Genomic DNA, 230686 nt, shown 5'->3' on the forward strand with positions numbered 1-230686 from the left:
CCGCATGCGACGAATGAGACGGAACCGAGAATGAGTATCCGTTGGCCGATCGTCTCGGAGGAAGTTAGCCACTCCAGCGAGATAGATCGTGCGAAAACAGGATCGGCAGAGCCGAGGATCGAGCCAAAAACAAGGAGCGCGGGAATCGCCAGTGCTGCGCCTGTGATGGCTCCTGCAGACACTTTGTACGGCTTGTTATCGCCGGATTTCCAATCGGTCATAGATGGAAGCAGGAAGGGAAGGAAGGGAGCAATCAAAGACGTGACCGGCCCGAGGAGAAGCGACTGGGCGGTTGAAAGAGCTTGATTTTTCATCCCTCGGAGCCCCAACCAGCCTACGACTGCAACAAGAAGGATGAGGTTAAGAGCATCGGACCCAGCGGACGAAGTGAATGCAAATCCGTAGGCAGCGATCCATAGCGGTGCGTGGAGCATCCATTTGTTGAACCCAAGTTTGAGCTTGCCTAAGTGGCTCAGGGTGACAACTCCCACAGACACGGCGACGCACAGAATGGCAAGGTTGAGTCCAATCGAGTCGGCGAGGAGAAGGTCTTGGGCCAGACCCCCGAGGATCGCGGCTAAGGAGACGATTCCGATGACGTGAGACTTGGCGACCTTCATTGATCAGGGTGAACAATTGGGAGTTGTCGGTGGTTCCCGAGGAGAGCTCTAGAATCAATCAGTCATTTCACAAAATATCAGTCATTCATGCATATATTTCGATATAATGATATTTGAGGACCGGTCCGATTCTCGATAGAGATTTCTCAACGGAGAGTAAGGAAGGAGCCCAAATGGACCTCAATATGACATTCTCACGAAAGGGATTTACCCTTATCGAATTGCTCGTCGTGATTGCGATTATCGCAATCCTCGCAGCGATCCTCTTCCCCGTTTTTGCCCAGGCTAAAGAAGCTGCGAAAAAGACGCAGACCCTCAGCAACCTCAAGAACATCGGCACTGCCTTCAAGCTGTACATGTCGGATTCGGATGACCAGTACCCTCCGTTCACCGGACGCGGAGATGTGGCAAGCACCGCTGTGACTCCAAACTGGTCAAGTCTTGAGTTCATGTATCCAGGCTTGGTCAATCCATATATCAAAAACGGTTTGAACTTGCAAACTTCCACCATCGGAGATATTTGGGCGGATCCTCTCACAAAGCCTCGTCTTTCCAACAACTCTGCGATCCGCAACACGTTCGCTTACAACGTTTACGGATTGGGTGGATTTACTCGAAGTTGCCTATCACCCATCGCTGCAGATATCACATCCTGCGCAGCAACATTAGCTAACACTTCGTTCGGCATCTTTGCGAACTCAAGATACGGTGTTCCCGCAACCGACACGGAACTTGAAAACTCTGCGGAAACCATTGTGCTTGTGACTGGTGAGCAGCTGGCTCGACCTCCACAATACGGCGTAGTTCAGAACGGTCTCAACGGAAACGGTGTTGGAGTCTTCGGTAACTCGGGTATCGGCGGCGATCGACTGCTGAACTCTGGTCTAACTTCTGCTTCACCAAATCAAAGTGCTCGCGAAGCCCTCTACGTTGGCGAAAACGCATTTGTGGTTTACAGCGACAGCCATGCTAAGATTCGCAAGAACACTACCCTTTGGAGTAACCGTTATTCGAGCGCGAACGGAAGATGGCGCGGCGGAGTCCCAGACGGACCTCGCATGAACAACGGTTGGTCAAGAGAGTTCGTTCAGTAATGCGAACGGGACTCCTTCTGCTCCTAGTTGGCATGATTTGCGGAGCTTGCTCGAGCGACTCCTCAGCTTCTAAGGTCACGCCGGAAGATGCCAAGAAGGCGCAAGCGGAAACTGCAAAAGAACAAGAAGATATCATGAATAAGGGGATGTAGTTCCCGGCTTTCATGAGGGCCTCCGGAAATCGCCTAGCACAGGATGCTAGGCGATTTTCTTTTCGTTGCAGAGCTTTCTCGAATGTCATGTAAAGTTGTGTTATAGTGATATCTGAGGACCGGTCCGATTCTCGATAGAGATTTCTCAACGGAGAGTAAGGAAGGAGCCCAAATGGACCTCAATATGACATTCTCACGAAAGGGATTTACCCTTATCGAATTGCTCGTCGTGATTGCGATTATCGCAATCCTCGCAGCAATCCTCTTCCCCGTTTTTGCCCAGGCAAAAGATGCAGCAAAGAAGACCGCGTCGCTTTCAAACGTAAAGCAAATGGCTACTGCCTCTGCGATGTACACGTCAGATTACGACGGTGGATACCCAACTTGGTCAGACTACTTTGCACTATACACTCAGATAGGGGCTCCGTACTACTACAGCGCCGCTGGAGTCCAAGCCGTGATGGGCGGACCGGATGGACCGCAATTCTACTGGGACGCAAAGCTGCACCCATACGTGAAAAGCGACAATCCACTAACTGTGAGTTACGGTGGACTTTGGCACTCGCCAGGAGCTTCGACTGCGAACAATCTGCGAAGCTATGGAATGTCACAGTGCTTCACGTACGCGTGTGACCCCACTGTATCAACGGAATATGTTTGGAGGAATGAGAGCGAGCTCGAAGTGCCAGCTCAGTTACCGTTTGCTGGCGAATCTGGACGAAGCGGTATGCTTTCCGCTCCGCGACTGTTCCACGGCTACTATGACTTTTGGAAGGTTACTGGATCAGGATTTCCATTCAACCGAGAGGATCCAACTCGGTTTGCCAGAACCTCAGCGGGTGGTGGAGTCGCACCTTATGCATATGCAGACGGTCATGCCAAGGCAACCCCTAGAGCTCAGGTTTACTACTGGCCAGCTTCTCGTGGGCTGGCGACAGCCGCAGATCGGGCTCAAGGCAGATGCTTCAACGCAAGGTTCTGGTCGGCGACTGCCTCTGAGCGGTCGAATTCAGCCGCGAACGCTACGGCGAACGGATTCCCTTGTTCCCTTTGACATTAAATGTGACCGAGCATCGCCAACGTGGTGCTCGGAAGTTCTATCCCGTTATGAAACCGAACACCTGGATTTTCGTCATCTTAGCACTAATGCTGGTTGCTGGCTGCTCGTCCGGAGCCGAGTCTCAGAGCACACCGTCCTCGGCTAACTCTCAATCGCTGCCCTCGGCTGATGCAAACCAGTTTGTCGGCCAAGACGCGAAGTGATCTGATATCGTAGCCGAGTAAACTCGCCTAAATGAGTTCACTCGGCGACCTTTCGATCTCAAACAAACGCGTTCTCGTCCGATGCGACTTTAATGTCCCGCTGGAAAACGGGGAGATTACCGATGATCGGCGGATTACGGAGGCGTTGCCGACGATCAACTACCTCCTGGAAAATGGTGCCGCAGTCATCCTGTGTAGTCATTTGGGCAGACCTAAGGGCGTTACTCCAGAGTTCTCACTCAAGCCCGTCGCCGAGAGGCTTTCTGAGCTTTTGAATCAGGATGTGCCATTGTTGCCCGACTGCGTTGGAGATGAAGTCGAAGCTGTCTGCAAGGCACTCAAACCTGGCCAAGTTGTCCTTCTCGAAAATGTTCGTTTTCACCCCGAGGAAGAGAAGAACGATCCGGAGTTTGCGCGTCAACTCGCGGACCTTGCTGATGTCTACGTCAACGACGCCTTCGGCACTGCCCACCGGGCCCACGCCAGCACGGCTGGAGTCGCGGACTATCTCCCCAGCGCCGCAGGATTCCTGATTGGAAAGGAGATCGAATTCTTAGGGAAGGCAGTCAACAATCCAGACCGACCGTTCGTCGCGATCATGGGTGGGAGCAAAGTAAAAGACAAGATTGCCCTGATCGATAATCTTCTCCCTAAAGTTGACAAGCTCATCATCGGCGGCGGAATGGCTTATACCTTCCTGAAGGCTCAAGGCAAAGAGATCGGCAAATCGCTACTGGACGAAACCAGCATCGAATACGCCGGTCAGCTCTTACGTGACAACCCAGGCAAGCTTTTGATTCCAACCGACTACATTGTCGCGCCAGAATTCTTCCCCACGTCTCCAGCGACGACTGTCTCCGCAGACGGAATTCCGGCTGACCAAATGGGACTGGACATCGGCCCTGAATCAAGACTCACATTCTCGAAAGTCATCGAGAGCGCGGGAACCGTTCTCTGGAACGGTCCAGTCGGTGTTTTCGAAATGGACGCATTCGCTGAGGGAACAATGGCGGTCGCTCAAGCCATGGCGAACTGCAAGGGCCTCACAATTGTCGGTGGCGGAGACTCCGCAGCAGCGGTCGAGAAGTTCGGCTTTGCCGACGACATGAGTCACGTATCCACCGGAGGCGGAGCCTCGCTCGAATTCCTGGAAGGGAAGGAGCTTCCGGGCATCGCGGCACTAGGAAAGGTAAATTAGCCCACCCCGTAGTCTCGACGTCCCTTTCGGTTTTTGGAATTTCGCGGAGCTACGGATTGGGTTACGGAACCCGGCGAGGACGCCAGAGTTACGGAACGGATGTAGGCTAAACTCATGACATCATGATGTCAACGTTTCTCGCTACCCACCTACTTGCTCAAGGAAAAGCCTTTGACTACAAGATTGGAGATCAAACGTTCGAGGGTTACGCAGTCACCCGTTCTAAGTCCAAGCCGACAGTCGTTGTAGTTCAGGATTGGAACGGCGTCAATGATCACGAAATTGAAGTCGTCGAAAGACTCGGCAAGCTCGGCTACTCCGCCGTTGCAATCGATGTTTATGGCAAGGGAGTCCGCCCGTCCTCCGTCCAAACCTGTTCTGCAGAAAGCGGCAAGTACTATGCAGACCCAGGTCTGTTCTTGAGTCGCCTGGAAGGCGGAATCAAGGCGGCAAACATCAAGGGCAAGTTCGTCGCAATTGGCTACTGTTTCGGAGGAACTGGGGTTCTCGAGCTTGCTCGACACAACGTCAAGAACCTTGCCGGAGTCGTTAGTTTCCATGGCGGCGTCAAGCCCCTTTCTGCTTCGCCGGCTAAGATTAATGCTCGCGTGATGGTGCTCCACGGTGCCATCGATCCATTCATTGAAGCCGCTGACGTCGAGGCCGTGAAGGCGGAAATGAAGAAAGCGAAATCCTTCAAGTTCGTTGCTTACCCTGGTGCCGTTCATGCGTTCACGGTCAAATCGATGGGATTCGAGGTTGATGGCGCCAAGTACAACCGAGCCGCTGACGCGGCTTCATGGAAAGAGCTAACCGGAGCCCTCAAAACTTGGTAGTCGCGAATCGAACCGCCGGATGTCGCCGTCTTGAAGTTACAGACGAAGATGTCCGAATCCACCCGAGAAGCCCCCACAGTTTTTGATCATATCGCTGTCCTGCTCGACCAGATGGCAGGAGTGGCATGGCAAAAGCTGGGTCTTCAACCAGATATGGTCACCGGACAGATCGAGCCGAACCTCGAACAAGCCCGCGTCGCCATCGATGTTGTCGCGTTCCTCGCAGGCAAGTTGGAGTCACAACTCGACGAAGACGACAAACGCCAGGTCCAGTCGCTGGTTCGCGATCTCAAAATCAACTTTGTTCAAAAAGGAGGCGCATAGTGGCGTTCACTTGGCCAGGAAGGATTGCGCATCACGAGCTGCCGGTCGTGCCCAAACCGGCGATCCGGCTTGAACAGCTCGAAGTCTTCGGAGAAGTTTTCTCGAGCTTTTCTCAGGCGCTCAACGACCTCACAACCTACGGACCCATTGGCACGAATCAAGCACGGGTCAACGAACTGCGAGAGGCGGCGAAGTTTGCGTACATGCCGGTCAAGGAGTTCGTAACGCCTTATTTTAAGCGTCAACCCAATCCGTTGGATCACCTTCTCTTCGGTCTTACCGAAGTGTGGAGTCAACCAATTTTGGGGCAAAAGATCGAAAACGCAACCGAAGCCCTTAGCATCTACAGCCAGCATCTGCGATACTTGATCTCGAAAAGCGAATGATCATCGACTGGCGCGAAGCCGACCACAACAAGATTCTCGACCTCTGGAACCAGTTCCACCCCGAGAGATACCGAATTGATGCGGACAGCCTGCGCATCAACACGGTCGACGCCGACACGTTTGACTGGGGCGCATCGCTGGTTGATGTCGATTTTGATGGCGACATTCGGGCGTTCATCAGCATCAAAAAAGCACCTGCAAAGCACCATAAAGTTGGCGATCCGGACGCGGTTCACCTCAGTGCAATCGCCTTCACCGACGCGACTCACGCTATCGACTTGATGAGTGACGCGAAAAAGACGCTTCGTCAGCGGGGTGTAACATCGATTCTGTTCGGCATGGATTCTCGCCACTTCTGGCCTGGAGTTCCCACCGATTTTCCGGCTCTCAACAACTTCCTCACGATTGAAGGGTTCGACCTCAGCGGCGAGTACTTCGATATCGAGCGAGACATTTCGAACTACCAACCGCCGCGACCAATGCCGACGGAGAATGTAGAGTTTAGGGTTCTGACTCCAGATGACCGACGGAGCCTTGAGCGGTTTTTCGACCGAGAATTCCCGGGCCGCTGGCGTTACGACATCCTTTGGAAGATCGAGCGCGAAGATGGTTATAACGGCCTGATAGGGCTCTTCCACAAAGGTGAAGTCCATGGCTTCGCGGTGATTCAGGATTCCAACACGAAGTTCCCAATTGGCGGAGCGGTTTGGCGCCACGACCTTGGCGACCACTGGGGTGCGCTGGGACCTATAGGCGTCTCCCAGCAAGTTCGCGGCGAGGGCTGGGGCGGGGCATTGCTGTCGGCAGGGCTACTCGAACTGAAAGCCAGGGGAACCATTCAGTGCATCATCGACTGGACAACGCTCGGCGAATTTTACGGCAAGCATGGATTCGAGAAGACCCGCATTTACCGCTCGGCGAAACTGACGATCTAGGCTTCATACTATAGGGGTGCCCCCCAAGTTTCCAGGTTCCATTTCTGCGTCAATGCTCCTCGAAATGGGCAAGTACGTCATTGCCGAGCCGTATCCGTTTGCGGTCGATATTGAGAAGTGCCACGGGATGACCCTGGTGACAGTTGATGGACAAGAACTGTTCGACTGGGCGGGTTACTACGGCAGCAAACTCATTGCGCATAACCACCCTGGCTTGTATGAGCCTGAGTATCTGAAGAGACTCCAGGTCGCTGCGAATAACAAGATTGCAAACCCGGACTTCTTGACCAAAGAGTGCCTAGACTACTACCGCCTCATCTACCAAAACGCCCCCGAGGTCATGAAGAACAAGGATCTGGAGGTCTACGTGGTCAACTCCGGCGCAGAGGCCGTGGAGAACATGATGAAGTACATGGTTGCGAAGTACAACCAGAAATGCCTCGTCGCGGGAAAGATGCCGGGTAACCGCCGGTTCATCTACTTCGACCGGGCGTTTCACGGCCGAACAGTGTTCGCCCTGGGCGTCACCGAGACAGTTGACCCCGTGGCGACAAAAGATTTTGTCGGCCTCGGCATGGGCGGAAACATCAAGCTGCCTTTCCCAAGTTTCAACTCAGATTGGACCGAAGGCGAGAACATGGCGAACGCCTCGAAGGTGCTTTCGCAGTTAGAGAGCATCCTCCAGTCGATGTCCGAAGACATTGTTGGTCTGATCATGGAGCCGATTCAAGGTGCGGGAGGCAACCGGGTGGCTCTTCCTTCTTTCTTCCGAGGTCTGAGCGAACTTTGCAACAAGTACGAGATTTACCTTGCATTCGACGAAGTCCAAACCGGACTTGGGCCGACCGGCAAGATGTGGGCGATCGACCACTTTGATTTGCCGCATCGACCGATTGCCGTGGCGAGCGGTAAAAAGTGGGGGAATGGCTTGCTCTACATGGCGGAGAGTTTGGAGGACATCGGGATTTTGGACTCGACTTGGGGAGGCAATACTGCCGATATGGTTCGGGTTTGCCGCGAGGTGGAAATTGTGAAGCAAGAGGGACTGATTGAGCGCGCCGCAGTTAACGGAGCCCTGCTTTCGGATGGCCTCAAGAAGGTGATCGCCAGATATGCCTTCGCCGAGAACGTTCGCGGAATGGGTCTCTACCAAGGCTTCTCGCTGGATACCGATGAGCGAAAAGCCAAACTCGTTCGGGCAGCCCGGGAGCAGTTCGACTTGCTGTTGCTGGGGGCAGGGAACCGCTCTATTCGGACTCGTCCGAACCTGTCGGTTACGGCAGAAGACATCGAGAAGTTTCTTGGGCTGCTGGACCAAAGCTTGTCTCTGGTGGCATGAGTCTCGGTAGCCAGGTCTCCCTCGCGGGCGAGGGAGGCCTGGTCAGTCGTCACCCGGCGGCAGCCATTTCCCGTAATCGAGCGATACTTGGCTGTCTCGATTTTGGTGAGTCCAGGCTGAACGAACGGGCGTCGCCTAGTTCGGTGCTTATGAAGCTTTCGACCCGTCGGACTTCTTCCAGTAGCTCAGAAGATGAACCCACGAAGCTCACCCAGACGATCTCTTTGCTATCGAAATCGTATTCCCAGAGTCCGACGATACGTCCGCGATCCACGATTGCGTTGGTCGAGAGATCGTTTAGCGAACCGAGCGTTGCCAGCTTTCGTTGCGAAAGCACGTCAAGCCCAACTTGCTCGTCAAAGATGTGGAGAGACAAGTCCCTGCGAAGCAGAAAGAGAGAATCCAATCCGGATACGAGTCGGAAAGTCGGATCGGCGGGCATCCTGAAATCCCGGAACGCTTCCGCAGCCGACGGAAGGCTAAGTAGTGGCGTGCCTTCAACCGCGATCAACCCAAGTCCCTCGATTGCCGAGAGTGCCCCTTTGACACCAAGCCCACTGAACCACTGGAAATGAGCAATGGAAGCGAAACCGCACCAACTCCAAAACAGTCGAGCGAGGTGGCGGAAAGCAAGTGCTTGCGGATAAGCCTCGTCGACGACCGGAGCATTTTCATAGAGACAATACTTGTAAGTCTGACCGTCCAGCCTTCCGTCCGAGGGGATTCGACGGATCTTTGCCCCTGCCTGAAGCGCGAGCAGACCGAGAGAAACATTTGTCGTTTGGCCGATCTTTTTGCCCGCTTCGCCATAGTGTTTGTACAAAGAACCAAGAGGCTCTTTGAGGGCAGCCGCATCAAGAGGACCGCCTGCAAGGGCGAGGAGAATCCCTTCTTTGAGTGCGTCAACTTCTTCGTCCGTGACTCCGAGCTTTGAGCGGGCGGTGCGAAGTGCCGACTCGGCGTTATAGCCTTGCCCGCACTTGATCCCTACCTGAAAGTGCTCGGCAGGTAGCAGATACGTACATCCTCGTGCGGAGGCAAACTCGTGGATCGAAAGGGAAGCGACATCCGCATCGACCGATTCTCGCGACGCCTGATTTCGGGCGAAGAGCGAGAGGTATGGGTTCGCGCCACCGACCGTGCGAGCCCAACCGTTCTCAGCCAAAACCGCTGCGGATGAGTCAGAAGTAAATGAGCTTAGCCCTTGACACTCGCCGAGGTATGCAAGCAAGCGGACATCGATCAATGTCCGATCTCCCTGAGTTGGAGGCGGCCCCCGAATTCTAGCGAAGGACAGAGCTGAGCGACGCCTACGGCGTCATCCCAATCCTCCGCTTGAAAAATGAAGTAACCCGACGGGGCGACCGCATCGCCAGTATAGTCAACCACTTCGACCGAATCTCCGCTCAGAAATCGCCCGACCGGCTTGACCGGGTCGGCTTGAACAACGCGTTCTTCGATCATCATCGCAAAATTGCGAATTTTGGTGATCCAGCCTTGCTTCTCTTCATCGGAGAAGGTCTGCCAGACATCGTCGTCTTGCATTAACAAAATGTATATCGCCATCTGAGTCCAGATTATAGATCGGGCGGGCGTCCGGTCAAAATCGCGCCTGTTCGGTGGCGCCATTTTTCGAACTGGTAGCCAACCACGCCGAGAGCGAGCATAGCCAGGGCTCCCATCTTCGCCAAAGCCGTGATGGGAGTTAGAGCCTCGACTGACCGGAAAGGCCCCTTTGATTTCTCGATGAACTTCGATCCCTTCGGCCCAGTTCCTTTGACGAACTCCGTGGTGACAGGAAGGAGAAGGTGTACGGGGGAACCAATGAGCCGCTCTCCTTCGACGATTTGGCACAAAACTCCCTGAGCTTCAATGGTTTGTTGGAAGGCATAGGCGGAGACAAAAAGCAGTCCTCCCAGGATCGAAATCAACAACCCAATCCATTTCATACGAGAAAAATTGAAAGAAATAGCATAAATAGCTGGTCAATAGTGTTAAAAACTTGTTAGAATGTCTCAATCGCAATGTTGCGAAGCCGAGCAATGACGCCGTGATCAAAAGAGAAAACTGCTATGTCAAAATCGTCTATGCGCCTTGCGGGCATCTTTAGCCTACCGCTACTTGCCGGTTCGGCTTTTGCCCAAACGTCAGCACCGCCAGCCATCAACGCCGCCGACAGCGCGTGGATGATCATGGCGACGGCTCTCGTCCTTCTCATGACTCCTGCCCTTGCTCTGTTCTATGGAGGCATGGTGCAGAAAAAGAACGTCCTCAACACGATGCTTCTCAGCTTCATGATGATGGGCGTCATTTCGCTCATCTGGGTGCTCGTCGGGTACTCATTTGCATTCGGAAAATCATCCAACGGCTTGATTGGAGGCACGGAGTACATCCTTGGCCGAAACATCTCTCTGAAGACCCCTTACGGGACTCAGACGATTCCCGCCGCACTCTTCATGCTTTTTCAGATGAAGTTTGCGATCATCACCCCGGCCCTTATCTCGGGTGCCATCGCCGAACGAGTGCGGTTCAAGGCGTACACGCTCTTTATGATCTTCTGGTCAGTTCTGGTTTACACGCCAATCGCCTGCTGGGTTTGGAACGCCGATGGCTGGCTCTTCAAAGCTGGTGCCCTCGACTTCGCTGGTGGAACTGTTGTCCACCTTGCCAGCGGTATCTCTGCTCTGGCACTCTCTTTTTTCCTTGGCAAGCGCAAGTCTGTCGAAGCCAAGGCAAACAATATTCCGTTCGTTCTCCTCGGAGCTGGCCTTCTTTGGTTCGGCTGGTTCGGCTTCAATGCCGGGTCGTCGCTGGCGATGAACGATATTGCCGTCAGTGCTTTCCTCACCACACACCTCGCGGCCGCCGCTGGAATGGTGACTTGGATGGTTGTCGAAATGGTCCGTTCGCCTAAGGGCAAGGTCACCGCAATTGGTGCCGCCAGCGGACTGGTTGCGGGCCTTGTTGCCATCACCCCGGCGGCTGGATACGTCTCGATGCCTTCGTCGATTCTTATCGGTGTGGCGGCAGGACTCGTGTGTGCATTCGCAATTGAACTGAAGCATAAGCTAGGCTACGATGACGCTCTAGACGTTGTTGGTGTCCATGGTGTTGGTGGAACGCTGGGGGCTCTGCTCACCGGTGCTCTGGCTGACCCGGCGATTAACAGTGCTGTGGAAGGATCGCTAAAAGATGGCCGAGGTCATCTGATGGTAGTCCAACTCCAAGCAATTGGCGCAACCCTGGCTTATGCAGGCATTGGAACTTATGTGTTGGCCATGATCATCAATAAGGTCACTCGCCTCCGAAGCTCGGAGAGTGCGGAAGTGAAGGGTCTCGACCATTCCTACCATGGTGAGCAGGGTTACATGATCCCTGGTGCGGTTCCAACGCCGGCCACCGCTGAGAAGATGATCGAAGAAGCGGTCATCAGCGAGCCTGCGCTGAAATAGAATCCATAAACTGTCCCGGCGCGAGTCGGGACAGTTGACTCTCTCCCCCACCTTTGATAGACTGTGCGCGTGATCGCCATCAGTCTCATGCTTTTAAGCTTGCCCCAATCTTCACTTCGGCTTCCAACGCTTTTTACCGACCACATGGTCGTCCAGCGTGGGAAGCCGATAAACGTTTGGGGTTGGGACGTTCCCGGACAGAAGGTGACCATCAAGCTCGGCGGGAAGTCAGCGACCGCGACCACTGACGCGAACGGGAAGTTTATGGCTTCGCTGCCGAAGCTGAACGCAGGCGGTCCATTTACTCTGGAGGTTTCTGGCTCCGGTTCTAAGTCGATCAGCGACGTGCTGGTTGGCGAGGTCTGGATTTGCTCGGGGCAGTCGAATATGGAGTGGCCGATGTCGCTGGCAAACGACCGTGAGCAAGCCAAAAAGGAAACCGATGCAAACGTTCGGATGTTTACAGTCCCTAAACTGATCGCTCAAGCTCCCGTCGCCGACGTCGTAGGGAGTTGGGTTCAGGCGAAACCAGAGACGATCGACCAGTTTAGTGCGGTTGGTTATGCCTTTGCTCGCAAGTTGTATCGCGACCTCAATGTGCCGATTGGAATGATTCACACCTCTTGGGGCGGGACTCCGGCCGAAGCGTGGACAAATTCGAAGTATTTTTCCAGCAGCGACCTCTTGAAACCGATTCTGGACAGGATGAAGGCAAGCGATGGTTCGGAAGAACGGGCAGTTGAGAACTATCGAACCAAAGTGGCCACATATCAGACCAAAGCATTGCCGATCTTCTTCGATACGAGTGATACGGCATGGACTCAAGCTGGCTTTGACGATTCAAGTTGGGAATCCACTCCGATGCCGTTTGTGTATCCCACAGATTTTGACGGTGAATACCGTCACCGACGGGTCGTGAATCTCACCGCTCAGCAGGCGGCTAGCATTAAGACCATTGAGCTGGGGCCTATCGACGATTTTGATCAGACTTACGTCAATGGCAAAATGGTTGGGCAGACGGACATGATGACGCCGCAGTTTTGGGCGACTCCGCGCAAGTACAGGATTCCAACTGGGACTTTGAAAGCAGGCGAAAACAACATTGCAGTTCGATCATATGACTGGCAGGGTGCTGGAGGCTTCTTTGGATCCGAGTCCTCGTTGAAACTCGGAGATGTCAGTATTGGCGGAACCTGGAAGACGATGCAAGGCAAGCCTCACGTCAACATTGACGCAAAGACCACGGGTGCTCAACCCCAGATGCCCGAGGGAAAGAACAGCCCGAACTACCCGAGCACGCTCTATAACGGAATGCTTGCCCCTCTCACTCCCTATTCGGCGAAGGGCTTCATTTGGTATCAAGGCGAATCCAACGCGGGTCGCGCCGTGCAGTACACCGCGCTTCTGAGCGCTATGATCCAAAACTGGCGCGACGACTTCGGGCAGCCGAAGATGTCGTTCTACATTGCCCAACTTGCAAACTACATGGCTCAAAGCCCGACTCAGTTTGACTCGGCGTGGGCAGAGCTTCGGGATGCTCAGGATATTGTTGGGCAGATGGAAGGAAACGGAACCGCCACAATCCTAGATATCGGTGAGGCGAACGATATCCATCCGCGTAATAAGCGAGACGTCGGAGAACGACTAGCTCGGATCGCTCTTCGTCGAGACTACGGGAAGCGAATCGAATGGCAAGGGCCCCGCTTCAAGTCGATCTCCACATCAGGCGACGAGATCACGGTGAATTTCGATCACGCCGTCGGACTCCGAACCACGGACGGTCTGGAGCCGCGTTGCTTCGCCATCGCGGGAAGCGATAAGAAGTGGAAATGGGCCACTGGTCGGATCGAAGGGAATAAGGTTATCTTGAAGCGCACGGGAGGAGAAGCGATGGTTAGATACGCCTGGCAAGATAACCCTCCGGTGAACCTGGTGAATTCAGATGGACTGCCGGCGATGCCGTTCCGGACCGACTCACTGCCTTTGACGACCAGGAACAATCGCTAGTCCACTTTGGAATGCCCTGATTACACCGGGGCGCCCCATTTTCTAAAAGAGAACCCTGAATGGCGCGACGGGCAACCCAGCGGAGTTCACGAGATTTCCGCTCGGATTATCTGCCCAGAGATAGCGGACTCCCTTGACGTCTCCGCTTACGAGTAGCTGATTGCGCAGAATCTCCCCATTTGCTTTCACCCAAGAGCCATCCAGATTCAGCACTTCGAGGCCGGAAATCGCCTCGCCATCGCGGGTCTTGAGGGAACCATAAACATCTTGAAAAACGATTCGGACGTGACCAGCTTCTCGCTTAGAAGAAATCACGGTCGGACAGAACGACGGCGTGCCTTTCTTGTAAACGCGCGAAAGCGCAAACCCTGCTAGCCGACGACCGACTTCTCGCTTTCGCAGCGGATGGATCGTCTCCGCGTCACCAAGATCGATGGAAGGAGCCATACCCGTCATCTTTAGATTCAGAATTGATTCTTGGGCTTCACGAAGCTGCGCCCATTCGGCTTTAGATGGTTCAGCGGTCTTTCCAAATCCCGGCAGTTGAACGTAAAAGAACGGAAGCAAAGGGTCTTTCCAGCGGTTGCGCCAGTCGTTCACCATAGTCGGAAACAAATTCTTATAAAGATCGGCTGATCCAACGTTTGCCTCGCCCTGGTACCACAGAATCCCTTTGATTCCGTATGGAATCAGGGGTGCAATCATCCCGTGAAACGCTCCGCTAGGTGCGTTGCGATCCCCAGGCCCCATTGGTCTGACCGGCCTTCGTTCACCTTCCGCGACTGGAGGCTCGATGACGAGTTCGTTACGAGTTTTCCAAGTTGTATTCAGGTCCAGGGAAGCTCCACCGTCGACCGAAGTGAGCTTGATGTCCGGTCCTAGTAATCCGCCTTCGCCGGAGCGATTCCAGACTCTTATTGCTACGACGTTGTCTCCATCGCGGAGGACCCCGGGGCCAATAAAGTAGGCTCGCGACTTGAATCTTCCTAAGGTGCCACCGACCTTCAGACCGTTTACATAAGCCGAATCGTCTGTTCCCACGAAGCCGAGTTCTAGGCGAATCCCTTTACCCTTCCACTCGGGCGGTAACAAGAAGTGATGGCGGTACCAAACCGCCCCATCGACTTCTCTCCCCTCGGTTTGCTCCCAAGGTGCAGGGAGGGCGACCTCGGGCCAGGCTGAATCATCAAACTCAGCTCGGCTCCAGCCCTTCCCGAAGCCGTCGTTACCGGGATCCTTCTTTTCGTTGGCAGCGTCCCATTGATTCACTTTCTCCTGCCATTCGGCGAGGCGATCCTTGTGGCCACCTAACGAAGAAATGTATTCGTCCACGATGGGCTTCAACTTCGGGTTGGATTCGAGCGAAGATTGGCTCATCCAGGCCTCAATTTTGGTTCCGCCCCAGCTTGCTTGAATGATTCCGATGGGGATTTTGGTCGCCTTTTGGATGTCGAGTGCGAACGAAGTTGCGACGGCACTCCATTTGTTCACCGCGTCCTTGCCACCAACCGTCCAGTTCCCGCGGATCTCCTTTTCAGGTGCGCTGGAGGATGTTTGGACAACCTTAAAGCACCGTATCTGCGGAGTGATATCGCGTCGAATTTCCGCCGCCTCGCGGCAACGGGAGACTGGCCATTCCATGTTCGATTGCCCCGAAGCTAGCCAGACGTCGCCAACCATAACGTCGTTGACGACCACTTGCTGACCACCAGATCGCATTTTGAGCACGAACGGACCGCCTGCCACTGCGGGAGGCATCTTGAGCTTCCATGTGCCTTCGGGTCGAACAAGCGTTTGGGCGCGAAAGACCCCGAACTCGACCTCGACGGTCGAACCCGGTACACCAAGCCCAAAGATTGGAACCGAGATGTTGCGGGGCAACACCATGTGGTCCGTAAAAAGGGCGGCGGGGCGCAGGAAGACCTGGGTCCCAACAAGTAAATTTGCGAGTATCAGAGCCCTTTATTATAGGTCGCTTTTAGAGATCGCTGAAGAACTCCCAGATCAAATCATCGACCCCCGGCAGTCCCTCGTGACCGAAGTCGGGGTACATCACGTGGCTCTTTTTGCAGGTCATTTTGTTGTATGCCGCGAAGTAGGTGCTCGGAGGAGTGATGGTGTCCATCAGACCGCCAAACAGTTTGACCTCGCCTTTGATTCGATGCACAAGGTGTTGCAGGTCGATGTAGCCGAGCTTTTCAAAAATCTCCGCTTCACGCTCGTGCCGTGGGTCGCGCTGACGGAAGTAGTATTTCAGCTCGTCGTAGGCATCCTTCGCGAGGTCCATCTCCCAAACTCGCTGGTAGTCGCAAAGGAATGGATAGACCGGGGCGGCTTTCTTGATCGGCGCGAGCGCGGCACACGCAAGGGTGAGTGCTCCGCCTTGTGAGCCTCCCATCGCACCGAGCCGGGTTCCATCGATCTCGTCAAACGACGAGACGACTTTTGCAAGAAGCGCAGTGTCAAGGTACACATTTCGGAAATACATCTCTTCGGGAGGACCATCGAGACCGCGAACAATGTGGCCCTTGAGAGTCATTCCTTGATAGTTTCCGTGATCAAGAGATTCACCACCTTGACCACGACAGTCCATCGCCGCCACCGCGAATCCGCGTGCGACCCAGTTGAGTTTGTGCATCCAATCTCCGGAGTGCATTGAGTAGCCGTGGAACTGTAGTATGCAGGGCACTTTCTTGGAGCCCTTCGGTCGGATGTACTTAGCGTACACCTCGCCGCCACGGGTTCCCTTGAAGCGAAGTTCAAAGCACTCCGCGAAATCCACGCTCATATTCTTCGGGGTCAGTATCGGCGCGATTGCAACTGCCTCCATCTCTGCAAGCGATTCATTCCAAAACTGTTCGTGGTCGGCGGGCTTGGGGTTTATTCCGGAATAGCTCAGCAGTTTGGCGAGAGGCATATCTACTAACGGCATGCATGATAGAATATCCTCCTGATGGTTGGTCGTTGGATTCTTGTGGTGCTGTTCTGCGGATTTATTGGAGCCGTGAGCAGTTGGATGGTGAATACGCTTTTCGGCCTCTTCGCACCAACGTCCGCGTCGCATCAACAGGACTTAGGTGGGCTCGCCCTCTCGATGACCGGTGATTTGGGAGTTAGAGCGGTCAACTACTCTGCCATTCAAAACGGAATTCTGCTTGGAGTTCTTGCAGGCTGTGTGATCGTCATCGCCGACGCTATGGTGAAATCCCGACTTGGCGTGCAACAGAAGTAAACTTGAGTTCCGAGCTGACAGCAGAAAGCTGACAGCCGATGGCTCCCCATGAAACCCCTCGGAAAACTCACCGTCGTCTGCGGCTCGATGTACGCTGGCAAAAGCGAGGAGCTGATTCGGCTTGCGCGGCGATCACTTTACGCCAAGAAAAAGGTTCAGGTTTTCAAGCCTTCGATTGATGACCGTTACCACCAGACCATGGTCGTGAGCCACATGGGCGTCCAGCATGAGGCGGAGACGGCGGTGAATGTGGCGGAGCTTAGTGCGAAAGTCAAGAAAGAAACCCAGGTTCTGCTGATCGAAGAAGTCCAGTTCTTTGAGCCGACGATTGTTGAGTTCCTGGTGCAGCAGGCCGACAAAGGCGTTGATGTTATCGTCGCCGGACTCGACCAGGACTTCCGCCGTCAGCCCTTCGGACCGATGCCGGCCCTGCTTGCGGCTGCCGACGAAGTCATCAAGCTTCGCGCGATCTGCATGAAATGCGGAAACCCGGCGTCGCACACGTATCGTATGGTCGACGGAAAGCCCGCCCACTGGGACGACCCGATCGTTCTGATCGGTGCGACAGAAAGCTACGAGGCACGGTGCCGGAACTGCTTTGAGATTCGGAAAGGGAAGAAGAAGTAGTTAGCGGATTCGGGACATCACTAGTTTCCGTCCTGCGAGCTGGTCATCCTTCATCTCAAACCGCTCCAGCGATGAATCCTTGATCCGAAACCAGAACTTTGCGACAAAGCTCTGCTGGCTATTTGGGACGTGACCTTGAGCGGAAACACTGTAGACGCTAATGCCATTGATGGAAGTAGCCTCTTCGTACGTCCAGGTCAAGGAAGTCCGTGGTGAGACAATCCTTGTTGGTTTATTTGGTTCCAGTTGGACTTGTAGGTTGTCAAAAGGCGATACGATGCCCGCCATCGCATTACGTTCGTAAACGTTGCCGCTTTTGGACGAGAGATACGGCATCATTTGGGGCAAATAGGTAGCCAAAAAGGGGTGGGGGATAAACACTTCTGGGAAGGGAGTTGCCACGAATCCGCCTCCAGTAAGTACCCGCTCGCGTCCGACATCAAGTAGCTCTCCTCTAGGTCTAGCTGTGACAGGGACTACGATACATACCGCAGCATGAAGCTGCGTGTTTTTAAGAACTCTTGATTGCGATGCGGGCGCCGAAATCGAAACGCAATACTTCAACTCCATCGGCTCCTTCGGAGCGAAGTGGATGTAGGCATCTGGCTTCTGGATTGGCGCGATCCCGAGCATCTACTCCTTCCGAGTGACGGTGATCTTCACTTTGCCAGCCGGAGCGCCTTCGCCGGGGACCATGTTGTCGGTTTTGAGTTCGAGCTTCTGCAAGGAAGCGTCCGAGGCCCGGACCCAGGAGGTTGCAGTCATGTCGCCCGAGAATCCTTCTTTCGTGAACTTGCCCTCGCAGGTGGACTTCAAGGTGTCAACATCCTCAACTTTCTCAGGCCCGACGAACTCGAACTTGGTCTTGCCAATCTTGGATTCGTGCTCCCATTTGTGGCCGGCCTTCACTGGCTCGAGTGGGTCGGCGCCGTCTAGGAGATCCATGAGGGTGGAGATTGGGTCTTCCTCTTCATCGGTTTTCTCCTCCTTGATCTCCTCGCCGTCTTTGTCGTATTTGTGGGTCTTGGCGTCTTCGGCGTCAATCGCCTGCTCTTCGCCATTGAACTTGATCGTTCCCCCCAGTAGTGTGTCCGTTTCTTCGTAGGAGCCGTCGGCGTTGACCTTTGTGATCTTAAACTTGTTCTTCGACTTCATTTCCATCGTGAAGCCCTCGGATTCGAAGTTCACTAGGATCTCGTAGACCCGCTCGGCTCCCTCAATGTGCTTTTCACGCAGGCTGTATTTCGTATCCTGCAACGGCGCAAAGCCGAGTGCGGCTACAGAGAGGAAAAGAACAGCTTTGGAAGCGAACATAACATATAGTGTCGTCTCGGACGCGGCAAAAGTTTCCTAGAATCTCACTTTTCTTTAGCCGAATAGGTGAATGTGTAGTCGATCATCGGCAGGCCATCGCTAACAAGGTCGTCGGCTGTGGTGCTTTCGCTCTGCAAGCGACCGTTGTCGCACCGGTACCACTGCGTCACCTTAAAGGTGCCTCGTAACGGGTCAAGAAATGTTCCGGTTCGCTCGAGGCCGATGCAGTCGTACTTGTCAATCTTCTTGATCGGCAAGCCCTTGAACAAGATATCCATGATCTTTGTCCGGCGACGCCACGTTTCTCCAGGGGCCACCGCCTTGCGGTCGATTGCTACGTGGAGAAGTTCGTCGACGTAGCCGAGCGGGTCGTCTTCAAAGGTCGCCTTGATCTCTTCGTATTGAAACTGTTGTCCATTACCGTTGAGGTAGAAGTTCCAAGTCTCGCCTTTTGGATCCTCGGGTTCGCTCTTCTCGCCGTCGGTGGATTCGTTGATGGTTCCGCCGATCACCTCGACCTCGACATGTTGGACGCCGTAGTTGTCGATTCCCAGTACGGTTTGCTTGCACTTCAGGTCGTGCTTGATGTACTGTCGTTGAGTCTTCAAGATTTCGACCGAGTCAAATCGCCACTCTTCGCCTTCCTTCATCGGGCACCCGATGGCGTAGGAGGATTGGGCAAGGATCAATCCGGCGAGAATCACACCTTCAAGATAACAAAAAGAGCGGCAAAAGCCGCTCTTTTTGCTGAATTATCCGAAGATTTACTTTTCTCGCGTAATGACAAAGGTTCCGGTGATGGGGCCCGGTGCGCCTGCCATGGGAACGTTCGACCACTTCTGCTCGGCCTTCACCATCTGTGAGTCTGACTTAGCAAGCCAAACCTTTCCTTCGATCGAAGCTGGCTCTGCGCCGGAAGCTTCGACGACTTTCGACTTGATGATCAGCGTGTCGACGCCGTCAACTGATTCTTCCCCAAGAACTTCGAAGTCCTTCTTCAAAGCCACAGTTCCCTTGTCGGTATCTGCCTTAACCTCTTCCGTCCACTTGGAACCAACCTTGACTGCGGTCTTCGGGAATGTCCATGCATTGAGAGCTGCAACTCGGTAAGCCTCAGGTCCGATATCGTCTCCGCGAATTTCCTTGACGGTTCCGTCGGCGTTGTGAACGACCGTGTTGCCTGGGGTCTCGGGGATCTCCATTTCTTGCCCGCCGAGGCTAGCTGTGCCGCCAAGCTGCTTATCCTCAAGCGTATAGGAACCATCTTCTGCAACTTCCTTGACGGTCGTTTGAGTCAAAAGGTTGGCGACAACGTCGGTACCCATGATCTGAAGATTGCCCTTGATACGGAGCTTAACGACGTCGCCTTTCTTTGGCGTATATTTGAGGATGACGCCATCCTGGGTGGCGAGGGCGACAGATGCGAGGAGCATCATTGCAATACCGGCAGATTTCAGTGCTTTCATGATTACGGCTCTAGTTTAGCGTGTTTGCGCTTGTTTCAGATATGTATACGCACAACACTTAACCCGGTTGCGCCCATACTTTAAGGCTAGGTCAAAAGACCAGATGTTCTCTCCATGCAACCTAAGCTCGTCACCTTCGACTGCGCCAACACCCTGATCTGGACGGATTGGCAGCCGCACACGTTCGCGGTGCGCTGCGCCGAAATAGCCGGGCTCGAGCTCCCTGATGGAGCTTCTGAGAAGTATATGGAGATCTTCTTGCCGAAACTTCCGGAATTCTGGCTGATGAACCAGAAGCGGTCGTTTCTTCCGTGGCGAGAATTTTGGGTTCAGCAGGTCGCGGATTGGCTCGCGGCTCTGGGGATCGAAGGGCAGAACCCTTTGGAACTCCACTTGATCGGTGAAAAGGAGATTTTTCGGCCACCTTCGAAGACCTTTAAGCTGTTCGATGACGCCTTGCCTGCGGTGCGGGCTCTCCAAGAAATGGGGATCAAGGTTGCGGTGCTGAGTAACTGGGACCACTCTTTGCATCAATGCCTTGAAGGGCATGGGCTGGGGTACGAGTTTGACGCGGTCTTCGCCTCACTGGAACATGGAGTAGAAAAACCCGATCCCCGATTCTTTCAGATCGCTCTCGATCATTTCGGAGTCACTCCGAGTGAATGCTTCCACGTCGGTGATGACCCGATCGACGATTTCGAAGGCGCGACCCAAGCCGGGATTCCCGTCGCACTTCTCGACCGAACCCGTTTACGTTCCGAAAAGCCATATATATCCGACCTGCACCAACTGATCGAGGCATTTGAATGGTACGTCTAAGCGATTTCGACTATCACCTTCCGGAAGAACTGATCGCCCAGACTCCGCTGAGCGATCGTGCCGCCTCGCGCCTTCTTCACCTTGACAAAGCTTCCGGAGACGTCGCCCACCTCCAATTCCGAAACTGTCCCGGCCTCCTCAATGAAGGTGATGTGCTCGTTCTCAATAACACCCGAGTCAACGCGTGGCGGTTCATCGGCGAGAAATCCACCGGGGCAAAAATCGAGATTCTCGCCCTTAAGGAGCTTGAGCAAGGAGTCTTCGAATGCCTGGTCAAACCCGCCAAGCGGCTTAAACTGGGTGACCCAATCAGCATCAGCCCTCGCCTCGTTGCTGAACTTGTGGGTCAAACTGACGAGACAACTCGTCTGATCCGATTCTCCTCAGCGGAAAACATTTATCTGGCAATGGACGAAGCCGGAACAGTTCCCCTACCGCCATACATCACCGAATCGTTGGACGACAAAGAGCGGTACCAAACCGTCATCGCCCAGCACCCCGGCTCCGCCGCTGCCCCAACTGCTGGTCTCCACTTCACCCCCGAGATCCTCGATCAGATTAAAGCCAAGGGCGTCGACATCGTCGAGGTCACTCTGCATGTCGGAATCGACACCTTCCGGCCCATCCAAACAGACGACGTCACCAATCACCAAATGCATGGCGAGATTTGCGAAGTCTCCCCGCAGGCCGCTCAGCGAATCAACGAACGAAAGGGAAGACTCATCGCCGTCGGTACGACCTCCGTCCGAACTCTCGAATCGTTTGCCACCCATGCCGGAGAGATCGAACCCGGGCGTCAAGAGTCCCGAATCTTTATCACCCCAGGGTACAAGTTCCGCGCCATCGACGGAATGTTCACCAACTTCCACCTCCCTAAAACAACCATGTTGCTGATGATCTCCGCCCTGGCGGGACGGGAGAACATTCTGATTGCCTACGACGAAGCGGTCCGGAACCGCTACCGTTTCCTCAGTTTTGGGGACTCAATGCTGATCATCTAGGTTCAACGCCCGAGCATAACGACCCAGGAATAAGAATTTTGTTCAAAATATATTCCAAATGAAGAATAACCATACTATAATGGAACTAAGCCCGATTGGTTTAGTCTAATCCCTGATCCATCAAGGTCCCAAGCAATCATCGAACGATTGATATTTTCACTGAGGAAAATTCATGCAAAACACAAAACGAGCATTCACCCTAATTGAGCTCCTCGTCGTCATCGCGATTATCGCGATCCTCGCCGCCATCCTGTTCCCGGTCTTCGCGCAAGCCAAGCTTGCGGCGAAAAAGGCTTCTGACCTTTCAAACTTGAAGCAGCAAGCAACGTCTGCGATCTTGTACCAAGGAGACAGCGATGATGTCAGCGTTGCCCAGTTCCGAGACGCTGGGGGCTGGCTCTACTGGTTCGCAGGTTCCGGAAAGGACCTAGGATTCATGGATCCGACCGAAGGCAACAACTGGAGCCGAGAAACCATGCCGTACATGAAGAACCTCGACATCTTCAAGAACCCGGCTGCACCCAACGATCCCAACGGCACTTACGGGTACCGAAACAAGGCTGGCGCTGGAAACGGTAGCTACGCGGCAAACGGCATCGTGCTTGGTATTAGCCAAACCTCCTATTCGGACCCCGCCAATACGATCTACTTGGTCGACAAGGCAACCACGACCCGAGAGTCGATCGTGCAGCCAACTCCCTTGTACCCACTAGCCGGTCCGCTCATCGCAAACGGAATCGACATCAACTGGGTCGGAATCAGTTTCGGATCCAAGGCAAACTACGCATGGTGTGATGGTCACGCAAAGACTTTCGACAGAAAGGCAATCCAGTTCCGACACTACGGAATCGCTGGCACTGTCCACCAGTTCGGTCCTGGAAACCTAGACGTACCGAATACCCAGACAATGCAAGACCCGCGAACGAACCCTAATCAATGGTGGACGTACGGGAACGCAGACCCAAGCGGCATCTAACCACACCTTTGAGTGGGAACCTGCAAGGTTCCCACTCGGAGCTTATCGCGATAATAATCAATGAAAACAACTCCAATTCAAATCTTTGTGTTCGGTCTTCTAGCATTGCTACTTCTTCCCGGTTGTTCCGGTGGAGGAGACAAAAATGAAATGGCTCCATTGAGCGACAAAGAACTCCTTGAGCGTGGTAACGCGGGTCACAACCCAGGCGCACCTGGCTCAGCGGGCCCCCCTCCTGGTACCCCTGGCGCCTCGGGCGGTCCACAAAGACCAACAGGTCGTTAGTCACCGATGTGAACGCACCTGACCTGTTTTCGGTCAGGTGCGTTTTCACATGTGATAAGGTACAGGCTAAGAGTCCGCGCCACGTCCTGCACTCATCTTCGCCATGATCTTCGCAACGCTTTCCCTCATGCTCATGAAGCCAAATGTGCAAGAAGTTCAGCCTTTTCCATTGAGCGCTGTGCGCGTCTTTGGAATGCAGGCGGATCGGCAGCAAGTTGACCTCAAGTACTTGAAGTCCCTTGACCCGATTCGGCTCCTGCACGGGTTTTACGTTAACTCGGGGATCACCCCGCCCAAACCTCGCTATGGCGGATGGGAGGCGATGGGGATTGAGGGGCACTCGCTTGGGCACTATCTTTCTGCTTGTGCGCTCATGTACGGCGCCACTGGCGATCCTGTGATGCTCGAGCGGACAAAGACGATCGTAAAGGAACTTGCGGAATGCCAGACAGCCGCCAAGAGCGGCTTCCTCGGCGGGATGCCCGATGCTGCTCGCATCTTTGCCGAACTCAAAAAGAGGGACATCCGTAGCCAAGGATTTGACCTCAATGGCAATTGGGTGCCCTGGTACAACATCCATAAGACGCTCGCTGGCCTACTTGACACCTATCACCAAACCGGCAATAAGCAGGCACTGGAAGTCCTAAACAAAAACGCTGAATGGACTCAGGAACTCACAAAAGAGTTTTCCGACGAAGACTGGCAAAAGATGCTCGCTTGCGAGCATGGCGGCATGAACGAGTCGTTTGCCGATCTCTATTCAATCACTAAAAATCCGCTCCATCTGGAATTGGCCAAGAAGTTTCACCACAAGGAGATTCTGGGTCCCCTCGAAAAAGGCGAGCGAAAGTTGGCAGGTAGGCACGGGAATACCCAAATCCCTAAAATCCTCGGGACCGCTCGACTCTACGAAGCCACCGGAGACATGCGATTCGAGGCGATCTCAAAGAACTTCTGGAACGAGGTCATCGAAGATCACACCTACGCCATGGGTGGCCACGGCCTTGGCGAGCACTTCGGTCCTGCCGGAAAACTGAGCGAGCGGCTCGGGACGACCAACGCGGAAACTTGCAACACCTACAATATGCTCAAGCTGACCGACCACCTGTTTCAGTGGTCGCCTTCCACCCGTCTGGGCGATTATTATGAGCAAGCGCAGCTCAACCATATCCTCACCAGCGAGGACCTCGAAACGGGCGGAGTCACCTACTTTGTGCCTTTGAAGGCCGGTGCCAAGAAGACCTACACTGATCCAACTGAAGACTTCACTTGCTGCCGAGGGACCGGAATGGAGAACCACGCCAAGTACGGTGAGGGAATCTATTACCACCGCGGTAACGAACTTTGGGTCAATCAGTACACGCCTTCGCATCTCACCTGGAAAGAGCAAGGCGCGACCATAACGCTGATCACCGAGTACCCCAACTCAGACACAATAACGGTTCAGATTGATGCGACGAAGGCGACTAAGCTGAAACTAAACTTCCGCGCTCCAGCCTGGGCGTCGAAGGGGATGTCACTGAGTTTTGGTGGCGATAAGATCACGGCGAAAGCTGGAGAATGGCTTGTGTACGACCACGAGTTCAAGGGGGTTCAATCGCTCGAACTCAAAATCCCGATGGCGCTCCGAACCGTACCGATGCCCGATAACCCCAACCGCGTCGCCCTGATGTATGGCCCAACTCTTCTGGTCGCCGAATGGGGTTCAACCGAGGAGAAGCCGGGCGAACGATCCCCCGTTTTCATCAAAGACGACCGTCCAGTCGAGCAATGGCTGAAGAAAACTGGTCCTCGGACGTGGCACTCGGTCGGGAATCTGCTACCGACCGACCTCGCGTTCCGCCCATTCTTTGACATTCAGCACGAGCGGTACAGTGCCTATCTTGATGTGTTCACTCACCAAGACTGGGAGAACCGGGAGGCCGAGTTCCGCAAGAAAGAGGCCGAAGAAGCTGCGCTCAACGCCCGAACGCTCGACTGGTTCCAACCCGGCGAGATGCAAGCGGAAAGGGATCACAACGTTCAAAGCGAGCTCAGCGGCCCCGCTGAGTGGCAGGGTCGAAAGTGCCGCCACGCCTGGAACGGCGGCTGGTTCTCGTTCGACCTGAAGGTCGATCCGAGTAAGACTCAAGACGTCGTCTTCACCTATTGGGGTGGAGACCGCCGCACGTTCGACGTTCTGTTGGACGGCGCAGTTTGGGAGACCCACAGTGGAAACGGTCAACCGGCCGAGAAGTTCTTCGATAGGACTTTGAAGTTGACTCCAGAAATGCTGAAAGGGAAGTCCAAAGTGACGATCAAGCTCCAAGCCGAAAAGCCCAACGGTTGGGCCGGTGGGCTGTTTGGGGTTAGGGTTTTGAAGGGAGTCTGATAAGTCCCCTCTCCATTCATGGAGAGGGGATTTACGGCGTGAGGATTAACTCAACTTGAACGTCCCGGCATGCATCGACATTGGCGGTAGCTTCACTGTCGCAACCCCGCCGCCAACCGACGCCTCAAAATCCCGAGCGACAATCGTGTTGGGTGAGTCAAAGGTGTTCGCCGCCTTGGGATCCGTTCCCGTCAACAGCTCGCCGTTCAAAGAGGCAACAATCGCGCGATCTCCGACCCTAACCGTCACTTCGTGCGAAGACGAAAGGTCGCGGTTCACCAGGAACACGCTCAGTTCATCCCCGTTCAGGATCGCGCTGGAGTCGATGTAGGTCGCGTCTCCATAATCTGCAGAAGCATACGAAGGACCATCCAACCGCACGTGAAGCGCAATCCCTTCGCGTCGCTTCGCCATCATCTCGATCGGATAGAAAATGGTCTGGTAGACCATCTCATCCCCCCGAGTCAGAAGCGGAGCGATCACGTTAACGATCTGCGCGATGTTCGCGATCTTCACCGAATCCGCGTGGCGGATAAAGCTATTGAGGAAGCCCGCCGCGACGAGCGCATCCTCCAGGTTGTACTCCTCTTCCAGCAAGTGGGGGGCGAACTTGCCAGCACCGTCGCTGTGAACTCCGTCCCTGGCTCGGTACCAGACGTTCCATTCGTCAAAGCTCAGCTTGACTGGCTTTTTGAGCTTTTTCGTATGGGCCACCGACTGACAGATCGAGTCCATCGCCTCGATCTGCTCGTCAATCGAGTTTGTCACCGCCAGAAAGTTCGGAGTATCGTTCTTGGAGTTCCCCACATACCGGTGAAGCGAAATGTACTCGACATCGTTTTTACAATGTTCCAACACCTTTCGGTCCCACTCGAGGTAGGTGGGCAAATCTGGGGCGCACGAACCACAAACGACTAGTTCAATCGACGAATCGACCATCTTCATCATGCGCGCCGTCTGCTGGGCCTGGATCGCGTAGGTTTCTGCGGGAACGTGGCCAATCTGCCACGGGCCGTCCATCTCGTTCCCCAAGCACCAAAGCTTGACGTCAAACGGGTTGGCGTACCCGTGCTCCTCGCGTCTCGCCGCGTACTTGGATGGTCCCTGAATGTTGCAGTATTCCAGCCAGTTTCGCGCCTCCTCGGGAGTCCCAGTTCCGAGGTTGACTGCCATCATCGGCGTCCAGTCCATCCGCTTCGAAAGCTCCAAGAACTCGTTCGGTCCGAACTGGTTCGACTCTAATGACTGCCAGGCCAAATCCCGGGTGATCGGGCGATTTTCTCGAGGGCCCACCGCGTCTTCCCAGTGGTACCCGCTGACGAAGTTTCCGCCGGGATACCGCATCGCCGTGAACCGCAACCGTTTGAGTGCTTCAAGAACGTCGGTTCGGCAACCGTGCTCATCAGCGTGCGCAGAAGTCGGCTCGTAAACGCCCTCATAAACGGCGCGCCCAAGGTGTTCTAAGAAGCCACCAAACACGCGAGGATCGACCTCGGCAATTTGGAAGGATGTATGCAAATGAAGTGTGCTTGTTTTCATTGAATCGTAATCAGTCCTTGAGGCCGGACGAGGCCATGCTTTCGACAATCTGCTTTTGAAAAACGAGGAAGACGATGAGGAGCGGTATCGAGGCTAAGACGCTGGTCGCGAGTGTGCGGCCATACTCCGTGTAATAGGATGCCTGGTACATCGCGATGCCCACGGGAAGCGTATAGTTTCGCACCGAATCCATGTACACAAGCGGCGAGACGTAGTCGTTCCAGGAGCCAATGAAGGTCAGCACTCCGAGAGTCGCCAGAGCCGGAGCGCACAGCGGCAAAGTCACGTTTGCAAAAACTTGCGCTGGTGAGCAGCCGTCGATTAGGGCAGCCTCTTCCACCGCCGAAGGGACCGACCGCATGAACTGCGACAACATAAACACCCCAAATCCGCCAGCCGTTGCCGGAACGATGAGGGCCGCTGGAGTATCTAGCCAGTGAAGCTTGCTCAAGATGAAGTAAACCGGTACCAGGAACAGTTGTCCTGGGACCATCATCGAGAAGACAACGGCACCAAGAAATGCGCTTCCGCCCTTCACTTTGAGGCGAGTAATCGCAAATGCCGCCATCGAAGATAGGGTTAGAACAAGCAGAGTGACCGAGGACGAAACAAAAACGCTGTTCAGCAACCATCGTCCAAAAGGGGCTTCCTCTGACCATTCGAGGACGTTGCGATAGTTCTCCGACGTCCATACCTTGGGGATCACCGACGCCGGATTGAGCACTTCACCCTCTGCCTTAAACGAGGTCAGGAACATCATCACTATTGGAAAGGTGAACGCGAATGCGACTAACAACATCACGACCCAAAGCAGCTTCTTCATTGCGAAGCGTTCCTCCGCATTGCAACAAACTGGATCACTCCGAAGACCATAATCACCGCCGTGAGCATCCAACTAATCGCGGCTGCGTACCCAAGGCGATATTGCTGGAAGGCAATTTCGTAGATGTATTGCACCGTTCCCCGAGTCGAAAGTTCGGGTCCGCCTTGGGTCAGCAGTGAAGCCTGTGGGAACATCTGGAACGCCCCAATGGTGTTCGTCAGAACCGTAAACAGTAGCACCGGTTTGATCAGCGGCATGGTGATCTTCGAAAACGTCTGCCAGCCTCCCGCGCCATCGAGGGCCGCGGCTTCGTGGTACATCGTCGGAATCTGCTGAAGTGAGGCCAACAAAATGACCGTTGTTCCCCCGCTCAGCCACCAAAGGGACATCAAAACGATGCTTGGCATTGCCAGCGATTTCTCGCTTAGCCAGGGAACCGCTGTCCCACCTAGTTGCTTGATCACCCAGTTGAAAAAACCGAACTCCAGGTTGTAGAAGAACTGCCAAAGGATTGCGGTGACAGCGATGGTGAAGATCCCCGGTAGGAAGATCATTCCCCTAAACAGGTTTCGACCGCGCTTCAATGCGTTCAATCCCATCGCCATCGCCAAGGCAAGAACGAGGAGAGAAGGGACGAACAGGAGCACATATCGCGCGGTCGCCACCATTGCCTGTTTGACGTAATCGTCTTTCCAGGCATCGATAAAATTCTGAGTTCCCACGAACCGGATCTGCTCGGTGGAGGTGAGGTCGAACTGCATGACGGAGAGCACCAACGCAACCAAGATCGGTAGGACTAAAAACATCGAAAACGATAAGGCGTAGGGAGCCAAAAACAGGTATCCCGTCATTTGCTGCCGCTTTTTCCAGGTCAAGGAGTCACCGCCTTGCGGTGTTGCTCGGCGTCTCGATCCATTGCTTTTTGGGTGTTCTCGTCGGCGATCTTGAGGGCGTCTTTTGCCGTTGCCCGACCCCGAATTACTTTTTCAACCGCGAGGTTGATCTCCACTCCCATCTCGAACAAAACCGGGATGCGAGGGAAGTACATCATTGTCGGAATCTGCTCGGCGAAAGCCGCCTGAACGTGCAATTCTTTGAACTCGGGCAGCTCGCGCACCGAACGCCGGGCAGGCACCTGACCAGCGGCGGCCCATCGTAGCGAGTTGGCTGAGAGATACTTGACGAAACGCTCTGAAGCCTCGCGTTGCTTTGGCGACATTTTTGGGCGGAAACATAGGGTGTGCGAATCTGCGAGGGTGCCAGCGTGTTTTCCGATTACCGGAATGGGCGCTCCCATGTAGTTCATGCCTTCGAGCCGCAGAAGGTCGCCGAGCATATAGATGCCATCCCAGACCATCCCGACCTTTTTCTGGCGGAAACCCACCCAGCCGAGCTGATTGTCGGGTGGAGGAATCAGGTTGAAATCCTTTTTGAGAGAACCCAAAAACTCAAGGGCCTCGATGTTCTGGGGGCAATCTAAGTCTGCCTTCCCGTCCGATCCCAGATAGTGACCGTCGAACTGAGGAATGAGAGAAAGGAAGTTGTTGTTCCACGCCGTGAGGGCGTATCCGAAGGTGTCCTTCGATAGCATGGCTTTTGCGGCTCGCAAGAACTCCTCGCGGTCTTTCGGCGGCGCGCTAAGTCCGGCACCGCGCAGCATATCTTTGTTCAGAAACATCCCCTGCGGGTGAATGTCCAGCGGGACGCAGAAGCGTTTCCCTTCAAACTTTGTTTGCTCGACGACGTAGGGGTCAAAGTCGTCCGCAGGAATCGCGGATTCAAAGAGCGAATCCATCGGAGCCAAAACCCCCGCCCGGTGCATTCGCGTCAGCGCCGAAGCATGGATGACGAACACGTCCGGCCCTCGGCCGTCGAGGCCTGAGACCATCACTTTGTTGTAATACAACGCCCAGGGAATCCGTTGCATCGTGACCTCGACATCGGGGTTCGCGCGGTTGAAGTCACGAATCATCTCTAGCATCACCCGGCCATCAGGACCGGTAAAGCCGTTCCAAAACGTGATCGGGGTTTTTGTTACCGCAAGTGATCCGCAAGAAAAGTCACCGCGCACAACCGAGAGCCCGAGGCAGAGCCCCAGAAGCAACCCGATTCCTGTGCGAGCGGTCATCGTCTAGTCTCCGATCCGATAGCCTCGCACGACGAGTCCCGCTTGCGTTCGACCCACGTAATAGTTACCTTGATAGTGCAAGGTCACCACGTCTTCCCAGAAATCCTTCGGATCTTCGCGTTTGGGCCATTGCAGGGTGAGTTTGTCCTTTGTCAGCTTCCACTTGCCCTTCCGATCTCCGCTTTGGAATTCACCCTTTGGCAGGAAGTGGATTTCGTCGATGTTCCCGAAGTCGGCCTGATGTGCCCATTTTCCGCCAAAGCTCATTTGCTCTTTTAGTGGCGTTGCGGCGAGATGTTCGAGTGGCAGTCCAGGTACTGGCCAGCCGTCCTCACCCCAAAACATCTCCCTCACTTGAACCCGAGGAAGCCCCCACTTCCCGTCGGTCCAATACTTTCTCCCGTCGTAAAAGTGGTAGCTGGTCAGCCAACGTCCTTTTGAATCCTGCAAGACCTCGTTATGCCCGGGCGAGAACATCGGTGGCGAGGTTTTGAGGAGGCTGACGTGGCCACCTTCTGTCATCGCCTTACCGTCGGCATCGACGTAGGGACCGTTCGGCTCTCTGGAGCGACCCACCATCATCTGGTAAGTACTTCGTACGCCCTGCGCGGCGAGACCGTAGGAAACGAACAAGTAGTACCATCCGTCCTTGTACATCGCGCAGGAGCCTTCCAGCGCATTCTCGCGCGAAGTTGTGTTTCGGGCGACTTGAAAGGGTGGTTTAGCCGTGACATCGAGCATCTTTCCAGTTGTCGGATCGAGTTCGACGCAGTAGATTCCCGCGAAATAGCTTCCGAAGAACATCCAGTGTCTCTTCGTTTGGTCGATCAGTATTTCGGCATCAATGCAGTTGTAAAAATTTCGATCCTTACGACTATCGATCACTTCTCCCCGATCAACCCAGCCCTCCGTCGGCTTTTCTGGATCGAAGTGATCGTTTTCAAGGAATCCGATGACCGAATCATTTCCGCCGAAGAACCGGCTCGCACAGTAGTAAACGCGAACCTTATTTCCGTAGACGACGATGTCCGGTGCCCAAACTGAGCGATGCTCAGGAACGCGCTTCTTCAGCCAATCTGGGTTCTCTTTCAAGAGCGGGCCAAACGTTTTCCAGGTCTTGAAATCGCGGGTTGTCTTGACGACTCCCATCCCTTGTCCGCTGGTCGAAACTGAAACATAGGTTCCGTTAAACTCGAGAACGGCGGGGTCGTGAGTATGCTCCGACCCCTCCGCGAACGAGCCATCGCCCGGAAAAGCCGACCAATCTGAGGTCATCATCATCGCCACCACTGCAAAAGTTCCGAGCATTGTTGCACCGCAAACACCGCTGAGCAATTTAATATAGCTCAACTGGAATAAGTATAGCGATAGATTACGTGAATGGGAAGACTTTTCTTGCTGGGGCGATGTCGCCACCCTTCGAAGAGTGGTGAATCTTAAACACGATATCCGTTTCAAAGGAACCAAATCCCTTACCAAAAAGCGAAAAGCCGCCCTGGTTCGCGGCATCATGCTTCACTCCGAGGCGGACCTTGGTCGCTTGCCACGGCTGCACATTGATCGAAGCCATGGAGATATCGCTCAGCTTTTCGCCATCAACAAACGCTCCGGTTGGACCGACGCTGAATACTTTGTAGTAGCCGTGCTGGTTCATGTAGTCCTGCCACCACGGCGGGTTGAGGCGACCTTTTTCGCCGCCCGGATCGCCAGGAGAGATCCAGGTGCCGATCTCAACATCATTAATCCAGATCGTAATGTCGCTGGGGTAATCGTTCGCGTAGCCTGGGGCTTCGGAACTTAGCTCAAGGGCGAGCTCGATCGAATCGATCACGGTTGTGAATGGCAAGGAGTTGGGAAAGACGTACTCGACGAATCCGCCGCCCGACCAGAGGATTTCTGCCTTTGCGCGATCTGGAAAGCTGAAGGCGAGAGGATCGTCGATGACGCCGATCATACGGTCGCGAGTTGCCAAGCCGCATGTTGGCGTGACCTCAAACTGCGAATACATACCCACGGGAACCTCGACTTCAACAACATAATCCTTGTCTTTAGGTTTTCCACCGAGATCGACAACGATGCGGTCGTGGATTCGTCGGCAGCGCTTTTGCATTCCCTGGACCCCGGAAGTGTAGTCGCTGATCACCAGACCGGCCTCTTCTAAGGTTTGAACGTGTTTTGTGATGCTCGGCTGGGCGAGTCCGAGAGCTGCAGAAAGCTCGTTGATGTTCATCTCTCCTTCGCTGAGGAGTTCGAGAATGCGGATTCGGGATTCAGACGAGAGGGCACGAAATATCGCTGCACTTTCGTTTGTGTTGAGGTCTCGCAGGTTCAACGACATAACGTATCCAGAATCATACACCAAGTAAGCCGGAATACATTCCGATGGCCGATGGGACAGGAATATTCTTCATATAGAATATTTATAGCGTTGCTTGTAGATTTATCGGAGCATCAGTCAAATCAAATCGTGCAAAATAGACGCATTCACCATGAAGAGAGTCACGCTAGGCGTCATTATCGGCAACCGAGGGTTCTTCCCGACTCACCTCTGCGAGAGCGGTCGAAAGACGATTCTTGAGGTTCTGGAGCAAGAGGGTATCGATGTTGTTGTACTGCCCGACACCGCTTCTCCGGCGGGTTCGGTTGAGTCTTTGGCGGAAGCTCATGCTTGCGCTGATCTGTTCCGAGCGAACCGGGATAAGATCGACGGCGTCTTGGTGACCCTCCCCAACTTCGGCGACGAACGGGCTATTGCGAACGCCCTCCGTTTCGCCGACTTGAATGTTCCCGTGTTGATTCACGCTTTTGCAGATGACGCGAAGCGGATGACAATTGCCGATCGCCGCGATAGTTTCTGCGGAAAGATGTCAGTTTGCAACAACCTTCGGCAGTACGGCATCAAGTACAGCCTTACGGACCTGCACACCGTTGATCCAACGTCGGCTTCCTTCCGAAGCGACATTCAGAAGTTTGCCGCTACTTGCCGAGTGACAAAGGGCTTGCGCCGCGCCCGAATCGGTGCAATCGGTGCTCGGCCGGGTGCATTTAACACGGTGCGATATAGCGAGAAGCTGTTCGAGCAAGCGGGGATCACCGTCGAAACCCTTGATCTCTCGGAAGTGCTCGGCTGGGCCAATAAGCTCACGTCTTCCGACGCCACGGTGAAGGACAAACTCGAAAAGATTCGGGCTTACACCAACACCGACGGAATTCCTGCTGAGAGCTTGGACAAAATGGCTCGCCTCGGCGCGGCTATCGACACTTGGTCAACCGACAATCGCATTGACGCAACCGCGATCCAATGCTGGACGTCGCTCGAAGAATTTTACGGCGTCGTCCCATGCACCATCATGTCAATGATGTCGGATTCACTGAAGTCCAGCGCATGCGAAACCGACGTTGCCGGTACGGTTTCGATGTACGCACTGCAACTCGCCTCGCATCGCCCTTCGGCACTACTCGACTGGAACAATAACTATGGCGGCGACCCCGATAAGTGCGTCGTGTTCCACTGTTCCAACCTTCCGAACTCAGTGTTTGCCGAGCAGAAGATGGATTACCAGGAGATCATTGCGGGAACTGTTGGCAAAGACAACACTTACGGCACCATCGTTGGCCGAATGAAAACCGGTCCGTTTACCTTCTGTCGGGTCTCCACGGACGACTTTTCCGGGGACATTGTCGCTTATCTTGGCGAAGGAAACTTGACCAACGACAACCTGATCACCTTCGGTGGATTTGGGGTTGCGGAGATTCCGAACATGCAGAATCTCCTCAAGTTCATCTGCGAAAATGGCTTCGAGCACCACGTTGCCTTCAACCTTTCGGAGGTCGCAGGAGCCGTTGAAGAAGCGATGAGCAACTACCTCGGCTGGGCGACTTACCGACACCGCTAACCACTTCCGGCGTCTCGCCGGGCCCGACATTTCCCGGCGAGAAGCCGGGAATAGCATTTATGAGCACCCAATACACCATCGGAGTCGATTACGGAACCAACTCGGTCCGAGCCCTGATCGTTGACATCAGCAACGGCGACGAGGTCGGCACTGGCGTCTGGGAGTATGAAACCGGGGAAGCTGGTGTTCATCTTGATCCCAATGACGTGCATCTGGCTCGTCAGAATCCGGCCGATTACCAAAAGGGGTTCTACGAGTCTGTGCGGCTGGCACTGGAGAATGCCGACCAAATTGATAAGAGCCAGATTATCGGGATTGGCGTCGATACCACTGGCTCGACGCCGTTACCAGTCGACGCCGAAGGTGTAGCTCTTGCGCTCAAGCCTGAGTTCAAAGGCAATCTCCACGCTATGGCGTGGCTATGGAAAGACCACACCGGCTACGCCGAAGCTGCCGAGATCACCGAAAAAGCCGTCGACTATCCCTATCTGAAGAAGTGCGGTGGAACCTACTCCTCGGAGTGGTTCTGGTCAAAAATTCTTCGCTGTAAGCGGGTTGCTCCCGAAGTTTTCGCGGCGGCTGACTCCTGGGTCGAGCTCCAGGATTACGTCCCCGCATGGCTAGTAGGGAAGTCCAAACCCGCCGAGATTCCCCGAGGAATCTGTGCCGCCGGGCACAAGGCCATGTACCACGAGGACTGGGGCGGCCTCCCCTCGGAGGAGTTTCTTTGCACGCTTGATCCCGCTTTGGTAGAGTTGCGGAAACGGCTGTTCGGCCGAACCTGTACTGCGGACCAACCAGCCGGAACTCTGCAACCAGAACACGCCGAAAGGCTCGGTCTTCCTCAAGGAGTTACCGTTGCGGTTGGAGCATTTGATGCTCACCTCGGGGCCGTTGGCTCCGGGGTTCGACCCGGAACACTTGTTAAGATCATGGGCACTAGCACCTGCGATGTCATGATCGGCGATGCGTTCACACCTGATATCCAGGGCGTATGCGGAGTTGTTCCCGGTTCCGTTGTTCCCGGATACATGGGAATTGAGGCGGGTCAAAGTGCGGTTGGCGACCTTTTCAATTGGCTGGTCAACCAGTTCGGCAGCGACCACGCAACCCTCAACCAAGAGGCGCTGAGGCTCAAGCCGGGAGAAAGCGGTCTCGTCGCGCTAGACTGGAACAACGGCAACCGGACCATCCTCGTCGATCCACTATTGACCGGGTTGATCGTCGGACAAACACTTCACACCACACGTGCTGAGGTCTACCGAGCGTTGATTGAAGCGACCGCTTATGGCTCCAAGAAAATCATCGACCAGATCGAGAAAGAAGGTGTCGCCATCAATGAAGTGATTGTGTGCGGAGGCATCGGTGAGAAGAGTCCTCTTACGATGCAAATCTACGCCGACATTTTGAACCGTCCGATCAAAACTAGCCGAAGTGCGCAGACATGCGCGCTCGGCTCGGCGATCATGGCAAGCGTTGCCGCTGGTGCCCATGAGAATGTTTTGTCGGCTATCCAGAGAATGACGGGAACCAAGGAGAAGGTCTATTTACCGTCTGTCGAGTCTGCGGCAACCTATCACAAGCTATACGAAATTTACTCTCTCCTTCACGACTCATTCGGCATATCGGGCACCAAAAATGACCTGAGTCAAGTCATGAAGCAACTGATCCAGATCCAAAAGGACGCCCTGAAATGACCCTTCGAGAGCGAGTTTGTAACGCAAATAGAATGCTGCCGAAGGCGGGATTGGTGACAATGCACAGCGGCAATGTCAGTGGGCTAGACCGATCAGCGGGAAGGTTGTACATCAAGCCAAGCGGGATGGACTACGACGCGATGATCCCTGCCGATATGGTCGAAGTTGATCTTGTATCCGGAGAAGCGATCCAGGGCCAGCGCAAGCCGAGCGTCGACCTTTCCCACCACATCTACCTCTTCAAAAACGACCCGTCGATCAACGCGGTGGTACATACCCATAGTAACTATGCAACGGCGTTCGCCGCCGCTCATCGCTCGATTCCGTGTGTACTGACTGCCATCAGCGACGAGTTCGGTGGCGAGATTCCCTGTGCCCCTTACATTGACAACGAGGGAGACCATATCGGAGAAGCAATTCTCAAACACCGAAGCCGTGGGCCAGCCATCCTGCTTGGAAACCACGGCGTCTTCGCGTGGGGCGAAACTGTAGAAAAGGCACTCAAAGCCGCAATCATGATCGAGGACGTCGCCAAAACCGTACACCTGAGTCTGCAGTTGGGCGCGCCGATTCCGATTGCCGAAGCGGAGGTTGAGAAGTGGTGGAACCGATATCACACTACCTACGGGCAGTAGCTAGCCCGAGGTCAGCCGGTAGCCAACTCCGCGAACGGTCTCGATCATGCGTAGCCCCGCTGCTTTTTCGAGCTTCGACCTTAGGCGGTAGACAAATACCTCCAGGCTGTTCGAGTTGAAGTCATCATCGTAGCCCCAGACTTGTTCAAACAAGGTCTCGCGCTCCAAGACGCGGCCCGAATTTGTTGCAAGCAAGTAGAGCAACTTGAACTCCAGGGAGGTGAGATGAACGGCGTGATCGTTTACTGAAACGGTTCGGCTCCCGAGGTCCATTCGCAAAGGCCCAACGGTGAGAACCTCATCCATTTTTGGTACGGCAGAATACTCCTCATGGCGGCGCAAGTTTGCCCGCACCCGAGCAATGAGCTCGCCAGCTTCGAATGGTTTCGTCAAGTAGTCGTCTGCACCGACTTCGAGGCCGATGACTTTGTCGGTCAGATCGGATCGGCTCGACAAAATCACAATCGGAAACCGCCACTTTTGTCGTATCCGCTTGCAAAGGGAGATTCCATCCTCATCTGGCAACCCCAAATCCAAGATCAGTAGGTCCGGAGCCGCTTCTGCAATTGCCAAGAAGCCTTCGCTTGCCGTCGAACTGAGTCGAACAGTGAACCCGCGCATTTCCAAAACTTGTCGGATGCTTCGTTGTAAAAACCGGTCGTCTTCGATTACAAGAATCTGGTTCATATCGCCCTCGGGAGCCTCACCGCAAAAACTGTTCCGCCCGCCCCAGAATCAACCACAATACTCCCCCCATGATCCTGAACAATGCACTGACAGCTGTAAAGGCCTAGACCGAAGCCATCAGGCTTGGTTGTGGAGAAAGGCTTGAATAGGCCCATTTTTAGCTCATCAGGGATCCCGCTACCTGTATCGCGCACGCGAATCTCGACTGCCGCTCCGTTTTCACCGTACTCAATCCAAACCTTTCCACCTTCTGGCGTCGCTTGAAGCGCGTTCATCAACAGGTTGACAAACAAGTGTTCAAGGCGACCCTCGTCTGCCTGTAAGACGACCGGCTCGCTTGGTTCTCCAACGATGAGTTCGACGTTTGAGATCGAAAACTGTGGCTCGATCAACTCAACCACCTTTGAGATTGTGTTCACGAGGTCGGTGTGCTCGCGAGCGACTTGGCTCGGTCGAGCGTAGCTCATCAACCGGTGAGCCAAGACTTGGAAGCGTGAAAGCGAGCCTTGAACCGACTCTGCCAATTCAGGTTCGAGCTCCGAAACCATATCGATCTGGAGGCTAGCGGAGGCAACAATGTTGCGGATGTCGTGAGCTACCGATGCGGCCAATGTTCCGGTGATCGCCAACCGCTCACTGTCGACCAACCTTTGTTGAGCGAGCATAAGCTCTGCGCTCTTGGCACTAAGCCTTGCCTCGAGCTGCAAGATTTGTTCTTGCCTCTCGACTTCGGCTCCGATGCGCCGGGCGAGGACTCCGAGGAAATCCAGGTCGTCGGGGTAAATCGTCTGATCCGAATGCGTGTCCAGGACACAGAAGGTTCCCATGATCTCGCCCGTCGATCGAAACAATGGGACCCCAGCATAACGTGTAAACCCGAGGCGCCCCGGAAGTAGTTCTGCAAGCCCTTCCCGCTCGGCGACGTTTTGGAAAGCCACCGGCTCGGCAGCAGCGATGCAAAACTGACAAAAAGAATCCTGTAAGGTGTTTCCAGTTAGTTCCGGCGCTCCCTCGGGGATGCCTGCAGCGGTGTGAAATCGAAGATATCCGCTATCCAGAATCGATACTAGCGCGAGTGCTCCATACATTTGAGAAACCTCATTTGCAATCGTCTGACAGATTTCTTGGGGGTCGGAGGCAAATAGGGAGGCAACTTTTCGTATAACTCTCAACTGGCCTCTGCGCCTATGCAAGTCAGTGACGTCCAGGAAGGTCCAAAGGCGACCACTCACCGTGCCGTTCGCGTCGCGAACCGGGGCCGTTGTGCGGCGCAGGACTTGAACGGGGGACCTAAGTGTCAAGAGGTCTTCGGCTTCGTACTCCGAGTCTGCATAGACCGCCTCCAGATTCTCTTCCCAAGCTTCGTAGTCCGTAATTCGAACAGAGACTCGTTGCCTGACCTCGCTCGGATCGTGATGCACAACCATTTCAGGATCCAAGCCGAACAGCTTTCCGAACTGAAGATTGCAAACCATCGCCCGGTGGTCAAGATCGGTGAGCAAAATGCCGTAATCCACAGCACCAAGCACGGCGATTAGGGATTGCTCGAGCTCATCTGCAGTTTCGTATCGGGTCGAAATCTGTTGGTTTTCTTGCATCATGCTGTGAAACCGTGCCCAGTCTGGGAGTTCCTGACAGGATACGACATCGGAGGAGGTGACAACCTGGTCGGTAGGGATGCCCATGGCAAAGATCGTAGAACTCATTAACTCAACTGAACCAACAAACCACTGTAAGCTTCAATCCTGAACAAAGCCTGAATACCGACTGAGTGGGGCATAAATGTTTCTCTGAGCACTTTCCGAAATGGAATCGTGAACCGAAAATATGAGAGATGACGGATCGACCATCGAAGGCGCATATTCTTGGTGCGTTGAGCCAAGCCCTGGACTTAGTCGAAGGTCAGCCCGAAGGTCACGCGCTTCGGACCGCAAAACTCGCGCTTCGGATTGCAAGTGAGTTGAAACTCTGCGAAACCGACAAGGAGGACCTCTACTTCGCGGCGGTGCTCAAGGATTCCGGCTGCTCCAACAACGCCGTCCGCATCCAAAAGATGTTTGGCGGCGATGAGTTTCTTGCTAAGCAAAAAGTAAAGTTGGTCGACTGGACTTCCAATATCGAGTCCATCAAGTTTGCGATTGCGCAGACGGAAGCCGGGAATACCGTCGGAGCAAAGCTGCGTCGACTGGCTCAAAATCTGGGACATCCGACCAAAGTGATGGATGAAGTGACAGAGGCAAGATGCACCCGCGGCGCAATGATTGCGAAAATGCTGGGGCTAAACTCCGAAGTCGCCGCCGCGATCCAGGCTCTGGATGAACACTGGGACGGCCACGGGTCGCCCTATAAGCTCGAAGGGAAGAGCATCCCGTTGCTCGCACGCATCCTTTGCTTTTGCCAAACCTTCGAAGTTTTCTTTCAGAGTTTCGGACTCAACGCCGCGTATGAGATGGCGGCGGAACGGAACCAAAAGTGGTTCGACCCCGAAGTGGTTCGCGCCTGCCGTGCAATTTCGACCGACCTAAGATTCTGGAGTTCTTTTGATGATCTGGGCGAGCTTCAGAGTCAAGTTGCCGAATACCAAGAAGCGGCGATTGACGCCGATATCGACGGGATCGCCGAAGCGTTTGCTCTCATCATCGACGCCAAATCCAGCTTTACCGCCGAGCATAGCACTCGAGTAGCTCGCTACGCCGTCCAACTCGGACGCCACATGGATCTTTCGCCCGAGACGGTCAAGCTGCTGCATCGCGCTGGGCTACTCCACGACATCGGGAAGCTGGGAATTTCAACCGCGATTCTCGAGAAGCCAGGAAAACTTGAACCGGAAGAGTTCGATCAGATCAAGCTTCACCCTAAGTACAGCGACCTGATCTTACGCCGGATTCCTACGTTTGAGGCGATTGCCGACTTAGCTTCCACTCACCACGAACGGATCGATGGAAAGGGATATTGGCGCGGACTCGGTGCCGAACAGCTCAGCCTAGCCTCGCGGATCATGACGGTCAGCGATGTCTTCGACGCCCTCAGCGCAAACCGTCCCTACCGGGAAGCCCTTCCCCTCGAGACGATCTTCCGAATCATGGATCGCGATGCAGGGACCGCTTTTGATCCGGATTGCATCGCTTCTTTGAAAGAAATCTATGCCGGGTATGAAACGTCGTTGCCGATCGCCGCTTAATGGGGCAAGGGAACCTCTCGGAAGGAGATTCTCGTATCGTTTTGGAAATGAAGTACTTGCTAGCGTTTGCCCCCCTGCTCATCAGCGCGATCTCTCAGGCCGAGACCGTTTCAGGGACGCTGGTTGAAATCTCTAAGACAGATGTGACAGTAAATATCGGTGGCAAAAGCCGCATTTTCAGGTTCACGAATGCAACCCAAATCCTGGACACCCAGGGCAACCCGGCAAGCCTCAAGAACCTAACAAGAATCGGCTTCTATGGGTCCAAGAATCTGAAAGCACTGACTACCGTAGTCGATTACGATGGGACAACCGTCAAGCGCGTACGGCTGCCCCTGCAAATTGTCAAGACCATCCGAAAAGCTGATGTTTCCGCGCTCAACCCAAAGAGCCTCGTCGGGCGCGACCTCTCGAAAGAAGCACTTTCGATGACCGATGGGACGAAGTTTTCGATCGCGGCGAATCGTGGAAAGGTGATTCTCCTCGACTTCTGGGCCACCTGGTGCGGACCGTGCCTCGCCGCGAGTCCGTCGATTGCCAGCCTCGCGAAGGAGTTCCGAGAAGTTCGTGTCATTGGCGCGAACTGCTCGTTTGCCAAGGGAGACACCCGGGCCAAAGCCCAATCGGTCGGTGGAAAACACGGGTACCCAATCGCCTACAATGCCGATGCGTTAGCGAAGAGTCTTGGTGCGACTTCGATTCCGTTGTTCGTAGTCATTGGAAAAGATGGAAAGATATGCGGAGCCATCACGGGGTTTAGTGGAGATTCCACTAAGGAGCAAATTAGGCGGCTCATTCGACAATCGTTAGTGAAATGAATGTCCAGGGCAAGTTCCAGCGGGTAACGTTTTCCCCAGATGATCGAGGCGACCGGACTGACGAAGGCTTTTGGCACCAATGTCGCTCTCGACGCGTTTGATATCACTATCCAAGCCGGTGAGATCATCGGTGTCATTGGGGAAAACGGGGCCGGAAAGAGCACTTTCATGAAGCTCCTCAGTGGAGTTCACCGGCCCTCCGGAGGCTCAATATCGATCCACAACGAGATCCAAACGTTTGCCACCCCAAGGGAAGCGATCGCCAAAGGGATCGCGATGGTTCACCAAGAACTCAACCTCATCCCCACACTGAGTGTCGCCGATAACATTTTTTTGGGCCGAGAAAAAGGAAGTGTTACGGTCAACCGAAAGGACACGGACTCAGAAGCCGCCGAGCTCCTGAAGCTAGTCGGTGCAAGTTTCGGCCCCGAAACCCTCTGCGGCGATCTCTCTGTCGCCCAACAGCAACTCGTCGAAATCGCAAAAGCGATCAGCCAGAAGCCTAAGCTCATCATCTTTGACGAACCCACGGCCGTTCTCGGTGAACAAGAATCACTCGAGCTTTTTGCCCTAATTCGTGGACTCAAAGACCAAGGCGTCGCCGTACTCTACGTCTCACACCGGCTTCCCGAAATCCTTTCGCTCACCGACCGGCTCGTGGTGCTCAGGGATGGAGTCAAAGTCGGGGAGTACCAGACCCAAGGCCAGACGGAGAGTTCACTAGCCGACTTGATGGTCGGGCGTCCGCTGGCGGACATCTTCCCTTCGGGGACCCCAGACGTTTCGCCTGAGATCGCTCTCGAAATTCAAAACCTCTCCTCCTTACCGCTTGTCAAAGACATCTCCCTCACCCTGCATCGAGGCGAAATCTTAGGCATTGCTGGTCTCATTGGCTCCGGGCGAACCGAGTTTGCCGAGGCATTAGTCGGCCTTCGACCGGGTGCTGTGGAGCACATTGGTCCAATTAGGCCGATCAAGAGTTACCAAGAAGCGATCTCCCAAGGCATTGTCTACATCTCTGAAGATCGAAAAGGCAAGAGCCTGGTCACCACGATGTCCATCCGTGACAACATTTGTCTGGCTGCTCTCCGTGTCCTGAAAGGCAAATTGATTCAGCAAGAAACCACGAAGACTTGGATCGAAAAGCTCGGCATCAAAGTCGCGGACATGGAACTCCCGATGACCAGCCTGAGCGGCGGAAACCAGCAGAAGTGCGCCATCGCGAAGTGGCTAGCGGTGAACCCAAAGATTCTCATCCTCGACGAACCCACACGAGGGGTTGATGTCGGAGCAAAGGCGGAAATCTACTCGCTGATCGCCAAGCTCGCCCAGGAAGGAATGTCTTGCATCGTGATTTCATCCGAAATGCCTGAAATCATTGGCCTCTGTCACCGCGCGCTCGTTTTCCGAGACGGGCGAGTTGAAGGCGAACTTCAACAAAACGAACTCACCGAAGCCAACATTATGCGACTAGCCGCCGGAATAAAGGAAGGAGTAAAGGCCGCTTGAAATTTCTCAAAAACAACCAAGCCCTCGTCGCGCTGGCGGCAATGTATATCATCTATGTGCTCATTGATGTGATCTTCTGGAAGAAAGGCGTTGCCACCGATCCCCAGAACCTGCGAAACATCCTAAGCCAAAACTCGTACACGGGCATCATCGCTGTCGGCATGACGCTGGTCATCATCGGCGGCGGAATCGACCTCTCGGTCGGTTCTTTGATGGGCCTCCTCGGGGTCTTGAGTATTCTCGCGCTGAACAAGCCCGCCGATGATCCAGCGAAGACGATAGCCGCGATTGTCGTCGGCATCGGGGCCGGCGCCCTCATCGGATTCGCCAACGGAGTCATCATCACGTGGGGCAAAATCGCTCCATTTGTCGCGACTCTTGCCGGTCTAGTAGGCTTCCGCAGTCTCGCTCTTGCGCTGACGGATGCGCGCTCGCTTACGGCAAGTAGCAAGGATCTCTACCCAGGTCTGGCCCAAGGCGGCATCCCTATTCCTGGAGCAGTTGATGCCGCAGGACGACCACTGCTGGCTCACTGGCCAATATTCATCTTCCTGATTATCGCGGCGATTAGCTCTTGGATTTTGAACCGAAGCGTTTATGGACGAAGGCTGATTGCAGTGGGAGCAAACGAGACCGCCGCCATCTATTCAGGCATCCGTTCTAATCAGATCAAGGTGGTTGCCTATACGATTCTCGGCATCTGCACCGGAATCGCTGCCGTCCTCCAAGGCTCCCGACTCACTGGCGCCGACCCCGCATCCCTCGGCCAAATCGTCGAACTCGACGCCATCGCCGCCGTTGTGATAGGCGGAACAAGCCTCAATGGCGGAAAGGGACAAATCTGGTCCACCGTCATTGGCGTATTGATTTTAGGACTCATCAGCAATATTCTTGTTATAAGCAGCATCAATCCTAACTGGCAGGGCTGTGTGAAAGGTGTTATCATTCTTCTTGCAGTTCTGATTCAACGCGGACAGAAATCAACCTCATGAAATCACGAAACCTACTCAAATTCGGCCTCATCGCCGCCGCCGCTCTGATGGTCTTCGGATGCGGATCGGGCAATGCCGCTTCTGGCGACACCTCCTCCGCTTCCACCGCTCCGGCTCCGACGGCAGAAGGTAAGAAGCTCAAGATTGGCGTCTCGATCCCATCTGCCGACCACGGCTGGACGGGCGGCGTCAAGTACTGGGCTGAGCAGGAGATGAAGAAGCATCCTGAAATCGAGTGGGTGTACCAAACCGCCGACAACCCGGCCAAGCAGAACGAAAGCCTCGACGCGATGCTCGCGCAAAAGATTGACGGTCTTGTCATCCTTGCCCACGCCAGCGAACCGCTGACGCCGAAGGCGAAGGAGCTTCACGATGCAGGGGTCTTCATCGTTAACGTTGATCGCGGTTTCACCGAGCCGATCGCCGATATTTTTCTTGCTGGAGACAACAAGGCATTCGGTCGAATTTCCGCCGAGTTCATCGCCAAGCAGCTCAACGGTAAGGGCAATGTGCTCGTTCTGGAAGGCGTTGCTTGCAACGTCAACACCGACCGCGTTGAAGCCGCCAAAGAAGTTTGGGCAAAGAATCCTGGGATCAAGGTTCTCGACAGCCAACAAGCCGACTGGAACCAACAAAAAGCGTTTGAAAAGATGCAGACCATGCTCGTCAAGCACAAAGAAGTCAACGCGATCTGGGCGGCTGACGACGACATGGCTCTCGGTGCCGAAAAGGCCCTCAAGGAAGCTGGACGAGACAAGAATATTTTCATTCTCGGCGGCGCTGGTATGAAGGATATCGTCAAGCGAGTGATGGACGGAGACCCAATGTTCCCTGGCGATGTGACCTACCCTCCCAGCATGATTGCAAAGGGAATCGAGCTTGCGGTTAAGACGATGACCGGCAAGACTAAAGAAGAGCTTAAGGCTTGGAAATCAACCAACGAATCCGTTCCTATCGAGCTGATCGAAAAAGCGAACGCCAAGAACTTTTACTTCCCTGATTCAATCTATTAAGACTGATCCACACTTGTCCCCTGCAGAACTCTGTTCAGCAGGGGACTCTATCTTTGAGCCGACGTAATTCGGTTTCTTAACACGCTAAAAATGTTAAAGCCGACAGCGATTCTTGTTCTTATCTCTTCTGTTTCGATCTGTTTCGCTCAGGATGACCTTTCCAAGCAGCGGCAAGCGCTCGAGAAGCAATTGCTGGACTACACTTTAGCCTCGAATAGCACGGAAGCAACCTTTGCCGACGAGATTGCAGAACTCAAAAGGCAGATTGAAGCTCTCAACAAGAAGCTGAACGCACCAAACCTTGAGCAAACGAACCATGGGTGGTTTAGTGGCTTCCTACATACGCAGTTCACGAGTATCCAGAGCAACGGCAATACGACTGCAGACTTCAGAAATCGGCGAACTCGTCTGATTTACAACCACATTGGCGATAGCCGTACGCTGGGGCGCTTTAGCGTCGAGTTCAATACGGGCGTTAACCAAACATCAGCCCAAGTCCGCGACGCATTTATCCAATACAAACCGGCGACCTATCTTGCAAAGAGTGGGCCTAGCTACACAATCGGTCAGCAGAATACGCCACTCGGTTACGAGATCTCTTACGCAAGCTTTGCGCGAACTTGGCCCGAGCGAGCTTTATACAATCAGACCTATCACGCTGGTGAGCGAGGGCGAGGCGTGCTGTACCAAAACGGAGATAGCAGCAACTACTGGTTCGCGGGCCTCTGGTCATCATTAACCGTTAACGACATCGAAGCGGTCACGAACACCCGGGGACCTGCGGGCGAAACCGGTCCTGTCGCCGGGGTACACGTCAAGGCGGGAGCATGGGAAGGTGGGCTCTCCGCCATCAGCACCAGAAGACCACGGTTTGTAAGCGGGGCAACCGATCTTGCGACGGATGATCGCAAGTTCTCCTACTTCGATCTGCGCTACCATCCGACGAAGTCGAAGTTCGACCTACGCTCCGAGGTGATGCGAGGAAAGGATCGGATCCCCGGACAGAACTACCTAGCCACCGAAACCGGCGGCTACCACGTCTCGATTGATTACAAGCTGAACAAGATCGACACATTCGTGCTGCGCCACGAAGAATGGGATGCCGATACATCGCTGAGCGGTGGACTGACGACACTGAACGGAATCGCCTACATCCGAGACGTGAGCCAATTCCTGCGGCTCAGCGTTGCTTGGCAATGGAATACTCAACTTGGACAAGCAACGGGGACTCCAGCGAACGCTCCGATCAATAGCATCCAACAGCTTACGCTGCGTGCCCAGTTTAAGTTTTGATGCCATTCCAGACCTTTCGAGGGTTCCCTCCATAAAAACGAAGGCTTACGGATCAGCCTGAGAAAAGTTGCAGGCTAATGTTAAGAGTATATTAATAAGATGTTATCATTCAGTTAAGGTCCTGAATTGGAGTGGAAAATGTTATGTGCTGGTTTGGTTGCGGAACTTTTGAGGTCCGAAACTAGGAGCACTTATTTCCATGAAAAAGGCATTTACCCTCATCGAGTTGCTGGTCGTTATCGCGATCATCGCTATCCTCGCCGCTATCCTCTTCCCAGTCTTTGCACAAGCCAAAGAAGCAGCTAAGAAGAGCGCAGACCTCAGCAACATGAAGCAGATCGGCACTTCCATGGCGATCTATCTCGCTGATTCCGACGACGTCTACCCTTCGGCTTACTACTACAACAACGACGCTTCTTCGGCCGGCGGGTATACCCACTGGTCTGGCATGATCATGCCATACGTGAAGAACCTTCAGATCTTCGTTTCACCAGTCGATAGGGTCGGCGGACTTGCTCCTACCAACTTCATCAACAACAACGGTGGATACGGCGCTCCTTCAGGTCAGGTCACCCAAAACCCAGTTCAGGACAACCAGGCACCTCGCTCAGCTACACTGCAAACGCGGCTATCATGCCACGAAAGCGACGAACGATCGACCCGTCGACCGTTGTCAGCGCAACCGCACCTGAAAACTCGGCAAACATCATCCTGCTGGCTCCTCTGACAGACGTTGTTGGTGCAATTGCTGACACTTCCATTGCTTCTGGCGCTGCGTTCAAGTCGCACCGATCCACCAACGCCTTCCTCAATACGTTGAACAACACCAGCGGTCGATACGTCGGTGAAGTTGCTACCTCAGGTGGCGGAGACGTTGGAGCTGCTCAGTACTTCGCAATCACCGAAGCCCTCGCTCGAGATGCCTTCAACAACACGGCCAACCTTGCACTCGGTTCTTCGAACCCATACACCCACCTTACCTACACCCAGCCAAGCCGATTCAACAAGGTAACTGGCGACCTGATCGGTGGAAACGCAAACTACACCTACGCAGACACCCACGCGAAGAACGCTAAGCTCAGCACCACGCTCCGCCAAGACAACTTCCAATGGGGTACCCGCAACTATGGTGGCGGCGGTGGAATCATCGTCAAAACCGATGGCGTGACCCAAGTCGGTGGCTAAGCTCCGTTCGTAAGCCATTTCGATTAATCCCCCGGCCTTGGCTGGGGGATTGTTTTTAACATTCAGTTAAAACCAATAATCAAAGATTAAGAGAACGTTAAGAAGTGAGTTCATGCTAAATCATATCATCGCGCGCTGATGATATGACTTGAGTTAGCGACGAATTGGAATCTGATACTCATGAAAAAGGCATTTACCCTCATCGAGCTGCTGGTCGTTATCGCGATCATCGCTATTCTAGCTGCAATCCTCTTCCCAGTTTTCGCGCAAGCCAAGCTTGCTGCCAAGAAGGCCGCTGACCTCAGCAACGTCAAGCAGATGAGCCTCGGCATCATCATGTACTCGGGCGACACCGACGACACTTATCCTTCCGCATATTTCCACCGAGCTTTCAATCCAGCTCTCGGCGGAGTCACTGGTGGTTACATCCACTGGTCCGGAATGATCATGCCTTACGTAAAGAACAACCAGCTGTTCGTTTCACCAGTCGACTCAATCGGCGGAAACGCTCCAACCTGCTTTGCAAGTGCCAACAACAACAGCGGAGCTGGTGCTCCAGCCGGACAGAATGCAAACATCTGTGCAGCCGGATTCCCAGGCGCTCCTTCAGCGGGCGGCTTCATCTTCGATGAGCAAGTTCCCCGACTCTCCTACACCGTTAACTCGGCAATCATCCCACGCCTCCGAAACATCGCAGACGTCACCCGAGGTATCACCGTTGTCAGCCAGACCGCTCTGGACAGCCCTGCCAACACGATTCAGCTTGCTGGTCTGATTGATAACAACAACTGTCTCAACGGCCAGTCGATCAGCGGAACGTCACGAAACAGCTCGCACCGATCGACCAACGCGTTGACCAGTAACGGCGTGGCTGGACAGTACTTCGGATCGGCTGAAGATGCAGGTGGAGTTCGACCAGCGAACATCTTCGCGATCGACTTCAACGTCGCTCGAACTCAGATGACTGACTGCCGAACCACTCCTCTCACGTCACGACCGTTGATCACGTACCACTCAGGTTTCCGATTCAACAACCAGGGTGACAACTACGGATTTGCTGATGGTTCGGCTAAGTACCGACCGTTCGCTCAGACCCTCGCTCCAAACAACTTCCAGTGGGGCGCTCGCGTCTTCACCGATGGTGGAGCACAGGTCCTCAACCCAGTCAACGGACTCCCCGTAACCAACTAAGGCTCGTCGAACTGAAAAGCCCTCCTCGATATTATCGGGGAGGGCCTTTTTGTTGCCACTTGTAAACGTAGGGGCTTTCGTTCCGCGCGGATACGACATCAATCACATCGACTACTGATGAGTCTGAAACCGGCTCACCGAAGCCATTCCACACTTCGAACTTGCCCCTCGCTTCACACCCGAAGCCAAGGCCCAAACTGAAATGCAACGAGTGAAACGTCAAAAAAACTATCGACTGAACCAACTCTCAGGCACTGGTTGCCGTTTCAAACCGTTCCCCTCCACTTCGAGCCGCCGCGAAGATGCCCCACCTGCCTCAAAGTAGCGCAGGTCAAATTCATAAATCCCATCCGCGACCTCGATTCCAACCGACTTGGTCGATTCGGCATGGCCCAAGTCGTGGTTGATGACCTTGATCCCGTTCAGACGCAAGACGGCCCCATCGTCTGAGGTCAGGAAAAGTTTGAACTTGCGACCTGGGAATCGAATCCGACCGGTGAATCGCAAGCCGTAGTTGTTGGCTCGAGGACGGGCGACCAGGCTAATCTGCGAAGCAACCCCCGAGCCCTTCGGCGAGAGCTCGTCGAAGTCAGAGCACGACTTAAACGTTCCTTCCCAGAAAGACACATTCAAGCCAGGCTGACCGACGCCAGAGGGCAATGGGTTCACTCGATCCGAGCGGTAAAGCTCGGCAATGTCGCCAAGCGAACCATCCCGACGCTTGTGGGCCAGATACAGACCCTTGTTGGCCGGAATCTCTTGGGTTACCAGTTGTGCCCACTGAGCAGCCGGAGCCTGGGGATCGGTTTGAACAAAGACTGGACGACTGAACTGTAAACCAGAGTACACCACGGGTGTCTTGCTGAAAATGAACGAAGTCTCGACCGCAGGCTCTTCTAGGTAGTAGTTGATACCCATCTGTTCAAGCATCGGATAAGAAGCGTCAACACGCTTCGAGAACGCTGCATAGTCTTTGGGGGCGGAAGACCACAGAACTTCAGACATTGCCAGCATGCGTGGCCAGACCATAAGGTCATAGCGGCGGATATCAGGGATCCACTCTGTCCAAACGTTGGCCTGACCACCGAGAATCTTTTCAGACTCCTTCGGCGTTAGACCGGCAGGCACCGGGTCCCAGCTGTATACATGCTCGGTTGAAGTCGAAGCGTAAGCAAAATCGAAGTAGCAGTGAGATGTTGGAGTCATCACCACTTCATGCCCCGACTTAGCGGCCGCCACGCCACCTTCGATTCCTCGCCAGGACATCACCGTTGCATTCGGAGCCAAGCCGCCCTCCAAAATCTCGTCCCATCCGATCATGCTCCGACCGTTGGAGTTGATGATCTTTTCGATGCGTCGAATGAAGTAGCTCTGAAGCCCGTTCTCATCCTTAAGCATTTCCTCCCTAATTCGAGCCTGGCAGTCCGGGCACTCTCGCCACCATTTCTTATCAACCTCGTCACCGCCGATATGAATCCATTGCGAAGGGAACATCTCGAAGACTTCGTTGAGAACATCCTCAAGGAACTGAAAAGTTTGATCCTTCCCCGCGCAGTAAACATTGGTCGTCCACGTGTTGTCGGGATACTTCTTGGCGTCCCGACAGCCAAGGGAAGGGAAGGCGTGAATGCTAGGAAGCGTGTGTCCCGGCATCTCAATCTCCGGGACAACCGTGATGCCCCGTTCGGTGGCGTAGGCAACTACCTCGCGAATATCTTGCTTCGTGTAGAACCCACCGTAGGCTTTTGTGTCGCCGGTCAAGTTGATCTTTGAATAGCTCCAGGGTTCTTCCTTACGGTAGGCACCCTTCTTGGTGAGTTCTGGATACCGGTCCAGCGCGATTCGCCAACCTCCATCGTCCACCAAATGCCAGTGAAACCGGTTGAGTTTGTACCTCGCCATCTGGTCGAGGCTCCGCTTAACTTCGGCAACGGTGAAGAAGTGCCTCGAAACATCAAGATGCCAACCCCTCCAACTGAACCGTGGTTTGTCCTCGATGCGGTAGCCAAGAATCTTGTTCTGGGTCGTGAGTTGCCGCAGAGTTTCGACCGCATAGAGGGCCCCTGTAGGATCGCCATAGGCAATATCGACTCGATTCTTCGCGACGTTGAGAACGTACTGTTCCGGCTTGAAGGATGGTTCGCGACGAAAGTTAACTTGGTTGACGGCGCGAGTTGGCGCAGCACTGAGAGTGAACGCTGGAAAAATACCTTTGAGTTCGGAGGTGGCAAAAAGTGTCGCGTCGGCATTGATTCGCGTGTCAGCTTTGACTTCAAACGGCTCGACCGAAATGACCTTTTGACTCTGGGGTAAAGGAATCAAAGGAGGAACTTCGGGGGCAAAAGCAGCCACGGCAAAAGCGACGCCAAACATTGACTGATTTTATGTCTAAAATGAACGCAATGTCGCGCTTTCTCCGCCTGTTCCTGCTCATGTTTTTGGAATACGCGATCTGCGGAGCGTACGCACCGACGGTGGCGGTTTACTTCCAAAACGGGGGTCAGGGAGGCATGAATGCCACGGGGCTCCAGATTGGCGCGCTCTTCATGCTGATGCCGCTGGCAACGATCTTTATGCCTCCGATCTTCGGCTCCATGGCAGATCGGTACGTCCGGACTGACCGGCTGCTTGGACTCCTTCATTTGCTGTCCGGACTGACGCTCTACGCCGCCGCAAAGCAAACTCGGTTTGAACTGGCGGTTGTCTGCCTCGGTCTCCATGCGCTGCTATACGCTCCCACGGTAGCGCTGGCTAACTCTCTCGTTTTCGCCCACGTGGACGATCACCACCGGCAATTCACTCCGATCCGAATTGCTGGAACAATCGGTTGGATGTCTGCAGGACTCGGACTCTCACTTTGGCGCCTAAAGTTCAACGCCCCCGTTGGCGATCTCTTTCTTTTAGGAGCCGCGCTAAGCGTACTCCTAGGAGCCTTTTCGCTTTTGCTGCCTGCAACCCCGCCGACCAGAGCATCGAGTAGTCGCTTCGCGTTCGGGAAAGCCGTTACTCTGCTCAAGAACCCAAGCTTTATGGCGCTAGTTGTCGTGGGAACGGTGGCCTCAGCGATGTGGGACTTCTACTACCAATTCGCAGGAGGTTTCCTGAGTTCGCCAACGACCCAAGCCCTGAAGGCAGCTCTGCCAGAAAGCTATTTCAATCCTGGTGCGGCTGGCCTTGGAATTCCTCTTAGCAAGCTTTCGGCTTTCATGACGATCGCCCAAGTCGGCGAGCTTTTGATGATGCTGTGGTTGCCATGGTTGATCCGAAAGTTAGGCATCAAGTGGGTGCTCGCGCTCGGCCTCGCGGCGTGGCCGATCCGGTACGCCCTATTCGTCTTCTTTCCCTCATCGAGTCCTGCGCTGATCGGGCTGTTTATCCATGGCTTTTGTATCCCATGCTTCCTGATCGCAGGATTCATGTACACGGAGCAGGTCGCTCCTCCCGACATAAGAGCCTCGGCTCAGTCGCTGTTTTTGGTTTTAACTCAGGGAGTTGGCAGAGTCATAGGCGCGTTGATGGCCGGGTATTCGCAGCAAGTGAATACGACCAACTTGCCTTCGAAGATATCGGTGCCGGGTTCAACCGACATCAGCAAACTGGTCGACTGGCAAGCAATGTTTATCGTCCCGTTAGGAGTTGGGTTGGCTTGCGCTCTAGTGTTTCCTTTTGTCTTCAAAGTAAACAATAAAAACGAACTTGCGTCTTAGGTGGTAACGTCCTAGAATAGAGAGACTTCATGCCTTTCCTACTGGCTCCCTTCGTTCTTCCGCAATCGCAGCTCATCTCGTTTGAGGTGCCAGCAACTCGGCTTGAGAACCTTGCGCCACTGCTGAGCAAGGCGATTGGCGAACCGATCGTCATTGGGACGCCACTACTCAACGACACCCTCACGATCTCCGTTAGGGACGTCACCAAGGCGGAGCTGATGAAGAAGATCGCGCAGGTTGCAAACGCAACTTGGTCGAAGAAGGAGTCGTTCCTGCTCTTTGAACAATCGTCGGATCAGATCCGTGCCGAACAGGCATATGCCCAAACCGAGAAGCTTCGGCGAGTGACAACGGGGATCGAAAATGCCAAGAAGCGCGTTGCCAAGATGATTTCGTTTGATGAAAACGAAGCGAAAGCGATTAAGCGTGAAATCGACGCGATAGCGCAGACAAAGCCACGGGGCGGTGAGGGCGAATATGACGAGCAGTATTACGGACGCATCAACCGACTAGATGCCCGCGGTCCTTATTCACGCTTCGTAAAGCGGCTGGTGACCCGGTTGAACCCCCAAATGGCGATGCTGGTTTCCAAGAACAATCGCCGAGTCGTGTTCTCGAATAATCCGACAGGTCAGCAGCAACGTCTGAACATCAAGCTGGATGACATCTGGGCGCAGTTGGTCAATGAGCAGGCGGTTTGGTCCGATGTCACCAAGGGGGCGCCAATCAGATCGAGTCGTGATACAGAATACATTTCGTACGGATTTTCAAGGCTTGCCAGCACCGTGAGTCAGGCGAACCCCAGGATTCCTACAATTCAGATCAAGTTTGCGACCGACTCCCTGGAGCAATCCCTCAACGCTCAGATCAGCATCTTCGATGACAAAGGGCGGCAGATCACAAGCGACTATCAATCGCTCGATGGCGAACCCGAGCAGGATTCTGAGGAAGCCGTCAAGGCATCCGAAGACGCCAGGAAAAAACCGAAAGACAAGATCGTCCTCAGTCCTGAGGCCGAGGAGTACCGGAAGTTCATGTTTGAGCGACGAGGAGGTAAGCGGGGTCCCATTCCGAAGACACTTCTAGAGAAACTCCTCAACCCCGAGAAGTTTGAAGCGAACGGTCAGTACCAACTCGAGAATTTTCGGAGCTTCGCCGGGACGAAGAATCTGATCGTCTACAACTTGGGAAGTTACGGTGACTACATGGAGCAAGTTGACTTCCTGAGAAACCCTTACTATCGAAGGGTTCTGGAAATCGAAGAAAGTGAGAAGTGGTTCACTTTGAACCTCAAGGATCGACTGGCCACACGGACAATGATGATTGATCCCAAGCTGATCGGACCGATGATCCGGCTAGCCGTAACCCGAGACTGTGGAACAATTGAGGAGCAGGCTGACTTCGCCGCAAAGATGCCGGACAATGAGTCGATGGGATGGATGCTCCAAGAGCGAATCAACCGAGTTCGTCCCTACGATCTCCCAATTTACAATGACCGCGCTGGACTCCGGCTTTTTGCGTTCGCAGATCCGAAACTGAAGAAACTGATCTTTAGTGGGAAGAGCGTTCCGCTCGACCAGTTTGATGCTCGCTTCCAGCGAGAGATGTTTAAGTCAGTTTTCTGGGCTGATTGGTCGAACTGGAACTTTGATTACTCTGCGTTCCAAAAGCCAGATGGTAGCTATAATTCGGAGTTCAACGAACTCCAGAATCAAGTCTGGGGCGGAATTCTTCAGGAGCCTACCAACATGTGTCCGGATGGATTGACCGGAAAGATGATGGTCAAAGGGACGGAAAGCAATTCCGAGGTATTGCTGGCCGATCCCGAAGCAAATTCTTCCTTTCAGCAGGTCCGGCAGCTGGATCCAAACTACTTGGGTCAGCTCCTGTTCCAGCAGAAGAATCCGACGAAGTACCCGTGGGCTAACCAGCCGTACGATAGGTTCGACAAGAATTCCCTTCGACTGGTATCACAGAGGTCAATTAGCCTTGAGCTAACAGTTCGAAAAGGCATCTCGAAGTCGTTCAGCCTCAACGAGATGCACGTAGCCGATCAGAAAATCTACACCCTCGATACACTGCCTGAGGGAGTGAAGAAGAAAGTCGAGGAAGGATACAAACAGGCCGAAGAGAACGATAAGCACTACGGCAGCAATCCTTACGGACGAGGCTCTGGCCCTCCGCCTCCTCCGCTTTAGCGGACCTGCGTGCCTTCAGGGGCGTCTCGGTCAGGTTGTAGGAGGATGGCTCCGCCGTTCTCGTCCGTTGCCGCAAGGAGCATGCCTTGGCTTTCGGTACCGCGTAGCTTGGCTGGTTTGAGGTTATACACAACCACGACCTGCCGCCCGATCAAGTCTTCTGGCGAGTAGTTCGCTCGGATGCCAGCAACGATCTGGCGCTTCTCTTCTCCTATGTGAACCTGGAGTTTGAGCAGTTTGTCGCTACCCTCTAGCGTCTCGGCCTCGAAAACCCTTCCGACCCGGAGTTGGACTTTGGCGAAGTCGTCGATCGTGATGATTCCAGTTGATTCTTCGGTTGGCTTCTTGGTTTCTTCCATCTTGGGTTTCTCGGGTTTGGCTGGCTTTTCGGGTGCAGGAATATTGGAGAGGTCGATGCGAGGAAAAATCGGTTGTGGTTCATTCAGAACTGTTCCGGCGGGGAGCGATTCTGGTGAGCCGATCAGCGACCAAGCCGTCGATGGCGCGACGCCTAGTTGTCTTGCTACTTCGTTGCAGACTGTCGGCATAAATGGCTGGAGCATTCCTTCTGCGGCTCGGACACAAAGGATCATCGACCTCAGAACTGATGCAAGGGCCGGATCGCCCGCTTTGGCCAGAGCCCATGGGGCGCGGGTGTCGACATACTTGTTGACGAACCGAATCACATCGATTCCCGCTGTGGCAGCGCGCTCAAGTCTGAACCCGTCCATTGCGGATTCGTATGCCGCTTTGCACTTGCCAATCGCTTCAAGCACCTCGAGTTCCACTGGGGCATCCGGAACGATTCCCCCGACAAACTTGTGTGCCATTGCGAGCGATCTGTTTAAGGCGTTGCCCAGATCGTTAGCCAAATCGCTATTGTATCGCTTGTGATAATCGTCGTAAGTAAACGTCGAGTCATTCTCGTAGCCCATCGTTGCCGTGATGTAGTAGCGAACGACATCCACCGAAACCTCGGGAGAACAACCGGCCAGTTCGGTGGTATAGGAGGCCAGGCTCAGAGGTTCGACGACGTTCCCCTTTGACTTGGAAATCTTTTCATCCCCAAGCAGGATCCATGCATGGGCAATCACATGCTTCGGAAGAGGCAAATCGGCACCCAAGAGCATTGCAGGCCAGAGCGTTGCATGGAATCTGGTGAGAATGTCCTTCCCGAGCCACTGCGCTAGCGCTGGCCACTTATCTTCCCAGCCCTGATTCGGCCAGCCGGTGGCGGTGATATAGTTGATCAGTGCGTCGAACCAGACATAAATGACTTGCGACTCATCGCCCGGAACTGGGATTCCCCAACCGTTGTTCTTTCGCGAAACGCACTGGTCCATGAGTCCAGATTTGATAAAGCTAACGACCTCGTTCTTACGCGTTTCAGGAATGATAAAGTCTGGATTCGCTTCGATGTGTGCGAGCAGACGGTCGCCAAATGCCGAGAGCTTGAAGAAGTAGTTCTCCTCGCTAACCCACCGAACTTCGTTCCCGTCCGGGCTCTTGCCGTCCACCAGGTCGGCTTCCTTGAAGTAGGTCTCTGTAGAAACGTCATACCAACCCTCGTAGGTCGCGGTGTAGATATAGCCGTTTTCTTGGAGCTTGGCAAAGAGCGCTTGCGATGCCGCTCGGTGCTCGGGAAGGGAAGTCCGGACGAACTTGTCGAACTTCATTCCCATGCCATCAAAAATCTCAATGAACCGCTGGGCAATCTCCGCCGTAAACTCGTGCGGATCGCGACCCTGCGCCTCTGCCGCTTCCTTTATCTTCAGCCCGTTCTCGTCCGTCCCCGCGACCGAAAAAACATCGAGCCCTCGCATCCGCAGGTAGCGAGCCGTAACATCCCCCGACAGAGTGGTAAGTATATTCCCGATATGCGGAGTGCTATTCACATACGGAATAGCCGTCACGATGGTGGTCTTCGGCATGAACCCCTAGTTTACCGGGCAGATTCTTAGCTTACGAAGTATGCCTTTCCAGGCTCCACCTTCAGCAGCAACGCAAGGAGCTCGGGAACTTGCTTCACAAGTTGGGGGACTGTGGGTGGAATTGGAGCCATAACGATCACTGCGATGTTTCTAGTTGAAAGATTCTGTTGATGAGGAATCCCCTTGTCGATGGTCAACAGCACCTGAAAACCATGCTGTTCTGCAGCTTCTAGAAGTTCGCCATCGACAAGTAGATTCCAACCCATGTCTTTTGAGCGCACGCACTCGTGACCAAAGACGTACCTCGAAACGCCATTAGGGAAACATTGGTCAAGCAGGATTCGCATCAGCTCGCGATGCCAAGTCTGTCTCGCCCTTGGCGAGCGAGCCAAGAGTAAACGCGCTTAACAGTCTCTCGCGAGAGATCTGGATATGCATCTAAGAACTCTTCGACAGAGTCGCCTTCGTGAATGTAGTCAAGCAGTATCCAAACGGGAATCCGCGTGTCGACAAAGCGAATCGCCCCCGAGACGTACTCAGGATCGGCTGTCAAGATATCTTGCAACTCTTCGGGGATCGTATTCATACCTCAATGATACGCCAAACCTGCCCCGCCTCAACCCCGGTAAACTGATAGGTTCAAATGGACTTCAAATCGACTCTGCACCTCCCTGACGCTGAAGCGACAATTCCTATGAAGGCGAACCTGCCGACCCTGGAGCCGTCGATTCAGGCAATTTGGGATTCAGAGGCGATTTATCACAAACTCCAGCAAGCTCGGAAGGACTGTCCGAGCTACGTCCTCCACGATGGGCCGCCCTACACAAACTCGCCGATCCACATCGGAACGGCGATGAACAAAATCCTTAAGGATTTTGTTCTCAAGAGTCGCCAGATGATGGGTTTCCGGACTCCCTACGTCCCAGGATTTGACAACCATGGCCTCCCCATCGAGCAAGCCGTGATGAAGAAGTTTGCGGAGAAGAAGGTCACCCCCACGATCCCCGAACTCCGACAAGCCTGCAGGGATCACGCCGCCGAGTACCTCACGATCCAACGTGACCAGTTCAGGCGGCTGGGAATTTTTGGCCTCTGGGAGAAGCCGTACACCACAATGGATTTCCGCTTTGAAGCGGAAATTGTTCGCGTTTTCCGACGCTTGGTCGAGAAGGGTTACGTTTATAAAGGTCTCCGTCCCACCCTCTGGAGCCCCACGAGCCGAACCGCTCTTGCCGACACTGAGATCGAGTATCACGATCACATCAGCAAAGCGATCTATGTCAGATTTCCGCTCAAAAGCGACCCAAATCAGGAGCTTGCCGGGTTCGAAAATGTTTACACGGTGATCTGGACCACCACCCCATGGACCATCCCCGCGAACCTTGCGTGCGCATTTCATCCCGAGTTCAACTACGATGTCGTCAAGGTCGGAGGTGACCATTTCATCATCCTCCAAGACCTCGTATCCAAGGTCGCTGAGAAAGTGGGTTGGGCAGACTACACCGTTGTCAAAACCCTCGAAGGTATCAACTTCGATAAGATGGAGTTCAAGCATCCGATCTTTAACAGATCTAGTCTCGCCGTTATGGCCGATTACGTCACCACTGAAGACGGAACCGGCGTCGTCCATACCGCTCCCAGTCACGGTCGCGATGACTTCTTCACCGGCCAAAAGTACAATCTTGGAGTCCCGAATACGGTTGATGAAAGAGGTGTCCTCACCCAAGAAGCGGGCGAATTCGAAGGCGTCTTTTACAAGAACTGCGATACAGTCGTCGTCGATCGACTCCAAGAAGTCGGCGCCCTCCTTAGGGTCAGCGACTACCACCATAGCTACCCCTATGCCGAGCGCGACGGGCAGCCGGTCATCTTCCGCGCCACCGAACAGTGGTTTCTTAGCCTCGAACACGAGGGCCTCCGAGGTCGAATGCTCGACTCGATCAGCGAAGTCAACTGGGTGCCTACCCAAGGTCAGAACCGTATCGAGGCAATGATCCGCAATCGACCCGACTGGTGCATCTCTCGCCAGCGACCATGGGGAGTAGGAATCCCAGTCTTCTACGGCAAGAAAAGTCGGGTTCCGGTACTTGACCCGGTTGCCATCGACGCGGTTGCCAACCTTGTCGAAGCAGAGGGCTCAGATGCTTGGTTCATCAAAGATGCCGCCGACATTCTTCCCGCGGGCTACGTCCATCCGGAAACCGGGGAGACCGAATTCGACAAGGAGACCGACGTCCTGGACGTCTGGTTCGACTCTGGCTCCACGTCGCTCGCTGTCCTCGAAGGCAACGTCTATCCCGAATGGAAAGAGAATTGGCCAGCCGACATCTACCTCGAAGGCTCTGACCAGCACCGAGGCTGGTTCAATACCTCCCTTATCCTTGGTCAGGCCACCCGGGATGGAGCGCCGTACAAAGCCGTTCTCACGCACGGCTTCGTGACGGACGGTGAGGGCCGCAAAATGTCCAAACGCCTCGGCAACGTCGTTGACCCGGTCAAAGCCTGTGCCGACTATGGCGCCGACGTTGTCCGCTACTGGGTCGCCGGAACGGACTACGCTAATGACGTTCCTTGCTCCGACCCAATCCTCAAGCAGTTCGGTGAGAGCTACCGCAACATCCGCAACGCTCTGCGGTTCCTGATCGGGAATTTGAACGGTTACACACTGGGTGCTCCAGAAACCGTTCTCCCACTCGATCGCTGGTTTATCGAGCAAGCCGATCTTTTGGTTGCCGATTGCATCGACGCCTACGAACGGTTCGACTTCGGAACGGTCATGTCTGGCGTTCACAATTTCTGCCGCCAGCAACTCTCGGCTTTTTACGCCGATGCGATCAAGGACCGAATGTACTGCGACGCGGAGGACTCCGCCGAGCGGAGATCGGGCCAACAAGCCTGCTACGAAGTGGCAGAAAAGTTGATCAAGCTCATCGCCCCGGTCCTCGTCCACACCGCCGAAGAGAGCTGGCTGAAGATGCACGAGACTCTTGGCGTCAAATCGACTTCGGTCTTCTTCGAAACCTTTGACGCCGCAAGCATCGACGACATCGAAGGTAGCGAGCTACAGCAACGCTTCGCCGCAGTCATCGCCGCAAAGCAGATTGTCAACAGCTCCTTCGAACCGTACAAGGGAACCGACGGGATTAAGAATTCGCAGGACGTGGTCGCCAAACTCACAGTCGATCCAACTGAGAAGAAGCTCCTTGAAAGCTTTTCCGTCGATGAACTTTCGAACTTCTTCAAAGTGAGCTGGGTTGAATTAAGTGATGGTGAGCCTGCGGTGACATTCGAGAAATCGCCATACAATGAGTGCATCCGCTCTCGGGTCCGACGTCCTGATGTTGCTGAAGTCGAAGTCGACGGCGAGAAGGTCTTCTTGAGTGCACGCGACCGAAAGGTGCTCGGTCTTTGAAGTCTCGTCTGCCTCTCTTCTGGATCATCACGATCCTGATGGTGCTTGTCGACCAAGGAATCAAAGCATGGACGCGGAACACCCTGATGGTCGGGCAGTACTGGGACGGAGGGCCGTGGAAAGGTGTTCTTGAGTTCACGCTGAGCTACAACAAAGGGATTGCGTTCGGCATGTTCCAGGGTTCGGCTCTGGCGATGGCCCCGGTGGCGATACTAATTGCCGGCTTCGCGGTCTACTCAATCCACAAGAACCGGAATGAGTCGAAGTGGGGAACGGTTGCACTGGCTCTGCTCGCCAGTGGCGCGATAGGAAACCTTATCGACCGAGTCGCCAACGAGAAGGGTGTGACCGACATGTTTCTGGTGCGCCTGGCAAACCTTACTGGCGGAAAGCTGAACGACTTCCCAGTCTTCAACTGGGCCGACAGTTGCATTACCGTCAGCATGATCATGCTTTTTCTGAGTTGGGGAAAGCCAGCCAAAGATGATCAGACTGAAGTGTTGGAGCCTCGCGAAGAAGCATTGTAGAGCTTGTAAGCGACGGGAACGAGGAGCAATCCTGGTAGATAGTTTGCGGTCGGTAATTGCTTTAGTCCCAACAAACTGATTCCGATTGAAAGGATCATTAGCCCGCCCACTGCGGTGAACTCGTTCAGCAGTTCCTCGTTTTCGCGTAACCACTTAAGGCGCGATGCCAACAGAGTAATGGTTCCCTGGACGAGGAGAACAATCACCGCCGAGAAAAGAACTCCGACTCCGAGCGATGCTGCAAGGAAGAACGCAGCAACTCCGTCCAGTGTTGATTTCAGCCCCAGCAGTTCCGAGCGTCCTTCTAGTCCGTCCTGGATGCACCCTAGAATCGTCATCGGTCCTACACAGAATAGAATCGACGCCGTCAGCAGACCTTCACTAAATCTCCCGCGTCCACCAACGACATCCTTCGCCCAGATAGAAAGACTTTCCAGGCTCGCCTGAACCCCGATTAGCATGCCAAGAATTCCGCCTATAGCGATGCACGCCGCGACGAGAATCAGGTTCTTGGATGGCAAGAACATCTTGACTCCGAGAGCCAGATTGACCAAGCCAATGCCTGAGAGGGCGATGTCTTGAGCATTCGTCGGCAATAGCCGCCCTACCAGTAAGCCCAATGCAGAACCAAGAACCACGGTTCCAGTGTTGACAAACGTTCCTTTCATTCCACCGACCTCGCGCCGACCGATGTGATAATCAAACCCCAAGCCGCCTGCGCCGCCATCGAGACTGGGAAGTTTAAAGCCAGCGGGAGTGAGTACAGGGCAACGGTGACCGGCCCAAAATACATCCAGCAGGTCACCAACGTCGGGAAGTAGCGCTTCCAGAAGTCGCCTTCGGCAAGTTTTTGCTTCATCGCCGCTCCGTTCAAACCTGAATCGATCCACATGAATGTCAGAGCCGCTACGGGCATCGAGATAAGTGGGGAAAAGATCAGCATGTCAAAGGCAATCTTTGCCACCACCACCCCGAGCGAAGGCTTGTCTCCCAGCTCCTGGCTTAGAAAAATGTAAAGAGTGTCAACTGCTATGGCGATGAATCCGAAGTAGGCAAGCTTGACGAATAAACCCGCAAAGGTTGTTTTCGGTCTTGCGTGGCGAGTGACCACTGCTGCGAGTTCTGGAATGATCAGGCTTGCGACCCAAACTGATCCAAGCGTGAAGATCAACCCCCACCGATCCCGAAAAGAGCGAATCGTCTCCGGCAGAGTCTGCAAACTCGGGATCGCGTAGTACAAAACCACGAATACCAAGAAGCAAATCTGGATCAGGATGATCGGCTTTCGAGCGGCGCGCATCGAAGCCAGGCCAGGCGCGGCGAGTGCCTTTACATCAATCCCCGAAAAACCCGACGGCGAACCTGAAGCCACAAGTCAATTTACCTTTTCCGGGTACACCTAACTGTCCCGCATGAACTCCCCAAACGGCGTCCGCTACGAACTTCTCGGAACCTGCCCTCATACCAAGGCGCGGCGCGGACGGCTCCACACGCCCCACGGAATCGTCGAAACCCCCTTTTTCATGCCCGTCGGAACCCAGGGCACGGTGAAGACCGTCGGTAGCGAAGACATCGAAGGTCTTGGCTTCCAGCAGATTCTCTCCAATACCTACCATCTCTCGTTGCGACCCGGCTCCGATTTGGTCGAACGTTTTGGCGGACTCCATAAGTTCATGTCTTGGAAGGGCGCTATCCTGACGGATAGTGGCGGCTACCAAGTAATGTCCCTCAGTGACACCAATGAGGTCACCGACGAAGGCGTCACCTTCAAATCCCATCTCGACGGCTCAAAGCACTTCTTGACCCCCGAGCGATCTATCCAAATTCAGGCCCAATTAGGTGTCGATATCAGCATGATGCTCGACCAGTGCCCGCCCTATCCATGCTCGCGCGATGAAGCCCACCTGGCGATGAAGCGCACCCACGAGTGGGCTCACCGCAACCTCGCCGCCCGGGCCGAAGGGCAAGCGATCTTTGGAATCGTTCAGGGCGGAGTCCACTTTGATATGCGCTCAGAGAGCGCCGCTTACATCTCCGATCTGCCTTTCGATGGTGTCGCCATCGGCGGAGTCTGTGTTGGCGAGCCGACAGAGATGCAGTATCCGGTAGTCAAACACACCGCGCCGCTTCTACCGGCCGACAAAGCTCGCTACCTGATGGGCGTCGGTCACCCTAAAGATATTCTTCACGCCGTGGCGTGCGGGGTCGATATGTTTGACTGCGTTCTCCCAACACGCATGGCGCGCCACCACTGCCTATACACACTTAATGGCCGAATCAACGCGATGAACAAACAGTGGGCCGAATTCGACGGTTTGCACGACGAAGGCTCCTCGTTCGCGGCTACCAACCGCTACTCGGCGGCCTATCTGCGTCACCTGTTCAAAGCCAACGAGCCGCTCGGAGCGCGGATCGCTACTCTTCATAACCTCGCCTTCTATGCTCGCCTCATGCATGAGATTCGCGAAGCGATCTCGGGTGGGACTTGGCCGGAGTTGGTGGCGCGGTACGCGAAGGCGTAGGTCCCGCGCCGGTCCCAAAGCCAAACCCCACCCGAGAAGAGTCCGATCCCGCCGCATTCGCTCTGGGATCAAACTCTCCCCGGGTCCCGTGCCACTAGGCTCGCAGAGCCTAGAGCTTCCTAGGCTTGAAGCCTATCTCGACTGCCTTGGCGAGCTCAGTGAGATACTTCTCGTTCGCCTTGAGTAGTGCGGCGTAGGCTTTGTCAGTCGCCTTCAACGCCGATTTGTCCATCTCCTGGTTCGACACGGCAAATCGTGCGACTCCTTGATGGAAAGAAGGGACTTCCTTGCTACGTATCATCCGCATGGGTAGATCCCCGTCCAAAACATTAGCGCGAGGATCGCCATCGAAGTACAACTTAGAGACGATCCAGAACTGCTCCGCCGATCCAAGATCTTTCCGTTCGCGGATCGCCGCCTCGTCATCTTTGGGGTCGACATCATAATGACGCCGCCAAAGTTCCTTCACGTGGTACTCAGCCAAATCGACTTCGTACTTTGACTTTGCAGAAGGCCTCGCCAGCTGAAATCCAAACATCGCGATAGCACCACAAACCACTCCCAGCAGAAACTTCACAAAGGTCGGACGATCCTGACAACTAAAAGCTTCTTGAAGGACAAAACAAGAGCGCGAAGCTAACCTCCGCGCTCTCATTTTTGCAATCACCCAACGAACTCAGCCACTACCCCCGGAACCGAGGCGTCGAAGCCGACGACGTTGAGTACTCCAGCGTCCGTTGAGTCGCCGATCGACAACCGGTTGGTTGCCATTGCGACCACGACAAGCTTTGCCGGGATTCCCATCTTTCGACGGTACTCGGCAATCGCTTGAGCCGGGTGCTGCGAACCGTACCAAGTCTCCGAGTCCGTGTAGATCACGAAGACGTCGGCCTCGATACGATTCTGGATTGCGAACCGGATCGGAGCGGCACAGTCTGTTCCACCTCCTCCAGTCTTCTCCAAGGTCTCAACGACCTTATCGACCCGCATCGACTTGTTCAACTTCAACGGATAAACCTTGGTGTCGAATGCCAAGTGGGTCACTTGATCTTCAACCGACTCGGTCACGAGTGCCATCGCTCCACACGCCTTTCGGCAGTCGAGCCCAGCTACTCCGCTCACCAGAGTTCCCGCCATCGAACCCGACACGTCGAGTCCAAGGACGTACCGCTTTCCGGTCGACCGAACGTTTTGGAACGTCGCGTAGAACGCATCGTTCAAAGCGTCGACAATCGACTGGACCGGCTTCCAAGTGTTGTCACCCCGGATACCCCGTCCACCTGAGTAGGTGTTGAGGGCGGCAAGGATCGCAACCGGGTGGATGCGCGCCTTTCGGAGCTTCTCGGCATCTCGAAGAGTCGAAACGACCTTCTCAACCGCTGCCGAGTCACCTCGGAACAACCCGCTCTTCAACAGTCCAACCTTGGTCATCGTCGCCAAGTTTCGGATCATCGCAGTGAGCGGCATATCCTCCAAAAGTGCTTCCCAGACTTCAGTCTCGGTCAACATTTCGGTCGGAACTGCCTCTCGCGGAATCCGGTTTTCAACGATCAAAGCCTTCGCCTTGTCGAGGTCCTTGACCTCCTTCAAAGCCTGGACGGCCTGGATCAGCGGAGCCTCGCCGGTCAGTTCGCCATCGACAACCCACTTGAACAGAACATTGTGGGTCTCGGTAGCGGCGACCGGGTGAGCGAGCCGAAGCAAGTCACGGTTCGACCACCCCTCACGAGCCTGGTACTTCACCAGTCCGTACGCCAAAGCTTCCGGAGTCTGCGCGTTGTACCACTTACCGACCGCTTTTCGGAGTCCTCGACCCCATCCCCGCATTCCGTCGCAAGCGGCGGCAAACGCAAAGAGGTGAGTTCCGGTTCGGCAAACCTTCGGCAACGCAGCAAGTGCCGCGCTTCGGGTCTTGTCACATCCGAACGAAGAGGCAAGGGCAAGGGCGAAGATCGCCGAATCGTTCTTCGGCGCCAACCCCTTCGTGCTGACCTCGACGATCCTATCGACAACCTTGAGTCCGTCTTCCTTCACTGCCTCGATGACGTTGAGAGCGTTTTCCTGGGTGAGCTTCCTCGCCCCAGTGTAATACGTTCCGTTTTCGCTACCAAGGATCAAGAAGCGATCCAGCATCGTCCACCGATCCACTTCAAAGCTATAGCCTCCCGCATGGTTCAGGATCTGGCTTGAGCCGGGAATGGCTTGCTTCTGATTGGTCTTTTTGGTGTTGAATAGTTTGCTGTAGTTCATGTTCTTCTTTTCCTCCTTGTAGGAATCTTGTTTTCTCTCGGCCGGGCAAGTTTCGGAGCGGATGTTTCCCTGATGGCGCAGCTAGCGCTGTCCACGACGGTTTCCCTTTTCAGAGTCCTTCCGGCCCGACCGAAAATCGTTCTGTGTCCGTCATGCAGGCAAGTAATGCCTTGGTCTCTGGATTTGAACCAGTGGGCTTGCGCCTTTAACCGATAAACCAATTGCCTCGGCCCGCACGACGAACCTTGTTGACTCCGGGCAAGTGCGAACCTGGGTTCGACTGCCATGCCGCGTTCCACACGCCTCAACTCTGAGAGAGTTGGCCGGCCTTTATGCCGAAGCACCCCGATAGCAGCCGAAGTGGTGGGTAACCCAACCTCATCGGCCCGGAGAAGATGTTGATTTCAAAGCTTAAGAGCGCAGACAAGGTGTCCAAGTAGACAAGATGCTCTACCCAACTGAGCTACGCAGCTTCCACGGTTACCCGCTTCGGCTACGGACGGACTCGAACCGCCGACCCTCCGCGTGACAGGCGATAATCTACAAGAATCGGCCCGCACTCTTAATGCGTATGAAGCACGGACTAGTGAGTTAGTCTGCCGCTGATCTACCCAAAAGATAAGGCAGCACCATTCGGCCCGTGCAAAATGTAGTTGCGACAATCTATCCGTTCTGGAGGACGGAATTGTCAGATGAAAGCGAGTCGCGGACAAAAACTTAACCTGAGTAGTTTCACTTAACAGGCGAGAACTCAAGCCAATCGGCCCGCGAAATTGAGTCTGGGAGAGTGAGCAATGCGGCTCTTCTCACTACGTCGAACAGTGTCTATGTTTCTGTGCTCCGGTCAGACCGGAGTCCGACGTTAGCACCCTTGTGTGGGGTGATCCATTTACAGTTAGAGATTAAACCGGAGGAGTAAAGAGAAAGTCAAGAGTAAATGAAAAAGATTTCTTAGAATTTCACATTGCCGGGTTCAAAGGAACCTGACAACATTTTTGCAAAATAGGTCAAAAAACAGATCCATAACCCTGTATAACTATGCCCGCCGGATCCCCGAATCGTATCGCTCAAGCCCAAACTGCGCCGCCACTAATTCTTCAAAAAGCATCGCATCAGCAAAGAAGCTCACGTTCAAAGCGGCGACTTTGCCTGCCCCCGTCACAAACTCCAAGTCACCGGAGACGTGGTTGATAGCCACGAGATCGGATCCCATAATCTCCATCTTCTCCTTCGTCTCAAATACAATCCTATCTGCGGTTAAAGCAACCACTCCGCCCCGGCGGTTAGGAAACTCAGCGCGGCCGGAAGCAAGTGTCCCTTGCGCGATCGGCAACCGAGTCCGCACCCACTGGGCCTCAGCGGCCCGCAAGAAACTGATGACCGAGTCATCTGGAACCGGATCAGTCGGGACGTATTGATCCGTAAAGATCGAGACCAAGAACTTGTTGTTTGCATCAACCCATTGGTAAACAGCATTCTGACCATAGAACGGGCAAAGACCCCGTGTCTCAATCACATTTGTATACAAATGCGCCCCATTCTTGTACAAAAAGATGCCGCCCTCAATTGAGTTCTTCGTCTGATCATCTTTCCCGACTCGGTAACGCGCAAATCCCAGTTCGCCGACGTAGTTGCACTCGAATCGTTTGATATTGATTGCGCGCAGCCCCCCAAAGCCTGCGAACAAAAGGGCGCCGACGAGAGCAAAGGTGTTGTTCGTCTTCCAATAAACCAACCCGCAAATCACCGCGATCCCAAAGAAAGCAAGAGCAAGTTGGATGTGCGCTTTTGAGGCCGTCCCTTGCTGTCCCTGCTTCAGCGTTGAAGACTGAGACAGTACGTCTCCGATTTCAGACGGAGCGGCGACGAAGAAGTCCACGTCCGCCGGAAGTGGGTTCCCAAGGTGAGTTTGCGGCATTGCGACACATTGTATCTGAATCCTGTTTCTTGGTTCAGGTCATTCAGTGAAGACAGGAAACAGGCAAAGCCTCATAAGAGTTCGTCGCGAGCGGCTCATATTTAGGATGATTGTCTCCTGAATTAGAGTTCGTCGCCGCTGATTAAGCCCGGTTGTTAAGCTCGGTGCGATTAAGCTGCTCGTAAGGTCTTGCTAGAGTGCGACTCAAAGAACATCTCTATCGCTCGTTCACGTGCCACAGGCTTGGAATAGAGATAGCCTTGGCCAACCGTGAAGTGGAAATCCCGTACGATCTGTTCTTGGATCTGAGTTTCAACCCCCTCAACCAGCGAGAGCTTTCCGAGTTGTCGCACGAGCTTACCAAAGGCTTCGAGCAGAAGCGTGGATGATTGACACTCAGGCAGGCTCATGCAGAAATTCCGATCCAACTTCACGGTGTCAAACGGAACCCGTGCAAGGTTAGCAAGGCACGAGTGCCCTGTGCCGAAATCATCAAGGAGAATGTGGTAGCCGATCGACTGAATTTCTTCAATGATCCCGATGCATTCTTCTTCTGCGGAGAGATCACCGCTTTCCGTGATTTCTATTCCTAGAGCCTCGACGGGCAAGTCGGCTTCTTGCACGACGGAATCGAGGAATGCTACGAAAGAGTGACTCAGCTGTTTGGGCGCAACATTAACCGTGACAAGCGGGAAAGAATGATCTGTCCAGCCACCGATGAGGCTCAGAGCCATTGTCACCGCTTCGGTGATGGCAAATTCTCCAACCTCACCGATAAGTCCATAACGCTCAGCGACATCGATAAACTGGTCAGGATAAGCGACAGTCTTGCCTTCTACTTCCCACCGACATAGGGTTTCGAAGCCAATGACTTGACCAGTTGAAAGTTGGACCAAGGGTTGATAGACCGTAGAAAGTTGATTCTTGTTGAGAGCCACTCTTAAATCCGCGGCCATCTTTCGTTCGGCCCGCTTCACACCAGACTCTTTTGAGGCAACAGAGTGAACAATCTGCAAGATCTCTTCGGGCGAGAATGGTTTATTGAGAATGAGGAAGTTAGGCTTGTTCCCAAGTGCATCACGTAAGCTCGCAAAGCTATAGTCGGAATATGCCGAACAGAGCACCACGAACTGATCGGGTTGAAGATTCCATATCTCTCGGATCGTCCGCATACCATCCCAACCGGGTGGCATGCGCATATCTACAAAAACTACGTCGAAGGGGTTGATGAGCCGTTCTTCCTTGAAGATGGCAACTCCTTCTTCTCCCTGATTGGCGGTGAATATCTCACATTCCAGTTGGTTTGAGGGACTAGTAGGCGTCCCGAACAAGACGGCCTCTAGATCGTCTAGTACACCGGTGTCGTTATCCGGCGCGAGTATCTTGCGATAGTCGTTGATGATTGATGAGTTATCATCAATGACGAGGATTCTTGGTTTCAATCTATGCTGCCTCCTGGATGAGTCGATTCTTGCTTTCAGTAAGGGTGAATGTTGCTCCCTGACCCGGCCCGTTGCTCAGTAACGTCAGTTCCCAATGCATTTCGGTCAGAGTATTGGCGCAGTAATGCAGACCGTATCCCGAGCCGTGAGCCTTGGTCGTGAATCCATTCGCGAAGATTCTTGTTGCGTCTTCCGGCGCAATTCCCTCGCCATTATCTTGGACCTTGATTTCAATTCGACCTGCGGCATTGCGGAGAGCTCTTACCTCGATGAGCCGTTGCCCCATCGGCTTGCACTCAACGGCATCCTTCGCGTTAGTTAGCAGATTGACCAGCACTCTGATGAGCAGTGGCGAGTTGCAGTGCCCCTTCAAATCCGAATCTACATCGACAAAGAGATCAACCCCGTGATGTGATAGAGATTTGGCCACGATCCGAGTTGCCTCATCAATGATTGGAGCAATGAACTCTTCTCGATATTCTTGTGATGGGTTTGCCAGAGAATGTTGCGCCTGGATCACTTCTCCCATGTGAGCCACCGACGTCTTCAGCAGGGTCAACTCTTCGAGTGTCCTTTCATGATCGGCAGTGAGATGCTGATTCAGTGCGACCAGATACGGAATGAGTCGTTTGCCTTTCTCATCCTCCTGAGTGAATCTGTTCAGATCGTGAGACTGCGAAACCAGCAGCTGCAATGATTCGCTGAGCCGAGGAAACTTGGAACTCTTTGCATTCTCCGTAAGCTGGTCAATCGCCACTCGAATCGAGTTGAACGCGTTACCTGCATTGTGTAGGACTTCCCGAGCGACAGACGCCATTCCTGCCGCATGGGACGCTTTTACCATTGAGATTTGAGCCTGTTCTATCTGCTCAAACGCTCCTTGCAAAAACCGCGCAAGGTACCCGATTTCGTCTCTTCTTCCGACTAATTCGGTTGAGACGGTTCGACTGTTACCGTCGCCAATGCTTCCGATCTCTCTCGAGAGCCTCGCTAGAGGTTTCGTAACAAGAAGCTGAATGAACGTCCAGCCTAACAATGAGCTTAGGCCGGTGAACATCACCATGAAAAGTAGCGACTTATCTACTGCTGTTTCGCCATCATGCAGAATTTGCGCTTGTGTCCGCGTCTGGATGGCAAATCTGGCTACTCCGTCATTACCCCGTAAGTCTTGGTACCCTATGATTTCGGTATGGGAGTCTAGTTTTGGCTCGGGGTTGGGGGAGGGCAGTGTTCGCTGATTAAGTTTCGATCGATCCGTGCTGATGATCTGGAAATCGACGCCTACCGCCGCCGAAATAGCCTTCACAGTCGGTTTGGCAAGAAACTTACCCATTACCAGCATGCCGGCTGCCGGCGCTTTTTCTGAGCTATCGACGACTGGGCGGCTATATAGAATCATTGGAACGCCCTGTACGGACTCTATCGCCCATGACCCACGGAGCTTTGAAGACCGACTCAGCTCTTTCGCCACCCCAGCAAATGCAACGGGGTCAAATCCGGGATTGGAAGTATGTTCCACTAGGTCGGTGCCGCGCCAGGCTTTGTGCTTTACTTTTCCAGAGTTCTCAATCAACCAGATCAGATCGACATGGGTCGTGTCGAACATGTTTACAGAGAGGTTTACTTTTTCATACCCTGGGTTTCTGTTCAGGACGTAGTTGTAAGTGTCATCCCAACTCCCCCAGTCTTGAGCTTGTCTTCCCAACGAATTGATCTCCGTCTGAATTGCTTCGTAAGCGCGGCGAAGATTCTCGTCAGCCGCCGAAGATTGTAACTGCTCGAAACTTTTGAGCATGATCGGACGCTGAATGAAGGCGAAAAAGGCGAGAACCACCGATGTGATGGTGAGAATTCCCAGCCCAACTTTGACACCAAGTTTCATCTTGCCCCTCTCTAAAGATCGGCATTTGAGAGGCGAAAACTGAAATGAATGAGTGAAATTAGTAGATTTCGTGACTCAATAGTAAGACTCAATTGGCCAGCGACTTCGCCCAAATACAGATAAGCCCACTTAGCTGACGCTAAGTGGGCTTTTTGTTAAACGCTTAGCCTACTGTCGCTTTCGGAACTTTGGCTCGTCGCCGCCGTTCGAAGCTGGTCGCTCGGCTCGGTCTGGTCGAGGTCCGTCTCGGCGAGGGCCTCGGTCTCCACCTCGATCTCGGCCACCGAATCCGCCGCCGCGTCCACCTCGGTCGCCACCGCGACCTCGGTCTCCGCCTGGGCGTCCACCGCCGCCACCTTGTGATGGAGGAGGGGTTCCGTTTTCGTTACCTTCGAGAGTCGGAAGATCTTGCTTCACACCAATTGCGGTGAGATTGAGTCGTCCTTGATCATCCAGCTCGTGAGTCTTTACATTGAGCGTATCGCCCATGTTGACGACGTCTTCGATTCGGTTGATCTCCTTGAGGGTGATCTGTTCCTTCGGAACGAATCCCTGCTTGCCGCTGGCAAGCTCAACCAGAACGCCTCGACCCATGATTCGGGTCACAACGCCGGTTGTCTCAACACCCATTTCAATGTCGCCAACTGCGTCCTTCACCATCTGCATCGCCTTGTTGGAGGCTTCTGCGCCGGTGGAGCCGATGAGGACTCGACCGTCTTGCTGAACGTCAACGGTTGCACCAGACTCAGCACAGATCTTCTTGATGGTTGCGCCACCAGGTCCGATCAGCGCGCCGATCTTTTCTGGGTTGATTTGCATCGTGACGACCTGAGGAGCGGTGTCCGCAACTCGGGTTCGAGGTGCGTCGATCTCTGCTTCCATGATGTCAAGAATCTGGAGTCGTGCGGTAAGAGCCTGATTGAGGGCCCGTGCAAGAACTTCGTCAGGAATTCCGTCGAGCTTGGTGTCAAGCTGAAGCGCGGTGATTCCAGCGCGAGTTCCCGCGACCTTGAAGTCCATGTCTCCGCAGAAGTCTTCCATTCCGATGATGTCGGTAAGGACCTTAAAGGCCTTTCCGTCGCTCATCAGACCCATTGCGATACCCGCGACCGGAGCCTTGATCTGGATTCCGGCATCCATGAGAGCCAGGGTTGAGCCGCAGACCGAAGCCATGGAGGTGGAACCGTTGGACTCAAGAACCTCGGAAGTGAGGAGCATAGTGTATGGGAACTGAGGATCGCTGAGTGGGAGAACTGGGAGCAGTGCTCGCTCGGCAAGCGCGCCGTGGCCAACTTCTCGTCGTCCCCGGCCTCGGTTCGGGCGGACTTCCCCGACCGAGTAGGAAGGGAAGTTGTAGAAGTGCATGTATCGCTTGGCGTCGACTTCTTCGAGTCCGTCCATCGTCTGGGCGTCTCCCGGAAGGCCGAGGGTAGCGATGGTCATGACCTGGGTCTGACCGCGAGTGAATAGTCCTGAACCGTGAACGCGAGGAAGAATTCCTGCGGTCGCTTCGATGTTTCGAAGCTCATCGAGCTTTCGTCCGTCAGGTCGCTTGTCCTTGGTGATGATGAGGTCGCGAACGACACCCTTCACAACCGTATCTGCCGCTTCTGGAAGCTGGTTGAGAATCGCTGGCTGGTCGGCATACTCAGGCTTCATCTTCTCAACGATGTCCTTGATCAGGTCGTTGAGAGCTGACTCTCGAACAGCTTTGTCAGCCGATCCGAGAAGAGCCTTCTCGATGTCTTTGCCAAACTTCTTGCTGATCGCCTTCTTCAGGTCCTCGTCAATGGTGAAGAGCGTAACTTCGCGAACCTTTGTGCCAACCGTCTTTTTGAACTCTTCAAACTTAAGCGCAATCTCTCGGATTGCGTTGTGAGCAAACTTAAGAGCAGCGGCCATGTCGGCTTCGCTGACTTCATTTGCACCCGATTCGACCATCGAGATGGCATCCTTGTGTCCGGCAACGATGAGGTCGAGGTCAGAAACCTTGATCTGGTCGTTGGTTGGGAAGAGGATTAATTCGCCATCGATTCGTCCGACGCGGACGCAGGCGATTGGAGCCTTGAACGGAATGTTCGAGACCGCAAGAGCTGCACCAGCGGCGCAAACTGCGAGAACGTCGGGCGGGCAATCCTGCTCAACCGCAAATGGCATCGCCATGACTTGAATGTCATTTCGAAGACCCTTCGGGAAGAGTGGTCGGATCGGCCGGTCCATCAGTCGCGAGACGAGGATCGCCTTTTCAGAAGGTCGTCCGCCGGACTTGATGAAGCCGCCGGGGATCTTGCCGACCGCGTACTTGCGCTCTTCGTAGTCGCAAGTGAGAGGCAGGAAGTCGATCCCCGCCTTAGGGTTTTCGGACATCGTTGCGACGCCCAGGACGATGGTTTCGCCCATTCCAAGGAGAACTGCGCCGCCGGCTTGCTTAGCCACGCGACCTGTTTCGAGGTAGAACTCCTTTCCGCCTACCTCGAATTCGAGTGTGTGTATCATTTATGCTCCGTTAAGATTAACGGGGCTTAACTTCACGAATGCCGAGTTTCTTGATGAGTGCACGGTAGCCCACAACATCCTTGTTGCGGAGGTAAGCCTCGAGGCGTCGTCGCTTACCAACCAACACGAGCAATCCACGTCGACCGTGGTTGTCTTTCTTGTGGGTTCGAAGGTGATCCGTAATCTGCTGGATTCGAGCCTGCATGATGGCGATCTGAACTTCTGCCGAACCGGTATCTCCGGCCTTGGTGGCGTTATCTGCGATGACTTGTGCTTTCTTATCTGGACTCAGGGGCATGGTGTTTCTTAAGCTCCGTAGTTAAATCGAGATCGAGAGTATTTCGTCCACCGCTCAGTTCAGGCTCCCTTTCCCGTAGGCTTTCGGGGGGCTGAAGTCAACGGTTTACGCGCAACCATCGATCCGACACATCAATATACCTGATAGGCCGTTCATCGGATTTCAACAAGACTTTCACCCGACTCAATCTGAAGTAGTGCCAGCGGCAGGATCCGGGTCAGAACCTGGAGCATTTCGGAATTCGATCGATTCCCTGAACGAATCCAGATAATGCTCGGTGGAGGGCCGAACCTCTGCACCAACTCGGCAAAGTCAGAGTCCTTCGTCAGGATGATGCTCTCATTCAGCTTCGCCGAAGCGAATATCTCTAAGTCACTCGACTCGCGTAGACCCAAATCGCGAATCGGGACCACCTTGCACCCAAGAGCGGTCTCTAACCCGGTAGCCAACGCCGGGGAGAGATGAGCATCCAACCACAGAATCATGAGACCAGAATCGGATGGTTCAGTTGTTGGGTGGCGTAGAGCAACGAGGCACTGATGTCCTCTCGCTCCAGGTCATCATGTTCCTCAAGAATTTGCTCGGTGCTCATTCCCGAGGCCAAAAGCTCCAGCACGTCCGTGACCCTTATCCGCATACCCCGAATGCATGGCCGACCGCCGCACTGTTCAGGATTGATCGTGATTCGAGAAACGCTCATATAGGAAGTATACGACAGGGAAACTCAAACCTATTTCGGCCTGCCAAGATGCGACGAGTAAGCCGTTACAGCCGTACAGAATCCTCTCCACCGCTTTGCGTCGTCACGACGATGTTCACTTTGTCACCTCCGATCTTTCCCCGCAGCTCTCTGAGACTAAACTCCGCTCGCTTTCCGCTAAGGTTCTGCATCCAGTTTGGCTTGCCATCTTGCCACACCGAAATCAGCCGGAGTTCGTCGGCAGAATCGGCGGCGAGGGTGTCCCCTTTCAGCACGAGTTTCGGCTTGATTGGTTTTTCCGACGCGGGTCTGCGAGGCTGAAAGAACGGACTCAATGAGAGCCGAGCGCTGTGAACCGGATCCCAGTAGGAGGGAGGAGTCGCTCGTCGATCCTCCTTCAAACCGGGTTCAAACCCAATGAGTGCCGCACTGAACTGATCGAACCCCCGCGACATGATGCACCGATTGTCGATCGAGTGCGGAAGTCCGAACGTATGTCCCAACTCATGCATCATTGCGCCAATCGTCGTCGATGAATTCGCCCAAGCGCGGTATCGTAGACCCGAATCATCCAACTCCACTTTTGGGTCAATCACCCGGTTATCCGAAAACGCCCGCACCGAATCGGCAACCGAAGTGGGCCAAAACCGGACGCATCCACCGCCGAAGAGTGCGAGCGATCCTCCGCCGAGGGCCGTCGCCCCGGTGGTCGTTTGGGTTGCTGCGTCATAGCGCGTAAAGCCCATGACCACAAGCAACTTCTCCTGGTCCGTCTTGAACTTCGGCTGAAGTTCGGCGTAAACCTTTGACCAAGTGACCTCCGCCTTCTGGGCTCGAAGCTCGGCCCCGGTTTGGCTGGACTTCAGAAACGAAATTGGCACATGACCATCTCGCCCAAAATCCAAAGTGAAAGTTCGCGAGACCCGTTCCGTGCGGCGAAAATGGTCCTCGCAAAACGCCTGCATCAGCTTTGCCGCCGTCGAGAAACGAGTTTGGACGTCAACTCTTTTGGTCCCTGTTAGGCCAAATACGGATGGCTCGGACTCATCTGCGGCGTCCAGGTAAACCAGTCTAACTTTGCATCCAGATGTGGCGGGCTTGCACGAGATGCGAGTCTCCGCCTTGGAATGAGTGTCGCCAACGCTGATCTGGACATCGCCGTCCTTGAGCTCAATCGGAGCCGCAAACCTGCCTTCCACCGTCGGAACCCTAACTGCTCGGCTTCCAGAAGCGGAAATCGACACCTCCGCCGCCCACGAAGTCCCCCGGACAATGACCGCGCGTGATCGAATCACGTTCCCACTCAATGGGCTCGTAATGGTAACCGCGGGCGGAGGGAGCAAAATCGGCAACATGGCAAAAGCCTAAGAAGCGGTCAGCCAATCCGGTGCGTTCTGGTACGCGACCGGACGTAGCCACCGCTCCACCGCGTGGTTGCCTACGCTCGTAAACCTAGAGTCCGAAGACGCCGGGTAAGGCCCCCCATGCTGGGTCGCCTCACAAACCTCAACCCCCGTCGGGAAGCCGTTGAACACGATCCGCCCCGCGATTTGTTCAAGCGCGTGTAGAAGTACCTCAACAGAACTTCGGTCGCCTTCGCCGAAATGGACCGAAGCCGAGAGGTTGCCCTGACTGCCCAGACACAAAAGCATCTCGTCAAAACTAGAGCAGGTCACGATAAGTCCGAAGGGCCCGAACACCTCTTCCTGCAAGTGCGGATTCTTGACGAAGTCCGTCCCCGAGACCTCGGCCAGCCCCGCTTGACCCGGCGACGAAACCTCCACCAGAGTCGAAACGCCCTCTTGGCGGCAAGTCGTCTGCGCCAGCCGAACGTAGTTCTCGGCAATGCCCGGGGTCAACATTGTTCCGACTGGGGCCGCCGCCGCGAGCTCTTGCATTTTCGCCTTTGCTGCCGTCCACTCCGGCGAATCGATGCCAAGAACTATCCCCGGGTTGGTGCAGAACTGACCAACTCCTAGTGTCAAAGATGGTACATAACCTTCGGCAAAACCCGCCACTCCGCCCGGCAAAACGAATATCGGATTCACCGAGCCCATCTCGGCGAAGACCGGAATCGGAACGGGTCGTCGTGCAGCCGCGTCCATGAGCAGCCGTCCGACCTTGAGCGAACCAGTAAAGCCGACACCTTTGATAAGAGGGTGCTCTACTAGTCCAAGCGAAACCTCATTATCTCCGTGAACGCACTGGAATGTCCCTTCAGGAAACCCGTGAGCCTTCACCTGCGCGACCAAGATATTTGAGACCATTCGCGAAGTCTCGGGATGTGCAGGGTGCGCTTTGACGACCACCGGACACCCCGCCGCCAACGCTGAAGCAGTATCACCGCCCGCAACGCTATAGGCGAGAGGGAAGTTCGAGGCACCAAAAACGGCAATTGGCCCAATCGGAATCATGAAGCGACTGAGGTGTGGCCGAGGCGGCGTTCGGTCGGGAAGCGCCGTCACCACATCAACTGCCTTAAACCGCCCCGCCCGCACATCCACCGCATGATTGCGGAACTGCCCCGCCGTCCGGTCGCATTCTCCGTTCAAACGACCTTCTGGAAGGTGCGTCTCCCTCATCGCCACCGGCACAATCTCCGCCTTCGCGGCGGTCAATGCATCCGCGATCCCGTCCAATAAATCTGCGAGCGCAGCCCCGTCCACCGAGCGCAAGAACGGCGCGGCACCAGCAACACGACGAACGACAGAATCAAGTTCAGAAAAGGAGATTTCAAGCATATAGGATCGTTTTGGAGTGCGAGGCGCAAGCCGCGCTTTGACTTTGCCAGCTAATCAGCCAACGGAGAGAAGATAAAATGACGCGATCAAGCATATCGGTTTGGATCCAACTGGTCGAGAGGCAACGACGTCTCCCGTCCAGACAGCAGCTCGGAAACCAGCTTACCGGTGATCGGCCCCAAACTCAGCCCCATCATCCCGTGACCAGAAGCAACAATCACATTTGGATTCGATTTGATTCGGCCGATGTAAGGCAAACCGTCCGGCGGGCAAGGGCGATTCCCCACCCAGATAGGCTCGCCGTGCATGTCGGCTTCCGAGAACTGTGGATAATACTGAGGCACCGACTCAATAATCCCTTGAACCCGATTCTGATTAAGGTAATCGCTCGGCGGCCCGAGTTCCATCGTTCCCGCAATTCGCAGCCCGTCCTCCATCGGCGTAACCGCCACCCGTGCCTCCGCCAACAACGCGCAAATCCGAGGCATCACCGGCGGTTTTGCTACTGTCATGCTGTACCCACGCCCGGCCAGCATAGGCATCTTCAGCCCAAGGCTCCTCACCATTCCTCCGCTCCAAGCCCCGGTCGCAACCACCAGTTCATCAAACGGATGATCACCCGCCTGGGTATGAACCCGATGCAGCCGACCGTTTGACTTCCCAAATCCCGTCGGTGCTTGCAGATCAACAAACGTCGCCCCGTTTCGGCTTAGGTGATCGCGCAAAGCCGAAATTAAGTTGCTCGGAGTCAGCGAGGCGTCATCCAAAAAGTGAACCGCGCCGCAAACATCATATTGAGTTTCCGGGTCGAGGGTCTGCAATTGGCTGGCTGAGATCACCTCGGCCCGAACTCCAATCTGGTTCGCCCGCTGGGCCAGAGCCGCCTCATGCTCAAGAGTGCTCTGCTTCTTGCAAAGCATCAATAGCCCATCTCGACGCAACTCAAATCCAACGCCGACTGCCTCGGTGAGAGCCTCATACTCCCGCCGCGAAAACAGATTCAAATCCCGCAGAATCGTCTCGGTTTTTGCAACGTGAGCCGAATTCGCTGCCCTCCAGAAGTTCCACGTCCATAGCAACTGATCCACCGAAGGAGGGAAGTGGAACCCAAACGGTGACCTCGGATTCAGGAGCATCCGCAGCCCCATCTGAATCATCCCTGGAGCCGCCAGCGGCACAAAGTGGCTCGGCACAATCATCCCCGCATTGCCAGTGGACGTTGAGGAAGTCCCCTCAGGCCGGTTGTCAATGATGGTCACCTCATGCCCGTCTCGCTTGGCGTAATAGGCCGAGCAAAGCCCAATGATCCCGCCGCCGATGATGACAACTTTCATCGTCTCTACCCCCCCTCTCCATTCATGGAGAGAGGGCCGGGGGGCGAGGAAATCCCCCAACAGAACGGATCGCTCTCTTCGAAAATCAGGGTCGCTTCGCCGCAGATATTCGCCCGACCGAGGATATGCGGAATCAACTGCCGCTGATCATCCAGCGTCACCCACCCCGTGAACTTCGAACCCGTAATCGACTCCTGCACCCACTTCTGACCAACTTCCAGTTTGCCATCGGCAAACAAACAAGCCAGTTTCGCGCTCGTCCCGGTTCCGCAGGGTGAGCGGTCATAGGCCGATCCGGGGCATAGAACGAAGTTGCGAGAATCCGCAGTCGGTGTGTCGTCAAAGAGCTCGACATGATCAACGAAGTGACTATTTGACTCCACAGCATTCAACGCATCCCGAATCTCTTCGGTGAGAGTGATCAAATCTCTTGCGTTTTCTACTTTCAGTTCCGGCATCGCTGGAGTTCGGTGGGCGAGGAAGAACCAGTTTCCTCCCCACGCAACATCTCCCGTGACCGTGCCGACAGAAACTTGAACGTCGACATCTTTCTGAGCGCGAACCGAAGGGACATTTTGAATCTCGACCTCACCGTTCTGCAGCAAAGTCGCCTCAACAACCCCCGCCGGAGTCTCGATTCGGTGCCTTCCAACGCCTATTCTGCCTTGGTGTCGAAGCGTCTCTACTACTCCAATTGTCCCATGCCCGCACATATCCAGGTAGCCGACGTTATTGAAGAAGACAACTCCGCAGATGCACAATTCGTCTTGCGATTCGGTCAGAAGCGCACCCACGATCACATCATTCCCGCGAGGTTCACAAACGACCCCCTTCCTCAAATGATCCTGATGCTGATGCATCCAGTCACGCTTTTCCGCGGCAGTCTCACCGAGAGGCTCAGGCCAGCCGCCAACCACGACCCGCGTCGGTTCGCCACCAGTATGCGTGTCAATGACCTGAATATTCATCGACTACAGTGTAGGGCGATTTGCAACCGCTTCGTCGATGACCGCTTGAATCCGCGCCCGCTCCGCTCCTACCAACGGCAATCGAGGCAACCGAACATGCTCCGCGCAGTATCCCGTCGTCGCTGTCGCCAGCTTGATGTTCTGAACAAACTTGATTCCCACGTCCAAATGCGCCACCGGCGAGAACCACTTGTAAAGCTCCCGAGCCTCGTCCCACTTGCCCGCCATAGCCAGGTCCCAAAGCCGCTGATTCTCGTAAGGGAAGGCAAGCCCAATCCCCATCACCCAGCCAACCGCACCAAGAAACGCGCACTCAAGCGCAAGATCATCAACCCCCGCAAACAGCGCCAACCGATCCCCGATCTGTTTCTGAATATCCAGGAACCGCCGCGTATCTCCGCTCGACTCCTTCAGAGCAACAAACCGATCACTCGCGTCACACAACGTCTCCAAGATCTCCGGCGTCAAATCACCAGGATAGGCCAGCGGGTTGTTGTAAAGCAAAATCGGCAGATCACTCGCCTTGGCCACCGTGGTGAAGTGCGTGATCAATTCATCCCGATCCGCCTTGTAAACCATCGCCGGCATCAACATGATCCCGTCGATTCCCAATGCGGCACACTTAGCCGAATACTCAGCTGCCTGTGCCGTCGAAGTATCCGCAACCCCGCTCAAAACCGCCACTCGCCCGGCCGAAACCTCGCGAGCAACCCGCAAAATCTCAAACTTCTCTTCCCAGGTCAGCGCCAGGTTCTCGCCCAACGACCCCATCATCACAAACCCCTTGACGCCCGAATCAATGAGGACCTCAAGGTGCGCCCGCAACTGATCGTAATTGATGGAAAGATCAGAGTTAAAAGGAGTCGTCAGAGCCGGAAACGATCCGGACCAATAGGGTGTGCTGGGCATTTGGGGGAGATTTTACTCGTCGGGAAGTCCGTCCTCGTTCAGGAAGACGGAGAACTTGCCACTCATCCGATGTTTGGCTCGTCGCCGAGCATAGCGCCAAGCTGAAAAAAGTTCATCGTCTGATTTCGAATCAATTTCTTCAACTATTCTTGCAATCCGGCTATTTACCGTCGCGATATCAGTGAACTCAAATCTTCGAGTCAGTCGAGCAAGTCTCGGAAACATGCCCTCAATGTAAGGACACGAATCATAAGCGGACAACCATCCCACTACCGGCACTCCCTTTCCCGGTCCAACATAGATTTCCTTCAGTGCCTGATTCATGACCTTCGCCAGTAACTCTCGCTCCCTGGATTCATAGGAAAATTGAATCCACCAGGTTCCGTTGGTAATCCAAGGTGTGTCTCCTTTCAGCTCTTTGTAGTGCCAACGTGGAAACGCGGCAGCACTCTCCCTGACTGCAACTTGCAAGAGTTCGTTGATATCGGTATATTCCCCTCTACTCGGCGTGGATAATTCAATCATTTTCGGAGATTGAGGTCGCACTAGTTTGAGGAGCCAGTTCAACCACTCCACAACTCACTTCCAACGAGGCTCGACGCCCAGCAGATTCTTCACCAGAAAATCCCGCAGCTTCCGCTTTCCATAAGGGTGCCCAACCGCCCCGTGACCCACATTCGGAATCACGACGAAATCAAAGTCCTTATCCGCCTTGATCAGCGCGTCGATCACCTGATACGTCGAAGCTGGATCCACGTTCGTATCCGCCTCCCCGAGCAACAGCAACAACTTGCCGCGAAGGTTCTTCGCCAAAGTCCGTCCCGACTGGGCCTCGTAATGCGGCCCAACCAGCCCCATCCACTGCTCGTTCCACCAGATCTTGTCCATTCGGTTGTCATAGCAGCCACAATCTGCAACCCCGACCTTATAGAAATCCCCTTGGGTCAACAGCGCATGAAGTGTATTCTGCCCGCCCGCCGAAGTCCCGTAAATCCCGACCCGAGTCAAGTCCATCTGAGGAATCTCCCGAGCCACCGACTTCATCCAAAGAATCCGGTCCGGGAAGCCAGCGTCCACGATGTTCTGATAGCAAACGTCGTGGAACGCCTTGCTCCGATTGCTCGTTCCCATCCCGTCGATGCGAACCACGATGAACCCAAGCTCCGCCATCTGCATCCCGCCCGCGTTGGTATGGAAGTTCTTCGGAACGTGGCTGCTATGCGGCCCCGCATAAATGTCCTCGACCACCGGATAGCTCTTCGCCGGATCAAAATTTGTTGGCAGATAAACGTGACCCCAAATGTCCGTCTTCCCGTCCCGCCCTTTCGCGCTGAAGACGCGAGGCATCTGAAAGCCCGCCTTGGTCAGCTCCGAAGCATCGGCAACCTCCAAATCCAAAACCTTCTTCCCGGTCAAAGCCGAGCGAACTTCATGGACCGGAGCCAAGTCCGGCCGAGAATACGAATCAAGCAAATAAGCCCCATCCGGCGAATAAGACACCCGATGATTCCCATTCCCCTCGGTCAGCCGAGTGAACCCGGTTCCATCGAAGTTCACGCGGCAAAAATGAACATTGTAGGGATCCTGATCCCCGTCCATTCCGCTCGCCTGGAACCAAATCTGCCTCTTATCCTCGTCCACCCGATCCAACGCCCGAACAACCCATTGCCCACGTGTAATTGGTCTAAGTCTGGCAGGCGCGTGCATGCTCGGATCGTGTGCGAAATCATAGCTGTAAAGATGGCTCCAACCCGACATCTCACTCTGCCAAATCCCGATCTTCGCACCAGGAACGTATTCAAAGAACGATTTCGCAGTCCAGTCGATGAACGTCTTGGAAGTTTCAAGGATTTTGGTATTCCAAGAATGAAATGCTGTTTGTTCAACTGATTGGACAGAAAGCATTTTCAGGTCCATTCGCTGGTGCCCGCGATAATTCACTCTGTAAATGAACTTAGAATCAGAGATCCATCGTTCTTTATCAATCTCCCAAATCTCCCTCTTCTTCGAACCCATATCCGGCTGATCTTTCGAAAGCTGCACGTCTCCCAGGGTGTAAGCGCAGATTGTCGGCTGAGCGATCTTATCTCCTGGCTTCAGATATTGTCGGCTGGTCAACTTGGGTTGAAACTGATCAGGTGGACTTGTCATCACGATGTTCAGAGGATGAGACTCCTCGGGTTTGACCTGATAAAAGACAACGCTCGTGGAATCTGGTGACCAAAAAACCGGCCCCCGGTAAGCATTCGCCGCCGAGCCATCAGTCGTTAGTTGCTTCTTTTCTTTCGTCCCAACATCAAAAAGGTTCGCCTGGTTGTCAGTAAACGTAATCCGCCACTTTCCGTCCGGCGATTCGTTCTGCGGCCGCTGCCGAGCCGGAGTAAACGGAACCCGCTTTCCATCCAAAAACGCCGTTGACCCATTTCGATCTGGCTTATATGTCGCTAATTTGGTCCCATCCATCCGAGTCACGCACCAAAAGTGCGTCACCGAAGTCTGAATCGACCACTCCTTCCCCGGTTGCAAGGTCTGGTACTCCCGCAGAACCCCGTCGTCTTGAATCCAATGAATCTTCAGCGGCTCCGCCGAGTCGTTGCGAAACGTGATCGAAGTCTGATCCCCGCCCCCTCCGCTCTCGGGAACCTCCTCCGGCGCATAAGCCTTCAATCCCCCAACAACCGGGTCACGACCTTTGCGAACCTCAAACGTCTTCAGGTTCACCTGATAAGCGTCATCCAGCGTGAACGTCACCGCAGAGGCATCATCACTAAACGAGGCCTTCGGCGGCAACTGAGTAGGATCAACCGGCTTTCCCGCTGCCTTGCTCAAAGCCAGCGCCACCGCCCGATGATCAAACGCTAGTGCCTTCTTACCCGCGGCCGCATCCACCAAAACAAACTCCGACTTCCCCGCCGGAAGCTGACGCACATACCAAGCCTTCCCGCCCTTCAGCCAGTTCAGCGTCAGCCGCTCATTCAGAACCTTCCCCGAAAACCGCTGCCCAAAAGAATCCGCCCGAGCATAATCCGCCGCCGACCCCTGCGAATATGCCAGGGCAGGGAAGGCAACAAGAAGCAAAACGAAACGCCGAATCATCTCCGTATTACACCTGAACAAGGTGAGCGTCAATGTGGAGTGCGCGAAGCAATTCGCGCTTTAGCTTGGCAAGTCGAGTGCTTCGAATCAAGCCGTGATACAGTTAGATGATGGCGTGGCTCAAGCGACTGTGGATTCCAATTGCCATGATCGCCTTCATTTTAGGCGCCGCCCTCCTACTCTCCGCCGCTCATCCCTTCCAACTCCTCGCCGATCACTACAACCGACCAGCCCTCCCACCCCAACCGTTCGATGTCAACAAGTGGCCGAAGAAACCCTACATCGAACGACAACTCCCCATCCGGCAGTCAATGTCCGACTCCATCCAAAAAGAGTTCAAACCTGGCCTCACCCGCCACGAAATCGAACAAAAACTCGGCCCACCCGACAGAACCGAAACGGATCAAGAGCTGATGACTGGAAACGAGCGAGGACTCGGCTTCGCCAAGGGAGACACCGCCATTAGTTACATAGTCCTCCAAGACTTCGCCAGCGGCCCCTTCACCCTCTGTTTTGTTTTCGATAAGAGCAGTCGCCTGAAGAAGGTTTTCTACCGTTGGGGATAGGTTCGATTCGAATCCGTCGTACAATTCTGACCAGTGATCATTGTCGCACTCATGGTCCCGTTCATTATCCAACTCCGGAGAGAGACCGAATCCGTGCGAATCCCCTTCAATGGTGTCAACCTTGAACTCTCGACAACGTGCCGCGCCATTCCGCCAACGGACGTTCCAATCCAAAGTGCGTATGCCAAGTTCGACGCCAAAGATAGTGCGGAGCTCGAATTTGGCGACCGGGCTTCGATGCTCGATGGAGGCTCCATGTTCTTGGTTGATGTTCTCACCAGCCTCTCCGTGAGCTACAAAGGCTTCAAAGGCACCTACGAGAACCTTGAATACGAGGGCTGGATGCCAACCCCAAACCATTGCAACGAAGGATCACCGCTTAGCGAACAGATTCCCGGACGCTATGGCGTGGCCCTCAGCAAAGATCAGAAGACCTTGGCACTCGCAATGAATGTGGGAGACGGAGGAGTCGGAGCCGAATTCGTGATGATTCTAACGAACAGCAAAGCCACGCTCTACAAGTTTGATAGCGGGGATCCACGACCGAACTTACAACCTTGGGCAGAGAAGTGCCTCGCTGACTACCTCAAAGGTGCGCCGCGATGATCCTCGCCCTCCTGCTCCAGTCCAACCTCGCCACCGCCTGGCCAGATCTGCCGAATCCAACCGCTTGCTGGAGCGATGGGACACATTACAAACTCGTCCTCGCCCCAACCCACATCCAAGGCGAACCCCACCTCCTCAAGCTCCGCATCCAAAAATGCGGAAGAAAGACCAAAACAATCATCATCGACGACTCTCCTGGCTACTACGAACAACTCGCCATCTGCCCCCGCCCCGGCGGAGTCCTCATCGCCGGAGCTCCCTGGCGTAACGTCCGATTCTGGGCAGTCGATCGAGCAAGGCAACTCTGGACAATCCCTCTCATGCTTTCCAGCGATGAGGGGCTAATAGGCGTCAATAAACAGGGGATTGTCTACCTTGAGTCGGAACGGCGACAGGACTCCACAGAGATTTTCCGATTGAGAGTCTTCAGCGCGAAAAAGCTTGACCTAGTCGATTACCAACCCTAACAGATTTTTAACCCGACGACAGTAGCGAAAAGAAGTTACCGCCCAAACAACCCCGACGCCCCCGGAACCTTCGCGATAGTCGCGTTCCGAGCGTCCATGTCCCCCTTCGCATCCCCCAGGAAGCAAACAATCACGACAAATCGCCCGGAATCATCCCGAGCAATCCCCACGTCGTTTGTCGCCACCGCCATCCCGTTCCAGGTTCCCGAGGAGCCCGTCTTGTGACCAAACTTCCAGGGAGCGGGAACGCTATTCGCGAGCCGCTCGGGATAGGTCTGAGTGCCTTCCATCACCTTCAAAAGCTCCTCCGTCGAACTCTTGCTCAGCAGCTTGCCCGTCGCCAGCTTCACGAGCAAATACCCAAATCCCCGAGGCGTCGCCGTGTCGCGCGGGTCGGCCATGTATCGCTTCTGTGCTGCTGTCCGAGCCTTTGGCGACATGGCGGCGACCTCCTTATCATAAACACCCTCGACCCGAAACGAAGGCTTCCACTTCACCCCAACCGTCTCGCATTGCAAGATCCGCTCCGTCCGATCCACGCGAACCCCTGTGATCCCCTTCCGGCGCAAAAACGACTGAACGACCCCAATTCCTCCGAGCTTATCGACTAACACATCCACTGCCATCGAATCGCTCTGCTGAACCGCGAGCTCAATCAACTCGCGAACCGTCACAACCGTCGTTTTCCCCGGTCCAACCCGCGCCGCCAGTGGCTGATGGCTCATCGACATATCCTCGTACCCCACAGTGAACTTAGTCGCCAAACTCAGCTTTCCCCGATCAATGGCATCAAACGCCGCCATCGCAGCCACCAGCTTCATCACGCTCTGGAGCGAGAACCTTTCGTCAGGACGGCTCGCAACCACCCGCTTCCCATCGGTAACGAATGCGCCGAGACGGCCAGATGTTGCAGCATCCAGTTGGGCAAGGCTCGGTGAGGATTTCTGAGTCGTGACTAGCGTCGCGAGGAGGTAACTGGCAAGCATCTCAATCGGTAGCTTACGAGCTTTTTTCACGAGAGGATTCACAAAATCCCAATCTTGCTGTAGAATGCTAATCCCGGCGTAGCGATGTTGCCTTCCGGTCCCGCAAAGAGTGCGGACGTTAGGCACAGTCATGTATCAGGTAGAGCGCAATGGTCGGATGATTCTGGAAGCAGATGCCTGCGGAATCGGTTTTCTCGCTTCGCGAAAGGGCGTCGCCCAAAGGCGCGTCGTCGAACAAGCAATCGAGCTAACCAAGAACTTTGACCACCGGGGGGCGCCCGGCCACGGCTCCGGATTCCAAATCGACATCCCCTGGGGCCTCCTGCTCGACCGCTTCAAGGACCACACCAAGCTCGTCGCCCAACACGACGTCGCCCTCGGAATGTTCTTCCTCCCGTTCGACAGCAAGGTCCGCCAAAAGTGTATCGAAGAAGTCGAGCGCATCTCCGCGTTGGCCGGGGTGAGGGTCCTCGACTGGAAAGACGTCCCGGTCAATCCGTCCGCGTTGCCGGAAGGCTCGTCCGCCCTCCGAACCCTCCCCAGAGTCCGCCAAGCCCTCTTCAAGCGCCCCGACAACATGAGCGAGGAAGGCTGGTTCGCCTGCCGTTACCTCCTCCGTCTTGCGCTCGACGAAGCCATCACTGCCTTCGCCGGAGACGAATTCTCAATCTGCTCGCTCTCCAATCGAACCGTCGTCTACAAGGGCCTCTGCGACCTCTCCCGAATCGCCGACTTCTACACCGACCTCCAAAACGACGACTTCAAGAGCCGCTACGTCCTTTTCCACAGCCGCTACTGCACCAACACCACCACCGCCTGGCGACGCGCCCAGCCGTTCTGGTCCATCGCTCACAACGGCGAAATTTCGACGATCAACGGAAACGTCGCTTGGATGCAAGCCATCGGCAAAGACCTCGTCCGCAACCTCGTCGAGCGTTTCCCTTCGCTAGACACCCTTTCCCAACTGGTCAACTCCATCGTCTGTCCTCGAGGCTCTGACACCGCGAATCTTGACGACATGATGATCGCCCTCCTGGCGGGCGGAATGAGCTTTGAGCAAGCCATGCTTGGTCTTCTCCCGTCTGCGGAATCGGTGCTTGCTCAGGACGATCCGCTCAGAGATTTCTACAAAGCCGCCCGTGTTTATCTCGGAGCCTGTGATGGCCCTGCCGCCCTCGTGGGCTGCGACGGAGACGTCGCCGTAGCCCACCTCGACCGCAACGGTCTTCGTCCGCTCTGGGCGCAAGTCTCCAAAGACTTCGTCCTCGCCGTCTCCGAGCTCACCGGCACGATCGACATCGGCGAAATCGAGGAGCAACGCGTCCTCGGCCCCGGCGAAACCGTGCTCATCAACCTCAACAACGGCCGGGTCTCGATGGACGAAAAGGTCCGCGAAGAAGTCGCCCGTGAGCCCTTCCCATCCCCGGTCGCCCGAATCGCCCAAGCCAGCGCCGTCGAGCCAACGGAAAAACCAACCAAAGAAGACCTTCTCAGCTACCAACTCGCCTTCGGAATGACCAAGGAAGACATCGAAGTCCTCCTCGAACCAATGTCCAAAACCGGCAAACCTCCGCTGGGGGCAATGGGAGACGATACGCCAATGGCGGCGATGCTCGACACCCTCCCCCGGCGGATCGAAGACCACTTCAAGCTCCGCTTCGCCCAAGAAACCAGCCCCCCGATCGACCCCATTCGCGACGCTTGGGTATTCGACACCACAATCACCCTCGGCGACCGCTCTGGTCTCTGGCGAACCGCCTACGGCCGCCTCTACTCGTTTGACAATCCGATCCTGAGCTCAGGAGAAGTAAATTGGCTCAAAGTCCAGCCATCGGTCGCCAAAATCTCCCTCCTAGTCTCCTTCGGCGACGATCTCGAAGACGCGATGGACAAGAAGCTCAAGGAAGCAATGGAAGCCGCAGAAGGCACCAACGTCCTCCTCATCACCGACGTTGCTCCCACCCACAACCAAATCGCCCTCTCCTCGCTGAGATTTGTCTCGCGACTTCACTCAATGCTCGTCGAGCAGGGGCTGCGCCACCGCGTCGGCCTCGCCGCCGAAGTCGGAATCTGGGACGTCCACCACTGCGCCCTCCACATCTCCCTCGGCGTCGATGCGATCTCCCCTTGGCTCGGCATCGCATCGGTCGAGGACGAACCCAAGTACCTCAAAGCCCTCCGCTCCGGCCTCCTCGAAGCCCAATCCATGATGGGCGTCACCCCCGCCGCCGCCTACACCGGGGCGCGGCTCATCGAGGCCATCGGTCTCTCGTTCGAGTTCCTCAACAAGGAGTTCCCCGGAGTCCCTGGCCACATCTCCGGGATCGGAGCCAACATCCTCAACTCCGAATGGCGGCAATTCCACCTTAACGCCTTCGATCCCGAAGCCGCCCTTGTGGACGCCGGTGAATTCCGCCACACCCGCGACGGCCGCAAGCACGCCAACAACGCCGAAATCGTCCGCTCGCTCCAAAGCGCCAGCGGCTACTCGAAGAAGATCCACGAACACAAGCCGGGTACCTATGAGGCGTACCAGTCGTACTCCACCTTGGTTTCAAACCGCACCCCGCTCAACCTCCTCGACCTCGTCCAGATCAAAAAGGGCGACGCCGTACCCGTCGACGAAGTCGATTCAATCGAATCCATCGTCTGGCGCTTCATGGCCCCCGGCATGAGCGAAGGCGCCCTCAGCGAACCCGCCCACCGAACTGTCGCCCGCGCCTTCAACATCCTCTTCCGCCACGCCCGCCTCAAAGGCAACTTCCAAGGCGTCGGCCCTATCGCAAACTCCGGCGAAGGCGGATTCGATAAGACAAGAATCAAACGACCCGACGGCAACCGTTCCGTCCAGTACGCTGGCGGCCGATTCACAATCACCCCCATGACCGCCGCCTGCGCCGACGAAGCCGAGGTCAAATTTGCCCAAGGCGCCAAGCCCGGCAAAGGCGGCCAACTTCCCGGCAAAAAGGTCTCGCCAACGGTCGCCCTCAGACGAGGCTGCGAACCCGGCTACGAACTTGTCAGCCCTCCCATCAACCACAACCTCTACTCCATCGAGGACGTCAAGCTGATGGTCGAAAGCTGGCGATTCCTCAATCCCAAAGTCAACTGCGCCCTCAAGTTCGTCGCCACCACCGGAATCGAAATGGTCGCCGTTGGCGGAGTCAATACCGGCGCAAACCGAATCCACATCAGCGACGGCTGCGGCGGAACTGGTGCCGCCAAACGAGTTGACCAAAAGCACGCCGGACTCCCTGCCGCCGCCGTCCTCGGCTCGGTCCACGACATGCTCATCGAGGAGGGCGTGCGCCACCTCGTCGAAGTCTCCGCCGACGGCGGAGTCCAGAACGGCGAGCAAGTCCTCAAACTCTTCCTCCTCGGCGCCGACAAAGTCGGATTCGGAACCTCGCTCCTCGTTGCGATCGGCTGTTCCATGCTGCGAAAGTGCCACCTCAGCGGAATCGATCCAACCGATCCGAACGGAAAGAGAAGACTCGGCTGCACCCCCGGAGTCGCAACCCAGGACCCCGAGTTCATCGCCCGTTTCAGCGGCAAAGCCAAGCACATCGCCCGCTACCTCACCTTCATCGCTCAAGAAGTCCGCGAGCGAATGGCCGAAGCCGGAATCCGCCACCTCGACGACGTCATCGGCAACCGAAACTTCCTCGAATCGAAACCCGGGATCACCGGCAAAGCTGCCCTCCTCGACCTCGCCGCCCTCACCGGAGCCCCCGGCGAGCATTGCGAATGGCGCGACTACCGCGCCCAAACCGAAGCCAACATGCCCAAGCATCGCCGTCAAGAGCTTGACGCGGTGACCTACATGTTCGACAAGGGCAAGAGCATCGAGATCGACGAAATGCTCACCAACGCCGACCGCTGCGTCGGAGTCGGCGCCGCCGGAATGATCGCTCGCAAACACGGCGACCAAGGCCTCCCCAAAGGCCCACTGCTATTCATCCACCGAGGCTCCGCCGGACACTACTATGCGGCCTACTCGCTCCCCGGAATGGAGTTCCACCTCCGAGGAAACATCGCCGACTCCGCCTTCACTGCCGCCTATGGCGGGCTCCTTGTCGTTTCCCCGCCCCGACGAAGAACCGGTCTCTCCCTCGTCGGCTCATGCTTCGGTTACGGAGCCCGGGGCGGAGAAGCCTTCATCGCCGGCCGCGCCGGAAACCGATTCGGAATCTGCCTCCGCAAGAACCATGAAGGCGGCTCGCCCACGCTCGTCGTCGAAGGCGTTGGCGCCAACGCCTTCCAATACATGACCGGGGGCACCGCCCTCGTCCTCGGCTCAACCGGCCCCAACCTCGGCTCCGGGATGAGCGGCGGAACTGTGTACCTCCTCGACCCAACCCCCGAAAGCCTCAACCAAGACTACGTCGGCCTCAACGAACCAACCGCCGAAGACACCATCAAAATCAAACAGCTCCTCGAAACCCACTTCAAGCAAACCGAAAGTGCCGTCGCCGAGAAGCTTCTAGTAAACTTCGACCTGAGCCGTTTCAAAGTCGTGAAGACCAATCTGGTGCCCGAATGGCTCCCAGAATGGTCCCAAGAACGAACGGCTCAAGTTCTCTGACTCAGCACCATTGCATAACCAAAGCCGAACGGCTATGCTTACAATGCAATGGTGCTCACTAGCCTCGCTTTACTTGCCACAATGCAGACAAAATTCGGTGAATTCGAAGGGAACCCGGTCTCCCTTTACACTCTCAAGAACAAGAACGGAATGGTCGCAAAGATCATGGATTACGGCGCAACCGTCGTCTCCCTCACCGCGCCCGACCGCACCGGAAAGCTCGGTGAAGTCACCCTCGGGTTCGATGAGTTCGAGAATTACCCCGAAAAGAGCCCCTACTTCGGCTGCACCGTCGGCCGATTCGGCAACCGAATCGCCAAAGGCAAGTTCAAAATCGACGGCAAAGAGTACTCGCTCCCCATCAACAACGGCCCCAACTCGCTCCACGGCGGAACCAAAGGCTTCGACAAAATGATGTGGAAGGTCCTGAGAAAGCCAACGCCAAAGAACGCCAGCATCGTCTTCCACCTCACCTCGCCCGACGGCGACCAGGGGTACCCTGGCAAGCTCGAAGTCACCGTGACCTACACGCTCACCTCAAAAAACGAGCTGAAGATCGACTACCGCGCAACCACCGACAAGGCCACCCACGTCAACCTGACGAACCACACCTACTTCAACCTCGAAGGTCCAAGCGCCAAGGATAACACCGGACACAAGGTGCAAATCCTCAGCGACTACATCACCCCCGTCTCGGCCGAGCTCATCCCAACCGGAAAGCTCATGCCCGTCAAAGGAACCGCCTTCGACCTCCGCAAGCCAACCGTCATCGCCAAAGGCATCGATGCGGATAACGAGCAAATCAAGTTCGGCGGCGGATACGACCACAACTGGGTCCTCAAGGGCCGCGGACTCCGAAAGGTCGCCGCTGTCCACGAACCCAAGACCGGTCGCTACATGGAAGTCATGACCACCGAACCCGGAATCCAGTTCTACAGCGGGAACTTCCTCGACGGAACCCTCACTGGCCACGGCGGAGCAACCTACGTCAAGCGCTTCGGTTTCTGCCTCGAAACCCAGCACTACCCCGACTCCCCCAACCACCCCAACTTCCCGTCGACGTTGCTGCGGCCCGGGAAGACGTATCGAACCACAACCGTCTACAAGTTCTCCGCGCGTTGAGCAAGGGTAGCCCCAACCAAAGGCTCTCTCTCCACCCTAAGAGTGGAAGACCAGGGATAAAGTCGATCGGAAAATGCATTTTTGTGAGGACGGCGTTTGTGAAGAACTTACCGGATCTGTTCTTAATGGCAAGTGGACCGATTCGCTCTTTATGTGCTTGCGTGCCGTAAGTCCTCGTTTTCAGTCCGTATCTTGTCAATGAAATACTAGACAGGGTTGGACTAAGTGTTTGTATAATATGTTGGTGCGAATACCTCTTCTTGCTTTGCTTTGCGGTTTTCTGCTCGGGAGCGTTGCGTCCGGTCAGACGATGCTCAAATCTAGTTCGTATTTTTTGCGGAATCAGGACGGGAACTTGATTCTATCAAGCGACTTTGACCCAAGTTTGGGCATGTTTAAGATTGTATCAAGGGATAAGAATCCCTTTCTGATTCCAGACTCTGAATACGAGATTCGGCAACAGTCGTCTGACGGTCGAAGCGAAGTAGTTTTGTCCTATGATATGGATAAAGCTGTTCCAACGTCACTGCTGTTTCGGTCAAACTCGGTCGTCAAGCGGAATCGATCCTTCATGATAAGAAAAAGCGGCAATGGCTACGCTTTAGAACTTGCTGGGGCAAACGGTTCATTTGTTGGGAATCGCAATGGGGTATTGGTGATATCTCGCAAATCGAGCGAAAAGCTGATAGTAAAGCCAGAGTGCCTGGTTAAGAGAGGGATTCATGCTGTTGCACTACCCAAGTTTGACAAAAATGGGATAGATGTATTAGGAGAAGTGATAAGTGGGCTTGGAAATGTGGATGTGGAGTTGGCTTGGCTTGCTGCATTTGGCGGGAACGCCAACGCCAAAACCCTCGTTTCAAAGTCAAAAGGAAATGTGCAGTTGACCGTAGCACTATTCTTTGACAAGAAAAATGAGTCCCAGAAGTTTCGTGACGGCCTCATGTTGATTCGTCGAAAGATTGGCAGAAACACCTTTGATCAACCATTCGGGGAGACGATAAGGCGATTGTTGGCCAGACGGCGTGGAGAGACTGTAGACCCTCCGATCGGTAGCGAAGAACTAAAGGTGGAACAGAGGATTAAACTTGGAACTGGGCTGGCCTTTGATTACCGTACGAATACCAGAGTACATGTTTGCGTGATTCCCGTCTTGGAAGATAACGCGCTTACTTCTGGCTATGCCTATTCTGATCTCGTCGATTTGATCAAGCTCATTGCAATTGAGCAGGGAGTCCAGGACATCATTAGTTTTCGTCGATCCCCTGATCATGAAAACAATCGGAATCCCCACGAGTTTCGTAAAAGTGACGGTGCCCGAATCGATAACGGCTTCAGGGAACTTCATGGAACGTTTACAAAGTGGAGAAGAACGGATTTCAGAGACTACGATAGGTGGAGTTTCGATGGTGAAACACTTCCAAACCACGGGGAATGGACCGATGAGTACAATTCGGCTTACAAGAACCAGTTTGCCTCAGCACTAAATGCCAAGGTAGTCCCACTTTTCTGGAATCGATTCTTTAATCGTCCAGGTGATTTGGACTATAAAAACACCGTAATCGCTGAGGTACCAATGTATAACCCGTTCGGGTCTAAAAATGGGGGAAACAACCTCTCTTCTCTCCTTCGTAGTTGTGTCAACAGATTGGTGCCGACTCGATAACATTAGTTTTTGGGCTTTGATGCCTCCACAGTCGCACTGTGGAGGCTTGAACATCGACTTTCCTACAAGCCGGCGAACCCAAAACTCGGCCTCGTGCATCTCTGAGGATACATCTGCAACCTTCGCACAAGCTGGACACCTCAAGTCCCACTCGTAACGCCTGATCGCCCCTCAGCCTCGGCGACCTTTCGGCTTTCGACCCTGCTTAGTCGTCGTCGTCTGTTTTCCATCCGCTGGCTTTCCGTCGCCGACTGTGGTCGAACCGCTCTTGGTCTGACCGTTCGGTCCGGTGCCGGTGCCGCTGACGTTTGCGGTTCCATCTCCGTTCTTGGTGCCCGTCGCCGTACCGCTTGCGGTTTTGCCATTCGGCCCGGTCGCGGTTCCGGAAGCCGTCGCCGAGCCGTTTCCGTACTTAACCGTCCCGCTACCTGTCGAAGTCTTGCCGTTAGGACCAGTGACGGACCCCGAGCCGCTTGCGCTGCCGGGTTTGTATTTGACGGTGCCTTGCCCGCTTGCCGATTTGCCGTTTTTGCCGGTCGCAGTTCCGCTTGCGTTCACGGTGCCCGGTCTGCTGGTGACGGTGCCGGTTGCCGTGCCCCCATTCTTTCCGTTCTTAGTGCCCGTTTTTGTCCCGTAGCTGGGTGCACTGGGCTGAGTCATGCCCGACTTTGAACTTGGCGAGTTTGAGCTCTTCGATTTTGACCCGCCCGATTTCTTCTGGGCAGGAGCCGCAGCCGATAGCAACATGATCGAGATGGCGAGGATAGGAACAACTCTCATGAAAGCAGTAAACGCCGATCCAAGACGCAAGTTCAGGAGCATAGGCCGAAAGCAGCACGTCCACCCTCTGCTGCCGTAGTCAACTGAGAACCGAGAACGGAGAACCGAGAACGGAAAAGACGAAAAATGGTTGACAAACCCCTCGAAACTTCGCCTATAAGGTGATGATCAAATTCTGCACACCCCGTTCGGTACACCCCCATCAAGTCAGCGCATCTCACCTGCCCCTTCTGGTGCTCGATCAAATCGATGAAGAAGCCCCACTTCCAACTTCCGACTTCGCACTTCCGAACGCATACCCACCCCTACCCCACCTTTTCCCAAAATCCGAACTTCTTTGAACCTGACTACCCATCAAAATGCGTTGCAGTTCTCTTCACCCCGTGGCCGAAAGCCGATGCCTGAAAGCCAAATTCCTGTCCCCACTTGTCCCCACCAAATTGGGGAAAGCCGCACGGAATTGAACCTGATTCCCCACTAAATATCGTCGCAGTTCTGTTCAAACCGGGAGCTGAAACTGAGAACTGAGAACCGAAAACTGTAAACTGTGCGGATGCCCCTGATTCCCGTCGCACTCCTGCTCGCCCTCCAGGGTGGTCGATTTCAGCCCGCAAACCCCCTCCCCGGACTCCCGCCAGTCTTCCTCGATAAGTTTCTCGATTACAAAGGACCAACCAAGCAGGTCTGCGAAAAGGCCGGCTTAGAAGGCAGAATCCTCTGGATCGACGCCACTGCGAACATCGAGCGATACAACACCGAAGAGAAGATCACCACCCTCTTCGCAAGAGTTGCCAAATCAGGTTTCAACACCGTCGTTTTCGACGTCAAACCTCTCTCTTCCGAGACGGTCTACCCAAGCGCGTTTGCGCCAAAACTCAAAGAGTGGCGAGGAAAGGAACTCGGCGACTTCGACCCTATGCCGTTCGTCAGCCGAGAAGCAAGAAAGAACGGCCTCATGCTCTTCGTCAGCATGAACGCCTTCTGCGAAGGTCACCGCCTCCTCAACCGAGGTCCCGGTTTCGAAAGACCCGAAGAAACCAGCGTCGTCTACGAAGCCGCACCAACCGTGAGAATCGGAGAAAAGACCTTCCCCTTCTCAACGAAGGGTGAAATCGACAAAGTAACCGTCGCCGCAACCGCGCCAACCCTACCGCAAGATGAAACACCAAACAAAACGGTGGTCTGCAACAAATTTGGCGTTGTCGTCGAAGCTGAAACTCCGCCCAAAGGCGGTTTCACAGTCACGGCCATTGGCGTCCCCGCTGGTGAACTGGCAATCTACGGCCAACCCGGAGCCAAGATCACTCTCGATAGTGAACCGAGCTTCATAAGACTGACCGAGTCCGCTGACAAGCAGTACCCGCTGATGACCAACCCAAATAACAAGGTGGTCCAAGAGCGCATCAAGAACCTCTGCAAGGAGGTGGTGACGAAGTACGACATCGACGGTGTCATCTTCGACGACCGCCTGCGTTACACCGGTCTCAACGGCGACTTCTCCCCTATCACTCAGACCCTATTCGAGCGAAAAGTGGGAAAGAAGCTGGTTTGGCCCGACGACGTTTTTAAGTTCACGTACACATACAAGGACGGGCTTGTGAGAGGAATGAAGCCCGGCCCCTACTACGAGCAGTGGCTCGCCTGGCGCGCAAACGTCCTGAAGCAGTTCACCATCGACATCCGCTCCGAAATCCGTAAGCTCAAGCCAACCGCCAAGCTCGGCGTTTACGCCGGCTCCTGGTATGGCGACTACCAGCATTACGGCAACAACTGGGCGGCTCCCGCAACGGAGGCCGGCTTCTGGTTCATGACCCCGGAGTACCGCAAAACCGGCTTCGCCCCTGAACTCGACTTCCTCGTCACAGGCTGCTACTATCCAACCGGCCCAATCTTCGACGCCCTCCAAGAAGGTCGCGGAGTTGGTGTCACCGTCGAATCAGCAGGAAACCTCAGCTACCGAGCCGCCCACGATGAGACCTTCGTCTACGCCGGCCTTAGCCTCGCCGACTTCAAAGACAACGCCGAAGGACTCGGCAAAGCCCTGCAGTCCGCCGTCGCCACGACTAACGGGGTCATGGTCTTCGATCTTTCGCACGACATCGAGCCGATGTGGAGCGTCTTCGAGAAAGCGTTTTCTATCAAGAAGAAGTCCCCCCAAATCTCCGACGCCTACCTGGTCGAAGCCAGAAGGCGACGAGGGTTGATGCAAAAGCGCGGCGAGAAGGAGCCACCGATTGTGATCAGCGGCGGCGCAGCCGGAGTCGGATTCTAAACCCAACGGGTAAAAAGGGCGTAACATAGAAGTGACAATGAAAAAGTCGTCTCGGTTTGTTTTCGCGGTTCCTTTTCTGGTGGCGGTCGCCATAGCCCAGAACCCGGAGGACGTTTATCGTCAGCTCCAAAAGGAGACGTTCTTTGTCAGCCCTAAGTTCAAAGGGAAGATTGATACAAGCCAGATTCGGGTTTCCGCCGACCAGGCCAAACCGTATGATCTCAAAGTTCTCGTTGTCCCCGGCCTCGGAGCCAAGTGGATCAAGAACGGCAAAGAGAATCGAGGCGCGTTTTCCGAATATGTCGCCGGAAAGATCGGCCAAGGGCAAGACGATATCACGATCGTTCTGACCAACAAAGGCATTTCGACTTACGTGCCAAAGCTGACGGCGTCCCAGCTCTCGGCGATCGATAACAAAGCGGTCTCTGCAGCTAGGAGTGGTGGTGCAGACGCGGCGATTGCAACCGCAGCAAGCGAAGCCAAATCTGCAATTCAGCTCGTCGGCCAAACTCGAAACGAAGTCGGTTATACGGCTCCAGTACGCCCCGCCCAGGTGGAGTCGGCAAGCTGGGGGATCCTCGGGTTTTTCGCCTGCCTTGCGATCCCTGCCGCACTCATCGGCGGAATTGTTCTGTTGGTTAAGAAAGCTGGCTTGAAGCAAGCTCGAACTCAAGCCGAATCGATAAAGAATCAAGGCACTGAAGCCCTTGCTTATCTCGACAGTTACGACGGCCTGATCGACGACGCTACCGATGCATCCGCCGTTCGTCAGTACCGCGATCGAATGGCGCAGAACTATGACGAGGGACTTTCCATGCTCAGCCGAGCGAAGAAAAAGCAGGACTACGAAAATGCTCGTCGCCAGCTCGCACTCGTACTCCAGGATTTCGAAAGCGCGAAGCAGCACATAGACCACTCGACAGGCGGAACCGGCATGGCCTTCACAATTCCTCCTATCGTTGACACGCAACGCGCTCCGATGTTTGAGCCAGTTCAGGGAGTCTCCTACTTCTCGTCCGAACCTTCGGATCAGCTCGTCCCCGTCGAAATGAACTTCGGCGGACAGCGTCGAACCGTCATGGTCACGCCCTATGAGCGTCAGCAGATGATGAACGGGCAGATGCCTGAGATGCGCGGAATGAACCAGAACGGACGCTTCACACCATGGTACGGCGTGCAGGGCTACAACCCGCACAATGACTTTGGCTCAAGCAACTTCCTTTGGAACATGATGGCGATCAGCGCGGTCTCCAGCATGTTCCAACCGCACTATGGCTACGGCTACGGCGGCGGGCTCTTTGGCGGCGGCGGGCATTACAGTCACGGAGGCGATACCACGATCATCAATAACTACGGTTCCGGAAACGATTACTCATCGGGCGGCGACTTTGATTTTGGAAGCTCGTCCGGTGGGGGCGACTTTAGCTCTGGTGGAGATTTTGACTTCGGTGGCGGCGGAGATTCCGGTGGCTTCGACTTTGGTGGCGGCGGAGATTTCGGCGGTGGTGGAGATTTCGGCGGCGGTGGCGGCGGAGACTTTTAGGAGTTTTACCGGTAGGTTTTAGCCTACGCTCATTCCGACAATATTCGGATGGAGGGCGAAGCTGTGGATGAAACGTGCGTTTACGTTGGTTGAATTGTTGATCGTGATCATCATCGTCTCGGTCCTCGCGGCCATCGCGATTCCTAAAGTCGTCCAGAATGGACGTCGCTCAGAGGATGCATCACTACGGTCGAATCTGAGAATCCTGCGAGTCGCCGTAGATCGCTTTTACGCCGATACCGGCTACTATCCGCAGCGGATGAGCTGGCTTAATGATCGTCCCGATGAAGTCATGCCAACTTTTCCGGTGATTACCGAGGCAGGCGTCGAGGTCACGATCAGTGGCACGATTTACAAAGGGCCATACGTCACGGACGATTCAGGAAATGCGCTTTGTTTAAGCCAGCCAAACCCCCGAGGTGGCACGTATAATCATGCTTCTCCAGGGCTGCTGGTGCCAGTCGATCCGGTTTCTGGGCTCCCTTACAAGTGCGCTCTTGTCAATGGAAAGTTTCTGATCACTAGCAGTGCAACCGGGAAAGACTCCACCGGAGTCCCTTACAGTTCCTATTAACGGCGAGCAGCGAACCTCTTTACTTTGCGTTTCTCTTGCCCGAGGCGCCCGTCGCTTGTCCCAGCAATCTTTCTCAACGACTCGATTTCGTCGCGTACCCTCGCTGCCTTTTCGAACTCCATTGCTTTAGCAAGATCCTTCATGTCCTTTTCCAGGGCAGAGATAAGCATTGGGATGTCTTCTACTCGTACTGCTGAGCCATCTTCGCCAAGTCGTTCGAGCGTGCTTTCGGCGTATTGTGCGGTGACCTCGGCGACTTGGTCGTAGGATCGGATCGTCTCACGAACTTCCTTCTTGATCGTCACCGGGGTGATGTTGTGCTGGTCGTTGTAATCCTGCTGAATCTTGCGGCGACGGTCCGTCTCGTCAATCGCTCGCTGCATGGAACCAGTCACATTGTCGGCGTACATCAACACTTTTCCGCCAACATTTCGGGCTGCACGGCCGATGGTTTGGATCAGGGAGGTTTCGGAGCGCAGGAAGCCTTCTTTGTCGGCATCAAGGATCGCCACGAGGGTGACTTCAGGGAGATCCAGGCCTTCTCGAAGAAGGTTGACACCAACGACAACATCGTAAACTCCGAGGCGCAGGTCTCTTAGAATTTCGGGCCGCTCCAGGGAGTGGATGTTCGAGTGGATATAGTTCACCTTCACTCCAAGATCCTGCAGATATCCCGTGAGATCTTCCGCCATTTTCTTTGTAAGCGTTGTGACCAGCGTTCGGCTGCCTTTCGCGACGACTTGCTGAATCTCAACCAGGAGATCATCGATTTGATTCGCCGTCGGGCGAATCTCGATTTCCGGATCGACAATGAAGGTCGGACGAATAATCTGCTGGGCAACCGACGACTGGTTCTCCTTCTCGAACGGCCCCGGAGTTGCGGAGACGAATACCACTTGAGGTACCCGCTCTAAGAACTCGTCGAACTTCAGCGGTCGGTTATCTAAAGCGGAAGGCAATCGGAACCCGTAGTCAACCAGAACAGACTTTCGCTGCTGGTCGCCATTAAACATCGCTCGAATCTGCGGTAACGTCTGGTGGCTCTCGTCGATAAACACAATTGCGTCCGACGGCAAGAAGTCCAAGAGTGTGTACGGAGCAGTCCCTGGTTGGCGTCCGTCGAAGTAGCGCGAGTAGTTCTCGATTCCGTTGCAGTAGCCGAGCTCCTTCATCATCTCAATGTCAAATTCCACCCGCTGTCGAATCCGCTGAGCCTCTAGAAGCTTGCCTTGCGACTTGAACAATGCCTCTTGGGCGTCGAGCTCTTCTTGTATTTTGAAGATGGTTTCCTCCATCTGCTCCCAAGGTGTGACGTAGTGAGTAGCCGGGAAGACCGAGACTTTCGAGGGTTCGTCGATCACTTCCTGGGTGAGGGGGTCAACGAGTCGAATTCGCTCGATTTGGTCGCCAAAGAACTCGATTCTGGTGACGATCTCTTCGTCTTTTGGCTGGATTTCAAGGGTATCTCCACGTACTCGGAAAGTCCCCCGCTCCAGAACCATGTTGTTCCTGGTGAACTGCATTCCGATGAGCTTCTTGAGGCAGGCATCAAGCTCGAATGTCATCCCTGTCTCGAATGTGACAGCGGCGTCCACGTAGGTATCCGGCGAACCGAGACCATAAATGCAAGACACCGATGCAATAACGATGATGTCCCGGCGTTCCAGTAGTGATTGTGTCGCCGCGTGACGCAGCCGCTCAATCTCATCGTTCACCGAGCTGTCTTTCTCGATGTAAAGGTCGCTCGAAGGGACATAGGCCTCAGGCTGGTAGTAGTCGTAATACGAAATGAAGTATTGAACGGAATTCTCGGGGAAGAACGCCCGAAACTCCTGACAGAGCTGTGCGGCCAGAGTCTTGTTGTGCGCCAGAATCAGCGCTGGACGCTGGGTCTGCTGAATGACGCTCGCCATCGTAAAAGTCTTTCCTGTTCCAGTGGCACCCAGCAGGGTTTGGAACCGATACCCACTCTCCAGCCCATCGCAAATCGACTCAATCGCTGTCCCCTGATCGCCCTTTGGCGAAAAATCATTGCTCAACACCAGGGGGTTGTCGTATTGAACAATATCCATTCCTCTATTATAGACGGGTGTCTAGGTAAGTTACGGATTGAGCAAGGAGGTTTTGGCAAACACGTCCATGTCCACAGCCCGGCCGAGGGCGTCGACTTCGTCGTTACGAAAGAGGCCCTCGTGGGTGAACCCGAGCTTTTCAGCTACGCGGCGGCTACCGATATTGTCAACAGCGCACCAGAGCGAGACTCGCTTGGCGCTGAGGGTGTTGAAGGCCATCTCGGTCAGTAGCCGAGTTGCCTCGGTTGCGATTCCTTTGCCTTGGCCCGAGATGCGGACCCAGTAGCCGATCTCAAACTTTGGAACTTCCCAGTCGATGTGGTGCAGGCTGCAACGACCTAGGCATTCATCTGCAACCGTCCAAATCGTGTAATTGAGAGTATCGCCTCGATCCCATTGGCTCTCGGCATCCCGGCAGCTTTCGACGGTCTTGTTGAACGACGGAATCGGAAGGGCCCACCGCATTCTCGGATACAACATTTCGTTGGATTCTTCAATGGCTTCAAAGACTTTTCGAGCATCCGACTCCACAGTCCGACGCAGAATCACTCCCTTCCCAACCAGTTCAATGGGAGCTCCTTGACGCATCCGACTATTATATCGGCGTAGACTCTTTGAGATGAGTTCCACCGGTCGGCTAGTGGTTTCGGTTACAGGCGCGAGCGGTGCCATTTACGCAAAGAGGTTCTTACTCCAGGCCGCAAAGCACTATTCAGATATCTATTTGATCCTGAGTAAGCAAGCTCCTCAAGTTGCGAGCACTGAGCTTGGAGTGAGCTTCGATCTGGAAAATTTTTCGACTCTTGCTTGGCTCGGTGAAGACCTTCCTCAAATCAAGCTTTTGGATTCAAAAAACTACTTCACCCCACCCGCGAGCGGATCGTTTAGACACGACGGGATGGTGATCATTCCATGTTCGATGGGGACTGCGGGCAGGATTGCGAACGGTATCAGTGACGACCTGACAACGAGAGCGGCGGACGTCTGTTTGAAGGAGAAGCGCAAGCTGATTCTCGTGCCGAGAGAGATGCCTTGGAACCTAATTATGCTTCGAAACTTGACGACTCTGGCCGAAGCTGGAGCAACGATCTTGCCGGCTTGTCCAGCTTGGTATACGAACCCGCAAACTCTAGACGATCTGGCAGATACCGTTATCGCAAGAGTCCTTCAGAATCTTGGGGTCGAACAGACGGTTCAAGCTGAGTGGATGATTGACTGAATAGGTTCAAAAACCCTTAACATCCCCCGAATATGTGCCGATAAGTACAGAGAAATCTGCACGATGTCGTCACAGTTCCAGGAACCGGTTAACGCAAACGCGCTCCAGGACGCTCGCCAAACAATGGCCAGCGACCCTGGCTTGGCGGCGGGTGAGTTCGCCCAACTGGCCCGGCGGTACCAGGATGACGGCGAAATCGAGTTGGCCCTCGAAGCACGCCGGTACCACTGTTTTTCGCACATCATGAACCTCGAAATCGAGGAAGCAGATCGAATCGCTCTCATCTTTCTGAAGGAGGCGAACGAATCTGGCATTGCTCGATATCTGGGAATTGCTCAGATGTACCTCGGAATCATCTCGCTCGAAACTGGCGAAATGGGTCTTGCCTGCGAGTTTCTCGAGGAAGCCCTTCAGACCGCTACGGAGGCCGACGATGCAGATCTGATAAGCCGAGTTCAGATGAACCTTGGCAACGCCTTCTTCAACTTTGAGCGTTACGAGGAAGCGATTCGATCCTTCAGTTACGGACTCGAAAACTTGGCAGTTGGTGGTGGTGTCTCCAGCATCAGCTTGGGTGAGTACAACGTCTCCTCGGCTTACACGCTTCTTGCCCACCAAACTTTCAATCAGGGTGGCGATCCATCGAACTCTATTCTTGAGGCTCGTCGTCATATCAAGTCTGCGGTCGCGCGACGAGAAATCGAGGACTCGACTCGCGCGCTTTGCGAGCTTCTTCTGATCCAGTTACAAACCCTTGAGTCCGGGTCAGTCGAAGCATCTGCTTTCCAAGCGATTTCTGAAGCAGCCGAAAACATCGGTGCCGAGTCAGTCAAGATCGCCGTTTTAGAGACGCAGTGTTACTGCTATGAGGCCGCCAAAGACTGGGAGTCGCTCTACTCCGTTTCTTTGAGAGCCATCAGCACGGTTAAGAAGAAGCGAAGCATAAAAACACTTGACCGGCTACTCATTTTTGCCGCGACTGGCGCCGCTGGGGTTGGGGAGTACAGCCACGCTTACGAACTCCTTGCTGAAGCACTTGACCGCATTCAGACCGCAAACTCCAATCAAACGAGCCGACGAGCGCACATCCTAGACACTAAGTTTGAAGTGCAAAAGGCCAAGTTTGATCAGCAAGTGTTGAGGATTCGGAACCAGTTCTTGGTAGAGCGAAATCGAGAGCTTGAAGTTGAAGTCAAAATGGACCGTCTCAGTGGCGTTCTCAATCGTCGGGGTGCCGAAGAGTGCTTGAGTTCACTCGCAACCAAGAATCCTGGCGGATTTGCGGTTGGACTCACCGACATCGACTTCTTCAAACGAGTCAATGATACTTACGGACACGGTATTGGGGATCAGGTGATCAGAGCCTTCGCGGGGATACTCAAGTGCAGCGGTATCGGCATCATTGATGTCGGGCGGTGGGGTGGCGAGGAATTTATCTTTGCATTCGAAGCAACCTCTGATATCGAGGTCGCGGCGGCGGCTGAGCAAATTTCTCAAGATATTCGATCCTTCGACTGGTCAGTGATTCAGAGTGACTTAAAGGTGACGGCTTCCGTAGGGATAGCGGTTCATGATCCGCATGTTCACATCGACAAGACGATAGAAACCGCGGACGCCTTCCTCTATGCGGCGAAGCAGGCAGGAAGGGATTGCTGGATGTACCGACCCCAACGCAGGGCTGCCTAGCCGCGTAGAAAGCCCCAATGGGCAAGATTATCATCGCGGGCGGTACGGGGTTGATTGGGTCTGCGGTGTCTGCTGAGCTTCGCGTTCGGGGGCATGACGTTCAATTGCTTTCGAGGACGGCTGGGCCCAACCGGATTGTCTGGGACGGGATTTCGGTGGGTCCATGGGTTGACTCGTTGAGGGGAGCCCAAACGATCATCAACCTGGCGGGCAGCTCCATTTCGGTGAAATTCACGCCCGAGAACAGAGAGAACATCCTTGAATCGAGAACTCAGCCAACAGCCGTCATCGGTCAGGCTTTGGCCCAAATTGGTGAAACTCCGCATTGGATCAACGGGTCTGCAATCGGCTTTTATGGAAATCGGGGAGGTGAGATATGTACAGAGGAGACGCCTTCTGGAACCGGATTCTTGCCGGAGACCTGCGTTGAATGGGAACGCCAATTCCTCGAAAGCCCTGCTTACTGCCCGAAGTCCGTTGTGAGAATTGGCGTTGTCCTCGATCACGGCGGTGGAGCATTCCCAAAGCTTCAAACCTTGACGAAAGCGTTTCTTGGTGGGCAAGTCGGCGACGGCGAGCAGTACATCAGCTGGATCCATATTAAAGATCTGGTCGCCCTCTTTTGTTGGCTTGTTGAAAACGGTCAAGGAGGGGTATTCAATGGCAGCGCTCCGAATCCAGTCAAGAACCAGGAGTTCATGAGCGAGCTGAGGAAGGCCGAAAACCGCCCTTGGTCTCCGCCAGTTCCGGCGGCATTGATGAGGCTCATCGGTGCGACCGTTGGCCCTGATGCTTCGCTATTGCTCGACTCGACAAGAGCCGTGCCCAAAGCGGCACTCGACCTAGGTTTTACGTTCCGGTACCCAACCATTCGCGAAGCCCTGCAAGACCTCTGCACCAAGTAGGCTCCGCAAGGTACCCTTTATGGTCTAAAACCCAACAGGTTTGCGCCCACCATCATGCAAGTCACACGAGAAGATTTGAACCCTTGTACCGTCAAGCTAAACATCGCTTGCTCGCCTGACCAGGTCAAGGATGCCTTCGATAAGGCAGTGAAGTCGATTGCCAAAGAGATTCGCCTCCCCGGTTTCCGCCCTGGCCACGCGCCGAAGGCGATGGTTGAGAAGTACATCAACCCCGAAGAGCTTTACCGACAAGCCGCCGACGAGCTGATTCGACGCACCTATGACAAGGCCGTTGCCGAGCAGAAGCTGGATGTTGATGCCGGTGTTAGACCTTCGGTCGAACTGACTGCTTTGGACCGCGACAGCCACAAGGGCGAGTATTCCGCCAAGGTTCCGCTGCCTCCGAAGATTAAGCTTTCTGAGTACAAAGGTCTTTCTGCCAATCGCCAGTCACTTGACGTGACTGACGAAGAAGTCGAATTTCAGATTGATGAGCTCCGGAAGCGACAGTCGTCGCGTGAAGCGATCACTCACCGTTCCGCTGGAGAGGGTGACTACGGAGTCGTCAACATCAAGCCAGAGGGCGATGCTGGTGAAGGAAAGAACTTCATGGTTGTTCTTGGTCAGACATTTGAAGGTCTCGACAATGCTCTGAAGGGCATGAACGCCGAGGAGATGAAGTCGACCGAACTCACCTTCCCAGACACCTTTAGCGATTCGACTTGGGCAGGGCGAAAGATGAAGGTTCAGGTCACCTTGAACTCCCTCAGCGCAGTTACTCTTCCGGCTCTGGATGAGTCGTTTGCCAAGTCGCTGAAGACTGAGAGTGTTGATGAGCTGAAGACGCGAATGAGAGACAGCATCGTTGAGGCGAAGAAGCAGATGTCGAACGACATGCTTCAAGAGCAACTTCTTGAAAAGCTTCGAGAGTCGTCCGAGATTTCCGTCAGCGACAACATGTGGGAAGCCCTGGCAAACCAGCGGCTGACCGAGATTGCCGAGCAGCAAGCTCAGCAGGGCAAGTCGCTTGAGCAGTACGCTGCCGAGAACGGAATGGTCATCGATGACCTGGTGAAGGCTTGGCACGAGCAGGCCAAGGTTCACGTCGAGCGAGCGATGATCGTTCGGGAAATCTTCTCGGCTGAGAAGCTGGCGATCACCAACGATGAGCTGAATGAAGAGCTCTTCGCAATGGCGCAGGAATATCAGATGGAGCCAATGGAACTTCTAGAAGCCATGCGCCGATCAGGTTCCTTGCAGGAACTCCAGTTCCGAGCGATCTCGCGAAAGGTAACCAACTTCTTGATCGAAAACGCGAACATCACCGAAGGCGAGGCTGCGGCCGAGAAGCCAGCAAAGAAGGCCTCGGCAAAGAAAGCTGACGCAGCTCCGGCTGAAGAAGCTCCCAAGAAGAAGGCTCCAGCTAAGAAAAAGGCTGAGTAGTGACAAGAAAAACTTAGAGAGTATTCGATCATGGTTTTTACGGAACCATGATCGATTGTTTTGTGACGAGGAACTTTGCCGAGGAATGCATGAGTAACTCAGGAAATGCGATTGCTCAACTTGTTGGTGCCTTCGATCATCATTCTTCTCTCCGGTTGCGGGGGTTCCAGCCCGACTGAGTCGGCAACACCACTTCCGCAGGTCCGTGGTAAATGGATTTTGGACTCGGGTGAGATTACTGCTCGATCCACCGTACCCCCTACCGTAGAGTTTGTTCCAAACCCGTGGGGTTTTGGTGCCACCGAAACCGGTACCTACATCTACACCTCGGCTTCCCTAGGGGTTGTCAGTTCAACCTACACACTGACAAAGTCCCAACTTTTTGTCTCTGACGGCTTGGGTAACACAGAAGTTTCATTCTTACCTGAGTCGGATGGTGCCGGAACCCTTAAGCTGACCGCGTTAGGCCCCCCCCCAGCTCAAGTCCAATTCTGGAGATCGATCAACTAGCAAAGCAGATTGCGCTTGGGGTCTGAGCCAAGCACGATCAGGTCAAGATCCGCCCAACGCTCTTCTGCTGGCTGTGAATTGAATTGGTACCGGCTGTTGTTGGATAGTCTTCTGGGCCAACTCCTTGACGAGACTTCCGTGGATGGATTGCCTTGCAACAGTCAGCCTTTCGCCCGCACAGTAATCAGCTGATAGCTAACCCCTCCGAGCCTCGCTTTGAGCCCAAGTGATTCAAGATCGATTGCCCCCAATTCGCGGAAGCCCGAGAACGCGAGCTGTACCTGCTTGTCTGGCAGGTTTCGACGAAATCCAAAAGTCTGTAGATCTCGTGAAGGTCAATCAACACGAGGGAGTGTCCGAAGATCACTAGTCCAGCGATGAGCGCATATAGGGAACTTTTTCCAAGCTCGTATTCGTACACGTAGCAATCATGAGGATTGCCCTTGCTGCGCTCTTGTGTCTCGCCCTCGTCGGTTGCGGTGGATCCACTTCCCAGATTTCGAACAATAGTAGTGTTGTTGGGAAATGGATACTCGACCTTGGTGCAAGTGAGTTGCCACCACCCGTCCCGCCTACTGTCGAATTTCGAGCCGACGGAACCTATACCCAGCGGTTTTCAGACTCAGAATTCGACTCAACTTACGAATTCAAAGAGGGAATTTTGACCACAGAAGCGGGGATCGGGTTGGATCTCAAGAAGCAGTTTGTCCCCCAAAATGATAATGCAGGCACGCTACAGCTGACCGAAGTGGGTCCGCCTCCTAGCAGCGTCTATTTCTGGCGGTCAATCAACTAGCAAATCAAATTTCGCTTGGCATCTGCGCCGTGTGCGATCGGGTTCTCTCCAACCCAACGCTCGTCCGCTGGCTCTGAAGCGAGTTGGTAACGGCTGTCGCTTGACAGCCGAATCTGACATGAGCCGTTGTCGAGGCTACCGTGGATCGTTTGCATCCCAAAGATGAGTGCATCGCCTGCCCGATAGTCCGCCGATAGCCAACGACCGCCGAACCGCGTCTGTAACCCAAGGAAATCCTTGTCAATCGCCCCGGACTCCTGGAATCCCGAGAACGCGGTTTGATTCTGGTCAGTCTGGCAGATTGCATCCACATCCATGCGCCCATAAGTCTGGTGAAGATCAAGCAGCTTATGCGAGTTTTCGAGGATCAACAGCCCGCCAATCGACAGCGGGACATCGCCATAAGGTACCCACATCGTCAACAAGTTCCGGGTTCCGCGACCCATGTACACGATGTCGCAGTGAGGGAACGTCCCTTTGCCGGGGGCAACGACTCGGAGCCAGGTGAAGTCGTAGTGCCTCGCCTCGCCGCCGAGCGTTTTGGAGAAGAACTCTATGACCCCTTCTGAGTAGATCAGCCTTTGGAGCGCAGCCGATGCGTTGCTGATATCGGGTCGGAACGTGAGGTTAAGTCCAGGTTTTGCGACGCATTGCTCAATCGGAAAACTCGGGTCTAAAAAGCCTTCGGCATCGAGTCGTTCCGCAATTTCCAGCCGAACGGCGAGAACGGCTTCGCGATCGAAGAAATCTCGCATGAAGGCGTAGCCGTTTTCTTCAAGTCTTTGGGGTGCCTCCGCCGCAGCGCACTCGCTGAGTAGGCCAAAGTGGCTCTCCTCAGTTCTGAGTTGCTGGCCTCCGGCGAATAACTGCACTTCTCAGCTCCCCTTGGCAATGCGAATAAGGTCAGAGAGCAGAGTGAGCCCCGCCGGATTGCCGTTCGCGTAGGTTGGCTGCGAGCCGTGTCCGCCGTGTGGTCGGTAAGTCGTGAGTACGGTCTGACCGACGCGAGCGATGTAGGGGGCTTCCTCGTAAGTTCGAGTGTCGACGCGGGTCTGGAGCCACTCGGGCTTTCCGCCCTTCTCGAGCCATTTAGTATCCAGAACCTGATCCGGGCAGTAGGCAAGGGCTTGTTCCCAAGGGTCGCTGGGGGTCGTGATCGATTCGCGCCAGAAGGGAGCGGGTTTCCCGCCTTCACCGTCAACTAGAACAACGGTTGGCAACCCAGCCTTGGTTCTGGCCCAAACCGAATCTCGCCAACCGACGGCAATGCCGACTCCTTCGGTTCCGAACTTGACGCCATCGTATCGATCGTCGGGCCATAGCAAGTAGGCATCGTCGAATGAAGGTCTAGGATGGACGTGTAGGTTCCAGCGATTGTGGACTTCGCCGAACGAGACATCAAGCGCGTACGACCCGCTCGGCAACGTCTCGATGTAGATTTGGGCGACCTGGTGGCTTCCGTCGGCGACGGATATCTGGTTTTCGACTCCCTGCTGAATGACCTCGCCGCTCGGCTTGGTGATTCTCCAAATCAGCGCACCCTTCTTGACTTGCGGAGTCGCAAGTCCTACTTTGATGGAGATCGGATGCTCGGCAAAGAAGTTGAAGAGGTCGCGGTAGCCAACTCGGTTACCTCCGCGAGTCCACATCGGGTCGCGACTGGGGATGAGGAAAAGGACTTCATCGGCGTTCCAATCTTGGAACTCGCAAGGAGAGAACCGCGGGCGTGCCCAGTCGGTTAACACGCCGCTGCTGCTGATTGGGGTGTCACGCAGTCCGGTAAGGATGTATCCGTTGAAGTCTGATCTCGCCCTGAGCTGTTCGGTGACCAGTTTCCTGATGAACAAGCCCTTCTCATGGCTGGCAACCATAAGAGCTTGGTGGCCATTCTGTTCTGGCTCATGGGCGAAGCGGTTTTTGTGAATGAACTTCGGGATGTCGTACTGCCAGCGCACTCCTTGCTCATTCAGCTCACTCATTGCGCTCGCCCAAAAAGGCATGATTTCAGCAACTTGAGCGAGGTCGCGGTGGAAGTCGTAGTCGTTTGTCTCGCCCAAAAGGATCGGCTTTTGGGTTCTTGCTCCCAAACTCAGGCTGTCGAACAGGCCCGTGAAGTGGTGAAGCTCGCCATAGGGATGGAAGTCCTCAAACGATCCAAACTCACGGGGATCGCCACCATACATCTCGGCCCCTCCCGAGTTGTCTTTCACGACGGGGCAGCCGGTGATCGCCTCGATCTTCCGTGTCCACCGATCTCGCCATTCGACGGGACCGTTGCTGAGCTCACAACCTACTGTCCAAGCAGTGATGTTTGGATGATGGGCGTACTGACGAACGACTGCCTCCAACTCCTTCTCAATCGCTGGGTCATCAAACATCTTGGCGGATGGCTTCCAGAAGGGAAGCTCAATCCAGGCGTGAAGCCCTTTCTTTTCAAGGGCTTCGAGGTAGTAATGAGGGGGGAGCCAGAGGCAGAACTTGACGGAGTTAAAGCCGAGCGATTCGATGTATTCGATCTCGCGATCGACCATATCGTTGGTTGGATGAGGTGATCCGGTTTCGGGATACCAGCCCCAATGAAGAATTCCGCGCATCTGTAGCGGAACTCGGTTGCAAAGTAGCCTCTGAATTGCGATATCGTAGCGAGATTTGCCGACTCGGTGGGTGAGCGGTGCGTTTTCGTCAACAATTTCGACGGGACGGAAAATCCCTCCAAAGGTGTGGAAGACATATGGAAGGAACCCGGCAAGAGTCTCGGTGACTGGAAAAGAGGTGCCTCCATTCTTGGTGACCCGGACTACGATCTCAACCCGCTTTCCTCGAAAGGCTTCGAGAGATACATCGAAGGCATCCCAGATTCCTTGGTGTGTGGCGAATTTCTGTCCGTCGATTTCGATATCGCAATGGTACGAAACGCCATGGAATCTAAGCTTGCAGGCCCGAACAGGAACATCAACGATTGTTTTGTAGATCGCGGGGCCTTCCCAGCGGACGTCCACTTCTTGGCGCCAAGCGTGAGGGATGCGCACCTCGCGAACCTGGCCCTCGCCATAATCGACCGTCCAGCGTGTGACCTGCAAACTCATCCCTAAGTTCAGACGATCCCCGAGCGCATAAGGTCTTTGAGCATTAGCAGGCCGACGACTTTTCCATCTTTAACTACAGGAAGCTCACCAATCTTGACGGGATAGTTTTGGAAGACTTCTAATGCTTCAATCGCTAGGAGTTCGGGTTCAATGGTGCCAGGGTTCCTGGTCATGAACTCGGAGCTGGTTGCCTCAATATTGATCGGGGTTTTGAGGAGGTGGCGTCTTAAGTCACCCTCAGTAACAAAACCTAGTAGCTCATGCTGCTGATTGAGGACGCATGCCGCACCGACCCCGGCGGTTGCGATTGACTTCATCACCTCTAGAACGGTGCTGTCCAGAGTTGCGGTGGCGGTTTCGGCAAGTGGGCGCATCACGTTTTCGACAGTTAGCAGAAGACGCTTCCCGAGGGCACCCGCAGGGTGATACTTTGCAAAGTCTTCCTTTCCAAATCCTCGGGATTCCATCACAGCGATCGCCAGCGCGTCGCTCAGTGCTAGCATGACTGTGGTGCTGGTAGTTGGAGCAAGGTTGTTTGGGCAGGCCTCTTCTCTTACTCCGGTATCGAGAACTAAGTCGCTCAGGCGTGCGGCTGTTGAAGCAGGTCTTCCCGTAATGAGAATGGTTCGGGCTCCGGACGATCTAAAAGAAGGGAACAGGCGAACGAGCTCGTCGGTTTCTCCACTGTGAGTGTAGAGAAGGACAATGTCATTTTCCGTGACCATACCAAGGTCACCATGGACGGCTTCGGCAGCGTGAAGGAAGAAGGAAGGCGTGCCAGTTGAGGCGAGAGTCGCCGCCGTTTTATTGGCGATATGTCCGGATTTGCCGATACCGCAACAGATGACCCGACCCGGACAAGCGAGCATCCATTCGGTAGCCAAACGAAAAGGTTCGCCTAACGCATGGCGGCAAGCGACTAGAGCCTCGGCTTCTTGATCAAGGACTCGCTGCCCAATCAATAAACTCAAAACGCACCTCGCAAGATTCGCTTTCCGAACAAACTGGCTACCCACTCGACCGTGACCGTTGCCGTCTGGTTGTTGGTGTCGTGGATTGGAGACACTTCAACTAAATCGAGCCCAATCAGCTTGAAAGGAGCGTTTGGCGAGGACAGAGTGTCGTGCATGAGTTCAGCCAAGAGGTGAGCCTCGCGGTAGGTTAGTCCCCCACGGACCGAGGTTCCCGTTCCGGGCGCAAGAATCGGATCCATCACGTCAACGTCAAAAGAGACATAGAGATACCTACAGCCACAGTCTCTAATCCGCTGAACGATTCTTTCCCATGCATCCACGATTCCGTATCGGTCAATGCGATGCATCGAAATCGGAAAGCCGTGCCCAACCGGTTCCTGCTCTCCTTCGTCAACATCTCTCAGACCCAGCCACGAAACGTGCGGAATTGGAAGCTTAGTATCTCCAACTACTGATTGCAACCGAATCCAGTCTGAGTCAATGTTGTTATCACCTGATCCGCTATCCGCCCCGCTCAACAATGCCAATGGCATCCCGTGAACGTTTAGCGATGGACTGACTCCGGGCGTATTAACATCGGCATGGGCATCGATCCAGAAGACCGCAAGCTCCGAGCCATACTTCTCCAAACAAGCTGAGATGGGACCTACAGACAAACTATGTTCGCCGCCGAGCATCAACGGTAGTTTGCCAGCTTCCAAAGTGGCCAAAGTTGCCACCTTCAAAGGCTCCAACACTGACATCAACGGGTCGACAAAAGGTAATCCAGTATCGCTCCTTTCAACGTCAAGGTTTGTTGTGATTCGCTTGCCAACCGAAACGGTGCCTTCACCCAAAACATCGGTCAAAGTCGGCACCAATCCTGCAAGCCTCAGCGCATCCGGCCCGAGCCGACTCCCTTGTCGCGCGCCCCCTAGATCATAAGGAACGCTGTGTATCTCGATCACCCCAAAAGGGTACCTTGAAGGGTAGATGCACGTCGGAGTTCTTGCGGTTCAGGGCGATTTTGAGAAACATATTCACTCTCTACAAAGCCTCGAAACCCCACCTCATACCTCAGAAGTTCGTACCGTCGAAGACCTTTCCCTGGTTGACCGACTTATCATCCCTGGTGGAGAAAGCACGACGGTTGGTCTCCTACTGCAGCGATACGGTCTGGCTGAGGCTATCCAAGTCCGTGCTGAGGAAGGGATGCCGATATGGGGAACATGTATGGGGATGATTATGCTTGCCTCGAAGGTTGAGGGCCGGGTGCAGTTCAGCCTTGGCCTCCTCAATATCACCGTTCGCAGAAACGCCTTCGGCGCGCAAGTTCACTCGTTCGAAGCTCCGGTTGAGATGAAAGGACTTCAAGAGCCGGTGCTCGGAGTCTTCATCCGGGCGCCCATCGTCACAGAACTGGACTCTCAAGTTGAGATTTTGGCAACTTACGATGACAAAGTCGTTGCCGTGAGACAGGGCAACATCCTTGGCACAAGCTTCCATCCGGAACTGACTGAGGACACTCGGCTTCACGACTGGTTCTGCAAGATCTAGTCGCCGAGTAGCTGCTTCAAGGTCGGCTCCATTGCTTTTGCCCAAATTTCGTATCCGCCGGAATTCGGGTGCAGAAGGTCAGGCATCAGGCCGGTCCACATGTCGCCGTTTCGGGTCATGTAGTGCCGCCCAATATCGAGAAAGAAAACGTTCTTTCCGTCGGCCAAAGTCGAGAACTGTGATGTGGCCGAGGCGACGTCCATCCGCATCTTGTCGGTCGAAGTCGCTCCCCTTGGGAAAATGCCGAGTAGAAGAATCTTTGTAGCAGGCATCACTGATCGCAGTTTCCCAACGATGGTTTTCACTCCTAGTGCCGTCGCTGCGGCGTCCGACGAACCGTGTCCGATGTTGTTTGTGCCGATCATCATGACCGCAACCTTGGGCTTCTCGCCAACGATCTCGCCGTTCTCCATCCGCCACAGAACGTGTTCTGTTCGGTCGCCGCTAAAGCCGTAGTTGGCCGCCTTTCGCGAACCGTAATACTTGTCCCAAGTCGCCTTTCCGCCGCCTTCCCAACCCTGGGTGATTGAGTCTCCAATAAAGATCAACTCGTGGCCGCCTTGCTTTGTCTGCTCAACGCAGCGCTCGTGGCGAGCCTTCCACCACTCCTCATTCAGCCGATGAGCGGACGTGATCGAAACCTGTGCGGAGAAAATGATTGCAAGGGTGGTTAGCATTTTCGTAGTTTGCCACAATAGGGGTTGTGAGAACACTTTCTTTTACCGTCGTTTTCGTTGCCGCCTCCGCCTTTGCTGGTCAGGGGAAACTACAGGTACTCACCGAGGAATATAATGGCCGGGAGATTGCGGTGAAGAAAGGAGAGAGCTTTGTCGTGAGCCTCAAGTCGAATCCCACAACGGGTTATCAGTTGCACATGATTTCGCGAGGAGATGAGCCCTGGAAGCTCATCAAGCAACAGTATCAATCCGAAGCAAACTCAGGCCGAAAGACCGGCGTTGGGGGAGTCGAACGGTTTGAGTTTAAGGCGACAAGACCTGGAACTGCTCGACTCACGTTCGTAGACGTCCGTTCGTTTGACATGAAAGGGACGCTTGCGACAGCGACGCCTTGGCAAGTTTCCATCGTCGTGAAGTGACGGTAACCATGAAGATTGTTGCCCTGACTGGAGCCGGAATATCGCGGGAGTCTGATCTGAAGACCTTTCGCGACGAGGATGGACTCTGGGAGGGTTATAGCATCGAAGATGTTTGCACCCCTCGCGCGTTCGCTCAGCATCCTCAGCGGGTGCTGGATTTCTATAACTATCGACGCCAGGAGGTTGCCAAATCGGTTCCGAATGCGGCCCATTTGGCCCTGGCTGAACTCGCACAAAAGCACGAAGTCCGGATCATCACTCAGAACATCGACGACCTGCATGAACGGGGTGGAAGCTCGGAAGTGCTTCATATTCACGGCGAAATCTTCAAAGCCCGGAGTGTCTCGGACTTTGACGTCCAGCAGGAGATTCGACACAACATCAATGTCGGCGACCTCGCGGCGGACGGACACCAACTGAGACCCCATATCTGCTTCTTCGAGGAAACTCCCTATGATTGGGAAACGGCGATTCAGTTTGCCGAAGACGCCGACATCTTCGTAGTGATCGGAACAAGCCTCACGGTCTACCCGGCTGCGGGTCTTCTCGACATTTCCCGAGCTAAGCGTCGAATCTTGATCGACCCAAAACCGAACTCTCGCGGACGGGGCGGGATCGAAGTGATCGCAGAACGGGCAACGGTCGGAGTTCCGCGACTCGTCGCGGAACTCCTCGGTTAGGTTACAGGCTCTTCAAGAACTCACGAATCGCTGTTCGATCATCCTCGCTTCCTCCGAAGTACCGACCCGCCGCTATGGAGGCCTCGCCACCGTGGTATCCCACTGCGGCATCAACGGTCGTTGCCCTTCCATCGTGCAGCAAGAACTTCCGTTTCGAGAGTCCCCAAAGTGGAGCTGTGCGGAACTGGTCGCCTTGCGCTGAACCCTGAATGATGCCATCCGCTAGTCCTGAGCCCATTTTGTGAACCAAGAGATCGGAGTAGAGGTTGACGTTCTGGTTGCTTAGCGCGGGGTTCGCGTTCAAACCAGTGTTGTATTGCGGTGCGTGACAGTTTGCGCATCCAGTCGTTCCAAAAAGCTTCTCACCTCGTTGAGCCACGATCGACAGGCTAGATCGCGTTGGTGGGGCCAAGAACTTCATAAACGAGATGAAGAGTTCGACGTCCTCCGCGTCCTCTGGATCGCCGACTGGGTCGGCACCCGGCGCGATCGTATGTCCTTGTGGCTTCTGCTCAGTTGAGAAAAGTGGGGTCGTGATTCCCATTTCGTTCAGATAAGCGTCTGCCGCAAAGACTTCGATGGACGAAACTTGAGCTTTCCAACCGAATCTGCCGACCTCCTTAGTGTTCGTCGCAGGATTTGTCACCCAGTTGACGGTTCCGGAAACGCCATCACCAAATCGTTGCTGCGATCTCGCAACAATTGCCGACTGGGGGATGGCCTCGATCAAGCCCAATCCAAAGAGTGGAGTCGTGATTCGGAGCGAGACGAACTTCGCCTCTGCAGGTACGAACTCTCGTGAGTGTGGGAATGCTGGGTTGAATTCTCGGTTTGAGCGAGACTGGATCACGGGGCCGCCAAGGTCTTCCAAGTCGCTGTACTTCCCATTCACAATGCCTCCAATCCGTGTCACACGGGTTAGCGCTAGATCATTACCGGCACCTCCGATCGCGCCTTGGAAATGACACTGCCCGCAAGATTCGCCGTTGAATACGGGACCCAGCCCGTCGTCCGGTCCTTCGTTGCTCGAGAATGCGACGAGTCCGTCGTCGAAGTCCTTTGATTCCTGGCCGGAGAGGTTTGCAAGTTTGCTTCCTAGGGTGTAGCGCACCGCCGAGGGGTCGTCGGGAATGGTTCGCAGGTCCGCCTCGCCCGCAATGTCAGCAGTGCCGCTTCCGCCGCACGCTCCCACAACGAACAAGGTGAGTGCCGAGATTCCACCGAAGCCGGTGATTATTTTCTGGCCTTTCATGTTTTCTCCTTTGTCTCTCCAGTTCTGCGTCATTGCTGAACTGTTGGCAGAGGGTCTTACATTGATGTTTGGAAAGTATTTGGAATGTGAAAAGAAGGGGGGAAAGATGCCAAAAGACCCGCCATATCCTGTCGGAAGGCGGGCCACTTTTTCAATAGCGGATTTAGATTTGTTTCCAGTTCAACATGTCGTACTTGCCCGTTGTCGGAAAGAATGGAGGTGGGGTATCCATCAATCGCTCATCGTAGTAGTAATCCTTGGTGAATCCTGACACCTGGGTATTTCCTCTGAACGTGCCTACTGCGCCACGAACTTTTTGGATGAGACCGCCGTTAATGATCAGGTCTCCCGGGCTTCTTGAGTCAAATGAGTCAGCACCGAAGCCGCCGTCTGTTCGATTCCCGGCTCCTGCCATCACGAGCGCATCAATCCGGACGTCCGATCCGGCGGCTGTTCCGACACGGATACGGTTTGCGTAGAGGCCCATGATTCCTGCGACTAGGTTTACTCCCTGATTGGGGGCAACCGCCGGATTGTTGGTTGTTCGGTATTCCAGGTCGCCAGTGATCGTGATTGTTCTACCGGCTGCAGCGTCCGCGGCGATTGTCATGGCGCTTTTGACTGGCGTCGTTCCGGAGATAGAGTTCGCCATCTGTCCTTTCAGGCTAGTGATGTCGCCGGTGACGAACACTACACCCGTCCCAAGACCGTTATGGTTCACAGTTCCGGAAGGGGATGTGACCGTTCGCAGGTTGTTTTGCAAGTCGATCGTGACCTGAGTTGTTGTAGACCCTTGAGTGATCTTGATAACTTGCGCGTGGGCCGACGGCGACTCGAGCAATACGCTGGCGTTCCCGACGACGTAGACTCCGCCTGATGCCTGAACATAAACGCCTGTAGAAGTCGGATGCCCCGCGGTGGAACCCCAAGCCGCGTTCGCTTGGATCGAAGTCGTCGATGGCAACTCAATTCGATCGACCGAAAGTTTGACGGCGCCCCTACCTAATTTGAAGATTTTTAAGTAGTCTGCATCCGTCACAGGATCGGCCACCATGTAGTTGATCTCGTCCCCGTTCATATCAACCGTTGATTCAAAGATCGGTTCTGGTGGGTTCGTGTTATCAATGTTTGTATAGGAAGAATTCGAGTTGTTGGTGAAAAATGGTCCACGAATTTTGTCCCTTCTACCAAACCAGATCGGGCTGGACATCGGGTTTGCAGACTCTTGGTCCGAGAAGTAAGCGTATCGACCAAATGACTGCGAACGCATCTTCACATCAACGCTTTGAGTGACTCCACCAACGGAACCTACCGACCGAAGGACGTACATTTTCAGTGGCTTGTTCTGATTGCTCACGTCAGGGATGACCGATACAGTAAACGTGCCAGCCCCAAGCTGAATCGGGTTATCCAGAAGAGGAATTGTTTGGGTTCCGGCAGGAGGGGCAGACTGGTTGAGCAACCATCTTTGGGCAAACTCGATCCCGGATTCAGCTAGTGCAAATGCCTGCGCCTGCTTCCGAACTCGCTGAGCTTTGTAGGTCTCCGCCGTCTGGAGACCAACCACCGACATACCGATCATCATGCAGCCGAAAACGGCTGTCATTCCAATCATTAGGGCACTTCCGCGTTGTCTTTTCATTTCTTTATCCAGTTTCGTAGTCGGACTTCACCCTTGTAACGAACCATCGGTTCGGTTGACGTTGCCGGGAAGTTCAGTTGATATGTCAAGCACCCATCGTTGATCTTTGTGAATGTAAAGGAAGAGAGAGCGGTATTGAGTTGAGGATCTGCTGTACCGTTCACAAGCCTCTGGACTCGGGGCGGAGTACTTGTTGTCAACTTGTATTCAACAACGCTGGCGACTCCGGTCGTGGTGTCCGTTGAGTTGAGTTTGATATTGCCGGTACTCACAACTTCAAGGCTTTCTGCTTGCTCTATGTCGTTTCGGAGCATCACTGAGAGCTTGTAAATCTCCCTTGAGGAACTGAATCTTGCGTTCGCCATAGACGACGCCGAAGTTGTAGCAAGAAACGCTGAGATTGCGATGCCGCCAACAATTACGGCACTCCCACCCGCTGTAAGGGTTTCTGCGATTGTAAAAGCTCGTTTGCGTTTCATTGTCTTGCAATCAATCCTTGTAGTTCGTAGGAGCTCGGTGTTTGAGTCGAGCCTCCAGACTGCCAAGCCAGAGAAACGACCACTCTTTTGATGTCAGAGTTGTAATCTGAAATCGTGATCGTTCCCGTGGCGTTTGTTACGGAATCCACGCCACCTTGCAGTGTGAACTTGAAAACGGTGTCCGACTCTCGGGTGCCGATGGCTGCCGCAACTATCTCTGTGGAGTTGAGTCGGCCATATCCTAGATCCTTCAGGCGATCCATCTTGGCTTGCGCTACATCCGTCATTTGCAGATATTCGCGACTGGCCCTTTGGCCCTTTGTCGCCAAAGGAATCAGGGTAGCTAAGGTCGCGACTGCCATTCCTGACAGTACAATGCCGATCATCACTTCGATCAGTGTGAATCCTCGGCGCGAGCGCCGCCGGATATGGAGTGGGCTCATACCGCTTGTTTTCCTTCCTCGCGGAGGGAACTCGCTCCCACTTTTGCTAGGAAATGATAAAAACTTGTCGATTACTTGATTCAAAGCGTCGAAGAGCGTTGAAGCAGCTAGTCTCGGCACGTGTGTCAGAATCAGACTGTGAGTAAGGGCAAGAAGCTCGTGGCTGGGTGTGGAGCGCTTTTGTTGCTCGGCGGTGTCATCGCCTGGTTTAGCCCCGCCGGTGATGCAGTCCGCGATCTACTGAAGACAGGGATCCTTGAGAAGAACGAGGCAAATGCAAAATTTGAGGGGGACACGATCGCTCACCTAAAGGCTCTTTACACGGCCGCCGAGGTTTTCCACCAGAGCGAAGAGAAGTTTCCAGATGCTGGAACATGGATGGACGACCTGCTACCTCGCTTAAAGACCGGCGACCTTGCCGCCGGCGAAGCCGAAAAGAAGCTCGTCAGGCCAGACTTGCTCACAGAAAATGGAAAGTACGGCTACGCTACGAACTCGGCGGTTGCGGGAAAGTATAAGGGCGACATTAGGGAAGACAAGGCAATCCTCTATTACGAGTGCACGCAAACAGGCAAAAACTATTCCGGAGATCCCGCGAAGGATGGCGTCAAGAGAGGGAAGGCCATCACCGTTAAGGGTGAAATCATCACCCTTAACAAGTAACCCGTCATTAGTTGCCTAGCTCGGCGGTGTAACCAAACTCTGGAATTTCGACTTCCCAGCCGAGTTCGTCCTTGATTTTGGCCGCGAGCACTTCTTGTGCCTCTGGCTCGCCGTGAACGATGAACGTCTTCTTTGGCGGGGTTCGATAAAAGCTAAGCCAATTCATCATCTCCTTCTGGTCACAGTGCGCGCTGAGTGAGTTCAGTTTGTCAACTTTTGCTCGGACCGTGACGTCTTCGCCGAAGATCGAAACCGTCGGCTGACCTTCTATCAGATCCCGCCCGAGGGTGCCTTCGGCTTGATAGCCAGTAAAGAGAACAAGCGTGTTCTCGTTACCGAGCCGATTGCGTAGGTGATGCTTGATGCGCCCGCCGTTTGCCATTCCCGATCCGCTGATCACGATTTGTGGCCCATCCTGGCGGTTCAGGGCTTTAGATTGTTCCCGGTCGCGAACATAGTTGAGGTTCGCCGGTTCCAACTCACTTGTACCCTCCGCAATAGAAATCTTCATCTCGTCGTCGTGCTCTTCCTTTGCTTGGGCGTAGGCGTGGGTGGCAGAGACCGCCATCGGCGAGTCGATGAAGATCGGAATTCGGGGCATGCGTCCCGCGTCCTGAAGCTTTTTGAAGTAGTACATCAGCTCCTGAGTTCGGCCAATCGCGAAGGACGGAACAAGAATCGTCCCGCCGTTCTGCCACGCCCAATTGCAAGCATCTTCCAGCCTGGTCATCGGGTCTTCGTCCGAGTGGATTCGGTTTCCGTAGGTGGATTCAATGACCAGGTAGTCGCAATAATCAACAACCTCAGGGTCCTTGATGATCGGGGTGTCGTAGCGTCCCAGGTCACCACTCATCATCAAAATCTCGCCGTTCGGCAACGCCATTTCCACGAGAGCCGAACCTAAGATGTGCCCGGCAGGTTTATAGACCCAACTTGCCCCACCTGGCAAGTCATGCCGTTCATGGTACTTAACGGGCTTCATCAGCTTCAGAACCCGGTAAGCATCGTCCTCGGTATAAAGCGGTTCCGCACCAGCTCGAAGCCCCTTCTTGTTTTGAAACCGAGCTTCTTCCTCCTGGAGTCGTCCGGAGTCGGGAAGTGAAATTCGGCAGAGTGCAATTGTGGCAGCCGTCGCATAAATCGGCCCATTGAACCCATCCTTCACCAAGCGAGGAAGCATCCCGATGTGGTCGGTGTGGGCATGAGTGAGGACAACTGCATCGAGTTCGTGCGGAACAAAAGGAAACTCGTCCCAGTTAAGGTCTCGAAGCTGCTTGGCACCCTGAAAAAGACCGCAGTCTATCAGAATCTGGGCTTTGCCCACTCTTAGGAGGTGCTTAGAACCCGTAACCGTGCGGGTTGCGCCGAAAAACGACAGTGTTGGCGTCATTAGCCGGATTGTACTTGCAAGCTATTTGAAAGGTGGCCAGATCATCTCATCTTTGTTGAGACGCGAGGAACGAAGAACTTCGCCCTTGTCAACAAACCACTTGCCAGATTTCTTGTTGCGCGACAGCTTGAGTCGCATGATCGGGTGATCGTAGCCTCCCCAACTCTCTGGTTCTTGGCTGACTAGAAGCACGTAGGCCGTCGACTTCGTCACGTGCATGACGCGAATCTCTTCGATTTTTCCTTCGAGTGGACACTCTGCCGTGACGAAGTAGGATTTGACCACCGGTACGATTGCCGTCTTGTGCGTCTTGCCCATGTACCACATGTATGCGTAAGGCAATGTGAGAGTCAAGAAAATGCAAGCGAAGGCAACTTTGCCGAATGGGAAGTCGGGCTTTCCGGGGCCGACCTTGAATAGTGCGATGACGAACGCCAGTATCGCGCCCAAGACCCCTCCGGTAGCTAAATAGACCAGCCAGTCAATCATCCCAGTAAGGATTGTTCCGTTTTCAGCTTGTTTCGTTACCCGTAATGTTGCTGGTACTTGGGACATCAGGATCTACATGGATGGTACAGATACACGGATTCAACTCAGCTTCAACGCGCTTTTCGATTCGATCAGCCAAATCGTGGGCCAGAACTACAGTCCATTCTCTAGGGACAACGATGTGCATTTCCACAAAGTGATGCTCACCAGAGTGCCGTGTTCGCAGCTTGTGGTAGCTGATGAGTTCAGGTTCCTCTTTGAGAATCCCCTGAATCAGCGAGAGCTCTTCGGGATCAATGTGTTTATCAATCACTTGATCGAAAGCGGCATGGATCATCTTGACCGACGAGAATCCAAGCCAGAGGGAAAGCCCCAAAGCAAAGGCCGGATCGGCGTACTGCCAGCCGAGAAACTTTGTGACGAGCAAAGAGGCAACGACGCCAAGCGTTGTTACAATATCCACTTGGATGTGCTGAGCATTTGACTGAAGCGCGAAAGAACCCGTTTCTTTCCCTGCACGCTGGACCACTCGCATCACCAAGAATCCAGCCGCGGCACAGATCGAAACGATCCCGATACCCCAGTCCAATTTCGCTACCTCTGGCTTCTGAAAGAAGTGGATCACGGCCATTCCTGCCGTGTAGAGAGCGAATAGGAACAAAATGATCGCCTCACTCAGTCCGGCTAAGGTATCAATCTTGCCGTGACCATAAGGATGTTCGTCGTCTGGCGGAGCCGCTGCCGCCCGTACACTCACAAGCGAAACGAACGAAGAGATCACGTCACTGACGCTGTGAAGGGCTTCGCTCAGTAGACTCACTGAACCAGTCAGGAGCGCCCCGGCTAACTTGAATCCGGTCTGGATCAGGTTGAACCCAAACGATAGATTGGCGGCCGACTGGACTCGGTTGGTTCTGTCAGCTCGCAATAGTGTCGTCCTTGGCCCGGTAGAGGAACTGTGCCCAGTATACAAAAACCAGGACACCAAGCGCTCCGACTGAAACGGTTGTCCACCCTACCTTGTCCGCCATAAAGTTGACATTCAGCAGCGTGATGATCCCACCGATGAGGATTCCCAAAACCGTCATCCATCGGGGCGCTGCATATACGCCGAGAGAGGCTTTGCTTGCCGCGATCAGCACCAATGGAAAGACGGCAAAGGGAAGTTGTAACGAGAGAATCACCTGAGAAAGAACCAGGCCGTCGATGTCTCTCCCCTCTGTCAGCGTAACGATCAAGATCGCAGGAACCAGTGCGATGCCACGCGTAATCATGCGGCGATACGCTGGCTTGATCTTCCAACTCATGAAGCCTTCCATGACGACCTGACCGGCCAAAGTTCCGGTGATGGTCGAGGACTGACCTGAGGCCAGAAGTGCCACCGCGAAAAGTGCCGCTGCCGCTGGTCCGAGGGTTGGAGTCAGAAGCTCATGCGCTTTCTCCAAGCTCGCAACCGTTTCACCGCCCTTGTGGAAAACCGAAGCCGCAAGAACCAAAATGGCGGCATTGACGAAGAACGCTGCTCCGAGGGCAATCACGGTGTCCCAAGTCGCTGCTTTGATCGCCTCATGCTTCCGTTCTTCGCTAACTTGCCGACTTTGCACCACCGAACTATGCAGATAAAGATTGTGGGGCATGACAGTTGCCCCGATGATTCCGATTGCGATCCGCAAAGCGTCGCCGCTCGGCTTCTCTCGCGGAATCAGAGACGACGCCACAGAACCCCATTCGGGCGAAGACTTGAACACGTTGATAAACAGACAAACCGCGATTGTGCCAACCAACACGATGACCAGTGCTTCCAACTTGCGGAAGCCGAACTTCATCAGACCGAGTAGAAGCAAGACATCAAGCCCGGTGATGACGACTCCCGCGACTTTGTTGAGTCCAAAAAGGAGATTCAATGCGACGGCAGAGCCGATCACTTCTGCCACATCGGTTGCAATCATGGCGATCTCTGCGAGAATCCAAAGCAGCACGGCGAGCGGTTTTTTGAACACCGCCCTGCACGCTTGGGCCAAGTCCATTCCAGCTCCAAGTCCCAGCCGAACGCAGAGAGTTTGAAGCAGAATGGCCATCAAATTGCTAGCGAGGATCACCCAGAGCAGCGTGTATCCGAATCGCGATCCACCCTCAAGGTCGGTCGCCCAGTTGCCGGGATCCATGTATCCGACGCTGACCATAAACCCCGGACCCAGAAACCGCAAAAAACGTGCACGACGAGACGGAGCATCTGTCGATACGGAATGGATGATCTCGTTGGCTCCGTTTTTCATAGCTAGGGCTATGTTACCCATAGTCCTATCGGTAGAAATGCGTTGGAACTTCACCTCATAGCAGGTAATCAGAGAAATTCACATGGATCGCAACGAAGCCATTGATTTTGAGACTCGAAAAGCCAATGATGTTTTCTTGGTCATGGAAGACATCAGCCGCTCCGCAAGCTCACTCGCAACCCAGTTTAAGGTCTGCCCGCTTTGTGGAGGAATCAATTCGGTTGAAGTCAGTTCTTGTTTCGTTTGTTCCTGGCACGGCGAGTTTGAGAATGATCCAATTGCGATTGCGAGTTCGTTTGACGACCTTCTTGAGCGATGCCCCGGCCTGATGGAAGCTGTAATTCCGGCAACCAGGCCCTCAGTCTGGCAAAAGATTCTTGCGATGCTCGGCGTTCGGCGAGTTGACCTTTCTGCGTAAAGTTTTCCCCGTATTGTTGGGGGCAACTTCGCGACTGAATCCGCTTCGAAAGGTTTATACTTTGAGGAGTGATCGTCGACCCCCTTTCCCGCCAAGCCCTCTATAGCATTGAGGCTGAGATGGCGGTGCTTGGGTGCATGTTGCAATCGCCGAAGGCCGTTGATGAAGTTCTTGCGGTTCTCAATGAGGACGATTTTTACCGTCCGGCCCACGCGATCATCTTCCGGGCAATTCGTCAGCTGAACTCGAATCACCGAGAAATTGACCACCTGACCGTTCGGGTTGAGCTCCAGGAGAGGGGTTTACTAACCGAAGTTGGTGGACAGAGCTACTTGTTCGACATCGAGCTGCAGGCACCGGCGATCTCGAACGCAAAATACTACGCAGACATCGTCATCGACATGGCAACCTTGCGTAGGCTTGATGTTGCTGCGAAAAACATCCAGGGTCATGTCGTCAATCCGGACATTGATACGGTCGACGACAAGGTGGAACGAGCTGAGCAGGAAATCTTTGAAGTCGGTCGACGGCGGCTCGGAAAGCAGTTTGCCCACGTTTCGTCTCTCGCGAAGGAGTTCTTCGTTGACGTCGACAAAATTGTCGAAACCGGCAAGCCCCTGTTCGGACTCCCTACCGGCTTTATTGACCTCGACCGGATCACCACCGGCTTCTACCCTGGCGACTTCGTCATCATCGGAGCCCGACCAGCGATGGGAAAAACTTCGTTGGTTTTGGACTTTGCCCTTAACGTCGCCCAAGGCGTTCGGCGAGAAGGCAAGAAGGGAACGATTGCCATTTTCTCGCTCGAAATGAGTTCAATTCAGCTCACGCGGCGTATGGTTTCCATGGTCAGTGGAATCTCGATGGGCGTGCTCAAGTCCGACAAGGGCCTCTCGGAGAAGCAGTATCTTGGGCTCGCCGATGCCTGCGAATCGCTTTATTCGATGCCGATTTACATCGACGACGCCAGTGACACCACCCCTATGGAGATGCGTGGAAAGTGTCGCCGCCTGAAGGCGGAGCATGGGCTTGATATGGTCATCATCGACTACCTCCAACTCATGCGTGGTTCCAAGAAAACCGAGAACCGCGTTCAAGAGATATCCGAAATCGCGCGCTCGTGTAAATCAATGGCGAAAGAGCTGGATATCCCGGTCATCGCCCTTTCCCAGCTCTCGCGAGCGGTGGAGAACCGTGACGACAAACGTCCCCAACTCTCAGACATCCGCGAGTCGGGTTCGATTGAGGCGGAGGCTGACATGGTTATGCTGCTTTATCGAGATTCTTACTACAAGGCGAAGGAAGAGCACAAGCCGGAGATCGAGTCGTACGAGGAAGTCCAGGAAGCCGAGGTGATCATCGCCAAACATAGAAACGGCCCGGTCGGAAAAGTGATGCTCGGCTTCCAGCCTGCCTTTGCCCGTTATCGAAACCTGGACCGTTCTAGCGGCTACTCGCGAGACGAGGACTAACCCTTTGAAACGCGTCAAGCCGCTCCAACTTGTGGCAATCAGTGCCCTGTTTTTCATGGCAAGTGGACTACTCTGGCCGACAGGACTGCTTTCCCGGGTGCTGTTGGTTCTCGCCGTCCCGCCGTTTTTGGCAAGCATTGGAATCTATGTCTACAAGAAGTTTGGCCCGGGTAAGTACGACCTGGAGGATCTTCGAGAGCTGGTCCTGGAGGGCCAGTACGATAACACCGAGGTTCCTGAAGTCGACCCCGACGGCGACTTATTTTGCCAATGCTGCCAATCGGTCTACAACGCCCGATTCGGAGTTTGTCCAACTTGCGCCACGCGGCAAACCCGAAAAAACTAGCAACCCGGTTCGGCAAGAAACCTGCTAAGATTCGCCTTAGGGTTACTAGATGATGATCGCAGCAATGACATGTGCAGTTCTTGCCGGACAGTCGTCCCAAATCGGATTACGCCGGGACGCCGACCGAATCAATCTGACGCTAAGCGCCGCAATCCAGTCGGATTTGATCAGAGAAAACGCCGACAATGGTTCATATCGAAATGCTCTCGTCAAAAATCTTAACATGATCGGACCCGAGAACGATCTAAAACCGGCCTCCATCTGGAAAGGGATCAACAACTACGACTTCTCAAAGCCCGACTACTTGCTCGGCGCTCCAGGGCAAACCGGATGGGCTCAGGCCAACCGAATGAAGGTTCGCGGGCACGTCCTGCTCTATCCTAACGAGCCTGGATATACGACTCCCCAGTGGCTACTCGACATGGAGTCGCAGCTGACCACCCAACAAGTCAGAGGCCTCCTGCGCGACTACATATATGCCACCGCTGGTCGGTACAAAGGCAAAATCGCGATGTGGGATGTGATCAACGAGGCGATTGCTGACAGCCAAAACTCGCGACCATTTAACTTGAGAGACTCGTTCTGGTATCGCAAACTCGGCTCCCAGTTCATTCTTCTTGCATTCCAATATGCGGCCGAAGCCGACCCGGACGCAAAGCTCTACTACAACGACTATAACCTGGAGCGCGGCGGCTGGAAAGCGGACTCAGCGATCGCTCTTTGCAACTTTGTTCGCCAAAACGGCTTAAGGGTTGACGGGATAGGGCTGCAGTATCACATTTGGATCAACGAGTCCATCGCGCCAAACGATGCTCACTATCAAGTCGTCAACAAGTTTGAGCTGAACAACTATGATTGGCAAATCACCGAATTGGATATCTCGATGCCCGTGGTGCAGTACCCATCGAACAACCCTCTTTTCGGTCTCGTGCCCGTCACTGCATCTGATCTCGTGGTTCAGTCCAAGGTTTACGACAATGTGTTTAAACTCGGTCTGTTCAGTACGCGATGCAAGGGTATCCAAATGTGGGGAATCACCGATCGCCGCAGTTGGATACCGAGTTTCACGAACGGTACTCGCGGAGCGGCGTTGATTCTCGATGCAAACTACGGTCGAAAGGCGGCTTATGCGAGTTTAACCAAGCTGCTGAGACTCCGCCGCTAAGCTCGGGCCCTAACAGAAAGAATTAGCCCGACGATCTCGCCGATGGGCTCATAGGAATGCGGTTCGGTACCCCAAAAGACGAGTGATTCACCCGTTTCGAGGTAGTACGCACGACCAGCGACTGTCACTTGAACGGGACCGGCGAGCGCATAAACTAACTCTTCGCCAGGGTGTGATCGGGCCTCACTCGGGACGTGAACTTCGATAACTGTACTGAGCAGAGTTCCTGCGTCAAGCCGACTCTTCAGGATGACGAGCGGATTTTGTCCTGCACTCACCGCTATTTTTTTGCGATCCTCAGGGGGAACCACCCCATCGCCGCCTCCCATAAACCCTTCGGCATAGCCGTCTAGCAAGTGCCAGCGGTTGTCGGCCAGCGAATGCTTTGCCGCGACATCATCTTCGATCGCTTCTGCAATGCGATCAACGTGGATCTCCAAAGCCGCGCAGACCTTCACCAATGTAATCGCCCGAAAGGGCTGCCCGGCCTCAAGCCTAGTAATCGAGTGAGGAGAGAGATTTGCCCTCGAAGCGAGATCGCGGATTGAGATGCCGTGGGCAATGCGTTCACGGCGAACCCGAGCACCAATCACCTCAGCACTCACGCGCTTCTGGATGTCTCTCACATCGCTCTCAGAATCCAGCAGCCCCTTGGACTTCACAAATTCATTATAGCTAGTTGCATCATTTCTGAAATAATGGTACAGTGCTTATATGGTTACAATCCCGTTTGCTCTTGTTGCGATCAAGTTGCTTGTCGACGACATCACCATTTTCGACGTTCAGAAGAAAGTCGACATCGCGAAGACCGCCAAACCAGAGGAGCAGTCCAAGCTGTACTCCGAAGCGCAGTTGGCTCTTGAGTCGCTCATCAGCGGTGACAAACTCAAGTCAGGTTCTGATTTCCGTACGGCCGCCGCGCTCTTTGAAGTTCCCAATCGGTTCTTCGAAGGCGTACGGGTTCGCTACGAGTTGAACCTCACAGCATTGAGGCTCGACGATGCCGTCGCTCGAAAGTCACTTCCAGCCGTTTGGGATGAGCTCGTCATTAGCCTGGGTCGTAATCAGCGATTTGGGTTCGGTAATGATTCGAAGATCAGTTATCCTGGACTGTATCGCGTCATATCTGCTCCGAAAGGCGTGACTCAGTTTTGGCGAGATGCTGAAGCGTCCGTTCGGCGGGCGAAGTCCTCAAAGGACAGCAAAGAAATCGAAGCAATCATGGCCGCTGACCAGAAGGCGCGAGACCAAGATTGGAGCAAACTCAAACCCAAAGACTTCGAGCTGATCGCCAAGGGCGACGCGCAACGGCTGGCTCAAATCAAAAAGCTCGTCGCTAAAGGGAATCTCACCACCGCCGCCGACTACTTCAACGCCGCCCTGGTCTGCCAGCATGGCGGCGAGTTCGACGACTATGCCCTTGCCCACGAACTCAGCGTCATCAGCATGATTCTCGGAGCCAAATCTGGCTCATGGCTCGCCGCCGCGAGCTACGACCGAATGCTCCTAAACATGGGTCACCGACAAAGATTCGGAACTCAATACTACATGGTCGGTGGAAAGACTCTTCTGTCACCGATCGACGAAACGATGATGAACGAGACGCAACGATTTACTGTTGGACGAAGGAAGCTTTCGGAGATACGAGCAAAGGGGTACGGCGGCTAGTTGATCGGATAGTAGGTCCAGCCTTTGGCGGGTATGTCCAGCTTGATTTGAATGTGCCCGTCGATCACCTTTTGGGACACCGGCTTGCCTTCCCGCTCGCTCACCTTAACAGAAGAACCGCTCGCCGGAACTTTGATGACTTCGCTTAGGCGCTGCCCAGTCGGATTGTAAGCCACTAGCATCGCCTTCGGGGATGAAGCGGGGTTCAAGTGCAAAATGAAGTCCAAGCGACGCCCGTCCGCTCTCCGAAGGTGGATGACGTCTGACTCGAGAATATCTCGATACTTCTTGTACCAGGTCACCATCCGCACAACCAACGCCTTCGTCTCGGGCGAATCATAAAGCCTCATGCCTCGATAGCAAGCCTGGGCTCCAAATCCAAAGTTGTTTGCCAAGTGGAGCTCATAGTCCAACAGGTGATCTTTCAAAGGCTCAATCGTGGCCGCAGCTCCGCCACCGTGGTACTCCACGAGAGGAACAAACATCCATCCCATCGAAGGGTTTTTGTCCCAAGTCCCATCGAAGAGGTTTTGGCGAGCATGGATATGTTGCTGCTCACGGGGAAGCGACCAGTTCGTCTCCCGGTAGCCCATTCCTGTCTTGTTCGACCCCGCCAAGAAGTACAGGTCTGGCACATTCAGAAAAATGCCATTCGAGCGGCACCATCCGTAAAAATCGGTGATTAACTTCCACTGCTTCCACTGCGAGTCCTGGTAGTCGCGATGACCAGGGTGAGTTGTCGAGGCACATGCGTCTCCCGGGTAGTTTCCGTCGTGTTCCAGAACCTCAAATCCGGTCTCTGATATGAACGTTTTGAGGTGTTCGAAATACTGTAAGCCCCACTGAGAGCAGAGACAAGGCGAGTTTCCGAAGATGGTTCCACCTGTCTTTCCCGTTTTGATATTGATGACGTCATTCTCCTCGTCAATCCGGCGACTGGCCAGCAAGGAATAGCCCCCCAATCGCACGCCTTTAGAGGTTGCATATTCGCGGAGGCTCTTGAACTTTTTGATGTTCTCCGGTGAGGTGTCCTCCATGTTTAGCCCGCTGCCAAAGCTGAGAATCGCCACTTCGAAGCCACATTCTGCCGCCTGGTCGATAGCGGATCGAACCTTGGTGTCATCGGTTGAGACGATATGGAGCATGAGGGGATTCTGGTTTGTCCATGGGGCAAAACTGCGGAAGAACCCACGGACGTCCAGGGTTTTCTTCTCTCGCTCATCTGAAGCATGAAGCACCAAATACGATCTGATCGACTTGAAGTTCTGGTTGGGGGTCAGATCAAGGCCCGGTCCTACCGGCGGATGGATGTCCAATACCGCAGGAGTCTTCAGCTCGTAGCTGACCTGGGTGTCATACCGAGGGTCGAGCTCCCAATGAACGGCCGAACCCGCGTCAACCGTGCCTCCACCAAACGCCATGTCCGTCAACGCGGTGAGATTAGGCAGCCGCCAGGCACGAGCGGCTTCTACGTTGCTTTCGCCTTCGACAACGCTCAACCGCTCGCTCGAAATCTTCTCAAGCCGGACGGTCGCAGGTCCCCGGTTCACGACTTCGACCTGCTTCGCAAACACGGGCAGATTGTCGTAAACCTCATACCGAACTGCCGCGGCCAAGAGATCGCTCTTGAAGTAGAGCATCACAGCCTTACCTTTTGGCGGCCACGGAGCTTTCTCTGTGTTTTGATGCGGTACTGGTTTCATCAAAGGAACCTCTTCCAGCCCTACAAAGCGTAGCGATTTTTCATCAGCTTTCAGCTTTTTGAGCCAGGTTGGGTCGAGAAACGCTCGATTCGGCGGAGCCGATGTTCCTCCGAGCAGCACCGCCTTGCCATCGATCTGCAAAACCGCCTCTGGCTCAACCGAGCGAACGAACTCGGTTCCCGTATCCAATCGACGCAGGGAAGTGGTTGTGACGAATCGATCCAAATGGATTCGGCGTTCGACCAGCCCATTGGTGAGCACCAGCTCGGTTGGGGTTCGTTCGATTCGGGCGAGGTTCGACATCACGACAGCAGTGGCGAGAAGCACGGTGCCAGTTTAGCCAACGACACTTGCGAAGGTAGGGACTCTGCGCCTATAGTGTCAGCATGAAGGCTCATTTTCTTCTTCCAATGTTGCTGTTGGCCGCCTCTGCCATCGCTCAAGCCCCTTCGCTCGAGACCATGCTGAAGGCAAAACTTCCCGCACTCGGGCACCGAAATTGGATCGTGGTCGCCGACTCGGCTTACCCGCTCCAAACCGCACTGGGAATCGAAACAATCACGGTTAACATGTCCCAACTTGAGGCCGTTAAAGTGGTCATGTCGGCACTCAATAAGACGAAGCACGTTCGACCGAACATCATGGTGGACAAGGAATTGCAGTTCGTCCCGGAACGAGATGCAAAGGGAATCACAGCTTATCGCAAGTCACTCGATGAGATGCTCAAAGGAAAAGCCGTGTCTCGCGAGATGCATGAGGACATCATCGCCAAGCTCGACGAGGCGGGGAAGACGTTCAAAGTTCTACTGATCAAGACTCCGCACATCCAGCCCTACACATCGGTTTTCTTCCAACTTGAGTGCGGTTACTGGTCAGGCGAAGCTGAGGCGCGAATGCGCGAGGCAATGAAGAGTAGCGGCTGATGCGAGACGAAATTCTGGGTCAACTGGCTCGAATCGAAAGCCAGGAACAGATTCGGGTGCTATTTGCCGTTGAGTCTGGTAGCCGAGCTTGGGGATTTGAAAGTGCGAATTCGGATTGGGATGTGCGATTCGTTTATGCGCGTCAACACGAGGACTACCTGCGGCTCGACGAGTTTCGTGATGTGATCGAGGAGTCTCTTCCGAACGATCTCGATGTTGTTGGTTGGGACCTGAAAAAAGCGCTCAAGCTAATGCACAAATGCAATCCGTCGATCATGGAGTGGCTGACCACAACGGAGTTGTATCGAGAGGATTCTCGGCTTACTTCGCAGCTGAGAGAGCTTGCGAAAGAGTATTTCCAACCTGTCGCGGCTCGACACCACTACTGGAGCATGGCGCAGACTAATCTTGAACGGAACCTGAAAGGTGAAACCGTCTCGCTCAAGAAGTACCTCTACGTGATCCGTCCGATCTTGGCGTGTCGATGGCTGGAAACTCAGCCCGGTTGGCCCGCTGTTCGTTTTGAGGAGTTGGTGGAAAAATGCTTGCATGAGGAAGATGTCCGCGAGGCGATTGATCGACTCATCATGTTCAAGAAATCGGCACCGGAAAGCTTCGCTGGTCCGCGCGATCCGATCCTTCACCCATGGCTGTGGACTGCAATCGAGCGGCTGAGACCACAAAAAGGTGAACGAAAAGAATTCCGAAGTTGGGACAAACTAAACGAATGGTTCCGCCAAGTCCTGTCAGCACAGTGAACGAATGAAACCGACTCCTCCAAGCTCCAACTCTTGTTTTGTAACCGTTTTCAAGTTCGCTTTTGGCTGTGTAACGGTGATCGGTGCGGTTTACTGGTTGATGAACCGCTACATGGCTAGCGGATACGTTGTCAAATGCGGCTCCGACGCGGATGGTATCCGGTGCGGAAAGATGTTTGACAAGCCTTGGGTGCTGACGCACCTCCAGGTCGGAGGTGCCTTTGGTGTGTTGGAGCCTCCTTTAGCCAGAGTCGAATCTGGAAGCATCCGAGTTTCAAATGAGAAGCTCCGCAAGATGAAGTGGTTTTCAGAGACAGGTGAGGAAACGACTGCGCCAACAAGCCTTGAGAATGTGCGAGCGATCTACTACTTCCCCGAACGGAGCGAGCGGAAATCCTCTGAAGAATAGGTTGAAATGTCCTGAACAGCCAGGACGAATACGCCCAATCCGCCTCCGGCTGAGCATAATGAGTAGATCTTCCACGAACCTGAGTAAACCCAGGTTCGTCTAAAATCTGAATCCAAGATGCTCACAACGCTCCTTGCCGCCGCCGCTCTCCAGCAGGACATATTCTCCGAAACCTTCCCTCAAAACGGCGCTAGCTTCAAGATGGTGCGAATCCCCGACGGATTGCACAAAGGCACCCAGATCAAGGACATTTACGCCGCCCAGACAGAGCTGACCTGGGAAGTCTACGAGGTTTGGTTCCTCCAAAAGGATCAGACGATCGAAGAGCAAACCACCGTCCGCCCTGACGCGATTTCGCGCCCAAGTCGCCCTTACGCAGTGATCTTCACCGGCTTCGGTCACCACGAATTTCCGGCAATATGTATCTCCCTGAACTCTGCTCAAGAGTTCTGTAAGTGGCTCTCCAAGAAGACAGGAAAGAACTACCGATTACCCACTCGCACAGAATGGGAGTACCTTGCTGGAGCCAGCCCCGAAAAGCCTGACGAAACAAGCTGGCACTGGGATAACGCCGAAGACACCACCCATAAAATCGCGAACAAGAAGCCAAACGCCTTCGGCCTTTTCGACTGCTTCGGAAACGTCGCCGAGTGGACGCTTGACAAGGAAGAGTACGGCGTTGCCGGAGGCTCTTGGAAAACGAAGCCCGTCGACCTCAAACAAGAATACTGGCAGCCCTCCACTCCGAAATGGAATGAGGCTGATCCACAGACTCCCAAAAGCAAATGGTGGTTGGCAAACGGACAATTTATCGGTTTGCGACTCGTTTGCACAAAGTAGTGGGATAACCTAGCGAGTGATGGATATCACTCGACGCCAAGTGCTCGTCGGCGGAGCTGCCGCAGCACTCAGCAGCACGTCCTTTGCGGGCGGTGTTTTTCAAGATAAACCGACCATTAAGGTGGGACTGATTGGATGTGGAGGTCGTGGCAGCGGTGCGATCCGAGACAATCTCGCCGCGGAGCCGGGGGCTGTTGTATGGGCGGTCGCGGACCTTTTCGGAGATCGGCTAGAGGGTGCGCTGACGGGACTGAAGAACGATTTGAAGGGTCGTTGCCAAGTCGGTGGTCGGTTCTACAGCGGATTTGATGCATACAAGCAGGTGCTGGCCGAGGACGTCGACGTTGTCATTCTGACCACTCCTCCTGCGTTTCGGCACATCCATTTCGCCGCCGCAGTTGCTGCGGGCAAGCACGTCTTCATGGAGAAGCCTGTCGCAGTCGATGGCCCCGGGATCCGGTCGGTGATGGCTTCCGCCGCACTTGCCAAATCTAAGAACCTCAGTGTCGTGGCCGGAACGCAACGAAGGCATGATGTTGCTTACAATGAGTGCATTAAGGCGATCAAAGATGGCGCAATGGGCGACGTTCTGCAGATGAACTGTTACTGGAACCAAGGCGGGCTCTGGCTTAACCCTCGCCAGCCATCGTGGTCCGACGTCGAAACTCAAATTCGAAACTGGCTCTACTACACCTGGGTTGGTGGAGACCACATCGTTGAGCAACACGTACATAACCTAGACGTCTGTAACTGGGTCATGGGAACCCATCCGGTGAAGGCAACTTCGATGGGTGGTCGCCAAACCCGAACGGACGCGGCATACGGACACGTATTCGACCACTTCGCAACCGAGTACGAGTACGCCAACGGCGTCAAAATGATGAGTTACTGCCGCCAAGCCGACGGCTGCGCTTCACGAGTCTCCGAGCAGATCATCGGTTCGAAGGGTCAAAGCAACGCTAATACCAGCATCAAGGGCGAGAAGAACTGGCGCTTTGAGGGTGATCGTCCGAATCCGTATGTCTTGGAGCACGGGCGTCTCTACAAGTCGATCAAGGCAAACGAAGGATTCAACGAAGGCGTCCAAGTTGCCGAGAGCACCCTGACCGCCATCATGGGCCGAATGAGCGCTTACTCAGGCGAAGAGATCACCTGGGAGAAGGCGCTGAACTCGCAGGTTAGCCTGATGCCAAATCCGCTTGGGTTCAATGACCTCCCAGTTCCCCCGGTAGCCGTCCCCGGAACAACTAAAGGCGTGTACTGATGGATCTTTCGAGACGAGAGCTGATGGCGGCGGGAGCCGCCCTCGGCGTGAACAAAATGGATGCAATCACAGAAATCGGCAACTCCCTCCGAGGCGAAAAATTCAAGGCTAAGTACGCCCCCCACTTTGGAATGTTCTCGAACCACGCAAAGTCGGATCTCGACCAGCTGAAGTTTGCTGCCGACGAGGGATTCCATGCCTGGGAAGATAATGGGATGGCGGGCCGTCCAGTTGAGGACCAAGCGAAACTTGCCAAGACAATGAGCGATCTCGGGATCACTATGGGCGTTTTCGTGGTCAACCTCGGAACTGCCTGGAGTGCCACGCTAACGACCGGAAAGGAGGATTCGAGAAAGAAGTTTCTTGACGAATGTCGAGTGGCTGTAGACTGCGCGAAGCGGGTAAACGCCAAATGGATGACCGTCGTGCCTGGAACCATTTCCTACAACATGGAGATGGGATACCAGACAGCCAACGTCATTGAGTCTCTGCGCTACGCAAGCGAGATTTTCGAGCCGCACGGGTTGGTGATGGTGCTCGAAGCCCTCAACTACCGCGACCATCCGAGTCTATTTTTGAATAAGATGGCCCAGGGTTTCGAGATATGTCGAGCCGTCAATTCTCCGAGCTGCAAGCTGCTTATGGACCTCTACCACCAGCAAATCCACGAAGGAAACCTGATTCCCAACATGGACGCCGCTTACTCCGAAATCGGATACTTCCAAATCGGCGACAACCCCGGCCGCAACGAGCCCCTGACCGGAGAAGTGAACTACCAGAACGTCTTCCGCCACATTAAGGCAAAGGGCTTCACCGGTGTTCTGGGAATGGAACACGGCAACAGCCAACGTGGCAAAGAAGGCGAGCGCAAGGTGATCGACGCTTATCGTTGGTGCGATCAGTAGTACGCAGTACCTCTCTGAGATCAGAGGGAGGGTCTGCGAAAAGGGTGCTCCAAAAGCACGCTCTTCGTGGAGGGTGAGCGAAGCGAACCGGGAGAGTTGAAGGCTTAGTAGCTTTTTGAGCTTCTGAGTGAGAAAGCTGGTCGGCAATCAACTCCCTCCCCCCTAACGTGGTACTCCCTCTGATCTCAGAGGGAGACTTGTTTCAATGCGTCACCGCACCACGGCAAGCCGGACCGACCAGCTTCACGTACTTCGCCAAAACCCCGTTCGGATACGGCTCCGGCTGTTTCCAGCCCAAGCGTCGAGTCGCCAACTGCGAATCCGAAACCGCCATCGATAAGACGCCCGCCTCGGCGTCCACCGTCACCAGATCCCCGGTCTGCACCAAGGCAATCGGCCCTCCATCAAAAGCCTCAGGACCAACGTGGCCTACCATCAGTCCCTTCGTCGCTCCGCTAAACCGCCCATCGGTCAACAAGGCAACATCGTTGCCCAGCCCCTGCCCGACAATCGCCGCTGTTACCCCAAGCATCTCCCGCATTCCCGGCCCGCCTTTTGGTCCTTCGTAGCGAATGACCACCACATCACCCGCCAGAATCTCTCGGTTCTGAACGGCACGCATCGCCGCCTCTTCGCCATCAAACACCCGGGCTGGACCGGTGTGGACCAATTTCTTAACGCCGGTCGTCTTAATCACGGCGCCATCTGGTGCCAAGTTCCCGCGAACGATGACTAAGCCGCCCGTTGCCTCGACGGCGTGATCTTTGTCTCGAACGACCTCGCCATCAGGAAGCGCGATGCCTTCTAGGTTTTCTGCCATCGTCTTTCCATTGACGCAAAGGCAATCGCCATGCAAATGCCCCGACTCTAACAGCGCCTTCAGCACCACCGGAACCCCGCCAATCTTGTGCATATCGAGCATCACAAACCGCCCGCCTGGGCGCAGGTCTGCGAGAGTTGGAGTTGCTCGGCTGATCCGGTCGATGTCGTCCAGCGTGATCTCGATCCCTACTTCGTGGGCGATCGCGGGGATATGCAGAGCAATATTCGTCGATCCACCAGTGGCGGCTCCAACCATAATCGCGTTCTCGAACGCCTTTCGGGTAAGGATCTGTCGGGGTAGGATCCCTGCCCGCAAAGACTCCAGAACCTGCAAACCAGTCTTCTCCAAGAACTCGAGCCGCTCCGCAGACTCCGCCGGGGGCGAACTGGAACCAAGCACGGTCATGCCGAGAGCCTCTGCGACGCAAGCCATTGTGTTCGCGGTGTATTGCCCTCCGCAGGCTCCCGCGCCCGGGCAGACCGCGCACTCGACCGAGTGCAGTTCGGCGGCATCAATCTTCCCGGCGGCAAACGATCCCGCCGCCTCGAAAGCGTCTTGGATCGTCACGTCTTTATCCCGATGCCGTCCAGGCATAATCGTTCCTCCGTAGAGAAAGACCGAAGGCACATTGAGCCGAGCCATGACCATCAGCATTCCCGGCAGGCTCTTGTCGCACCCCGCGACGCCAACCAACGCATCGTAGCAGTGCCCGCGCATCATTGCCTCTACCGAGTCGGCGATGATTTCGCGGCTGATGAGCGACATCCGCATTCCATCGTGCCCCATCGCGATTCCGTCGGCGACTGAGATGGTGTTGAACCGCCGCGCCGTGCCGCCGTCGGCGTTGATCGCCTCGGCAACCTTGATCCCCTGGTAGTCAAGGTTCACGTTGCAAGGCGTCGCCTCGCTCCAGACGGTCGCGACACCCACCCAAGGCTGGGCAAGCTCCTTATCCCCTAGGCCCATCGCCCGAAGCATGGCGCGGTTGGCAGTCTTGTCGCTCCCTTCGGAGATGGTTCGAGATTTGTGTTTGACGTCAAATGTGCTCATAAAAAGAACTTGAGGGAGGGTTGGTCGGTGACTTCGGTGTAGGTGTAGCCGAGGTCGGTGAGACGCTTGTTGAACAGGTCTTGGTCTTCGGCGGGAATCTGGATACCGGCGAGGACACGTCCCCGGTCGGTGCCATGGTTTCGGTAGTGGAACAGGCTAATGTTCCAGCCGGAGCCGAGCCCGGTGAGGAACTTGAGGAGCGCGCCGGGGCGCTCAGGGAAGTCGACATGGACAAACCTTTCTTGAAGGTTTTTAGATGTGCGACCACCGACCATGTGCCGGATGTGGGTCTTCGCCAGTTCGTCGTCGGTCAGGTCGATGCTGTCGAATCCGCTGGTGAGCAGATTGTGCGAAATCTGCGCTCGGTCTTTCTGGTCGGTGATTTCGATTCCAACGAAGACGGTGGCCTGCTCGGCGTCTCCGTACCGGTAGTTGAACTCGGTGACGAGTCGATTTCCGATTGCCTCGCAGAGTTGAACGAAGGCACCTGGCCTTTCGGGGATGTGGACGGCAAAGATCGCCTCCCGGCGATCTCCGATTTGGGCGCGTTCGGAGATATGGCGGAGGCGGTCGAAGTTGAGGTTTGCCCCGCTGGCGATTGCGACTAGGTTCAGTTCCGACGCTTGGGTGGTTTTTGCCCACTCCTTGAGCCCTGCGTAGGCAAGGGCTCCGCTGGGCTCCAGAACCGCGCGGCGATCCTCGAAGACTTCTTTGATCGCCGCGCAGATGTCGTCGTTTTCAACGAGGATGACGCCATCAACTAGCTCTTGGCAGATACGGAAATTCTCTTCGCCCACTTGGCGAACGGCGACGCCGTCGGCGAACAAACCGACGGCATCCAAACGAACCCGGTTGCCCGACTCAAGCGAGTGGTACATTGCCGCCGCATCTACCGGCTCGACCCCATAAACCTTGGTGGTCGGGCTCAGTGCTTTGACGGCAAGCGCAACTCCGGCGAGCAGCCCGCCTCCGCCCACCGGAACAAAGACCGCGTCGGGAGTCAAGGGCATATCCTCGATGATCTCCAGCCCGACTGTCCCCTGCCCCGCGATCACGTCGGGGTCGTCGTAGGGGTGGGCGAAGAGGAGGTCGTACTCTTTGGCGTGAGCGAACGCTTCGTCGTAGGTGTCGCCGTGGAGAATCACGTTTGCCCCGAGTCTTCGAATTGCTTCGACCTTCACAGCCGGAGTTGTGACGGGAACCACGATTGTGGCTTCGATCCCCAGCATTCGCGCGCCGAGCGCGACGCCCTGGGCGTGGTTGCCCGCCGAAGCGGCGACAACCCCTTTTGCCAAGAGAGCCGGGTCGGCTTTGGCGAGGAAGTTGTACGCTCCGCGGAGTTTGAACGAGAATACCGGCTGCAGGTCTTCTCGTTTGAGCCACACCCGGTTCCCGAGCCGTTGACTCAGAACCGTGGCGAACTCGGTGGCGGTTCGCTTGGCGACGTTGTAAACCGCCGTGCTGCGTATCCTCGGCAGATACGCTTCCAGATCGGGGGAAAGGGCGATCATGGGGCGACTTTGGCTTTGATGAATGGCATCATTGCGCGAAGTTCGGCACCGACTTTCTCGATCTGGTGGCTTCGGTTTTCGGCGCGAATACGGTTCATTTCGGGTAGCCCAGCCTCGTTTTCGGCGATCCATCGCTTGGCGAAGGTGCCGTCCTGGATGTCCTTGAGGAGCCCCTTCATCGCGGCGCGAGATTCGGCGTTGATGACCTTGCTTCCGGCGACGTAGTCGCCCCATTCGGCGGTTTCGGAGACGGAGAATCTCATGTAGTTGAGGCCGCCTTCGTACAACAGGTCAACGATCAGCTTGGTCTCATGCAGGCACTCGAAGTAGGCGGCCTCCGGCTGGTAGCCGGCTTCGACGAGTGTCTCAAAGCCTGCCTTGATCAACTCCGAAAGGCCGCCGCAGAGGACGGCTTGCTCGCCGAAGAGGTCGGTTTCGGTTTCTTCCTTGAATGTGGTTTCGAGGATTCCGGCTTGGGCACCGCCAATTCCCCAGGCGTAGCTGAGTGCCTTCTGTTTTGCAGTTCCGGAGGGGTCTTGGTGGATCGCGATGAGGCAGGGCATTCCGGCTCCGCCGACATATTCGGCGCGGAGCCGGTGTCCAGGACCTTTAGGAGCGATCATCGCGACATCGACGTTCGCGGGAACCTCGATGAGGTTGAAGTGGATATTGAGTCCATGAGCGAATAGCAGGAGCTGGCCATCGCGGAGGTGCGGCTCAACGCCGGTTTTGTAGATGTTCGCCATCGGAACATCGGGGACACAGAACATAAGGACATCTGCCCACTGGGTGGCGTCGGCGACGGTCTTGACGGGCAGGCCAGCTTCTTCCGCCTTCGCCCAGCTCTTGCTGCCTTCGTAGAGAGCGGTGCAGACCTCGACTCCCGAGTCCTTGAGGTTAAGAGCGTGGGCATGGCCCTGCGAGCCGTAGCCGATGATGGCGACTTTGAGCGACTTAATCAGCTCGGGGTTGACGTCTTTGGTGTAGTAAATGGTTGCCATGGTTTGGTAGGGGTTGGGAGTGTGGAGTTGGGAGTTGCTTGTTAGTTGCGCACCCTGATCGCGACGAGGCCGCTCCTGACGAGTTGCTTGATCCCAAATGGGGCAAGTAGCGTATTGATGTGGTCGATCCGAGTTGGTTCGGCTGAGACTTGGAGGGTGATGGTTTCGGGCTCCATGTGAACAACTTCGCATCGCATCGCGTCGGCGATGTCGAGCACTTGCCGCCGATTTTCGGGCGTCGCCGAGACCTCGAAGAAGGCGAGCTCGCGCTGAACCGAGGCCGCCTGCGGCAAATCCTCAACTTCGACAACATCGACCAACTTGTCAAGCTGTCGAACGCATTGACGAAGCAAGTTGTTATCGCCCTCGACGACCATCGTCACTCGGCTAAAGCCTTCCTGTTCGCAATCGCCGGCGTTCAGGCTCGAAAGCGAGAACATGCGGCGGCGGAAGAGGGAAGCCAAGCGGTTTAGGGTTCCTGACTCGTTGTGGACGAGGGCGGTGATGGTGTGTAGTGTTGTGCTCATGCGTGCACCTCTTGCTTCTTGGGGAGATCAGGGTCGCTGATCACGTCGTCGTTTGCCGCTCCGGCGGGAACCATTGGGAACACGTTTTCTTCCATCTCAACGATGAACTCGCAGAGGACGGGCCCCTTCGCTTTTCGAGCTTGCTCGAACGTTTCAGCTAGGTCGGCTCGGGACGAACATCGGAAGAATGTCACGCCATAGGCGTCGGCAAGTTTGCCAAAGTCGGGTGAGCCCATTGCGACGTGGCTGTAGCGGTTCTCATAAAACAGCTCCTGCCACTGGCGAACCATGCCGAGGAAGCCGTTGTTGATGAGGCAAATCTTGACGTCAAGCTGATTCTCAACCGCAGTTTGCAACTCCTGCAGAGTCATCTGGAATCCACCGTCGCCGACGACCGCCCAAACTTCTGCACCGGGGTTAGCAAATGCCGCGCCCATCGCCGCCGGAAAGCCGAAGCCCATGGTTCCGAGTCCGCCGGATGATAGCCACTGGTAGGGGCGCTTGAACAGGTACTGCTGAGCGGTCCACATCTGGTGCTGACCAACATCGGTGCTGACGAAGGCCTCACTTCCCGTTGATCGGTTCAGTTCATCCAGCACGTGGCGGGCGAGGAACTTGGGAGACTCGGGGACGACGATTGGGTTGGCGTCCTGGATCACGCGAATCTTCTTCCACCATTCGGGGTTCGTCTTTGGAGCAACAGACTTGACGAATTCGGGAAGCGACTCGGCGAGATCGCCGGGGATCACGACTTCGGTTTCTACGATCTTGGAGAACTCGGAAGTGTCAATGTCGAAATGAATGATCTTCGCGGCGGGCGCAAATCCCGCGACCTTGCCGGTGAGACGGTCATCCCATCGCATCCCAATTCCGATGACGAGGTCGGCGTCTTGGACGGCAAGAGTTCCCGTGACTTCGCCGTGCATTCCCATCATTCCGAGCGAGCGTGGGTCTTGGCGCGGGATGTTTCCTAGCCCGAGCAGAGTCGAAATGACAGGGAGATCACATTTTTCCACAAGCTCTTGGAGGGCGTCGCAGGTGTTTGACCAAATGACTCCCGCACCGGCGATGACGATCGGCTGCTTCGCTTCGGCGAGTAGTTTCGCCGCTCGCTCAAAGCTGGTTGGGTTGATCGGCGCCGAGGGGATGTAGCCGCGCCGTACAATGGTATCTGGGAACGGGTTCTCCGTCTTGGCGATGAACACATCTTTGGGAATGTCGACCAGAACGGGTCCCTTTCGACCTGTGTTGGCAAGGTAGAACGCCTCTTCCAGAATGTAAGGCAAATCGGCAACATTTTTGACTAAGTAGTTGTGCTTGGTAATCGGGATGGTGATGCCCTGGATATCGGTCTCTTGGAACGCATCGGTTCCAATCGCCCAGCTATTCACGTTACCGGTGAGGCAGACCATTGGAATGCTGTCCATCATCGCGGTCGCGATTCCGGTGACGAGGTTGGTGGCTCCTGGCCCACTGGTGGCGAGGCAGACGCCGACCTTGCCGGTCGCCCGGGCGTAACCATCGGCCATGTGGGCGGCGCACTGCTCGTGCCGCACCAGGATATGCCGGATCTCCGGCCAGTTCAGAATTTCGTCATAAAGAGGTAGCACCACTCCGCCGGGGTAGCCAAAGAAGGTGCCTATCCCGTGTCGGCTCAGGGCCTCCATCACTATTTTTGCTCCAGATCGATTCATCTTGCATAGTCTCCCGTAGCCCATCATCGGGCTCGTTTTCGCGACAACTGCGTCACTCGACTTTGACAAGACTCATCTTCGAGATGTCAAAAAAAATCGGTCTTCCCGTTTGGGAAGACCGATTCGTGTTGCTGTTGGTCTTCCCAGGTTTAAGGCGTAATAATAAGCCCAATAAGGAGGACGCTAAGAATCCCAAGAAGCGAAAGACCAAGCGAATTGATCGCGTTGAAAACTCCCTTCAAAGACTTGCCGTTCAGCATTGAGGTTGATTATAGCGGAGTTATCCACATTTTGCTAGGGTGCCAGTAAATTTGTTCGGGTGTAATGATTTGAGATGGCGATTTCGTTTGCGCACACGGCTGAGGGAATGATTGTGAGACGCCCAGAAGGGATGTTTTTCGTTGCTGATACCGACGGTCAGCTTGCGCCCTTTGCCCGTCAGCAACTCCGGGCTGAAGAGTTCTTTGAGGTTTGTCGCTCCGCAGCCGAGCCTTTCAATTTTTCAGACGACACTTTGCTGCTTCCAAACATCTTTCCGGGGATCACACCGGTGCTCGGGGCCGGAGTTACCTTTGCCAACTCACTCAGGGAACGACGACTTGAGACACTTCGGATGGGCTCGCTTGACTCAGTTAGCGATGACGGGAGGGCTACTCCTTACGATGTTGTTTACGATACAAACAATCCACCCGAAGTATTTTTTAAAGCGACGGCTGATGGACACATCGCGCCAGACAACGAAATCTGGATCCGGCCAGACGGTGCTCCGGGCGGAGGCATGGGGTCAAGCGTTCCAGAGCCGGAGAGAGTTCTATTGATCAACCGTTACGGGGAGATAATTGCTCACACCGTGGGTTCGGATACTACCGCAAGGCAACTAGAAAGCTTGAGCCCCCTTTACCTCCCAGCTGCCAAGACTTATCCGGGGTGCACAACCCTATGTCATTGGTTCACGATCTATGATCCTGGACTTGAAGTAAGGATTTCGATGGAAGTATTACGGGATGGAGTGCAATTGTACTACGATGAATACTCGAGCGCCACGATGAAGCGCACGCCAGAAAGTCTCGTGCGACACGCCAGAACCCTTGCACCTAATGGCCTTGGCTACTTCCTTCAAGGCTTCGCGCTCTTCACCGGAACCGGTATCATTCCCCCCGTCGAATTCTCCCTCCAAGCCGGAGATAAAGTGATCATCGACAGCCCACAACTCGGCCGAATCGACGCGACAACAAAAATCGTCGAGTTCAACTTCTAAGCCATGAGTGAACACCTTTTCCGAACGTCGAACCTCGACTTCCCCCTCAAAAGCCCAGGCCCTGACGGTTCGCTCGATTACACACCGGATGATCTACTCAACCGGCCGAGTGGCGATCTTTTTGGCATCTCGCAAAACGCCGGAATGAGCGGAAAGGGTAGCGGAGCGACCGACCCAAACATGGTCATTCTGAGCACCCTTGGCGGTTGGCCGGGAGCGGCTCTGGGTGCGCATACTGGACACAACGAACTCTACAAGCTCGTCGAAACCGCCGCTCAAGAATTCAAGAACTTGGGACAGCTCCCTTTCGCCCTTTACACCAGCGACACTTGCGACGGGCGAACTCAAGGCACCATCTGGGCAAACATCAGCCTTGCATCACGCAATATCATCTACAAGTCGCTGGCCACTCAGTTGAGAGGAATTCCTTGTGCCGAGGGCGTACTTGGAATCGCAACGTGCGATAAAGGACTCCCGGCGATGACGATGCTCATCGCTTCACTTCGCCAGTTTCCGGGCAACCTACCCGGCATCATCGTCCCCGGTGGAGTCACCCTTCCGCCCGAAGAAGGCGAAGATGCAGGAACCATCCAATCCCTCGGGGCCCGGTTTGCCAAAGGTCTGGTGAACCTGGACCAAGCCCAAGATCTGGGCTGCAAAGCCTGCGCGACTCCCGGCGGCGGTTGCCAATTTTTTGGAACGGCGGCGACCGCGCAGTGTGTCGCCGAGGCAATGGGACTGGCATTGCCCCACTCCGCTCTTGCGCCAAGCGGGTTTGACATCTGGACTGACCTAGCTCGCGATTCGGCTAGTGCTATCGTCCAGCTACGTGATCGAGGGATTGGCGTGAAGGACATTCTCACCGAGGCGTCGATTCGGAACGCGATGGTGATTCACGCAGCGATGGGCGGCTCAACGAATCTGCTGCTGCACATCCCGGCAATTGCCCACGCCGCCGGGCTGCGGCGCCCGACTCGAGAAGATTTTCTGGAGATCAACCTCAAGGCTCCGCGGATTGTGGACTGCCTCCCAACCGGGGTACACCCCACCGTTCGAGTCTTTATGGCGGGTGGTGTCCCGGAAGTGATGCTCCATCTCGCCGAACTTGGGCTCCTCGACCTAGAGGCAAAAACAGTCACCGGCCACACACTGGGCGAGAACCTAGAGGCATGGCGCAATTCAGAGCGACGCCGGATCTTGCGCGAAAGACTTCAACAAGAAGACGGTGTGGAGCCCGACGATGTGATTCTTCCGGCTGCTAAAGCCAAACAATTGGGATTCACCTCCACGGTTGCGTATCCGACGGGAAACATCGCCCCCGAGGGCAGCGTTGTCAAGGCAACTTCAATCCATCCCCGACTCCTCGATGTGAACGGCGTCTATCACAAGGTCGCCCCTTGCCGGACCTTCACCAATGAGGCCAGTGCGATTCAAGCCGTGAAGGACGGCACGATCCAACCTGGAGAGGTCGTCATCATCATGTGCCGAGGCCCCCTCGGCGCGGGGATGCCAGAAACCTATGAGGTCACCGCCGCTCTCAAAGGCGTCCCCGAACTCTCTGACTGCGCCCTCATCACCGATGCCCGCTTCTCCGGCGTTACGACTGGCCCATGCTTCGGCCACGTTTCTCCCGAAGCACTGGTCCCCGGATCACCGCTCGGGAAACTTCAGGACGGAGACATGATCGAAATCAAGCTCGACACAAAGACGATGATCGGCTCCATCGATGCTCTCATCGATTTAGAATCTCGCGCGACTCGGACCGACTTGGAGCGCGACCCGTATCTTCCGGACTACATCCAGCAATGGGCTCTAGTTCAACACTTTAGCGGCGGCGTTTGGGGTGGCTGCGTCGAGGATATACGGGCCCTGACTTTGCTTCTCGACAGAAGCTAGTCGGCAACGACGTCCATTGAGAGAATCAGATCGCCTGCGAATTGGAAAGTGTGTTTCACTTGGGCATCTGCAAGCACGTCTCCCTCAAGGCTTTTGACCACCTGGTGGACTGTGACGACCACAGCGCCGTCAGGCGAAAATGCAAACTCCACGGGCTCGACTTTGGGATCGATTTCGGACCATTGCTCAGTCCAATAGGCTCGAACTTCTTCACGTCCGGTCACATGGCCGCCCTTGAAAGCACGAGGCCAGGAAATATCGGATGCCATTATGGCCAGGGCTGCGTCGATGTTCCGCGCATTGAAAGCAATATAAGCACGTCGAAGGAGGTCGAATTTGAGTTCGATTGTGTCTTGCATTTTAGGGATTCCTCGACAGGTCTGCTAGCATCACACTGCTCTCAGCAAGTCTTGATCTTCCTTTACGCCACGTTGGTTAACCATGCGTCAAACTAACTCAGTGACATCTGGAAACTCTGAAAACATCGAGATCAGGCGAATCGGAGACGGTGAAATCGAAGTAGTAAGAGCACTGCTCCTTGCGAATGGTTGGGGTGCCCGACTGCGGGATGCTGATAGATTTCGAGAGGTGATCCATCGATCGCACTTCGCATTGGTGGCGGTCAGTGATTCCAAAGTCGTTGGCTTCATCAGAGCGATCAGCGATGGGTGGTACAACGCCTACATCTCCATGGTCGTCGTCCATCCCGAGTATCGCCGCCAGGGCATCGCCACAGCCTTGATGAACCACATGATGGCCGACGGCGAAGAAATGACTTGGGTGCTGAGAGCGGGCAGGGACGGAGTCAGTGGGTTTTATGAAGGTCTCGGATTCTCCAATTCAGAAGTCGCGATGGAGCGCACGCGAAAGAGTAACTAATCCCTCCTCCAAGATGCGGTATCGTTCAGTTGAACCGCATCGAGGCAATCAACTATGGATTTCGAGAACCCAAAACTTCCTTCGCGCCGCACCTTGCTCAAAGCATCTGGAACCCTTGCCGCAGGCTCACTATTGCCTTCGCTAGGATTCGGAAATGTTCACATGAGCAACGACGAAACGATCCAGGTCGCACTGGTTGGATGTGGCGGACGCGGCGGCGGGGCGGCGGCAAACGCAATGTCGGTTCCCGGGCAGACCCTCAAGCTGGTGGCAGTTGCTGACGTATTCGCAGACCGCATGAACGATTGCGTCGGGAATCTTGAAAAAGGATTCAAAGCGAAAATGGATCTGCCAAAGGATCGGCAGTTCCTCGGTTTTGATGCTTACAAAGAAGCGATGGACTGCCTCAAGCCAGGCGACATCGTCATTCTGACCACACCTCCCGCGTTCCGTTGGGTTCACTTCCAGTACGCAATTTCGAAGAAGCTCAATATCTTCATGGAGAAGCCGGTGAGCACCGACGGACCTTCGGCTCGCAAGATGCTGGCGTTGGCAGAAGAAGCTGAGAAAGCTGGGCTTAAGATCGGGGTCGGCCTCATGTCGCGCCACTCGGTCGGACTTCAGCAACTGCACGAGAAGGTGACGAACGGCGATCTCGGAGAAATTCTTCTTCTGCGCGGCTACCGGATGCACGGCCCTGCCGCCTCGTTCGAGTCGACGCCGAAGCCAGACGGCATGACTCACTTGGAGTATCAGATCCGGCGATTCCACAGCTTTCTCTGGGCCTCAGGTGGATGCTTTAGCGATTTCTACATCCACCACGTCGATCATCTTTCTTGGATGAAGAATGCCTGGCCAGTGAGCGCGCAGGGAATGGGTGGGCGCCACTACCGAACAAACTCCGATGGAGTTCCTTTGATTGATCAGAACTTTGATTCGTACTCAGTTGAATACACCTTTGAAGACGGAACCAAGTTCATCTTCGATGGTCGCTGTGTCGAGGGTGCCCACGGAGTGTTCTCAAGCTACATTCATGGCACCAAGGGCTCGGCAATCGCAGCGCGGAGCGGAGACTGCAATGGGCCGTCGGCGACTTTTGCCAACCAAACGATGACTGGCACCCCAACTTGGATCGCGACCGACAAGAGCAACCCGTATCAGAACGAGTGGAACACGCTGGTGAAGAATATCCGTGCGAATACGGCCTACAACGAAGTCAAGCGTGGCGTTCATGCAAGCCTTGCGACGGCGATGGGCCGCATGGCGGCACACACCGCCCAAGTAGTGACCTTCGACCAAATGCTGAACTGCGAGCACGAGTTTGCGCCTGGAGTGGATAAGCTGACGTACCAATCCGATTCGCCACTGATGCCCGGAGCGAACGGAAAGTATCCGGTGCCTCAGCCGGGTCGATTGGTTGATCGGGAATATTAAGGTATCCCCGGCGTCTCGCCGGGTCTTTCGATTCCGGGGGGACGCTCGAGTTACTTCGCGACTTTGATGAAAACTTGGGTGCCGGGATAGAGCCTTTGTAGCTTTGCTCGGCCCTTCTCGTCCAGCAGAGTCAGGGCGGTAGAAAGCGGATCGGTCGTGAAGCCGTTCGGGGCGATAATGGTCGCTTGAACCCGGTCGGAGAGACCATAACCGGTGCGGGTATCGACCACATGGGAATAGCGTACGCCGCCAATCTCGACAAACTGTTCGGTATCGCCAGATGACGAGACTGCACAATTTTTGAGATGGAGCGTTTTTGCGGCATTTGGAATCTCGACTTCCCAGCCTTCCTTCTCGGGTGGAGCTTCGCCAAGAACGAGGTCGCCACCCATTTCGATCAGGGCAATCTTGATGCCGTTAGTTTGCAATGCTCGAAGTGCCTGGTCGGAGGCGTAGCCTTTGGCGATCCCTCCTAGATCAAGCTTCATCCCGTCTCGGTCCAGCCAAGCGGTCTGGCTCCTCCGATCAAGATGCAGGAATCGATAACTGACCAAGCCTTGCGCGGCTTTGATCTCCTCGATGGAGGGAAGCACTTTGCTCTTCCGAGCTTTCCGCCAGAGTTGAACGAGTGGGCCGACCGTGCAATCGAATCGCCCGTCCGTCTGCTTCGATATGTGCTGGCTACGGTCAAGAACCTTGAATAGATCGGGTGATAGCTTGATCTTTGTGCCACGCGGTTTTGCGCAAAACTGCATGAGCTCGCTGCTTGGACGGTAGTCACTCATCGCCTGCTCAAGCTCAGCGATGCGTTTAAAGGCGGCCTCGGCAGCCCGGTTTGCGGCACCCTGTGACGAAGCGTATAGAACGATACGGGCATCGATGCCCATGTGGTACTCGACTAAGGTAAAACGGGTGAGTTGTTCAGCCTTCTGGGTCGTCTGACCTTGAGGGACTGAGAATGCCCCCACAAGCCCGAGCACACCTGCTATGACCACTCTCATTGTTGCCCTTTCGCTCATATCGCCTGTTCAGGATACGACAAAGAAGCCGGCTCCTTATACGGAATCGCTCCCTAATTCGGTGGTGAAGATCAACATGGTGCCGATTCCAGGAAGCAAAACGGTGAAACCGTTTTTTATGGCTACGACGGAAACTTGCTGGGAGGCGTTTGATGTGTTTCTGCAGAGCGGTCCACCATCTAAGCCTTATGAGCAGGCGGTTTTTGCCCCCGATGCTGTTGCAAGACCCAGCCGGAGCTACCACCTCCCGGATCGCGGATTCGGACATCGTGGATTTCCGGTTATCAGCGTAAGCTACACGAACTGCGAGATGTTTTGCCGGTGGCTCTCGTCCGTAACGAAGAAGAGGTATCGGCTCCCGACTGAGGCGGAGTTTCTTCATGCCGCAACCGCCGGGGCAAAGGTGCCTTGGAAAATGACAGCAGCGGAGATTGACAAAGTTTCCTGGAACTATGCGAACATCGAAGAAATGACCAGTGCGGTCGCAAAGAAGGCACCGAACGCTTTCGGACTTTACGACACGTTGGGAAATGTCGGCGAATGGTCAACGGATGTAAAGGGTGAGCCTGTCTTATGTGGGCCAACGTTCATGCAGAACCCCGAAGAAGTCTCGCCAAGCTTCAAGCAGAAATGGATTCCGGCCTGGCAAGAGTCCGATCCTCAGATCCCAAAGAGCCGCTGGTGGCTGTCCGATGGCCCTTTCTGCGGGTTCCGAATCGTTTGTGAGGGGTGATGGTCTCGCTCGTAGCGGCCACGGTCTTGGGGCAGAGCACTTTTGAAGTCGGTCCGGCGACGGGCAAGCGCATTGTTCTGATCGGAGGGGATGAGGAGTACCGCTCGGAGGAGATGCTCCCGCAACTAGCGAGGATTCTCTCAGATCGGCATGGCTTCCGTTGCGCGGTGGTGCTTTCGCAAAACGCGAATGGTGAGATCGACCCAGAAAACCAGACTTCTGCTCCAGGAATCTCAGCTCTGGACAAAGCGGATTTGTGCATCTTCATGATCCGATTCCGGCACTATTCCGACGCTGACATGGGTCACTTCGTGCGCTACTTTGAGTCGGGCAAGCCGATCATCGCCATTCGGACTAGCACTCATCCGTTTCAATATCCTAAGGATTCCTACAGTCCGTACCGGTTGTGGAGTTGGGACTCGAAGCAGTGGCCTGGCGGCTTCGGTAAGCAGGTTTTAGGAGAGAGGTGGGTGAGCCACTGGGGTAACCATGGCGTTGAGGCAACCAGGGGAGTTCCCGTCTTGGGGCACCCAATTCTAGCAGGAGTAGATGGGCTGTTCGGGACGACCGACGTCTATGAGGCAGCACCCCCGCCTGATGCAAAGATTCTGATGCGAGGTGAAGTTTTGCGATCGCTCGACCCGAAGGCGCCCGCGGCAACGGGGTTGAGGAAAACCCGGACTGGAGCAGAACAGGGCTTGAACGAGCCGATGATGCCAATCGTCTGGACCAGGGAAGTTCCCAACCGAGTCGTCACAACAACTTTTGGGAGTGCAACGGACTTCCTTGATGATCGCTTCCGAGGCCTCCTTGTCAACGCCACTTTTTGGGGACTCAAGAAACAGGTTCCTCTAAGGGCAGATGTTCGATTCGTCGGTGACTACCGCCCATCCCCGTTCGGTTTTGGCAAATTCAAACGAGGCGTGCGTATCGAGGACCTTTAGGCCAAGATGTCCTTGACGATGTTTCCGTGAACATCAGTAAGCCGGTAGTTTCTACCGCCGTGGAAGTAGGTGAGTTTGGTGTGATCAATTCCAAGTAAGTGGAGCATCGTTGCGTGCAGATCATGGATGTGGACTTTATCCTTCACGGCAAAGAACCCGTAATCGTCAGTCGCACCATACTTGATTCCCGCCTTGACTCCGCCTCCGGCAAGGATCGTCGTGAACCCGTGCGGGTTGTGGTCTCGACCGTCGGTTCCTTGTGCGACCGGCGTTCGACCAAACTCTCCGCTGATGATGACCAGGGTGTCCTTCAACATTCCGCGAGCCTTGAGGTCCTTGATCAAACCAGCGATAGGTTTGTCCACTTCCATGGCATTGCTGCCGTGATCCTTCTTGAGCGCTTCGTGCTGATCCCACTTGTAGGAGTGGGTGACTTGGACAAAGCGAACGCCCTTTTCACTGAACCGACGGGCAAGCAGACATTGGTGTCCAAAATTGCGAGTTTTTGGATCATCCAGACCATACAGCTTCTTGGTCTCTTCGGATTCTCCTGCAATCTCTTGTAGCTCGGGGGCGGCGAGCTGCATTCGGAAGGCAAGTTCGTAGGAGTTGATCCTTCCTTCTAGTGCCGGATCTGGACCGATGTGACCGAGCTGGTCGAGTCCCATTTGCCGCATCAGTTCGATTTCGAGTTTCTGAGCTTCGGCAGGGGTCTCGTCGTTATGGATGAACGGGATTCGAGCATTAGGGGCCTCGATTCCGGCGTTTCCGATCGGCGTTCCCTGGGTGTACGCGGGGAGGAATGCCGAGCTCCAGTTGTTGACCCCGCCGTGGCCCAGGGTCGGGCAGATGGTGAGAAAGCCGGGAAGGTTTTGGTTCTCGGTGCCAAGGCCGTAGGTGACCCATGATCCCATCGAAGGGCGGACGAATGTATCGGAGCCAGTATGCAGTTCGAGCAAGGCCGCGCCGTGGCGCGAGTTAGAACCGTACATCGAGTTGATGAAGCAAAGATCATCAACACACGAGCCGACATGAGGGAAGAGGTCGCTGACCTCGATTCCACTCTCGCCGTAGTGCTTGAACTCCCAAGGGCTTTTCAGAAGGTTGCCCGTAGGCGAAGAGACAATGCGTGGCATTTCGCCGGTGAACGGTTTACCGTGGTCGCGGGTCAGAAGAGGTTTGGGGTCGAACGTATCGACCTGCGAAGGACCACCATGGAGGAAGACGAAGATTACTCGCTTCGCCCGCGCCGGGTACATCGGTGCCTTTGGCGCCAGCGGATTCCTCGACTGCTGAGCATTGGCTTCATCGGCAAGCAAGCCGAGGAACGCCATGTTCCCAAATCCTAACGCACTTGCCCGAAGAAGGTCGCGTCTTGAAAGCTGGTCTCTATTCCACATAAATAAACTCGTTCGCTCCGATCATGGTCTTGCACAGACTCTGCCATGCACTCAGTTTAGGTTCTTTTGATTTGGCATAGGCCTGCTCAAACTTTGCGAGATAGGTTAATGACCGCTCAATCTCCTTCTGGCTCGCGAACCGGCCGAAGCATGAGCGAAACAGATTCTGGATTCTTGCCCGATCGTCGATATCCTTTCTCTCCAACAGTTTGGTCGCCTGAGCCTTCGTTGCATTTAAAACGACTTTGCCGTTCAGCATAAACAGAGCCTGCGGAGCAACGGTTGTACTCGCCCGATCACCATTCATCACAGTTGGGTCGCCGAAGTCGAACGCGGTGTACACATCGTAGACTGCAGCTCGAATAACCGGAAGATAAACCGCTCGTCGTGGGCTGTCGTATTGGATAGGGTTTGCGCTCTGGTCGTTCGTCACGTAAGCACGAGGTGGCAGGTTGATCATTGTTCCTCCCATTTTCCTGTCCAGGGTTCCTGAAACGAAGAAGATGCTGTCCCGAATCGCCTCTGCTTCTAATCGCCGTCGATTGAATCGCCATAGGTATCGATTGTCTGGGTCTTGGTTCGCAAACTTGGCGTCGTATTGAGTGCTCATCTGATATGTGCTAGAGAGCATAATGCGCTTCTGCAGTTTCTTCAGGCTCCACTGATCCTCTTTGACGAAACTCGTAGCGAGCCAGTCGAGCAACTCAGGATGCGAAGGCAGATTTCCAAGGATTCCGAAGTTATCGACCGATCCGACAAGTCCTTTGCCAAACTTCCATCGCCATGTTCGATTGACAAACACTCTGGCAGTTAATGGGTTAGTCGGGCTGGTGATCCAATTTGCCAATTCTAGGCGCCCGCTGTGATCCTTAGGAACGACGACTGGCTGATTCTTGGACATCACGACCGGAACTCCACGGTTGGTGTCTTCGCCGAGGGTCAGGTAGTTGCCTCGGAGGTGAACTTTCAAGTTCTTTGGAGCGGCCTCGCTCACCGCCATCGCGCGAGGAATCGTAGGCTTCGAGTCGTTCAGTCGTTTGATTTCTCCTTCAAGAAGTTTGAGCTCCCCAACTTTCTCAGGAGTGAAAAGGTGATCCGAGTTTTCGGGCAATTCTAGTTTTACGTCTGAGCCCGACCGGACTTGCTCGGCGACTCGAGCGACGACTTCGGGAATCAAGCCGGTTGGCACTTGCTTGGTCGGATGCATCTGTAAACGAGGAGTGAACAAGAAGCGATCAATGTGCGGGAAAAAGTTGTCCCGTTCGAACCGGACTTTATTAGTTCCTTGCTTCAGGACGACGATGCCTTCTGCAAACCACTTCTGATGCTGAGGGTAAAAGCCGCCCGTGCTCTGGTTCGCGGCGGAGGCAAGTGCCAGTTCCCCATTGACGTACACGCGAATTGCTCGGTTCTCTCCTGAGGCATACCGAATGTCGAGCTGATACGATCCGCTTGTGGCAACGGTGACCGAGTACTCCGCGATATTGGGATACATTCCCGCATTGTGGATCACCCCAATTTCTGGGCCATAACCACTTTTGTCTCTGGCGACATTCCCTTGAGTGAAGTCTTCCGCTTCAAGCACGACGGCGCCTTCTGGGCGGGGTCCGTTTCGATCGGTCAGGACTGTTTTAAGCTCAGCTTGATCCTTTTCGGATTGCAGAAATTCCTTGGCTGCCTCAACGTAGGCAGGCTTTTCGCTTTGAAGACGGTTCAGTAAGTTTTGTCTTTCTGCTTTTCTGACTGTGTCGCGTTGCGCAGTTCTTTCCTTCAAAGTTGCTTCGATTTTCTTGAGCCGCTCTTGCGGTTCTTTTGGCCCAAGCATTCGCTCTTGCCACTCGGCAACGACGGTGAACTTATCCATCGTCTTTGTTGACTTAAAAATCCCGGCCATCGAGTAGTAGTCTTTTGCGGTTATGGGGTCAAATTTATGATCGTGACACCGGGCACAGCCGACGGTCATCGCTAGCATCCCCTTGCTGAGGGTGTCAACTTGCTCGTCAATGATGTCAAGCTCTTGCTTTGCAGGATCATCCTCCGCAAGCATTTTTCCGCCCAGCGCGAGGTAACCCGTCGCAACAACCTGACTATCACCTGCCCCAGGTAGCAAGTCGCCAGCGATTTGCTCTTGGAAGAATCGGTTGATTGGCATGTCTTGGTTTATTGCTCCAATCACCCAGTCTCGATATCGCCAAGCATTTAGATAAACGAGGTTTTCATCTAGACCGTTGGAATCGGAGTAACGCGCAACGTCCAGCCAGTGCCGTCCCCAGCGTTCGCCATAAGCGGGAGTTGCCAGAAGACGGTCGATGATTTTTTCAAATGCGTTTGGGGTCTTGTCTGCAATGAATGCGTCGATCTCGGCAGGTGTTGGTGGTAGCCCGGTGAGATCAAATGTTGCACGCCTAATGAGCGTGGCTTTGTCAGCCGCAGGAGCGGGCTTCATGCCTTTTTCTTCAAGTTTCGCGAGTACAAACAGGTCGAGCGGAGACTGAGCCCAGGCTTTGTTCTTCACCTTAGGCAGAACTGGGGTCGTCGGAGGAACAAAAGCCCAGAACTGCTGATTTGCTTTCGTCGCAACTTTCGCGGGCCAGGGCCCGCCTGCTTTTCCCCAAGCAGATACGGCGGCGATTTCTGTTGCGCTCATCTTGCCTCCCGGAGGCATCTTCGTCGAGCCGTTGTACTCCACCGCGGCAGCTACTTTCTTGGCCATGGCCGCCGAAATCGGCTTGTCCAACCGGAGTCCGGCAATTTGCTGCTTGTCGCCGTGGCAAGCCAAACATTTCGAGACAAATACTGGCCTGACCTTCGACTCAAAATGAGCAGCCTGCTCGGGGGTCGCGGTAACCATTCCGACCTGCCCGGCGCTCGCAAGCGTGCCATACATTGCCAAGAACGATCCGGAAAGGATTGCTCCATTTCTGATTAGCTTGCTTTGTAGCTCGCGCGGCATGACCGAATTATACATAGCGAACTGAGCGAGTCTTCTCTGAATCGGGAAACTAGGCGAGGATTGCTGGCCGCCGATTGCAACTTTCCAGAGTTCGAGAACTGAGAAGCAGTGCACTGCAGAGTCCGCACTTCAAACTATCGGGACAGCACAAATTTCGATAAACAGAAAAGTCGAGGTTGGGATTCACTAGACAGGCAGGGAGCGTTGGCCCAAATACTTGGCGATCCTTGCAACTCTCGACTGATCGGAGTCCCGATCCGATCCGCGGAAAACCTAGTAGCTTTGAGACGCTCAGCCGCAGGGGAGTTGAAACCGCCTAAGACTTTTCGGTCCGGAATATACAACCCACTGCTTTTGTTCGCGACATCTTGATGGGTTTGCGGAGTAACGTCAAATCAAGCGCCACCCTCAAGTCAAAGTGTTTGGGTTCCGCTCGAATCTTGCCAAAGTCAACAGCACGGTCGTCTATTCGACCTCGATAAATGATCTGGCCCCCTTTCGAGATGACTACTGCCTCGGGAGAAACTGTTGCGCCAGCGCGTTTGGCGAGCGAATGAATCGAATCTAGGACAAGTGTGCAGTCAAGGCCATAGTCCCGAGCGTGTCGTTTTGCATCTTCCCGGTTCAGATTTGTGTCCGCGTAGACCACGGAAAATTGGACGCCTTTTTCCCCGTAGTGCTTGATAATACGCTTCAACTCTGGCGCGAACATGTTGGCGATCGGACAGTCTGTCAAAACGAACAATAGAACCAATGGTTGTTCCTTAGGGACAAAAGGATCGAAGATGGCTCCTTCGGTGGTCACCCATCGACCTGGTTTAAATTGTCGGTTCATTTGCCCAAGGGTGAAGCTGCCAATCAGCAGTAGTGCTACGGCTCCGAGTGCTGCCCTTACCCTGGCATAACCACCTGCCCGGATCCGCTGAGATTCTGACATACTAGGTGAATTATGCCGAATCTAAAATCCATGATTATCGTGCTGTCGAGCTTTGCAGCCTTCGGCTTCGGAACGTATCAAGCATCTTCAAGCCCGGACACCCCTACATTCTCGAAAGATGTCGCCCCAATTCTTTATAAGCGTTGCGCCTCCTGCCATAGTGACAGTCGCATCGCTCCATTTTCGCTTGTAGGCTACGCGAACGTAAAGAGCCGAGCGGACACTATCGTTGGCGTAACACAGTCCAACTTCATGCCGCCTTGGAAAGCCAAAGCAGACTATGGCCACTTCCGAGACGTTGCCGCCTTGACCAAGCAAGAGAAGAATGTTCTAAAGCGATGGGCTGAAACTGGGACAAAAGAGGGCAACCCGGCGGAAACGCCAAAGCCACCCACGGTAGTTCCTGGTTGGCGACTAGGCAAACCGGACTATCTTCTCGTGCCAGGCAAACTGACCCCGATTCCCGCCGAGGGCAGAGATTTCTTTCGTGACTACTTGATTGATCCGCAAGTCACAAAACCAACGTGGATCCGAGCAATCGACTTTCAACCCAAAGAACAAGGCACCGTACACCATATCATTCCGTCGCTCATCAAGAAAGAGGAAGCTGAGAAACTGCGAAAGATCAAGTTTGATTTTGATGATGACAGTTGGAAGCCAGAGTCGACGCAGAGCGCAGAGGTCTACAATGTTCTTGGATTCTGGTCGACAGGAGCACCGCCGTTCGAATCTCCGGAAGGGACCGCCTTTCTTGTTAATCCCGGAGACTGCTTTATCCTTAATGTTCACTACAAACCGAAAGGAAAGCCGGCAACGGAACAACCACAGGTTGCGCTCTACACCCAAGAGTCCGCCCCTAAAGATGAGATGTCGGTTAACGTAGTCGCGTCTGGTGACATCTACATACAGCCGGGCGAAAAAAATGCCCGATTCTACGCGATCGGGCCAGTAACCCAACACGATACAACGATCTATGCCGTTTGGCCGCATATGCATTACCTTGGGAAGACCTTCAAAGCTTGGGTCAAGTTTCCGGGCGGCTATTCAAAACCGTTAATAGCGATCGACAGTTGGGACCCGGATTGGCAACTGCTCTACTACCTCCAAGAACCGATGCAAGTTCCGAAGGGCTCCAAGATTTACGTGACCGGCACGTATGACAACTCTAGAGACAATCCGCGAAACCCACATTCGCCGCCGAGCGTGGTCGAAGCTGGAGAATCATCACGAGATGAGATGCTCTTCTTCGAGGTGTTTCGGGTCGAGCACAAGCCGAAGGAGAAGGTCGAAACAAAAAAACCTCCCACTGGTTAATCGCCGCTGAGCCAGGTTGTAAGCCTGTGTTTTTGGGGGGAAAGTGGGTCTGACGAGAATCGCTATTTATGTTTGGGTTCTTAGCAAGAAAACTCGGGTTAGAACCTACGAGTACTCACCGCTTACAGTCCCCATTCCGCACGCAAATTGATAAGACTTCTCGAACCAGCTGTTGCGACGTTGCTCCGACATAAGAACTCGAAATCCTAGAACAGCGGTTGGGAGGAAGAAGCAAAGTCCTACTTGATCCAGACGATCGGTTCTCTTCTCACTCTTGCTCTGGCGGAATCGGTTACTTGAATTGAAGCAGAGGCCGCCGAAAACAGCTTTCGACACATCTATAGAGTTGAGTGGTGGAGAATAGGGGGCTCGAACCCCTGACCTCTTCCATGCCATGGAAGCGCTCTCCCAGCTGAGCTAATTCCCCACTCGTAAGCTTTGGACCATCGGCCTTCGGCTTTCAGCGGATGTGGTCCACTAACCAAGATATTACCTCAGCGGTACATCGGGTGCAAGTGGCGGAGGGCACGGTAATCTTCGGATTGTGCTGACTCGCCGAGAAGCGATTGTGGGGATTGCCGCGATTCCTTTTGCCACGCGAGCTAGCTCCCCGAACTCAAGAAAGATGGTCTATCCTCCTCGACTCAAGCCCGGCGACCTCGTCGCCATCCTCTCGCCGGCCGGGGCTGCGGAGTCCGAAGAGAGTTTGGCGCATGCCGTCTTGAACGTCGAGTCGCTAGGCTTGCGCGTCAAACGGATGCCGAATCTTGGCCGGCGGTGGGGGTACCTTGGCGGCACCGACGAGCAACGCGCGGGTGATCTCAACGAGGCGATTCGGGATGATGAAGTGAAAGGGATTATCTGCTTGCGTGGCGGATACGGGACGATGCGGATTCTGCCAATGTTGGACTACAAGGGGTTCTCGCAGAACCCCAAAGTGCTGTTGGGCTACAGCGATATCACTGGATTATTGAATGCGTTCACTCGGAAGTCGGGCGTGGTCACCTTTCATGGCCCGATTGCTGAGGCTAAGTTATTGGGCTTCGAGGGCGAGAATGTTAGGCGCGCGATCATGGAGGGCGAAACACTTGATCTCTTTCCAAACCCGACCGTTTTGGCGGGAGAAGCAGTGTATCCGCCACTCCGCACGATTCAACCGGGCACGGCCAAGGGCCGTCTGATCGGGGGGAATCTCAGTCTGATCGAGCCGTGCGCGGGAAGCCCTTATGGTTCGGATTTCAAAGACGCGATTCTATTTATGGAAGACGTAGCCGAAGCTCCGTATCGTGTAGACCGAATGCTCACTTCGCTCTGGCTCAGAGGAGAGCTGCAAAAGCTGAAGGGAATCGTTTTCGGCGATTTTCGGCTGCCTCGCGACGAGCCGGTCGATCCGGGCCCGGACTCTTTTTCGATGGACCAAGTATTCGATAATCTGCGGATGTGGGTGAAGTGCCCGATTTTTTGTGGACTCCATGCAGGGCATATTCGCGACAAGCTGACTTTTCCGATTGGGGGAATGGTTGAGATGGACGCCGATGCACGAAGCTTACGATTCCTTGATTAGTCTCGCTGCTCTCGCCGGGCGGGCGAGACGCCCCGACTTCTTCGGGATGTACCACCTGCGGTCCCAGTAGATGCTTCACATAGCCAACGGTGCATAATCATAGTCAGTATGTTGGCGCTCCTCTTGCTTGCCCTGAACAAAGCCGCCATCGTCGATATGAAGGTTGACGCCACAAAGACCGGCGTCAAGGTGAGCCCGAGCCTCTACGGAATCTTTTTTGAAGAGATTAACTGTGCCGGCGATGGCGGAATTTATCCGGAGTTGGTGCGGAATCGGTCGTTTGAGGATAGCGACAAACTGGTCGATTGGAAAGTCGTCAAGGGTTCAGCCCGGGTGAGCAACGGAGCTGCCGAACTTGCTCCGGGGACGGTACTTACCAACCCTGGCTTCTACGGCATGAACGTCGTGAAGAATGACCGCTACCAATTTACGCTGCGCTACTCGGCTCCGGAAGATTTGATGGTCACGGTGATGTTCGAGGGAACCGGACAACCGCAGTCGAAGACGGTGGTTCTGAAAGCGGCCACTGAGGGGACGAAGACGTTTGACTACGAGGCAGTAGCGACCGACCCCAAATCGTCGCTGTGGTTAGCGACCGATAAAGCCGTGAAGCTCGATTTCGTCAGTGTTTTCCCTAAGAAGACCTTCAAGAACCGCGAGAATGGGCTTCGCCCAGATTTGATGAACTTGCTGACGGAGATGAAGCCGAGCTTCATGCGCTTCCCCGGTGGGTGTTGGGTCGAAGGCGATACGATGGCGTTCGCCATGCGCTGGAAAACGACGATCAACGATTTGCACTTACGAAAAACCCTGCCCAACATCTGGGGTTATGTGAGCACCAACGGCTTGGGCTACCACGAGTACTTGCAGATGTGTGAGGACCTCAAGGCCGACCCCCTGTTCGTGGTGAATGTCGGAATGTCGCACAAAGAAGTCGTCCCCATGGACAAGATGGGTGAGTTTGTAGACGACGCGCTCGATGCGATTGAGTACGCAAATGGCCCTGTTACATCGCAGTGGGGCGCGGTTAGAGCTAAGAATGGACATCCAAAGCCGTTCAACTTGAAGTACTTGGAGATTGGCAACGAGAATGGAGGGCCAGCCTACAACGAGCGGTACAAGCTGTTCTATGACGCGGTGAAAGCTAAGTACCCAAGCGTCATCACCATTGCGAACCTCTGGGGTGGACTACCGACCAGCGCACCCATCGAAGTGATCGACGAACATTACTACAACAACCCGTCGTTCTTCTTCCGGAACGCGAATCGCTACGACAACTACGACCGAAAAGGTCCAAAGATTTATGTCGGCGAGTACGCCGTCACAAGCGGTTGCGGAAACGGCAACCTCATTGCCGCGCTGAGCGAGGCGGCGTTTATGACCGGAATGGAGCGCAACAGCGACGTTGTTACAATGTCGTCGTATGCTCCGCTATTTGCAAACGTCGATAAGAAAGCTTGGAACCCGGATCTGATCTACTTCAATTCAAACCAGGCCGCCGGAACTCCGTCTTACTTCGTTCAGAAGATGTTTGCTCGGAATCGACCGGATGTCACGGTCGAGACCGACGTTCCCAAACTTCCAGAAGTGAAGAGCTACTTCCAACCAGGTGGAGTCGGGATCGGTACCTGGATCACCAAGGCCGAGTTCAAGGAGATGTCGGTCACCGAAAACGGCAAAACGACCCAACTCGACCCGGCGGCATTCAAGAAGGAGCGTGGAGATTGGACGATCAAGGATGGAGTTGCCACCCAGAATTCGATGAGCGAGCGATGTCGGCTCGTCTTGCCGATGCCTAAGTCGAACACGTATACGTTCCGAACCAAGGCACGCAAGATCAGCGGAAACGAAGGGTTCCTGCTCACCGTCGGTCACCAGGATGAGTCCCGATGGGTCTGGCTGAACCTCGGTGGTTGGCGCAACACTGAACACGGCGTTGAGTGGAACGGCTCGGGGCGGATCACGAACAATATTCCAGGCAAGATTGAAGCTGGTCGATGGTACGACATCGAGATCGACTACTCGCCTGAGCGAATAGTCTGCAGACTGGATGGTGAGAAAATCTTTGACGAAAAGGCTCCCAGTAGTCCGGTCTTTTTCCAAACCGCCGGGATTGATCGGCAGGCGAACGAACTCATCATCAAGGTCATCAACGGCAGTGGGGGATCAGTCAGCACCAATTTGAATCTGCAAGGTGCAAAACCTGATGGCGTAGCTAAGATTGAGATCCTTCGCCACGACGACCCGATGGCAGAAAACACGCTGGACAATCCGAGAAATGTCGCTCCAATGCAGTCGAAACAGAGATACTCTGGTGGGCGACTCATGTACGATGCAAAGCCTTACTCACTGGGCATTGTTCGGGTTCCGCTACGATAAGTCGGAAGTCTTAAACTCGAGGATGGCTGGCTCGAAAGGGAAGCCTTCCTTGCTTTCATAGGACTCGCCATACATGTTTCCAAACTGATACCTGTACGCCTTGTTTGGTTCCAGTTTTAGGTTGAATTCGACTGACGTGCCATCGGGACTCCAATGGCCTCCGGAGGACCCGTCGGGCCAAGGCGTTAAGGTAGCGCCGATGAGTCCCTTGCGACCTGCGATCATAGGGCGATCAAACTTGACTTTCAGGATGTTGACGCCAGGGGAGACGGTCTCCCCGGCCCGGATCGAGGTGCTCTCAATCTTAGGAATCTTGGCCAGGTTAGTCTCGAGATCAGCCGCTTCCCTCCGGAAGAACTCAGCAACACGAGGCATGAAATCTTTGAATTTGGGATACTGCTTTCGCTCAGACTGAAACTGATCAATGAGATCAACGAGCCTCTTGGTCCAGAAAAAACCTCTTCGATGCTCGGCGGCGAGAGCTTCTTTGGCTTCCGACGACGACATTCTTTCTTGAGCGAACTTCACGGTCATTGCTCGCACCAGCGACTCTTGAATCATTACTTTTGCGCTGCCATACGCCTGATCGGCCAGGATCGCCTTTCTTGAAGGGAAAATTCTTTCTGCGGAGTCGCCAAAGGAGTCCCACGTGGCATCTACATATCCATTTGTGTATGTATGGCAAAACTCGTGGACGACGCGAGCTCGATCATCAGAATCATAAACTGGCAACCCAGTTGAATCGTAGACAGTCCCCAAAATGGGCAGAATCTCCATTCTTGCCCTCGGATACGTGACAGTCATCCCGTAATTGGCGCCGCCATTCAAGAGCCCTGGAATCGCGGAGAAAGGGGCGTTCTTCCTCACGCCGAACATTCCGTCGAACCAAGCAGAATAGGGGTACTTCGCAAGTTCGTGGGAGAGACTTTCTGCGGCTTGACGATAGAACTTCGCTTCCGACGCGAAGAATCCGTTCGCGTCCGTAGCCTTCGTGAACTGCTCCAAAAGTTTTGCAAACGCCTTCGCATCGTCGAGCTTCCACCGACTCGAGAGGCTCTTCCGCAAGTCGCTATCGGCCATTTTGAACGCGAAGTTATCTGTTCGTAGGTGGACCGCAAATGACGCGACAGCGTCAAATCCAATTCCACTCTCCTCGCGAACTTTGAGGGCGTACTTCACGGCGGGATGATCCTTGTACTTCCCGAAGTGGGAATCGACCCGCTTAACATATGGCGCGTCCGCCGGAGCCATGCTGTATTCGTCAGCTTCGGCGAGGCGGAAGATGATCGATAAGAGCTCGACTCTCGGGTTGACCTGAACAGGTATGGAGTGCTGAACCAGAGTTCCAAGTATCGAGAGCACGACAAGCGGCATAACCACTTTACGCGCCGCATGTTTGTAGGAGTTCCCCTGCAGAATCTGACGTAGGAATCGGGGAATGTTCCATCATATAGGGATTCTATGAAGATTAACAAAACCTATGCAGCCCTTTACATTGACTTCGAAAACATCTATCACTATCTTCGCAAGCGAACGATTGATGCCGAGCGCACCCAAGATATCCTCCTCGAGCTAGTTCAAAACCTACGCAAGACTCTCAACGAGGAGCACGGGACAATGTGTATCGTCCAGTACGCCTACGCCGACTTCGAACAGATCGAGGTGAATGCGCAGGGTCAGCTCTTCCTGCTCGGCGTCGAAACCCGAAACGTGGTGGGTACTGAGCACAAGAACGCAGCCGATATGCGACTCTGCATCGATGTGATGGAGACAATGTACACCCGGAACGAGATCGACACGTTCGTGTTGATGGCGGGCGATCGCGACTACATTCCGGTACTTCAACACCTCCGAAAGCATGCGAAGACGGTTCAAGTCGTGGCATTTAAGGAGAACATTTCCGGTGACTTGCTGACCCTCGTCGGTGATGGCTACATTGACGCCTTCTCGCTCCTGAGTAAGGTTGCGATGAGCGAACTAGAAGTCGGCCGCGAGCGACTGAGCGAAGCGATGGCCGTTCAACGCGAAGCAAGCAACGAGCGAGCCGAGCAGATCGCCGAGGCTCGTGCTGTCGGGAAAATGAAGAAGGTGACCTTCGAGCGCGTCCAGCGAGTGGAAGATAAGAACATGCTGATTGCTCTCGAGGTCATGCTTCACAACTTTAAGGATAAACCCGAAGTCTGGTTCTCGCCATATCTAAATAAGCTCCGAAACGAGCTTCAGCACTTGGCGGAGTACGAGCGTAAAGCCATCGTTACGAATCTTGAAATGGCGGGGGTTGTTAAGGTCGAGAAACGGCGCGGAGAACCGCACGACTACTCGGTCTTGCTCGTCAACTGGGATCACCCGGACGTGCAAGAGCACAATCCTGACCTTCAGTAGCCATGCATCCCGCCCTCGAAACCATCCGATCATGCGTGGTCGGAACGCCTTTCGAGGGCGATTTGTATTTAGTCGGAGGGGCAGTCCGGGATTCTTTGCTGGGGCTCGACGGCTCAGATGACCTTGATCTCGTCTCGACTCAGCCCGCTTCCGCGCTGGTGGAGTTGCTTTGGAATCGTGGTGTCTGTGATTTCCATCCCGTCGTCTATGAGCGGTTTGGGACAGCAATGGTATCGGTTGGTGGGCAGAAAGTCGAGGTAGTCCAGACTCGACGGGAGTCCTACTCTGCTCGTTCCCGCAAGCCCTCAGTTCAGCCAGGGACGCTTCGCGAGGATGCTGAGCGGAGGGATTTCACGATCAACTCCTTGATGAGATCGCTTAACGATTGGTCGCTTGTGGATCCGCTCGGATGTGGCGTTGACGATCTTCAAAATGGTGTCCTCAGAACCCCGTTGGAACCTAGAAAGACATTCCACGATGACCCCCTCCGTATGCTCCGAGCCGTCCGATTCCGGCATCGGTTTGGCTTCTCGTATTTCGAAGGATTGGCGGAAGCGATTTCTATTTCGGCTCCAAGATTGAAGATCATTTCGACGGAAAGGATTCGAGACGAGGTGTTCAAAATGCTGCTACATCCTTCCGCGTCGGCTGCCTTGGACGACCTCTTGTCACTCGGCTTACTTGAGCAATTCTTGCCTGAGTTCCTTCCTCTCAAGGGTTGTGAGCAAGGGGAGTGGCACTACCAGGATGCCTGGGATCACACACGGCAGGTGGTGGATAACTTGCATAACCTATCAAGACGGATCGGGAAGATTCAGGTCGAATCGGTAGAGTCAGGCGAGGATCATGACTTGGAGCCAGTCGCCCACCTCACCCCCCAACCCCCTCTCCCCCCTGGGGCGGAAATGGGGAGTCCGGGCATTGCTACGCTCCTTGCCGGCCTCTTCCATGACGTTGCCAAACCGCAAACTCGCACCGAACCGGTGCCCGGAGAGGTGCACTTTTACGGCCACGATCATGAAGGGGCGAAGGTCGCCCGTCGGGTTCTGAAACGGCTGAAAGTGCCGGGAGACACTATCGACGTTGTCTCGATCCTGGTTGAAAACCATATGCGGCTGAGCAGTGCAAACGAGTTCGGAACTCCGGCGATTCGGCGGCTGATTCGGGATATGGGTGAGCAGTTGGATCCGCTTCTCGACCTCTGCGAGGCAGATCGACTCGCTCACAAGAATGGGGCTCCGCTGACCGATCTGCGCCAGCGGATTGACAAAGTCCGTAAAGAAACCCCAGCGGAGAGCCTGGAGAGTCCGCTGTCAGGCGAGGAGATCATGGAACTGCTCTCGCTCCCACCAGGGCCAGAGGTAGGCGTCTGGAAAAAGAGACTGGTCGAAGCCTTGATCGAAGGAACGATTGAGGATCCTGACTCCGCTAGGGCCTGGCTACTCAATGGGATCGCAGTCGGGGTTACTTCAACATCGTCAGCAACAGATTCGCCGCAACAATCTTGAACACCGTCGCGAACGGCGACGAAGTCGCGTAAGCCGTAGCCGGCAGTTCATTGCCAGTCTGTCCCACCGAAAAAGCCAGCGTGACAGGCTGGGTTTGAGCTGCGGCGTAGACTCCAAAAAGTGTGTTTAGAGGAATCTTCATCACATAGAATCCCCAAAACAATACGACCAGGCCACAAGCGAGGGAAGAAGCCACGCCCGCGATGAGCATTGGCACGGCCGCCCCGCTATGTAGAGTCTCCGAGAATTGGTAGCCCGACTTCAATCCAACTCCTGCGGCGAAGATCGCGAGTCCAAACTGGCGAAGCGTCGCATTCGCAGTGTGCGAGATGTTCCAAATAATCGGCCCCGTTCGCTGAAGGCGACCGAGGACAAGCGCAACCAGGAGCGGTCCGCCTGCGAACCCGAGCTTAAAGGTCGCGCCTCCCGGTGCCGGAAGAGGGATTTCGCCGATCAGGAGACCAAGCAGCATCCCGAGCCCAAGCGACGCTAAATCAGCGTCCATGAGCCCTCGGGGCTTATCTCCGAGAAACTTGCTGACCGCCTCATGCTGCTCCCTGCGAGCAAGTACCCGCACCCGGTCTCCTAGCTGTAGTACGGTTTCACCCGTCGGAATAAACTCAAAGTCGCCCCGCTTTACCCGAGTGATGACCGCGCCGAACTCTTTTGCAAGCTTGAGCTCGGACAAGGCACGACCGGCGATCTTCGTGTTCGAGACGATAACGCGGCGGAAGTCGAGCTGCTCGCGGTCGTGCTCAAGGTGGACATCCGTCATCTCTCCGATTCGACTCGCAACTCGCTGAGCTTGACTATCCGATCCGATCACGCTGACCAAGTCGCCCAATTCAAAAGTGGTTCGACTGGTGACGACTTCATCGACACCTTCGCGCCGCCGCCGCCCGAAAGTGAAGGCATTGCCTAGTTCGCCGGCGATCTGACGAACTTCGAGGCCCACTGCACTCGGATCAGTTACTCGAACCGTAAACGCCTCTATCTTCTCGCTCATCAGTCGATGAGCAGGAATCGTCTTCGCCTCTTCTTTGAGGTTCACTCCAGTGAGTTTTCGGAACAGGGGAATCAAGAGCAAGGGAATCAGAATTCCGGGTGGGTAGCTGATGGCATACCCAGCCACGACCGGGGCCAACTGAGTCTCGCTCATCCCCCCTGAGCGAAGGGTATCGAGGGCAGAGGCAAGCGCCGGAGCGTTAGTAAGTGACCCGGAGAAGACAGTCGAAGCGATTCCACCGCTGAGTCCAAAGTGACGACCCAGAACCCAAACAGATCCAAACGAGACAAGTAGCGACCCGACCGCCAGCCCGCTCTGCCGGAGCCCTTGACGATTCAGAGCCCGAAAAAAGGATGGGGCCGATGAGAGGCCGACTGTATAAACAAACAGCGATAGCCCTAAGAAATAGATGAGGTCGGGCAGCTTGAGTCCAGGGTCCAATGAGCCTACGCCAATGCCAACGAACAGAACCATGGCAACCCCTAACTGAACGCCGGCTATTTTGATTTGACCGAGAACGAAACCGACGGCGACGACCAGGATCAGTAGGAGTAACGGGTTTGATTTCAGCAACTCGATGAGCCAGGTCATTACTGAGTAGCTTACCAAGCAAACAAAACAGGTCTATAATGTAGGAAGCGAGCACAAGGATGGTGCGAAGTGAGAATAAAGTGAGCGCAAAACGGCGTTCGAGTCCGGCGAAGACCAAGCCGAGAAGCAAGGAAGCGACCTCCACAAAAGGAAGGGCCAGCCATCGGCGTTACGACATCGTCGGAATTGGCTTTTTGGCATTGGCAGCACTCTGTGTTGTAGCACTGATGTCTCGAAACGCCGGAGTCGTAGGCGGCTTCATGCGCGATGCCTTTGGACTATTGTTCGGACGCGGTGCCTGGGTGATGCCGGTAGCTTTTGCGGTTCTAGGTTGCACATATCTGCGAGGACATTCGAAATCCGGCTCGTGGATACCGGCCCTCGGCGTTTCCCTGTTGGTCTGCGCCTTGTTGGGTGGATTTGCCCGAGCGACAGGTGCGGACTATTTTGATCCGAAACAAATGGCTCTCGGCGGCGGCTACGTCGGCGCGCTCGTTGCATCGCTGTTTTCTTCTCTGTTTGGCGAAGTCGGCAAGATTGTGGCGTGTGTCGCGACGGGGCTGATCGGCACCGTTTTGTGTCTCGATAAGCCGCTTCGGGCACTGTACACCGATTTCCGTGACAGGGCCGCGCTTCCTGCCTATGAGGAAGAAGAGAGTGTTCCTCAAAGAGCGGTTCGCGCGGGCAGAGCTGTCGTCGGAATGCCCGAAGAAGAAGACCTTCGCAAGAAATCCTTGCCCCAGGGATTTGTTGAAGATCCAGTTTCTGAACCTGTCGCTAAGCGGTCTCCGATCATCCGAGATCATACCGACGCTCCGCGCCCGGAGAAGGCGAAGCCAGAGTTTTCGATAGAGTCAACGACTCCCAAGGAGGGCTATCAGCTGCCATCCATTTCCGCTCTGAACGAACCAGCTGAGAAGCCAAAGCGAACGGCGGCCGAGATGCAGCAAAACATCGAGACCATTGAAGGGACGCTTGAGCAGTTTGGCATTGATGCTAACGTTGTCGAGGTCGCCACCGGGCCGACGATCACCCGCTACGAAATTCAGCTTGGGGCAGGAATCCGGGTGGCTCGGATTGTCTCGCTGGCTGACAACATCGCGATGGACATGGCGGCGACGATGGTTCGGGTCGAAGCCCCGATTCCAGGCAAGGCGGCGATTGGCTTGGAGATTCCAAATGCCAAATCGTCCATGGTAAATATCCGAGAGTTGGTCGAATCGAAGGAGTTCATGGATCATCCTTCGCGGCTGTGCGTTGCGCTGGGCAAAGACGTTGCCGGAGTTAACCGCTACGCTGATCTGACTAAAATGCCCCACCTGCTGATCGCGGGGGCGACTAACAGTGGAAAGTCGATTGGTCTCGCAACGCTGATTACTTCGCTGTTAATGCGCAACACGCCGAAGGATCTCCGGCTGGTCATGATCGACCCGAAGCGGGTTGAATTGACGCTATTCGATCAGATTCCTCACCTTCTTTGCCCGGTCATCAAGGACGTCAAGGAGGCACCAGGCGTTCTGATGGCAGTAAGAGCCGAAATGGATCGTCGGTATGACTTGCTCTCCGAGAAGGGAGTTCGTAACATTGACGGTTGGAACGCCAAGGCTTCGTATGCCGACAAGCTTCCGTACATCGTCGTCATTATCGACGAGCTTGCCGACCTCATGATGCAGGCCAAGCAGGACGTCGAGGGTTCGATTGTCCGGCTTGCTCAGCTCGCCCGGGCCGTGGGAATTCACCTCGTCATCGCCACTCAGCGGCCCTCGGTTGACGTGATTACTGGAACCATCAAAGCGAATATTCCTTCGCGAATCGCCTTCTCCGTGGCCTCGCAAATTGACTCGCGTACCATTCTTGACTCGAAGGGCGCCGAGGCACTCATTGGTCGTGGGGACATGCTGTACATGCCGATTGACGCCACGAAGCCGATGCGGGTGCAGGGCTGCTACGTTGCCGAGACGGAAATCGAAGCGATCTGCAAGCACTGGCGAGAGCAAGAGGCTCCGAATTATGCATTCGATCCGGCGGAGTTTGAAGCTTCGGATCCGGTGAAGGCAGCGGGCGACTTTGGCGGCGAGGTTGACCCGATGTGGGAGGAGGTCGTTCGGTACTCAGTGGAGACCGGTCAAGTTTCAACTTCGATGATCCAGCGCAAGTTCCGACTTGGCTTCCAGCGGGCGTCTCGGTTGCTCGACGAGATGGAGGGGCGGGGAATCATTGCCGCGAAGGATGGTCCACGACCGCGGGAGGTTCTGCTGGCCTTGGCTGATCTTGAGTCGGTTTTTGGCGGTGCGTCGTCGGCTCCGAAGTATGAGATGGGAACGAGCATTGACGATTGGGAAGAGGCGTAAGCCGATTACCGGAGCTCTTTTTCATTGTTTGAACAGAGACCTGTCACGCAATAAGGTAGGCCATTAGACTGAAGAAATGACTCGATTTGAAGAAAAGTTGGGGAAGGTTGGGTAGCAGCCCCGCGCCGGCCCATGGCCAATCCCCACCCGAGACACCCCCGATTCCATCGCATTCGCTCTGGAACCGAAGTTGCCCCGGGACCCGTGCCCCAGGCGGCGGAGCCGCTGTGGGGTGACGGTTTATCTACTTATTTGCCCAGACCCTTATGGAGTCGGGCGTTGACGGCATCCCAGTCGATGACATTGAGATAGGCATCGATGTACTTCGCTCGGGCGGTTTGGAAGTCGAGGAAGTAAGCGTGCTCGTAGACGTCTAACGCAAGGATCAGGGTTGAGTTCCAGGACGGGAAGGTGTCTTGAGCGTCGCCGATGAAGTTGAATACTCGCTCTTCGTCGTGGTCGTAGGCAAGGTAGACCCAGCCTCGGGCGCCGATTCCGGTGGTCTTCAGGTCCTTTGCCCAGGCTTCGTGCGAGCCGTAGGCTTCGTTGATCAGGCCAGCGACATCGCCGGTTGCGGGGCCGCCGCTACCGCCGATGGTGTCGAAATAGACGTTGTGGTTCTTGTATCCGCCGTAGGCGAAGGCGTAGTTGACCTTAAGGGCGCGGATCTGGGAGTAAATCTGGTTGGCCTTGGTCGCGTCCATTTCCATCTCGGCGAGGGCCTTGCGAATCTCGTTGGTCTTGTTGGCGTAGCCTTGCCAGAGGCCGAGGTGGGCTTTGTGAGTGGCTTCGCTGATGCCGTGGGAAGCAGTCTTCAGGGCTTTGGCGATGTCGGCTTCGGTGGGGACGTGAACGAGTTTTGGTTCCATTTTTCGCAGTTTCCTAACCTGTTCTACGCCCATCGAACCCATCCCGGTAGCAGAGATGCCCACCGCTGCGGTGGCAGCAAGTAGGCCGCGTCGAGAGAGGGAATTATCCATGAGTGCAGAATTTTCGGTACAAGAGAAATCTACTCTAAAACCCCCTTGCTTATCGCGAGGTTAAGGATTATAAACAAGGTGGGACAACTATGAAGGGCTACCTGAGTTCTCTTGAGAACACACCAAAAACGCTCGTCAACCTCGTTGATCAGGTGAAACCTGACCACTACGACGATTACACGGATCCGAAGAGGTTCACCTTGCGGGAGCTGATCGCGCACCTTGCGGATTTCGACGACATCTTCCTAGACCGACTGAGGTTAGCCCACGAGTCCCCCGGAGCCTCGGTCGTTTCGCTCGACCCAGACGCCCGAGCCGCCGAAAAACACTACGCAACCCGTGACGTCCATCACGAGCTTGAGGTTTTCGAAAATCGGCGACGGGATCTCATCGACTTCCTGGCCAACCTATCGCCAGAGGACTGGGAGAAGAAATTTCATCACCCTGACCTAGGAGATGTGACGATCGAGTCCTACGCGAATATCATCTTGGCTCATGACCTGAGCCACGTTTCGCACGCGAGTTCTTATTTGCGGTAAATCCAAGTACCTCTCTAAGATTAGAGAGGTCGGTGAGACTCCGGTCGAACCGGGTCCGCCGACTGGTCGACGTTAAGCTCCCTCCCCCCTAACGGGGTTGGGGGTTAGGGGGCTATTGCGCAGGGACGTACAGCTTGTACGTGTACTCCAGGTGCAAGCACTCGCCAGCCTTAGCCTTCGGCTTCCAGGTGAGCTTCCCGGTTGAGTTCATCTGCCGCAGGCCCTTGGTGGTTTTGACAACGGCGGGTTCGCCGTCAGCTTTGATTAGCTCGCCAGTGAACTGCTTGACCAGGTTCAACTGAACTTCCTCTTTGCGAGAGTTAGTGATTTCTAGCGTTCCCTTAACGGTGACCAAGTCCCAGCGGGGGTTGTTGTATTGGTCGCGGATGGCGGCTCGCTCGCGGCTGACTTCTTCTTCGTTCGCCTCGGGGCGAACGTCGAGGGCTTTGTTGATGCGAAGCGAGACTTCGCCGCCAGCCGGGATGTAGTTCATCATCGTCTGGCCGATGAGTTCGCCTTTGTTGAAAATCGTCGCTGCGCCGGTGGTCAGCGGCTTTCCTGAACCGTTTTTGAACTTGACGGTGTGCCAAATCTCTTCGGCATCTTGGGGGTTGTTTGCGGGAACAGGTCTGTAGTTGCCGCTCGCGTCCACTCTGTCGTCGATATCCCAAGTGTATATGTGTTCGTACTTGCTGTCGAACTTGAACAGGTTCTGATAGATGCGTGAGTTCTTCTTGGAAGAGAACTTGTCGAGGTCGTAGAAGAAGAGATCGCCGATCTGCTCTCCGCCAGCCTGCGCTGCGTTGCTTCCGCCCCAGTTGACGTCGGCCGCCATTCCTGGCGCGTATGCGTTTTGGGTCATCATCTCGCTGGCTCGGCCACGCATTCCTCCGCCTCCGGGGCCACCGGGCATGCCTCCGGTCGAAAGCGTCCCCAACCAAACATCGTTGGACATGCCGGCAGTAAACGGATCAAGAATGTCCTTGAATTGCAGATTTGGGAATCCGGTAATGAGCCTCACCGGAACCTGGTCTAGCGCAAGCAAATCATTCATCACGGTCGCCTTGCTGGCGACGGTGAGGGTGCCTTCCTTGGTGATATCCACCGCATAGCCGGGTGCCCAGGAGACGCCGCGCTCGAGGGACATCATCATCACCTCTTTGGTCTTCTTGTCAGCCTCAATCGTATAGAACTTCTGGGTCGAGTCGGTTTCGACGGTCTGCTTCCATTCAAACTTGTCGTCGCTAGTTTTGAGGAACTTGATGGAGTCTTTTCGGATCGCGACGTTGCCGCTTTGGGTTTCGAGGATCAGGAGGTCTCCGTCGGCGGACTTGATTTTGCCGTCCTGGGGTGGCGCCATTTGGCTCTCAATGTAGACCTGCTTACCGACGTTCTTGCGAACGAGCTGATCGAAGTTCGCGAGGTTCTGTTCGGTCTTGGTTTTGGATGCGCTTTCGTTGGTCCGAATCTGCTTCAGTTCGCCTTCTGGAGTCCAAAACCAGAGAGTGCCGAGCGAAGCCTGTGGAACCTCAACGACGTTCGCCGCGCCATCTTTCAGTTTGATGCGGCGGGTGACGAAGGCAAAGCCGTTTTTAAACATCGAAACCGAAACGATCTCCGGCGATGTCATCTCGGTTTTGGCCTGAAGGAGCACAGCTCCTGCGAACATTGTCGAAAGCATGTAGGTTGGACGCCTAGATTCGGTGAGGGTTTTGTTATTGTCCGGTGGGAACGTAGGCCTTGACTCCAAATGACCCCTTCCAACTCTGGCCCGCGTCTAGCCAGAATTCCCATTTGATGATATTGTGTGCGTTGCTCCCTCTCAGTTTTTCGGAGAACTCTTTGACATCGGCCTTCGGCTCAACCCGACCGAGTGATCCGGTCGCACTCCTCTCAATGAGCACCTTGATCTTCTCGTTTTTCGGGTTCGTGATGCTGAGAGTGTACTGATGGGTGACCAGGTCGAGCTGGGCCACCCCCTGCTTATCCTTGATCGCCCCAACCGACCTATCGGTAATTTCGTCCTCTACGGTGGTTTTGAGTTCTAGAGTCTTCCCGGTTTCGAGAGTTGTCTCGCTATTTCCGGCAACATACTCGAGCTTTCCTTGACCAGTGATTTCTCCAGAATTAAAGATGCTCACATCTCCCGGCGCGATGGGTCGGTTGGTTGGGTTCTTGAACTTGATCACCGAGGCCACCGGGTACCCCTGAAGACCATTCCAGCGGTAGAGCTTTTGGTAGTCAGTTTCGACCTGATAGAGGTACTGGTAGCTGCGAGCGCCTTTACCCAAAGTTACGCCCATAAGGTCGTAATAGAGTTGGTCGCCGAGAATCTCGCTCTCCGAGTTCTTGACGATCAATGTGTTATCGGTGGGGTCGTAGGTTATGAAATCGACGCTGGAAGGAACCAATCCGCTACCAACTTTCAGCGCGGCTTTTGCAGTCTTTGCCTCAGCCATTCCTCCTCCCATTCCGCCACCGGTTCCGCCAAAACCTCCACGATTGCTGTTCCCCATTCCCATCGTCTGGAGCCATTCATCCAGCGACATTCGGGAAGTGAGCGGGTCAATCACTTTGGAAAACGAAACATTTGGGAACCCCGTAATCACTCTGACCCGAGAGTTTTGGATCTCCACCAGGTCATTGACCAATGTGGCCTTTGAGGTGAGTTGGAGCTTGTCTGGCTTGCTGAGGTCGATCGCATAACCCGGCTTCCAAGCCATCCCGTATTCCAGCGAGAGCATATACGCGACCTTAGCCCCACCTGCCGTTTTCACCTTATAGAGCCGGGTCGGTCGATCTACCTGGATCGTGTCGGCAAGCACAATATCTTTGTCCTTTGCCTCCCAGGCAACGATTGAACTCTTTTGAAGAAGCACGACCCCACTCGCGGTTTCGAGACCGACTAGGCTCCCCTTTGTGAGCCGAAGTACTCCCTCATGGGTTGTTCTCACATCTGTCTTCTTGCCGTCGCTCTCGGTTTGAGATAGTGTCGTCAAGGCGAATCGCTTTCCGATGTTTGCGCTCAGAATCTTTTCCGTGGTCTCAAAAGGCACCTTCTGAGATTCAGCAGAGTGCTCGTCATAAGCGGTCACCGACTCGAGCATTCCATCCTTAGTCCAAAACCAAAGGCTCCCTTCGCTTGCCGTTGGCACGTCGACCAGGTTAGCAACCCCGTCCTTCAACGGCAATTCGCGTGTCACGAACGCGTACCCGTTTCGGAACATAGACACCGACACAATGCGGGGCGAAACGATGTCTGGCTTGGACTGAAGAGCGAGTAGGGTTGTCGCGACGGCAATAGAAACCATGACCTTCTTGACGAACCACATCGACATTGGTTTTGGCCGAGTTGTGGTGGTATAGTTTCGTCTACCAGTCTATGTCGCACGAGAAGATTGTTGTTGTGGGTGCTCGGGAGAATAATCTCAAGAATGTTACGGTGGAGATTCCGCGTAACAAGCTGGTGGTGATCACCGGGCTGAGTGGGAGCGGGAAGTCTTCGCTGGCGTTCAACACCATCTACGCCGAGGGGCAGCGACGGTATGTCGAATCGCTTTCGGCGTATGCAAGGCAGTTCTTAGGGCAGTTGGATAAGCCGGATGTTGACCACATCGACGGGCTCTCCCCGGCGATTTCGATTGACCAGAAATCGGCTTCGAAGAATCCACGATCGACCGTCGGCACGGTCACCGAAACCTACGATTACCTCCGTATCCTGTTTGCAAGGGTGGGAATTCCGCACTGCATCAACGGACATGGGCCGATCGAGCGGCAGAGCACCGATCAGATCGTCGACGTCGTCAGGGCTCTGCCCGAGGGAACGAAGCTACAGATCTTGGGACCGGTTGTACGGGGCCGAAAGGGCGAGTATAAGAAGGAACTTGTTGATATTTCTCGCGCTGGCTATGTGCGCGTAAGGGTCGATGGGCGGATGTATGAAGTCACGGACGACATCCCGATGGACCGATACAAGCAGCATACGATTGAGGTTGTTGTCGACCGAATTGTGGTGAAGGAAGGCATCGAGCGGCGACTGACCGACTCGATCGAAGCTGCTCTCAAGATGGGCCAGGGGCTGGTGACTGTTTCGATTCAGCCTGCGGATGGGGCGGTGCTACCGCCGAATGTTCAGGCGATGATTGATCGACAGCCTTTGGACGAAGTTGAGGGTCAGGAAGGGTGGAGTGACTTGCTGTTTAGCGAGGCTTATGCTTGTTCGGTCTGCGGCTATTCGATGCCGGACCTTGAGCCGCGCATGTTCTCATTCAACTCCCCTTATGGAGCATGTCCGGACTGTACTGGTCTGGGAACGAAGACGGAGTTTGACCCGGATTTAGTCGCTCCGGACCACTCGGTTTCGTTGAGAGATGGGGCCATCAAGCCGTTTGTTTACAAGTCCGGCGAAGTGAAGGATTGGTGGCCGGAGATGCTGGACGCGGTCGGCTTGGCGTGCGGATTTGATGCCTCACTCCCAATTTCTCAGATTCCAGCTGAGGGCATGGATGCGGTTTGGAACGGTCTTCCTAAGCCAATTGAGGTGAAGATGAAGTACGGGCGAAGCGAGCGCAAGTTCACGTCCGAGTGGCGCGGCGTTCTGGGATCGCTTAGGAAGCGGTTAGAAGAGACGGAGAGCGAGTGGGTGAAGCAGGACTTGGATCAGTACATGAGTACCAAGCCTTGCCCGACTTGCCTCGGGAGGCGATTGAAGCCAGAATCGCTGCTGGTCAAAGTGGCTGATCATGACATGAGCCAGATTACGAACATGTCGATAGGCGACGCGGTGGCTTTCTTCTCCGGCGTGACTCCGAAGTTGACAAAGCGACAGCTTCTGATCGCCGAGAGAGCCGTAAAGGAAATACTTGAGCGGCTCTCTTTCTTGCTCGACGTGGGGCTTGGTTATTTGACTTTGGATCGCAACGCGCGGACGCTGAGCGGCGGCGAAGCCCAGCGGATTCGGCTGGCAACTCAGATCGGGTCGGGCCTCATGGGCTGCTTGTACGTACTCGATGAGCCTTCGATTGGGTTGCACCAAAGGGATAACCGGAAGCTCATCGAGACCCTGATGCGGCTTCGAAACCTTGGGAATACGGTCCTCGTCGTGGAACACGACGAGGAGACAATGTTAGCCGCAGACCACCTCCTAGAACTCGGTCCAGGAGCGGGAGAGCACGGCGGGTTTGTCGTAGCACAGGGCACAGTCGAGGAGTTCATGAAGGCCTCCTCGTCCACGGCCGACTACCTGTCGGGACGACGCGAAATCGAGATTCCGAAGGTTCGGCGTCAGCCGAGGGTGCCTGAGAAAGCAGTTGTGTTGAAGACCGAAAAGGTGATGAAGAAGTCAGCGTCGAACAGAAAGCCAAAAACGTCCGTTACGTAATGTCAAACATTCCTCCGCAGCAGAACTTCTCAAACTATCCCAGGGCGAGCGAACTGGATGTCGAGCGACTTGAGAATTTGGTTAACGGATATCTCGGTCTCAATAGGCCGTTCTTGATCAATTTTTTGATGCTCATTGGGTTGAACGTTTTGATCAGAGGTACCAACCTTGTTAGCTCGGAAGTGGCAGCACTGGGAATCGTAGCTGCCATTCCCATTGTGCTGTTTTTCCTTGCCCGACCTGAAGTAATGAAGGTAGGAAAAGGTCTTGGATGGAGCGATGCCACGGTGACGGGGTACACAATTCTAATCGCCCTGCTGTTCTGGCTCTGCTTTGGCGGAATCGGGTTCATGGTTGTTCAGGGCAAAGCGATGAATGGGATCAAAGCCTTTGGCTTCCAGGGAGGCTTGTTCTCCACTAACAAGAAAGCACTCCGTGCCTTTGTAGGGACAATGAAAGCTAGATCGACAAATCTAGGCTCTGCGCCGCCGATGAGTCTCTAGACCCTCTACTTCGGCTCAAACTCGAACCAGAAGCCGAAATCGTCGGAGTCTCTTCCGGTGGATCTTGGTCCACCTTCATCCTTGCCATTCACGCCCACACTGTACAAATAGAGCTTGTCTGTTCGCATGGCGATTCCAAGAGATTTGCCGGAGTAGGGGTCGGTGTAGCTGATCCCGGCTTCGGCCGCTGCTTTGGGAACACGGCCATTCGCCTTGCACCAGCGGTAGAGGTTTATCGCTTCCCTGGCAATTTGGGGTCGGATATCGGATTTACGGTTCGCATCAATTCCTTGGCCATAGACAGGCAAGATAATCGAAGTCATGAGGTTTGCCGCGGTTGATGGAATTGACTCCTCGTAGGCGTTCAGCTTCTGGCCCAGATTCTTGGCGTCGTAGTTGGTGCGGATGATTCGGCGATATTCAATCATGTGCCGGGTGAAGGCGGCGAGGCTCCCCTTCATAATGGTGTTGGTAGGATTGCCGCTTCGGCGTGGGTTCTTGGTCCAGGCGGGCATTTGCTCTTCCTCTTCAGTCGTACCTGCGCCTCGCGACGACTTGATGTTTCGCATAAGGGCGAGCCCGAAGTAGTAGTCTCCTCCGAGAGGCTTGAGTAGATCAACCTTCGACCGCGGTTCGGCTAAAACTGCGCGCATTTCTTCGACCATTTGGGGATCACCGTTCGACGCCACAACGCTGTGTAGAGCAACACTATCCGCGATCGCCCTGATTGCGATTCCACAGAGATAAGGGATCATGTGAGATCGTGTTCGATGTGTGTCAGACATCGTGTACAGCGTTCGTAGGCGTTTTTTGACAAATGACACGTTGCCCTTTCTTGCCTCAGCGACTGCTTGAAGTGCCATCACCCTCGCGAGTCGTTTGGCTTGTTCAAGCTCCGGGAAGAGAACATAGTGGCCGATGTCCCAGTCTTTGTTGAGCTTGAGAAGCGGACGTTTCTCAAGTTTCTCAATTATCGGATCGAACTCGGGATACCGCTTCGTGTTCGTAGCTAGGTCTCGGAACTGCCTGTCAACCTCACCTTTTGGCGCCAACTTGGGCCAGCTCTGGATCAGATCCTGATATACAAACTGAGCATTTAACTCGTCCGGAACGACTTCGGGCTCGACCTCTTCTCGGGTCATCGGCAGGCGGTCTGCCTTTGCAAGTGCCATCATCTCATCAAGTCGGGCTGATTCCTGGAAATAGTCAACCTTTCGGGAGACGAGAAACACACCCCCGGCACAGCAAACAATCGGAACCGCGATGAATGCAGCGATAACAGCTTTTCGAGCTCTGTTGTTGGACACGATTAAGATCATTCTACGCGGACGGCTCTGCCAGGTTTGCCGGTAAATCGGGTAAAACCAACCCTTCCCATGAGCGAGCAAGGTGAGCGTATTGTCGTCGAGTCGGACCTGAACTTACAGGGCCGACTCGGCGCAACCACACTGACGCTCGAGAACGGGAAGGCCCGCCGAACCCAGCAAACTCCGGCTGGCGAGGAGTTCATCGCTGAGTATGAAATCAGCGAATTGACGAAGCCTCGGCTGGAGGATTTGGTTGACTCAACTGCACTCATTGCCGAGTATCAAGGGCACTCAGTCGAGCTGATCCGGGCGACAAACCGCAAGAACCTTCCGCTGGCCAACGCCGAAAAGTATCTCAAAGCACTGGTTGAAGGAAAACCTGCACCAGAACTCGACCTGGCCGAACGTGTCTGCCCCAAGTGTGGACGGCCGTTGCCGCAGTACAACAACGTTTGCGAGGCTTGCGTCAACCGCGGCAAGACTCTTCTTAGGCTGTTTGGCTACACCAAGAACTATCGCGGACGGCTGCTGTGGGGAACGCTACTTAGCTTCGCCGCAACGATTCTGGAACTGATCCCGCCGTTCCTGATCATGAACATCTTGGACAACGCGCTTAAGAAGCAAGATTCCAAACTGTTCTGGACACTGATCGTCGCCTTCTTTGTCACCCGAGTTGCTCTGCTTGGAGTTCAGATTGCCCGAGGGCGAAACGTTGGCTACCTCGGCGCAAAAGTCGCGGTCGAAATTCGCAATTCGTTGTTCGAAAAGTTGCAGTCTTTGAGCCTGAACTTCTACGATAAGCGCAACGTCGGCTCGCTGATGTCGCGCATGACCAACGATACAGGAGCGCTCTACGACGTACTCGTGGATGGCATACCCGTCCTTCTGAACCAGTTGCTCCTGATCATCACGATTCCCATCGCAATGATGAGCATCAACTGGAAGATTGGTCTATACGCCCTTGCTCCCGTGCCGTTAGTCATCATTGCGGTTCACCTTTTCAGAAAGAAGATGAACCGAGTTTGGAGCCGCTACTGGCACCAGTGGTCCCGTACGGGTTCGACCCTCAACGGAATCTTGCAGGGGACCCGAGTGGTCAAAGCGTTCTTCGGTGAGGACCGCGAGGTCAAGCGATTTAATCGCCGAATCACCGATCTGGCAGACAGCGGTTATGTAGCAGAAACGAGCTGGGCAACCTTCTTCCCATTCGTTATGTTCGCGATGTTTCTCGGGCTGATCACGGTTTGGGCAGTTGGCGGAAACGCGGTGCTGGTGGGTGCACTTACTGTTGGTCAGCTAGTCGCACTCATCACCCAAGTTCAAAGGCTGAACGATCCACTCTCGAACCTTCAGCGGATTATTGACTGGTCTACGCGGGCGCTTACTGCCGCAGAAAGAGTCTTTGAAATCATGGATACTCCGGTGGATATCAAGGACACCGAGGATACGGTTCCTATGCCGGCCATGAAGGGCGCGGTGACGCTCAAAGACGTTCACTTCGGCTACGACAAACTGCGAACGATTCTTCACGGTGTCGATCTCGAAGTCAAAGCAGGTGAGATGATCGGAATTGTCGGTCACTCAGGTTCTGGAAAGACCACGCTCATCAACATGATTCTGAGGTTCTATGACCCCACCCAGGGCCATGTGATCATAGACGGGGTTGATATCACCAAGATCAAATTGGAAGACTTCCGGCGACAAGTCGGCGTCGTGCTCCAAGAGAGCTACTTGTTCCCAGGTTCGGTTGGGCACAACATCAGCTACGGCAAACCCGGGGCATCCCAAAAGGAGATCATGGAAGCGGCGAAGGCCGCCAACGCCCACGACTTCATCTGCAAGTTCCCCGACGGCTACGACACCTACGTCGGCGAACGCGGCCAACGACTCAGCGGTGGTGAACGGCAGCGGATCTCCATCGCCCGCGCAATCCTTCATAATCCGAAGATCCTGATTCTGGATGAAGCAACCGCCAGCGTCGATACTGAGACGGAGCGAATGATCCAAGAGGCGATCGAAAACCTTGTTGACGGACGAACTGTGTTCGCGATCGCCCACCGGCTTTCGACTCTCCGAAATGCGGATCGTCTGGTCGTCATGGACGAGGGCCGCGTTGCCGAAGTCGGAACGCACGAGGAACTTCTTGCCAAGGAAGACGGTATCTATCGCAAGCTCGTCGACATGCAAAGCGAGATTAGCAAGATGCAGGCGAACGTGATCGGTGCCGAAGACTCTGAGCCGGAAGAAGTCACCGCATAGCCTGAAGTTGGAGGTCGAAAGTTGGAAGTCATTCGTCGCTGCTTTGTTTCGCTCCTAGCACTGCCAGTCGCGATGATGGCTAACGCGCAAACCATCTGCATCGACCCTGGACACCCCAGCGAAGTCGGACGCGGGACTGCAGGTAAGAAAATCAGCGAGATGACCGCAGCGTGGAAAGTTGCCAAGCTCCTGGAGCAGAAACTGAAAAAAGCTGAGTTCAAGGTCGTTCTGACCAAAGCGAAAGAAGGTCAGTTCGTGAAGAACAAGGATCGTGCGGCAGTGGCCAACAAGGTACAAGCAGATATCATGGTGAGGCTCCATTGCGACGCAAATGAGGGCGGCGGATTTGCCGTGTACGTCCCGATGAAGAAAGGAACTTCGGGCGGAAAGACTGGCCCTTCGCAGGCGATTATTGATGCTTCAACCGAGAAGGGCAAGCTGTTTCACGCCGAACTCAGCAAGCACCTGGCGAAACACCTCAAAGATAACGGGCTGATGGGCGACGTCAAGACCAGAGTCGGGGCAAAGCAGGGCGCGCTCACTGGTTCAATCTTCAGCGAAGTGCCGGTTGTTTTGGTCGAAATGTGTTGCTTGACAAATGCCAAAGACGAATCCTTCATTGCCAGCCAGAAGGGTCAGGAAGTGATGGCCGAAGCCTTGTTCCAAGCCACGAAGGCTGCTCTAGCGGGAACCAAAAAAGTGGCTAGGTTGTAAACTACTTTCGCTTTGTCCGATCGCGTCGCCTTAGAAGTCATTATTCCTGCATACAACGAGGAAGAAAGACTTGGTCGTACCCTCGCTCGGATTGCCGAATACTACGATTCGCAGGACTATACGTGGCGATGCGCAGTCGTGAACGATGGCTCGAAAGACGGAACTGCCGACATTGTCCATGGTGTTGCAGCGGCAGATCCACGCTTTAGGCTTCTAGAATACGGTGGGAATCGGGGCAAGGGTTTTGCGGTGCGGTATGGCATCCTTCGGGCAAACGCAGACAGGGTCTTGTTCTGCGACGCCGATCTTGCAACCCCGCAAGAGGAAACAGAGAAGCTGTTAAAGGCCATGGACGAAGGGGCACCAATCGCAATCGGTTCTCGTCCACTGAAGGATTCTGCGCTCGAAGTTCGTCAGCCGTGGTACCGCGAGCAGCTTGGCCGCGCGTTCAATCGAGCCGTGCAATTGCTCTGCATTAAAGGCATTGATGACACCCAGTGTGGCTTTAAAATGTTCACAGCCGCCGCTGCAGAGGATGTCTTCAAGCGTTGTAAACTCGACGGATTCGGGTTCGATTTCGAGGCGATGATGATTGCACGAGATTTAGGCTACGACATCGCCGAGGTGCCCATCCGTTGGCGACATCAAGAGGGGTCCAAGGTGGTCCTGATGAGGGATGGACCAAGAATGCTTCGAGATCTGGTAAAGCTAAGATTGCAAGGCAAATCAGGAAGACTTGAACTTAACTCAGAAAAGTAGTTGCGTTAGGGCAACGAAACGCGCAAAATGAACAGCAATGTCATTGCTCGCACAGCGGCTCACTCAGCGCGTTTTTACGATCAAACGATCCCTACTCAAACTGATCGGGGCGGAGTACTTCGTTTACGATGAAGCCAACAACCTCATGTTCCTGGCTCACCAAGAGGGGTTCAAGTGGAAGCTCGCGATTGACGTTTACGCCGATCAGGCAAAGACCCAGTCGTTGATGTCGATTCGCGCTCGGCAAATTGTCGATTTCTCAGCCGCCTACGACATCTGGGATAACACAACGAATCAGGGCATCGGAATCCTCCAGCGAAAGGGTTGGAGTTCAATGGTTCGCGATGAATGGATCATCTGCGACCCAAGCGGGGTTCAGATCGCGACGCTGATCGAGGACTCGATGCTGCTGAGTATGTTGCGGCGACTCGCCGATGGCCTGATTCCGCAGAACTATGACATTCTCATCAACGGCCAACGAGTCGTTGACCTTCGTCAAAACTTTAACCCATTCAGCTACCATCTCCGCTGTGAAATTCAGGGGATGATCGACAATCGCCTGGTTTTGGCATCAGCGATTCTGCTTGCGGCAGTCGAAGGTAAACAACGAGGCTAAATCTGCGTCATAGTGATTATATGAAGGCTCTCGCTTCTCTGGTGTTGTTGGGAGCCTTTTGTGTTTCGCCCGCACAGAAGGAGTTTGACGCGAGGGTTGAGCCGCTTATGGTTCGTCTACGAGCGAGCGTGACGAACTTTGATCTGATGATGAATCAGATCACGACTCAGAAGCAGGCGGAGAACACGTACAAGCAGTACCTCGCATCCCTGAAGCTAATTGCGGAAGACGCCGGGATGTTTGAGTCGAACGCAAAGGACAAAGGAACAAAGTGTCGGCTATCGATGGTGTATTTCCAGACGATGGCGAATTATCTGAACGATTTTACGCAGATCGAAAAGATCGCGGCGAACCTGATTGAGAAGTATCGCGACTCGGAGGCACTCTGCGAGCCGATCGAGCAATCGGTCTTTGTTCAGTATCTGGGGATTGATCGGTATAGGAAACTCGAATCTGTATTGCTCAAATCCAAGAATCCCGAGGTGCTTGCCTCCACAGCGTTAGCGAAAGAACTTTTGGCGTTTGCCGACGAGAAAGGTGACCTAAACCGGCTGCGAGCGATCTCAGTAACTCACGCAAAAACGAAGGCAGGTGCGAGAGCAAAACGAGTTTACGACCTGCGGACCAAGTTCATTCTCAGCCAGCCAGCGCCCGCGTACGAGTTCGCGCTCAGTGACGGAAAAAAGATCAATCTGGCGAACCTGAAAGGGAAGATCACGATTATCCACTTCTGGGGATTCTGGTGCGGAGAGGAGATCAACAACTACCGTGACCTGGTCCTTAAGAACGCAAATCTGGTCCAAGTGATGGGAATCAACACCGATGCTTGGAACATCACTTACACGCAAGCGCGGATCAAAGATCGGCAGTATTGGTGGCCCAACCACTTCGCCGGTGGACTCACAAGTAACGTCCCTATGGATTTTGGAATCCTGAGCTACCCCGCCACGATCATTATCGATGCTGATGGCATCGTTCGATCAGTACCCGGAGTGGGGAACTGGCGTGAGACGATGGATAAGTTATTAGGAAACTAAGCACGAAATCGCACCCAATTGCCCCCCAATTTAGTATAAATTTGTGTCTGTAGTTTTCGTGCTTTGCGCGGAGGCTCGAAGGGCAACGTAAAAGTGAAACTGAAACCTGCTGGAAAAGTCGCCATTCTTCTCGTCCTTGGTGGAGTCCTGTTTGGGGGATGGAAGGCCCTCAGCGGAGGCGGTGGTCTTTCGGGGTTGATCCCGGGAGCCGCCATCAAGGAGAGTGCGGTGCCCATAAAAGCCGATCTTCCGACATTTAACGGAGCACCGACGGCATCAAGTGTAGCAAACATGACTCTACCAACGACTCGCGAGGCGGGCGGTGGAGATCAGATGCGGTGGCTCTTGTGGGCTTGGAACGCTCAGATGGGTCTGATGTTTGCCAACGGTGGACCAAACACCACTCAGGGAAGCCTGATGAACGCGAACGGAGTCAACCTGAACCTGTCGCGTCAAGACGATGCGATGAAGATGCAGGAGGCCCTCGTCGCGTTCGCGACCGAGCTCAGCCAAGGCAACCCTCAGCCCAAGCGGGGCGCGCATTTCGTCAGCATTATGGGCGACGGTTCGGCCGCGTTCCTTGCAGGCTTAAACGATACTCTCAAGAAGATTGGCCCTGAGTACACGGCGAAGATCGTCGGCACCGCTGGCTTCTCTCGCGGTGAGGACAAGTTCATGGGACCGAGAGATTGGAAGCAGAATCCGGCGGCATCCAAAGGCGGCGTAGTTGCTGGTTACCTTCGAGATGGCGACTGGAACATCGCGCTCAAGTGGCTCGGTGACAACGGCCTCAAGAACAACCCTGACGAAAAGACTTACGATCCTGACGCCCTCAACTGGGTTGCTGCGAACGACTACATGGATGCGACGGAAAAGTATATTGCGGGTTACACCGAGACAAGGGACGTTGTCCGCAACGGCAAGAAGACCGGCGAAAAGCGGCAGATCAAAGTCGATGGCGTCGTCACCTGGACTCCCGGCGATGTTGCGGTTGCCTCCAAGAAAGGTGGAGTGGTGAGCATCGTCTCGACGAAGGAATACTCGGCTCAGATGCCATGCGTGATCATCGGAATTGACAAGTGGTGCCGACAAAACAGCGACAAGGTCGAAGGCATGCTCAAAGCCATCTTTGATGGCGGAGACGCCGTGCGATCCTCTTCGGCCGCTCTGCGCAAGGGCGCCGAGATCAGCCAGCAGGTGTACCAAGAAAAGAGTGCCGATGCCAGTTACTGGGAGAGGTACTACAAGGGAACGGTTGAAAATGACGCTACGGGTCAGCCGATTGAACTCGGCGGTTCGGCGGTGAACAACCTTGCCGACAACCTTCTCCTGTTCGGCGAAGTTCCAGGGTCGGCAAACGTTTTCCGAGCAGTCTACGACACCTTCGGGAAACTTGTCGTTTCGCAGTACCCCGAGGTGATCAGTAGCTATCCAGCCTACGACTCCATCGTAGACCTCACCTACCTTAAGAATGTGGTGAAACAGACGGGAATCAACGTTGCTTCTGTTAAGGGAACGAATGCAGGAACGGCGCCGGTGGTGGATAAGAGCAGAGCGTCAACGGCCAGTACCATCAGTAAACGGAACTGGGATATCAAGTTCGAATCTGGGCGAGCCGCCTTCACTGGCTCAGCTCCGTCTGAACTGAGCAAGTTGATAAAAGACCTCCTTGTTGCCGGAAACACGTTCGTCGAGATCCACGGTCATACCGACAACGTCGGCAATCCAAACTCGAACATGGCACTTTCCGAATCACGAGCCTTCGCGGTCAAGCAGTGGCTAGAGAAGCAGGCGCCGAGGCAATTCCCGGCGGGGCGCATCACGGTCATTGCTCACGGACAAACCCAGCCTCTAGCTCCAAACAACACTCCTCAAGGCAAGGCAATGAACCGCCGCGTCGAGATCAAGATCAAGGCGAGCAACTGAGATGGCGCAGGCTAAATCGGGAGGACTGCTTGACGCATTCCTCCCGAACCGCTCGATCTCGCGAACGACCTTAATTACGATTGTCGTCATCCAAATCGCTCTGTTTCTTCTGATTTGGATCACTTCACCTTTCAAGGTTCTGCCAAAGCCTGGCGAAGTAGCCTCGGCTTTCTCAAACCTTTGGAATACGAGGGGGCTTGGTAAGGAGCTTCTGACGAGCATCGGCCTGAACTTTAAGGCTGTGATGATCTCGTCGGCGATCTGCTTGGTTCTTGCTTACTTCACGGTCATTCCGTTCTTCCGACCGATCGTAAGCGCGCTTAGTAAGGCTCGGTTTCTGAGTTTGATCGGCTTCTCGCTGGTGTTCACCTTAACGCTTGGTGGCGGACCCGCGCTTAAGCTGAGCCTGCTCGTCTTTGGTATGTCGGTCTTCTTTCTAACTTCCATGGCGTCAGTGGTGAGCGCGATCCCAAAGGCAGAGTTCGACCACGCACGAACGCTAAGAATGCCGGAGTGGAAGGTCGTTTGGGAAGTTGTTGTGCTCGGCACGTTCGATCAAGCGTTTGAAGTGATGCGACAGAATGCTGCTATTGGCTGGATGATGCTCACAATGGTTGAGGGTATCGCCCGCGCCGAAGGCGGGATCGGAATCTTGTTGGAAAGTGAGAAGCGGTTCTTTCACATCGATGGAGTTTTTGCGATTCAGATCACGATCTTAGTGGTTGGGCTTTTCCAAGACTATCTCATCGGCTTTGTCCGAAACCTCCTCTGCCCCTACTCCAACCTGAGCTTGGAGCGAAAATAGATGAGCTTTGAACATGAACTCAAGGAGACAGTTCTCAAGGTCGAGGGCGTCAACCTCGAACTCGGCGGACGCCAAATACTCCGCGATGTCCACGCTGAAATCAAGAACATTCACCGACCAGGGATGCAGCAAGGGCAAGTTGTTGGATTACTCGGTCCGTCGGGAATGGGCAAGACCCAGCTGTTTAGAATTCTCGCCGGACTGAACCACCCCGACAGCGGATCGGTGAAGGTCACAGAAAACGGTATCGACGTGAAAGCAGGAATGGTCGGGGTTGTTGCCCAGCAGTATCCGCTGTTCCGTCACCGGACGGTAATCGGGAACCTCGTCATCGCGGGCCGTCAGGCGGGTCTGTCTTCGGAAGAATCGTCGAGCAAAGGAAAGGAGCTTCTTACCCGTTTCGGACTGGCTGAGCACGGCGATAAATATCCGGCTCAACTTTCGGGTGGAATGCGCCAACGCGTCGCAATCGCCCAGCAGTTCATGTGCAGCGACTATTTCTTGTTGATGGACGAGCCGTTCAGTGGCCTCGATCCGCTTGCACTGGACGAGATGTGCGACTTCATCTGCGAAATGGCGCGAACGGACGAGTTAAAAACCTTCATCGTCGTCACCCACGATATTGAGGCGGCGATCACCGTTTGCGACACGCTGTGGCTACTGGGCCGAGAGCGCGACGCAGATGGCAAACCCATCCCTGGTGCGAACATCAAACACACGATTGATCTCATTGGTCGTGGACTCGCCTGGCGCAAAGATATCCGAGAACAGCCTCAGTTCCAGTTGCTGGTGAACGAGATTCGCGACCTCTTCCGAACTCTGTAGGGGATAATACTGAACATCGATCCTTCGCAACCAACATACAAAAGTGTTCGCAACCGCCTCGCCGCAGCGGCGAGCGAGAACTTCAACCTGGTCGGGTTGGCGGGGTTTGTGGCGGCTTCGGCGGCACTTTTGAACCCGATTCCCCTTCTTGTCGGACTCGTTGCCGAGGCGGCCTATTTGCTTTTTGTTCCAGATTCCAAGTGGTACGAGAACCGGATGAAGTCGAAGTTCGACGAGGAAGTCAGAGCCCGACTGCGCGAACTGAAGAACCAAGTCTTCCCGCAGGTTCATCCGGATATTCGGGAGCGTTTTGTTCGGCTCGAATCCGCCCGAGACCAGATCGGTCAGCAATCGCGAAGCGAAGAAAAGTGGTTTCGGGAAGCCCTACGCAAACTCGATTTCTTGATGGAGAAATACCTCCATTTTGCCCTCAAAGAAGCACAGTTCATGCGCTACCTCGTCAGCTTGATCGACGAGGTTTACGACCAGCTCACGCGTGAAGAGAAGAGCGCACTGGACCAAATTTCTGAACGAGAAACCCGGAAGCAAAAGAATCCCGGCGATCTCTTTATCCCCAAGCCCAGTGAGGATTGGAGTTCCACGGTTGCAAAGGTGTTGGCAAGCTTTTACGATCGCGAAATTGGAGAAATTCAGGATCGTGTGAACGGTGAGCAAGTAGTTGCCACAAAGGCGATTCTTGAGAAGCGAGTGCAGGTTCTGGGAAGACGGCGAGAGTTTGTGGATCGAATTGGGCAAATTCTAACAAACCTCCGCCACCAGATGGAGTTGATGTCGGACGCCTTTGGCCTCATCAACGACGAAATCCGGGCACGTTCGCCGGAGCAGGTGCTGGCGGATATTGATGAGGTAGTCATCCAAACCAACTCGCTCACGGAGGCGATCGAGGCAGTGACCCCCATGGAAGAGCTCGTGGGTACGATTGGGTAAGCAATTATGAGTATTCGAAACGTTTTGAATAAAGCGGCGGGGCTATTCGTGGAGATGCCCGAGAGCAAGGGAATCGACACCTCGACAAAAATGGCGGTAGCACCGACAAAGACCGTTGAACAGATCGTGGCCGACGCGCCAGGTCCAAATCTAAACGAGATCAAGGTTCCCGAAACGACGACGACTCCTGTCATGGCTCCGGGCGGAGTAGTTCAGTTCCAGGCAGTTTACGATTCGGCCGGATTGCCGAAAGCAGATTTTGGTGCAGAGCAGGCGTTGGAAGTCATCAACTCGTTGCCTGCCGAGCTTCCGTTGAACGTTAAGCGAACAACCGTGCAGGCGACCCTGGGCGCAATGGGTAAGGCAATGGGTGTCAACACTGAAAGCGTCGTTGCCGATGCCTCACGAAAGCTTGCTGCATTATCGGCTTACGAGGACATGATGAACCACAAGACCAACACTTATGTTGGCAAACTTGAGGCTCAAATAAAAGACCTGGAGACTCAGATCGCTGGCATCAAAAGCGAGATTGCCGATACACAGGCAATGCTCGGAAAGGCGGTTGGCGCATGTCAGACCGAAGCAGATCGACTGGACGATGTCGTAGAATTCTTCACTCTGGACACCGGGGCGAGCAAGCTGGCCTAGTGGCTTTCTTCCTGGGCTTTTAGGACGATTCCTGGAATAATTGATCTTGGCATGAGCCTGGGGATAAACGCCAGAATCTTATTCTTGAACCCAGGAATGACGATGGCCTTTCTTCGAAACATTCCGTGTACGCCTTGCAGGGCAACCGAAAAGGGCTTCATCAAGCCTGACTTAACCAGTTTCGATGCACCCATCTCAGCTCGCTCTTGAAAACCTGTTGAAGTCGGACCTGGGCATAAGCAAGTGACCGAAACACCAGTCCCCTTAAGCTCTTCACGAATCCCCTCGCTTAACGAGAGCACATAGGCCTTTGTCGCATAGTACTCCGCCATCAGCGGGCCGGGCATGAATGCGGCAGTGCTGGCGACATTCAGAATGTAGCCACGCTTTCGCTCGGCCATGGCGGGCAAGAACAGTCGAGTGAGTTCGGTAACTGCGCGAACGTTGACTAGGAGCATCTCTACGAGCTTCTCAATAGGTGCCTCATGAAAGGGCCCGAAATCGGCGAAGCCGGCATTGTTAACGAGCACTCCAATTGGTCGGCCCAGCGCAGTGACTTTGTCAAACAGCTCGCGAGCTGACTCGGGTTTACCCAACTCGGCGACAATGCACTCGATTTGAATCGTGTCCCTCTCTACTAGACCCTCTGGCTTCTGGTCGGCGGCGATCAGCTCCGCCTTCAGCGCCTCGAGCTTTTTCAAATCTCGCCCGGTCAAGATCATGTTGCAGCGCTAGAAACGAAACGCCTTCGCCAAGGCTTCCCCCAATCCGCCGGTAGCCCCGGTGATCACAACCCATCCACCGCCGGTCTCGTAACCCACCTCAAGACTCGCTGAAACTCCCTCTGTCATCGTTCTAACACTTCCCCTACCCCACAGAAACGGGGACGCCACCAACGGCACCCACCGCAAACACATGGTCGTCCTTGTTTACGCCCTGGATCGTAATCTCGTTCGCTTCGCCGGCATCGCGATAACCTTCCCATAACATTGAGGATGAAGATCGCCAATACACCCGATAGCTGGTCCCCGGTGCGCCCTTCCACTTGATCGTGGTGCTATGGGCCTGCTTCGGGTCGTAGCGGACATCCGTCGGAGCAGGGCCTGCGTTAGCCAGCGCCTGTAGCGAGACCAAGTTCACCCTGGCGACATTAGCCAAGTACCCAAAGTCGATGCCTTCAATCGTGTCCTTCTCGTTATGCTGTTGGTCCAGTGCCTCGATGGTTTCGGTAAATCTCACGCCAGTGAAGCCAGCGTTGTTGAACGAAGTATGATCGCCGCCTCGTTGGAACCGGTCTCTGCGAAGTACCAACCAAGGTGAGAACCCCTTCACTTTTCCCCGGGCGTTCCATTCGATCCATCGTGCCAACTCGCGGCTATTGTGCTTCTCGCTCTCCTCGCTAAACAGTCGAACGCGCTTTTTATCCTTTAGTGGCCCCGACTGCGATCCGCCGATAATGTCGTTGTTCAAGAGAGCTTCAATCTGCCAATTCTCGCTATTTGCCCGAGCCGCCAGAGCCGCAGAACCCAACAATCCCTGCTCTTCGCCGCTGAATGCCACAAAAACCAGCGTGTTCTTCCACTTAGACTGAGCCATGAGACGTGCACACTCCATTGTTGCCGCTACTCCCGAGCCGTCGTCGTTGATGCCCGGTGCGATCGCCGTGAGTGGGTCCCCCGCAAGGTTGATCGTATCGAAATGTCCCCCCATCATTACCCGCCGATCTGTCTCTCCGCGAAGGGTTGCCACCACCTGAACAACATCCCGATCCTCAACAACTCGGCGTCCCTTTTTCACCTGATAGTGCATCAGTTCCACCTCCATCCCCGGAATCTTCCGAAACTCTCCCGCTATCCATTCGGCAGACTTCGTGCAGTAGTCGGTGTTGATATTCCGGTTTGGGTAGGTGGAAAGGTGGGTCAAAGTCGAGCGCAAGTTTGCGGTTGAGATATCTGAGCTCAGGAGCGCCAAGGCAGAAGCAAGCACCATTGGGGGAGATTACCATTGAGCTCAGAGGCAACAGCGCAACTGGGTAACTCGAAAGGTAATCTCCTCCAGCCCATGTCCGAAACGATCCAGTCTTTGCTCCACGAAGAGCGCACGTTCGAACCGTCCGCTGAATTCAAAGCCCAGGCGAACGCGAACGACCCCGCGATTTATGATGAGGCGTACCACAATCCGACGAAGTGGTGGGAAGGCTGGGCTGAGCAGCTCGATTGGTTTGAAAAATGGCACACAGCGATGGAGTTCGATGCTCCGAACGCCAAGTGGTTCCTTGGGGGAAAGCTGAATGCCGCTTACAACTGCGTCGACCGCCACGCTCTGGGCGACAGAGCGAACAAGCCCGCGATCATTTTTGAAGGTGAACCTGGCGACACCCGAACTCTTACTTACAGCGAAGTCAAAGACCAAGTTAGCCAAATCGCCAACGCTCTCAAATCGATGGGAGTGACAAAGGGCGACCGAGTCTGCATCTACCTCCCGATGGTTCCCGAACTCCCGATGACGATGCTCGCCTGCGCTCGCATAGGAGCGGCTCATACTGTTGTATTCGGCGGCTTCTCGGCGGATTCGGTAAGAGAGCGAGCGAATGACGCAAGCTGCAAAGTGATCGTCACCGCCGACGGCGGCTGGCGGCGAGGGAACGTTGTTCAGCTTAAGAAGATCACCGACGAAGCCTTAGAAATGGGATGCGATACGGTCGAAAAAGTTCTGGTTCTGGAAAGAACTGGCGAGGCAACTGGCACGGTCAATTACAGAGAAGGGCGGGATTTCAAATGGTCCGAGACCGTAGCCACTCAATCCACCGACTGCCCCTGCGAGCCGATGGACGCCGAAGACTTGCTCTTCATCCTCTACACCAGCGGCTCGACCGGAAAGCCGAAGGGAATCACCCACACCACCGGCGGCTACCTGACTTGCGTCTACGCAACGAGCAAGCTGATTTTTGATCTGAAAGAGTACGACATCCACTTCTGCACCGCCGACTGCGGCTGGATCACCGGGCACAGCTACATCACCTATGGTCCGATGGCGAACGGCGCAACAGTTCTCATCTACGAAGGTGCCCCCGATACCCCCGACAAAGACCGCTTCTGGCGGATTATCGAAAAACATCGGGCGACGATTCTTTACACCGCTCCTACTGCCATCCGCACCTTTATGAAGTGGGGCCTTGAATACCCAGGTCGATGCGACCTGTCGTCGCTCCGCTTGCTCGGTTCGGTCGGTGAGCCGATCAATCCCGAAGCGTGGATCTGGTACCACCAAAACATCGGAATGTCGAAATGTCCGGTCGTCGACACGTGGTGGCAAACCGAAACTGGTGCGATCATGATTTCTCCATTGCCTGGGATAACGGCGACGAAGCCAGGTTCGGCAACCCATCCGTTCCCGGGTGTTCGAGTTAAGGTTCTTGACGAGCACGGAAACGGCGTCGATGTCGCTGGGCCGGGGGCGACCAACACTCCCAAAGGCGGTTTCCTCGTCATGGACCACCCCTGGCCCTCGATGACGCGCGGAATCTTCAACGACCCCGAGAGGTATGAAAAGACGTACTGGTCGCGCTTCCCAGACTCTTACTTTGCGGGCGACGGAATCAAGCTCGACGAGGATGGCTACCTCTGGCTGCTTGGCCGAGTTGACGACATCATGCTCGTCGCCGGACACAACATCTCGACTATGGAAGTCGAAAGCGCCCTCGTCGACCATCCTGCCGTCGCCGAAGCCGCCGTTATCGGCAAGACCCACGACGTGAAGGGGCAGGCGATTGCGGCATTCGTGATTTTGCGTGCCGGTTTCGTCGCTTCGGACGCATTAACAGCCGAAATCAAAGCCCACGTGGGCAAGAAAATCGGCCCAGTGGCGCGACCAGATGATGTCTACATCTCGGCTGAACTACCGAAGACCAGAAGTGGCAAGATCATGCGACGGCTCCTTCGCGACATCGCCGAGGGGCGAGCTTTGGGCGACGTCTCCACCCTAGCCGACTCCTCTGTCGTCGCCTCTCTGAAGGACCGTTACGAGGCAAGCGAAGGGTAGTGAAAAACTGGGCCGGCAACGTGACGTTCGGAACCGAACGTCACGTCACGCCCGGATCGCTGGATGAGCTGTCCGACTTGGTCGCCAACTCTCGAAACATTAAAGTTCAAGGCTCTCAACACTCCTTCAATACAATCGCGGATTCCACTGACACTCTGGTCTCCATGCAGAGCCTTAACGAGATTGGAGAACCGGATGCCGAAACTCACTCTGTGAGAATCGGTGGCGGGGTGACTTATGGCCAGTTAGCCGTTCACCTCGCATCCCGAGGCTGGGCGCTGAGCAACTTGGCGTCGTTGCCCCACATCTCCGTCATCGGAGCCTGTGCCACCGCAACTCACGGATCAGGTCGCAAGAACAAAAACCTCTCCAACGACATCTTGAGCTTGGACGTCATGGGTCCGAACGGCGCGATTCGACGCTTAGAGGCAGGATCGGAGGAGACAAAACTAGCGACCATCGGCCTCGGAGCAATCGGCATCATCACGGGCGCAACTGTGCGAATCGAACCCAGCTACGAGGTGAGGCAATGGGTCTATGAAGATTTGGAGTTTGCAACACTTACCTCCTACTTCGATATCGTCTCCCAGCATGGCTACAGCCTGAGCCTGTTCACAAAATGGACCGGGGAAACAGTCGATCAGATGTGGGTGAAGGAGCGTGAAGGCGGACTGTTCGAAGGGCGGGAGAGCTGTTTTGGAGCCAAGCGAGCAACGGTGAAACGTCACCCACTACGCGAGATGGACCCGGTCAACTGCACCGATCAACTTGGAGTCCCTGGTCCGTGGAGCGAGCGGTTGGCGCACTTCAAGCTAGAATTCACGCCTAGTGCGGGAGAAGAATTACAGTCGGAATACTTTGTTGATTTTGAATTCGCCACGGCGGCGATCGCCGAACTGCGAAAACTCGGTGACGAGATTGCGCCTCTGCTATTCGTCTCCGAGATTCGGTTCGTCGCCGGGGACGAGTTACCGATGAGTCCCGCGTTTGGCACGGACATCGTTGCGCTCCATTTCACTTGGCGACCAGTTTGGGAGCAGGTGCGGGCCATCCTTCCCAAGGTCGAAGCTGCTTTAAGGCCGTTCGGCGCCCGGCCCCACTTCGGCAAACTATTCACGATGGACCCAAGCCGCCTAGCCGAGGTCTACCCCCGGCTCCCCGATCTGAGAGCCTACTCCCAACAAGTCGACCCAGAAGGGAAGTTCATAAACGACTTCTTAGCATCAAGAGTTTTCGGATCCTCTAGCTGAGAGGAGTTGTCGGAAAACTTCGAACTCCTCCAGGCCGTACATCGCAAAAACGACCTTCAAAGGTTGTTCAGTTACCAATGCGGAAATCGTTTGCACCGCAATTTCCCCTCCCAGTTCAAGCGGAAATCCGAATGCTCCTGTCGAAATCGAACAAAACCCAATCGACTCAACGCCCAATTCAACCGCCTTCAAGTAGGCATTCCTGTACGTTGCCTCAAGCAAGTCAGGTTCGTCCCCGATCTCGCGCCAAACTGGTCCGGCAATGTGGATCACGTAACGATGGGGAAGATCATGCCCCGAAGTCACTACCGGCTCGGCAACCTCCGCACCACTTGGAGCAACTCGCCGCAATTCTTCCAGCATCCCTCTTCCGGCCAAATGGTGAATTCGACCGTCAATGCCTCCACCACCCCGCATTCGAGTATTTGCCGCATTCACAATCACTTCGACTGGTTGATCCGTCAGAGCTCCCCGAACCACCGAAATCATCAACAGATCACCAGCGCGATTCGGTCATCCTCAATCACGATGATCCCCTCGCGGTACATCGTCCCGATCAACCTCTTGAACGCCCCTTTGCTCATTCCGAACGCCCGCAAAATCTCGTCGGGCGACGACTTATCCGACAGAGGCAGCGAGCCGCCATTTGCCTCCAATGCCCGAACGACCCGATCCCGTTCTCCCAATACCGCACCGTAACCCTGAGGGCGCAACGAAAGCGCCAATTGTCCGTCATCACGGACCCGTTTCACAAACCCCTTCCGCTTCTGCCCAACCTTCAGCTCGTCCACCCACTCATCGCGGAAGATCGCCCCTTTGAACTTTCCGTTCACGATGACCGAGGCAAACTCCGGAGTAATGTCCGCTACTAACATCTTGATGGCATCACCCTGAGCGAGTTCGTCTTGATGCGGGGTCAGGTGCTTCGACCATCGAGTTGTACAAGCTACTCGGTTAGATTTCTCGTCCAAGTAAACGTAAACCAGAACTTCATCGCCTTCTCTAAGCTCAAAATGCTGCTGCTTGAAAGGACAGAAGAGATCCTTCATCAGCCCCCAATCGAGAAACGCTCCCTGCCCGGTGACCATCAAAACCTTCATCACCGCAAACTCGCCCACCGCTGCATGGGGCTTCATGCGAGTGGCAATGATCCGATCTTCCGAGTCGGTGTAAATGAAGACTTTCAGCGAGTGTCCAACCAGCGCATCATCGGGGCACTGGTTCTCCGGCAACAAAACCTCGGTCTCCCCGCCGTCGGACAGATAAAGCCCGTACTCGGATTCTCGCTTTACCTTCAGGTCTTGCCATTCGCCGACTTTCACAGCTTATTGTGCCTCATTGGACAGCGGACTCCCTCGTCTGCTTATCGAGCGACAGCGAGGCTATAACGGAGGCTCAGTGGTGGTTTCGACTCGCCGATCCGGATACAACAAACCACAAACCGCCTCCGCAGATCCAATTGCGATAAGTCCAACGAGAACGTTCATGATGATCGCAAACACATAATCCTTCGAAGTCCAACCTTGATCAGCCACCGTTGGCCGAATCACCAAGAAGACTAGGCTGAAGAAACCAGTGATTCCTTGCAAAATGAACCATAGACCCAGCCCTCGAACAACTACCCCCATCCAATCTTTCGGCTTCATCAATTCAGGATTATATCTAGCGATTGGAATATATCCCGGTGAGACTGCCACTCGGAGTCTCTACCAAAAGAGGAAGATTCAACCCATGGACTTCGGCAGCCTCTTTCTTCAACTCATTCTTTCACTCGCAATCTTCTGCCTGTTTCGCTGGGCCAAAGCGCAGCGAAACTATTGACATTTAGAGCCCTCAGCCGACTCTCCGGTGTAAGCGCGGCTACAAAGTTCGCAAAGTCGCCGCTGCCTGCTCCGGAGTGATGTCCCGCTGCGACTCGCCTAGCATCTCATAGCCCACCATGAACTTCTTCACCGTCGCCGAGCGTAGCAGCGGCGGATAAAAGTGTGCGTGAAGTTGCCAGTGGTCCACAGGCTCGCCGTTGTTCGGCCCGCCGTGCCAGCCCATCGAATAAGGAAACGAGCAGTTGAAGAGGGCGTCGTATTTCTTAAGCCCGATGCTCAGAATCGTTGCGAGATCTTTCTTCTCCTCTGGCGTTAGATCGGTAAACACCGGTCGATGCGCCTTGGGAAGAAGCATCACCTCGTAGGGCCAAGTCGCCCAAAATGGGACAAGCCAAACCCAGTGGTCCGTTTCCACCACAATCCGTTCTTTTTTCTCAAGCTCGCTAGAAACGTAGTCGCAAAGCATGGGCGTGCCCGTCCGATCAAAATACTGCATTTGCTGGCCGTCCTCTCGTTCGACCAATGAAGGAGTGTGACCCGAAGCCCAAACTTGCCCGTGCGGATGCGGATTCGAAGCGCCCATTGTCGCCCCACGGTTCTCGAAAATCTGTACCCACTGATACTTCTCGTTCAGCTCGACATACTGCTGGTTCCAGAGTTCGATAACCGCTTCCAGTTCCTCCTGCGACATCTGTGCAAGGGTGAGGTCATGACGCGGAGAGAAACAGATGACACGGCACTCTCCATAGGCGGTTCGCGCCTGGAACAGGTGCTCAGCCGCTGGCGTGATCTCGAACGGAGTATCAGGGAGGAGCGCCGAGAAGTCGTTCACAAATGTGAAGGTCGACGGGTAATCAGGATTCACCTCCCCATTTGACCGAGTATTCCCCGGACATAAATAGCACCCTGGATCATGGGAAGGCCGTTCATCAACCACCGTTTCCTCAGCCCCCTGCCAGGGTCGCTGGGTTCGGTGTGGAGAAACCAAGACATGCTCGCCGAGTAGAGGATTATAACGGCGATGTGGCTGGTCAAACACTCCCTACGGTATACCCGCCGACTTACTCATCTTCATCATCGTGACGAGCAGCCTCGATCAGGCTCATCACCTCGTTCACCGACTCATGCACAACCAAATGGTGCTCCTGGTCGAACTCGATCCTAGAGTTCTTGGGATCTATCTCATATTCCCGGACAACCCGGATGTGCGGAACGCAGGCGAAAAGAGGAGACATGCCTACGGAGTTGGGGCGAGTGAGTTCAATCCATCGTTTCATCGTCTCTCAGAGTACAGAGCGGGCGATTCAAGAATCTGTATCGAACTTTGTGGACATCGCAAGTTGTCGCACGCCCCATCAAAATTGCTGTAAGATAGCAAAAGCCATCATGAAATCCGTTGCACTTCTTGCCGCTTTCGCCACCCTAGGTCTGGGTCTCCAGTCGTCGCTGCCAGGTGCAGTTGACAACCATTACAAGAACCTTCAAGCCGCCAAAGGACTCAAGGTCGAGTTCAGCGTGCTGCGTCTGACTGGTGGAGCGGAGAAGATCAGCCTCACTTACGCCAAGCCTAATCTGTACAAGATCGAGTCACAGAACACTCTGAAAATTAGCGACGGCAAGACGCTTTTTACGCTTGACAAGAAGAAGAACACCTACACCGAGGGGGCCGCAGTTTTGGCTCCCGCAATGGATTCCGACACCTGGGCTTGGAGCGGATTCTTCGACGAAAAGGCGACCAAGGACCTGAGTGGATGGCAGGCGAAGGGCAAGAAGCAGATTCGTGGTGCGTCGTTGGACGAGTTCGCATTCCGCATTGCAGGTGGAGACACTGGTTCGCTTTACATCGACCCGACGAACGGGATCGCCAAGGGCTACAGCCGTAGCGGAAAGGGTGGCGACCTGATCATCATCGCGAACTCTGTTGCCCCGCTGAAGGATGCTCCAGATGTCAAGGAGTTCACCTTCGTGCCGGGAACCGCCAAAAAGGAAGAGCCAAAGCCAGCCGCCGCCGAAGTCCTCTACGCCGAGATCTCGCCGATCATGGCTCAGCGCTGCAACGGCTGCCACAGTTCATCAAGTCAGAAGGCTGGAGTGATCACAGACACCTTCGCAGGGCTCTCAAGGATCGTTGCTCCAGGCAACTCGGCGGCCAGCAACTTCTACAAAGTCATCTCCGGTCCGAACCCGCGAATGCCAAAGGGCGGCGGAAAGATGACCGCTGAAGAGATTGAAAAAATCAAAAACTGGATCGACTCCGGGGCGAAGCAGTAGCAAGACCGTGACTGGTAGAGTCTCACTGGGGTGTATAGTAGCTCTAACGGTAAATCATGACGATGATGCTTGCTCTGGCCTTACTTACCCAACCTGGTGCCGAGGGACTGCGATCCGCTGCAGACCGCCGGAAATTCGACTTCGGAACCTGCGTGGTGAGCGACCTCATCAAGGGCAACGCCGATGATGGAAAGTACGTTCAGGCAATCAAAGACCACGTGAATCTCATCGAGCCAGAAAATGATCTTAAGCCCGCCGCGATGTGGAAAGGACTAAACGAGATTGATTTCTCCAAGCCTGACTACCTCCTCGGGGAACCTGGAAAAACGGGCTGGGCACAAGCTAACAGGATGAAGGTGCGGGGTCACGTGCTTTGCTATCCCAACGAGCCGGGCTACACCACTCCTGGCTGGTTGCTTGCAAAAGAGAAGGACCTTACTGCCGACCAAACGCGTGAACTCCTGAAGAACTACATTCTCACCGTTGCTGGACGATACAAAGGCAAGATCTCGAGTTGGGATGTCATCAACGAAGTAATCTCCGACGCTCCCAACGGCAACCAGTTCAACGTCCGCTCGAGCATCTGGTACCGCAAGCTCGGAATGGAGTTCATTCCGCTATGCTTCAAGTGGGCAAAGGAGGCCGACCCGAAAGCCAAGCTGTACTACAACGACTACGGCTGCGAAGCTGGCGGTCGCAAGCTTGATGACGCCATCGCCATGTGCAATTGGATCCGCTCGGAAGGAGGGGTCGTGGACGGAATCGGCCTCCAGTATCACGTCAGCACTTGGGCAAAAGTTGTTCCTGGAAGTGGGTTCTATCAGGCGGTCGAAAAGATCGAAAAGAACGGCTACGACTGGATGATCACCGAACTGGATTACGCAATCCCTGTGCAACCGTTTTCACGCACGGATCCCAACTTTGGGATCATTCCAAAAGAAGTCCAGGACTACCGTGTACAGGGCGTTGCGTATGGCGAGATCATGGAACTAGCCCTGAATAGCAAGCGCTGCAAAGGCGTGCAAATGTGGGGTATCACCGACCGCCACAGTTGGATTCCTGGTTTCTCGCAAGGCAAAAACGGATGTGCACTGATTCTCGACGCCAACTACAACGCCAAACCTGCGGTCGGATACATCCAAAAAGCCTTGCTCTCAAGATAAGTGCGTAGTGTAGACTTACGTTTACATGTCTGAGGGGTGGATCAGGGTCAAGAATGCGCGGGGGCATAACCTGCGCGGGGTAGATGTGGACATCCCGCTGGGCCTGTTCGTCTGTGTGACCGGCGTGTCAGGCTCGGGGAAATCAACGTTGATTCAGGACACGTTGTTTCCACGCTTGATGTTCGAGCTGCACGGCACACGTTCAACCTGGCAACCTCACGATGCAATCGAAGGCCTCGATGCGGTTGATAAAGTGATCGATATTGATCAGTCGCCGATCGGGCGAACGCCCCGTTCCAACTCGGCGACTTACACCGGAACCTTCGACATGATTCGGGACCTATTCAGCAAAACGCAGGACTCAAAGATTCGCGGCTACCAGCAGGGGCGTTTTAGCTTCAACGTGAAAGGGGGTCGTTGCGAGTCATGCAAGGGCGACGGCGTTTTGAAGATCGAAATGCACTTTCTGCCTGACGTTTATGTTCCATGCGAAATCTGCAAGGGGCGTCGGTACAACCGAGAGACCCTTGAGGTTAAGTACAAGGGCAAGTCCATCGCCGATGTCCTGGAGATGACCATCGAAGAAGCGGTTGACTTCTTCAGGCCGATCCCGAAGATTCACAAAAAGCTCGACACGTTGCTCGACGTTGGCTTGGGCTACATTCGCCTCGGTCAACCCGCGACCACTCTGTCGGGCGGCGAAGCTCAGCGGGTGAAGCTCTCGACCGAGCTCTCAAAGCGAGCGATGGGCCATACAATGTACATCCTGGATGAGCCGACAACTGGCTTGCACTTTGACGACGTGAAACGTCTGCTCATGGTTCTCCATCGCCTCGTCGACCAAGGCAACACTGTGCTCGTCATCGAGCACAATCTCGACGTCATCAAAACCGCCGACTGGCTCATCGACATGGGACCCGAAGGTGGAAACGGTGGCGGGGAAGTCGTCGCGACCGGCACTCCTGAGCAAGTGGCGCGAGTCCAACGAAGTCACACAGGGAGGTTTCTGGCAGAGATTTTTCAGAAACGCGGACATGCCTATTAGTTCTCAGCTCTTAACCATCGGACAATAACCGAGAACCGAGAACCGAGAACCTTAAGTCAGCTCGCCTTCGCAATCTCGCGTTGCTGAATGATCCGCAGGAATTGCGAGCGTACGGCGACCGCCCGTCGCACGTCGGTCAAAGCATGAATAGCGATCTCACGGTTCACCGGAATGAACTCGTAATCCGAGTTCACGGACACCTGGGCCAGATAGGGCCAGTCGGCGGCGATGACCACGCCCAGCCTGCGGTAGCCGCCCGAGACAGGGCCGTCTGGGCCCAAAATAATGATTTGGCCACCAGGGGTTTGCTGAATCAAACCAGGGCAAGCTGGCTCACTTGGCGACTGCGTAAACTCCGAGGATAGCTCGCAGTTGAATCGGTACCCTTGCCGGTTGATGTCCAAAGTCGAAGACGCATCAAAGGGAACCCGCTGCTCCAGCGGGATGTATCGCAACTGGCGGACTGGCTCAAAGAGACCCGCCAGCTTCCGCTCCGGCAACGGTCGGTAGGTGTACCCAAGGTAGCCCGCAAACGAGCCAATTGTCGTCACGCGGTACCGCTCAAATTTCTTGAGGCGCTTCACGTACCCGGCGTGAGGCGTCATCCAGCAGATCGTCATGTCTCGCTTAGCTTCGAACTCAAGGGTTCCCAGGACTTCAAGGACCGGCGTGTCGTCTTCCGCCAAAAGTGCGGCTCGCACGAGCGGAGGGGTGAAGGGGTCCAGTGGGCCGCCTGGCGGAACACCATACTTTCTCAGTTTGGGAGGCGCGGCAAAGACGGAGGTTTGTCCGTAAGTCTTAACGATCTTGAGACTCAAGCACCCACCCCGATTCCCGAGCCTTCGAGTGCGGTACGCACAGATCGAGCGATCTCGAGACAATCTGGTCGGTCACCATGAATACAAATGGTTTCTACCGTCGGAGCGAGTCGCAACGCCTGAGCCTGAATCTCAGGGATCGAATCCAGCATCGCGCCTGCCGCCGACCGAGGAAGAAGTCCTCCGGTCGTGTCATAGCCACGCTCTGCAAATCCCTCGCGAATAAACCTCAATCCTCTCCGACGGGCCTGGAATTCGTGCTCGGTGCCCGACAGTCCCATCAATGGTTTTTCCATTTCTTCCAGCGCATCCCAGACGGTACGAGTGGAAACCGTATCAATTGCTAGCCAATGATAGAGGGCACCGTGGGGCTTGATGTAAGCGTAAGGTCCGGCTTCAAGTATTTGTACCGCGACGCTGCTAATCCAAGTCTCGGGGTATCCCTCTTTAAGTTCGCGACGGCCCATGGAACCAGGGTCAGGGAAGCCGACATGGAGACCGGGGCGGACGCCGTGGTCGCGGGCGGCGCAGAGAAGGTCGTAACAAAGCTTTGGGGATCCAGCATGGAACCCTGAGCAAATGTTGACTGACGAAACGACGTCCATCAGCGCAAGATCGTTCTCGAATCCTTCGCCAATATCGGCGTTGAGGTCAATCCATTTCATAGCTCGTGAGTCGTTGTTCATCAAGCATCCTCGCCTGATCTCCGTCTATCTCGAAGAACTTGATTGTATCACCCGGATTCAACGGGAAGTACCGAGCTTTTGCATCTGCGACCAAGATGGGAGTCGTGCCAATCAGGTTCCATCCTCCCGGAGATTCCTGCGGATAGATACCAGTTTGGCCCTTCGCGATTCCTACCGCTCCGCGAGGAACTCGGATTCGAGGCGTGTCAATTCGCTCAAAGCGATGGAAAATCTCAGGCAGTCCTTTGAGATAGGGAAACCCGGGCAGGAATCCGATTGCCTGCACGGTGTAGGTCGCGGCGCAGAATGCTTTGGAGACCGCTTCAGGTTCCATCGAAAGCTCTCGGCAGATCCCTTTGAGGTCAGATCCGTCGAAAAGTAGCGGAATTTTGTGCTCTTTGGTTGGCAGCTTGGGTGCCAAATCGATAGAGTTGAGTGACTCAATTGAAAACGTTTCAGGGTCAATGTAGAGACCGACAGTGTCGACCGAGGCGATCACTTCTTCCACCCCGGGCAAGTTCATCAGCTCGATCGAGTAGGCGAAAACGTATGGCTCGACCTCAAGATCGCGCAGAATATACGCCGACTCTCCTAGTTCATCGATCCGCACAATGTAAAGTATCGTCGTTTTCTGCGTCAAAATGAGGGTCGATGAGCATTGAGATTCCTGTTTACCTTGGGGACGGAGCCGTATTGCCAGCCTATCAGACCGCCGACGCAGCCGGAATGGACCTTTGCTCGACCGTGGACTTTGCCCTGGAACCCCTTGAGCGAAGACTCGTCCCGACGGGGATCAAGATGGCAATTCCTCGAGGGTTCGAAGGTCAGGTGCGCCCGCGTTCGGGATTAGCGCTGAAGCACGGAATCTCTATGGTCAACGCTCCCGGGACTATTGACTCAGACTATCGAGGTGAAATTGGGGTGCTACTGGTGAATCTAGGCCAAAATCGCGTAGAGTTCAAGAGCGGTGATCGTGTGGCGCAACTTGTGATCTGCCCGGTGGTTCGGGCGTCGCTAAAGGTCGTTGCAGAACTCGGCGAAACAGCAAGAGGCTCCGGCGGATTCGGAAGCACTGGGAAAAGTTAAGGAAGAAGATGGCATCAACAGTAGATTTCAATGACGACTATGGCGCGCAGTTGCGTGAAGAAATGTCGCGTATCAATCTGCTCAGGATTCGTGGAGATATCTCTTCTGCCAAAACTCTTTGCCTTGCAACTTTGAAGAAGTACCCCGCGAGCGTCGATGCTCATACGATGATGGGCGACCTCCACGCGGAACAAGCTGATTTGGAGCCAGCCGCGGAGTGGTACGCATTAGCACTTGACCTTGACCCCAACGCGCCTGGTGCACAAACTAAGCTCAACCGGATACGGGCCGCCCTGGACATATCAAAGCAGGCTGCAACCCAGAAAGCGATGATCGATTCAGGCCGGAAAGTATCGCCTTGGTTGATTACAGCCGTTGCCACGTCCGCGATCGCTATCGCGGCGATTGCCTTCATGGTTGGCGGGCAACAATCGCCCACTCGGGCTTCGACCGGGACGTCGGCTCAGAAGTTTTCCGGTAACTCAATCTCTGCTCCGAAGGACTTCGGTGGATTCGTTGCCGCTTCCCAGGCCCAGCCGCCGGTTAATCAGCTTCCGGTTGTGGGTAGTTCCGCTACAGATGGCTCGCGACCCGCTGAACTTCAGTCTCCGAACGGGCAGAAGAGCGAAACCGGTGGCTCGACTGGGAGTGTGGCCCAAGACGAGACATTGCTGAACGCGATTCGGGAGCGAAGCAAGTATTCGAAGAATATCATCAGCATCCTCGATGACCCGCGCAACCATTCCATGGTGATCACTTACTCGGTTGCACCGGATGAGCATGGACGCTACACGGGGGCGATGGTGGCAATCACCGCCCTTGAGTATCACTCCAAGGCTTCGCTCGTTACTCTTCGAGGAGTACGCAACGGCATTCTGACTTACATGGCAGACGTGACCCGACAAAAGGTGATGGAAGCTCAAGCCGAGAAAGGTAGCTTGCAAGGGCAGACGGATTACGCGTGGATCGACTCGGTTCTGGAGAACGAATACTTCCGATCACAGGAAGTGACCGGCGTTCCACCAAAGTAGTCGTTCATAATCAAGGGGATGCGAGTCTCCCTCCAGCTCTACACCGTCCGTAACGAAATTGCCGCTGACCTGCCCGGCACTCTTGCCGCTTTGGCCAAGACTGGTCTGGAGTATGTGGAGGGTGGGGGTTTGAGCGTCGAAGAAGCCAAGACTTGGAAGAAGTTGCTTGACGACAACGGATTGAAGTTTAGCGGGGCGCACTACGGACTCGCCGCCTTCGAGAATCCCGATGCAGTCTTTGAAGCGATGGAGATTCTGGAGTGTAACACCATCATCGACCCCTGGGAGCAGCCAACTAACTTCGATTCTCTTGATGGGGTGAAAGCACTTTGCGAAAAGCTCACGGTTGCTGGGATGGGTTGCCATGCTGGCGGATTCGAATACCTGTATCACAATCACGATTTCGAGTTCCTGAAACAGATCGACGGAAAGTCCGCCTGGGAGCACATGGTAGAGCTCACGAATCCTGCCTGGGTCAATTTCGAAGTGGACATGGCCTGGGTTCAAGTGGGCGGCTACGATGAGGCTCAAATCTTGACGAATTACGCAAGTCGAGTTGGCGCACTTCACTTGAAAGACGTCGATACCTCCAAAACCCCTCGATGGCAGATCGCTGGTCAGGGAACTGTTAACCTTGACTTTGGCCTCAAGTTCGCCGACGAGCATAACATTGGATTCGGCTGCATCGAACTCGATGAATCGCCTTGCGCGCCGCTCGACGCGGTTGCCCAGAGCCTTGAGTTCTTCAAAGGCAAAGGCTACAACTAGAGGCTAAGCTCCCCAACATGGGAGCCCGAGCTCAAGGCTTTCCGCGCAAAAACCGCTCAAGAGCCTTGCGGCTCGGGCCTGAATAGGCTCCGTACTTCTCGTATTCGTTCGATGGGTCGCCAGGTTGGAAGTAGTGTGCGAAGAAGAATGCCATTTCTATCTCTTTGTAAGAAGCGATTTTCTCGCCTGCTGCGATGATGCACTCCGCTCGAAGTGACTCGTCGCATTCGCCCTTGTAGTAACCGAGCATGGGTTTGGTGACGTACCACTCGTGGATGCAGATCTGCTTTGACGTCGTCGGAATTGGGAGCGCGGTGATCTTCGCGATCATTGACTCAAGCGCCTGACCATACTGCGCGGCATACTCTTCTGGGCGTTTAACTTGGCCACGGTAGTAATGGGAGATGTTCGCACACCGTCTGTTCATTCTCGTCCACCATTGTCCGTCGTCTCCTCCGACGAGGGTTCGAAGTTCGACCGCCTCCGGCTCCGGTTCGCCCCAGAAGGAGATTGTAGAGCCCTGGACGACATGACCATGGAAGTTGAGGTGTCCATCGTCAACTAGCATGTAGTTGCAAAACGAATGGAAGGCTGTGTCCCATGTTCCGATCGGCTGCCCGCTAGAATCCGAAGGTCCGCCGACGTGACCCCGAGCGGGCTCATTGAACCACTCGAAGCGAAGACCGGCTGGACTTCCTCCCAGCTGTTTCCAAAGGTTCACTGCCCGGTCAATGATCTGTTGGCCGCGCTCCCGACTTGCATCCCACAACCTAAAGTCGGGTCGCCACCACTCCTTCCAAGGTCCGCCAGTGTGACGATGCCAGTTCGGATTTCCAGGATGTGGCACTGGGCTGAGCCCCAGCAGAAGCTTTTTCTGACCATTTGCTGCCGCGCGAACTCGATCTTCGAGGTCAAGCCACATGGGATTGTCGTAGTCCGCATAAATTTCCCATAACATCGCTTGCTCGCGAATCCAGCAGGTGGGAAGCTTCTTGATGTCATTGATGATCTCAATCCGCGGTCCATTCGTCCGGCGAAGCGGAATTCCTGTCGAAACTCCGCGCTTAAGAATTCTTCACCTCAAGGAAGCGTTCAAGCTCGAGTGGAGTGACGATAGAAAGGTTGACCTGAGCGGCCTCAAAAAACTGCTCAAGACTCAGCTCAGGCATCGACTGCTCGTCGGAAATCTCGTCGTAAAAGTCACGAATAACGTCTGCTGAGCTCGGTTCTTCGGGATAGGCCTCAACCCACACGCCAGTTTTTTCTTTGGACGCCCGGTAGGAAACCGCGGCCACATAAGGAAGGGCGAGAATCTCTTGGTCGTCGTCGACCGACCAAAAGCCGTCATGAGCGTGCAAACCCGCCGCATGAAGCTCTTTCCGAACCTCATCCACAGGCTTCCTAGTGGAACTCACGATCACAACAGAGTGCTTTGCTTCCGCTGCAGTCAAAAGAACTTTCCCTGCTTGCGAGTGAACAAAAACGTGTCGAGAAGCAAGCTGCTGCTCGACTGCTGAAACAAACCCCTCATACGGAACTCTGAGTGTCATCTAGGTTCATTATGGCTTGGCGTGAGCGATGATCGACTGGATAATTTTAACGGCTTCCTCGGCAGTTTCTTCACAGTCAAAAGTCGTTACTCCTTCCGCGTGGACATGAAACATGGGTTCGAAGGAGTCTGCAGTGACAAGTGCGGTTCCTCGAGCAAGGGGAATTCGGACGCCCTCGGGTTCGAGATCATCTTGCGGATACCGGTCGGTAAGCTCGCGCAACACCCCGCCCTTGTCTGGCCCATGAACCGTGACAGCATCGTAGGACATCGCGAAGTCTGGCAAGTCGGCCCGATATTGGCTTAAGCTCTGAGAAGAACGGGCAAGCAGTGGGATGAGCCAGGCCGCCGAATAACATGCGTCAAATCCGGTAGGCATCTCTCCGAAAAAGAACCCTCCCCTGCCGTCGCCGCTGAAATCAACTCCATCACTTTGAATACTCCTCGCAGAATTAGGAACCTTAAGTACCGACGCCCCTTTTGACTCAAGCCAAGCTCCGAACGAGGCGGGGAACGAAGAGGGAATGGCGATTTTGCAGCCGGGACTCTCGATTATTCTCGCCTTCGCCATCAAGGCAAACAAAGGGAGTCCATCAACTATGGCCCCCTGGTCATCCACAAGGGCAAATCGCTCACCTTCGTGGAGGAACAGAATCCCCAAGTCGCAGCTCAGTTGTCGAACCGAGTGACTCAGCTCCTGAAGATGTGCTTCGATTTCAGAAGCCGTATTGGGCGTACGACGCGAGTCAGGGTGGCCATGGAACCCCACGGCATCGACGCCCAGATGATCGGCAACCGAAGGGAACAGGGTTCCAATCGATGAGTGAGCGTAGTCGCAAGCAATTCGAAATCTTGGCAGAGGCAACTTAGAACAGACAGCGAGCGCATCCAAATAATGTTCAACATGACCCTGGGCATAATCGATCATCCCGATGTCGTCGGCGTCTGCTCGGTTAAAGTCTTCTCGGAAATAGCGCGCCTCGACCTTTCTTTCGATGCCCTTTGAGATTTGTTTGCCGTGCGCGTCGAAGAGCTCAACCAACGACATCCGGCGATTTCCGGGGAGCTTTCGGATCAGCACTGAGCCTGCTGCACCAACTCGGCTCATCGTGTGCTTCGCAACCGGTAACGGCACCCCTCTTAGGTCCAACACGTTGCAGCCGACGCTCACCAACGAGGAAATCACGGCTCGCTTTAGCATCCGAGACGAGCGAGCGGTGTCTCGAGCGGCGATCACTGTGCTTCCCAGCGGAAAGAGAGACCCGTAAGCTCCGGCCAACCGGCTCGCCACTTCAGGAGTCATTTCGATGTTACTGATGCCCGCGACGCCAAGATCACGGAAAAGCGAAGCCTGCCAACGATGTCCCCAAACCATCGACATCGTGACCGTTGCGCCGCGTTCGACAACTTTGTCAGGCCAAATCTTGACTCGTGGTCGGATCACTGCGCCGAGATCGAGTAAACAGCGATCCCCAACCACGGCGTCCTCCATAACGGAGACATTCTTCTTCGCGATCACTTTCGCCCCAAGAACCGCGGAGCGCACCTGAGCCTCGCTGCCGATGTAGCAATTCTCCCAAACAACGGAGCGCTCAACGACGGCGTATTCCTCGACAATCGTGTTAGAGCCGAGCGCACTGTAGGGTCCGATCTGGGCCCCGCGCTTTACCTTAACGTTTTCTCCCAAGACCACTGGAGGGATCAGGCGAGCCGTCTCATCAATCTGGCAACCGTGCCCCAGCGAGATTCCTCCAGAATGAGAGCCGGGGATCGTGAGCTGAACAACTCCGCTCATGACTTGCTCTTGCGCCTCGCGATACTGGCTCAGCGAACCAACGTCGCACCAGAACCCATCCATCACGAAACCGTAGACACCCTTCTGAGCTTCGATGAGCGCAGGAAAGATATCCATGCTCCAGTCGTAACTGGCACCGGGCTCCATCAAATCCAACACACTCGGGTCGATGATGTACATCCCTGTGTTCACAGTGTCGGTCTGAACCTCTGACCAATCTGGTTTTTCGACGAGCTTGCGAATCTTGCCGTCCTCGTCGGTCACGACAATTCCGAACTCTAGAGGGTCGATGACTCGCTTCAGAATCAGTGTCGCCAAGGCCCCTTTCGTTCTGTGAAAATCGACCGCCGCCCGGAAGTCACAATCCGTGAGCGCGTCGCCGCTTACAATCAAAAAAGGCTCGTCCATCAAGGTCGCCGAGGCGTTTTTGATCGCACCAGCGGTGCCTAACGGCATCGGTTCGTCTGGATAAGCAATTGAAACTCCGAAGTCCCGACCGCTGCCAAAGTGCGACTGAATCTCACTGGCCAGGTAAGAGGTGGTCACCAAAAAATCTGTGAAACCTTGGTTTCGCAACAGCCCGACAAGGTGCTCCATGATTGGCACCGTTGCAACAGGGACTAGCGGCTTCGGTCGCTGCGAAGTGAGCGGCCTCAGCCGCGACCCTTCGCCCCCTGCCATGATCACAACTTTCATGCGCTCCAGTAACAAGATACGACCTTGAGCACCAAAAGGAACATCGTTCACAACATATCCACGACAAAACCTAGAGTTCTTTGCAAACTTGCCGACAAAAACAGTGCCATGAGCAACTCTTCACCGACACTGGCTTGGACCGGCGAGCGCATGATTCCGTTCGTTAGTGACTACGCAACCCAAGCAACCCACTTCCAGCGGTACCTCTTTTTCCGCCCATGGTACGAGGATGCGAAGGTCGTCGATGCCGCCTGCGGTGAAGGTTACGGAACCGATTACGCCTCACTGTTTGCCTCAACTGCGACTGGGGTTGACCTCTCCGACGAGGCCACGAAGTACGCTGGATCGGTTTACGCCGGCGCAGGGTTTGTCACCGGTGATGTTTGCGAATACGATTACAGCCAAGCTGATATGGTTGTCTCGTTCGAGACAATCGAGCACCTTCCGGATCCTGAGAAGTTCTTGGCAGCCGTCAAGGCTTGCACGGGCCGGATCGTCATCAGCACCCCAAATCGCCTCCTTTACGATCCGAATGCGAAGCTGGGCGACAAGCCGAGCAATCCCTATCACACCATCGAGTGGACCGCTGAAGAGTTTGCCGAACTGATTCAGAAGCACTTCCCGGATCGCCAAGTTCGTTTCCTTTCCCAGAAGACCGAACTTCCGGGCCGCTTGTACGAGGGCCTTGACCCGATGGGTTGGTTCATCGTCGCCGTCATCGGCGATGGCGAGTTGCCCAAGTGGCCAAAGGTTGGCTTCTCCATGCCAACCGTCAACAACTTCGGCATGGGCAAAGAGTGCATTTCGAGCTTTGTAACCTACTATCCCGGTGAAGTTGAGTTTGCAGTTGTGCTGAACGGCACCAACCAAGAGCACAAGTGCCTCTGGCAAGAGTTCGCGTCCCAGATGGGCGGAATGGTTCATCTTATCGAGCAACCTTACAACTTAGGTTACGGCCAAGGTGCGAATGCAGGCCTGGCATTTCTTCGGAAGAAGGGCGGATTTGATGCGTATGGCGTCACTAACGACGACGTTTTCCCATCGCTAGGTTGTATGCCGGAGCTGATGCACGCATTTAACAAGCTCCAGGAGGCTGAGAAGAATCCTGGCCTTGTGGGAGTCGTTTCAAACCGGGTCAACGGCAAGCAGCACGCTGGTTTGCCCGCCTTCACGAACATCGTCGAGATGATGCGCGAAGCCAACAAGTTCCTCGGCGAGAACAAGTCGAGCGCAACCGAGTGGACCCAAATCCGCGGCTTGTGTTTCGTGATGCCCGAGGCTTGTCTTGATGCCATCGGCGGCTTCGACCCCATCTACGGTCTCGGCAACCTTGAGGACGATGACTATGCAATCCGTGCTCGAATGGCCGGATTTAGCAACTGGATCGTCGATGGAGCCTGGCTGTACCACGAAGGATCGCAGACTTTTGGCGCTCTAAACCTGGATTACGAAAAGTCGATCCAAGACAACCTCGCCAAATTCCTCGCCAAGTGGCAACTCAAAGACCACTCTGACTTCATGAACATGACGTCGATCCCGTCCGGCGTCGAGCTTTACGTTCCGCTCGAAGCGGAAATCGCCCCGCTAAACTCTGCGGTCGTGAACGGTCAAGAAGTCGACCTCCTGAACGGAGCCAGCGACATGGACTTCGCGTTCTGGGTCTTCGGCCAAATCTCGAAGGGTGGACAGGAAGCTCGAGAGCGAGTTATCGCTGCTCTGCGAGCGGAAGAGCTGAATCTCGCTGCCTAAATCCTATATTCAGCCCAGCTTGAGGGAGTTTCGGTCACCCGGATTCTCTCAAGCAAAACTCTTCCAGGTTCTATCCAGTAGCCGTCCTTTTCAAACCCCGTTGCCAACTTGGATGCGACAAAATCAAAAATCTCCCGAGCAATTACTTCGGTCGTCGGGTCCGTCTCATCAAAGACCAAAACAGAATCTGGATGGACATTCTGCATCGCTGGCAACAGCGGATCGGATGAGTTCAAAGCCATCCGGTGATCGTATCGCTCGATGTGCTCCTTGCAAAGCAACTTGATCGCTTTGAAGTCCACTACCATGTCGTTTGAATCCAGCGTTTCGGAAGAGAGAACCACTTCAATCACCCGCGTGTGTCCGTGGGGAAACCTGCACATGCCCGCATGCTTTGAAAGCATATGCCCGGACTCCACCGTGAACGACTTGCAAACGCGATATCTGCCCATCACTTAGCCGCGTTGATGACCTGAATAAAGTCTTCTGGCTTCAGCGAGGCTCCGCCGACCAACCCGCCGTCAATCTCTGGCTGAGAGAACAGCTCCGCCGCATTTCCTGGGTTAACGCTTCCGCCGTACTGAACCCGAACCGACTCGCGATACTCGGCAGGAACTTGAGATCGAATGAAGCCGCAGACTCTATTTGCCTCTACCGAATCGCAAACTTTTCCTGTTCCAATTGCCCACACCGGCTCGTATGCGATGACCAGCGTGGAAAGATCAGAGACTCCATCCAGCGCACCCGCGATTTGCGTGGCAATCACGGCATCCGTCTGTCCCGCCTCACGCTCGGCTAAAGACTCTCCAACGCACACAATCGGCACCAACCCAGCTTCAAGACTTGACTTGAGCTTAAGGTTGACTGTCTCGTCAGTTTCCGCAAAGAAACCAAGTGTTGACTCTGGAACTTCCAACTTCCCAAACCGTCCGCGCCGCTCTGAGTGGCCGATCACTGCATACCGGCAACCCGCATCGCGAACCATCTCTGCCGAAACAAACCCCGTAAACGCTCCGCTCGACTTCCAAAAAACGTCCTGCGAACCAACATCGATCACCGACTCTCGCAAAACCAAAGAGACGCCAGCAAGCGACAAGAACGCTGGGCAGATTCCGACTTCAACAGAATCATCGAATCCGACGAGCTTTGCAAGTTCGGCCGCTCGGGAGGCCGCTTCCGCAGCCAGTAGGTTCATTTTCCAGTTGCCAACAACAATTTTCTTTCGCATCTAACCCAACGTTGTACCCGTCAGCTGCAAGTTGAGTTTTGACGAGAAGAATCAAGGAGTACGGCTGGATTCACTTTTTCCCGAGCATCCGCTTTTGAGCTTCTTTCGCTAGTAGGAACAGTTTTTGTTGCTTCGCGGCGTCGAACGCATAGACTCCGAGTTTCTTGCGCTTTGCTTCACTGACACCGCCGTCAATCCTGTAGCCCTCGGTGCCCCAGTAGACGTTGAGCGCAAGCCCGCGTAACACCAGCTCTGTTTGCAGATCGTACTTGGCTAACTTGTTAGACCGGGTTGGAATAGGAACATCGTAACCATTCTCGGGTTTCACCATCCATCCGTTCTTTTGCTTCTCGAAGAATGCGGCAAGTTGCTTACGCAATTGGGGGTCTTCAAAAAGAATCGTGTCCCTCACCTTGATGATGCCGCTCGTGCGCGACGTAAGATACTTGACTTTCAGTTCCAGTCTATCAGTCGCCTTAAACGACAGGATCGAAATCTCGTATCTTCCGATGTACTCGCTTTCCTGGAGAGCATATGGTGGCAGGTAGATCATCTGAATCCTCCAATATCAATTCTAACATTTTCTGCCCTGGGTCCTTATTGCTCCATAAGTAGTGGTCCTAACAACGGGCATCCACAATCGTAGCGGAGATCGTTAAGATGCTATAACCACAACCGGCTCAATCCTCACCTCAACAGACGCCCGCACCGCGTTGGTGACAATGCAATAAGCATCGCACTTGTGAGCCATGTCTTCGGCGAACTTCAGCTGCTCATCTGTCGCCTCGGCAGCAAGAGTGATCGTTGGTCGAATAACGATCTCGCGGTACTTGAAGGAAGCTCCGTTTTGCTCCACGACACCCTCTGCCTTTGCTTCGAACGATGCAACCGGAAGTTTTCGGTTGGCTACGACGATTCCATAGGTGATCGAGTAACAGCCTGCGATAGCTGAAGTGAGCAATTCTTCAGGATTGAGCTGTCCACCCGTTCCGCCAAACTCAGGCGGAACGTTGATCGGAAAGCCCTGACCGCTTGGCCCAGGAGTGATCGATCCCGACCCGTCTCTGCCGCCATTCCACACTACGTCTGCTGTATACCGGTGCTCCAAAATTGCCATCTCCAGGTTCTACGCGAACCAATTGAGAGAAATCCCGGCTAAAATACGAGGTATGGGGAATGCAGCGAAGGTCGGGGGGCTAGTTGTCATCTTTGCCGCGATGCTAGTCGGGGCCTATGCTTTTCTGGGCAAGAACCTATTTGGACCTAAGTTCCAAATCTTTTACGCATCCTTCCCTGATGCAGGGGGAATCACTCCCGGAACTAGGGTTTTGCTAGCCGGTGTGAACGTTGGCCTCGTGACAAGTGTTGAGCTGGCGAGCCCAACCGAAGCCAAAGCGACCCTAGCAATTAAGCCGGGAGTCGGCATTCCCGCCGGATCGAAACTCGTGCTCCCCGCGAGCCTCGTCGGGCTTGGAGAGCAAGTCATCCTGCTCAATCCCCCTAAGGTCATCTCGGGCAACCTCACCGCCGGGGCCACTATCCCGGGCGGCAAAGCTGGCGCTCTTGACGGAATACTGCCTAACGCCCCAGCCACTGTCGAAGAGCTGACGAAAACGATGGCAGCGTTCCGCAAGCTCCTGGAAGACCCTGAATTGACAGGTGGACTCAAAAAGCTGATGTCGACGACTAACGCCACCATGGGCGAGTTCGGCAAGACCGCCGCCGGGGTCAACAACTTGATGACCTCTAACCAGGCAAACCTATCCAAAACCCTCGTCGCCATGCGCGACGGGATGCAAAACATCAACGGTTTGACCAAGGAACTTTACGTCATGGCAAAGAGCGGCAAGATTCAGGGCGACCTGACCGCCACGATGGCGAACCTCAAATCGGCCACTGAAAAAGGCGACAAGCTCATGACCGAGATCAATGCGCTAGTTGCTGATCCTGATCTCCGTGCCTCGCTAAAGGGCAGTGCCGCCAACATCACCGCCATGACCGAGAGTGGCGCCAAGATGGCAAAGAACGGCGAAGCCATCGCCGCCAACGTCGAGAAGATGTCCGTCGACGGCCCCGAGATTAGCCGCAAGATCAGCGAGCTCATGACCAAAGCCAACGAGATCGCCGACGAGATTAAAGGCATCACAACCGACGTGAAAGGCAGCGTCAAGAAGGTCACAGAAGTTCTGACAAAGAGTCCAACGAGCGCCTTCAGCAACATCGAAACCCGATTCGACTTGATCCAGGAAACCGACCCTAACTTCCTGCGCACAGACTTCACCGCGATTTTCCCGTCGGCGAACGGCGATAGCTTCCAACTCGGACTCTGGAACGCGTTCGAATCCAACCAGTTCATCGCCCAGCAAAGCAAGAAGCTGAACGACAATTTGAGCCTGCGCTACGGGATATTTGCATCTAAGCCCGGTTTTGGGGTAGATTATCTTCTTGGTTCGAGAGCATCGTTGCGGGCTGACGTTTTCAGTCTGAACGACCCTCGGTTCGACCTCCGAATGCGCTACGATGTTGGCAAAGGAGTGATCGGCTGGATCGGGGTCAACAAAATGTTCAAAGACAATTCACCCATGATCGGGTTTGGCGTTGTGCGCTGAGCCAGAGCAAGGGAACCACGCTGGAGAAATTTTAGAAGATGAAGGTAATCCTGAATCAAACCGTGCCAAAGGTTGGCAAAGCCGGAACCGTCGTAACCGTTGCAGATGGTTTCGCCCGCAACTACTTGTTCCCGCGCGGACTTGCAATCGTCGCCAACCGAGCCCAGGTTGACGCCCTTGAGAAGCGAAACGCTCGCCTCCTTGAGAAGACCGCTGCTCAGAAAGCAGAAGCTGAAGCGCTGAAGGCAAAGATCGACGGCCAGTCGGTTAAGATCGAAGCCAAGCTCGGCGCCGATGGCGTCCGCCTCAACGGCTCCGTTACCTCTGCCATGATCGGCGACGCAATCAAAGCCCAACTCGGAGTCCAACTCGAGAAGAAGCAAATTGCCCTCCACGACGCCATCAAGCGACTCGGAACCTACCAGGTCGACCTAGACCTCCACCTCTCGGTTCACGCTAACGTGAGCGTAGTCGTGTTCGATCCTTCGCTGATCGTTGCTGAGACCGAAGAAGTCGAAGCCTAAGCTTGATATCTACAGTGAGAAGCCCTCGCTCAACGAGCGAGGGCTTCTTTGCGCTCCGGCACAGGTCTATCATTGGTTTGGACGGTGTTTTCCCGGTCCCGCCTACCCCTTTCTCCGACTCACTTCCCGCCATTCATGCGCTTTAACTGCGAGAGCATGAAATCTACATTCATGAACGGATCGCCGCCAGTGCGCTTCCAGTGGATCCGTCCTTGCTTGTCAATCAGGATCGTGGAGTGCAGCTCCATGTCCTCAAAGTCATCGTAAGACGAAAACCGCCGCGCATTCTCATGCGCGTTATCCGAAAGGAACTTGACGTTGGCCTGGTCCAACGCCGTCGCTTTTTTCAACTCCGCCGGAGTCGCGCTACAGACCGCCAAAACAACCGCATCCTCCGCCCCGAATTCTGCCGCCCGATCATTAATCGCCTTCAGCTGCCCCACGCAATGCGTACAAGCCGCGCCAAGAAAGAACACCAGGACCACGTTCTTACCCTTCATATCTGAAAGCCGTACCGGCTTGCCCTGACGATCCACCACCTGCAGATTCGGTGCCTTGAACGGTTCCCAATTCATCGGCCCAATCGCATCCAAATCCCGAGGACGATACACCCGCTCCGGACGCGGAGTCTCCGAAATTGGTGTCGCTCCCAACTTCAACGCTCGAACCTCTTCCAGCCACTTCAAACCCGTGTCAGCCTGTGACCAAACGTGCTCCAACCGGCCGGCATACATCGTCGCCTTCTCCCGATTCCCAGCCGCGAAGTGCGACAGCGCCAGGCCAGACAGCGAGAAGCCGTCGTTAGGCTCGCTCTTCAAAGATCGCTCATAGCACTCAATCGCCAACCGCAGATTTCCTTCCTTGCGGTAATGGTCACCAAGGATTCGCATGACCGGCCACGCATCGTACGGCGGATCATTCGAATACATTCCCGCCGCCCGATTCGTGTCCTCAAGTGCGGCGGCGTTGAGCAACGCCCGTTGACCTTCTAGAGTCTTTCCCTCACCCAAACTCACCACACCGTCCGCAATCTCAACGTACTGATCGAAAGGCATCGGCTCCTTCGAGGCCGCTTTGAGCTTCGCAACCAGCGCCTTGAGCGCGACCACCTGCTCACGAGCCTGCTCCGATTTCCCAAGTCCACTAAGCGCAATAGATTCCGCAAACGCCTTGGCAATCTTAGCCATGTCGTCTTTCTCGCTCCAAGCGAAGCCCTTTGGGTTGAGAATCTGATCCCATCGCTCAAACTTGATCAGGGCCCGCGCCATCGCGGCCTCGCCTTGGCCAGACAACACTCCCATCTCGGGCGGGTTATAGTCAGGATCCTTCGGTGCGTTCAGCAGGTCCGCCGCGCCCTGGATGGAGGCCGATGCCATCCCGAGCTGCTCCTGGATATAGCAGAGGTAGTTGCGATTGTGAGAATAGTTCCAAGTCTCGTAGGGGAGAGCAAGCCGGTCGTTCATGTACCTCAGCTCGAGCCTGGTCGCCGAGTCCATCGCAATCGCCGCCTCATGCCACATGCCGATCTTGCTATAGATGTGCCCTGGCATATGAAGCGCGTGCCCGATTTCTGGGGCCGCCTTTCCGTAAAGTTCACAACTCCGAATTGCTTGCTCCGAAGAAACCCCGTCCCAATTGTGGATGCTCGCATGGTGCGCCCCTGGGTGCATCGGGCTCTTCGCCAGCACCTGCTGGATAAGAAGCTCGTTGGCAAAGTTACTCCCTTGCCCAATGTTGAAGAGAGCCAACAGGCTCTTCGCTTCGATATCGTCAGGAAAGGCAATCACGATCTCTTGAAGTCGGCTCACCATCACTTTTGTTCGGTTCTTCTCGCCTGGAGCAAAGGCTTTCTCCCAAGCCTCGATGTACATTCTCTCGCGCTGGCTAGCCGAGGCTTTGCGCTTCACTGCCTCCTTCAAAAACGCCGTGAACCGGATAACGTCTTTCCCGTCAAACTCCGGAGTGTTGATGCTGAACCAGTTGAGCCCACAACGGGCCATTCCCCAATAGTGCATTGGGTTTTCGGGTTCAAGCTTATGGCACCATCGGAACGACCGCTCGGCTTCCTCAAACCAAAACGAATGAAGCAGGGCATTTCCTTGGTCAAACCACTTTTGCACTTCGGGGTTCTTGGTCAAGATCAGGAACGGGCTCTCCCCAATCCCCTTCATCACCCAGGGGCGAGTCCGCATCCCCGAGTCGAACGCCGACCCATGCTTCGAGTGGCCAGGCTTATCGTCAGCCGAAGCAAGTGAACAGAAAACGAGGAGCAACGCGGCAGAGAGTCGAACCATCCGACCCTCATCTTATCACTCGATTCCTAAGATTGTTAGGGATTTCTCCAAGAATGGTACAGGACCAGAACGATAAGCCTCGGCTGGCGTCCTTAGGCTACTTCTTCGCCTTCTTTGCGGTCCCGACTGAAATCGAAGTTTCCTTGGCGTCCTTCGCCCGGACAATTTGAATACTGACCTCCAGATCGTCCGCCAATTTTCCAACCCCAATCTCCGAGCTTCCACCGTCTGCTGCCCCGCCCACAAACTTTAACGCCGGGAACTTCTCCGCATAGAACGCCTTGACCTTAGCCACCTCGTCCGAGGTCGTGCGGGCACTGACGCAGGTCTTCTCGTCCCCTGTCTCCACCTTCATCGAGCCGCCGTCCTTCTCCGACGAGCCCGGATAGAAGGGAAGCCCAAGCTCCTCCTCGGTAACCGTCGATTTGCCACCCATTGAGGCTGTCACTCCGTTCCCTTCAACCTGGATGGCACCATCGGCCTGGCTCATGGTCATCTTGGTGCCGTTTCCGTCCGAAATCGTTACCGATTCGTCTGAGTGACTACTCCCGCATCCTACAACGCTTGCTCCGATCAACAACGCCGCTACTACTCGACCAGCCATGATGACCCAATTGTAGCGTGATTCGGGCTTTCTGGCAAGAAAATGCGAGATTCTTTACAAGAATTCAAAGGAAACTTCGGTCGTGTGTTTAGGGGTCTCCGACGCGAAGCGGGTGCTGAGCCGATGGATTCCACGAATCTTCGAGACCTTGTCCCATACAATCGTCTCGTCATGCGGCATATCCCTCGCGAGCAACTTTATGATGAAATCATAGTCGCCTGCTCGGCGGTAGACATAGCTTGCCCCTAAACTTTCTTAGACCGTGGAAACCATCCTTACAGCCTGAGCTCTTTTACAGGGCTATTCTGGAGCAGAACATCATCGATCCGTCCGCCGGAAGTGCATTGTCGCTTCACGCAGGTTGCACCGAACTAAAACCCCTCTCGAATCCGACCAAGCAAGGATGCCCATGGTCGAATTCAGGGAATTTGGTAGTTTTGTCGAAAAGCCCATCGCTTGGACTGAGTGCACTCAGTCTTGATGCCCTCTGGCTAGCATTCGTCTTCTCCGACCGAGCCAACCGAGTCCGAGCCCAACGATCGCCAAAGTCCCCGGCTCAGGAACTGGCTGGCTCCAACGGATTGCGTAGCCGACGTTGTTAGCGTCAAACGCAGTTCCCACAATGTCCCCATTACTAGAAACCCCTCGGGCAACCGAACTCACAAAGGTCACCGGAAGCCCAGCGAGGGTCGAATGGAGATCAATGAAATTCGAAGCAGATCCCAACCAAACCGTCGCTCGGCCAAATTCGAGGTTCACATCTGAAGACAAAAATGCCTGACCAGCAACGGTGGTGCCGTTGATGCCAAAGCCCTGAGAAGCTGAGTAGCCAATTGGGTTTAAGTCGACTGCGCTCGCAGCCGTGCTGTTCCACATCAGCGCATGGGCGTTTTGACCCGGAATGAAGCCGTATCCCACCTGTCGCGAGCCGTCCATCCCCTGAGCAAACGAAGACTGAAAGCCCGACGGGTTCAGGTCCAAAACCGTGTTTCCAACGCCAGTCCACAAAATTGCGCGATTTCCGACCCCCGTCAGAGTCCCCCAGCCAAAATGCTGAGTTCCGTTAGTCCCCATCGCTCGACTCCGGCTGTAGCCGGTCGGGTGGATATCCGTCGCGCTTGCCTGAGTTCCGGTCCAGGAGTAAGCACGTTCAGCCGTCCCAAACGTCGCGGCCCCGACCTGAACACCACCGGCGACCGCATTAGCTCGGCTAAAAGTCGCCCCTGTCGGCCCTAAATCAATACCGGAGCTAGCCGTGCCGGTCCACAGGAAGGCGCGCGAGTCCCCGTTGTTCGTTGAATTCGAGGCAAACCCAACTTGGCTAGAAGAATCGGCGGCAATCACAGCTCCACCACTAAAGCCGGTCGGCTGCAAATCGACGTATGAAGTGCTCGAGCCGTTCCAGGTGATCGGGTGTGAGAAGCCGCTTCCAGAAGGAAAGGCAAACCCGAACTGGGTCGCACCGGTAACTCCCGTTGCTCCGGTTGCCCCGTAGCCTGTCGGAGTAAGGATGGTCGGAACAAGTTGCGCCGCAGCGAAGCCAGACAGAACTAGTCCCGCAAAAAGAGAAGATAAAAATCGCATAGTCAAAACCGGTCCCGCCCCGGCCAAGACATTTATAGATTAGCTAGTATTTCTTCGAGTCCGCAATCGAGATTTACCAGGTTTAACCACATTTCATAGAGCCTGAGCGTGATTTCCTCAGAACGGCACTTCGGTTGTAAACTTAGTGGTGCCCAGTACGAAGCTCGTATTGAGACGATGAATCCCCCGAATCTTAGTGATCTTGTCCCTCACAATCGACTCATAGTGCCGCATGTCTCGTGCGAGTACCTTCAAGATGAAATCATAGTCGCCAGTAACGTTGTAAACCTCGGTGACCTCCGGAATATCCATCACCGCTTTGCGGAACCGCTCAATCGGCTGTTGTTCATGCAAAGCCAGCGATACGTGAACAACCGCTATCAGCTTCCGATTCAGCTTCTCAGCGTCCAAAAGCGTGACATACTGCTTGATCACGCCTGCGGCCTCTAGGCCACGCACCCGCTGAAGCACCGAAGGAGCCGACAAGCCAACGGCCTTCGCCAAATCGGCGTTCGTAATTCGCCCGTCTGACTGAAGAATCTTCAGGAGCTGAATGTCGGTCTCGTCCAAAACGGTCTTCATAGCCTAATAAAATTATGCACGAAGAAGCCCCTCACACCTGGTTGATCCTAATGGCATAAGCCAGAAACCTAAGAATCAAAAAAGACCCTGAAGCTTTCCAGTGCTATCGCCTAACTTTTCAACCCTCACTCCAACTCTATCGAGCATGGTGATGAACAAGTTGTTCATCGGAGTGTAGTTGGCAAACTGGTAGTGCTGACCCGTCTTGAGTCCCCCGCCGCGTCCAGCCAGCAGGATCGGAAGGTTGTTGTGGTTGTGCGCGTCGCCGTCGCTAATTCCCGCTCCGTACACGATCAGAGTGTTGTCCAGCATGGAGCCGTTACCTTCCTTGATCGCCTTCATGCGTCCAAGAATGTAGGCAAGCTGCTCTACGTGATAGGTATCAATTTTCTTCTTCTTCTCCAACTTGTCGGCAAGCCGACCGTGGTGAGAGATGTCGTGGTGACCATCCGAAACCCCAATCTGCGCATAAGACCGATTCGATCCGTCATTGGCAAACATGAACGTCGCCACACGGGTGAGATCCGCCTGGAAGGCCAGGATCATCATATCGCCCATCAGCCGAATGTGCTCGCCAAAATCCGACGGAATACCCTTGGGCTTTCCAATTCCCGCCGCCGCCTCAAGCTTCGCAGTGTTTTCAAAAGCGACAACTCGCTTCTCAATCTCGCGAACCGCCTGGAAGTACTCCTCCATCTTCATCTGGTCGCGCTTTCCGAGACGACCCTTCAAAGACGAAGCGTCTTCCATCACGAAGTCCAGAATTGACTTATTGAACAGATCCCGCCGCGCAACGCTCTCTTCCTGCTCGGACTTCTGGCCGTTACCAAACAGTCGCTCAAACACGAGTCGGGGGTTCACTTCCTTCGCCACCGGAGTGTTCTCAGACCGCCAGGAGATATTCGAGGAGTAAGCGCAGGAATACCCGCTGTCACAATCCCCCGCATTTCCGCCGCGCTCACAGCCTAGCTCCAGGGAGGAGAACCGCGTCTTCTTTCCAATTTCCAGGGCGGCAACCTGGTCCGCCGAAATCCCGAGTTTGATGTCCGACCCTGCCGTCTTCTTCGGGTGGACACCCGTGAGCCAGGCCGCTGTCGAACGAGCGTGGTCGCCCGGGCCATCGCCCAGAGCATTCGCATTGTTCTGAGCGAGGCCAGTCAGGATTGAAAAATCATTCTTCAAAGCCCGCAGAGGCTCAAGCAGAGGCGTAATTTCCAGAGCACCAGGGTTCGCCGGAGTCCAGTTTCGCATATCAATTCCGTTCGGAACGAACATAAACGCCATCCTCACCGGATTCTCCGGAGCATTTGCCGCCCGGGCCAAAGGAGCCAGGCCTTCCAGCGCTGGAAGCGCCATCAGCGTTCCTAGTCCCTTCAAAAACCTACGACGATCGATCTGATTCTCTGTCATTTTGCTGCTCCTTCTACTTTTCGCTTCTTAAACGGATCGCTTGCTACAACCCTGGCTACGATATCACCAAACCTATAATTTCCTGCCGCCGTCTCCTTAACCACCGCATCTACGAAGCAGCGATCCTGAACATCAACGCCTCGCCCAATCGCATAGGTCATCAACTTCTCGACAAAGCTCCGCGCGAACAACGGCTTGTCCGCCATCAAAATCGTCTTCAGCTGGGTCGCCCCAGTGAACTTGCGCCCACCTGGCAGGTCCGCCGATGCATCAATCGGAGCCGCACCGTCGGCACTTCGAAACTTTCCAATCGGGTCAAAGTTCTCAAAGCCAAACCCAAGCGCGTCCATTTCTCGGTGGCAAGCTGCGCAAGTCGGATTCTTCCGGTGCTCTTCCAGCTTCTGCCTCACCGACATCTTTTCCGTGATGTGCTTATCCTCAAGGTCTGGAACTCCCGGTGGCGGAGGCGGAGGAGGGGTACCGAGAATCTGTTCCAGAATCCATCTTCCACGTTTCGTCGGGCTGGTTCGGGTCGGATTGCTAGTGATCGCCAATACTGAAGCCTGAGTGATCACTCCTCCGCGCGGTGTCCCCTCCGTCGAAACCCGCTTGAACTCCTTCCCAGAGACTCCTGCGATTCCATACAGCTTGGCCAGCGGCTCGTTCACATAGGTGTACTTACTATCCAAAAACTCAGTGATCGGCTTGTTCCCACGCATGACCTCGGTGAAGTACATCCGCGTCTCCGTCAGCATCGCCTCGCGCAAATCGCTGTTGAACGCCGGATACTGCTTTACGTCTGGCTCAAAGTTGTTGAGCTTTCTTAGCTGGAGCCACTGGGTGGCAAAATTCTCCACCAAAGCATCGCTTCGCGGATCCTGAATCATTCGCTTCACCTGCTCCGCCATGACTTCAGGTTTCAAGAGCTCCCCGCTCTTGGCAAAAGCAAACAGCGTATCATCCGGCATCGAACTCCAGAGGAAGTAGCTCAGTCGCGAAGCCACTTCGTACCCGTTCAACGACCGAGAAGCGGCGGAAGAAGTCCCGTCAAGCTCGACCCTGAACAGGAAGTTTGGATTACAAAGAACCGCCTGACAAGCAAGCTGAATTCCCGTCTCATAGCTATCCGCACTCTTTGCTCCGTACTTGAACACCGTTACAAGCCGGTCGAGTTCCTCCGTGGTCACCGGACGCCGGTAGGCCCGAGTCGCAAACCCTGAAAGCGCAGTACGAGCCGCCAAGTCCCATCCTTCCTTAGGCGGAACGGAGGGCACCATCTTTTGCTGGAAGGTAGTCTTGATCTGGCCGTCTTCGATTGGCCCTATCAACTCCATGGAAGTCAAAACAACATTCCGATCCTGCGCCTTTTGGCCGTTCAGCGGCGGGCGATAGAAGTCGTTCGTAAATGTAGCGCCAATGTTGTACTCGCCTGGAGTCAACTTCGTCGGGAAATCATAATTTCCTGGAGCTCCCATTGGGTCGCGAACCTCAAAAGTCGTGAGCTTGTCGCGGTCCAACCGAACATCAACCAGTGCATTCTGATCTCCTGCATGCTGTTCGCCCAACCTCAGCCGAATTCGGTACCAGCCTGCCGTTGTCACCTTGAACTTGGCGCTCGCCGTACCGTTTGAAACAAAAAGCATCGCGCCGTCCCGAGCGACCGCACCCGGAGTCGTCGACAACGATCCGCCATCAACAGATTGGACCTTCGTCTTCGGAATCCGAATCGCTGCCTTTACAACCTTTTCCGAAGCTGCCAGATATTTCTCCATCAGCAGTGGAGACATCGACAGCACATCCCCAATATTGTCAAATCCGTACCCAACGTCATCGGAAGGGAAGTCATCTGCGGGCCGAATCGAAACCCCCATCAGGTCGCGAACGGTGTTGTTGTACTCCTCGCGGTTCAATCTTCGGAGCGTGACTTTGCCTGGGTCCGCGAGCTTGCAGTCACCGGCCAAGTTTTTGTCGATCCAAGCCACCATCTGCTTGCGTTGAGCGTCCGTCGGAGCCGGAAGTCCCTTCGGTGGCATCGTTCCGTTCCCAACTCGGGCCGCAACCCGCGACCATGCAGTCGGGTTCTTCTGAACAGCCGCCGCCGACATGCCCGCGGTCAGCAGTATTCCACCGCTCGGTTCTTTCCCAGAGTGGCAGCTCGCACAGTACTTGGTCACCAAAGGCGCCACGTCTTTTTCAAAACTTGAAGCTTGAGGCGCAGGTGCAGCCGGCTTCTTCTGAGCCGATATTTGAATGGGCAGCGCAAGCACCGCACTGAGGAACCCAGCCCCAGCAATCAACCCAATCCATGTCTTGTTCGCAGTCCCCATAGTCAGCTTCTACGGACGCGGCTACGCCCAAACTCAATTATCCGACAAAATCGAGACCATCCCAACTGATTTACCGAAAAAATGAATTCAATTGTGGCGAGAATACATGGCTTGCCCGGACGCCAAGAAGATTGCCCTTGCCTGGTGATACCCCTCCGTCCAAGCATCGCTCTTATTTCTCGCCACCGGCTGGTTGTTCTCATCAATCGTCGGGTGCCATCCGCCGTTCACCTTATCTAGCTGATGCTCCAAAACGAACTTCCAAAGCTGCTCGTACCTGGTCTGATAGATCCCTCCGTACTTCTTCGCAAAAATCCGTAGGGCATTCAGCCCCTCCGCCGTCGTCCACCACTCCTTCTTCCGCTCACTCGGCCCCTTCCCGATGTGCCCTTCATAAAAGAACCCCCCATTCTTCTCGTCCCATGCCACCTTCAAACAGTGATCCACCAACAACTTCGCCTTCCGCCAAGTCTCCTTGTCATTCGGTTTACCAAGAACCTCTGCGGCCTCAAGGAGAAGGTAAGCAGTTTCGAGCTCGTGACCATAAGAATCCAGATCCGAACGCGACTCCGCATAATCCGCCGACTTGTAGTAGTGGAGCTCACCTGCCGAAGTGGTGTACTGATCCCGAACCACCGCAAAAGCCCTCTCAAGCCGCTCCTTTACGATCGGATCCTGAGTCAATACCAACAACTCCACCAGGGCTTCCAAAATGTGAATGGTCGTATTCATCGAGCGAATCCCGAAAGGAGTCCCAATCGAGTCCACCGAACCCGGATCGGAAATCAGAACCGGCTTATTCAAGCCGTCCAGAGTCTCGAACCACCCCTTGAGCCTCGGGTCATATGCATTCCGGTCGAACCAACTGAACGCAATCATTGCACGAGCTTTGTCCTCACTTCGGCGAGTCACATTCGCGTGCCGCGCAAGCGCATAAATAGCAAACGCATTCCCATAGGTGTGCTTCTCCGCAGATGGCTTCCCGTCGAGTCCCACCGACCACCAAAAGCCCCCGCTCTTCTGATCCCAAACGTGGTCCATCAGGTACCGAACCCCATGCTCAGCAACCTCATTGTTCCCCCCAATCGAAGCCAGCCAAGTCAACCGAGCCTGATACACCACCCCTCGCGAATCATCCGGCAACGGGTTCCACGCCGAGTCATAGTTCTGATGAAACCCACTCTCTGGGTCAACCGCCCGAGGAATCCAGCGCCCCCCAATTTCGGTTTGAAGATGCCGCTTGATATCGGCTTGCGAAGGAACCTGAAACAGCATCGAAGACATAGCCAAAGCGGCGAGCATAAACAATCTCCCGGTAACATCCTATCACGCCATGACCCTCCGTCCCCACCACATCGGAATCTCTGTCGCCAATCTCGACCGCTCCCTCGACTGGTACGGCAATAACTTCGGCTTCAAGGAACGCAGTCGAACAGTAACAGATTCAGGGCTTAAAATTGTCTATATCACCAACGGAATCTTCGAAATCGAAGTCTTCGAACAACCCAATTCCGCCCCAATCCCCGCGATCGACACAGAAGTCGGAACCAGCTTCGCCGTACAAGGCTATAAACACTTCGCGTTTGAAGTCGACGACGTCGACGCCTATTGGCAAACTCTCGTCGAAAAGGGCCTGGACCAACTCGTCCCGCCCACAACCAACGAGGACCTCGGAGTTCGCTTCTGCTTCATCAAAGACCCAGATGGTATTCAGCTAGAGTTCTTGACGAGAATCTAGGCCACTAAAAACTCAGAACTCCCCAGAAGTGGGGAGTTGGTGGAGCAACTGCGATGCGTCGTAGATCCACGAATTTCTCGGACTACAACGAAGACTGCCCTTATCGGAAATTGACAAAGTCAACTGGAAAGTCCAGATCGAGACCTTTCACGAAAGCCATCGCCTTCTGAAGGTCATCTTTCGATTTCCCTGAAACCCGAATTTCGTCGCCCTGAATCTGAGCGTTGACCTTCAGCGCCTTGTCCTTGATCTGCTTGATCAGCGGCTTTGCCTTGTCCTGAGCAATCCCCGACTTCAGTTCAAGTTTGCAGAAGACGCTCATGGCGCCAGTCTGTTCTAGCTTGCCCCATTCTAGGGAACGTGCATCGATTCCTCGCTTGAGCATCTTGCTGAAAACGATGTCTTTCAGTTGATCCATCCGGAACTCATCGTCGGCGATCAGCTTGATACCCTCTTTGTTGTGAATGATCTCAGCTTTGGAACCCTTGAAGTCGTAGCGGTTCATCAGCTCTTTGTCCGCTTGGTCGATGGCGTTCTTTACTTCCATCTCGTTGACCTTGGAGACGATATCGAACGAATATTCTGCTGCCGCCATGTCTTAAGCCTTCTCCATGTCGTCGCCGTGGATCAGCAACATAAAGTGAACGTCAAAATCCAACTCTTCTTTCGTCAGTTCCTTCTTTTGAATTTCAGAAAGTCCATCGAGCAACTTAGCTCGCATCCGAACAGTCGCTTCTTTGTGGATCGCCTTCGAAGGCTTGGAAAGGGAAGACTCGTCAACGCGGACGGCGTACTCTGAAGCCTCATAAACGTTCTGGATGGTGCCAGTGAGCCCGCCCATGTGCTCAAAGTATCGATTAGTAGACCGATCTTGCTCCGTCACTTCGCGGCTCTTGACTCGCACGCGATCGCCTTCATTGAACTTCATTATTAACCAACAGGATACCCGGCAAGCCCGCAACCCGAGCCGCACCTTCCGAGTAGAGTAACGCTAAAGTTCATGAAGGTGCAAACTTTACCAAGAGTCATCCTCGCTGCCGGCATCCTAGGACTCCTCTGGCTCGCCGTAGCCATGGCGGTACCGTTCCTCGCCCCGATGCTCTGGGCGGCAGTCCTCGCCATTTTAATGCTTCCGATGCATCGAATTTGGGCGAAGCGTTGGTCACCGTCAGTGGCATCTGGACTCTCGACAATTGTCGCATCGCTCCTCATTTGCCTACCTCTTCTTCTGATTGTCTCCCTGGCAGTTCGGCAGATTTCACCGGCACTGAATGCAATGGAGGGTACGACCGGCTGGGAGACGGCGGATCGAATTGACAAGGCTCTTAATCCGATCCTTGAAAAAGTGGGTATGCACGACTTCCACCTCCGCACCTGGTGGGAGGAAAATGGGGCGGAAATCACTCAGAATCTGCGCGCACCTGCCACCAAGTTTGCCAAGAGCATTGGCAACAGCCTGTTCATGGCTGTTGTTCTGATCCTGTCCATGTTCTTTTTTCTCAAGGACGGAAAGAGCCTTCGGGAACCGTTCTTGCGCTACTGTGGCCTTGAGCGTGAGTGGGGCGAGAAGATTCTTAGCACTGTTGAGCACACCACTCACGCGGTCTTCCGCGGTTCGGTGCTCGTTGCCATGATTCAGGGTTTTCTCATGGGTATCACTTTCGCTTTCCTGGGTGTCCCGAATTCGATCCTTCTTGGCGTGGTTGCGGTCTTGATGTGCCTGATCCCTATTCTTGGAGCGCCAGTTCTCTACGTTCCAGTTGGACTCCTGTTTCTGGCTCAGGGGGACGTGAAGAGCGCCCTCACCGTCTTAGGCGTCGGCGTACTTGTTATTAGCCAGATCGACAATGTTTTGAAGTCGTTCTTGATTGGCAATCAACATCCGCTCGTGATCTTCATCTCCGTGCTGGGCGGCGTTGCGGTTATGGGAAGCGTCGGTCTTATCCTGGGGCCCGTCAGCATGGCGGTTCTGGCCGAGTTGTACAAATACATCGACCAGAAACTGAATCCAACGCCAGAAAATGTAGTGGAACTGGAACAGCCCGAGCCCCAACCAAGCGACAGCTGACAGCTGACGGCTACAAGCTCAAGTTGGTAAACGGAATCGTCCCGGACCCAATGATCGGGGTCTTTCCGTTCCACTTCTCGATTGCCTTCTTGAGCACTTCGAGCCGTTTGAGTTCGATCACCTTATCACCCTGCAGTGCAAGTAAGCGGTTCAGTTCGGCCTGCTTCTTCGCATTGGTCAAAGTTGTATCTGCATCGATTCTTGCTCGCTCGAGCGAGACTTTAGCGAGTTCCAAAGCATTAACATTCGCGATCCGCTCGTCAACTTTTGCCCGAACTTGCTCGTTTGGATAGACTTCACCGACGTAGATGTCGTCAACGGTGAGTCCCCAGCCCTCCAGAATTGGTTTGATGACGTCTTTCACCTGGGTTGAAAGCGCGGCTCGGTCCTTCGATGTCAGGTCAAAAATCGACTTCTTTCCTGCCACCACGTTTAGGCCATAGATCGTTGTCCAACGAATGAAGTCTCGCTGAACTTGCTCAAGATCCTCCGTTCCAAAATTCTGGAATGCCTTCAAAACATTGGAAGACTCGACGTGGTAGGACACCGTAATATCCACCGGCAAGATACTTCCCTCGCTAGTGCTGGCTTTGATGCTATCGTCGCCCTGCCTTTCGCCCTCGGAAGAATTCTTCGTGTACGTCGCGTTGCGAATTGAAGTGGGATAGACGATCAGTTTTTCGGCAAAACCGAGCCAGACGACTTGCGGCTTTACCAAGTGCTCACTGATTCCGGTGCGGGCATTGAATCGAACACCCACCGACGCCGGCGGAATCTGCTTCATACAGCCCCATTGAGTCGCACCAACCAAGAGAATTAGAGGTAAGAGTTTCTTCATTTTGCACCTCCGAGTGCTCGCATCATGTCTTGGGTAATCACCACCGTTTGCCCGGGTTTTGTGTTGAAAGGTGGCAGGTTTCCATCCCACTTTTCCAGGGCTGCCTCTGCAGCTTCTAGCTTCAAAATCTCAACCGAACGGCCGACTGCCTGGGTCGCTGTGAGCTCGCTCGCTTTCGCACTAGCACCGCCCTTCACAACTGCCACCTGACTTTCGATCTCCGCGATCTGCCGCTTCAACCTCGAAATCTCCAACTCGACATAACTGTTCACCCGGCTCGTAATCTTTTGTTGAATGTCTTGTGAAGGGTAGCAACCGCCGAGAAAGGCATTTTCCACCGTAATCCCCTTTGCAATCAGTTTCTTTCGTAGGTTCTCACCGATCTTGGCCGAGGCCTCTTGTCGCTTGACGCCCATCAAGGCAAAAAGGTCGTATTGGGTCCCAACCTCGTTCGCAACTTCCTTAACGGCTCGTCGAATGAATGTCCGCTGAATCTCTTCGATCGGCACGGCGCCGAATGAGTTGAAGACATTCACGACGTTCTCGGCGTCAACCCGGTACATCACCGCTACATCGAACATCGTATTGGCGTTATCGTTCGTCGTGATCATGATTCCGTCGGCCGTCTTTGACTCACCCGCAGTGGGGTCCTCGGTATAGATGGCTGCCTGCAGGCGAGTCGGATAAACATACATCTGCTGTCGCCAACCGATCCAAACGGCGCCAGGTTTGTAGTAATCCTTCTGCAGTCCGCTGTTGGCATCATAGATGACCCCTACGTACCCAGCCGGAACCCAGTCGGTTCGCCACAAATAGATGATCAAGGCAAAGAGTGGAAGAACGATGGCGAGGATCACTCCTCGCAGAACGCCCTTGAATGATGGTCGTTTTAATCTCATAGATTTTTTTCGATCTCTGCCTCGGCTTTTTCGCGGGCAAGAGATGCCTGAAGCTCTTCGTTGGCCAGGCGTTCGCGCATCTCCTTATCGAGACGCTGCTGAATGGCTTCGCGACGTGCATCGTCGGCCTGCCACAGCTTTAAGTATTTGAGGAGGCGACTCCATTGCTCTTTGAAAGCAATTGCAATAACCGCCGCCGCGATGCCCACGAGGAGCAAGATTCCTAGAATCGTTTCAAGAATGATTCCCACTGACATAAAACAATACGGTTCTGCGGGGTCGGAGGATGCGTACAATAGTGGCGCATGACCCTTGGCGATTGGATTCCTGCGGCAACCCAACGGCTCGAACAAGCTGGAATCGCCTCGCCTCGCCTCGAAGCCCAGCTACTAGCCGCCCATGTGCTGCTCGTCGACCGCACTTACATCCTCACCCATCCAGAAGCAGAATTCAACGAACTGGCCGGCGAAACGCTGCTTCAAAGAAGAGAGGCCCAAGAGCCTCTCGCCTATATCCTTGGCTACCGCGAGTTCTACGGCCGAAAATTCCGAGTCACCCCTTCTGTGCTCATCCCTCGCCAAGAAACTGAGCTACTAATTGAAGAAGCCCTGCAGCTCTCCCCTGGAACGCGGACGCCCCCGTCTGCCCCGCGACCGAAGGGAGGCGTCACCCAACATTCTTCCAACTCCCAACCTCCAACTTCCAACTCTCCCACTAGAGTCCTCGACATCGGCACCGGCTCCGGCTGCATCGCGATCACCCTAAAACTCGAACGCCCTGAATGGGATGTCTGGGCCGTCGACATCAGCGGAGCCGCTCTCCAAGTCGCCCGCGAAAACGCCGAAACCCTCGGTGCCGAGATCACCTTCCGCCACTCCGACCTCTTCTCCGGACTCGAGGGCGAAAAGTTCGACCTAATCCTCTCCAACCCCCCCTACATCGGAGTCGAAGAACCCCTCCCGGATGAGATCAAGAACCACGAACCCCCCACCGCCCTCTTCGCCGACAACCAGGGCCTCAAAATCTACCAACAGCTAGCCGCCACCTACCGCGATTATCTAACTGAGGAGGGAACAATCATCCTTGAAATAGGTCAAACCCAGGGCAAAGCCGTCGCCGAGTTGTTCAACGGCCAAATCCTAAAGGACCTCAGCGGCAACGACCGGGCCGTCGCAAGGTACCCCCGGCGTCTCGCCGGGAAATCCGACGGCCCGGCAAGTGGAGAATCTGACTTCCACCCCGGACAAGGATTCATCACAAAGAAAGAGGGAGATCGCCTCCCCCACTGGACCCAAGATTCTGCCATCTACCACGTCACGTTCCGACTCGCCGACAGCCTCCCCAAGAAGGTGCTCCAAGAAATGCTTGAGGAACGAGAGCGACTATCGAGGATCAAAAAACTCTCCCCCGACTCCAAACGTGCACTTGACTACCTCTACTCCGAACGAATAGAGGACTACCTCGACAGCGGTGCCGGGGAATGTCTCATGAAACAACCCAATATTGCCGACCTCGTTGCTGAGGCGATCCGCCACTTCCAAGGGGAACGCTATGAACTCCATGCGTGGTGCGTCATGCCAAATCATGTACATCTTCTCATCGAGCCGCTCCAGCCTCACGAGCTTCCCGCAATCTTGCACAGCCTCAAATCATTCTCATCACACGCCATAAACAAGCACTTAAGTCGAAGTGGCGCGCGTTGGATGCCTGAATACTACGACCACATCATCCGTACCGAACCAGCTTATCGCAGGGTGATTGAGTACATCCAGCAGAACCCTCGGAAAGCTGGTCTACCCGGCTGGAAATGGGTAGCTCCCTGAAAGTACCCCCGGCGTCCCGCCGGGAAATCCTGGCGAGACACCAGGGATACCTTCTCAGCTCACCTTGGCGGAATATTCGCCCTATCTGCCAAAATAAAGCTGATGGAAATCGTGGTTCCAGATGAGTTCAAGCACCTCTACGTCAAAACCGTAGAGCGCCCTGTCGTCAAAATCCCCGATCCCGTCCTCCGAAAAATCGCCGCCGATGTCGCCGTAGACAAGAAAGGCATCACCAAGAAGACAAACTTTCTCATCGATGAAATGATGCGCATCATGCGCAAAGCTAACGGAGTCGGCCTTGCTGCCCCGCAGGTTGGGATTAGCCAGCGTCTGTTCGTCATGGCCCCGCTCGATTTCCGCCCAACCGCCCTGATCAATCCCAAAATCATCAAAGCCGAAGGCGAGCAGATCGGCCAAGAAGGCTGCCTCAGCATTCCCGGCCTCTATGGCGACGTCAAACGCTACGACTACATCGAAGTCGAAGCCATGGACCGAAAGGGAAGGGAACTTGTTTTTGAACTCGAAGGAATGCCCGCCCGGGTCGCCCAACACGAGATCGACCACCTCGACGGAGTACTGTTCATTGACAAAGTCGACCCTGCAACTCTCCACTGGGAAGACCCTGAATTACATTCCCGGGACGAGGATTAACGTTTGAAAATTGTCTACTTCGGGACGAGTGAGTTCGCGGTTCCCGCTCTTGAAAAGCTAGCCGAACACGTTGTCCTCGTCGTGACTCAACCCGACCGCCCAAGCGGACGCGGGATGAAGCTCAAGTCGTCCCCCGTCAAGCTTAAGGCAATCGAACTCGGCCTCCCGCTCGAAACTCCCGAAAGGGCCCGCGACCCAGAGTTCGTTCAACGGATTCAAGAGTTAGAAGCCGACGTCCATGTCGTCGCAGCTTACGGCCAAATCCTCTCAACAAAGCTTCTGGAAACGGCAAAGCGAGGAGGCATCAACCTCCATGGCTCGATTCTTCCCGAATACCGAGGCGCCGCCCCGATCCAGCGCGCCATCATGGACGGCAAAACCGAAACCGGCGTCACCCTGATGCAGATGGATAAGGGGATGGACACAGGTGACATCATCGATATCATCCACACCCCAATCGGCCCTGACGAAACTTACGGTGAGCTACATCTCCGGCTGTCACTTATCGCCGCGGCTCAGATCGAAGGTTGGATCGACAGAATCGTCACTGGCGACTACCCGCGCCTGCCGCAGGATCACGAGAGGGCCACGTACGCCGCGAAGATTTCAAACGAGGAACGAGAGATCAACCTGGAAAGGGACGCGCGCGACGAATACAACCGATACAGGGGACTTAGTCCCTATCCCGGTGTTGCGATCAATACGCGTTATGGGAAGCTTAAACTCCTAGAAATCAGGTTCATGACCGACTCACCAGATCTCTTAGTTGGAGAGCTATCTTACGCTCAACAAACCGTCATCGGTGCAACCAATGGCAGCTTCGAGTTAGTTAGGGTGCTTCCCGAAGGCAAGAGACCCATGTCAGGTCGCGAATGGGTGGCAAACCTGCGATCCGTGGGTAAGTGTTAACGATTTGCTAAGCTCGCGGATTTAGCAAATTTACGAGTGCATTCTGAGGTTCTCGGGTTTATAATCTTACTGATTGCTTTAGGAATTACTCATGAATCGGATTCTCGTATTGGCATTAGCAGTTTCTTCATCGGCTT

Annotated in this window: 210 protein-coding genes, 1 tRNA gene and 2 pseudogenes (2 of these 213 only partly in view); 108 read left to right on the plus strand and 105 right to left on the minus strand. The window is 54.7% G+C overall.

The features are described 5' to 3' along the window. Positions 1-620: the 5' portion of a DUF4173 domain-containing protein gene (locus WCK51_07625; GenBank protein MEI7576746.1), read on the minus strand. 841 nt of this gene lie to the left of the window's left edge; the window shows 620 of its 1461 coding nt (coding positions 1-620); it begins with the start codon at positions 618-620; its stop codon lies off the left edge, out of view. Between the two features lie 173 nt (positions 621-793). Between WCK51_07625 and WCK51_07630 the strand changes: the two genes are divergently transcribed. From WCK51_07630 to WCK51_07675, 10 genes are all read left to right on the plus strand, one after another. Then, a complete protein-coding gene (locus WCK51_07630) occupies positions 794-1714 on the plus strand; it encodes a prepilin-type N-terminal cleavage/methylation domain-containing protein (protein MEI7576747.1) in 921 nt (306 codons plus the stop codon). Beyond that, complete coding sequence (locus WCK51_07635; GenBank protein MEI7576748.1) at positions 1714-1866, plus strand: hypothetical protein; 153 nt, start codon at positions 1714-1716, stop codon at positions 1864-1866. Before WCK51_07630 ends, WCK51_07635 begins: the two co-directional genes overlap by 1 nt. 184 nt (positions 1867-2050) lie before the next feature. Beyond that, entirely contained in the window at positions 2051-2920 is an 870-nt protein-coding gene (locus WCK51_07640) for a prepilin-type N-terminal cleavage/methylation domain-containing protein (GenBank protein MEI7576749.1), read from the plus strand. A 53-nt stretch (positions 2921-2973) separates the two neighbouring features. After that, positions 2974-3129 (plus strand): hypothetical protein, encoded by a 156-nt coding sequence (locus tag WCK51_07645; protein MEI7576750.1) that lies wholly within the window; start codon positions 2974-2976, stop codon positions 3127-3129. Positions 3130-3160: 31 nt separating this feature from the next. Beyond that, positions 3161-4327: a phosphoglycerate kinase gene (locus WCK51_07650; protein MEI7576751.1), complete on the plus strand. Its 1167-nt coding sequence runs from the start codon at positions 3161-3163 to the stop codon at positions 4325-4327. A gap of 122 nt (positions 4328-4449) precedes the next feature. Then, positions 4450-5163: a dienelactone hydrolase family protein gene (locus WCK51_07655; protein ID MEI7576752.1), complete on the plus strand. Its 714-nt coding sequence runs from the start codon at positions 4450-4452 to the stop codon at positions 5161-5163. Positions 5164-5211: 48 nt separating this feature from the next. Continuing rightward, entirely contained in the window at positions 5212-5487 is a 276-nt protein-coding gene (locus WCK51_07660; GenBank protein ID MEI7576753.1) for a DUF1844 domain-containing protein, read from the plus strand. Then, positions 5487-5873 carry a hypothetical protein gene (locus WCK51_07665; protein ID MEI7576754.1) on the plus strand — a complete coding sequence of 129 codons (387 nt, stop codon included), beginning with the start codon at positions 5487-5489 and terminating at the stop codon, positions 5871-5873. The genes WCK51_07660 and WCK51_07665 overlap by 1 nt, the downstream gene beginning before the upstream one ends. Beyond that, positions 5870-6808 carry a GNAT family N-acetyltransferase gene (locus WCK51_07670; protein ID MEI7576755.1) on the plus strand — a complete coding sequence of 313 codons (939 nt, stop codon included), beginning with the start codon at positions 5870-5872 and terminating at the stop codon, positions 6806-6808. Before WCK51_07665 ends, WCK51_07670 begins: the two co-directional genes overlap by 4 nt. A gap of 16 nt (positions 6809-6824) precedes the next feature. Further along, positions 6825-8147, plus strand: coding sequence for an aminotransferase class III-fold pyridoxal phosphate-dependent enzyme (locus tag WCK51_07675; GenBank protein MEI7576756.1), 1323 nt, complete (start codon positions 6825-6827; stop codon positions 8145-8147). A gap of 49 nt (positions 8148-8196) precedes the next feature. Here the strand turns inward: WCK51_07675 and WCK51_07680 are convergent, their stop codons facing one another. The 3 genes from WCK51_07680 to WCK51_07690 are packed head-to-tail and all read right to left on the minus strand — an operon-like array spanning position 8197 to position 10096. Then, positions 8197-9393 carry a crosslink repair DNA glycosylase YcaQ family protein gene (locus tag WCK51_07680; protein ID MEI7576757.1) on the minus strand — a complete coding sequence of 399 codons (1197 nt, stop codon included), beginning with the start codon at positions 9391-9393 and terminating at the stop codon, positions 8197-8199. Then, on the minus strand, positions 9390-9713 hold the full coding sequence (locus WCK51_07685) for a hypothetical protein (GenBank protein ID MEI7576758.1): 324 nt from the start codon (positions 9711-9713) through the stop codon (positions 9390-9392). Before WCK51_07685 ends, WCK51_07680 begins: the two co-directional genes overlap by 4 nt. Positions 9714-9724: 11 nt before the next feature. Further along, positions 9725-10096 carry a hypothetical protein gene (locus WCK51_07690; protein ID MEI7576759.1) on the minus strand — a complete coding sequence of 124 codons (372 nt, stop codon included), beginning with the start codon at positions 10094-10096 and terminating at the stop codon, positions 9725-9727. 123 nt (positions 10097-10219) lie between these two features. Between WCK51_07690 and WCK51_07695 the strand changes: the two genes are divergently transcribed. Beyond that, complete coding sequence (locus WCK51_07695; protein ID MEI7576760.1) at positions 10220-11599, plus strand: ammonium transporter; 1380 nt, start codon at positions 10220-10222, stop codon at positions 11597-11599. A gap of 69 nt (positions 11600-11668) precedes the next feature. Beyond that, a complete protein-coding gene (locus WCK51_07700) occupies positions 11669-13606 on the plus strand; it encodes a sialate O-acetylesterase (protein MEI7576761.1) in 1938 nt (645 codons plus the stop codon). 42 nt (positions 13607-13648) lie between these two features. On the opposite strand, the gene WCK51_07705 is transcribed toward WCK51_07700, so the two are convergent. Further along, complete coding sequence (locus WCK51_07705; GenBank protein ID MEI7576762.1) at positions 13649-15493, minus strand: sialate O-acetylesterase; 1845 nt, start codon at positions 15491-15493, stop codon at positions 13649-13651. A 91-nt stretch (positions 15494-15584) separates the two neighbouring features. Next, entirely contained in the window at positions 15585-16538 is a 954-nt protein-coding gene (locus tag WCK51_07710; GenBank protein MEI7576763.1) for an acetylxylan esterase, read from the minus strand. 21 nt (positions 16539-16559) lie between these two features. Here WCK51_07710 and WCK51_07715 point away from each other — a divergent pair, with 21 nt between their 5' ends. Further along, on the plus strand, positions 16560-16838 hold the full coding sequence (locus WCK51_07715) for a hypothetical protein (GenBank protein ID MEI7576764.1): 279 nt from the start codon (positions 16560-16562) through the stop codon (positions 16836-16838). 48 nt (positions 16839-16886) lie between these two features. Next, positions 16887-17465 (plus strand): thymidine kinase, encoded by a 579-nt coding sequence (locus tag WCK51_07720; GenBank protein MEI7576765.1) that lies wholly within the window; start codon positions 16887-16889, stop codon positions 17463-17465. On the opposite strand, the gene WCK51_07725 is transcribed toward WCK51_07720, so the two are convergent. Genes WCK51_07725 through WCK51_07740 form a run of 4 tightly spaced genes read right to left on the minus strand, consistent with a single transcriptional unit; the run spans position 17466 to position 20245 of the window. Then, complete coding sequence (locus WCK51_07725) at positions 17466-18098, minus strand: hypothetical protein (protein ID MEI7576766.1); 633 nt, start codon at positions 18096-18098, stop codon at positions 17466-17468. Continuing rightward, positions 18099-18779, minus strand: a complete 681-nt coding sequence (locus tag WCK51_07730) for a hypothetical protein (protein MEI7576767.1) — start codon at positions 18777-18779, stop codon at positions 18099-18101. It abuts the gene before it with no gap. Positions 18780-18823: 44 nt separating this feature from the next. Then, entirely contained in the window at positions 18824-19483 is a 660-nt protein-coding gene (locus WCK51_07735) for a hypothetical protein (protein ID MEI7576768.1), read from the minus strand. A 60-nt stretch (positions 19484-19543) separates the two neighbouring features. Then, the gene (locus WCK51_07740) at positions 19544-20245 is read right to left on the minus strand and encodes a hypothetical protein (protein ID MEI7576769.1); all 702 of its coding nucleotides are present in this window, start codon (positions 20243-20245) and stop codon (positions 19544-19546) included. Between the two features lie 114 nt (positions 20246-20359). Between WCK51_07740 and WCK51_07745 the strand changes: the two genes are divergently transcribed. The 4 genes from WCK51_07745 to WCK51_07760 all read left to right on the plus strand — a co-directional run bounded on the left by WCK51_07745 (position 20360) and on the right by WCK51_07760 (position 25697). Next, complete coding sequence (locus tag WCK51_07745) at positions 20360-21064, plus strand: HAD-IA family hydrolase (protein MEI7576770.1); 705 nt, start codon at positions 20360-20362, stop codon at positions 21062-21064. Beyond that, entirely contained in the window at positions 21052-22065 is a 1014-nt protein-coding gene (gene queA / locus WCK51_07750) for a tRNA preQ1(34) S-adenosylmethionine ribosyltransferase-isomerase QueA (protein MEI7576771.1), read from the plus strand. The genes WCK51_07745 and queA overlap by 13 nt, the downstream gene beginning before the upstream one ends. Positions 22066-22237: 172 nt before the next feature. Further along, positions 22238-23041, plus strand: a complete 804-nt coding sequence (locus WCK51_07755) for a prepilin-type N-terminal cleavage/methylation domain-containing protein (GenBank protein MEI7576772.1) — start codon at positions 22238-22240, stop codon at positions 23039-23041. Between the two features lie 388 nt (positions 23042-23429). Further along, entirely contained in the window at positions 23430-25697 is a 2268-nt protein-coding gene (locus WCK51_07760; GenBank protein MEI7576773.1) for a beta-L-arabinofuranosidase domain-containing protein, read from the plus strand. Positions 25698-25742: 45 nt separating this feature from the next. Here WCK51_07760 and WCK51_07765 read toward each other — a convergent pair whose 3' ends face one another. Genes WCK51_07765 through WCK51_07790 form a run of 6 tightly spaced genes read right to left on the minus strand, consistent with a single transcriptional unit; the run spans position 25743 to position 32525 of the window. Further along, positions 25743-27236: an alpha-L-arabinofuranosidase C-terminal domain-containing protein gene (locus WCK51_07765; GenBank protein MEI7576774.1), complete on the minus strand. Its 1494-nt coding sequence runs from the start codon at positions 27234-27236 to the stop codon at positions 25743-25745. A 10-nt stretch (positions 27237-27246) separates the two neighbouring features. After that, on the minus strand, positions 27247-28059 hold the full coding sequence (locus tag WCK51_07770; protein MEI7576775.1) for a carbohydrate ABC transporter permease: 813 nt from the start codon (positions 28057-28059) through the stop codon (positions 27247-27249). Then, positions 28056-28910: a sugar ABC transporter permease gene (locus tag WCK51_07775; GenBank protein MEI7576776.1), complete on the minus strand. Its 855-nt coding sequence runs from the start codon at positions 28908-28910 to the stop codon at positions 28056-28058. Before WCK51_07775 ends, WCK51_07770 begins: the two co-directional genes overlap by 4 nt. Positions 28911-28930: 20 nt before the next feature. After that, on the minus strand, positions 28931-30187 hold the full coding sequence (locus WCK51_07780) for an ABC transporter substrate-binding protein (protein MEI7576777.1): 1257 nt from the start codon (positions 30185-30187) through the stop codon (positions 28931-28933). A 3-nt stretch (positions 30188-30190) separates the two neighbouring features. Next, positions 30191-31537 (minus strand): arabinan endo-1,5-alpha-L-arabinosidase, encoded by a 1347-nt coding sequence (locus WCK51_07785; protein ID MEI7576778.1) that lies wholly within the window; start codon positions 31535-31537, stop codon positions 30191-30193. 22 nt (positions 31538-31559) lie between these two features. Beyond that, the gene (locus tag WCK51_07790; GenBank protein ID MEI7576779.1) at positions 31560-32525 is read right to left on the minus strand and encodes a metalloregulator ArsR/SmtB family transcription factor; all 966 of its coding nucleotides are present in this window, start codon (positions 32523-32525) and stop codon (positions 31560-31562) included. Between the two features lie 151 nt (positions 32526-32676). Here WCK51_07790 and WCK51_07795 point away from each other — a divergent pair, with 151 nt between their 5' ends. Genes WCK51_07795 through WCK51_07805 form a run of 3 tightly spaced genes read left to right on the plus strand, consistent with a single transcriptional unit; the run spans position 32677 to position 36415 of the window. Next, positions 32677-34083 (plus strand): L-fucose/L-arabinose isomerase family protein, encoded by a 1407-nt coding sequence (locus WCK51_07795; GenBank protein MEI7576780.1) that lies wholly within the window; start codon positions 32677-32679, stop codon positions 34081-34083. 59 nt (positions 34084-34142) lie between these two features. After that, entirely contained in the window at positions 34143-35780 is a 1638-nt protein-coding gene (locus WCK51_07800) for a ribulokinase (GenBank protein MEI7576781.1), read from the plus strand. Next, complete coding sequence (locus tag WCK51_07805; GenBank protein ID MEI7576782.1) at positions 35777-36415, plus strand: L-ribulose-5-phosphate 4-epimerase; 639 nt, start codon at positions 35777-35779, stop codon at positions 36413-36415. The genes WCK51_07800 and WCK51_07805 overlap by 4 nt, the downstream gene beginning before the upstream one ends. On the opposite strand, the gene WCK51_07810 is transcribed toward WCK51_07805, so the two are convergent. Together WCK51_07810 and WCK51_07815 are read right to left on the minus strand one after the other, a co-directional pair. After that, positions 36416-37102 (minus strand): response regulator transcription factor, encoded by a 687-nt coding sequence (locus tag WCK51_07810; GenBank protein ID MEI7576783.1) that lies wholly within the window; start codon positions 37100-37102, stop codon positions 36416-36418. Next, the gene (locus tag WCK51_07815) at positions 37099-38808 is read right to left on the minus strand and encodes an ATP-binding protein (GenBank protein MEI7576784.1); all 1710 of its coding nucleotides are present in this window, start codon (positions 38806-38808) and stop codon (positions 37099-37101) included. The genes WCK51_07810 and WCK51_07815 overlap by 4 nt, the downstream gene beginning before the upstream one ends. A 128-nt stretch (positions 38809-38936) precedes the next feature. Between WCK51_07815 and WCK51_07820 the strand changes: the two genes are divergently transcribed. The 9 genes and pseudogenes from WCK51_07820 to WCK51_07860 all read left to right on the plus strand — a co-directional run bounded on the left by WCK51_07820 (position 38937) and on the right by WCK51_07860 (position 48284). Then, positions 38937-40283 (plus strand): HD domain-containing phosphohydrolase, encoded by a 1347-nt coding sequence (locus WCK51_07820; protein ID MEI7576785.1) that lies wholly within the window; start codon positions 38937-38939, stop codon positions 40281-40283. A gap of 47 nt (positions 40284-40330) precedes the next feature. Continuing rightward, positions 40331-41101 carry a TlpA disulfide reductase family protein gene (locus WCK51_07825; GenBank protein ID MEI7576786.1) on the plus strand — a complete coding sequence of 257 codons (771 nt, stop codon included), beginning with the start codon at positions 40331-40333 and terminating at the stop codon, positions 41099-41101. 39 nt (positions 41102-41140) lie between these two features. After that, positions 41141-42610, plus strand: coding sequence for a sugar ABC transporter ATP-binding protein (locus tag WCK51_07830; protein MEI7576787.1), 1470 nt, complete (start codon positions 41141-41143; stop codon positions 42608-42610). Next, positions 42607-43602 (plus strand): ABC transporter permease, encoded by a 996-nt coding sequence (locus WCK51_07835; GenBank protein ID MEI7576788.1) that lies wholly within the window; start codon positions 42607-42609, stop codon positions 43600-43602. The genes WCK51_07830 and WCK51_07835 overlap by 4 nt, the downstream gene beginning before the upstream one ends. After that, the gene (locus WCK51_07840) at positions 43599-44615 is read left to right on the plus strand and encodes an ABC transporter substrate-binding protein (GenBank protein ID MEI7576789.1); all 1017 of its coding nucleotides are present in this window, start codon (positions 43599-43601) and stop codon (positions 44613-44615) included. The genes WCK51_07835 and WCK51_07840 overlap by 4 nt, the downstream gene beginning before the upstream one ends. 90 nt (positions 44616-44705) lie before the next feature. Then, a complete protein-coding gene (locus WCK51_07845; protein MEI7576790.1) occupies positions 44706-45908 on the plus strand; it encodes a hypothetical protein in 1203 nt (400 codons plus the stop codon). A gap of 199 nt (positions 45909-46107) precedes the next feature. Then, positions 46108-46269 (plus strand): annotated as a pseudogene (locus tag WCK51_07850) (prepilin-type N-terminal cleavage/methylation domain-containing protein). 272 nt (positions 46270-46541) lie between these two features. After that, a complete protein-coding gene (locus WCK51_07855; protein ID MEI7576791.1) occupies positions 46542-47093 on the plus strand; it encodes a hypothetical protein in 552 nt (183 codons plus the stop codon). Between the two features lie 180 nt (positions 47094-47273). Next, the gene (locus WCK51_07860; protein ID MEI7576792.1) at positions 47274-48284 is read left to right on the plus strand and encodes a prepilin-type N-terminal cleavage/methylation domain-containing protein; all 1011 of its coding nucleotides are present in this window, start codon (positions 47274-47276) and stop codon (positions 48282-48284) included. Positions 48285-48512: 228 nt separating this feature from the next. Here the strand turns inward: WCK51_07860 and WCK51_07865 are convergent, their stop codons facing one another. Further along, positions 48513-50657, minus strand: a complete 2145-nt coding sequence (locus WCK51_07865; protein MEI7576793.1) for a family 20 glycosylhydrolase — start codon at positions 50655-50657, stop codon at positions 48513-48515. Positions 50658-50686: 29 nt separating this feature from the next. Between WCK51_07865 and WCK51_07870 the strand changes: the two genes are divergently transcribed. Next, a complete protein-coding gene (locus WCK51_07870; GenBank protein ID MEI7576794.1) occupies positions 50687-51991 on the plus strand; it encodes an MFS transporter in 1305 nt (434 codons plus the stop codon). Positions 51992-52020: 29 nt separating this feature from the next. Continuing rightward, the gene (locus tag WCK51_07875) at positions 52021-54189 is read left to right on the plus strand and encodes a hypothetical protein (GenBank protein MEI7576795.1); all 2169 of its coding nucleotides are present in this window, start codon (positions 52021-52023) and stop codon (positions 54187-54189) included. Here WCK51_07875 and metG read toward each other — a convergent pair. The 3 genes from metG to WCK51_07890 are packed head-to-tail and all read right to left on the minus strand — an operon-like array spanning position 54186 to position 56706. Further along, positions 54186-56120 (minus strand): methionine--tRNA ligase, encoded by a 1935-nt coding sequence (gene metG / locus WCK51_07880; protein ID MEI7576796.1) that lies wholly within the window; start codon positions 56118-56120, stop codon positions 54186-54188. The two genes, WCK51_07875 and metG, sit on opposite strands and share 4 nt — an antisense overlap. A gap of 26 nt (positions 56121-56146) precedes the next feature. Next, complete coding sequence (locus WCK51_07885) at positions 56147-56467, minus strand: hypothetical protein (protein ID MEI7576797.1); 321 nt, start codon at positions 56465-56467, stop codon at positions 56147-56149. Next, complete coding sequence (locus tag WCK51_07890) at positions 56467-56706, minus strand: DUF433 domain-containing protein (GenBank protein ID MEI7576798.1); 240 nt, start codon at positions 56704-56706, stop codon at positions 56467-56469. The genes WCK51_07885 and WCK51_07890 overlap by 1 nt, the downstream gene beginning before the upstream one ends. A 57-nt stretch (positions 56707-56763) precedes the next feature. On the opposite strand from WCK51_07890, the gene ileS reads away from it, so the two are divergent. Continuing rightward, positions 56764-59532, plus strand: coding sequence for an isoleucine--tRNA ligase (ileS, locus tag WCK51_07895; GenBank protein ID MEI7576799.1), 2769 nt, complete (start codon positions 56764-56766; stop codon positions 59530-59532). Further along, the gene (gene lspA, locus WCK51_07900) at positions 59529-60059 is read left to right on the plus strand and encodes a signal peptidase II (protein MEI7576800.1); all 531 of its coding nucleotides are present in this window, start codon (positions 59529-59531) and stop codon (positions 60057-60059) included. Before ileS ends, lspA begins: the two co-directional genes overlap by 4 nt. On the opposite strand, the gene WCK51_07905 is transcribed toward lspA, so the two are convergent. Then, the gene (locus WCK51_07905) at positions 60020-60727 is read right to left on the minus strand and encodes a DUF554 domain-containing protein (GenBank protein MEI7576801.1); all 708 of its coding nucleotides are present in this window, start codon (positions 60725-60727) and stop codon (positions 60020-60022) included. The genes lspA and WCK51_07905 overlap by 40 nt on opposite strands. Next, positions 60724-61431, minus strand: a complete 708-nt coding sequence (locus WCK51_07910) for a hypothetical protein (GenBank protein ID MEI7576802.1) — start codon at positions 61429-61431, stop codon at positions 60724-60726. Before WCK51_07910 ends, WCK51_07905 begins: the two co-directional genes overlap by 4 nt. A 40-nt stretch (positions 61432-61471) precedes the next feature. Here WCK51_07910 and tgt point away from each other — a divergent pair, with 40 nt between their 5' ends. Further along, positions 61472-62581, plus strand: coding sequence for a tRNA guanosine(34) transglycosylase Tgt (gene tgt / locus WCK51_07915; GenBank protein MEI7576803.1), 1110 nt, complete (start codon positions 61472-61474; stop codon positions 62579-62581). A gap of 109 nt (positions 62582-62690) precedes the next feature. Here the strand turns inward: tgt and WCK51_07920 are convergent, their stop codons facing one another. The 16 genes from WCK51_07920 to WCK51_07995 all read right to left on the minus strand — a co-directional run bounded on the left by WCK51_07920 (position 62691) and on the right by WCK51_07995 (position 82615). Continuing rightward, positions 62691-63158, minus strand: coding sequence for a hypothetical protein (locus WCK51_07920; protein MEI7576804.1), 468 nt, complete (start codon positions 63156-63158; stop codon positions 62691-62693). An 86-nt stretch (positions 63159-63244) separates the two neighbouring features. Beyond that, entirely contained in the window at positions 63245-64831 is a 1587-nt protein-coding gene (locus WCK51_07925) for a TROVE domain-containing protein (protein MEI7576805.1), read from the minus strand. 1036 nt (positions 64832-65867) lie between these two features. Then, positions 65868-66749 (minus strand): hypothetical protein, encoded by an 882-nt coding sequence (locus WCK51_07930; protein ID MEI7576806.1) that lies wholly within the window; start codon positions 66747-66749, stop codon positions 65868-65870. Positions 66750-66919: 170 nt separating this feature from the next. Next, a complete protein-coding gene (locus WCK51_07935) occupies positions 66920-68191 on the minus strand; it encodes an EAL domain-containing protein (protein ID MEI7576807.1) in 1272 nt (423 codons plus the stop codon). 1 nt (position 68192) lies between these two features. Then, positions 68193-70073: a CHASE4 domain-containing protein gene (locus tag WCK51_07940; protein ID MEI7576808.1), complete on the minus strand. Its 1881-nt coding sequence runs from the start codon at positions 70071-70073 to the stop codon at positions 68193-68195. A 168-nt stretch (positions 70074-70241) separates the two neighbouring features. After that, entirely contained in the window at positions 70242-72569 is a 2328-nt protein-coding gene (locus WCK51_07945; GenBank protein ID MEI7576809.1) for a polyribonucleotide nucleotidyltransferase, read from the minus strand. 16 nt (positions 72570-72585) lie between these two features. After that, positions 72586-72867: a 30S ribosomal protein S15 gene (gene rpsO, locus WCK51_07950; protein MEI7576810.1), complete on the minus strand. Its 282-nt coding sequence runs from the start codon at positions 72865-72867 to the stop codon at positions 72586-72588. A gap of 152 nt (positions 72868-73019) precedes the next feature. Continuing rightward, positions 73020-73352, minus strand: a complete 333-nt coding sequence (locus WCK51_07955; protein ID MEI7576811.1) for a DUF5615 family PIN-like protein — start codon at positions 73350-73352, stop codon at positions 73020-73022. After that, entirely contained in the window at positions 73349-73567 is a 219-nt protein-coding gene (locus WCK51_07960) for a DUF433 domain-containing protein (protein MEI7576812.1), read from the minus strand. The genes WCK51_07955 and WCK51_07960 overlap by 4 nt, the downstream gene beginning before the upstream one ends. A 65-nt stretch (positions 73568-73632) precedes the next feature. Continuing rightward, complete coding sequence (locus tag WCK51_07965) at positions 73633-74922, minus strand: hypothetical protein (GenBank protein MEI7576813.1); 1290 nt, start codon at positions 74920-74922, stop codon at positions 73633-73635. Positions 74923-74931: 9 nt separating this feature from the next. Further along, positions 74932-76308 carry an aldehyde dehydrogenase (NADP(+)) gene (locus WCK51_07970; protein ID MEI7576814.1) on the minus strand — a complete coding sequence of 459 codons (1377 nt, stop codon included), beginning with the start codon at positions 76306-76308 and terminating at the stop codon, positions 74932-74934. Positions 76309-76394: 86 nt separating this feature from the next. Continuing rightward, complete coding sequence (locus WCK51_07975; protein ID MEI7576815.1) at positions 76395-77642, minus strand: FAD-dependent oxidoreductase; 1248 nt, start codon at positions 77640-77642, stop codon at positions 76395-76397. Between the two features lie 5 nt (positions 77643-77647). Next, complete coding sequence (locus WCK51_07980; protein ID MEI7576816.1) at positions 77648-78610, minus strand: proline racemase family protein; 963 nt, start codon at positions 78608-78610, stop codon at positions 77648-77650. Positions 78611-78613: 3 nt separating this feature from the next. After that, entirely contained in the window at positions 78614-79519 is a 906-nt protein-coding gene (locus WCK51_07985) for a dihydrodipicolinate synthase family protein (protein ID MEI7576817.1), read from the minus strand. Positions 79520-79531: 12 nt separating this feature from the next. Further along, positions 79532-80044 carry a hypothetical protein gene (locus WCK51_07990; protein MEI7576818.1) on the minus strand — a complete coding sequence of 171 codons (513 nt, stop codon included), beginning with the start codon at positions 80042-80044 and terminating at the stop codon, positions 79532-79534. Between the two features lie 54 nt (positions 80045-80098). Beyond that, positions 80099-82615, minus strand: coding sequence for a prolyl oligopeptidase family serine peptidase (locus WCK51_07995; GenBank protein ID MEI7576819.1), 2517 nt, complete (start codon positions 82613-82615; stop codon positions 80099-80101). 107 nt (positions 82616-82722) lie between these two features. Between WCK51_07995 and WCK51_08000 the strand changes: the two genes are divergently transcribed. Genes WCK51_08000 through WCK51_08010 form a run of 3 tightly spaced genes read left to right on the plus strand, consistent with a single transcriptional unit; the run spans position 82723 to position 84254 of the window. Next, a complete protein-coding gene (locus tag WCK51_08000; protein MEI7576820.1) occupies positions 82723-83181 on the plus strand; it encodes a hypothetical protein in 459 nt (152 codons plus the stop codon). A gap of 33 nt (positions 83182-83214) precedes the next feature. Continuing rightward, on the plus strand, positions 83215-83787 hold the full coding sequence (locus tag WCK51_08005; protein ID MEI7576821.1) for a hypothetical protein: 573 nt from the start codon (positions 83215-83217) through the stop codon (positions 83785-83787). Further along, the gene (locus WCK51_08010) at positions 83784-84254 is read left to right on the plus strand and encodes a hypothetical protein (protein ID MEI7576822.1); all 471 of its coding nucleotides are present in this window, start codon (positions 83784-83786) and stop codon (positions 84252-84254) included. The genes WCK51_08005 and WCK51_08010 overlap by 4 nt, the downstream gene beginning before the upstream one ends. A gap of 35 nt (positions 84255-84289) precedes the next feature. On the opposite strand, the gene bla is transcribed toward WCK51_08010, so the two are convergent. After that, complete coding sequence (gene bla, locus WCK51_08015; protein MEI7576823.1) at positions 84290-85270, minus strand: class A beta-lactamase; 981 nt, start codon at positions 85268-85270, stop codon at positions 84290-84292. A 127-nt stretch (positions 85271-85397) separates the two neighbouring features. Between bla and WCK51_08020 the strand changes: the two genes are divergently transcribed. From WCK51_08020 to WCK51_08030, 3 genes are all read left to right on the plus strand, one after another. Further along, on the plus strand, positions 85398-89825 hold the full coding sequence (locus WCK51_08020) for a glutamate synthase-related protein (GenBank protein MEI7576824.1): 4428 nt from the start codon (positions 85398-85400) through the stop codon (positions 89823-89825). 81 nt (positions 89826-89906) lie between these two features. Further along, positions 89907-90947: an aldose epimerase family protein gene (locus tag WCK51_08025; protein MEI7576825.1), complete on the plus strand. Its 1041-nt coding sequence runs from the start codon at positions 89907-89909 to the stop codon at positions 90945-90947. Positions 90948-91518: 571 nt separating this feature from the next. After that, entirely contained in the window at positions 91519-92613 is a 1095-nt protein-coding gene (locus tag WCK51_08030; GenBank protein MEI7576826.1) for a hypothetical protein, read from the plus strand. Between the two features lie 171 nt (positions 92614-92784). Here WCK51_08030 and WCK51_08035 read toward each other — a convergent pair whose 3' ends face one another. After that, entirely contained in the window at positions 92785-93393 is a 609-nt protein-coding gene (locus tag WCK51_08035) for a hypothetical protein (protein MEI7576827.1), read from the minus strand. A 553-nt stretch (positions 93394-93946) separates the two neighbouring features. Between WCK51_08035 and WCK51_08040 the strand changes: the two genes are divergently transcribed. From WCK51_08040 to WCK51_08050, 3 genes are all read left to right on the plus strand, one after another. After that, complete coding sequence (locus WCK51_08040) at positions 93947-95665, plus strand: family 10 glycosylhydrolase (GenBank protein MEI7576828.1); 1719 nt, start codon at positions 93947-93949, stop codon at positions 95663-95665. A 37-nt stretch (positions 95666-95702) separates the two neighbouring features. After that, positions 95703-97208 carry a hypothetical protein gene (locus WCK51_08045; GenBank protein ID MEI7576829.1) on the plus strand — a complete coding sequence of 502 codons (1506 nt, stop codon included), beginning with the start codon at positions 95703-95705 and terminating at the stop codon, positions 97206-97208. 67 nt (positions 97209-97275) lie between these two features. Beyond that, on the plus strand, positions 97276-97782 hold the full coding sequence (locus WCK51_08050) for a prepilin-type N-terminal cleavage/methylation domain-containing protein (protein ID MEI7576830.1): 507 nt from the start codon (positions 97276-97278) through the stop codon (positions 97780-97782). On the opposite strand, the gene uvrB is transcribed toward WCK51_08050, so the two are convergent. Continuing rightward, positions 97779-99854: an excinuclease ABC subunit UvrB gene (gene uvrB / locus WCK51_08055; GenBank protein ID MEI7576831.1), complete on the minus strand. Its 2076-nt coding sequence runs from the start codon at positions 99852-99854 to the stop codon at positions 97779-97781. The genes WCK51_08050 and uvrB overlap by 4 nt on opposite strands. A 30-nt stretch (positions 99855-99884) precedes the next feature. Further along, positions 99885-100442 carry a GNAT family N-acetyltransferase gene (locus WCK51_08060; protein ID MEI7576832.1) on the minus strand — a complete coding sequence of 186 codons (558 nt, stop codon included), beginning with the start codon at positions 100440-100442 and terminating at the stop codon, positions 99885-99887. Between the two features lie 31 nt (positions 100443-100473). On the opposite strand from WCK51_08060, the gene WCK51_08065 reads away from it, so the two are divergent. The 5 genes from WCK51_08065 (at position 100474) to WCK51_08085 (ending at position 106413) form a co-directional block, all read left to right on the plus strand. Further along, positions 100474-101073: a flavin prenyltransferase UbiX gene (locus WCK51_08065; protein ID MEI7576833.1), complete on the plus strand. Its 600-nt coding sequence runs from the start codon at positions 100474-100476 to the stop codon at positions 101071-101073. Between the two features lie 63 nt (positions 101074-101136). Continuing rightward, positions 101137-102759 carry a tetratricopeptide repeat-containing diguanylate cyclase gene (locus WCK51_08070; GenBank protein MEI7576834.1) on the plus strand — a complete coding sequence of 541 codons (1623 nt, stop codon included), beginning with the start codon at positions 101137-101139 and terminating at the stop codon, positions 102757-102759. A gap of 17 nt (positions 102760-102776) precedes the next feature. Beyond that, entirely contained in the window at positions 102777-103664 is an 888-nt protein-coding gene (locus WCK51_08075) for a TIGR01777 family oxidoreductase (GenBank protein ID MEI7576835.1), read from the plus strand. 54 nt (positions 103665-103718) lie between these two features. Then, positions 103719-105107 carry a trigger factor gene (tig, locus tag WCK51_08080; protein MEI7576836.1) on the plus strand — a complete coding sequence of 463 codons (1389 nt, stop codon included), beginning with the start codon at positions 103719-103721 and terminating at the stop codon, positions 105105-105107. Between the two features lie 940 nt (positions 105108-106047). Beyond that, entirely contained in the window at positions 106048-106413 is a 366-nt protein-coding gene (locus WCK51_08085) for a hypothetical protein (protein MEI7576837.1), read from the plus strand. Here the strand turns inward: WCK51_08085 and WCK51_08090 are convergent. The 4 genes from WCK51_08090 to WCK51_08105 all read right to left on the minus strand — a co-directional run bounded on the left by WCK51_08090 (position 106410) and on the right by WCK51_08105 (position 111420). Beyond that, positions 106410-107285 carry a phytanoyl-CoA dioxygenase family protein gene (locus WCK51_08090; GenBank protein MEI7576838.1) on the minus strand — a complete coding sequence of 292 codons (876 nt, stop codon included), beginning with the start codon at positions 107283-107285 and terminating at the stop codon, positions 106410-106412. The two genes, WCK51_08085 and WCK51_08090, sit on opposite strands and share 4 nt — an antisense overlap. Before the next feature lie 3 nt (positions 107286-107288). Beyond that, positions 107289-109499, minus strand: a complete 2211-nt coding sequence (locus WCK51_08095) for a hypothetical protein (protein ID MEI7576839.1) — start codon at positions 109497-109499, stop codon at positions 107289-107291. Between the two features lie 8 nt (positions 109500-109507). Further along, positions 109508-110383, minus strand: a complete 876-nt coding sequence (locus tag WCK51_08100; GenBank protein MEI7576840.1) for a KpsF/GutQ family sugar-phosphate isomerase — start codon at positions 110381-110383, stop codon at positions 109508-109510. 83 nt (positions 110384-110466) lie between these two features. After that, positions 110467-111420, minus strand: coding sequence for an arginase (locus WCK51_08105; protein ID MEI7576841.1), 954 nt, complete (start codon positions 111418-111420; stop codon positions 110467-110469). Positions 111421-111445: 25 nt separating this feature from the next. On the opposite strand from WCK51_08105, the gene pdxT reads away from it, so the two are divergent. After that, positions 111446-112009: a pyridoxal 5'-phosphate synthase glutaminase subunit PdxT gene (pdxT, locus tag WCK51_08110; GenBank protein ID MEI7576842.1), complete on the plus strand. Its 564-nt coding sequence runs from the start codon at positions 111446-111448 to the stop codon at positions 112007-112009. On the opposite strand, the gene WCK51_08115 is transcribed toward pdxT, so the two are convergent. Further along, entirely contained in the window at positions 112006-112686 is a 681-nt protein-coding gene (locus tag WCK51_08115; GenBank protein MEI7576843.1) for a GDSL-type esterase/lipase family protein, read from the minus strand. The genes pdxT and WCK51_08115 overlap by 4 nt on opposite strands. 26 nt (positions 112687-112712) lie before the next feature. On the opposite strand from WCK51_08115, the gene WCK51_08120 reads away from it, so the two are divergent. After that, the gene (locus WCK51_08120) at positions 112713-113105 is read left to right on the plus strand and encodes a protease inhibitor I42 family protein (protein MEI7576844.1); all 393 of its coding nucleotides are present in this window, start codon (positions 112713-112715) and stop codon (positions 113103-113105) included. 8 nt (positions 113106-113113) lie between these two features. Next, the gene (locus tag WCK51_08125; protein MEI7576845.1) at positions 113114-113785 is read left to right on the plus strand and encodes a Sir2 family NAD-dependent protein deacetylase; all 672 of its coding nucleotides are present in this window, start codon (positions 113114-113116) and stop codon (positions 113783-113785) included. A 1-nt stretch (position 113786) separates the two neighbouring features. Here the strand turns inward: WCK51_08125 and WCK51_08130 are convergent, their stop codons facing one another. From WCK51_08130 to WCK51_08145, 4 genes are all read right to left on the minus strand, one after another. Continuing rightward, positions 113787-115037: a di-heme oxidoredictase family protein gene (locus WCK51_08130; GenBank protein ID MEI7576846.1), complete on the minus strand. Its 1251-nt coding sequence runs from the start codon at positions 115035-115037 to the stop codon at positions 113787-113789. A 163-nt stretch (positions 115038-115200) separates the two neighbouring features. After that, positions 115201-116679 (minus strand): hypothetical protein, encoded by a 1479-nt coding sequence (locus tag WCK51_08135; GenBank protein ID MEI7576847.1) that lies wholly within the window; start codon positions 116677-116679, stop codon positions 115201-115203. Continuing rightward, positions 116676-117158, minus strand: coding sequence for a hypothetical protein (locus WCK51_08140; protein ID MEI7576848.1), 483 nt, complete (start codon positions 117156-117158; stop codon positions 116676-116678). The genes WCK51_08135 and WCK51_08140 overlap by 4 nt, the downstream gene beginning before the upstream one ends. Beyond that, positions 117155-117601, minus strand: a complete 447-nt coding sequence (locus tag WCK51_08145; protein MEI7576849.1) for a type II secretion system protein — start codon at positions 117599-117601, stop codon at positions 117155-117157. Before WCK51_08145 ends, WCK51_08140 begins: the two co-directional genes overlap by 4 nt. Positions 117602-117739: 138 nt before the next feature. Here WCK51_08145 and WCK51_08150 point away from each other — a divergent pair, with 138 nt between their 5' ends. Then, the gene (locus WCK51_08150; protein ID MEI7576850.1) at positions 117740-118264 is read left to right on the plus strand and encodes a hypothetical protein; all 525 of its coding nucleotides are present in this window, start codon (positions 117740-117742) and stop codon (positions 118262-118264) included. Positions 118265-118271: 7 nt separating this feature from the next. Here WCK51_08150 and WCK51_08155 read toward each other — a convergent pair whose 3' ends face one another. Genes WCK51_08155 through WCK51_08170 form a run of 4 tightly spaced genes read right to left on the minus strand, consistent with a single transcriptional unit; the run spans position 118272 to position 122419 of the window. Beyond that, entirely contained in the window at positions 118272-119654 is a 1383-nt protein-coding gene (locus WCK51_08155; GenBank protein MEI7576851.1) for an MBL fold metallo-hydrolase, read from the minus strand. Between the two features lie 21 nt (positions 119655-119675). Continuing rightward, positions 119676-120143, minus strand: coding sequence for a hypothetical protein (locus WCK51_08160; GenBank protein ID MEI7576852.1), 468 nt, complete (start codon positions 120141-120143; stop codon positions 119676-119678). A 22-nt stretch (positions 120144-120165) separates the two neighbouring features. Next, the gene (locus tag WCK51_08165; protein MEI7576853.1) at positions 120166-121071 is read right to left on the minus strand and encodes a cation diffusion facilitator family transporter; all 906 of its coding nucleotides are present in this window, start codon (positions 121069-121071) and stop codon (positions 120166-120168) included. Next, the gene (locus WCK51_08170) at positions 121061-122419 is read right to left on the minus strand and encodes an Nramp family divalent metal transporter (protein MEI7576854.1); all 1359 of its coding nucleotides are present in this window, start codon (positions 122417-122419) and stop codon (positions 121061-121063) included. Before WCK51_08170 ends, WCK51_08165 begins: the two co-directional genes overlap by 11 nt. An 82-nt stretch (positions 122420-122501) precedes the next feature. Between WCK51_08170 and WCK51_08175 the strand changes: the two genes are divergently transcribed. The 4 genes from WCK51_08175 (at position 122502) to WCK51_08190 (ending at position 125820) form a co-directional block, all read left to right on the plus strand. After that, complete coding sequence (locus WCK51_08175) at positions 122502-122837, plus strand: hypothetical protein (protein MEI7576855.1); 336 nt, start codon at positions 122502-122504, stop codon at positions 122835-122837. Positions 122838-122905: 68 nt separating this feature from the next. Beyond that, on the plus strand, positions 122906-124309 hold the full coding sequence (gene dnaB / locus WCK51_08180; GenBank protein ID MEI7576856.1) for a replicative DNA helicase: 1404 nt from the start codon (positions 122906-122908) through the stop codon (positions 124307-124309). A gap of 4 nt (positions 124310-124313) precedes the next feature. Then, positions 124314-124655, plus strand: coding sequence for a hypothetical protein (locus WCK51_08185; GenBank protein MEI7576857.1), 342 nt, complete (start codon positions 124314-124316; stop codon positions 124653-124655). 49 nt (positions 124656-124704) lie between these two features. Continuing rightward, the gene (locus WCK51_08190) at positions 124705-125820 is read left to right on the plus strand and encodes an endo-1,4-beta-xylanase (protein MEI7576858.1); all 1116 of its coding nucleotides are present in this window, start codon (positions 124705-124707) and stop codon (positions 125818-125820) included. Here the strand turns inward: WCK51_08190 and WCK51_08195 are convergent. Continuing rightward, a complete protein-coding gene (locus WCK51_08195) occupies positions 125817-126482 on the minus strand; it encodes an XRE family transcriptional regulator (GenBank protein ID MEI7576859.1) in 666 nt (221 codons plus the stop codon). The genes WCK51_08190 and WCK51_08195 overlap by 4 nt on opposite strands. Positions 126483-126534: 52 nt before the next feature. Between WCK51_08195 and WCK51_08200 the strand changes: the two genes are divergently transcribed. Then, complete coding sequence (locus tag WCK51_08200; protein MEI7576860.1) at positions 126535-127488, plus strand: hypothetical protein; 954 nt, start codon at positions 126535-126537, stop codon at positions 127486-127488. On the opposite strand, the gene WCK51_08205 is transcribed toward WCK51_08200, so the two are convergent. Continuing rightward, positions 127485-129518, minus strand: a complete 2034-nt coding sequence (locus WCK51_08205; protein ID MEI7576861.1) for an alpha-galactosidase — start codon at positions 129516-129518, stop codon at positions 127485-127487. The genes WCK51_08200 and WCK51_08205 overlap by 4 nt on opposite strands. A 59-nt stretch (positions 129519-129577) precedes the next feature. Here WCK51_08205 and WCK51_08210 point away from each other — a divergent pair, with 59 nt between their 5' ends. The 6 genes from WCK51_08210 (at position 129578) to WCK51_08235 (ending at position 134290) form a co-directional block, all read left to right on the plus strand. Beyond that, positions 129578-130114 carry an RbsD/FucU domain-containing protein gene (locus WCK51_08210; protein MEI7576862.1) on the plus strand — a complete coding sequence of 179 codons (537 nt, stop codon included), beginning with the start codon at positions 129578-129580 and terminating at the stop codon, positions 130112-130114. Next, positions 130114-130872 carry a nucleotidyltransferase domain-containing protein gene (locus tag WCK51_08215; protein MEI7576863.1) on the plus strand — a complete coding sequence of 253 codons (759 nt, stop codon included), beginning with the start codon at positions 130114-130116 and terminating at the stop codon, positions 130870-130872. Before WCK51_08210 ends, WCK51_08215 begins: the two co-directional genes overlap by 1 nt. Before the next feature lie 4 nt (positions 130873-130876). Further along, entirely contained in the window at positions 130877-131281 is a 405-nt protein-coding gene (locus tag WCK51_08220) for a hypothetical protein (GenBank protein ID MEI7576864.1), read from the plus strand. Positions 131282-131398: 117 nt separating this feature from the next. Next, entirely contained in the window at positions 131399-132121 is a 723-nt protein-coding gene (locus WCK51_08225) for an SUMF1/EgtB/PvdO family nonheme iron enzyme (GenBank protein MEI7576865.1), read from the plus strand. 19 nt (positions 132122-132140) lie between these two features. Continuing rightward, entirely contained in the window at positions 132141-133385 is a 1245-nt protein-coding gene (locus tag WCK51_08230; GenBank protein ID MEI7576866.1) for a Gfo/Idh/MocA family oxidoreductase, read from the plus strand. Beyond that, positions 133385-134290, plus strand: a complete 906-nt coding sequence (locus WCK51_08235; protein ID MEI7576867.1) for a TIM barrel protein — start codon at positions 133385-133387, stop codon at positions 134288-134290. The genes WCK51_08230 and WCK51_08235 overlap by 1 nt, the downstream gene beginning before the upstream one ends. A 202-nt stretch (positions 134291-134492) precedes the next feature. Here the strand turns inward: WCK51_08235 and ilvD are convergent, their stop codons facing one another. The 5 genes from ilvD to ilvB are packed head-to-tail and all read right to left on the minus strand — an operon-like array spanning position 134493 to position 140896. Then, positions 134493-136163, minus strand: a complete 1671-nt coding sequence (gene ilvD / locus WCK51_08240) for a dihydroxy-acid dehydratase (protein ID MEI7576868.1) — start codon at positions 136161-136163, stop codon at positions 134493-134495. Further along, complete coding sequence (gene ilvA / locus WCK51_08245; GenBank protein ID MEI7576869.1) at positions 136160-137674, minus strand: threonine ammonia-lyase, biosynthetic; 1515 nt, start codon at positions 137672-137674, stop codon at positions 136160-136162. Before ilvA ends, ilvD begins: the two co-directional genes overlap by 4 nt. Next, a complete protein-coding gene (gene ilvC, locus WCK51_08250; GenBank protein MEI7576870.1) occupies positions 137671-138675 on the minus strand; it encodes a ketol-acid reductoisomerase in 1005 nt (334 codons plus the stop codon). Before ilvC ends, ilvA begins: the two co-directional genes overlap by 4 nt. 41 nt (positions 138676-138716) lie before the next feature. Continuing rightward, the gene (gene ilvN, locus WCK51_08255; GenBank protein ID MEI7576871.1) at positions 138717-139202 is read right to left on the minus strand and encodes an acetolactate synthase small subunit; all 486 of its coding nucleotides are present in this window, start codon (positions 139200-139202) and stop codon (positions 138717-138719) included. Beyond that, the gene (ilvB, locus tag WCK51_08260) at positions 139199-140896 is read right to left on the minus strand and encodes a biosynthetic-type acetolactate synthase large subunit (GenBank protein ID MEI7576872.1); all 1698 of its coding nucleotides are present in this window, start codon (positions 140894-140896) and stop codon (positions 139199-139201) included. The genes ilvN and ilvB overlap by 4 nt, the downstream gene beginning before the upstream one ends. An 83-nt stretch (positions 140897-140979) precedes the next feature. Between ilvB and WCK51_08265 the strand changes: the two genes are divergently transcribed. The 3 genes from WCK51_08265 (at position 140980) to WCK51_08275 (ending at position 144050) form a co-directional block, all read left to right on the plus strand. Next, complete coding sequence (locus WCK51_08265) at positions 140980-141159, plus strand: hypothetical protein (GenBank protein ID MEI7576873.1); 180 nt, start codon at positions 140980-140982, stop codon at positions 141157-141159. A 71-nt stretch (positions 141160-141230) separates the two neighbouring features. Continuing rightward, entirely contained in the window at positions 141231-142154 is a 924-nt protein-coding gene (locus WCK51_08270) for a hypothetical protein (GenBank protein ID MEI7576874.1), read from the plus strand. 3 nt (positions 142155-142157) lie between these two features. After that, on the plus strand, positions 142158-144050 hold the full coding sequence (locus tag WCK51_08275) for a YjhG/YagF family D-xylonate dehydratase (protein ID MEI7576875.1): 1893 nt from the start codon (positions 142158-142160) through the stop codon (positions 144048-144050). Here the strand turns inward: WCK51_08275 and WCK51_08280 are convergent. Then, entirely contained in the window at positions 144047-144409 is a 363-nt protein-coding gene (locus WCK51_08280) for a nuclear transport factor 2 family protein (protein MEI7576876.1), read from the minus strand. The two genes, WCK51_08275 and WCK51_08280, sit on opposite strands and share 4 nt — an antisense overlap. 100 nt (positions 144410-144509) lie before the next feature. Between WCK51_08280 and WCK51_08285 the strand changes: the two genes are divergently transcribed. Continuing rightward, positions 144510-144929: a GNAT family N-acetyltransferase gene (locus tag WCK51_08285; protein MEI7576877.1), complete on the plus strand. Its 420-nt coding sequence runs from the start codon at positions 144510-144512 to the stop codon at positions 144927-144929. Positions 144930-144983: 54 nt separating this feature from the next. Beyond that, positions 144984-146363: a Gfo/Idh/MocA family oxidoreductase gene (locus WCK51_08290; protein MEI7576878.1), complete on the plus strand. Its 1380-nt coding sequence runs from the start codon at positions 144984-144986 to the stop codon at positions 146361-146363. A 50-nt stretch (positions 146364-146413) separates the two neighbouring features. Here WCK51_08290 and WCK51_08295 read toward each other — a convergent pair whose 3' ends face one another. Next, positions 146414-147364, minus strand: coding sequence for an FAD:protein FMN transferase (locus WCK51_08295; GenBank protein MEI7576879.1), 951 nt, complete (start codon positions 147362-147364; stop codon positions 146414-146416). On the opposite strand from WCK51_08295, the gene WCK51_08300 reads away from it, so the two are divergent. Together WCK51_08300 and WCK51_08305 are read left to right on the plus strand one after the other, a co-directional pair. After that, complete coding sequence (locus WCK51_08300) at positions 147351-148115, plus strand: SUMF1/EgtB/PvdO family nonheme iron enzyme (GenBank protein ID MEI7576880.1); 765 nt, start codon at positions 147351-147353, stop codon at positions 148113-148115. The genes WCK51_08295 and WCK51_08300 overlap by 14 nt on opposite strands. Then, a complete protein-coding gene (locus WCK51_08305; GenBank protein ID MEI7576881.1) occupies positions 148115-149059 on the plus strand; it encodes a ThuA domain-containing protein in 945 nt (314 codons plus the stop codon). Before WCK51_08300 ends, WCK51_08305 begins: the two co-directional genes overlap by 1 nt. On the opposite strand, the gene WCK51_08310 is transcribed toward WCK51_08305, so the two are convergent. The 3 genes from WCK51_08310 to WCK51_08320 form a co-directional block, all read right to left on the minus strand. Beyond that, positions 149056-150393, minus strand: a complete 1338-nt coding sequence (locus WCK51_08310; protein MEI7576882.1) for a DUF1501 domain-containing protein — start codon at positions 150391-150393, stop codon at positions 149056-149058. The two genes, WCK51_08305 and WCK51_08310, sit on opposite strands and share 4 nt — an antisense overlap. Before the next feature lie 55 nt (positions 150394-150448). Continuing rightward, a complete protein-coding gene (locus WCK51_08315) occupies positions 150449-153412 on the minus strand; it encodes a DUF1553 domain-containing protein (GenBank protein MEI7576883.1) in 2964 nt (987 codons plus the stop codon). Between the two features lie 316 nt (positions 153413-153728). Continuing rightward, positions 153729-154349 carry a redoxin family protein gene (locus WCK51_08320; protein MEI7576884.1) on the minus strand — a complete coding sequence of 207 codons (621 nt, stop codon included), beginning with the start codon at positions 154347-154349 and terminating at the stop codon, positions 153729-153731. Positions 154350-154361: 12 nt separating this feature from the next. Between WCK51_08320 and WCK51_08325 the strand changes: the two genes are divergently transcribed. After that, positions 154362-155663 carry a hypothetical protein gene (locus tag WCK51_08325; GenBank protein MEI7576885.1) on the plus strand — a complete coding sequence of 434 codons (1302 nt, stop codon included), beginning with the start codon at positions 154362-154364 and terminating at the stop codon, positions 155661-155663. A 351-nt stretch (positions 155664-156014) separates the two neighbouring features. Here WCK51_08325 and WCK51_08330 read toward each other — a convergent pair. Beyond that, positions 156015-156090, minus strand: a tRNA-Ala gene (locus WCK51_08330). Positions 156091-156207: 117 nt separating this feature from the next. Here WCK51_08330 and WCK51_08335 point away from each other — a divergent pair. After that, complete coding sequence (locus WCK51_08335; protein ID MEI7576886.1) at positions 156208-157227, plus strand: LD-carboxypeptidase; 1020 nt, start codon at positions 156208-156210, stop codon at positions 157225-157227. Between the two features lie 108 nt (positions 157228-157335). Beyond that, positions 157336-159606 carry an alpha-L-arabinofuranosidase C-terminal domain-containing protein gene (locus WCK51_08340; protein ID MEI7576887.1) on the plus strand — a complete coding sequence of 757 codons (2271 nt, stop codon included), beginning with the start codon at positions 157336-157338 and terminating at the stop codon, positions 159604-159606. Here the strand turns inward: WCK51_08340 and WCK51_08345 are convergent. Next, complete coding sequence (locus WCK51_08345; GenBank protein ID MEI7576888.1) at positions 159598-160980, minus strand: DUF4932 domain-containing protein; 1383 nt, start codon at positions 160978-160980, stop codon at positions 159598-159600. The genes WCK51_08340 and WCK51_08345 overlap by 9 nt on opposite strands. 87 nt (positions 160981-161067) lie before the next feature. Here WCK51_08345 and WCK51_08350 point away from each other — a divergent pair, with 87 nt between their 5' ends. Both WCK51_08350 and WCK51_08355 read left to right on the plus strand, forming a co-directional pair. Continuing rightward, complete coding sequence (locus WCK51_08350) at positions 161068-161988, plus strand: NYN domain-containing protein (protein ID MEI7576889.1); 921 nt, start codon at positions 161068-161070, stop codon at positions 161986-161988. Positions 161989-161990: 2 nt separating this feature from the next. Continuing rightward, a complete protein-coding gene (locus tag WCK51_08355) occupies positions 161991-163496 on the plus strand; it encodes an HD domain-containing protein (GenBank protein ID MEI7576890.1) in 1506 nt (501 codons plus the stop codon). Here the strand turns inward: WCK51_08355 and WCK51_08360 are convergent. Continuing rightward, complete coding sequence (locus WCK51_08360; protein ID MEI7576891.1) at positions 163453-165093, minus strand: TrkA C-terminal domain-containing protein; 1641 nt, start codon at positions 165091-165093, stop codon at positions 163453-163455. The genes WCK51_08355 and WCK51_08360 overlap by 44 nt on opposite strands. Before the next feature lie 80 nt (positions 165094-165173). Here WCK51_08360 and WCK51_08365 point away from each other — a divergent pair, with 80 nt between their 5' ends. Next, positions 165174-167444 (plus strand): DNA translocase FtsK 4TM domain-containing protein, encoded by a 2271-nt coding sequence (locus tag WCK51_08365; GenBank protein MEI7576892.1) that lies wholly within the window; start codon positions 165174-165176, stop codon positions 167442-167444. A gap of 248 nt (positions 167445-167692) precedes the next feature. Here WCK51_08365 and WCK51_08370 read toward each other — a convergent pair whose 3' ends face one another. After that, entirely contained in the window at positions 167693-168424 is a 732-nt protein-coding gene (locus tag WCK51_08370; GenBank protein ID MEI7576893.1) for a Fe-Mn family superoxide dismutase, read from the minus strand. Positions 168425-168513: 89 nt separating this feature from the next. Here WCK51_08370 and WCK51_08375 point away from each other — a divergent pair, with 89 nt between their 5' ends. Continuing rightward, positions 168514-168963, plus strand: a complete 450-nt coding sequence (locus tag WCK51_08375) for a DinB family protein (GenBank protein MEI7576894.1) — start codon at positions 168514-168516, stop codon at positions 168961-168963. A gap of 112 nt (positions 168964-169075) precedes the next feature. Here WCK51_08375 and WCK51_08380 read toward each other — a convergent pair whose 3' ends face one another. Then, a complete protein-coding gene (locus WCK51_08380; protein MEI7576895.1) occupies positions 169076-170632 on the minus strand; it encodes a hypothetical protein in 1557 nt (518 codons plus the stop codon). 46 nt (positions 170633-170678) lie between these two features. Beyond that, on the minus strand, positions 170679-172295 hold the full coding sequence (locus tag WCK51_08385) for a hypothetical protein (protein ID MEI7576896.1): 1617 nt from the start codon (positions 172293-172295) through the stop codon (positions 170679-170681). A gap of 50 nt (positions 172296-172345) precedes the next feature. On the opposite strand from WCK51_08385, the gene uvrA reads away from it, so the two are divergent. Next, positions 172346-174343, plus strand: coding sequence for an excinuclease ABC subunit UvrA (gene uvrA, locus WCK51_08390; GenBank protein MEI7576897.1), 1998 nt, complete (start codon positions 172346-172348; stop codon positions 174341-174343). After that, positions 174343-174846: a hypothetical protein gene (locus tag WCK51_08395; GenBank protein MEI7576898.1), complete on the plus strand. Its 504-nt coding sequence runs from the start codon at positions 174343-174345 to the stop codon at positions 174844-174846. Before uvrA ends, WCK51_08395 begins: the two co-directional genes overlap by 1 nt. A gap of 5 nt (positions 174847-174851) precedes the next feature. On the opposite strand, the gene WCK51_08400 is transcribed toward WCK51_08395, so the two are convergent. Further along, on the minus strand, positions 174852-176153 hold the full coding sequence (locus WCK51_08400) for a hypothetical protein (protein MEI7576899.1): 1302 nt from the start codon (positions 176151-176153) through the stop codon (positions 174852-174854). Between the two features lie 69 nt (positions 176154-176222). Here WCK51_08400 and WCK51_08405 point away from each other — a divergent pair, with 69 nt between their 5' ends. The 10 genes from WCK51_08405 to WCK51_08450 all read left to right on the plus strand — a co-directional run bounded on the left by WCK51_08405 (position 176223) and on the right by WCK51_08450 (position 186690). Further along, entirely contained in the window at positions 176223-178412 is a 2190-nt protein-coding gene (locus WCK51_08405) for an ABC transporter ATP-binding protein (GenBank protein MEI7576900.1), read from the plus strand. A 21-nt stretch (positions 178413-178433) separates the two neighbouring features. Continuing rightward, positions 178434-179126 (plus strand): N-acetylmuramoyl-L-alanine amidase, encoded by a 693-nt coding sequence (locus WCK51_08410; protein MEI7576901.1) that lies wholly within the window; start codon positions 178434-178436, stop codon positions 179124-179126. Positions 179127-179138: 12 nt separating this feature from the next. Then, the gene (locus WCK51_08415; GenBank protein ID MEI7576902.1) at positions 179139-179885 is read left to right on the plus strand and encodes a dolichyl-phosphate beta-glucosyltransferase; all 747 of its coding nucleotides are present in this window, start codon (positions 179139-179141) and stop codon (positions 179883-179885) included. 37 nt (positions 179886-179922) lie between these two features. Then, entirely contained in the window at positions 179923-180501 is a 579-nt protein-coding gene (locus WCK51_08420; GenBank protein MEI7576903.1) for a hypothetical protein, read from the plus strand. 20 nt (positions 180502-180521) lie between these two features. Continuing rightward, complete coding sequence (locus WCK51_08425) at positions 180522-181538, plus strand: TlpA disulfide reductase family protein (protein ID MEI7576904.1); 1017 nt, start codon at positions 180522-180524, stop codon at positions 181536-181538. A 93-nt stretch (positions 181539-181631) separates the two neighbouring features. Then, complete coding sequence (locus WCK51_08430) at positions 181632-183464, plus strand: OmpA family protein (protein MEI7576905.1); 1833 nt, start codon at positions 181632-181634, stop codon at positions 183462-183464. A 1-nt stretch (position 183465) separates the two neighbouring features. Then, complete coding sequence (locus tag WCK51_08435) at positions 183466-184269, plus strand: nitrate ABC transporter permease (protein MEI7576906.1); 804 nt, start codon at positions 183466-183468, stop codon at positions 184267-184269. Beyond that, positions 184270-185094 carry an ATP-binding cassette domain-containing protein gene (locus tag WCK51_08440; GenBank protein ID MEI7576907.1) on the plus strand — a complete coding sequence of 275 codons (825 nt, stop codon included), beginning with the start codon at positions 184270-184272 and terminating at the stop codon, positions 185092-185094. A gap of 96 nt (positions 185095-185190) precedes the next feature. Next, a complete protein-coding gene (locus WCK51_08445) occupies positions 185191-186042 on the plus strand; it encodes a hypothetical protein (protein ID MEI7576908.1) in 852 nt (283 codons plus the stop codon). 6 nt (positions 186043-186048) lie between these two features. Continuing rightward, positions 186049-186690 carry a hypothetical protein gene (locus WCK51_08450; GenBank protein MEI7576909.1) on the plus strand — a complete coding sequence of 214 codons (642 nt, stop codon included), beginning with the start codon at positions 186049-186051 and terminating at the stop codon, positions 186688-186690. Here the strand turns inward: WCK51_08450 and WCK51_08455 are convergent. Then, positions 186687-187412 carry an SDR family oxidoreductase gene (locus WCK51_08455; protein MEI7576910.1) on the minus strand — a complete coding sequence of 242 codons (726 nt, stop codon included), beginning with the start codon at positions 187410-187412 and terminating at the stop codon, positions 186687-186689. The genes WCK51_08450 and WCK51_08455 overlap by 4 nt on opposite strands. A gap of 145 nt (positions 187413-187557) precedes the next feature. Next, positions 187558-188679, minus strand: a complete 1122-nt coding sequence (locus WCK51_08460) for a M28 family metallopeptidase (protein MEI7576911.1) — start codon at positions 188677-188679, stop codon at positions 187558-187560. A gap of 72 nt (positions 188680-188751) precedes the next feature. Here WCK51_08460 and acs point away from each other — a divergent pair, with 72 nt between their 5' ends. Beyond that, complete coding sequence (gene acs / locus WCK51_08465) at positions 188752-190731, plus strand: acetate--CoA ligase (GenBank protein ID MEI7576912.1); 1980 nt, start codon at positions 188752-188754, stop codon at positions 190729-190731. Then, a complete protein-coding gene (locus WCK51_08470; GenBank protein ID MEI7576913.1) occupies positions 190731-191981 on the plus strand; it encodes an FAD-binding protein in 1251 nt (416 codons plus the stop codon). The genes acs and WCK51_08470 overlap by 1 nt, the downstream gene beginning before the upstream one ends. On the opposite strand, the gene WCK51_08475 is transcribed toward WCK51_08470, so the two are convergent. From WCK51_08475 to WCK51_08495, 5 genes are all read right to left on the minus strand, one after another. Next, positions 191955-192470 (minus strand): macro domain-containing protein, encoded by a 516-nt coding sequence (locus WCK51_08475; GenBank protein ID MEI7576914.1) that lies wholly within the window; start codon positions 192468-192470, stop codon positions 191955-191957. The two genes, WCK51_08470 and WCK51_08475, sit on opposite strands and share 27 nt — an antisense overlap. Next, positions 192470-193303, minus strand: coding sequence for a S1-like domain-containing RNA-binding protein (locus tag WCK51_08480; protein ID MEI7576915.1), 834 nt, complete (start codon positions 193301-193303; stop codon positions 192470-192472). Before WCK51_08480 ends, WCK51_08475 begins: the two co-directional genes overlap by 1 nt. Before the next feature lie 60 nt (positions 193304-193363). After that, the gene (locus tag WCK51_08485; protein MEI7576916.1) at positions 193364-193627 is read right to left on the minus strand and encodes a hypothetical protein; all 264 of its coding nucleotides are present in this window, start codon (positions 193625-193627) and stop codon (positions 193364-193366) included. A 214-nt stretch (positions 193628-193841) separates the two neighbouring features. Beyond that, positions 193842-194843 carry a UDP-glucose--hexose-1-phosphate uridylyltransferase gene (locus tag WCK51_08490; protein MEI7576917.1) on the minus strand — a complete coding sequence of 334 codons (1002 nt, stop codon included), beginning with the start codon at positions 194841-194843 and terminating at the stop codon, positions 193842-193844. Between the two features lie 22 nt (positions 194844-194865). Further along, positions 194866-195081 (minus strand): hypothetical protein, encoded by a 216-nt coding sequence (locus WCK51_08495; GenBank protein MEI7576918.1) that lies wholly within the window; start codon positions 195079-195081, stop codon positions 194866-194868. Positions 195082-195190: 109 nt separating this feature from the next. Between WCK51_08495 and WCK51_08500 the strand changes: the two genes are divergently transcribed. The 3 genes and pseudogenes from WCK51_08500 to WCK51_08510 all read left to right on the plus strand — a co-directional run bounded on the left by WCK51_08500 (position 195191) and on the right by WCK51_08510 (position 198283). Then, positions 195191-196075, plus strand: a complete 885-nt coding sequence (locus WCK51_08500) for a hypothetical protein (GenBank protein ID MEI7576919.1) — start codon at positions 195191-195193, stop codon at positions 196073-196075. Positions 196076-196137: 62 nt separating this feature from the next. Next, entirely contained in the window at positions 196138-197238 is a 1101-nt protein-coding gene (locus tag WCK51_08505; GenBank protein ID MEI7576920.1) for an endo-1,4-beta-xylanase, read from the plus strand. A gap of 28 nt (positions 197239-197266) precedes the next feature. Further along, positions 197267-198283, plus strand: a pseudogene (locus WCK51_08510) (excinuclease ABC subunit UvrA). Positions 198284-198339: 56 nt separating this feature from the next. On the opposite strand, the gene WCK51_08515 reads toward WCK51_08510, so the two are convergent. The 3 genes from WCK51_08515 to WCK51_08525 are packed head-to-tail and all read right to left on the minus strand — an operon-like array spanning position 198340 to position 200397. Beyond that, positions 198340-199101 (minus strand): hypothetical protein, encoded by a 762-nt coding sequence (locus WCK51_08515; protein ID MEI7576921.1) that lies wholly within the window; start codon positions 199099-199101, stop codon positions 198340-198342. After that, positions 199098-199787 carry a LamB/YcsF family protein gene (locus WCK51_08520; GenBank protein ID MEI7576922.1) on the minus strand — a complete coding sequence of 230 codons (690 nt, stop codon included), beginning with the start codon at positions 199785-199787 and terminating at the stop codon, positions 199098-199100. The genes WCK51_08515 and WCK51_08520 overlap by 4 nt, the downstream gene beginning before the upstream one ends. Further along, positions 199753-200397 (minus strand): carboxyltransferase domain-containing protein, encoded by a 645-nt coding sequence (locus tag WCK51_08525; GenBank protein MEI7576923.1) that lies wholly within the window; start codon positions 200395-200397, stop codon positions 199753-199755. The genes WCK51_08520 and WCK51_08525 overlap by 35 nt, the downstream gene beginning before the upstream one ends. Positions 200398-200438: 41 nt before the next feature. Between WCK51_08525 and dut the strand changes: the two genes are divergently transcribed. The 3 genes from dut to WCK51_08540 are packed head-to-tail and all read left to right on the plus strand — an operon-like array spanning position 200439 to position 202672. Beyond that, on the plus strand, positions 200439-200873 hold the full coding sequence (dut, locus tag WCK51_08530; protein MEI7576924.1) for a dUTP diphosphatase: 435 nt from the start codon (positions 200439-200441) through the stop codon (positions 200871-200873). 8 nt (positions 200874-200881) lie between these two features. Continuing rightward, a complete protein-coding gene (locus WCK51_08535; protein MEI7576925.1) occupies positions 200882-201904 on the plus strand; it encodes a tetratricopeptide repeat protein in 1023 nt (340 codons plus the stop codon). An 18-nt stretch (positions 201905-201922) separates the two neighbouring features. Further along, positions 201923-202672, plus strand: coding sequence for a sugar phosphate isomerase/epimerase (locus WCK51_08540; protein MEI7576926.1), 750 nt, complete (start codon positions 201923-201925; stop codon positions 202670-202672). 31 nt (positions 202673-202703) lie between these two features. Here the strand turns inward: WCK51_08540 and WCK51_08545 are convergent, their stop codons facing one another. The 3 genes from WCK51_08545 to WCK51_08555 all read right to left on the minus strand — a co-directional run bounded on the left by WCK51_08545 (position 202704) and on the right by WCK51_08555 (position 206712). Next, a complete protein-coding gene (locus WCK51_08545) occupies positions 202704-203630 on the minus strand; it encodes a hypothetical protein (protein ID MEI7576927.1) in 927 nt (308 codons plus the stop codon). Positions 203631-203736: 106 nt separating this feature from the next. Beyond that, positions 203737-204222 carry a hypothetical protein gene (locus WCK51_08550; GenBank protein MEI7576928.1) on the minus strand — a complete coding sequence of 162 codons (486 nt, stop codon included), beginning with the start codon at positions 204220-204222 and terminating at the stop codon, positions 203737-203739. A 9-nt stretch (positions 204223-204231) separates the two neighbouring features. Beyond that, complete coding sequence (locus WCK51_08555; protein ID MEI7576929.1) at positions 204232-206712, minus strand: sugar phosphate nucleotidyltransferase; 2481 nt, start codon at positions 206710-206712, stop codon at positions 204232-204234. A gap of 108 nt (positions 206713-206820) precedes the next feature. Between WCK51_08555 and WCK51_08560 the strand changes: the two genes are divergently transcribed. Further along, on the plus strand, positions 206821-208461 hold the full coding sequence (locus WCK51_08560; GenBank protein ID MEI7576930.1) for a methyltransferase domain-containing protein: 1641 nt from the start codon (positions 206821-206823) through the stop codon (positions 208459-208461). Here the strand turns inward: WCK51_08560 and WCK51_08565 are convergent. From WCK51_08565 to WCK51_08580, 4 genes are all read right to left on the minus strand, one after another. Then, entirely contained in the window at positions 208458-208913 is a 456-nt protein-coding gene (locus WCK51_08565) for a 6-carboxytetrahydropterin synthase (GenBank protein MEI7576931.1), read from the minus strand. The two genes, WCK51_08560 and WCK51_08565, sit on opposite strands and share 4 nt — an antisense overlap. Then, positions 208913-209689, minus strand: a complete 777-nt coding sequence (gene tpiA / locus WCK51_08570) for a triose-phosphate isomerase (protein MEI7576932.1) — start codon at positions 209687-209689, stop codon at positions 208913-208915. The genes WCK51_08565 and tpiA overlap by 1 nt, the downstream gene beginning before the upstream one ends. A gap of 70 nt (positions 209690-209759) precedes the next feature. Continuing rightward, positions 209760-210242, minus strand: coding sequence for a hypothetical protein (locus WCK51_08575; protein ID MEI7576933.1), 483 nt, complete (start codon positions 210240-210242; stop codon positions 209760-209762). A gap of 102 nt (positions 210243-210344) precedes the next feature. After that, complete coding sequence (locus WCK51_08580; GenBank protein ID MEI7576934.1) at positions 210345-210806, minus strand: OsmC family protein; 462 nt, start codon at positions 210804-210806, stop codon at positions 210345-210347. A gap of 52 nt (positions 210807-210858) precedes the next feature. Between WCK51_08580 and WCK51_08585 the strand changes: the two genes are divergently transcribed. Both WCK51_08585 and rplI read left to right on the plus strand, forming a co-directional pair. Beyond that, the gene (locus tag WCK51_08585; GenBank protein ID MEI7576935.1) at positions 210859-212298 is read left to right on the plus strand and encodes an MlaD family protein; all 1440 of its coding nucleotides are present in this window, start codon (positions 210859-210861) and stop codon (positions 212296-212298) included. Between the two features lie 38 nt (positions 212299-212336). Beyond that, the gene (gene rplI / locus WCK51_08590) at positions 212337-212822 is read left to right on the plus strand and encodes a 50S ribosomal protein L9 (protein ID MEI7576936.1); all 486 of its coding nucleotides are present in this window, start codon (positions 212337-212339) and stop codon (positions 212820-212822) included. 119 nt (positions 212823-212941) lie between these two features. Here rplI and WCK51_08595 read toward each other — a convergent pair whose 3' ends face one another. Further along, positions 212942-215116 (minus strand): redoxin domain-containing protein, encoded by a 2175-nt coding sequence (locus WCK51_08595; protein ID MEI7576937.1) that lies wholly within the window; start codon positions 215114-215116, stop codon positions 212942-212944. A 97-nt stretch (positions 215117-215213) separates the two neighbouring features. Further along, positions 215214-215720, minus strand: a complete 507-nt coding sequence (locus WCK51_08600) for a hypothetical protein (GenBank protein ID MEI7576938.1) — start codon at positions 215718-215720, stop codon at positions 215214-215216. Positions 215721-215762: 42 nt separating this feature from the next. Here WCK51_08600 and WCK51_08605 point away from each other — a divergent pair, with 42 nt between their 5' ends. Next, on the plus strand, positions 215763-215969 hold the full coding sequence (locus WCK51_08605) for a hypothetical protein (GenBank protein ID MEI7576939.1): 207 nt from the start codon (positions 215763-215765) through the stop codon (positions 215967-215969). Positions 215970-216191: 222 nt separating this feature from the next. Here WCK51_08605 and WCK51_08610 read toward each other — a convergent pair whose 3' ends face one another. From WCK51_08610 to WCK51_08630, 5 genes are all read right to left on the minus strand, one after another. Further along, on the minus strand, positions 216192-217304 hold the full coding sequence (locus WCK51_08610) for a PEP-CTERM sorting domain-containing protein (GenBank protein MEI7576940.1): 1113 nt from the start codon (positions 217302-217304) through the stop codon (positions 216192-216194). Positions 217305-217421: 117 nt separating this feature from the next. Continuing rightward, positions 217422-217886, minus strand: coding sequence for an Lrp/AsnC family transcriptional regulator (locus tag WCK51_08615; protein MEI7576941.1), 465 nt, complete (start codon positions 217884-217886; stop codon positions 217422-217424). A 75-nt stretch (positions 217887-217961) separates the two neighbouring features. Then, positions 217962-219296 (minus strand): DUF1552 domain-containing protein, encoded by a 1335-nt coding sequence (locus WCK51_08620; GenBank protein ID MEI7576942.1) that lies wholly within the window; start codon positions 219294-219296, stop codon positions 217962-217964. Then, on the minus strand, positions 219293-221623 hold the full coding sequence (locus tag WCK51_08625) for a DUF1592 domain-containing protein (GenBank protein MEI7576943.1): 2331 nt from the start codon (positions 221621-221623) through the stop codon (positions 219293-219295). The genes WCK51_08620 and WCK51_08625 overlap by 4 nt, the downstream gene beginning before the upstream one ends. Positions 221624-221710: 87 nt before the next feature. After that, positions 221711-222925, minus strand: coding sequence for an AGE family epimerase/isomerase (locus tag WCK51_08630; protein MEI7576944.1), 1215 nt, complete (start codon positions 222923-222925; stop codon positions 221711-221713). 31 nt (positions 222926-222956) lie between these two features. Here WCK51_08630 and WCK51_08635 point away from each other — a divergent pair, with 31 nt between their 5' ends. Continuing rightward, positions 222957-223361 (plus strand): VOC family protein, encoded by a 405-nt coding sequence (locus WCK51_08635; GenBank protein MEI7576945.1) that lies wholly within the window; start codon positions 222957-222959, stop codon positions 223359-223361. A 100-nt stretch (positions 223362-223461) separates the two neighbouring features. Here the strand turns inward: WCK51_08635 and WCK51_08640 are convergent, their stop codons facing one another. Both WCK51_08640 and WCK51_08645 read right to left on the minus strand, forming a co-directional pair. After that, a complete protein-coding gene (locus WCK51_08640; GenBank protein MEI7576946.1) occupies positions 223462-223956 on the minus strand; it encodes a YajQ family cyclic di-GMP-binding protein in 495 nt (164 codons plus the stop codon). Positions 223957-223959: 3 nt separating this feature from the next. Beyond that, entirely contained in the window at positions 223960-224289 is a 330-nt protein-coding gene (locus tag WCK51_08645; GenBank protein MEI7576947.1) for a hypothetical protein, read from the minus strand. A 72-nt stretch (positions 224290-224361) separates the two neighbouring features. Between WCK51_08645 and WCK51_08650 the strand changes: the two genes are divergently transcribed. Continuing rightward, positions 224362-225429: an AI-2E family transporter gene (locus WCK51_08650; GenBank protein ID MEI7576948.1), complete on the plus strand. Its 1068-nt coding sequence runs from the start codon at positions 224362-224364 to the stop codon at positions 225427-225429. Between the two features lie 10 nt (positions 225430-225439). Here WCK51_08650 and WCK51_08655 read toward each other — a convergent pair whose 3' ends face one another. Genes WCK51_08655 through WCK51_08665 form a run of 3 tightly spaced genes read right to left on the minus strand, consistent with a single transcriptional unit; the run spans position 225440 to position 227423 of the window. Further along, positions 225440-226267 carry an SPFH domain-containing protein gene (locus WCK51_08655; GenBank protein ID MEI7576949.1) on the minus strand — a complete coding sequence of 276 codons (828 nt, stop codon included), beginning with the start codon at positions 226265-226267 and terminating at the stop codon, positions 225440-225442. After that, positions 226264-227166, minus strand: a complete 903-nt coding sequence (locus WCK51_08660) for an SPFH domain-containing protein (GenBank protein ID MEI7576950.1) — start codon at positions 227164-227166, stop codon at positions 226264-226266. Before WCK51_08660 ends, WCK51_08655 begins: the two co-directional genes overlap by 4 nt. Next, a complete protein-coding gene (locus WCK51_08665; GenBank protein MEI7576951.1) occupies positions 227163-227423 on the minus strand; it encodes a hypothetical protein in 261 nt (86 codons plus the stop codon). Before WCK51_08665 ends, WCK51_08660 begins: the two co-directional genes overlap by 4 nt. A 48-nt stretch (positions 227424-227471) precedes the next feature. On the opposite strand from WCK51_08665, the gene prmC reads away from it, so the two are divergent. From prmC to WCK51_08685, 4 genes are all read left to right on the plus strand, one after another. Continuing rightward, on the plus strand, positions 227472-228989 hold the full coding sequence (gene prmC / locus WCK51_08670) for a peptide chain release factor N(5)-glutamine methyltransferase (protein MEI7576952.1): 1518 nt from the start codon (positions 227472-227474) through the stop codon (positions 228987-228989). Between the two features lie 102 nt (positions 228990-229091). Then, positions 229092-229640: a peptide deformylase gene (gene def / locus WCK51_08675; protein ID MEI7576953.1), complete on the plus strand. Its 549-nt coding sequence runs from the start codon at positions 229092-229094 to the stop codon at positions 229638-229640. 3 nt (positions 229641-229643) lie between these two features. After that, positions 229644-230549: a methionyl-tRNA formyltransferase gene (gene fmt / locus WCK51_08680; GenBank protein ID MEI7576954.1), complete on the plus strand. Its 906-nt coding sequence runs from the start codon at positions 229644-229646 to the stop codon at positions 230547-230549. 91 nt (positions 230550-230640) lie between these two features. Then, positions 230641-230686 carry the beginning of a PEP-CTERM sorting domain-containing protein gene (locus tag WCK51_08685; protein ID MEI7576955.1) on the plus strand. Its footprint extends 959 nt past the window's final position, so 46 of the gene's 1005 nt are visible here — the first part of the coding sequence; it begins with the start codon at positions 230641-230643; its stop codon lies beyond the right edge, outside the window.

It is taken from the genome of Armatimonadota bacterium (assembly GCA_037138755.1).
Taxonomy (GTDB): Bacteria; Armatimonadota; Fimbriimonadia; order Fimbriimonadales; family Fimbriimonadaceae; genus Fimbriimonas.

Coding starts and splice junctions, on each gene's coding strand:
- WCK51_07630 (MEI7576747.1), top strand. CDS start 794: ATGGACCTCAATATGACATTCTCACGAAAGGGATTTACCCTTATCGAA.
- WCK51_07635 (MEI7576748.1), top strand. CDS start 1,714: ATGCGAACGGGACTCCTTCTGCTCCTAGTTGGCATGATTTGCGGAGCT.
- WCK51_07640 (MEI7576749.1), top strand. CDS start 2,051: ATGACATTCTCACGAAAGGGATTTACCCTTATCGAATTGCTCGTCGTG.
- WCK51_07645 (MEI7576750.1), top strand. CDS start 2,974: ATGAAACCGAACACCTGGATTTTCGTCATCTTAGCACTAATGCTGGTT.
- WCK51_07650 (MEI7576751.1), top strand. CDS start 3,161: ATGAGTTCACTCGGCGACCTTTCGATCTCAAACAAACGCGTTCTCGTC.
- WCK51_07655 (MEI7576752.1), top strand. CDS start 4,450: ATGATGTCAACGTTTCTCGCTACCCACCTACTTGCTCAAGGAAAAGCC.
- WCK51_07660 (MEI7576753.1), top strand. CDS start 5,212: ATGTCCGAATCCACCCGAGAAGCCCCCACAGTTTTTGATCATATCGCT.
- WCK51_07670 (MEI7576755.1), top strand. CDS start 5,870: ATGATCATCGACTGGCGCGAAGCCGACCACAACAAGATTCTCGACCTC.
- WCK51_07685 (MEI7576758.1), bottom strand. CDS start 9,713: ATGGCGATATACATTTTGTTAATGCAAGACGACGATGTCTGGCAGACC.
- WCK51_07690 (MEI7576759.1), bottom strand. CDS start 10,096: ATGAAATGGATTGGGTTGTTGATTTCGATCCTGGGAGGACTGCTTTTT.
- WCK51_07695 (MEI7576760.1), top strand. CDS start 10,220: ATGTCAAAATCGTCTATGCGCCTTGCGGGCATCTTTAGCCTACCGCTA.
- WCK51_07705 (MEI7576762.1), bottom strand. CDS start 15,493: ATGGTGTTGCCCCGCAACATCTCGGTTCCAATCTTTGGGCTTGGTGTA.
- WCK51_07710 (MEI7576763.1), bottom strand. CDS start 16,538: ATGCCGTTAGTAGATATGCCTCTCGCCAAACTGCTGAGCTATTCCGGA.
- WCK51_07715 (MEI7576764.1), top strand. CDS start 16,560: ATGGTTGGTCGTTGGATTCTTGTGGTGCTGTTCTGCGGATTTATTGGA.
- WCK51_07720 (MEI7576765.1), top strand. CDS start 16,887: ATGAAACCCCTCGGAAAACTCACCGTCGTCTGCGGCTCGATGTACGCT.
- WCK51_07725 (MEI7576766.1), bottom strand. CDS start 18,098: ATGCTCGGGATCGCGCCAATCCAGAAGCCAGATGCCTACATCCACTTC.
- WCK51_07730 (MEI7576767.1), bottom strand. CDS start 18,779: ATGTTCGCTTCCAAAGCTGTTCTTTTCCTCTCTGTAGCCGCACTCGGC.
- WCK51_07740 (MEI7576769.1), bottom strand. CDS start 20,245: ATGAAAGCACTGAAATCTGCCGGTATTGCAATGATGCTCCTCGCATCT.
- WCK51_07745 (MEI7576770.1), top strand. CDS start 20,360: ATGCAACCTAAGCTCGTCACCTTCGACTGCGCCAACACCCTGATCTGG.
- queA (MEI7576771.1), top strand. CDS start 21,052: ATGGTACGTCTAAGCGATTTCGACTATCACCTTCCGGAAGAACTGATC.
- WCK51_07755 (MEI7576772.1), top strand. CDS start 22,238: ATGCAAAACACAAAACGAGCATTCACCCTAATTGAGCTCCTCGTCGTC.
- WCK51_07760 (MEI7576773.1), top strand. CDS start 23,430: ATGATCTTCGCAACGCTTTCCCTCATGCTCATGAAGCCAAATGTGCAA.
- WCK51_07765 (MEI7576774.1), bottom strand. CDS start 27,236: ATGAAAACAAGCACACTTCATTTGCATACATCCTTCCAAATTGCCGAG.
- WCK51_07770 (MEI7576775.1), bottom strand. CDS start 28,059: ATGAAGAAGCTGCTTTGGGTCGTGATGTTGTTAGTCGCATTCGCGTTC.
- WCK51_07775 (MEI7576776.1), bottom strand. CDS start 28,910: ATGACGGGATACCTGTTTTTGGCTCCCTACGCCTTATCGTTTTCGATG.
- WCK51_07780 (MEI7576777.1), bottom strand. CDS start 30,187: ATGACCGCTCGCACAGGAATCGGGTTGCTTCTGGGGCTCTGCCTCGGG.
- WCK51_07790 (MEI7576779.1), bottom strand. CDS start 32,525: ATGTCGTTGAACCTGCGAGACCTCAACACAAACGAAAGTGCAGCGATA.
- WCK51_07795 (MEI7576780.1), top strand. CDS start 32,677: ATGAAGAGAGTCACGCTAGGCGTCATTATCGGCAACCGAGGGTTCTTC.
- WCK51_07800 (MEI7576781.1), top strand. CDS start 34,143: ATGAGCACCCAATACACCATCGGAGTCGATTACGGAACCAACTCGGTC.
- WCK51_07805 (MEI7576782.1), top strand. CDS start 35,777: ATGACCCTTCGAGAGCGAGTTTGTAACGCAAATAGAATGCTGCCGAAG.
- WCK51_07810 (MEI7576783.1), bottom strand. CDS start 37,102: ATGAACCAGATTCTTGTAATCGAAGACGACCGGTTTTTACAACGAAGC.
- WCK51_07815 (MEI7576784.1), bottom strand. CDS start 38,808: ATGAGTTCTACGATCTTTGCCATGGGCATCCCTACCGACCAGGTTGTC.
- WCK51_07820 (MEI7576785.1), top strand. CDS start 38,937: ATGACGGATCGACCATCGAAGGCGCATATTCTTGGTGCGTTGAGCCAA.
- WCK51_07825 (MEI7576786.1), top strand. CDS start 40,331: ATGAAGTACTTGCTAGCGTTTGCCCCCCTGCTCATCAGCGCGATCTCT.
- WCK51_07830 (MEI7576787.1), top strand. CDS start 41,141: ATGATCGAGGCGACCGGACTGACGAAGGCTTTTGGCACCAATGTCGCT.
- WCK51_07840 (MEI7576789.1), top strand. CDS start 43,599: ATGAAATCACGAAACCTACTCAAATTCGGCCTCATCGCCGCCGCCGCT.
- WCK51_07845 (MEI7576790.1), top strand. CDS start 44,706: ATGTTAAAGCCGACAGCGATTCTTGTTCTTATCTCTTCTGTTTCGATC.
- WCK51_07855 (MEI7576791.1), top strand. CDS start 46,542: ATGCCACGAAAGCGACGAACGATCGACCCGTCGACCGTTGTCAGCGCA.
- WCK51_07860 (MEI7576792.1), top strand. CDS start 47,274: ATGAAAAAGGCATTTACCCTCATCGAGCTGCTGGTCGTTATCGCGATC.
- WCK51_07865 (MEI7576793.1), bottom strand. CDS start 50,657: ATGTTTGGCGTCGCTTTTGCCGTGGCTGCTTTTGCCCCCGAAGTTCCT.
- WCK51_07870 (MEI7576794.1), top strand. CDS start 50,687: ATGTCGCGCTTTCTCCGCCTGTTCCTGCTCATGTTTTTGGAATACGCG.
- WCK51_07875 (MEI7576795.1), top strand. CDS start 52,021: ATGCCTTTCCTACTGGCTCCCTTCGTTCTTCCGCAATCGCAGCTCATC.
- metG (MEI7576796.1), bottom strand. CDS start 56,120: ATGCCGAAGACCACCATCGTGACGGCTATTCCGTATGTGAATAGCACT.
- WCK51_07885 (MEI7576797.1), bottom strand. CDS start 56,467: ATGCGAATCCTGCTTGACCAATGTTTCCCTAATGGCGTTTCGAGGTAC.
- WCK51_07890 (MEI7576798.1), bottom strand. CDS start 56,706: ATGAATACGATCCCCGAAGAGTTGCAAGATATCTTGACAGCCGATCCT.
- ileS (MEI7576799.1), top strand. CDS start 56,764: ATGGACTTCAAATCGACTCTGCACCTCCCTGACGCTGAAGCGACAATT.
- WCK51_07905 (MEI7576801.1), bottom strand. CDS start 60,727: ATGAAAGGAACGTTTGTCAACACTGGAACCGTGGTTCTTGGTTCTGCA.
- tgt (MEI7576803.1), top strand. CDS start 61,472: ATGAACTCCCCAAACGGCGTCCGCTACGAACTTCTCGGAACCTGCCCT.
- WCK51_07925 (MEI7576805.1), bottom strand. CDS start 64,831: ATGAACTACAGCAAACTATTCAACACCAAAAAGACCAATCAGAAGCAA.
- WCK51_07930 (MEI7576806.1), bottom strand. CDS start 66,749: ATGCCGCAAACTCACCTTGGGAACCCACTTCCGGCGGACGTGGACTTC.
- WCK51_07940 (MEI7576808.1), bottom strand. CDS start 70,073: ATGAAACTTGGTGTCAAAGTTGGGCTGGGAATTCTCACCATCACATCG.
- WCK51_07945 (MEI7576809.1), bottom strand. CDS start 72,569: ATGATACACACACTCGAATTCGAGGTAGGCGGAAAGGAGTTCTACCTC.
- rpsO (MEI7576810.1), bottom strand. CDS start 72,867: ATGCCCCTGAGTCCAGATAAGAAAGCACAAGTCATCGCAGATAACGCC.
- WCK51_07955 (MEI7576811.1), bottom strand. CDS start 73,352: ATGATTCTGTGGTTGGATGCTCATCTCTCCCCGGCGTTGGCTACCGGG.
- WCK51_07960 (MEI7576812.1), bottom strand. CDS start 73,567: ATGAGCGTTTCTCGAATCACGATCAATCCTGAACAGTGCGGCGGTCGG.
- WCK51_07965 (MEI7576813.1), bottom strand. CDS start 74,922: ATGTTGCCGATTTTGCTCCCTCCGCCCGCGGTTACCATTACGAGCCCA.
- WCK51_07970 (MEI7576814.1), bottom strand. CDS start 76,308: ATGCTTGAAATCTCCTTTTCTGAACTTGATTCTGTCGTTCGTCGTGTT.
- WCK51_07975 (MEI7576815.1), bottom strand. CDS start 77,642: ATGAAAGTTGTCATCATCGGCGGCGGGATCATTGGGCTTTGCTCGGCC.
- WCK51_07980 (MEI7576816.1), bottom strand. CDS start 78,610: ATGAATATTCAGGTCATTGACACGCATACTGGTGGCGAACCGACGCGG.
- WCK51_07985 (MEI7576817.1), bottom strand. CDS start 79,519: ATGCCCAGCACACCCTATTGGTCCGGATCGTTTCCGGCTCTGACGACT.
- WCK51_07990 (MEI7576818.1), bottom strand. CDS start 80,044: ATGATTGAATTATCCACGCCGAGTAGAGGGGAATATACCGATATCAAC.
- WCK51_07995 (MEI7576819.1), bottom strand. CDS start 82,615: ATGATTCGGCGTTTCGTTTTGCTTCTTGTTGCCTTCCCTGCCCTGGCA.
- WCK51_08000 (MEI7576820.1), top strand. CDS start 82,723: ATGATGGCGTGGCTCAAGCGACTGTGGATTCCAATTGCCATGATCGCC.
- WCK51_08010 (MEI7576822.1), top strand. CDS start 83,784: ATGATCCTCGCCCTCCTGCTCCAGTCCAACCTCGCCACCGCCTGGCCA.
- WCK51_08020 (MEI7576824.1), top strand. CDS start 85,398: ATGATTCTGGAAGCAGATGCCTGCGGAATCGGTTTTCTCGCTTCGCGA.
- WCK51_08025 (MEI7576825.1), top strand. CDS start 89,907: ATGCAGACAAAATTCGGTGAATTCGAAGGGAACCCGGTCTCCCTTTAC.
- WCK51_08030 (MEI7576826.1), top strand. CDS start 91,519: ATGATAAGAAAAAGCGGCAATGGCTACGCTTTAGAACTTGCTGGGGCA.
- WCK51_08035 (MEI7576827.1), bottom strand. CDS start 93,393: ATGAGAGTTGTTCCTATCCTCGCCATCTCGATCATGTTGCTATCGGCT.
- WCK51_08040 (MEI7576828.1), top strand. CDS start 93,947: ATGCCCCTGATTCCCGTCGCACTCCTGCTCGCCCTCCAGGGTGGTCGA.
- WCK51_08045 (MEI7576829.1), top strand. CDS start 95,703: ATGAAAAAGTCGTCTCGGTTTGTTTTCGCGGTTCCTTTTCTGGTGGCG.
- WCK51_08050 (MEI7576830.1), top strand. CDS start 97,276: ATGAAACGTGCGTTTACGTTGGTTGAATTGTTGATCGTGATCATCATC.
- uvrB (MEI7576831.1), bottom strand. CDS start 99,854: ATGGATATTGTTCAATACGACAACCCCCTGGTGTTGAGCAATGATTTT.
- WCK51_08060 (MEI7576832.1), bottom strand. CDS start 100,442: ATGCGTCAAGGAGCTCCCATTGAACTGGTTGGGAAGGGAGTGATTCTG.
- WCK51_08065 (MEI7576833.1), top strand. CDS start 100,474: ATGAGTTCCACCGGTCGGCTAGTGGTTTCGGTTACAGGCGCGAGCGGT.
- WCK51_08070 (MEI7576834.1), top strand. CDS start 101,137: ATGTCGTCACAGTTCCAGGAACCGGTTAACGCAAACGCGCTCCAGGAC.
- WCK51_08075 (MEI7576835.1), top strand. CDS start 102,777: ATGGGCAAGATTATCATCGCGGGCGGTACGGGGTTGATTGGGTCTGCG.
- tig (MEI7576836.1), top strand. CDS start 103,719: ATGCAAGTCACACGAGAAGATTTGAACCCTTGTACCGTCAAGCTAAAC.
- WCK51_08085 (MEI7576837.1), top strand. CDS start 106,048: ATGAGGATTGCCCTTGCTGCGCTCTTGTGTCTCGCCCTCGTCGGTTGC.
- WCK51_08095 (MEI7576839.1), bottom strand. CDS start 109,499: ATGAGTTTGCAGGTCACACGCTGGACGGTCGATTATGGCGAGGGCCAG.
- pdxT (MEI7576842.1), top strand. CDS start 111,446: ATGCACGTCGGAGTTCTTGCGGTTCAGGGCGATTTTGAGAAACATATT.
- WCK51_08115 (MEI7576843.1), bottom strand. CDS start 112,686: ATGCTAACCACCCTTGCAATCATTTTCTCCGCACAGGTTTCGATCACG.
- WCK51_08125 (MEI7576845.1), top strand. CDS start 113,114: ATGAAGATTGTTGCCCTGACTGGAGCCGGAATATCGCGGGAGTCTGAT.
- WCK51_08130 (MEI7576846.1), bottom strand. CDS start 115,037: ATGAAAGGCCAGAAAATAATCACCGGCTTCGGTGGAATCTCGGCACTC.
- WCK51_08135 (MEI7576847.1), bottom strand. CDS start 116,679: ATGAAAAGACAACGCGGAAGTGCCCTAATGATTGGAATGACAGCCGTT.
- WCK51_08140 (MEI7576848.1), bottom strand. CDS start 117,158: ATGAAACGCAAACGAGCTTTTACAATCGCAGAAACCCTTACAGCGGGT.
- WCK51_08145 (MEI7576849.1), bottom strand. CDS start 117,601: ATGAGCCCACTCCATATCCGGCGGCGCTCGCGCCGAGGATTCACACTG.
- WCK51_08155 (MEI7576851.1), bottom strand. CDS start 119,654: ATGACGCCAACACTGTCGTTTTTCGGCGCAACCCGCACGGTTACGGGT.
- WCK51_08160 (MEI7576852.1), bottom strand. CDS start 120,143: ATGATTGACTGGCTGGTCTATTTAGCTACCGGAGGGGTCTTGGGCGCG.
- WCK51_08170 (MEI7576854.1), bottom strand. CDS start 122,419: ATGAAAAACGGAGCCAACGAGATCATCCATTCCGTATCGACAGATGCT.
- WCK51_08175 (MEI7576855.1), top strand. CDS start 122,502: ATGGATCGCAACGAAGCCATTGATTTTGAGACTCGAAAAGCCAATGAT.
- WCK51_08190 (MEI7576858.1), top strand. CDS start 124,705: ATGATGATCGCAGCAATGACATGTGCAGTTCTTGCCGGACAGTCGTCC.
- WCK51_08200 (MEI7576860.1), top strand. CDS start 126,535: ATGGTTACAATCCCGTTTGCTCTTGTTGCGATCAAGTTGCTTGTCGAC.
- WCK51_08210 (MEI7576862.1), top strand. CDS start 129,578: ATGAAGGCTCATTTTCTTCTTCCAATGTTGCTGTTGGCCGCCTCTGCC.
- WCK51_08215 (MEI7576863.1), top strand. CDS start 130,114: ATGCGAGACGAAATTCTGGGTCAACTGGCTCGAATCGAAAGCCAGGAA.
- WCK51_08220 (MEI7576864.1), top strand. CDS start 130,877: ATGAAACCGACTCCTCCAAGCTCCAACTCTTGTTTTGTAACCGTTTTC.
- WCK51_08225 (MEI7576865.1), top strand. CDS start 131,399: ATGCTCACAACGCTCCTTGCCGCCGCCGCTCTCCAGCAGGACATATTC.
- WCK51_08230 (MEI7576866.1), top strand. CDS start 132,141: ATGGATATCACTCGACGCCAAGTGCTCGTCGGCGGAGCTGCCGCAGCA.
- WCK51_08235 (MEI7576867.1), top strand. CDS start 133,385: ATGGATCTTTCGAGACGAGAGCTGATGGCGGCGGGAGCCGCCCTCGGC.
- ilvD (MEI7576868.1), bottom strand. CDS start 136,163: ATGAGCACATTTGACGTCAAACACAAATCTCGAACCATCTCCGAAGGG.
- ilvA (MEI7576869.1), bottom strand. CDS start 137,674: ATGATCGCCCTTTCCCCCGATCTGGAAGCGTATCTGCCGAGGATACGC.
- ilvC (MEI7576870.1), bottom strand. CDS start 138,675: ATGGCAACCATTTACTACACCAAAGACGTCAACCCCGAGCTGATTAAG.
- ilvN (MEI7576871.1), bottom strand. CDS start 139,202: ATGAGCACAACACTACACACCATCACCGCCCTCGTCCACAACGAGTCA.
- ilvB (MEI7576872.1), bottom strand. CDS start 140,896: ATGAATCGATCTGGAGCAAAAATAGTGATGGAGGCCCTGAGCCGACAC.
- WCK51_08265 (MEI7576873.1), top strand. CDS start 140,980: ATGTCAAAAAAAATCGGTCTTCCCGTTTGGGAAGACCGATTCGTGTTG.
- WCK51_08270 (MEI7576874.1), top strand. CDS start 141,231: ATGGCGATTTCGTTTGCGCACACGGCTGAGGGAATGATTGTGAGACGC.
- WCK51_08275 (MEI7576875.1), top strand. CDS start 142,158: ATGAGTGAACACCTTTTCCGAACGTCGAACCTCGACTTCCCCCTCAAA.
- WCK51_08280 (MEI7576876.1), bottom strand. CDS start 144,409: ATGCAAGACACAATCGAACTCAAATTCGACCTCCTTCGACGTGCTTAT.
- WCK51_08290 (MEI7576878.1), top strand. CDS start 144,984: ATGGATTTCGAGAACCCAAAACTTCCTTCGCGCCGCACCTTGCTCAAA.
- WCK51_08300 (MEI7576880.1), top strand. CDS start 147,351: ATGACCACTCTCATTGTTGCCCTTTCGCTCATATCGCCTGTTCAGGAT.
- WCK51_08295 (MEI7576879.1), bottom strand. CDS start 147,364: ATGAGAGTGGTCATAGCAGGTGTGCTCGGGCTTGTGGGGGCATTCTCA.
- WCK51_08305 (MEI7576881.1), top strand. CDS start 148,115: ATGGTCTCGCTCGTAGCGGCCACGGTCTTGGGGCAGAGCACTTTTGAA.
- WCK51_08310 (MEI7576882.1), bottom strand. CDS start 150,393: ATGGCGTTCCTCGGCTTGCTTGCCGATGAAGCCAATGCTCAGCAGTCG.
- WCK51_08315 (MEI7576883.1), bottom strand. CDS start 153,412: ATGCCGCGCGAGCTACAAAGCAAGCTAATCAGAAATGGAGCAATCCTT.
- WCK51_08320 (MEI7576884.1), bottom strand. CDS start 154,349: ATGTCAGAATCTCAGCGGATCCGGGCAGGTGGTTATGCCAGGGTAAGG.
- WCK51_08325 (MEI7576885.1), top strand. CDS start 154,362: ATGCCGAATCTAAAATCCATGATTATCGTGCTGTCGAGCTTTGCAGCC.
- WCK51_08340 (MEI7576887.1), top strand. CDS start 157,336: ATGTTGGCGCTCCTCTTGCTTGCCCTGAACAAAGCCGCCATCGTCGAT.
- WCK51_08345 (MEI7576888.1), bottom strand. CDS start 160,980: ATGCCGCTTGTCGTGCTCTCGATACTTGGAACTCTGGTTCAGCACTCC.
- WCK51_08350 (MEI7576889.1), top strand. CDS start 161,068: ATGAAGATTAACAAAACCTATGCAGCCCTTTACATTGACTTCGAAAAC.
- WCK51_08355 (MEI7576890.1), top strand. CDS start 161,991: ATGCATCCCGCCCTCGAAACCATCCGATCATGCGTGGTCGGAACGCCT.
- WCK51_08360 (MEI7576891.1), bottom strand. CDS start 165,093: ATGACCTGGCTCATCGAGTTGCTGAAATCAAACCCGTTACTCCTACTG.
- WCK51_08370 (MEI7576893.1), bottom strand. CDS start 168,424: ATGGATAATTCCCTCTCTCGACGCGGCCTACTTGCTGCCACCGCAGCG.
- WCK51_08375 (MEI7576894.1), top strand. CDS start 168,514: ATGAAGGGCTACCTGAGTTCTCTTGAGAACACACCAAAAACGCTCGTC.
- WCK51_08380 (MEI7576895.1), bottom strand. CDS start 170,632: ATGTTCGCAGGAGCTGTGCTCCTTCAGGCCAAAACCGAGATGACATCG.
- WCK51_08385 (MEI7576896.1), bottom strand. CDS start 172,295: ATGTGGTTCGTCAAGAAGGTCATGGTTTCTATTGCCGTCGCGACAACC.
- uvrA (MEI7576897.1), top strand. CDS start 172,346: ATGTCGCACGAGAAGATTGTTGTTGTGGGTGCTCGGGAGAATAATCTC.
- WCK51_08395 (MEI7576898.1), top strand. CDS start 174,343: ATGTCAAACATTCCTCCGCAGCAGAACTTCTCAAACTATCCCAGGGCG.
- WCK51_08405 (MEI7576900.1), top strand. CDS start 176,223: ATGAGCGAGCAAGGTGAGCGTATTGTCGTCGAGTCGGACCTGAACTTA.
- WCK51_08420 (MEI7576903.1), top strand. CDS start 179,923: ATGTCATTGCTCGCACAGCGGCTCACTCAGCGCGTTTTTACGATCAAA.
- WCK51_08425 (MEI7576904.1), top strand. CDS start 180,522: ATGAAGGCTCTCGCTTCTCTGGTGTTGTTGGGAGCCTTTTGTGTTTCG.
- WCK51_08435 (MEI7576906.1), top strand. CDS start 183,466: ATGGCGCAGGCTAAATCGGGAGGACTGCTTGACGCATTCCTCCCGAAC.
- WCK51_08440 (MEI7576907.1), top strand. CDS start 184,270: ATGAGCTTTGAACATGAACTCAAGGAGACAGTTCTCAAGGTCGAGGGC.
- WCK51_08450 (MEI7576909.1), top strand. CDS start 186,049: ATGAGTATTCGAAACGTTTTGAATAAAGCGGCGGGGCTATTCGTGGAG.
- WCK51_08455 (MEI7576910.1), bottom strand. CDS start 187,412: ATGATCTTGACCGGGCGAGATTTGAAAAAGCTCGAGGCGCTGAAGGCG.
- WCK51_08460 (MEI7576911.1), bottom strand. CDS start 188,679: ATGGTGCTTGCTTCTGCCTTGGCGCTCCTGAGCTCAGATATCTCAACC.
- acs (MEI7576912.1), top strand. CDS start 188,752: ATGTCCGAAACGATCCAGTCTTTGCTCCACGAAGAGCGCACGTTCGAA.
- WCK51_08475 (MEI7576914.1), bottom strand. CDS start 192,470: ATGATTTCGGTGGTTCGGGGAGCTCTGACGGATCAACCAGTCGAAGTG.
- WCK51_08485 (MEI7576916.1), bottom strand. CDS start 193,627: ATGAAGCCGAAAGATTGGATGGGGGTAGTTGTTCGAGGGCTGGGTCTA.
- WCK51_08495 (MEI7576918.1), bottom strand. CDS start 195,081: ATGAAACGATGGATTGAACTCACTCGCCCCAACTCCGTAGGCATGTCT.
- WCK51_08500 (MEI7576919.1), top strand. CDS start 195,191: ATGAAATCCGTTGCACTTCTTGCCGCTTTCGCCACCCTAGGTCTGGGT.
- WCK51_08505 (MEI7576920.1), top strand. CDS start 196,138: ATGATGCTTGCTCTGGCCTTACTTACCCAACCTGGTGCCGAGGGACTG.
- WCK51_08520 (MEI7576922.1), bottom strand. CDS start 199,787: ATGAACAACGACTCACGAGCTATGAAATGGATTGACCTCAACGCCGAT.
- dut (MEI7576924.1), top strand. CDS start 200,439: ATGAGCATTGAGATTCCTGTTTACCTTGGGGACGGAGCCGTATTGCCA.
- WCK51_08535 (MEI7576925.1), top strand. CDS start 200,882: ATGGCATCAACAGTAGATTTCAATGACGACTATGGCGCGCAGTTGCGT.
- WCK51_08540 (MEI7576926.1), top strand. CDS start 201,923: ATGCGAGTCTCCCTCCAGCTCTACACCGTCCGTAACGAAATTGCCGCT.
- WCK51_08545 (MEI7576927.1), bottom strand. CDS start 203,630: ATGTTATGGGAAATTTATGCGGACTACGACAATCCCATGTGGCTTGAC.
- WCK51_08550 (MEI7576928.1), bottom strand. CDS start 204,222: ATGACACTCAGAGTTCCGTATGAGGGGTTTGTTTCAGCAGTCGAGCAG.
- WCK51_08555 (MEI7576929.1), bottom strand. CDS start 206,712: ATGAAAGTTGTGATCATGGCAGGGGGCGAAGGGTCGCGGCTGAGGCCG.
- WCK51_08560 (MEI7576930.1), top strand. CDS start 206,821: ATGAGCAACTCTTCACCGACACTGGCTTGGACCGGCGAGCGCATGATT.
- WCK51_08565 (MEI7576931.1), bottom strand. CDS start 208,913: ATGGGCAGATATCGCGTTTGCAAGTCGTTCACGGTGGAGTCCGGGCAT.
- tpiA (MEI7576932.1), bottom strand. CDS start 209,689: ATGCGAAAGAAAATTGTTGTTGGCAACTGGAAAATGAACCTACTGGCT.
- WCK51_08575 (MEI7576933.1), bottom strand. CDS start 210,242: ATGATCTACCTGCCACCATATGCTCTCCAGGAAAGCGAGTACATCGGA.
- WCK51_08580 (MEI7576934.1), bottom strand. CDS start 210,806: ATGGCAATTTTGGAGCACCGGTATACAGCAGACGTAGTGTGGAATGGC.
- WCK51_08585 (MEI7576935.1), top strand. CDS start 210,859: ATGGGGAATGCAGCGAAGGTCGGGGGGCTAGTTGTCATCTTTGCCGCG.
- rplI (MEI7576936.1), top strand. CDS start 212,337: ATGAAGGTAATCCTGAATCAAACCGTGCCAAAGGTTGGCAAAGCCGGA.
- WCK51_08595 (MEI7576937.1), bottom strand. CDS start 215,116: ATGGTTCGACTCTCTGCCGCGTTGCTCCTCGTTTTCTGTTCACTTGCT.
- WCK51_08600 (MEI7576938.1), bottom strand. CDS start 215,720: ATGGCTGGTCGAGTAGTAGCGGCGTTGTTGATCGGAGCAAGCGTTGTA.
- WCK51_08605 (MEI7576939.1), top strand. CDS start 215,763: ATGCGAGATTCTTTACAAGAATTCAAAGGAAACTTCGGTCGTGTGTTT.
- WCK51_08610 (MEI7576940.1), bottom strand. CDS start 217,304: ATGCGATTTTTATCTTCTCTTTTTGCGGGACTAGTTCTGTCTGGCTTC.
- WCK51_08615 (MEI7576941.1), bottom strand. CDS start 217,886: ATGAAGACCGTTTTGGACGAGACCGACATTCAGCTCCTGAAGATTCTT.
- WCK51_08620 (MEI7576942.1), bottom strand. CDS start 219,296: ATGACAGAGAATCAGATCGATCGTCGTAGGTTTTTGAAGGGACTAGGA.
- WCK51_08625 (MEI7576943.1), bottom strand. CDS start 221,623: ATGGGGACTGCGAACAAGACATGGATTGGGTTGATTGCTGGGGCTGGG.
- WCK51_08630 (MEI7576944.1), bottom strand. CDS start 222,925: ATGCTCGCCGCTTTGGCTATGTCTTCGATGCTGTTTCAGGTTCCTTCG.
- WCK51_08635 (MEI7576945.1), top strand. CDS start 222,957: ATGACCCTCCGTCCCCACCACATCGGAATCTCTGTCGCCAATCTCGAC.
- WCK51_08640 (MEI7576946.1), bottom strand. CDS start 223,956: ATGGCGGCAGCAGAATATTCGTTCGATATCGTCTCCAAGGTCAACGAG.
- WCK51_08645 (MEI7576947.1), bottom strand. CDS start 224,289: ATGAAGTTCAATGAAGGCGATCGCGTGCGAGTCAAGAGCCGCGAAGTG.
- WCK51_08650 (MEI7576948.1), top strand. CDS start 224,362: ATGAAGGTGCAAACTTTACCAAGAGTCATCCTCGCTGCCGGCATCCTA.
- WCK51_08655 (MEI7576949.1), bottom strand. CDS start 226,267: ATGAAGAAACTCTTACCTCTAATTCTCTTGGTTGGTGCGACTCAATGG.
- WCK51_08660 (MEI7576950.1), bottom strand. CDS start 227,166: ATGAGATTAAAACGACCATCATTCAAGGGCGTTCTGCGAGGAGTGATC.
- WCK51_08665 (MEI7576951.1), bottom strand. CDS start 227,423: ATGTCAGTGGGAATCATTCTTGAAACGATTCTAGGAATCTTGCTCCTC.
- prmC (MEI7576952.1), top strand. CDS start 227,472: ATGACCCTTGGCGATTGGATTCCTGCGGCAACCCAACGGCTCGAACAA.
- def (MEI7576953.1), top strand. CDS start 229,092: ATGGAAATCGTGGTTCCAGATGAGTTCAAGCACCTCTACGTCAAAACC.